The following is a 226,205-nucleotide window of genomic DNA, read 5'->3' as shown; positions in this document are numbered from 1 at the left end:
GCGATGGGCGTCGATCTTCTCGCCGTCGTGGACGAGCGTTGACGGCCGGTCAGAAACCGATCGGCGCGGGAGGCGATCCGATCGCCGCTCCGGTCGCGGCGCAGGCGGGGCTGCTCAACATCGCCAACCTGCTGACGGTCGTGCGTCTCCTGCTCGTGCCGGTGTTCCTCTGGCTGCTGTTCACCGACGGCACCTGGTGGCGGATCGGGGCGCTGGTGGTCTTCGCGGCGGCCTCCTTCACCGACCGCGTCGACGGGCAGCTCGCCCGCAGCCGGGGCCTCGTCACCGACTTCGGCAAGATCGCCGATCCGATCGCGGACAAGGCCCTGACCGGGTCGGCGCTGGTCGGCTTGTCGCTGCTGGGCGACCTGTGGTGGTGGGTCACCGTCGTGATCCTCGTACGGGAGATCGGCATCACTCTGCTGCGGTTCGTCGTCATCCGGTACGGCGTCATGGCGGCGAGCCGGGGCGGCAAGCTCAAAACGATGCTGCAGGTGTTCGCCATCGGGTTCTATGTGATGCCGGGGCCCATCGACGTGCTCCGGTGGGTGACGATGGGCGCGGCCGTGCTCGTCACGGTCGTGACCGGACTGGATTATGTCGTCAAGGCATGGAGGCTGTGGGTCGATGGCCGCGCGGGTCGAACTGCTGACGGTCGGTGACGAGCTGCTGCGCGGCGACACCGCCAACGGGAACGCCACCTGGCTCGGGTGGCGGCTGACCGAGGCGGGCGCCGAGGTCACGCGCAGCACGGTGGTCCCCGACGATCTCGACGTCATCGCCGGGGCGCTGGGGGAGGCACTCCGGCGCGCCGACGCGGTCATCATGACGGGCGGTCTCGGGCCGACCTCCGACGACATGACGCGTGAGGCCCTGGCCGGCGCCGCTGGCGTGTCGCTCCACCGCGATCCCGGCGTCGAACGCCGCCTGCGCGAGCGCGCCGCCGAGCGCCACGTGCCGCTGCGCCCGGACGCCCTGCGCATGGCGGACGTGCCCGACGGCGCCACCCTGCTGCCCAACCCGGCCGGAAGCGCGCCCGGCCTGCGGCTGAGCCTGCCGGGCGGCGTGGTGTACGCGCTGCCCGGTGTGCCGTCGGAGATGCGGGCGATCGCCGAGCAGTCCGTGCTGCCGGAGCTGGCCGGTGCGGTCGTGTCCGCCTGCGTGCTGCGCACGGCGACGATCTGGGAGTCGGTGGTCGCCGACCGGCTGGCCCCGGTCGAGGCGATGCCCGGCGTCAAGCTCGCCTACTACGCCTCGCCCGGCGAGGTGCGGGTACGGATCGAGGCGCGCGGCGCCGACCGGCTGGCGGCCGCGCAGGAGGCGGCGCGCGAGCTGCTCGGCTCGTCGCTGTACGGCGCGGGCGAGGTGACCCTCGACCGGGTCGTGCACGGCCTGCTGGCCGAGCGCGACGCGACCGTGGCCGTGGCCGAGTCGCTCACCGGCGGCCTGCTCGGCGGGCGGCTGACCGCCATGCCGGGCTCGTCCGCGACGTTCGCGGGCGGAGTGATCGCCTACGCCACGCCGCTCAAACACGCGCTCCTCGGCGTGCCGGAGGAGCTTCTGGCGGCTCACGGGGCCGTACATCCCGATGTGGCGGTGGCGATGGCCTGGGGCGTACGGGAGCGTCTGGGCGCCTCCTACGGCCTCGCGGTGACCGGTGTGGCGGGTCCGGAGCCCCAGGACGGGCATCCGGTGGGCACCGTGCACGTCGCCGTGGCCGATTCCGGCGGCGCCGTCGCCACATGTTCGCCGGCCCTTCCGGTGCCCGCCGACGGCGAGCGCGCGCGGGCGATGGTCCGCGAGATGACGGTCGTACACGCCCTTGACCTGCTACGGCGTGTCATGCTCGGGCTGGCGGGAAGTGATCCGTGGCCGGGCTGGGCGGAAGATCGGGAAGAACCAGGCTGATTACAGCGTTACGTCGGAAGCGAACACGAAAGCTTCGGTCTGCCACCTGCCTCGTCAAGACAGGTACGGTGGAACCACAAGAAGGGTCAGGACTCATCGGAGGGAGCGAGACATGGTCCTGCTTCGTCAGCTGCTCGGTGACGTTCTCCGGCAGCTGCGGCTGCGCCAAGGCCGTACCCTCCGGGAGGTTTCGGCGGCGGCGAGAGTGTCGCTGGGTTATCTGTCCGAGGTCGAACGCGGACAGAAAGAAGCCTCTTCCGAGCTGCTCGCCTCGATCTGCAAGGCCCTCGGGGTGCCCCTCTCACACGTCCTGCGTGACGTCTCGGACCAGCTCGCGCTGGCCGAGCTCCAGCAGGAGCCGGTGATGTCGGGTGCGCCGGAGCACGAGCGTCTCGACGGCGAGCCCATTACGGCGGACAGCATCCCGGCGACTCCGGAGACGATCGAGAGCGCACTCCGCGCCGACATGGTGGCGGCCTGAGTCAAGGTCCCGCCCACGGCATCCGATGCCCCGCTCCGCGCCCGCGCGGAGTGGGGCATTCGTCGTCTGACCAGCCAACCTTTACGTAACCCACATCACGGTTATCCGCCGGATCGGGGGGAAGTTCCGCCAGTAGTGAGGTTGTCACTCTGGTGAAAGGAGACCTGGCGATGACGACGGTCAAGAGCTCGCTCTCGGATGAGGCGCGCAGGACGACCGGAACGATCTTGCAGGAGACCCTGGTCGACCTGATCGACCTGCACCTGTCCGCCAAGCAGGCGCACTGGAACCTCACCGGACGCAGCTTCCGCTCGGTTCATCTCCAGCTCGACGAGGTCGTCGACCTGGCGCGCGAGGCCGCGGACACGGTCGCCGAACGAGCGTCCGCGATCGGCGTCAACCCGGACGGCCGGGCGCGTACGGTGGCCGATCAGACCAAGCTGCACCAGTTCGAGACCGGGTGGCTGCCCGATGACAAGGTGATCGCCGCCATCACCGACATGCTGGGGGAGATGGGCAAGCGCTTCCGCGAGCGCATCGAGAAGCTCGACGAGACGGACCTGGTGACGCAGGACATCCTGATCGCGACGGCCCAGGAACTGGACAAGCAGCACTGGATGTTCGCGGTCCAGCGCTGAGCTCCGGTGGGGTCTCAGGCCCCGCCGGGCTGGCAGGTGGGGCACCAGAAGGTGACACGCTCCTGTGCGGGGCCGCCCTGGTCGGCGCGCCTGATCCGGCCACCGCAGCGCCGGCAGATGCGCCGTCCGTACACCCACGTGGTCTCGCCGGGGCGTTTCGTGCCCGTAGTGCTCTGGTCGACGCGCTCCTTGTTCGCGTCCAGGAGCCGGCGGGCCAGTTCGACCATGCCTTCGAGGTCGTCGACCTCGCCGACCGGACGCCATGGGTCGACGCCGCGCAGGAACAGCGTCTCGGCCTTGTAGAGGTTGCCGATGCCGGCGAGCCGGGTCTGGTCGAGCAGCGCCTCACCGATCGGGCGGGCGGGATCCTCGCGCAGCCGGCGTACGGCCTCGGCCGGGTCCCAGTCGGGGCCGAGCAGGTCGGGGCCCAGATGGCCGACCACCCGTGACTCCTGGCCGGTACGGATGAGTTCGACGATGCCCAGGGAGTACCCGACGGCCTGCCACTCGGCGTTGGCGAGGACGAGACGCACCCGATGGTCGCGGGGGACCGGCGCACTCGCCGGCCGGATGCGCCAGCTGCCCTCCATACGCAGATGCGTGTGCACCGTCAGGCCGCCCTCGACCCGGGTGAGCAGGTGTTTCCCGCGAGGGACCACCTCCAGCACGGAACGCCCGGTGAGGTCGGCGGTGGCCGCCCGCGGAACGCGGAAGTCGCTGCGCGTGAGCACGCGCCCGGCCAGCGCCTCGTGCAGGCGACGGGCGGCGGCCCAGACGACGTCACCCTCGGGCATCGCTCACACCACGGCGTTCGCGGGCGGTCTCCTCAGGAGCGGAACGCGGGAGAGTCCCACGCGGCCGGGTCCTCGGTCAGGGCGTGCACGCTCGGCGGCAGCTCGCCCGAGGCGACGTCGGCCAGGCTCACCTGTTCGAGGATGAAGCGCTCACTCGCGCGCAGCGCGATCCACACGAGCTGCAACGCCTTGGCGGGCCCCTCGTAGCCGAGATGCTCGGGCCGCTCACCGCGTACGCCGACGAGCGGCCCGTCGATGGCCCGGATGACATCGGCCAGGAAGATCTCGCTCGCCGGGCGCGCCAGCCAGTAACCCCCCTCGGGACCGCGCTGGCTGCGGACCAGGCCGGCCCGGCGCAGCTGGCTGAGGATGTTCTCGAGGAACTTCGGTGGTATCTGCTGAGCCTCGGCGAGCTGGACCGCCGTGACGGGACGATCGCCGCCGACGGCCAGCTCGGCTGTTGCGCGAAGCGCATAATCGACCCGGGCGGACAGTCTCATAATCCGATTATCCCGCCTCGGATGAGGTGATCGGGCCACCCGCCTCCGTTTCTTCGCCGACCAGTCCGATCACCTCGGCCGCCGCGCGCGCGTTCGCGCGGGTCGCACCGTAGGTCGCGACGTACGCGGACGACTCCGGGCGCCACACCGGCAGGCCCATCTCCACCACCACGGCGTCGGCGCGGGCCGCTGTCAGCGCGGACACCAGCGTGCGGTGCCCGGCGTAGCGGTGCGCGTCCCGTACGACGATGACGAGCGGGCGCCCCGTGGCGCGGGCCAGCAGCTCGCCCGGGTCGGCGGACTCGGCGTCGACCGGCACGGTGTCCGGCACCCAGGGCGAGAACCCCCACGGCACCGGGCCGACCGCGATGTTGGACGGCGCCTGCAGCTCCAGCACCAGCGGGCTCGCCGACACCGACGGAGAGCCGGTGACCCGTACCGCCCGGCGCGCCGCCTCCAGCCCGACGGAACGGTCCACCTCGGCCGTGCGCGGCACGGCGAGCCAGGCCCGCAGGGCCGCGACGCGCTCCACTGACCGTTCGAGGCGCTCGCCGGACAGCCGCCCCTCGCGTACCGCCTCCATGATCCGCTCGCGGATCGCCTGCACGCTGTCCTCGAACTCCTTGGAGCCGAGGCAGAGCAGGTCCGCCCCCGCCTCGATGGCGCGCACCGCCGCCTCCGGGATGCCCATCGCGCCGCTGGCCGCCCGCATGTCCAGGGCGTCGGTCACGACGACGCCCTGGTACCCGAGCGTGCCGCGCAGCAGGCCGTCGATCGCGGCGGAGGAGAACGTGGCCGGCGCCGCCCCGGTGAGCGCCGGCACCCGGATGTGCGCCGTCATGACCGACTGGACGCCGGCCTCGATCGCCGCGCGGAACGGCACCATCTCGCGGCGTTCGAGCAGCGGCAGGTCCGCGTCCACCGTCGGGATCTCCAGGTGGGAGTCCTGCGAGGTCGCGCCGTGGCCGGGGAAGTGCTTGGCGCACGCCGCGATCCCGGCCTCCTGCAGACCCGAGACGGCCGCGGTGATGTGCCGCGCGACCAGCTCCGGATCCGACCCGAACGCGCGGGTGCCGATGACGGGGTTGTCGTCGGCGGTGTTGACGTCCGCGGACGGGGCGAAGTCGAAGTTGACGCCCGCGCCGCGCAGCTCCGCCCCGAGTGAACGGTGCACCCGCCGCGTGACGGCGGGGTCGTCGAGGGCGCCGAGCGCGGCACTGCCCGGGTACGGGCTGCCCGTCTCGTGCGCGAGGCGGGTCACGTCGCCGCCCTCCTCGTCGATCGTCACCAGCGGGTCGGCCACCTGCCGCATCCGCGCGGTGAGCGCGGCCAGGTCGCCCGCTCCCGGCACGTTGCCGTTGATGGCGAACAGGGTGACGCCGCTCACGCCCCGCTCAAGTCCCTCCAAGACCCAGCGGGGCGCGGCGGCGCCGGGGAACGGCACGAGCAGAGTGGCGTTGACGAGCCTCTCCAGAGACAGGTCGCTCATCGGTCGCTCACCGTTCCTCTTTCCATTGGGCGGCTTCGTACGATCATTGATCGCTCTCTCTCGATACGTGCCCTCGCCGTCGTGGCGCGGTCATCCCTTCACCGCCCCGGCGACCAGGCCGGACACCATGCGGCGCTGGACGATGAGGAAGAACGCGATGACCGGCAGGGTGAGCAGCGTGGACGCGGCCATGATCGGGCCCCAGTCGTTGCCGGACCGGCCGAAGAAGAACTGCAACATGATCGGCAAGGTGGCCTTGTCCTGGTCCTTCATGAACGTGTACGCGAAGATCAGTTCGTTCCACGCCGTGATGAAGGAGAAGATGCTGGTCGCGACGAGGCCGGGCGCGACGAGCGGCAGCAGGATCCGGAAGAAGGTACGCACCGGGCCGGCGCCGTCGATGGCGGCGGCGTCCTCCAGTTCCTTGGGCACCGCCGCGACGAACCCGCGCAGCATCCATGTGCCGAACGGCAGCGCGAAGCCGATGTACACCGCGGTCAGACCGATCAGGCTGTTGAGCAGGTCCAGCTGCTTGAGGTTGATGAACAGCGGGATGACCAGCGCCTCGCACGGCACCATCTGGACCACGAGCAGCAGGATCAGGAACGTCGTCCGGAACCGGAAGCGGAACCGGGCGACCGCCGTCGCGGCCAGCAGCGCGAGCAGCCCGGACACCAGCACCGTCCCGACCGCCACCACCAGGCTGTTGACGAAGTAGTGCCAGAACGACACGCCGGCGATGCCGCCGTTGAGGACGAAGTCGAAATGGCGCAGCGTCGGATGGAACGGCACCGGGTGCGGGGTGGAGCTGAAGATCTCCTGGTTCGGCTTGAACGCCGTGGAGACCATCCAGAACACCGGGAAGGCCGAGACGACGAACACCGCGACACCGGCGGTGTTCAGCGCGATCCGCCGGAGCCTGCGCGGCCTCATCGGACCCCCTCCTGACGCACGATCATCCGGGTGTAGAAGGCGGTGACGATCAGCACGAGCACCGTGAGGACCATGGCGATCGCCGAGCCCAGGCCGTACTTGGCGTTCAGCGAGCCGAACGCCTCCGAGTAGCCGTACAGCGAGAGGTTGAACGAGTCGCTGTTGGCGAGCCCGGACAGGACGAACAGCTGGGTGAACACCCGGAAGTCCCAGATCACCGACATGGTCAGCAGCACGCCGAAGACCGGCCGCAGCAGCGGGAAGGTGATCTTCCAGAAGGTGTTCCAGGCACTCGACCCGTCCACTCTGGCCGCCTCGTACAGCTCGCCCGGCACCGTCCGTAGCCCGGCCAGCACCGAGACGGCGACGAACGGGAAGGACATCCACACCACGCAGATGGTCAGCACGGTGTAGTCCGGCAGCGGGGAGGAGAACCAGTTGTAGTTCTGCCATCCGCCGCCGACGAGCCAGTCCGGCAGCAGGTCGAGGAACCATCCGACCAGGCCCCCGGTGGTGCCGAACAGCCAGGCGAAGATGACCGCCGCGGTGACCGGGGGCGTCGCCCAGGCGACGAGCACGCCGCCGGCGACGAACGCGGACATCCGCCGGCCGAGGCGGTTCAGCAGCAGGCCCACGAGCGTGCCGACGACCAGCGTGGCGGCGACGGCGACGACCGCGAACAGGAGCGTGTGCCGGAGCGCCGTCCAGAACTCGTCGTCGCCGAGGATCTGGCGGTAGTTGTCGAGGCCGACGTTCTCCGCGGGTTCGCCGCGCAGCTGGCGCAGCCCGACCTTCTGGAACGACATCCGGGCGATCTGCACCACCGGCCAGATCAGCAGCACGGCGATCGTGACGAGCGCGGGCAGGATGAGCAGGTACGGCCCGAGGCGCGGGCGGCGGCGTGCGGGCCGTGCCGGGCCGGACGAGGTCCGGCCCGGCGGGCGCCGCACCGCCTGGACGGTGTCGAGCATGCGGACCCCTTACTGGTTGAGCAGGGTCCCGGCCTGCTCGTCGGCCTTCTTCAGCTCATCGTCGGCCGACTTGCCCTGCATGATGGCCTTGACCGCGTTCGGCAGCACCTTCTTGGCGCCCTCGTAGTCGGCCCAGCCCTTGCTCGTGGGGGTGAACTTCACGCCGGAGGCCGCGGCCTGCGCGAACGGGCCCATGATCGGGTCGCTCTGGTACGCGCCGCTCTGCAGGATGTCGGTGAACTGCGGCAGGAACTTCAGGGTGTCGGCGAACGCCTTGGAGTTCTTCTTGCTGTCCAGCGTGGTCAGGTAGTCGAACGCGACGTCCTTGTACTTGCTGTCCTTCCAGACGGCCAGGTCCGAGCCGCCGGAGAACACCGGGGCGAGGCCGCCGGTCTTGCCGGGGATCGGGAAGACTCCCCAGTTCTTCTGGTCCTTCTTGATCTTCTCCAGCTGGGGGAGCGCCCAGCTGCCGTCCATGTACATGCCGACCTTGCCGAGGGCGAAGTCCTGCTGCGGGCCCTGCAGCTCGTTCTTGCCGACGTACTTGTCCGGCGCCACCTTGTCCTTGGTGACGAGGCCGGCGTAGAACTCGACGGCCTCCTTGGCCTGCGGCTGCTCCAGGGTGCCGACCCACTTGTCGCCCTGCTTGGTGGCGACGTCACCGCCGTTGGCCCACACGAAGCTGAGGATGCCGTTGGTGAAGTCGCTCGGCGCGGCGATGCCGGGCACATGCTTCTTGTCCTGGATCGTCTTCGCCGCGGTGACGAGGTCCGCCCAGGTCTTCGGCGGCTGGATGCCCAGCTTGGTGAACCAGTCCTTGTGGTACCAGACGGCGCGCACGCCGCCGTACCACGGCGCGGCGTAGATCTTGCCGTCGAGCTGGTCGTTGGCGAGGGCGCCCTTGCTGAGGGTCTTGCCCTCGGCCCAGGAGTTCATCTTGCCGGTGATGTCGGCGAAGGCGCCCTGCTCGGCCCAGGACTGAACGTCGGTGTTGCCGACCTCGGTCACGTCCGGGCCCGAACCGCCGGCGATCGCGGTCTGGAACTTCTGCGTGGCCTGCGGCCAGGGGATGTACTGCACCTGCACCGCGGTCTTCGGGTGCTTCTGGTGGAACTCCGCCGCGACGCCGTCCAGGAACTTGGTCTGCTCGGGACTGCCGTCGCCCATCTGCCAGACGACGATCTTGGCAGGGTCCGCACCCTTGGCGTTGTCGTCGGCCTTCTTCTTGCCGCCGCAGCCGGTCACGGCCACGGCGAGCGCGACGGCCGCCGCGGCGGCTCTGGTGTACCTCACAATGGAACTCCCTTCGGTACCGCCCGACCGTGGTATTCATGCGTCATGTCGTACGCACGGTCGCGGGGGCGCCTGCCTACAGTCGGGGCTGCGGGTCTGCCGGATTATGGGGAAGGGGACTGCGTGGACTACTGTGGCCTAAACTAACAGGAAAGTTTCCTAATCAAGAAGAGCCGTTAGCGGATCGAGATGGAAGGTGGCCGGAGATGGCGAGTCGCCCGGGGACGCCAAGACTCCTGCGCGAACTGAATGACCGATCCGCGCTGGATCTCCTGGTGAGCTCGGGGCCCCTCACGCGCACCCAGATCGGGGAGCGTACGGGGCTGTCGAAGGTGACCGCGTCCCAGCTGCTGTCCCGGCTCGAAGAACGCGGCCTGGTCTCCGTCGTGGGCGAGCAGGCCGGGGGCCGTGGCCCCAACGCCGCGCTGTACGCGGTCGTCCCCTCCAGTGCGTACGTGGCCGGCCTCGACGTCGGCCCGCGTGGCGTCACTGCGGGCATCGCCGACATCACCGGACACATCGCCGCCGAGATCACCGTCGAACCGGGTGATGACGCCGTCTCGCTGGTGCACAACGCCGTCGTCAAGGCGTGCCGCACCGCGAAGGTGCCGCTCGCCAAACTGCACGCCCTCGTCATCGGCACACCGGGCGTCGTCGACCCGCGCACCGGCGACGTGGAGTTCATCTACGACCTGCCGCACTGGCACGCGGGCGTCCTGGAGGCCCTCCGCCGCGACCTGCGCCTGCCCGTCATGATCGAGAACGACGTCAACCTGGGCGCCCTCGCGGAGAAGGAGAGCGGCGCCGCGCGAGACGTGGACGACTTCGCCGTCCTGTGGGCCGACCGCGGCCTGGGCCTCGCGGTCGTCCTCGGCGGACGCCTGCACCGGGGCTTCTCCGGCGGCGCCGGCGAGATCGGCTACCTGCCGGTCCCGGGCGCGGCCCTGCCGGAGAAGGACACCGAGTCGGTCACCTGGGGGATGCCGGCCCTCGCCGGCGGCCTGGGCGCGCTCGCCGGCGCGGACGCCGTACGGGAGCTGGCGAGGGAACACGGCTTCGACGAACCGACCGCCACCGAGTGCGTACGCGCCGCGGCCTCGGCCGGCGCGTCGGGCGGCCCCTTCCTGGACGCTCTGGCGACGCGGCTGGCGTACGGGGTGGCGTCGGTGACGATCGTGCTGGACCCGGAGCTGATCCTGATCTCGGGCGAACTGGGCCGCGCCGGCGGAGAACGCCTGGTCGGCCGGATCCAGGACGCGGTCGGCCGCATCTGCCCGACCAACCCGCGGGTGGCCCTGAGCCAGGTCGAGGGCAACCCGGTCCTGAAGGGCGCCATCCTGGCCGCACTGGACCGGGCCCGCGACGAAGTGTTCTCCAGCAGCGAGTGATTCTCGCCTCGGGAGAGGGTGACCTGCGGCACGGTCGGCGGTAGGTCGCCTCTTGTGACGGAGGGCGTTGATAGGTTCTCCGGGCGTCCGAATGTCGCGTTTGGGAGGCCGCCCGTGGTGAACGTCCAGCCGCTCAGCGACGGGGATCCCCGTCGGCTGGGGGACTACGACGTGACCGGTCGGCTGGGCGAAGGCGGGCAGGGCGTCGTCTATCTGGGCCGTGACGCGGCCGGTCAGGTCGCCATCAAGCTGCTCCACGGCCAGCTGATCGAGGACGAGCAGGCCCGTGCCCGCTTCGTACGCGAGGTGGAGGTGACCAAGCGGGTCGCCCGCTTCTGCACCGCGCAGGTTCTGTCCGCCGGGATGGCCGAGGACCGTCCGTACATCGTCAGTGAGTACGTGCCCGGTCCGTCGTTGCAACGCCTGGTTCGCGACGAGGGCCCGCGCCGGGGGTCGGCGCTGGACCGGCTGGCGGTCAACACCGCCACCGCCCTGGCCGCGATCCACCAGGCAGGTGTCGTCCACCGCGACTTCAAGCCGGGCAACGTGCTCATGGGCCCGGACGGCCCGGTCGTGATCGACTTCGGCATCGCCCGGGCCCTGGACGCCGGCGGCAGCATGGCGGGCGCGGTCAGCCAGGTCGTCGGAACCCCGGCCTTCATGGCGCCGGAACAACTCGCCGATGGCACGATCGGCGCGCCCACGGACATGTTCGCGTGGGCCGTCACGATGGTGTACGCGGCGACCGGAGCCCCCGCCTTCGGCCATCGCTCCATTCCGCAGGTGATCAACCGGATCCTGCACTCGGAGCCGGATCTCGGTGCGCTGGACGGCCGTCTCCGCCCCGTCGTGGCGGCGTGCCTGTCCAAGGAGCCGTCCCGCCGCCCCACGGCCCGTCAGCTGATGGACGAGTTGATGGGCCACAACGTCCTTCCGGCCCAGGCGCCCGGCGACCCCGCACTTGGTGCACCGGGGTCGCCCCGACCGGGCGCTTCGCAGGCGGCGGCGGTCGCGGGGGCCGAACGGCTGCCCGCGGCCGGCTCACCGTCCTGGAACGACAGGTCCGGCCCTCCGCGGCCCGGCAGCGCCATGGGGCTCCCCGCCGAGGGCCCCGCGTCGTTCGGCGGCCCCGCGTCGTCGGGTGGTCCCGCGTCCGGTGGCCCCACGTCGCTGGGCGGCTCGGCGTCCGGTGGGCCTGGGCGGCCCGGTGGTCCCGCGTCGTTCGGTGGTTCCGCGTCGCTGGGCGGCTCGGCGTCCGGTGGGCCTGGGCGGCCCGGTGGTCCCGCGTCGTTCGGTGGTTCCGCGTCCGGTGGCCCCACGTCGCTGGGCGGCTCGGCGTCCGGTGGGCCTGCGTCGTTCGGTGGTCCCGCGTCGTTGGGCGGTCCCGCGTCCGGCGGGAACGACAGGTCCGGCCCTCCACAGCCCGGCAGCACCATGCGGCTCCCCGCCTCGGGCCCCACGTCGTTCGACGGCCCCACCTCGTTCGGCGGTCCCGCGTCCGGCGGTCCCGGACCGTTCGGCGGGCCGGGGCGGCCCGGTGGTCCCGCGGTGTCCGGCGGACCACCTGGACCCGCCGGATCCTCCGGCTTGCCGGACCGGCCGCCCTCGCGCAAGGGCCGTACCGGCCTGATCATCGGTTCGGTGGCGGCAGGGCTCGTCCTGGTCTGCGGGATCGGCGCGCTGGCCATGAACGGTTCAGGCGACGACCAGAAGAACGCCGCCCCGCCAACGGTCTCTCAGACCCCGCGCGCTCCGGTGAAAAAGCACACGCCGTCCCCGTCCCACCGGCCTTCCCGTACGCCGTCTCGGCACCCGGCGACCAAGAAGCCGGTCCGCGCCAACCCGTACACGCCTCAACGCCTGTGCGGCAACGGCTATCGCGTCATCGAGACCCACGGGCTCGCCACGGCCCGCGCCTATTTGCTCTACAACGCGAAGGCCGGGGCCAACTGCGTGGTCACCATGGTGCCGCGGTCGTCGGGAAAGGTGTTCTTGACCGCCTCCCTCGCGGTGAAGGGCGGAGACCGCGCGAGCAGATCGGGCTCCTTCCCGTTCTACGCGGGCCCGATCCGCCTGCCGGCACGAGGCAAGTGCGTGATATGGGGCGGCGCGTCGAAGACCGCCAAGTGGACCAGCGGCTGGAGCCACTGCGGTAATTGACTACTCCCCGCCCTGTAAAACGGGGATTCCAGTCCTCGCGGGCTGGGGTTCCTGCTTCAGCGGCGACTGCGCCCGAGGGGACCTCGGGTGTCTGACGTCACCTCCACAGGCCGACACGGCAAGACCTGCCGCCAGGATGTTCTTCGCCGCGTTGATGTCGCTGTCATGCAGGGTGCGACACGACGAGCAACACCACGCCCGCGTGGAAAGGCTCAGCTCGGTGAGCAGATGTCCGCACGTCGAGCAGGTTTTGGAGCTGGGGTACCAGCGGTCGATCACGATCAGACGGCGACCGTAGCGGGCGGCTTTGTATCCGAGTTGGCGGTGGAACTCGCCCCACGCACAGTCGGAGATGGCTTTGGCGAGCCCCCGGTCAGGACTATGCCCTTGACGTTCAGGTCTTCGATCACGATCACGTCGTGGTCGCGGACCAGGCGGGCGCTGGTTTTGTGCAGGAAGTCCGCGCGGGACGCGGCGACCTTGCGGTGAGCGCGGGCCACCTTCGCCCTCGCCTTCGCGCGGTTGTTCGACCCGTATTGCTTGCGTGCCATGCGCCGCTGGTAGCGGGCCAGGTTACGTTCTCGTTTGGCTAGGCGCCGAGCATTGGCGATCTTCTCGCCGTCGGAGGTGACCGCGAAGTCCTTGATGCCGAGGTCCACGCCGACCACCGCACCGGTGGCCGGTGCCTGTCCAGAGCCTGGGGCTTCGATGGCGAGGGAGACGTACCAGCGTCCGCACGGATCACGCGAGACCGTCACCGACGTCGGCTCGATCGACACGGGATCGACCTCCGGCCAGGACCACACGACCTCCAGCGGTGTGTCCATCATCTTGGCCAGATACAGGCGGCCTTCTCGCCAGCGGAACGCCGAGCGGGTGAAGGTTGCCGACTGCTTGCGCTGCCGGGCACAGCCAGTCGGGTTTGCCGGTCGCGCTCGCCTCCTCACTCACTCCACGGACGGCTCGTCCCTCACCGGCCGCTCCGCTCGCTCGTCGGCTCGCCGCGAGCTTGCCGGTCGCGCTCGCCTCCTCACTCACTCCACGGACGGCTCGTCCCTCACCGGCCGCTCCGCTCGCTCGTCGGCTCGCCGCTCCGGTCAGGTCGGCGAGTTGGCCGAGCCGATGGCTGGTGCCCGCCTTCTGGTCGGGCACACGCGGAACGGCGGCGAGGGCGGACGCCGGACCGGCGGTGCCGGACGGGACGGCCGACGGAACCTGCTGCCAGCGCGCCGCCCAGTAACCGAGGGCCTGGCCGAGCTTGGCCAGCCGCGGCCCGTCCTCGTGGTCCAGCAGGGCGTGGACCGCGTGACCGGTGCGGATCACTCCGTGGGTGGCGCCGGCCGCGATGCCGGGCAGCAGCCGCGGCCACCACGTTTCCAGCCCCGTGCGCCAGGGCCGCTCGGTCACCTCACGTTCGAAGAACGCCAGCCAGTCACCGAGACGATGAGGATCTCCCAGCGCCGCACGTCAGCCGTCGGCGGTGACGGGCGAGGTGCCGCGCGGCAGCGCGTCCAGCCGGCGCACGTACCGGTCCAGCCGGCGGTGGACCTGGCGTGCGTGTCCACGTCTGACCATCGATTCCACCGCCATCGGACCGTGGTTGGAGAGTCGGCCTTCGAACTCCGGGCCGGTCCGGTGCCACCGTTCACACGGCCTGACGCTAATCACGCGCCGAACCGCGATCATCGACTCAGGGACCGGAACTCCTTCCTTTATCGCGCCTAGGGCTCGCCGCCGAGCTGATCGACTACACCGTCACTTACTTCGCCGGGATCATCCGATGGTCGACCGTGATTCGGCACCCGCCCGAACGTAATGGCGCGCGCATTTCTTTTCATTTGTGGTCCTGTTCGTCACATGCGTGCTATCGCGCAGCCGGTGTGAACCCAGGTGAGTCCCAGGCGGGCGATGCGCTGACCGATGAGCACCGGACCGCGGCACAGCGGGCACCGCCCGGCCCTGCGGGCCTTCCTGGTCCTGGTCGCGGTGATCACTCGGCCGCCCGAGGGGGAACGGGTGCATGCCGGTGGACCTTCCGTGACCGAAGGCCGGCGCCTAAGTCGACTGAACCGCGTCCTGGACATTCATGTATCGAATTCGCGGAGACCGCCATCGCATTTCCCCTTTCCTCGATGAAGGAAAAATATCGCGACGGCAACGCCGTTTCGAGATGTGAATGGCCGCCTGTGGATAACGCCATGCGGGGCAACGGCGTCGGGTCAGGCGCGCAGGCGGAGGCCCCGGGGGGTCGGGTGGAAGCCGGCCGCCTCCAGCGCCGTCGCCAGCGGGGAGTCGTTGATCGACTCGCCGTCCGCGCGTTCGACGGTCAGGCGTCCCAGGGCGCCCTCGCGGACCGCCAGGGCCAGGGCGTCGACGGCCGGTTGCAGGTCGGTCTCCTCCCAGGACAGCAGGGTCTTGCCGCCGCGTTCGACGTACAGCACCAGGCTGCCCTCCACCATGACCACCAGGGCGCCCGCCTTGCGGCCCGGTTTGTGGCCGCTGGCGGCTTCGCCCGGGCGTTCGGGCCAGGGCAGGGCGGCGCCGTACGGGTTCGCCGGGTCGGTGGCGGCGAGGACGAGAGCGTGGGCCTGGGCGTCGTCCGGGCGCTGGGTGGCGCGCAGCCGGTCGACCGCGCCGGGCAGGGCGAACTGGGCCGCGCCCAGGCCCTCGACGAAGTAGCCCCGGCGGCACCGGCCCGTCTCCTCGAACGCGCGCAGCACGGGGTACACCGCGGCGAAGCCGCCCGGCGTGCGTTCGGCCATCACGGCGCCGCGGATGACGATGCCGTAGCGGTCGAGCAGGGTCTCGGCCAGCGCGTGGCCGCGGCGCGTGGTGTCGGCGGAGCGCTCCGGCAGCAGCCACCAGCGGCCCGCGACCGTCGGCGGGCCCGTGCGGGACGGCATGGCGGGACGGCGCCGGCGGGTGCGCGGCCGGTGCGTCGTGCGGCTCGAACCCAGGCGTGCCCGCAGCGGGGCCAGCGTGTCGTTGGTCAGGTGTCCCGCCCACACCAGGTCCCACAGGGCCGTGACGAGATCGGCGTCGTTCAGCGAGCCGACCCGGTCGGACAGCGTGCGGAAGAACACCGCGCCGCCGTCACCGAGGGAGTCCAGGACCTTTTCGTGCAGCGGCGTCAGCGTGATGTCGGCGGGCTCGGGCATGAGGAGCGGGGCGGTGTCGGCGAGATACAGCGACACCCACCCGTCACCGCCCGGCAGCCCGCCCTGACCGGCCCAGACGACCTCGCCGGACGCGGTCAGCTCGTCCAGCAGAGCGGGGGAGTAGTCCGGCACCCGGGTCGGCAGCACCAGTGACTCCAGCGCCGACGCCGGCACCGCCGCGCCCTGCAACTGCTCGACGGCCTGCACGAGCGCGTCGAGACCACGCAGCCGCGACGACCGTATGCCGTGCCAGGCCGGCAGGAACCGTGCCAGCGCGTCGTGCGGCGACGGCTCGACCTCGGCCCGCAGGCGCGCCAGCGACCGGCGGCGCAGCAACCGCAGCACCCCCGTGTCGCACCATTCCGTGCCCCGCGCGCCCGGCGTGAACTCGCCCTCCGACACCCGGTCGGCCAGCCGGTACAGCCCTCCGGTCACCACCGCCACGCCCAGCCCGAAGCGCGCGGCCACGTCACCCGCGTGGAACGGCCCGTGCGTGCGGGCATGGCGGCTCAGCAGGTCCGCCAGCGGATCGGCGACCGGCTCCAGGAACGCCTCCGGGACGCCGACCGGCAACGGCACGCCGAGGGCGTCGCGCAGCCGCCCGGCGTCCTCGATCGCCGCCCACCGCTCCTCACCGGCGATCCGCACCCGGATCGCCCGATGTGACGCCTCCAGCTCGGCCGGCCACTGGGGAGCGGCTCCCCGCGCGGTCAGCTCCGGCGTCGTCAGCGGCCCCAGCTCGCGGAGCAGGTCGGCGGCGCCCTCGACGTCGCGGGCGTGCCGCGAGGACGGCAGCCGCTGCAGCTCGCGCGAGACCTCGGCGACCACCTCGGGATCGAGCAGCTCGCGGAGGTTCGCCTGACCGAGCAGCTCGGCGAGCAGTGTCGAGTCGAGCGCCAGCGCCTGGGCCCGCCGCTCGGCGAGCGGCGCGTCGCCCTCGTACATGAACGCGCCGACGTAGCTGAACAGCAGCGACCGGGCGTACGGCGAGGGCACCGGCGTCTCCACCTCGACCAGGCGCGCCTTGCGCCCGGCCAGGTCGCGCATCAGCGTGACCAGCCCGGGCACGTCGAAGACGTCCTGCAGGCACTCGCGCACGGTCTCCAGCACGATCGGGAACGAGGCGTACTTGCTGGCCACCGACAACAGCTGCGCCGCCCGCTGCCGTTGCTGCCACAGCGGCATCCGCTTGCCCGGACGGTGCCGCGGCAGCAGCAGCGCCCGCGCCGCGCACTCGCGGAACCGCGACGCGAACAGCGCCGACCCGCCCAGCTCGTCGGTGACGATCTGCTCGATCTCGTCCGGGTCGAAGACCGCGAGGTCACCGGCCGGCGGGGTCACGGCCTCGCCCGTGTCGGGGATGCGCAGCACGATGCCGTCGTCGGAGTGCGCGGCCTGCGCGTCCACGCCGTACCGCTCACGCAGCCGCGACGCCATCGCCAGCGCCCACGGCGCGTGGACCAGCGCCCCGTACGGGGAGTGCACCACGACCCGCCAGTCGCCGAGCTCGTCGCGGAACCGCTCGACCACCAGCGTGCGGTCGTCGGGAACGTATCCGGTCGCCTCACGCTGCTCGGCGAGGTAGGCGAGGAGGTTGTCGGCGGCCCACTCGTCCAGGCCCGCGGCGCGCACGCGCTCGCGCGCCCGCTCCGGCGGCAGCGCCGACAGCTCGCGGCTGAACGCCCCCAGGGCGCGGCCCAGCTCGGCGGGCCGTCCCGGCGCGTCGCCGTGCCAGAACGGCAGCTTGCCCGGCCGCCCCGGAGCGGGGGAGACGAGCACCCGGTCGGGCGTGATGTCCTCGATGCGCCAGGAGCTGGCGCCGAGCACGAACACGTCGCCGACCCGCGACTCGTACACCATCTCCTCGTCCAGCTCACCGACCCGTGAGGATTTCTCTCCCACCAGGAAGACGCCGAACAGGCCCCGGTCGGGGATCGTGCCGCCGCTGGTCACCGCGAGCCGCTGGGCCCCGGGACGCCCTCGCAGGACCCCGGAGACGCGGTCCCACACCAGCCGTGGCCGCAGCTCACCGAACTCGTCGCTGGGGTAGCGCCCGGCGAGCATGTCGAGCGTCGCCTCCAGCACCGAGCGCGGCAGCGTCGCGAACGGCGCCGCGCGGCGTACGAGCGTCTCCAGCTCGTCGACCGGCCATTCGTCCATGCCGGCCATCGCCACGATCTGCTGGGCGAGCACGTCGAGGGGGTTGCGGGGATAGCGCAGCTCCTCGATGCGGCCCTCGCGCATCCGCTCGGCCACGACCGCGGTCTGCACCAGGTCGCCCCGGTACTTCGGGAAGATCACGCCGCGCGACACCGCGCCGACCTGGTGCCCGGCACGGCCGATGCGCTGCAGCCCGCCCGCGACCGACGGCGGCGACTCGACCTGCACGACGAGGTCGACCGCGCCCATGTCGATGCCCAGCTCGAGGCTGGAGGTCGCGACCACGCCGGGCAGCCGTCCCGCCTTGAGCGCCTCCTCGATGCCGGCCCGCTCCTCCTTCGAGACCGACCCGTGGTGCGCGCGCACGACGTCGGCGGGCGCGCCCCGCGAGGCCCCGGCCTGCGCCATCATCTCGGCGGGCACGTCCTCCTCGGGAAGCCCCTCCTCGGCGCGCTCGCGCGACAGCTCGTTGAGGCGCCCGCTCAGCCGCTCGGCCAGCCGCCGGGAGTTGGCGAAGACGATGGTCGAGCGGTGTGACTCGACGAGGTCGAGCACGCGCGCCTCGACGTGCGGCCAGATCGACGCGCGGTTGGGCTCCCCGGCCGCCGCCCCGGACAGGTCGTCGACCGGCTGGCCCAGCTCCGTCATGTCCTCCAGCGGCACGACGATCTCCAGCTCGACCTCTTTCTCGTGCGGCGGCTGGACCACCGTGGCGGGCCGCGGGCCGCCGAGGAACGTCGCGACCTCCTCCACCGGGCGTACGGTCGCCGAGAGCCCGATGCGCTGGGCCGGCCGCTCCAGCAGGGCGTCGAGCCGCTCCAGGGAGAGGGCGAGGTGGGCGCCGCGCTTGGTGCCCGCGACGGCGTGCACCTCGTCGACGATCACGGTCTCGACGCCGCGCAGCGCCTCGCGCGCCTGCGAGGTCAGCATGAGGAACAGCGACTCGGGCGTCGTGATCAGGATGTCGGACGGCTTGGCGGCGAACCGGCGGCGCTCGTCCGCCGGGGTGTCGCCGGAGCGTACGGACACGCGCACGTCGGGCTCGGGCAGGCCCAGCCGCTGGGAGGTCTGCCGCAGCCCGGTCAGCGGCGCCCGCAGGTTGCGCTCGATGTCGACGGCCAGCGCCTTGAGCGGCGAGACGTACAGCACCCGGCAGCGGCGCTTCGGGTCCTCGGGCGGCGGCGTCGTGGCGAGCCGGTCGAGCGACCAGAAGAACGCCGCGAGCGTCTTGCCCGAACCGGTCGGCGCCACGACGAGCGTGTTGTCGCCCTGCGCGATCGCCTCCCACGCGCCCTCCTGCGCCGCCGTGGGCGCGGCGAAGGCCCCGGTGAACCAGGCGCGCGCGGCGTCGGAGAAGCGGTCGAGCGGTGTCATGCTGCCATGATGCCTCCCGGCACTGACAGGATCGGCCGCCCGATAGCGTTGGAGGGTGCGTCTAACCGTGTTCTGGGACCGGATGAACCAGCAGTTCGGCGAGATTTACGCCGAGAGCGTGGCCAAGGACTACGTCATGGCCGAGCTCGGCGGCCGCACGATCGAGCAGGCGCTGGCCGACGGCGTCGGCGCCAAGGAGGTCTGGCAGGCCGTCTGCGCCACGTTCGACGTGCCCCAGAAGCTGCGGTGAGCGTCGACCGGATGCTCGCCGAGGCGCGCGCCGGGCTGACGCGGCTGAGGCCGCACGAGGCCGCCCAGGCCGTACGCGCCGGGGCGCTCCTCGTCGACACGCGGCCCGAATACCAGCGGCGCGCCGACGGCGACATCCCCGGCGCCATCGTCATCGAGCGCAACCACCTCGAGTGGCGGCTCGATCCGCGCAGCGACGCCCGGATCCCCGAGGCCGCGCACGAGCGGATCCGCTGGATCGTGATCTGCGACGAGGGCTACTCCTCCTCGTTCGCCGCCGCGTCGCTGCGGGCGATCGGGCTGCCCCACGCCACCGATGTCGTGGGCGGGTTCCAGGAGTGGCGCGCGGCCGGCCTGCCGGTGACGTCCGGCGCCGTACGGCCCCGGCTCGCGTCGTACGACCTCAGATGACGGCGATCGCGGTGATCAGCCCGACCGTCGCCTGCGTGGCGCCGAGCAGGATCGCGGAGGGCTCGAGCTTCTCCTTGGCCATCAGGCCCGCGACGTCCACGCCCAGCAGGTAACGGACGATCACCGACGCGACCAGCTGCGCCGCGATGCCCACGAGGCCCCACACCAGGGTCGCGATCAGCCCTTCGAGCAGCTTCCCGCCGGACGCGAAGATCGATGCGGCCACCACCAGGCCCACGGCCGACACACCGCAGACGGCCAGCAGCGTCGCGTTGGCGTTCCGGTTCGTCCGGATGATCGTGGTCAGCCGGCCCGGCGTCGCCAGGTCGACCGCGAGGAACCCGATGATCAGCAGCACCAGTCCGAGTGCCGTGTACGCGGCGATCGCGCCGGCGCCCTTGCCCAGAGCCGTGCCGAAGCCGTCCGAGAACGCCAGATACATGTCGGTCTCCCTGTGAGGACTCAGTCGTCGATGCGGTGCGGTACGAAGGATGAGGTGTCGTCGGTGATGAGACCGGACGTCTCACGGATGCCGAGGCCCGCCGACTCGTCGCCCACGACCCAGGCGCCCAGAACGGGATGCTCGCCGTCGAAGTCGGGCAGCGGGCACAGCTCCTGATAGACGAAGCCCTCCGCGCCGTACTCTCCGGCGGTCGTCGTCTGCACGCCCTCCGCCGTCACGATGCTCATGCTGGCGCCCTCGCGGCCCAGCAGCGGCTTGCGGACGTAGGACGTCAGCGTGCTCGGCGTGCCCAGGAAGGCCGGCAGGAGGTTCGGATGGCCCGGGTACAGCTCCCAGAGCACGACCAGAAGCGCCTTGTTCGACAGGAGCATCTTCCAGATCGGCTCGATCCACGCCGCCCGCGGGACGTGCCGGCCGAACGGCTCGGCGACGATCCACTCCCACGGGTAGAGCTTGCAGACCGTACGGATCTCCGCCTCGTCCAGGTCGACGAAACGCTCCTTGAGGGAGTGCCAGCCGACGTCCTCCATGGCGATCGCGGCCGCTCGGACACCGGCCTGCTCGGCCGTCTCCTGCAGGTACGCCACGGTCATGAGCTCTTCGCCGGTCTCGTCCTCGGTCGTCCAGGCGAAGTGCACGGGGGAGGGCGGGGCGATCTGCCGCCACCGGTCGATGAGCCGCTCGTGGACGGAGTTCCACTGGTCGTCGTCGGGATGGACGTCCTGCAGCCAGTACCACTGGATGATCGAGCTCTCCACGAGCGCGGTCGGGGTGTCGGCGTTGTACTCCAGCAGCTTCGCCGGGCCCTCGCCGTCGTACCGGAGGTCGAACCGCCCGTACAGGTGCGGGTCGCGCCGCCGCCACGACTCCTCGATCAGCGGGCGCACCCAGGGCGGGATGCCGAACACGTCGTACCGGCCGGTGCTCACGACGTGCTCGACCGCGGCCAGGCACATCTGGTGGAGCTCCTCGACCACCGACTCCAGCGCGAGGACCTCGTCCATGGCGAAGACGTAGTGCACGGACTCGTCCCAGTACGGGCGGGTCAGATGCTCCGGGTGGGAGGTGCGGTGGTACGCGAGGCCCTGCGACTCGATGATCCGAGCCCAGTCCGCACGCGGGTCGGAGAACTCGCGTCGCACGCTCAGCCTCCGTGAGAGCCGGCGTGGCCGCCGAAGCCGCCGCGTGAGATCACCCGGCCGCCGCGCGAGGTGATCTTGTTGCCACGCGGGCGGACTGTGCTGCCGTGCGAGATGTATCCGCCGTGGTAGCGGCCGCCGTAGTACCAGTAGTAGCGGCCGTACGAGCCCCCGTTGTCGCAGTAGTAGTCGGGGACGACGCGGTGGGAGCCGCCGCGGGAGTTCCAGCCGTCCACACAGCTCGCCTCCGTGTTCGACGAGCAGGCGACGAGGGTCAGCGACAGGACGCTCAGGGCGCTCAGCTGTACGGCGCCGGAACGCATGCGCCGACCGGCCTCTTTGGGGGGCATTGCCGACGACCCTCCGAATTCGGGTTTGGTGCCCGGTAAGTGTAGAGGTGGGACGGTCGATCGACAGGACCGGTTCAACGAATGGGAAAGCTCAGATAAAGGTCGGCCGGTTCCGCTCCCGCGGGAAGGTCGCTCACCTGTCCGTCGCCGGTCTCCACCACGCGCCAGGTGCCGTCCGCGCGTCGTGCCAGGTCGGTGGTGATGAACCGGCAGCCCAGCGAGCGCACGCAGGGCGCGATCGTCTCCGTGAGCGGACGCGGGCGCACCTCCGGAGTGTCCGGATGAGGTCCGGCCAGCACCGGCTCACCGTCGACCCACCAGACCCGCGCCTCGCCGCCTTCGTACGTCTCGAACTCGCGGACCACGATGCCGCCGGCCAGGGAGTCGCCCTGGAGCTCGACCAGGCGTGAGACGACCGCGTGCAGCCGGTCGACGTCGGTGACGTCGGGTACGAAGCACGCCTCGTCCCATTCGTGCTTGCGCGACTTCACGTAGTCCTTGACGATCGCCGGACCCTTGGAGAGCGGGCGTACGAGCTGGGCCAGGCGGTCCTTGCCCGGAGGCGTGCCGGGACGCGTCGGCAGCCACACGCTCGTGGGGGTGACACCGGCGAACGTGTCGTACCAGCCCGGCAGTTCATGTGCCTTCTGGTAGCCGTCCGGCGGCACCGCCATCGTGACCCCGCGCGCGCCGAGCACCGAGGCCAGCGCGGTGTACTGCACGGACGTCATCATCCATCCGCGGTACCAGACCGTGCCGAGGTCGCGGGGGACACGGTGTACGGCCATGGCCGCGTCGCCCTGCTGGAGGGCGTCATGGTCGATGAGCGCGACGGACCCGCCGAGCGCGCGCACGGCCTCGGCCTCCCGCGCGAAGTGTTCGTCGACTCGCCGGGGGTTGAGCGGGTCGGCGCACATGAGAATGGTCACCGGCATGATCCTGCGCCTCAGCGTAAGCCAAGTTGACCGGTCTTTCTGAGTGTCCGACCATGATCGAACACGTGTTCGGCTAGAGTTGACCGCAACGGGCGGCGTAATCCACAACGGTGGCCCGGACTCTCGAAAACTGTCGGTGCGGCCCCGTAACGTCGCACCCGTCAACATCAGTCACCGACTTTCACAGGGACACCTCACATGGCAGCAAACGATCGCGAGAAGGCTCTCGAGGCCGCGCTCGCCCAGATCGAGCGGCAGTTCGGCAAGGGTTCCGTCATGCGGCTGGGCCAGGAGGGGCGCCCCCCGGTCGAGGTGATCCCGACCGGCTCGATCGCCCTCGACGTGGCCCTCGGCATCGGCGGCCTTCCGCGCGGCCGCGTCGTCGAGATCTACGGCCCGGAGTCCTCCGGTAAGACGACCCTCGCGCTCCACGCGGTCGCGAGTGCGCAGAAGAACGGCGGCATCGCCGCGTTCGTCGACGCCGAGCACGCGCTCGACCCGGAGTACGCGAAGAAGATCGGCGTCGACATCGACGCGCTCCTCGTCTCCCAGCCCGACACGGGTGAGCAGGCGCTGGAGATCACCGACATGCTGATCCGCTCCGGCGCGATCGACGTCGTGGTCATCGACTCCGTCGCCGCCCTGGTGCCGCGCGCGGAGATCGAGGGCGAGATGGGCGACAGCCACGTCGGCCTCCAGGCCCGCCTCATGTCGCAGGCGCTCCGCAAGCTCACCGGCGCCATCAACCAGACCAAGACCACAGCGATCTTCCTCAACCAGCTGCGCGAGAAGGTCGGCGTCATGTTCGGCTCGCCCGAGACGACGACGGGTGGCAAGGCGCTGAAGTTCTACGCGTCGGTCCGGCTCGACATCCGGCGCATCGAGACGATGAAGGACGGCACCGACGCCGTCGGTAACCGCACTCGCGTCAAGGTCGTGAAGAACAAGATGGCGCCGCCGTTCAAGGTCGCCGACTTCGACATCCTGTACGGCGTGGGCATCAGCCGCGAGGGCGGCCTCATCGACATGGGCGTCGAGCACGGCTTCGTCCGCAAGTCCGGCGCCTGGTACACCTACGAGAGCGACCAGCTCGGGCAGGGCAAGGAGAACGCCCGCAACTTCCTCCGGGAGAACCCCGACCTCGCCAACGAGCTGGAGAAGAAGATCAAGGAGAAGCTCGGAGTGGGCCCGAAGCTCGACGCCGACCCGTCGGAGCCTCTCGCGGAGGCCCCGGCGATGGCGGGCGCGGCCGCCGCGGCGCCGGCGGGCAAGCCCGCCCCGGCCAAGCGCGGCTCCAAGAGCACCCCGAAACCAGGCGACGTCTGATCCCGACGATCTGCCCCAGACCCACGCCACGGCACGGCCAGATCCAGCCCGCCGAGGGGCCGGCCCGAGAGGGCTGATCCGGTGAGGGGTTGGGCGGTGGGAGTCGCTTGTCCGGTCGTGATGTGACGGGGCGGGCTCGCCGCGCCTGGCCCTGTCTGGGATGGGCTTGCCGGCTGCGATCAGCACAAGCCCGACCCGGCCGAGCCCGGACTCGCCGTACCCGACTCGGCCGAGTCCAGACTCGCCGCAGCCCGACCCCTACAGAGTCCAACCCGCCGGACCCGGCACCGCCGGACTCCGCCCAGTCGCACCTGGCCGCCATGAGCCCGAGTCCCCGACTCGGGCCGACGGGCCGACGGGCCGACGGGCCGACGGGTGCGAGTCTGGACCCGTCGGATCCGGCACGCTGGACCCCGCCCAGTCGCACCCGGTCGCCATGAGCCCGGGTCCCTCGACTCGGCCTGGCGGATCCGACGGGTGCGAGTCTGGACCCGTCGGACCCGGCACCGCCGGACTCCGCCCAGTCGCACCTGGCCGCCATGAGCCCGAGTCCCCGACTCGGCCCGGCGATCCGATGGCGGCGACGGGTGCGAGTCTGGATGCGGCTCGGTACAGGCTTGGATTCGGTGCTGCACCTCGACGCCTGTCCCGGCCGGCTCGGGTTTTGGGTTGGGCGCTGGTTGGGCTTAGGCCGGGCTCGAGCCCAGACTTGGGTAGCTCAGACTTGGGTATGGCCTGGGCGCGGCACGGGTTCGACATGGGTTGGGCTCGACATGGGTTGGGCTCCGTACGGCCTGGGCCCGACACGGCTTGGGCTGGGCAACGTGGGCCCACGAAAGCCTCCTGGCGGGCGGCGGCGTCGCGTCCCGTACCGGGTTGATAACCGGTACGGGCACCTTCCCCGGTGGCGTCGCCCCCGCTCAGGAGTTATGACGCGGGTGGTGCCGGGGCGCGGCATCGGTGCCACGGTCCGGTGAAGAGTACGGAGGTTGCATCGCATGTCCGCGGACGAAACCGGTGCCGGGCCTGACGGCTTGGACCCCGTTGATTCGGGTCCCGTCGATCCGGGCTCCGTCGATCCGGCGGCCGGCTGGACCACCGGAGCCACCCCTCCTGCCGGTGACCGGCCGCGACCCTCGACCCGGCGCTCGGCGTCTGGTTGGGTCACTGGTGTCACCGGCCCTGCCGGGGAGCCCGGGAGCTCTCCGACCGATCCCCTTCTGCCCAGCGGGGAGGGGACGACGGTGGCCAGGGGTGTCACCGGCCCTGCCGGGAAGGCCTGGGGTTCTTCGGCCGATCCCCTTTCTCCCGGCGGGGAGGAGGGGACGCCGTACGCCGGCGGTTCGGAGCCCGGATCGGGCGGATCCGCCGAGGCTTCCGGGCGGCGAAGGGGCGGACGGGCGCGGGCAGGCGGACGGAAGTCCAGACGCGAAAGCGGCGAAGCGCGCTCCGGCCGCGGGGAGGGCGGCCCACCCGCCGACCCGGAGGCGGAGGCTCGCGAGATCTGCCTGCGGCTGCTCAGCTTCTCACTCCGTACGCGGGCGCAACTCGCGGACGCGTTGCGGCGCAAGGGGGTGGACGACGAGGTGGCCGAGCAGGTGCTGAGCCGCTACACCGAAGTCGGCCTGATCGACGACGTCGCGTTCGCACGGGCGTGGGTACAGTCCCGGCACACCGGCCGCGGCCTCGCCCGGCGGGCGCTCGCGGCCGAGTTGCGGCAGCGTGGGGTCGCCGACGACACGGTCAAGGAGGCCGTCGAAGAACTCGACCCAGACCAGGAGGAGACCGCCGCCCGCGAACTCGTCGCCAAGCGCATGGCCGCCACCCGTGGCCTCGACCCGGTCAAGCGTACCCGGCGCATCCTGGGCGTCCTCGCCCGCAAGGGATACCCCAGCGGACTCGCCTACCGCCTCGTCCGCGAAGCCCTCGAACAGGAAGGCCTCGACGACCCCGGCGTCCCCACAGACGAATGAACCCGAACCCCCGCGTGCCCACAGACGAGACGACCCCCTGCGCGAACGCGCCGAACCGCCGGTGACCCGTCTTCCGCCCGCCTCCGGTATTCGGCCGGCGCCCAACGTCATGGTGCCGGCCCCGAGCAGCCGATCCCGAGTGTTCCCGAAACTCAACACCCGCCGCCTGTCCGCGGATACGTCCGGCACCCGGCGTATCGGACTGTTCGCCGTCGTCGGTGAGGGCTGTACCGGCCCCTCATTCGCCGGCGTGCCCGCATCCACCCGGGCTGCCGACGCCGTCGACGGAGCGCTGCCGGCCGCTCGCGGCCCATCGCGAGCTCGCGGCGACCAAGATCGCCACGGCCCTGGCCGAGCTTGAGAGCCGCCTGCTGGCCGCGATTCTGTCCGCAGTCTATCGCACGGCCCGTGGCCGTTGGCGCTACATGCGGTGCCGCCGCCCACTGTTCAAGACGCCGCCCGCCGCCCGCCACCCATGGCACTGTCCGCTGTCCGTTATCCGTGACGCGGCCCGCCGTCTTTCGCTCGTATCCTGCGGCCTGTTGCGCCCTTCGCTGCTCGCAGCGCTGTCCGCGGCGTCGTTCGCTGCCCGTGGGGCTCTCCGCCGTCCACCCCCGGGCGCGGGTCCGCTGTCCGTCGTCCGGGTCCACCGTCCGTCGCCCGGCGGTGGCTGTCCGTTGTTCGCCGTCGGCGGTCGAGGCCCCGCGGAGCCTCCTCCCCTTGGGGCGTCATGCCACCGTCGTGCGACGCGTGGCGTCCGAGTGCGGATCGGCTTGGCGAGACAACACGTCACTGACCTGCGGCTATGTCGAAACTCCAAGGCGCTCGGTCCATCGCGGCGAAGCGGTCGCGTCCCCTGGGCGCCGACGGCCCAGCCGGCACGAGCGGCTAGCGGGGGTTATGGGTATCTGCTTGCCACATGCAACGAATCGTCCCGAACGAGGAGTCTTTCCTTGCCCATTACCTCCTCGACGCTTACGGTTACGGCAGTGAGGAGTTACTCCGCGCAGTGCGGATTGCCATACGACCGCAGACGTTGACGAGCTGAAAGGGTGGTCCGACCGGCTCCCCCTATGGCCGGTTGGTTCGGATTGCAGGGTTCTGGACGAAAGTCTCGGACCCCGGACGGTTGTGCCCTGCCCGGCGTCCGTTGGCGGTCCGGCGTACCCGTGGCGCGTTCGTAGCCCCTCGCGCGCCGCCTTGGTGTTGGGCGGCCTCCGTGTCGAGGAAAGGGGTCAGTGCCGTGATCTGGGTTGTCATAGGTGCGGCACTGGTCATCATCGTGGCGTTCGTCACCTTCGTCGTCGTCGTGCTCCAGCGGCTCCCCGGCCGGGGAGGGGCCAAGAGCACCGCGCGGAGCGAAGAGGAGCTCAACGCTCATCGGGACGCGGACGAGATCGTAGCGCGCGCGAAGACAGAGGCGCAGGAGATCGTTACCGAAGCCGAGGCGAAGGCCAAAGAGGTCTCCAAGACGGCGCGTGAAGACGCCGAGAAGGAGATCAGGACCCTTAAGGACGATCTCCGGCCGGTCCGTGAGGATCTCGAGCGGCGGGAGATCCGGCTCGCCGAGCGCGAGCAGCGGCTCGACGACGAGATGCGGCGCCTCGAAGAGCGCGGCCAGAAGCTGGACGAGCTGAAACAGTCACTGAAGGAGCGCCGGGCCGAGCTGGAGCGGGTCGAGGAGGAACGCCGGCAGGTCCTCGAACAGGCCGCCGGGCTCACCGCCGACCAGGCCAAGACCGAGCTCGTCGCCGCCATCGAGAACCAGGCCAAGCGCGAGGCGGCGCTGATCGTCCGGGACATCGAGAACGAGGCGCGCGAGCAGGGTGAGAAGCGCGCGAGGAAGATCGTGACGCTGGCGATCCAACGGGTGGCCACCGAGCAGACCGCCGAGTCCGTCGTCTCGGTCCTGCACCTGCCGAGCGACGAGATGAAGGGCCGGATCATCGGCCGTGAGGGCCGCAACATCCGGGCGTTCGAGACGGCCACCGGCGTCAACCTCATCATCGACGACACGCCCGAGGCCGTCCTGTTGAGCTGCTTCGATCCCGTACGCCGCGAGGTCGGCCGGCTCACCCTGGAAAAGCTTGTCCTCGACGGCCGGATCCATCCGCAGCGCATCGAGGAGATCTACGACCACAGCAAGGCCGAGGTCGAGCAGCTGTGCGTACGCGCGGGTGAGGACGCCCTGGTCGAGCTCGGCATCACCGACATGCACCCGGAGCTCATCGCCCTGCTCGGCCAGCTCCGCTACCGCACCTCGTACGGGCAGAACGTCCTGAAGCACCTGATCGAGTCGGCGCACATCGCCGGGATCATGGCCGCCGAGCTGCGCCTTCCGACGGCCCTGCTGAAACGCTGCACCCTCCTCCACGACATCGGCAAGGCGCTCACCCACGAGGTCGAGGGCAGCCACGCGCTCATCGGCGCGGAGATCGCCCGCCGGTACGGCGAGGACGAGGAGGTCGTGCACGCGATCGAGGCCCACCACAACGAGGTGGAGGTCCGTACGGTCGAGGCCGTGCTCACCCAGGCCGCCGACGCGATCAGCGGTGGCCGCCCGGGTGCCCGCCGCGAGTCGCTGGAGGCGTACGTCAAGCGGCTCGAACGCCTCGAGGAGATCGCCACCGAGCGCGACGGTGTGGAGAAGGTCTTCGCCATGCAGGCGGGCCGGGAGATCCGCGTCATGGTCCGGCCGGACTCGGTCGACGACATCCAGGCCCAGGTCATCGCGCACGACATCGCCAAGCAGGTCGAAGAGGAACTGACCTACCCGGGGCAGATCCGGATCACCGTCGTACGCGAGTCGCGGGCCACGGAGTTCGCCCGCTGACCCGCGTTGCCGCGTTATGACGCGCGGCCGGACGCCGCCCGGCACGCCATGCGCGGCCGTGCCGGACGGGATTCGGTCACTGCTCGACCGCGGGCGGCGCGGGCTCGGGCGCGACAGGCGCCGGCCGCCGTCCCACGGTCAGCTCGATCGCCGGCACGTTCTTCGGGTCGAAGCCGAGCGTCTGGCCGTAGAACGCCAGCTCCGCCTCCAGCGCGGTGACCACCGTGTCGGCCCGCCGGAACCCGTGGGACTCGCCCTCGAACGCCAGGTACGCGTACGGGATGTCCTTGGCCGCCACCGCGTCCGCGAAGCGCTCGGACTGCGGAGGGGACACGACCGGGTCGTCCAGGCCCTGCAGCAGCAGCACCGGGCAGGCCGTCCCGGAGGCGTGCGCGAGCGGCGAGCGCTCCTCGTACGTCCGCTCGAACCCCGGGATCGGCCCGATCAGCCCGTACAGGTAGGTCGACTCGAAGTCGTGGGTCTCCTTGAGCCAGTTCTGCGGGTCGGCGATGCCGAAGTAGGACGTGCCGGCCTTGAAGAGCGTGCTCTGCGTGATCGTGCACAGCGTGGTCCATCCGCCGGCGCTGCCGCCGCGGACGGCCACCCGGTTCGGGTCGGCGGCGCCGCTGTCCACCAGCGCCTGGGCCGCCGCGATCGTGTCCTCGACGTCGACGACGCCCCACTGACGCCGCAGCCGCTCGCGGTACGAGCGCCCGTAGCCGGTGGAGCCGCCGTAGTTGACGTCGACGACGCCGATGCCCCGGCTGGTGAAGTAGGCGATCTCCAGGTCCAGCACGCTCGTGGAGTGGTCGGTCGGCCCGCCGTGCACGAACACGATGTACGGCGGCAACTCGCCCTCAGGCGCCTGGGCGCCCGGATTGGACGGGGGATACACGTAGGCGTGCACGGATCGTCCGAACGGTCCCTCGAGCTCCTGAGCGCGCGGCAGCGGCAGGTACGCGGCGTCGGGCGGAGAGTCCAGTTCGGCCCGCAGCACCTTGGCCTCGCCGCTGTCGGCGTTCACCGCGACCACGGACCACGGGATGTCCGGGGCGCCGGCGATCCCCACGATGGTGGTGCCGTCGGCGGACAGCTGGAGCTTCCAGTCGGTGTAGGGCAGGTCGAAGTCGGTCAGTTCGGCGGTCTCCGGGTCGTACAGCCCCAGCCGCTGGTCGCCCTGTCCGTGCAGCACCGCGATCCGCCCGTCGTCGAGGAGGGCGTACGGGCGGCCGCCGAGGTGCCACAGCGCCCCGGCGAACTCCTCCTCGGCCGGGTACATCGCCTGCGCGGACTCGCCGTGCAGGCCGACCTCGTACAGGTTCCACCAGCCGGGCCAGTCCGAGACGACGTACAGGCCGGTCTCGTTCAGCCACGTGGGCGCCAGCGCCGACTCGTTCAGCCCGCCCTTGACCGTACGGGGGCGTTCGAGCGCGCCCGCGGCGTCGAAGGCGGCGACGCGCAGCTCGGTGCCGTCCCACGGCATCCTGGGATGGCTCCACTGCACCCACGCAAGGTGCCCGCCGTCGGGTGAGGGCGTCGGGAAGGCGTAGAAGTCGGCGCCGTTGACGAGCTCGCGGATCGCGCCGGGGTTCTGGGCCGCCGCGCCGCTGAGCGGGACCGCGACGATGGCCCGCCGTACGGCGCCGGAGGCGTGGCGCTCCTGGACGCACCAGATGTGCTGACCGTCGGGCGACAGCGTGAAGTCGGCGAACCGCAGCCCCGCCGGCTCGGCCGGCTCCGGCGTCAGCGGCAACGGGGTGCGGCCCTCGGTGAGCCGGTAGAGCCGCTGGTCGGCGTAGTTGGCGAAGACGAGGTCGCCGTCGGGCAGGGGGAGGTAGGACCGCCCGCCGTACTCGTGCACACGCGTTCGGGCGTCCCACGGCGCGGGCAGCAGGTCGGTGCCGGACCGCACGATCGTGGTACGCCCGCCCCTCTCCGGACGGGTCTCCTGCCACCACACACGATCGCCGTGAATCGTGGGAAAGCTGAGGCGCAGGCGTGCCCTGGCGACGTCGGCGGCGGAGATGGGGGAGGGCCAGGATCCATAGGGGGCGGTCGCGCGAGCGGTCATATCGGAATCGTCTCGCAAACCGGGGGACAATGGGGCCACGACCCTGCACTTGAGCTTGTTAAAAGTTGCGGCCGGGGCCGGTCGTGCCCCACCGGGTTCCGGCCCGCTGAAACGGACGCCGAACCCGTACCCGACAGGCCGAAACGCCGGCACCGGTGAGGAGCGACGGCCGAAGGCGAGCAGTCCCGCGCCCGCCGGCGAGCACCGAACCTGACCAATCGCTGTCAGAAACCTCTGCCGTCTCTGGCGTCACACCCGGCGTCCCCCTGACTTCGCGGCCTGGGGACGCCGGCGGTGATCGGCGAGCTGATCTCCCATCCGGTCAAGACTCTCCGCGCGCCCGGAGCCCGCACGGTACGGCCTACGAGGGCATCGACCAGGGGAGGCGGCAGGCGGCACCCGCACCAGCCGGCTCGCCGCGCCGAGCACCGACGAGAGCCGGATAGCCGAAACCGGGGCCAGTGGACGCGCCACCGGCCCCGGTCCGGGGAGAACGTCGAGCTAGATGGAGTCCATGCCGACCGCGGGTGGCGCGCCCGCGGCGGTGGTCAGCGTGCGGGCCGAGCTCTTGCGGCTGCGCCGGCTGCGCTTCTCCAGCCACGTCGCGAGCAGGCCCAGCGCGATGTTGATGATGATGTAGATCACCGCGACCACGATGATCGAGGGGATGGTGTTGCCGAAGTTGCCGGAGACGAGACGCAGACCATTGTTGAGCAGGTCGTTGTAGGCGACGATGTAGCCCAGCGCGGTGTCCTTCAGCAGCACGACCAGCTGGCTGACGACGGCCGGCATCATCGCGGTGACCGCCTGGGGCACCAGGATCCGCAGCATGACGCCGCCCTTGCGCATGCCGATCGAGTAGCCCGCCTCGGACTGACCCTTGGGGATCGAGTTGATGCCGGAGCGGAAGATCTCCGCGAGTACCGACCCGTTGTAGAGCGTCAGGCCGATCACGAGCGCCAGGAACGCCGAGACCGGCGGCAGGACCCGGTCGAACGCGTCCATGATCGCGGGCGGGCCCGCCATCGCGAAGAAGATCATGATCAGCAGGGGGATGGCGCGGAAGAACTCCACCACCGCCCCGGCCGGAACGCTGATCCACTTGTGCTCCGACAGCCGGCCGAGGCCGAAGATCACTCCGAAGATCAGGGCGAACACCGCGGCGACCCCCGCCGCCTTGAGGGTGCCCCCGAGGCCGGGGAGGATCTGCTTGGTCCAGACGATCTTCTCGGTGAACGGCTTCCAGAGTTTGCCGTCGAACTGGTGCTGCTGATCCAGCCGCGCGATGATCAGATACGCGATGAAGAGCAGCACCACGACCGCGACCAGCGTGACGATGTTGTTGCGCAGCCGCGCGCGCGGACCGGGGGCGTCGAACAGGACCGAGGGCTTGTTCTTGGTCGGTCGCCGCGCCGAAGCGTCCGACGGGGTGTCCACGGACAGGGTCATCGCGCCACCGCCAGTCGCTTGGAGAGCCAGCCGAAGAAGAAGCCGGTCGGGAGGGTCAGCACCATGAACCCGATCGCGAACCCGAGGAAGATCGGGATGGTGCCGCCGTACGTGTCGAACATCTGCTTCATCTCGGCCGACGCCTCGAAGTAACCCGCCGCGAGCGCCACCGTGGTGTTCTTGATCATCGCGATGAACACGCTGCCCAGCGGGGCGATCACCGTACGGAAGGCCTGCGGCAGCACGACCAGGCGCAGCGACTGGGTGAAGGTGAGCCCGATCGACCGGGCGGCCTCCGCCTGCCCGAGCGGCACGGTGTTGATGCCCGCCCGCAGCGACTCACAGACGAACGACGCCGTGTAGATCGTCATGCCGATCGTCGCCAGCCAGAAGCCGTTCGTGCTCGGGTCGTGGGAGATCTGCAGGTGCAGCGTGTCGCTCAGGCCGAGGCTGCAGAACAGCAGCACGAGCGTCAGCGGCGTATTGCGGAAGACGTAGATGTACAGGGCGCCCGCCCCCCGCAGCACCGGGGTCGGCGAGACCCGCATCGCGGCGAGCACGGTGCCGAGGATCAGCGAGCCGATGCCCGACAGGAGGGCGAGCCGGATCGTCCCCCAGAACGCCTTCAGGACGGTGCCGAAATTCTGCTGCAGCGGACCGAAGTCCAGCAGCGCGTGCAAATTCATGGGTCTCCACCGGATCGAAACGGCGCCGGTGAGCGCGAAGGCTCACCGGCGCGCGGGGTCGCTACGGTTCAGCTGCAGCCCTGGAAAGCCGGGGGCTTGGTCGTGTCGAACTGCAGGCCCTCCGGAGTGAACCATTTGTCGATGAGCTTCTTGGCCGTGCCGTCGGAGTACATGTCGGTGATCGCCTTGTTGACGGCGTTGCAGGTCTTGACGTCGCCCTTCTTGATGCCGACGCCGTACTTCTCGTCGGTGAACGGCACGTTGTCGACCTTGACCGAGGAACCCTCGCGGGCGGCGTAACCGGCGAGAATGGTGCTGTCGGTGGAGACCGCGTCGAGCGAGCCGCCCTTGAGCTTGGTGATGCACTCCTCGTACGCGTTGGCCGGCACGAGCTTGATCGCGACCTTCTGGTTGAACTTGTTGGTGCCCTCGGTGAGGTTCTTCCAGGAGTTGGAGCCGGCGACCTGGCAGACCCGCTTGCCCTTGAGGTCGGCGAACGTCTTGATCGAGGTGTCGTTGGCGCGGACCAGGATGTCCTGGTGGGGCACCAGGTACGGGCCGCCGAAGGTGACCAGCGGAAGGCGCGCCTGAGTGATCGAGTAACTGGCGATCACCAGGTCGTCGGTGCCGTTCTTGAGGAACGTCTCGCGGTTGGCGGAGATCGTTTCCTTCCAGGTGATGTTCTTCTCCTGGACGCCCAGCTTGCCGGCGATGTACTTGGCCACGTCCACGTCGAAGCCCTCGACGGTGCCGTCGGGCTTCTTCAGCCCGATGCTCGGCTGGTCGAACTTCACGCCGATGGTGAGCTTCTTCTGGTCCTTGGCCTTGTCGACGACCGAACCGGCCTTCTTGGCACCGCAGCCGGTGACGCCCATCGTGGCGACGGCCAGGGCGGCGATGGCAACACCGAAATGACGTACTCGCATGATCTTCCTTCGCTTTCGAGCCGGCGCGAGGGCGCTGCCGGCGCGTTCATGACAATCAGTGCGTCAGAATCTTGGAAAGGAAATCCTTCGCGCGATCGCTCTGGGCGTTCGTGAAGAACTCTTCCGGAGTGTTCTCCTCGACGATCTGGCCATCCGCCATGAAGACCACCTTGTTGGCCGACGCGCGGGCGAAACCCATCTCGTGCGTCACCACGACCATGGTCATTCCCTCGGCGGCGAGATTGGTCATGACGTCGAGGACTTCTTTGATCATTTCCGGGTCGAGCGCCGACGTGGGCTCGTCGAAGAGCATCACCTTGGGCCGCATGGCGAGCGCCCGCGCGATCGCGGCGCGCTGCTGCTGCCCGCCGGAGAGCTGTGCCGGGTACTTTTCGGCCTGGCTCGCGATCCCGACCCGCTCGAGAAGCTCCATCGCGTACTTCTCCGCCTCGGCGGCGGGCGTCTTCTTCACCTTCGTCGGGCCGAGGGTGACGTTCTGCAGGATCGTCTTGTGCGCGAACAGATTGAACGACTGGAAGACCATGCCGACATCGGCCCTGAGCTGCGCGAGCTCCTTGCCGTCTTCGGGCAGCAGATGCCCGTCGATCCGAATGGTCCCGTCGTCGATCGGCTCGAGCCGGTTGATCGTGCGGCACAAAGTGGACTTGCCGCCCCCCGACGGACCGATCACGACCACGACCTCGCCTCGGTGGATGGTGAGATCGATGTCCTTCAGGACGTGCAATTCACCGAAGTACTTGTTGACGTTCTCAAGTACGACGAGCGGTCCGCCGCCACTCACGTCGGCCTCCTGGGCCGCCTTGCCGGTGTCGGTCATGCCCGCAAAGCGTACGTGATCCGAAGAACGCCGCCAGGTCGTTGATATACCGATCCGATCACGTTGTTAGCCCGTGGTACCTCCCCGTTCCCCCTGATGGGCGCGGTTCGGTGGATCAGCGGGTCCCGCCGGGGCGCCGGGCGCGCGTACCCTTTCTTCTTGAGATGAACGCGCCCACGACTTTCGACGACCGCGCCCGCACGTACGAGATCCGCACGTACGGGTGCCAGATGAACGTGCACGATTCCGAGCGGCTCGCGGGGCTGCTCGAAGACGCGGGATACGCACGCGCCGACGAGGGCGCGACGCCCGACGTCGTCGTCTTCAACACCTGCGCGGTCCGCGAGAACGCCGACAACCGGCTCTACGGCAACCTGGGCCACCTGCGGCCGGTCAAGGAGAGCCACGACGGCATGCAGATCGCCGTCGGCGGCTGCCTCGCCCAGAAGGACCGCGACACGATCGTCGACCGCGCGCCCTGGGTCGACGTGGTGTTCGGCACCCACAACATCGGGTCGCTGCCGGTCCTGCTCGAACGCGCGCGGGTGCGGCGGGAGGCGCAGGTCGAGATCAAGGAGTCGCTGGAGGCGTTCCCCAGCACCCTGCCGACGCGCCGCGAGTCCCCGTACGCCGCGTGGGTGTCCATCTCGGTGGGCTGCAACAACACCTGCACCTTCTGCATCGTCCCCTCACTGCGCGGCAAGGAGACCGACCGCCGGCCCGGCGAGATCCTCGCCGAGGTCGAGGCGCTCGTCGCCGAGGGCGTCCTGGAGATCACCCTGCTCGGGCAGAACGTCAACTCCTACGGAGCCGAGTTCGGTGACCGGAGCGCCTTCGCGGGCCTGCTGCGCGCCTGCGGCGAGGTGAAGGGCCTGGAGCGGGTGCGCTTCACCTCTCCGCACCCGCGCGACTTCACCGACGACGTGATCGCGGCGATGGCCGAGACGCCCAACGTCATGCCGTCGCTGCACATGCCGCTGCAGTCCGGCTCCGACCGCGTGCTCAAGGCGATGCGCCGCTCGTACCGGCAGGAGCGTTACCTCGGCATCATCGAGCGGGTCCGCGCCGCGATCCCCGATGCCGCCATCACCACCGACATCATCGTCGGCTTCCCCGGCGAGACCGACGAGGACTTCGAACAGACCCTCCACGTCGTACGCGAGGCGCGGTTCTCCGGGGCGTTCACCTTCCAGTACTCCAAGCGGCCCGGCACCCCGGCCGCGACGATGGACGGACAGGTCTCCAAGGAGGTCGTCCGGGAGCGGTACGACCGGCTGGTCGCGCTGCAGGAGGAGATCTCCTGGGCGGAGAACAAGAAGCAGGTCGGCCGCACGCTGGAGGTCCTGGTCGCGGAGGGGGAGGGCCGCAAGGACGACCGCACGCACCGCATGTCCGGCCGCGCGCCCGACAACCGTCTCGTTCACTTCACCGCCGAGGAGACGGCCCGGCCGGGCGACGTGGTCACGGTGGACGTCACATACGCCGCACCGCACCACCTGGTCGCCGACGGCCCGGTACGCCACGTGAGACACACTCCGGCCGGCGACGCGTGGGAACGGCGCGTGGCCGAGCCCCCGAAGGGCGTCTCCCTCGGCATGCCGACCATCGGCCGCCCCAAAGAGACCCCGACGGCGCCGTCCTGCCGGTGACCGTATACCGGTGATCAGGGCTGGGGCGGTGGCTGGTGCCGGCCCTCCTCGCCCCACTGGGTCGCCGTCTTCTTGGCCTGTTCCTGAGCCTTGTCGACCTTGTCGGCGTACTTGCCGCCGGTCTTCTCGTCGATCATGTCGCCGGCCTTGTCGACGACCTTGTCGACCTGGTCGCCGTGCTGGCCCAGGAACGCCTTCACCTTGTCCACGATGGACATTGATCCCCCTAGGGGTCCGGTCCGGGCATCGACCGCCGATGCCGTCGTGTCGGATGCCATACCCGAGGGGGGCCAGAATTAGCATGTGACGCGAACGATCAGGCACGACGACCTCGCGGGGACGAACATCGTCGCCGTCGTCGGGCCCACTGCCGCGGGCAAGTCCGATCTGGCGGTGGAGCTCGCCCTGCGGCTCGGGGGTGAGATCGTCAACGCCGACTCGATGCAGCTCTACCGCGGCATGGACATCGGCACGGCGAAGCTCACCGAACAGGAGCGGCGGGGCGTCCCGCACCATCTGCTCGACGTCTGGGACGTCACCGAGACCGCGAGCGTCGCGGACTACCAGCGCATGGCGCGGCGGGCGATCGTGGAGATCCACGGCCGCGGCCGCGTGCCGCTGCTGGTCGGCGGGTCGGGGCTCTACATCCGCGCGGTCATCGACGACCTGGACTTTCCCGGCACCGATCCGGAGTTGCGGGCACGGCTGGAGGCGTCGCTCGCGGAGGTGGGGCCGGCGGCGATGCACGCGCGGCTCGCCGAGCGTGATCCGGCGGCGGCCGCGTCGATCCTGCCCAGTAACGGGCGGCGCGTCGTGCGGGCGCTGGAGGTGATCGAGATGACCGGGCGGCCGTTCAGCGCCTCGATGCCGTCCTACGACGAGGCCAAGGAGTACGCCACCCAGCTCGGGCTGGTCGTGCCACGCCCCGAGCTGGACGAACGCATCGCGGTGCGAGTGGAGCGGATGTGGTCGGCGGGGTTCGTGGAGGAGGTCCGGCGCCTCGAGCCGTACGGGCTGCGGGACGGGCTAACCGCGAGTCGCGCGCTCGGCTACGCGCAGGTGCTGCGGTTCCTGGCGGGGGAGTGGAGCGAGGAGCGGGCGCGGGAGGAGACCGTGCGCGCGACGAGGCGGTTCGCGCGCCGGCAGGAGTCCTGGTTCCGCCGTGATCCGCGCGTGCGCTGGATCGGGTACGACACGCCGGTCGAGTCCGCGCTGGATACGATCGGTGCATGCGATTCGTGAAGGGGCACGGCACCGAGAACGACTTCGTGATCCTGCCCGACCCCGACGGCGCGCTCGACCTGACGCCGGAACTGGTCGCCGCGATCTGCGACCGGCGGTCGGGGATCGGCGCCGACGGGGTGCTGCGGGTCGTCCGCTCCAAGGCGCTCGGCCGCGACGGTGATCCCGAGTGGTTCATGGACTACCGCAACGCCGACGGCGGCATCGCGGAGATGTGCGGCAACGGCGTGCGCGTGTTCGCCCGTTACCTGGTCGACGCGGGCCTGGCCGCCCCGGGCGACCTGCCGATCGCCACGCGCGGCGGCGTACGCGCGGCGAGCCTGGGCGCGTCCGGCGATGTCTCGGTCGACATGGGCGCGCCGAAGATCCTCGGAAACAGCCGGGCGACCGTGTCCGGGCGCGTGTACGAGGGCCTGGGCGTCTCGATGGGCAACCCCCACCTGGCCTGCGCGATCACCGAGCCGGTGTCCGGCCTCGACCTGTCTCGCGCGCCCGGGGTGGACGCCGGCTTCTTCCCCGAGGGCGTCAACGTGGAGCTGTTCCGCCCGGCGGGTGAGGGCCGGGTGGAGATGCGCGTGCACGAGCGAGGCTCGGGGGAGACCCGGTCGTGCGGCACGGGAGCGGTCGCGACGGCGGTCGCCGCCGCGCACGCGGAGGGCCGTACCGAGGGCACCTGGGAGGTCGCGGTCCTCGGCGGCGTGCTCACGGTGACGCTGGACGGGGAGACGAGTTTCCTGCGCGGTCCGGCCGTCCTGGTCGCCGAGGGCGACCTGCGCCTCTAGGCTCAGCGCGCGCCCGTCAGGGCCCGAATGCCCGCGGTCACGGCCGCCGCGTCGACATCGCCCACCAGCAGGCGTTGCATGACGAATCCCGGCATCAGGCACATCAGCGTCGCGCCCATGGCCTCGGGATCGGCGTCTTCGGGCAGCCGCCCGGCGTCGCGCATGCGGACGGCCAGCGACGTCCACGAGGACCGTACGCCGGCGAACAGCACGGAGACGATCTCGCGGTACGTCGGATCGTGCAGGGCCTCGGCCCAGACCTGCGGCGCCACCCGGAGGGCGCCGTCGTCGTCGAGCATCGACTGCACCAAAGTCAGGAACCGCTCGATGATCTCCTCGAACGGCGGCAGCGGATCCTCCTTGACGATCGTCTCGAGGAGCTGGACCGCGCTGCCCTGCCGCTCGGTGGCGATCGCATGGATGATCTCGTTCTTGCTCTTGAAGTAGCGGTAGACGGCCCCGGCCGACAACCCCGACTCGGCGAAGACGTCCTGCATGGACGTCAGGTGGAAGCCCTTGCGGATGAAGCAGTGCCGGGCGGCGTCGAGGATCTGCTGCCGCCGGCGTTCGAGGTGCTCGTCACTGACTCGAGGCATGGGGCCAAATTTAAAACGAACGTCCGTTCTTGACAAGCCGCCACCGTGATGCGACGGTCGCCATAAAAGAGAACGAACATCCGGTTTTTTGGAGGCTGTCATGGAACGGCGCTCTGCGGACGTCGCCGAGACGCGCCCGACGAAGGGACCCGAGGACCTCGGGCGCCGCCGCTGGGTCGCGCTGGTGTTCATCTGCCTGGCCCAGCTGATGATCGTGCTGGACGCCACGATCGTGAACATCGCGCTGCCCTCGGCCCAGCACGACCTCGGCGTGTCCGACGGCGATCGGCAGTGGATCATCACCGCCTACACGCTGGCGTTCGGCGGGCTGCTCCTGCTGGGCGGCCGGATCGCCGACTACGCCGGGCGCCGCCGCGTCTTCCTCGTCGGCCTGTTCGGCTTCGCCGGTGCCTCGGCCCTCGGCGGCGCGGCGCCCGGCTTCGGAGTGCTGCTGGCGGCGCGGGCCTGTCAGGGCGCGTTCGGTGCGCTGCTCGCGCCCACGGCGCTCTCGCTGCTCGCGGTGACCTTCACCCGGCCCGGCGAGCGGGCCAGGGCGTTCGGCGTCTTCGGGGCGATCGCGGCGGGCGGAGGCGCGATCGGCCTGATCCTCGGCGGACTGCTGACCGAGTACCTGGACTGGCGCTGGTGCCTGTACGTGAACGTCCCGATCGCCGTGCTGTCCGCGTTCGGCTGGTACGTCCTGCCGGCCGACCGCGGCTCCGGCCGGGCGCGCCTCGACGTTCCCGGCGCGGTCCTCGCCGTGGGCGGGCTCGTCTCCGTCGTGTACGGGTGCAGCCGGGCGGAGTCCGACGGCTGGGGCTCCGCGTCCGTCGTCGGCCTGCTGGCCGGGGGCGTCGCGCTGCTCGCGGTGTTCGCGGTGGTGGAGAGCCGGGTGGCGCGCCCGCTGCTGCCGATGCGGGTCGTCTGGGACCGTACGCGGGGCGGGGCGTACCTGGGCGTGGCCGTGGCGATGATCGCGATGTTCGGCACGCTCCTGCTGCTCACGTACCACCTGCAGGTGGTCAGGGGGTACTCGCCGGTCCGCACCGGCGTGGCCTTCCTGCCGCTGACCGCGGCCGTGCTGGTCTCGGCCGGCGGCGTCGCCTCCCGCCTGCTGCCCCGAGTGCCGCCCCGCGTCCTCATGGCGCCGGGACTGCTCCTCGCCGCGGCGGGTCTCGCCTGGCTGGTTCGCCTCGACGTCACCACCTCGTACGCCTCCGGGGTACTGCCCGCGCAGCTTCTGGTGGGCCTGGGCATGGGCCTGGTCATGGCCCCGGCGATGAACTACGCCACCCATGAGGTGGCCGCCCGCGACTCCGGCGTCGCCTCGGCCGCCGCGAACACCACCCAGCAGGTCGGCGGTTCGATCGGCGTCGCGCTGCTCAACACGATCGCGACCAGCGCGACCTCCGGCTACCTGCGCGCGCACGGGCACGACCCCCGCCTTCTCAGGGCCGGGCTGGCGCACGGCTTCACCCGCGGCTTCCTGACGGCGGCCGTGATCCTCGCGGTCGCCGCGGTGATCCTCGCCGTTCTGATGAACACTCCACGCCCCGGCGAGCCCTCCGTACCGGAGGTCTGATCCTCAACGGTGACGGGCTTCCTCGGGCGATTACCGAATCGGTTTCGGTTATGATGTCCGCGTGACCCAGGTCAAGCGGCAGGCACGAGCGGAGCGGACCCGGGCCGCGCTCCTCCGCGGCGCCCGCGAGGTGTTCGAGGAGCGCGGCTTCCTCGACGCCAGGATCAGCGAGATCTGCGACCGGGCCGGCGTCGCCTACGGCAGCTTCTACACCCACTTCGCCGACAAGGACGCGATCTTCGCCGAGCTGATCGACGAGATGCTGCGCGGCCTGCTCACGGTCATGCGCGCCGAGCCGCTGGACGGCGACGGACCCGAGGCGCGCATCGCCCGCGCCAACCGCGCCTACCTGCGCGCGTACCGCAGGAACGCCCGGCTCATGGCGGTGTTCGAGCAGGTCGCGACCTTCTCCCCGGCCATGCGCGAGACGTACCTGCGGGCCTGGGGCGTGTTCTACGACCGCCAGGAGCGCGCGATCCGGGGCTGGCAGGAGGCCGGTCTGGTGCCGGCCGACGTCGACCCCCGTACGGCCGCGGTGGCGCTCGCCACCATGATCGGGCGCACCGCGTACACCTGGTTCGTGCTCGGGCGGCCGCACGACGACGGCGATGTGGAGCAGCTCACCCGGCTGTACTGCCGGGCGATCGGTATCTGAGGGAGGCCCCAGAGTGGACTTTCACGACACGTCGGAGGAGGCCGCGTTCCGCGCGGAGCTCCGCGCCTGGCTCTCCGAACACTGGGCCGGCCGGCCGCTCGAAGGGGGCCGGGGCGACTTCGACGCGCTGCGGCGCTGGGGCGGCGAGCTCTACAAGGCCGGGTACGTCGGGCTGACCTGGCCCTCGGAGTACGGCGGGCGCGGGCTGTCGCCGACGTACCAGGCGATCTACCTGGAGGAGATGTCGCGGGCCAACGCCCCCGGCCATCCGGGAGTGATCGGCCTCAACATGGCCGGGCCGACGATCATCGCCTGGGGCACTCCGGAACAGAAGAAGCGGTACCTGCGACCGCTGCTGGACGGGTCGGAGATCTGGTGCCAGGGCTTCTCCGAACCCGGGTCCGGCTCCGACCTGGCCTCCGGCCGTACGAGCGCGGTCCTCGACGGCGACCACTGGGTGGTCAACGGGCAGAAGGTCTGGTCCTCCTACGCGCACAAGGCCGACTTCTGCATCCTCGTCGTCCGTACCGACCCGTCGGCGGCCAAGCACGCCGGTCTGTCGTACCTCATCGTGGACATGCACGCTCCGGGCGTGACCGTACGGCCGCTGGTGCAGATCACCGGCGACCCCGAGTTCAACGAGATCTTCTTCGACGACGTACGGGTGCCGCGCTCGTCGATCCTGGGTTCGCCCGGTGACGGGTGGAAGGTCGCGATGACCACGCTGCTGCACGAGCGCGGCACGCTCGGCTTCGCGCTCTCCGCCGAACTGGAGCGGATGGTGAACCAGCTGATCAAGCTGGTCAAGGAGCCCGGTCCGGACGGCCGCCGTCCCGCCGACGACCCGGTGATCCGTGACGCCGTCGCGCGCGAGTGGATCGAGATGCAGTCGCTGCGCTTCACCAACTACCGGTCGCTGACCACGCTGTTGGAGACGGGCATCCCCGGGCCGGAGGGCTCGGGCGTCAAGCTGGCCTGGAGCGAGGCGAACCAGCGGCTGACCTCGCTCGCCCAGTCGCTGTTCGGGCTGACCGGCCTGGTCTCCGACGAGGCGCCCTGGAACGGCTTCTGGCAGTACTGGCAGCTCCGCTCGCGCGGCAACACGATCGAGGCAGGCACGTCGGAGATCCTCCGCAACATCATCGCCGAGCGCGTCCTCGGCCTGCCGAAGGGACGTTGACCGATGGACTTCGCGTTCTCCGAAGAACAGGAGCAGCTCCGCGGCTTCGCCCGCGAGTTCCTGGCCTCCCGGTACGACGACGCGCGCCTGGCCGAGATCGCCGACTCCTCGACCGGCGTCGACGAGGACGTCTGGCCGAAGCTCGCCTCGATGGGCTGGCTGGACCAGGACCTGACCTTCCTCGACCAGGCCGTGCTGTTCGAGGAGACCGGTCACCGGCCGCTGCCCGCGCCGTACTTCTCGACCGTCGCTCTCGCCGCGCCCGCGTTGGACGCCGACACGGGCAAGCGGATCGCGTCGGGCACGTTGAGGGCGACGCTCGCGTGGGCCGAGCCGGGGCGTCCACAGGCGCTGCTGGACCCGGTCGAGACGTCGGTCGCCGACGGGCGCCTGACCGGCGTCAAGACGCTGGTGCCCGACGGTGCGGTGGCCGACCTGTTCGTCGTCGTCGCGGCCGACGGGCTGTACGCGGTAGAGGCGGCCGACGCAGAGGTGACGCCGCATCCGACCATCGACGGCACGCGGCGGGTGGCGGACGTGCGCTTCTCCTCCGCGCCGGCGCGGGCTCTGGCCTCCGGCGAGGAGGCGCGCGTCCTGCTGGGCCGTATCCGCGACCGCGCCTACGCGGCGCTGGCACTGGAGGGCGTCGGTGTGGCGCAGCGGGCGCTGGACCTGCTCGTCGCCTACGCCAAGGAGCGCGAGCAGTTCGGCAAGCCGATCGGCGTGTACCAGGCGGTGTCGCACAAGGCCTCGAACGTCTACGTGCGGTTGCAGGAGGCGCGGTCGCTCGCCTACTGGGCGGCGTGGTGCGTCTCGGAGGACGACGAGATGGCCCGGCAGGCGTGCCTGGCCGCCAAGGCGCTGGCCGGATCCGCCGCGGTGTTCGCCTGCGAGAACGCCATCCAGGGGCACGGCGGCATCGGCTTCACCTGGGAACACGTGCTGCACCGGTACTACAAGCGCGCGCAGTGGCTGGCGGCGTTCGACGGTTCGGAGCGGGCCCAGCGGGCGGAGGTCGCGGCGTTCCTGCTCGACTGAGTCGTCCACAGGGTTTGTCGCCGGCTGTTGTCATAGCGTGACTTTGCGATAACTTTCCGCAGTCGATGTCCGTCGCTGCGGGAGGTTCTGGTCGTGCTGCGCCGTTGCCTGGGCCGGATGGTGATCGCCGTCGCCGGGGCGAGCCTCGCCTACTTCGCCGCCACGCTCGCCCTCGACCCGCGCGCCTCGCTGGAGAGCCGGAGCCCGAGACCGCCCCGCGCGGCGGTCTCGGCCCGGCTGGCGTCGCTGGGGCTCGACGATCGCGTGCCGCCGGCCCGGCGCTATGCGGCCTGGGCGTCGAGGGTGGCGCGCGGCGACTTCGGCGCGACGCTCGACGGCATGCCGGTGCGCGGCGAGCTGCTCCGGCGGGCGGGGGCCAGCCTGCGTCTCGTCGTGGCGGGCGGCGGGGTGGGCTGGGCCGGAGGAGTGCTGCTGGGCGCCGTGGGGGCGTCCCGCCCGCGGGGCGTGCTCGACCGCCTGATCACCGCGGGCGCGCTGGTGACGATGGCGGTCCCGGCGTTCGCCCTGGCGGTGCTGCTCCAGACGGCCGCCCAGGGCGTGAACGCCTGGGCCGGCGTGCCGGTCTTCGCGTGGACCGGCGAGTACACCCCCGGCGCCGCGGGGGCGGCCGCCGACCGGCTGCGTCATCTGCTCCTGCCCGCCACCGTGCTCACGCTCGGCCAGGCCGCGATGTGCGCCCGCTACCAGCGCGGACTGATGCTCGACGCGCTGAGTTCGGACTGGGGCCGCGCGGCGCTGGCCCGGGGCCTGCGCCGGCGCACGGTGTTACGCCGCCACGCCCTGCGCGTGACGCTGGCACCGATGACGACCTTCGCGGCGTACGGCTTCGCCGCCCTGCTGACCGGCACGGCCGTCACGGAGAAGATCTTCGCCTGGCACGGGCTGGGCGAGTGGCTGATCGACTCGATCGCGGCCGACGACGTGAACGCGGTCGCCGCCTGCGGCTGCGCGACGGCGATGACGGTCGCCCTCGTCGGCCTCCTCGCCGACCTGGCCCACCCGGCCCTGGACCCCCGGGCCCGGCCATGACACTCCCGGCCGGATCCTCCGGTGAGAAGCGTGCGCACGGCCGGCGCGGCGATGGAGCCGGGTCCGTCGTGGGCCCGCCGGCACTCGCCCCACAGTGCCGCGAGCGACGAAGCGGTGGCCACGAGGAAGAGGGCGCCTGGTGACCGGGCACGGCGGGGAAATCGAAGGTGTGGCGGTCGCTCCCTCCACCGCCGGCGGGCCGAGGAGTCTCGGCGGGCCTGCCGACGCGGCCGAGGTTCCGGGAGGGCGGACCGTCTCGGGCCGGAGCGGGAGGCACCGGCGGTTCCCGGCCCATCGGAGGGCGCCGGGCCGGCGACGGGTCGGCGCTGTTCGGGTGCGGCTGGGCCTCGGTCTGCTCGGTGTGCTGCTGGTCCTCGCGTTCGCCGGGCCGTACCTCACGTCGTGGAGGTGGGACGCCGTGGACCTCACCGCGTTCCGCCGTCCGCCGTCCGCCCGTCACTGGCTGGGGACGACGCAGACCGGCCGGGACATGTACGTTCTGACGCTGCGGGGGCTGCGCGCGTCGCTGGTCACCGGCCTGTTCGTGGCCGTCTCCGCGACCGGGCTGGCGACGGTGACGGGTGCCGTCGCCGGATACTTCGGCGGCTGGGCCGACCGCGGGCTGACGGGCGTCGCCGAACTGCTCCTCGTCCTGCCGCCGCTCCTCGTCGTCGCGACGCTGGCTCCGGCGCTCCACGGCGCGGGCCTGCCGGTCCTCGCGCCGCTGCTGGCCGCCTTCATGTGGATGGTCACCGCGCGCGTCGTCCGGGGAATGACCCTCTCCCTGCGCGACCGGGAGTACGTTCTCGCCGCCCGCCTCCTCGGCGTGCGGCCGGTGGCGATCATCCTCCGGCACATCGTCCCCCACCTGGCCCCGCTGCTGATCGTGGACGTGACCCTCAACGTCAGCACGGCCGTCATCGCCGAGACCAGCCTGTCCTACCTCGGCTTCGGGGCCCGGCCGCCCGACGTCTCGTTGGGCACGGTCATCGCGGACGGCGCACCGTCGGCCGGGGCCTTCCCCTGGCTGTTCCTGCCTCCGGTGATCGTGCTCGTTCTTCTCGTCTTCGCCGTCACGCTCGTCGGTGATGGGCTGCGTGACGTTCTTCGGAGGCCGGCATGACCGCGGTCTTGGAGGTGTCGGGGTTGGGCGTCACGTTCGCGGGCGGGGTTCGCGCGGTGCGGGGCGTGGCGTTCGGGGTGGCGCCGGGAGAGGTGTTCGCCGTCGTCGGCGAGTCCGGCGCCGGCAAGTCCGCGACCGCCCTGGCCCTCGCCGGTCTGCTGCCCGCGTCCGCGCGAATCCAGGGCTCGGTGCGGCTCCGCGGGCGCGAGCTCCTCGGCCTACCCGAACGCGACCTCGCCGCCGTCCGCAGCAAGGAGATCGCGCTGGTCTTCCAGGACCCCGCCTTCACTCCCGTCCACCGGATCGGCGCGCAGATCGCCGAGGCGGTCCGTGCCCACCGCCGCGTGTCCAGGCGCGCGGCGGCCGCGCGGGCGGTCGGGCTGCTGCGCCTCGCCGGCATCCAGGACGCCGCCGCGGTCGCCCGCGCGTACCCGCATCAGCTCTCCGGCGGCCAGAGCCGCCGGGCGATGATCGCCGTGGCGATGGCCGCCGACCCGTACGTGATCGTCGCCGACGAGCCGACCGCCGGTCTCGACCCGCCGGTGCGGGCCCGGGTCCTCGACACCCTCCGGACCGTTCAGCGCCGTACGGGCGCGGCCCTCATCCTCATCACCCACGACCTCGGGCTCGCCGTCGAGCGAGCCGACCGGATCATGGTGATGCGCGCGGGCCGTACGGCCCGGATCGGCCCGGCCGCGACGGCCTTGACCGGCCCTTCCATGCCCCGTGCGGCCCCCGCGCTGCTCCGCTCCGTTCCCCGCCTCGGCCATACGGGCGGCAGGGCGAACGCACCGACCGTCCTCGCGGTTCACGGTTTGGTCAAGGAGTATCCGGCCCGAGGCGTGGCGCGGCGGCGGATGCGTGCCGTCGACGGCGTCGGCTTCGACGTCCGGGCGGGCGAGGCGCTGGGCCTGGTGGGCGAGTCCGGGTGCGGCAAGACGACCACGCTCAAGGAGATCGCCGCCCTCCGTACCGGCGTGGTGTTCGGCCGTGACGCCGCGAGCCTGTCCGCCGCGCAACGCCGGGAACTCCGCCGCGACCTGCAACTGGTCTTCCAGGGCCACGCCCTCGATCCGCGCATGACGGCGGGCGCCATCCTCGCCGAACCACTCCGCGCGCACGGCCGCCGCCGGTCGGAGATCGCCGCCCGCGTCCCCGACCTCCTGCACCTCGTCGGGCTCGACCCCGCGCATGCCGCGCGCCGGCCGGACGAACTGTCCGGCGGGCAGCGTCAGCGCGTCGGCATCGCCCGTGCGCTCGCCCTCGACCCGCGGCTCCTGCTGCTCGACGAACCGTTCTCGGCTCTCGACGTCTCCACCCAGGCCGGCGTCGTCGCACTGCTGCGCGGCCTGAAGACCCGCCTGGGCCTGGCCTACGTGATCGCCGCGCACGACCTGGCCGTCCTCCGCCTGCTGGCCGACCGCGTCGCCGTCATGCGCCGCGGACGCATCGTGGAGCTCGGCGACGCCGGCGCGGTGTACGGCACACCCGCCCACCCGTACACCCGGACACTCCTCGACGCCGTCCCGCCTTCGCCTCCACCCCGTGAGCGGCCCGGCCGGACGGTAGGGGATTCGTGGCCCGGCCGGGCGGTAGAGGGTCCGTGGCCCAGCCGGGCGGTAGGGGATTCGTGGCCCGGCCGGGCGGTAGAGGGTCCGTGGCCCGGCCGGGCGGTGGGGGATCCGCCACCCGACCCACGCGGCGGCTGCCCGTTCCGCACCCGCTGCCCGGTGTTCCCGGCACTGGCCGCACCGAGCCGCCGCCGATGCGCCGAGCAGGATCCCGCCCTCCGCCATCTCGCCCCCGACCACGCCGTGGCCTGCCACTTCCCCAGCCAAGGAGAACCGCGATGAGACCCCCACCGCTCGCGCTGTCCTTACTGCGCACGTCGTCGCGACGGCCTGGAGCCTCGTCGGATTGGCGGCTGTTTCTGGTGGTCCTCGGCCGGCTCGTGGGTGGCTTCGGGTCGTCGGGGCTGAGGTCCGTGTCGGTCGGGCTGTTCTTGCTGTTCACGTCCGTGTGCATGTCGTGGCGACGGCTTGGAGTCGCGTCGGAACGCCGGCCGTTTCTGGTGGTCCTCGGCCGGCTCGCCCATGGCTCCGGGTCGCCGAGGCGGAGATCCGCGTCGGTCGTGCTGCTCTTGCTGCTCACCACCGCATGTGCGCCGGTGCACGGGCCCGCGAGGCCGCTGTCCCCGATCGGCGCGTACGACATCGCCCCGACGCCGCGTGAACGCGTACGGGACGGGGGCACGCTGCGGCTGGCGACTACGGAGTTTCCCACCCAGTGGAACTACTGGCACCTGGGCGGCGCCGACCTCGACACGGCGCGGATCCTCGGCGCGCTGATGCCCTGGCTGTTCCGCTCCGACCAGCGGGGGAGGGTCGCCGCCGACCCGTCCTACCTGGTGCGCGCGGAGGTCACCCGCAGGAAGCCGAGACAGGTCGTCACCTACGATCTCAACCCGAAGGCCCGCTGGTCCGACGGCACACCACTCGGCTACCGCGATTTCCGTGCGCTGTGGCGCGCCTGCCGCGGCCGCGACGGCGCGTACCAGATCACCACTTCCACCGGGTACGACCGGATTCGGCAGGTCGCCCGCGGGGTGAACGACCGGCAGGTCGTGGTGACGTTCGACCGGCCGTTCGGGGAGTGGCGGAGCCTGTTCAGCCCGCTGTACCCGGCCGAGACGATCGGCGACCCGTCGGCCTGGGACCGTGCGTGGTCAGACCGTCTTCCGGTCACCGCCGGTCCGTTCCGGCCCGAGGGCATCGACCACACCGCCCAGGCCATCACGATCGTCCGTGACACCCGCTGGTGGGGGCCCCGGGCCCGGCTCGACCGCGTCGTCTTCCGGTACCTCGCGCGCGACGCCATGCCGGGGGCGTTCGCGAGCGGTGAGATCGACGCGTTCGACGCGGGCGCGGACGCTGCGGCGTACCGGCGCGCGCGGCAGGTCCCCGGCACGGGCGTCCGCCGGGCGGCCGGCCCGGACTTCAGCCAGCTCACCTTCAACGGCGCGGCCCCCGCCCTGGCCGACGCGAACGTACGCCGGGCCGTGGCGATGGCCATCGACCGCCGCGCGCTCGCCCGATCGGCGCTGGCCGGCCTGGACTGGCCGGTACGCCTCCTGAACGATCACGCCTTCGTCAACACCCAGGAGGGCTACCAGGACAACACGGGCGACCTCGGCACCTACGATCCGGCGGCTGCCGGACGTCTGCTGGACCAGGCAGGCCGGCGAACGCGCGGCCCGACCCGGCTGACAAACGGCCGCCCGCTGACGCTGCGCTATGTCTACCCGGCGAGCGCGGCGACCGGCCGCCAGAGCGGTGAACTGATCCAGGTCATGCTGGGCCGCGTGGGTGTACGGGTGGAACTGCGGCCGGTGCCCGACAGCGACTTCTTCGACCGCTATCTCATTCCGGGCGCGTACGACCTCGCACCGTTCTCCTGGATCGGCGGCCCGTTCCCCATCTCCAACCTGGGGCCGATCTACGGCAGACCACACGGAAACGACGTCCGGCAGAACGTCGCCCGAATCGGCTCTGCGCCGATCGACACCCTTCTCGACCGGGCCACGGAGGAACTGAACCCGGCGAAAGCCCGCCGATACGCGAACGAAGCCGACCGGCTGATCTGGAATGAGGTGCACTCGGTGACCTTGTACCAACGCCCGCAGATCGTCCCGACGCGCCAGTCCCTGGTGAACTGGGGCGCCTTCGGCCTTTCCACGCCGGCATGGCCGGATGTCGGCTTCCGCCGATGACCGACCCATCGGTCAGAAACGCTGAAACCCCGCCCCGACCTCCGCAGGTCCCCGCCGAAACCGGCATCGACCCCGCCGGACCCGCATTGGCCTTTGGGTTGCCGTCGGACTCGGCGTCGACCCGCCGGACCTCCGCACCGGCCTTCGCGGGTTGCCGCCGAAACCGGCGTCCAGGCGAGCGTGCGTTTCGCCGGCCGTACGTGTCGTTGGCGGATGACGGTGGGCCGCCGGCGGCTCGCTCCCCGAGGGACGCCACCGTTACTTTCGGCTGGTCGGCGGGCGCGGCGGGTGAGCTCGGACGCTCACCAGAAACTCGGTGCGCCGTACGGGCCCTTGCCTCCGACGGCGGCTTCCTCAGCCGTGACCTTCGTCGGGGTGTTCTGCAGAGCGTCCTCAGCAGCCTGGACAATGCTGATGAGAGCCCACCGGAGCTGTCTGCGCTGGGTGTCCACGTGGTTCTCGTAGCCCGCGTTCAGCTGTGCTCGTTGAGCCGTCTCGAACGATCTGTTGAGCATTCGTTCAAGATCAATGGCGTCCTTCCTGACGCCATTTACAGCCTGGGCGAGCTTTCCATAGAACGGGTTGTCAAACAAAAGTCCCGCCATCGTCGGCACCCTTCTGCCCACGGTGTTCAGTGCTGCGATGCTAATGGTCGTCGCCGATGGTGAGAAGTCCCATGGACGAGAAACCTGGGGGTAGGTGACCAGTCGTCATGAGCGTGTGACGTGCTCTTTACTTGACCTTCCCCGGCGTTGACCGGATGCGGCCACGAAGCGATCGTGTTTACCTGCGACGAAGCGATCGGCGCGCCGGTCACAAAGGCGGTGTGTCAGAATAGTAAACGGTCGGTCGCGGACCGTGTTCGCGCGTGTCGACGCAATTCCGTTCCGCCTGAACAGCGCAGCGAGATCGTCCTGGACGCCGCCTGTAGCCGGTGCGCCGATCGAGTGTGTTCAGGCCGTACACGCGGTGGTCGTCGGGCAGGGCGGTCGTTCGGGTGGAGCGGTGTCGGGCGAAGGCCTCGCGCGTGGGGACGCTGAGGTGATTCCGGGTCCGGTAATACGTCGGCTGGGCGGCGCTCAGGCGGCATGGTGCCGGCCGGGCGCCGCCCAGCGGGACGGCGGGGTGGAGAAGCCCCTCAGGTGCAGCGATAGAGCCCCTGGGAGTTCTGCTGCTGCGACGACGAGGTCGACGTCCCGCCGTACTCCGATGCCTTCACGGCCTGGCAGTTCTTGGTGACCCAGGAGGTCACGTCCGAGCTGCCGCCGGGCGGGCCGCCTCCGCCCACCATCACGAAGCGCAGTTTCCCGCTCTTCACGTACTGCTGGAGCTTCGACACGGTCATCGCCGGATCGCTACCGGTGAAGCCGCCCATGGCCATGACCGGCTCACCGGTCTTGATGATGATCGACGACGCGCTCATGGCGCTGGACACCGCGAGGAGCCAGGTGGCGCCGCCGCGGTTCTTCTGCAGGTACGAGATGAGCTGAGCGCTCGCCTCGCCGCCCGGGCCGCCTCCGCCCGGGAAGCGTCCGCCGGGGGAGCCGCCGCCCCGTCCCGGGAAGCCTCCGCCTCCGCCGGGGAAGCCGCCCTGTCCGCCGTTGGGCCGGCCCGTACCGCCGCCGGGCGCTTGGCCCGGCATGCCCGGCGCGCCTGAGTTGCCAGAACCACCGGCTCCGCCCGGCGGCATGCCGCCGGGGAACAGGTCCTCCATCGCCCGCCGCGCGCCCGCCGGAATCCGGCCGTTGCCGCCACGCATCCCCGGGCCGCCGAACATCCCGAAGCCGCCCGACGGACCCGCGAGGGGATTGGTGCCGTTGGAGCTGAACGCGGCGGCGGAGACCGCGTACGCCGCTGGGCCGGCCAGGCCCGCGACCATGCCGACGATCGCGGCGACCGCGGCCACCCGGCCCAGTCTCGACCGCAGGCCCGCCTTCACGGAGCCGCCGGTGCGGTCGGACCCGCCCGACGCCGACGAGGCCGTCGGCCCCGCCCCGCCAGATGAGGATGCGGGGGCCTCGCTGGATGAGGGCCAGACAGGGGCCGACGCCAACGAGCCGTCCGCGGCGGATCCAGCTGTTGTGGCCGGCGTCGACCGGCCGTCTGGGGCGGATCCAGCTGTTGTGGTCGACGCCGACGGGCCGTCTGGGGCGGATCCAGCTGTTGTGGCCGGCGTCGACCGGCCGTCCGCGACGGATCCAGCGGTCGTGGCCGACGCCGACGGGTCATCCGAAGCGGATCCGGGCGTCGCGGCCGCCGTTGAGCGGCCGTCCAAGGCGGATCCAGCTGTAGAGGCCGGCGTCGACGGGCCGTCTGGGGCGGATCCAGCTGTTGTGGCCGATGTCGACGGGTCGTTGGGAGCTGATCCAGCTGTCGACGTTGACCGGCCGTTCGGGGCGGAGCCGGGCGTTGTGGCCGACGCGGATGGGCCGTTCAGACCGGGTTCGACCGTCGCCGCAGGACCGTGGGCGGCCGCCGGTCGTGCGGCGGCCGGATCCGTGCCCGGTCGGGCAGCTGCCGGAGAGTGGCGGGGAGCGCGCCGGCCCGGCCCGGAGGCGCCGCCGATGAGAGCCACCACCAAACCTGCGACCGCCAGCACGGTCAGTGTGAGCACCGTCCACGACAGCCAGGGGTTCCAGCTCGGCGTCCGCCGCAGCAGGGCGAACGACCAGCCGCCCGTGACGGCGACGCCCAGCGGCAGCGACCAGCTCCACGCGACCGAGCTCCACCGGCCGTATCCGTCGTGGGCAGAGACGCCCGGTCCGAATGCGCCGCCGGTGCGAGCCGGCTCACCCTGACCGGCCCGGCCCCGGACGTCCACCGTCCGGCCGTCGTCGGCCCAGCCATCTTCGGTGCGCCCGGCCCGTACCGCCGAATCGGTGTCCGGTGCACTCGCGGAGGTCCGACGGTGGACGCTCAGCGCCGCGCCGGAAGCGCGTTCGGCCGGCGCCACCTCTGAGGCGTACCCACCCAGCGGCATGCCCGAGCCGTGCCCGGTCGGTGCCGGGTCCGGGGAATTCTCGGTGAGCGCCGCGGTCGAGGCGTCGCCGCGCAGTGCCCCGCTTGAGCCGTCTCCGGTCGGTGCCGTGTCCGGGGAACTCCCGGCGAGTGCCGCGTCTGAGGCGTCGCCACGCGGCGCTGTGCCCGAGCCGTGCCCGGTCGGTGCCGTGTCCGGGAAACCGAGGCTCAGCGCCGCGTCCGAGGCGTTCCCGCCCAGCGTCCCGTCTGAGGCGTCACCGGTGAACGCCGCGTCGTGGCGGCGGCTCGAGGATCGGTACGCCCGTAGTGACAGGGTGCCGCCGATTCCGGTCAGTGCGCCCACGGCCGGGGCGAGGGCGGTCGTGTAGTACGGGTGCATCGTGCCGTCGGAGAAGCTGAAGATGACGAAGTGGACCACCAGCCAGCCGCCCCACAGCACGACGGCGGCCCGCGCGAGGTCCGTGCGCGGGCGCTTCCACAAGGTCACCATGCCCACGACCAGCACGAGGGCCGCGAATGGCAGCAGCCACGAGATCTGGCCGCCGACCGTGTCGTTGAACAGCCGGCCCAGCCCGGACGCGCCCGCGAAGCTCGCGCCCTGGCCCCCACCCGGGCCGCCCCGGCCTCCGCCCGGGCCGCCGCCCTCGTTGCCCGTGACCCGGCCGAGGCCGTTGTAGCCGATCACCAGGTCCCAGACCGTGCCGTCCGTGCTGCCGCCGATGTACGGGCGGGAGGAGGCCGGAATGAGGTCTACCACGACCATCCACCAGAAACTGGATAGCGCGAGGACGACCCCGGACGCCAGGAGGTGCCACACGCGGCGTAGCCGGCCGCCCGGGGCGAACAGCAGGTAGACGAGGGCCAGCGCCGGCAGCAGCAGGTACGCCTGGAGCATCTTGGTGTTGAAGCCGCAGCCCAGGAAGAACGCCGACGCGAGCAGCCAGCGCAGCCGGCCCGACTCGACGGCGCGCTGGCACGCCCACGCCGCGAGCAGCAGCAACAGCACCAGCAGCGTGTCGGGGTTGTTGTCCCGGTTGATCGCGACCGTGATCGGGGTCAGCGCCATCACGAGTGCGGCCACCAGCCCGGCGACCGGGCCGAAGACGCGGCGCACCGTCACGTACAGCACGAAGACCCCGGCGACGCCCATGACGACTTCGGGCAGCAGCAGGCTCCAGCTCCCGAACCCGATGACCCGTGCGGTCAGTTCCTGCACCCACAGCGCCATCGGCGGCTTGTCCACGGTGATGAACGACGCGGAGTCCAGCGAGCCGAAGAAGAACGCCTTCCAGCTCTCCGTGCCGCTGCGCACCGCGGCGGAGTAGTACTCGTTGGCGTAGCCCGACAGGCCCCAGCCGTACAGGAGGGCCGCGAGGAGCAGCACGCCCCCGAGCGCCCCCCGGGTCCACCACGGGTCGCCGGAGCGCCGCGCGGGGGCGGGTTCGGCGTCCACCGCGGGGGCGGCGCGGTGTGGCGAAAGGACACTCATCGGGTCTCCTCTTCCAGGTCCGGCGTCCGCCGCGGGTGGAACACCCACGCGCGCAGCAGCGCGAAGCGGATCGCCGCGGCGAACAGGTTCAGGGCCAGCAGCGCGGCCAGTTCGACGAACCGCGACGCGTGCGGCCACGCGGCGTGCACCGCGAACAGCCCGAGGGTGCTCACGCCGAGTCCCACGAGGAACGCGACCCCGCCTTCGAGCTGGTGCCGGACGATCCGCCGGGTGCCGACCACGCCGAAGGTGAACCGCCGGTTCGCGGCCGTGTTGGCGATGGCGGCGAGGAAATAGGAGACCACATTCGCGAGAACGACCGGCATGAGAAGCCGCAAAAGCCCGTACAGGACGAGCTGGGCGATCGTGCTGACCAGCCCGATGACGGCGAAGCTCGGCACCTGCGCCCGCATCCCGGCGGGCAGCCGCCGCGACGGCACCTGCACCCGCAGCGCTCCGGCGAGCCATCGGCGTCCCATGCGCAGCATTCCCCGCAGGTCGTCCAGGGCGGTACGGACGACGTCGACGCGGCTGTCCGGGTCATCGACCCAGTCGACCGGCACCTCGTGGATCCGCAGTCCGTTCCGCTCGGCGAGCAGCAGCAGTTCGGTGTCGAAGAACCACTCCTCGTCCTCCACCGCCGGGAGCAGCGCCCGTACGATCTCCGCCCGGCCCGCCTTGAACCCGCACTGCGCGTCCGAGAACCGGGCCGCGAGCGTCGTGCGGAGCATCAGGTTGTAGATGCGGGAGATCACCTCGCGGCGCGGGCCGCGGACGACCGCCGAGCCGCGCGACAGGCGGCTGCCGATGGCCAGGTCGCTGTGGCCGGACACGAGGGGCGCGATCAGCGGCAGGAACGCGTCGAGGTCCGTGGACAGGTCCACGTCCATGTACGCGACGACGTCGGCCACGCTGGTGCCCCACACGTGACGCAGCGCACGGCCGCGCCCCTTCTGGGGCAGCCGTACGGCCTCGACCTCGGAGAACCGCAGCGCCAGCCGCGACGCGACGTCCCATGTCCGGTCCGTGCTCGCGTTGTCCACGATCGTGATCACGAACCGGTACGGGAACGTCTCGAGCAGGTAGGTGTGGAGGCGTCGCACGCTGGCGGCCAGGATGTGTTCTTCGTTGTAGACCGGGATCGCGATCTCGATGAGAGGACCGCGCGCCTCAAAGACCATGCCCGGCCGCGCCTGCGGCCCGGCCGACAGGGAAATCTCGCTCATGAGTCCTCCTTCGTCGGAGGAGAGACCAGGCGCGCAGTGTCATCGATTCGCTCACTCCGTTCGCTCATGACCATCAAGGTCGCGGGCGAGCGTGGGAGCCGAGTGAGCCGTTTCTTAACCGCGGATGAGAAAGCGGATCAAGGGGCCGGAGCCGGGGTTCCGGGCAGTTTCATCCAGGCCGCCGTGCCGCCGCCGGGCGCCGGATCCAGCCGGATCTCCCCGCCCGCGTCCCGTACGGCACGGGCCGCGATGGCCAGCCCCAGGCCCGACCCCGGCAGCCCCCGCGCGGACGGCGAACGCCAGAAGCGGTCGAAGACGTACGGCCGGTCCTCGTCCGGAATGCCCGGCCCCTCGTCCCGTACGGTCAGCTCCCCATCGCGGAGGCGGACCGACACGGTGCCGCCCGGCGGGCTGAACTTGATCGCATTGTCCAGGAGGTTCACCAGGGCGCGTTCGAGCGCCGCGGCGTCCCCGCGCACGTACCACGGCGAGATCTCGTCCTCGATCCGCAGCGTCGGCCCTCGCGGGCGTACGCGGCGCACCGCGTTCTCGGCCACCTCGTGCAGCGGGACGGGGCCCACGTCGGCGACGTCCTCGTCGCGCGCCAGGTCGAGGAGGTCGCCGACCAGGCTGGACAGCTCCACGAGCTGCGCCTTCACGTTGACCAGCAGCCGTTTCTTGCCGTCGTCGGGCAGCGGACGGCCCGTCTCCTCGCTGCGGAGCATCAGGTCGACGTTGGTGCGCAGGCTGGTCAGGGGCGTGCGCAGCTCGTGGCCGGCGTCCACGATCAGCCGCTGCTGCCGCTCGCGAGACCCGGCCAGCGCACGGGTCATGCTGTTGAACGACCGGCTCAGCCGGGCGATCTCGTCCCGTCCCTCCACCGGGATGGCGGTGTCCAGCTTCTCGGTGCGCGCGATGTGCTCGACCACGTCGGTCAGCCGGTCCACGGGCGCCAGACCGGCGCGGGCGATGAGCAGGCCCGCGACCGCCGCCCCGACGACGCCGACGGCCGCGACCGCGACGAGGAGCAGGGCGAGGCTGTTCAGCGACTCGTTGACCTGGGCGAGCGGTTTGGCCACCGACACCGCGAAGCCGCTGGGGTCGCGGTGCGTGAACACCCGCATCGGGGTGCCGTCCGCGGTCTGGCCGTCGCGGTAGGTGGCCTGCTTCTGACCGCGGGCGATGGCGACGTCGCCGGGCACGACCTTCAGCGGGGAGGTCCCCGGCGAGCTGCAGTAGGTGCCGTCCGGCGAGATGACCTGCAGCGTCGGCTGGTACCCGCGGAAGGGGTCGTCCTTCCGCGGCTGCAGGTCGCAGATGGAGCGCGCCGATCCGGGCCTCGCGTTCGCGCCGGGCGGCCCGCCGGCGCGCGGTCCCCCCGACAGCGACTGGTCGAGCTGGTCGATCAGCCGTCCGCGTACGACGAACCAGCAGCCGACCGCGCAGGCCGCCACGGCCACGGCGACGGCGAGGCTGGTCAGTACGGCCAGCCGGGTGCGCAAGGAAAGATGCCGTCTCACGCGATCCCTCCTAGAGGCAGGCCGTCACGAGGAGCGCAGGACGTAGCCGACGCCGCGGACGGTGTTGATCAGACGCGGTTCGCCCATCTTGCGACGCAGGTACATGACGTACACGTCCAGGGAGTTGGACGACGGCTCGAAGTCGAAGCCCCACACCGCCTTGAGGATCTGCTCGCGGGTCAGCACCTGGCGCGGGTGGGTGAGGAAGAGCTCCAGCAGGGAGTACTCGGTGCGGGTGAGTTCGAGTGCGCGGCCGTCGCGGCTCACCTCGCGGGTCACGGTGTTCATTCGCAGGCCGGCGTACTCCAGGAGCTCGCCGCCGCGGGTCGTCACCACGCTGCGGCGCAGCAGCGCCCGTACCCGCGCGAGGAGTTCGTCCAGCTCGAACGGTTTGACGAGATAGTCGTCCGCGCCGGCGTCCAGTCCGGTGACCCGGTCGCCGACCGTGTCCCGCGCGGTCAGCATGAGGACCGGCAGCGTCTCCCCGCGGGCGCGCAGGCGGCGGCACGCGGTGAGGCCGTCCATGCGGGGCATCAGGATGTCGAGAACGGCCAGGTCGGGCTGGGTCCGGTCGAGCTCGTCGAGCGCCGCCACGCCGTCGGCGGCGGTGACCACCTCATAGTCCTCGAACGCGAGGCTGCTCGCGAGAGACTCACGGACCGCGGGTTCGTCGTCTACGACCAGAATGCGCACGTCAATGACGGTATCCGCCGTCGCGACCGATCAGGGCAGGTGGCGAGGTTTCTCATCCAAATCTCAGCTGGTCAGGGGAGGGGTACCTCGACCGCGCGCCGGTTCTGCGTGAAGCGGGGGTTCCAGACGTACAGCCCCATGTCCTGCGGAGTGACGGAGGCCTCGACCGGCATGTCGGTGGCGACCCGGACGAGGTAGCTCGCGCCCGCCGGGATGTACTGGTCCCCGTCCTCCGAGCGCGGCGGCGCGAAGCCGAGCGTGTTGACCACGTCGGTGTGGTCGGGCAGCGTGCACATGTCCGACGGCGCGCCCGGCTGCGGCATGCAGCGGTTCTCGGCCAGTACGCTCGCCGGCACCCGGGACCGCTTGACGAACAGGTCGGCGGGGAAGTCCAGCAGCGCGGCGTCGGTGCCGGTGTTCGTGATCACGTAGTCGAGGTAGCCGAGCGTGGTGCCGTCCGCCGGCCGTACCGTCGTGCTGGCGAGCGGCCGCTCGGCCGTCCCGGCCTTGACCGCGGCGAGAGAGTACGAGTAGCCGTCCGGCGTGCTGACGTCGAGCCGGGAGCCGGTCTTCAGCCGCGACAGGCTGCTGACGCCGGAGCCCGGTCCGGCGCTCGTCCGGGCGGCCACCGTACGCGGTGCCGGCATGCCGTGGTCGCCGTGCGCGCGCACGCCGACGATGAGGCCCGCCACCGCGCCGACGCCGAGCACGCCGCCCGCGATGCCGAGACCGGCGGTGCGCCGGCTCTGTCTCTTCCTTCTGTGCGCGCTTCTGCGCGAGTGACTCCGTGCCATGGCTTCCAGGTCCCGGGTCGGCGGGTCGGCGGCGCTCCGTGACACCACGGAGCACCGCCGCATAAGCCCCAAAACATAGCAAACCGACCTGCGGAAACGCCGCGACTGTACGGATGACTCCTGGTCAGGGCACCATCCATGACAGGACCGCGACGGACTGCAGAAGCGCGAGCACGCACATTCCGGCGAGGAAGACCAGGCTCCACAGGATCACCCGGCGGAAGATGTCGCCCTCCTTGCCGTCCATGCCGACGGCCGCCGCGGCGATCGCGAGGTTCTGCGGCGACACCATCTTCCCGAGCACACCGCCGGAGCTGTTGGAGGCCGCCATCAGCAGCGGCGACAGGTTCGCCTTGCCGGCGGCGGCCACCTGCAGGGCGCCGAACAGCGAGTTGGAGGAGGTGTCCGAGCCGGTGACCGCGGTGCCGAGCCAGCCGAGGACGGGGGAGAGGAACGCGAAGAAGCCGCCGGCGCCCGCCATCCAGGTGCCGAGCGTGATCGTCTGGCCGGAGGCGTTCATCACGTACGCGAGGCCCAGCACCGCCATGACCGTGACGATCGCCCAGCGCAGCTGCACGAGTGTGGCCCGGTACGCGCGCAGCGCCCGCGCCACGCCGACCTTCAGCGCGATCGCGCTGAACACACCGGAGATCAGCAGCAGGGTCCCCGCCGCGTTCAGCCAGTTGATCTTGAACTGCGGCAGTGTCGAGACCTTGCCGGAGGCGCCGGTGATGTGCAGGCCCGGCCAGTTCACCGTCCTGGTCGGCTCGTCGAGCCAGCCCTTGATCGGGTTGATCTGCGCGAGCACGAAGACCGCGATGATGATCGCGTACGGCGCCCACGCCCGTACGACCTCCGCACGCGCGTCCGGGCGCGCGACCCGTCCGGCGAACTCCGGCGTCGGCTCGTCGGCCGCCCCGCCCGCGACGACCGTACGGGGCTCGGGCCCGCCGAGCGTCTCACCCGGCTGCCAGACGCGCAGCAGCGCGACGAGGACGACCACCGAGAACAGCGACGCGACGATGTCGGTGAGCGGCACCGACAGGTGGTTCGAGGTGATCCACTGCGCGAGGCCGAACGCCACGCCCGCGGTCAGCGCCGCCACCCACGTCTGCGCGACGCCGCGGCGGCCGTCGACGATGAACACCAGCACGAGCGGCACGAACACCGCGAGGATCGGCGTCTGGTGGCCGACCATGGCGCCGAGGGTGTCGCTCGACATGTGCGTCACGCCGCCGAGGGTGATGATCGGGATGGCCATCGCGCCGAACGCGACCGGCGCGGTGTTGGCGACCAGCGCGACCACCGCGGCCTTGAGCGGCTTGAAGCCCATCGCGATGAGCATCACCGAGGTGATCGCCACCGGCGTGCCGAACCCGGCCAGGGCCTCCAGCAGCGCGCCGAAGGAGAACGCGATGATGATCGCCTGGATGCGCTGGTCGTCGCTGACCTGGGCGAACGTCCGTCGGAGCACGTCGAAGTGCCCGGTCTCGACGGTCATCGTGTAGATCCAGATCGCGTTGATGACGATCCACAGGATCGGGAAGAAGCCGAACACCGCCCCTTCACCGCCGGCGAGCAGCGCCTGGCCGGTGGGCATGCCGTACGCCCCGATCGCGACGACCACCGACACCGCCAGGGCGATGACCGAGGCCAGCCACGCGCGCATCCGCACGAGACCCAGCAGTACGAACAGGGTGAGCAGGGGGAGCGCCGAGACCAGCGAGCTCCACGCCAGGGAATGAGCGACGGGATCGAGCACTTGGCGGTACAACGGGGGTCACCTCCGAGGGGACAACTGCTCCTTGCCGATCCCCCGAATGGACGCGTCGAGCACTTCCGCGGTGTGTGCCACCGCGATCTCCTCGCCCCGGCGGCGCAGCGCCGTGGCGATCTGCAACGAGCAGCCCGGGTTGGCGGCCACGAGCAGGTCCGCTCCGGTCGCCGACACGTTCGCGGCCTTGCGGTCGCCGAGCTCACCGGCGGCCTCGGGCTGCAGCAGGTTGTAGACGCCCGCCGAACCACAGCAGATCTCCGGGTCGGCGATCTCGCGGATCTCCAGGCCGGGGATGCCCGCGAGCAGCGCGCGCGGCTGGACGCGGATGCCCTGGGCGTGGGCGAGGTGGCAGGCGTCGTGGTAGGCGACCGTGATCTCCAGCGGATGGCGGGTGGCGCGCGGCCCCAGCTCGGCGAGGTACTCGGTGAGGTCGCGTGTCTTGACCGAGAACTCCCGTGCCCGTTCCGCCCACTCGGGCTCGTCGGCCAGCACGTCGCCGTAGTCCTTCATCGCCGAGCCGCACCCGGCCGCGTTGACGACCACCACGTCCACGTCGGCGAAGGTCTCGATGGTCTTCTTGGCGAACGCCCTGGCCTCCGCCGCCCGCCCGGAGTGCAGTGACAGCGCCCCGCAGCAGCCCTGGTCCTTGGAGATGACGACGTCGCAGCCCTCCATCGCCAGGACGCGCGCGGTCGCGGCGTTGACGCCGGGGAAGAACTCCCGCTGCACGCAGCCGGTCAGCATGCCGACGACGGCGCGGCGCTCGCCGCGGGCGGCGACGCGCTCGGGCAGGCGCACATGGGAGGCGCGCGGCGGCGCCAGCCGCTCCATGGCCGCCAGCGTCGGCGAGATCCGGTTCAGCAGGGGCGCCATGTTGATCTTGGATGCCTGGTACGCGCGGAGCGGCCCGCGCAGGAGACGAAGGCGCTTCGGGTACGGGAAGAACGCGAAGATCGCCTCGCGGAGCAGCCGATCGGTACGACCGCGCGGCCGTTCGTCCTCGACCTTGGCCCTGGTGACCTCGATGAGCCGGTCGTACTTGACGCCCGACGGGCACGCGGTCACACAGGCCATGCAGCCGAGACAGCGGTCGAAGTGCTCGATCATCGGCCCGCTGAGCGGCTCGCCCTGCTCGTGCTGGCTCATCAGGTGGATCCGCCCGCGCGGGGAGTCCATCTCCTCGCCCCACAGCTGGTACGTCGGGCACGTGGGCAGGCAGAACCCGCAGTGCACGCAGTCGTCGAGCAACTCGCGGAAGTCCTCCACTAGATCCCCCCTGCGAAGCGTCCCGGCGACAGGCGGTGCTCCGGGTCGAACTGGTCCTTGACGCGTCGCATCAGCGCCAGGGCGGGTACCGGCCCCCACCGGTCGAGGGCCGTGCCGTCCGGCGCGGACAGCACGACGGCGCTGCCGTGGCGTCGGAGGCGGTCGAGGGCCTGCTCCGCGTCGCCGGCGGGCAGCCCGACGTGCCAGACGCCGCGCCCGGCGGAGCCGCGGACGTGCGCGGGCGCCTCCTGGAAGACCGCGGTGAGCTTCGAGGGCGCGGCGCGCACCTCGGCGAGCACCTCTCCGTCCGGCAGCCGTCCCCACCAGCCGGGTGGCTCCTCGGTGATCCGGCCGCCGATGAGGTCGCGGGCCGCCTCGGCGCGCGCCGGCACGCCGCCGGCGAACCCCTCCAGCAGCACGGTCACGGTGATCGGGTCCGGCCCGTCCACCTCGATGGCCGAGGGCACGAGCGACGAGCGTCGCAGCGCCCGCGTCAGCTCCAGCGCGGCGGCCGCGTCCGCGACGGTGGCCGAGACGTACGCGCTGGCCTGCGGGAGCGGGTGCAGCCGGAACGCCGCCTCGGTGATCAGGCCGAGGGTGCCGCGCGAGCCGGTGAACAGCTTGCCGAGGTCGTAGCCGGCGACGTTCTTGACCACCTTGCCGCCGGCGTGCGCGACCACTCCGTCGGCGCGCACGACCGTGATCCCGATGAGCAGGTCGCGCGCCGAGCCGTACAGGAGCCGCCGGGGGCCGGCCGTGGCGGTGGCAAGCGTGCCTCCGACGGTCGCGCCGGGCACCAGGGCGTCGAGGGCGAGCTGCTGGCGCGTGCCGGAGACCGCCTCCTGCAGCTTCTCCAGGGGCAGCCCGGCCTCGGCCTTGACGACGAGGTCGCCCGCGGTGTGCTCGATCAGCCGGCCGAGCCGCCGCGTTTCGACGATCAGGTCGCAGCGCTCGGGCGGCGCGCCCCAGTGCAGCTTGGTGCCGGCGCCGCGCGGCACGACGGTGAGCCGGTGCTCGGCGGCGGCGCGCATCAGCTCGCCCGCCTCCGTCACGGTGGCGGGCGCGGCCACGTACGCGGCGCCGACTCCCTGGACGGCGTCTTCGGGCTCGGCGGGACGGACCTCGCACGCCTTGGCCAGAGCGTCGATCACCTGCGTCATCAGAACAGGTCCGCCTTTCCGCTCTCGACGAGCGGATGGACCCCGGTACGGCGGCCCGGCACCTCGCCGCACAGCCGTGGGGTCGGGTACACCTTGCCGGGGTTGCACAGGCCGGCCGGGTCGAAGGCGCACCGCACCATCTGCATGGTGTCGAGGTCCTCCTCGGTGAACATCCGGGGCATGTGCTTGGCCTTGTCGACGCCCACGCCGTGCTCGCCGGTGATCGACCCGCCGTGCTCGATGCACAGGTCGAGGATCTGGCCCGAGACCATCTCGGCGCGTTCGGCCGCGCCCGGCACCGCGTCGTCGAACAGCACCAGCGGATGCAGGTTGCCGTCGCCGGCGTGGAAGACGTTCGCGACCCGTACGCCGCTGTCGCCCGACAGCTCGTCGATCCTGGCCAGCACCTCGGGCAGGGCCGTACGGGGGATGACGCCGTCCTGCACGATGTAGTCGGGGCTGATCCGGCCCACCGCCGCGAACGCGGACTTGCGGCCCCGCCAGATGAGGGCCCGCTCGGTGTCGTCGGCGGCCACCCGGATCTCGAACGCCGCGTCGCACAACTCCTTGACCTGCGCGAACTGGTGGTCCACCTCGGCGGTGGGCCCGTCCAGCTCGACGACGAGCACCGCGCCGGCGCCCGGCGGATAGTCACAGGCCACCGCCGCCTCGGCCGCCTCGATGGACAGCGCGTCCATCATCTCGATCGCCGCGGGCACCACGCCCGCGGAGATGATCGCCGAGACCGCCTCGCCCGCGCTCTCGATGGTGTCGAAGGCGGCCAGCAGCGTCTCGACCTTCTCCGGCAGGCGCGTGAGCCGCACGGTGATCTTGGTGGTGATGCCCAGCGTGCCCTCGGAGCCGACGAACGCGCCGAGCAGGTCATAGCCCGGCGCTTCGGAGATCTCCACGATCTCTCCGTCGGGCGTGACGACCTCGCAGGCCAGCACGTGGTTGACGGTGAAGCCGTACTTCAGGCAGTGGGCGCCGCCGGAGTTCTCCGCGACGTTGCCGCCGATCGAGCAGATCTGCTGGCTGGAGGGATCGGGCGCGTAGTAGTACCCCTGCGACCGTACGGCCTTGGTCACGTCGAGGTTGATCACGCCGGGCTCGACGACGGCGCGCTCGTCGTCGATGTCGATCTCCAGGATCCGCCGCATGCGGGAGGTGACGATCAGTACGCCGTCGGTGCGGGGGAGCGCTCCCCCCGACAGCCCGGTGCCGGAGCCGCGCGCGATGTAGGGCACGCCCTCGGCCGTGCACGCCCTGACGATCTCGGCGATCTGCTCGGCGCTGTCCGGCAGCACCACGATGCCCGGCGTCGCCCGGTGGTAGGTCAGCCCGTCGCACTCGTACGTGCGCAGCTCGGCAGGGTCGGTGATGACGTTCCCGGCTCCGGCGACGACCCTCAGCCGCTCTGCGAGCCCGTCCAGCCCTGCTGTAGACACATCACCCATCCTTGACCTTTTGGAACGGATCCAAACTAATCGGTACCAAGGTGTGATCTGGCCCTTGCCGTACGTCATGTGCACGGCCGATGACCTGCGGAAACGCCCCGGAGTCCGCCGGACTCCGGGGCGCGGTCCTCAGGGCATCCGCTCGTACGCCGGGACGGTCAGGAAGTCGGCGTAGTCATCGGCGAGGGCGACCTCCTTGAACAGGCTCACCGCGTCGGCGAAGCGCTTCTCGTCGTAGGCGTCCCCGTACGACTCGCGGATCTTGCCGAGCTCCTCGTCGATCAGCCGCTCGACCAGCTCCGGCGTGACCTTCGGGCCCTCGGCGAGCTCGACGTCGTTGTGGATCCACTGCCACACCTGCGAGCGCGCGATCTCGGCGGTCGCGGCGTCCTCCATCAGGTTGAAGATGCCCACCGCGCCGTTGCCGCCCAGCCAGGTCGCGATGTACTGCAGGCCCACGCTGATGTTGTTGCGCAGCCCCGCCTCGGTGATCTCACCAGGGGTCTTCTCCACCGCCAGCAGGTCCGACGCCGAGACCGAGACGTCCTCGCGGAGCCGGTCGCGCTGGTTCGGGCGGTCGCCGAGGACGCCGTCGAAGACCTCGCGGCAGATGTCGACCATGCCGGGGTGGGCGACCCAGGACCCGTCGAAGCCGTCCTCGGACTCGCGGGTCTTGTCGGCCCGCACCTTCTCGAACGCGGCCTTGTTGACCTCCTCGTCACGACGGGAGGGGATGAAGGCCGCCATGCCGCCGATCGCGTGCGCGCCGCGCTTGTGGCAGGTGCGCACCAGGAGCTCGGTGTACGCCCGCATGAACGGGGCGGTCATCGTGATCGCGTTGCGCTCGGGCAGCAGGAACTGCCGGCCGCGCGAGCGGAACTTCTTGATCACCGAGAACAGGTAGTCCCACCGGCCGGCGTTGAGCCCCGCGGAGTGGTCCCGCAGCTCGTAGAGGATCTCCTCCATCTCGAACGCGGCCGGGATGGTCTCGATCAGCACCGTCGCCCGGATCGTGCCGCGCGGGATCTCCAGGAGGTCCTGGGCGAGGTTGAAGACGTCGTTCCAGAGGCGCGCCTCGTGCCGGCTCTCCATCTTGGGCAGGTAGAAGTACGGTCCCTTGCCCTTGTCGAGCTGGCGCCGCGCGCAGTGGAAGAAGTAGAGGCCGAAGTCGAACAGGGAGCCGGACATGCGCTCGCCGTCCACGAGGACGTGCTTCTCGTCCAGGTGCCAGCCGCGCGGCCGCACGACGATGGTGGCCAGCTCCTCGTCCGGCTTCAGGGTGTAGGACTTCCCGCCGGTCTCGAAGTCGATGGTGCGGTCGAGGGCGTCCTTGAGGTTGAGCTGGCCGCCGACCATGTTCTCCCACAGCGGCGTGTTGGCGTCCTCGAAGTCGGCGAGCCAGACCTTCGCCCCGGAGTTGAGCGCGTTGATCGTCATCTTGCGGTCCGTCGGGCCGGTGATCTCGACGCGGCGGTCCTCCAGGCCGGGCGCCGGGTCGGCCACGCGCCAGGTGTGGTCCTGGCGGACGTCCGCGCTGTCCGGGGCGAAGTCGAGCGTGCCGCCGCGGGCCAGCTCCTCCTGGCGCTCGGCCCGAAGGCCGAGCAGCTCGCGGCGGCGCGTGCCGAACTCGCGCTGGAGGGTGGCGAGAAAGCCCAGTGCCTCGGGCGTGAGGATCTCCCCGAACCGATCTTCGACGGAGCCGGTCAGCTCCACGCCTGCGGGTCCAGCCATCTGCCCACCCTTTCGTCTGGCGAAATTTCTCTTCTGCTTAGTGGAAAGCCTATTAATGTCCTCGCGGACCGGTCAAAGGGGTCCTACCCGTGTGGACGTCCGGAGCGGGTACGCCGACTGGGGCCTGTCCCGACCAACCCACCCCGACCGACCTCCCGGGCCGATATCCAGGTGTGCGAAACGCGGGTACGTGGCAGCATCAGGGGAAGATCCGGGGATGTTCCGGTGTTGACATGGGGGAAGATGTCTACTTTTTCCTACGAAGAGCCAGAGCCGCTGACCGGTGAGCTGGACCTCGAAGACCGGCAGGCGCTACGCCGGGTCGCCGGGCTCTCCACCGAGCTCCGCGACATCACCGAGGTCGAATACCGGGCCCTCCGGCTCGAACGCGTCGTCCTGATCGGCGTGTGGACCGACGGAGACGAGGTCCACGCCGAGAACTCCCTGCGCGAGCTGGCACTCCTCGCCGAGACCGCCGGCTCGCAGATCCTCGAAGGCATGATCCAGCGGCGGTCGCGCCCCGACCCCGCGACGTACGTCGGCTCCGGCAAGGCGCTGGAGCTGCGCGACGTCGTGATCTCCACGGGCGCCGACACCGTGATCTGTGACGGAGAGCTGGCGCCCAGCCAGCTGCGCCGCCTGGAGGAGATCGTCCAGGTCAAGGTCATCGACCGTACGGCCCTGATCCTGGACATCTTCGCCCAGCACGCCAGCAGCCGCGAGGGCAAGGCCCAGGTCGAGCTGGCCCAGCTCGAATACCTCCTGCCGCGCCTGCGCGGCTGGGGTGGCAACCTGTCCCGTCAGGTCGGTGGCCGTGCCGCCGGCGGTGTCGGCATCGGCGGCCGCGGCCCCGGTGAGACCAAGATCGAGCTGGACCGGCGGCGTATCCGCACCCGCATGGCCAAGCTGCGCCGCCAGATCAACGAGATGGGCAAGGCCCGCGACACGATGCGGTCCCAGCGGCGCACCCGCGCGGTGCCCGCGGTCGCCATCGCCGGCTACACCAACGCCGGCAAGTCCAGCCTGCTCAACCGGCTGACCGGCGCGGGCGTGCTGGTGGAGAACGCCCTGTTCGCCACCCTCGACCCGACGGTGCGCCGGGCGAGCACGCCGAACGGCCGCGCCATCACGCTCGCGGACACGGTCGGGTTCGTCCGCCACCTGCCGCACCAGCTCGTCGAGGCGTTCCGCTCGACGCTGGAGGAGGTCACCGACGCCGACCTGATCGTCCACGTGGTCGACGGCTCCGACGCCGACCCGGAGGCGCAGATCGCCGCCGTGCGCGAGGTGCTGCGCGACATCGGCGGCGCCGATGTGCCCGAGCTCATCGTCATCAACAAGGCCGACATCGCCGACGAGATGGCGCTCGCCCGTCTCCGCCGGCACGAGCCGCACAGCGTCGTCGTCTCCGCGCGCACCGGTGCCGGGATCGACGAGCTGCTGCAGGTGATCGAGGACGTGCTCCCGCGCGCCGAACGCGAGGTGCGCGCCCTGGTGCCGTACGATCGCGGCGACCTGGTCGCCCGTGCGCACGACACCGGCGAGGTGCTCTCCCAGGAGCACACCGCCGAGGGCACCGCGCTGCACGTCCGCGTGCCCGACCGCCTGGCGGCCGAGCTCGAGCCGTACGCCTCCGCACAGGTCTGACCGGCTACGAGATGACCGGGACCACTTCGGTCCCGGTCATCTTTCGCCGTTCGCCCCAAGCGCGTGGTCTTCCTGAGGTATCTTCAAAGCGCCTGTAACAGTCGGCCGTTGGGGCGGTCGAGTAGTGGTATGCGGCCAAAGGCTGTACAGGGGGGCGTTGGTGCACTACCGTGACGAAACCGAGTTTTCCGGGTTCGTTGCTCCAGGTGGTCTCATGGCCACCTCCTTAACCGCACTTGGGTCCGTCGGCAGCGTTGCCGTCGTTAGTCGAGCGAGAGCAGGTGACCCGCTGCATGGCGTCCGGACACCCTTCACCGGCGCAGTGGCGTAGCCGGGCGGTGATGCAATGACCGTACGTTTGCTGACGAACATCGGTCGGCTGTGGACCGGCACCGACGTGTGCAGCAACGCTGCGATCCTCGTGCACGACGACCGCATCGTCTGGGCGGGGCCCGCCTCGGACCTGCCCCAGAGCGTCCCCGGCGTCATCGACGACATCGTCGACGTCGACCACGTCGAGAACCTCGGCGGCGGGCTCGTCACCCCGGGCCTGATCGACGCGCACTCCCACCCGGTCTACGCGGGCAACCGCTGGGCCGAGCTCGCGATGCGCACGAGCGGCTCGACGAACAACGAGATCGTCGCGGCCGGCGGCGGCGTCGCCTCCACGGTCACCGTGACCCGCGGCACCGACCCCTGGACCCTCTGCAACAACGTCCGCGAGCGGCTCCGGCAGTGGATCTGCGCCGGCACCACCACGATCGAGGCCAAGACCGGCTACCACCTCACCCGCGACGGTGAGCTGGCCGACATCCGGATGCTGCGTTCGCTCGAAGAAGAGCCGTCGATGCCGCGCATCCACGCCACCTTCCTCGCCGCGCACGTCCTGCCGCCCGAATACTTCGGCCGCCGCCGCGACTACATCGAGGCCGTACGCCTCTGGGCGGGCGACGCCGCCGCGGCCGGCGCCGACAGCATCGACGTCTACTGCGACGAGGGCCACTTCACGCCCGACGAGGCCCGTGTCCTGCTGATGACCGGCCAGCGGGTCGGGCTCAAGGCCCGCATCCACGCCTGCGCCAACGAGCGCGTCGGCGCCGCGCAGGTCGCCGCCGAGGTCGGTTGCGCCTCCGCCGACCTGCTGACCGAGGCCAACGAGGACGACATCAAGGCGCTCCACCACGGAGGCGTCGCCGCGACGATCTGCCCGGGCAGCGCCCTTCACAACGGCCGCACCCCGCCCGTGCGCGCCCTGCTCGACCGGGGCGTGACGCTCGCGCTCGGCACCGACCACAACCCGGGCCAGTGCGGCATCACCTCGATGCCGCTCGTCGTCGGCCTGTCCGTCGCGATGTTCGGCCTCAGCGTCAACGAGGCGCTGCGTGCCGCGACACTCGGCGGCGCGGCCGCCCTGCGCGTCTCCGACCGCGGCGCGCTCGCACCCGGCATGTACGCCGACATCGTGCTCTGGGACGCCGACCACGAGGGCGCCTTCGCATGGGCGTTCGGCCTCCGCGCCCAGCGCGTCTGGCGCGGCGGCGTCCCCGTCCAGGTCTAGCGCCTGTCTCGAAGCCCCCGGAGGACCGCGGCGGAGGAACGCCTGCCAGCGCAGGTCTACGTCTTCGTTGGTCCACCGGCGAGGTCATCGGTCCGTTCTCGCAGAGCATCGCGTCGCACGACTCGAACAGGGCGGTAGCGTGATCGGCATGACGGCTGCAGGCGAGGCAGCAGATAGCGAAGCACTGGTCGGCGGCATGGCGAACGCGGGGGCGGTCTTCCGCCGGGGCGACCTTGTCGAACGCCCCGCGCCACACAACGCCCGCGCCCTCCATGCCCACCTTCTCGCGCTCAAAGAGCACGGCTTCGATGCGGCTCCAACCCCTGTCCGCCTTACGGCGGAGGGTCGCGAGCAGCTGACCTTCATCCCCGGGGACGTGGCACTGCCGCCGTTTCCGCGCTGGGTGCTGACGGAAACCGCCCTCGAATCGGTGGGGGACCTTCTGCGCCGCTTGCATCAGGCCGGCACGGCCATCGAGGTCGACCCCCACACTGGGTGGTCCGGAGAGCTCGCCGATCCAGCGGGGGGACCGCTGCTATGCCATAACGACGTGTGCCCGGAGAACGTCGTCTTCCGTGGTGGCCGCGCCGCCGCGCTGATCGATTTCGACCTGGCGGCCCCGGGCCGCCCCATCTGGGATGTCGCCATGACCGCCCGCTACTGGGTCCCCATGCTCGATCCCGCATCCGCGACCACCTTCCACCCCGACGGCCTCGATGCCCCCGCACGACTGCGGATCCTCGCCGACGGCTACGGCCTCTCGCCGCGGGAACGGGCGGAGTTGCCCAGTGTCATCGAACAGGCAACCGAGACATGCCGGGCCTTCGTCGCCCGGCGCGTCGCCAACGGTGACCCCGTCTACCTCCAAGCACTGGCCGAGCGCGGTGGTTGGGCTCGCTGGGACCGCATCCAGGCGTGGCTGGTGGCTCACAGAGATCTGTTCACGGCTGCCCTGCAGCGTTAACGCACTCAGAGGTTGAGAACAAGCTGAGGCCTTACCGCGTCTCGGCCGGCTCCAGGGGAGCCGGGCGGCGGAGGCTCGCGGCGAAGCGGGCGGCGGCCTCTTCGTCGCCCTCGACGCGCAGCGCCCCGTCGGCCGCGGCCTCGTCGAGTGCGCGGTCGCCGAACGCCACCGATCTCAGCGTGGCGACGTCGGTGACCAGTACCGCGTCCGGCTCGTCCGCCCCGCCGCGTTCGAGCCGCAACCGCCCGTCCGCGACCACGGCGCGGAAGCGGTCGTCGCCGAGGCGGAGCTCCCAGGTCCCGTCCCGGGCCGCGTCCGCGTCGAAGCTCGTCCGCAGCGCGAGCATCAGCGCGTCGGTGCTGAGCTCGTTGCCGGAGGTCCGCGGCGACCGGCTGCCCCAGCGGCCGAGGTGGAACAGCACCGGTTCCAGGCCCCGGCCCCACTCCGTCAGCTCGTACACCCAGGTGGCCGCGGGCGGGCCGAGCCTGCGGCGGCGGACGACCCCGCCGGTCTCCAGCTCCCGCAGGCGTTGGGACAGGACGTTCTGGCTCGCCGTGGGCAGGCCGTGGCGCAGGTCGGTGAAGCGTTTGGGGCCGAACAGCAGCTCGCGTACCACGAGTAGCGCCCATCGCTCGCCGATCACATTGAGGCCGCGAGCGATCCCGCACGGATCGTCGTAACGCCTTTTGTCCGACACGGTCGCTATCGTATCCAGGATCATTTACTCCTGATTTAGGAGCAACGTATGGAGGCACTCGCTCAGGGAGACCTGCGCCTGCTGGACGACTGGACGGGGGAGGAGGTCGTCTTGCCGACGTTCGCGGGCGCGCGCAAGATCGCCGCGCTGCGGCCGTGGCCGGACTCCGCGGGACCGCCGCCCGAGGTGCTGTCGCTTCGCGGCCGGATGGAGGTCGCCGACGTCGAGGGCGTCGTGCCGGAGTACGCGTCGGCGCAGCGTCGTTACGCCGGCGAGGAGCGGGCGGCGGCCGGTATCGCCGAGATCGATGTTCCGGGTCTGCGGATGGCCCGCCTCGCGCTCCGGCCGTCGTGGGTCGGGGTCCTCGACTTCCGCACGCGTTTTCCCGGCGGCACGACCGCCGGAGAGTTCCAGAAGAGAGGGCGCTGATGGCGACCTATGTCCTGATCCACGGTGCGGGCGACGCCTCGTACTGGCAGCGGCTCGTCCCTGAGCTGCGCGGGCGCGGCCATGACGTGGTGGCGCCCGAGCTGCCGAGCGACGACGACGCGGGCCTGGCCGGCTACACCGACACGGTCCTGTCGGCCATCGGCGACCGTACGGACCTGGTCGTGGTGGCGCAGTCGCTGGGCGGCTTCACCGGCCCACTGGTGTGCGACCGCGTGCCGGTGCGGCTGCTGGTGATGCTCTGCGCGATGGTCCCCACGCCGGGCGAGACGGCCGGTGACTGGTGGGGCAACACCGGTTCCGATCAGGCCCGCCGCGAACAGGCCGTCCGCGACGGGCGCTCACCGGAGTTCGACGTGGTGGAGACCTTCTTCCACGATGTGCCGCCGGAGATCGTGGCGGAGGCGACGGCGCGTGAGCCGCGGAACGAGTCGGCCTCGATGTGGACCGACCCGTGGCCGCTGCAGGCGTGGCCGGACGTCCCGACGCGCTTTCTGCTGGGCCGCGACGACCGGTTCTTCCCGGCGTCGTTCCTGCGCCGCGTCGTACGCGACCGGCTCGGCATCGTCCCGGACGAGATGGACGGCGGCCACTGCCCGGCACTCAGCCGTCCCAAGGACCTCGCTGACCGCCTGGAGGCCTACCTCCACGAAGAACCGGCCGGCTGACGGCTCTCGATCGGCGCCTGTAGCTCGGTGACCCACCTGCCGGGAGAGCCGGGCGGGCACTCGAGGTGGAGCTCCCGCGCGTACGCGACGGCGCGGTGGCCGTGGGCGTCGATCCAGCGGGTGAGCGCCTGCTCGGTCGCGACGACCTCCTCCATCGGCCCGTGGTGCACGACCGTCGCCGCCGAGGCGACGCCCGCCAAGTCGGCGACCGTGAAGTCGTACGCGTCGTCGGGCTCCACGGCGACGGGCGGACACGGTGCACGACGATCGCGCCGTCGGGTCGTGGCTCGCGGCGGTGCCGGTGAGCTCGGCCACCCGTATGGGCGGGCGCGGTTGAGCGTGCCGAGAGGTCGCATACTTCGACACTCGATATATATGTTCGTGATCACGCGAACGATGAGCGAGGCGACCTACTTCATTCTGGCGGCGCTGCTCGACGGCCCTCTCCACGGCTACGGCATCATCAAGCGCGCCGGTGAGCAGTCCGATGGCCGGGTGCGCCCGGCGGTCGGGACGCTCTATGGCGCGCTCGACCGTATGGCGGCGGGCGGCCTGATCGCGGTCGACCGGGAGGAGGTCGTCGACGGGCGGCCTCGCCGTTACTTCCGTGTCACCGACGACGGCGTCGCGGCCGTCACGAAGGAGGCCGCGCGGATGGCGGCTGCGGCGAGTCTCGTACGACTCCGGCCGGTGCACCCGTGAGCGCGGAGCGCTGGTACCGGTTGCTGCTGAGCGCCTACCTCGACGGTCACCGCGACGAGCTGCTCGGCGCGCTGATCGAGACCGGTGCGGGCCGTCGCACGCCCTCGGCGCGGGAGAGCGTGGCGCTGGTGCGCGGCGCGTTCGCCGCCCGCGCGCGGCGGCGGTCGGCCCTCCCGATCCGCTGGTGGGCCGACGGCCTTCATCTCGCGGCCCTGAGTCTGGCCGTCGCGGCGTTCGGCGATGCGGCACTGGGATCGCCGGGGCGGGCCCGTGCGATCCGCCGTGTACGCGCTGCTGGTCGTGGCCGTACTGTACGGCCGGTTCCTGGTGGCGTCGCCGATCGCCGTGTTCGCCGCCGCGCAGAACAGCGTAGGCATCGTCCCGTGGATGCGCGTGCAGAGCGCCGACGTGCGATTCAACGCCTCGCTTTGGCTGCTGGCGGGCGTCGTAGCACATCGGCCCCACCCTGTGTCATGGTCGAGCGGCTATCATTCGGGTCCGTATGAGGCTCGTCGATGGCTCGCGTCCGCCGCTGAAAGGGCGCATCTCATGACTCTCACGACAAGGGGCGTCACCGCCCGGGTGTGGTGAGCGCGCGGTCGATCCGGGTGCGCACGCCCCGCGACCTGCACCGCTCCCGCCGGCGGCGTTCGCATCGCTGCTGGGACCATCTGATCGTCGCCCCGCTGTGGCCGCAGCACGGGGCCAACCTCGGCACCCTCCTCCGCACGTGTGACGCCGTCGGCGCCTGCCTGGCCGTGCCCCGGCTTCCGTGGGTGCCCGAGGCTCTCGCCCGCGGCGACACGCTGCGCGAGCGGGCCTGTGTGCACTGGGTTCACGGGCCGCTGCGGTGGCTGCGGAACCAGAGGGACACCCACGTCCTCGGTGTCGAGCTCGCCGAGGACGCGGTACGCCTCGCCGATCTGCCGATGGCCCGCCGCCGTACGGTCGCGGTGCTCGGGAACGAGCGGACGGGCATCCCGCCCGAGGCACTCGACCTGCTGGACGAGGTGGTGGAGATCCCGATGATCGGTACGGGGGCGAGCCTGAACGTCGCGGTCGCGGGCTCACTCGTGCTGTACAAGCTGGCCGGGATGTCGTGAGCGCCGCGGCTCGGGTTCTGCGTCGTACTGAACCCGAGCCCTGCCTTCGCCGCAGCGTCCATAACCGGGTATTCGGCTGATCCTGTCGACATGGAGACGATCGGGAGCGACGCCTGGAAGATGCCGCGTTGCGGCCCCCGATAAGTGCCGTTGCAGTGCTACTCATTCCGCAGGCGTGCGGCGACTTCCTGGTAGTACTGCTCGGTCTTGATCTCCTCGGCGGACGGAGCGAGCGCGAGAGCCGACAAGATCATGACCGGGCAGGCGATGATCCAAATGATCAGAGGCCAGGCGAGCATCGAATTCTGCGCCCCTGTCGGCATCGGCGCCTTGGCGTCGAGCACCATGCTCGTCGCGGCCATTCCGGTGTAATGCATGCCGCACACGGCCAGTCCCATGATCGGTACCGCGAGCACCATCGCGGCCTTCCGGCGGACATTTCTTGTTATCCAGAGAGCGGCGGTCGCCGCGATGACTCCGATGGCCACGGAAAGCACCACGAGAGGGACGTTGTAACGGAGCGATCCCTGTACTCGCATTGACGCCATGCCCATGTAATGCATTGCCGCGACACCGCAGCCGGTGATCAGGCCGGCGGGCAGGAGCGTGCGCATTCCCGGCTTGCTGTGGCCGACCAGGAACATGCCGAATCCGACGATCACGATGGCGATGACGAGGCTCACCACCGTCAGGGCGACATCCCACCTGACCGGGGAGCCGTGAACGGTGACTCCGAGCATCCCGGTGAAGTGCATGCCCCAGATGCCGGTCCCGCCGATCGACACCGCGGACAACGCCAGCCAGACGTTACGGGAGGCGCGGGTGGCTCCTCTCGCCTGAGTCGTGCAGATCAGGCCAAGGCCGCAGCCGAGGCAGGAGACCAAATAGGCAATGATAGGGATTTGCGTGCCATATTCCATGTGTCCCAAGGCGAGATTTACCTCCGAAATGATCGCTAACGGTCGACTGGCGCGCACGCTCCGTAGCGGCGTCAGCGATTGGCTACGTTAAGTCAGTATTAGTGTCGACGTCATATCGCCGACCACAGCGCCGCCTGATGGCGAAAAATGCGATCACACCTCAACACAACATCGGCATTCATTTCAACAGTGATCAACAGCTGGCCGTGGAGGGAATACGGTCCGTAACCGTGCTCACGTCCGAGGCGCGATCGCCGTGACTACAACGGCACTTGGCTGCTACCGTGCAGCGGCACCCCGGGGGATGTGCTCAGCCGAATACTCGGTTTTGGTCGTCTCAGGGACGGGCGACCGTGACGACCTGAAGGGCGTGCGCGAACATCGACAGGGTGATGTGGCGGTACCAGGCGTCGTAGTGGCGCGCCTGGTAGTGGTCCAGGCCGGCGTCGTCCCGTGCGGCCCGGAAGCACTCCTCGATGGCCTGCCGCGTGCCGGCGACGGTGATGAGCTCGTTCAGAGTGGTGCGGGCCGGCCCGTAGCAGACGTAGTAGGTGAGCTCGCCGTCGCTCACGCGGCGCCGGGCCAGCAGCCAGTGGCCGCGCCCCGGGGCGTGCAGCGGCCGGATCGGCGTACGGACCCAGTCGTCGGCGCCCGGGCCGTGCGCGTCTTCGCCGCGGGAGCGGCGTCGCCACGCGCGGGCGGATAATGCGGCGATCAGCTCATCGACGCGCGACTCCCGCAGGCCCTCGGTGACGACCGTGTCGTCGCGGCCGGTCGCCACGACGTGGAAAACGTCCCGGCATTCCAGCCAATACCGCAGGTGGCCGGCCTTTCCATAGGTCTCGTCGGCGGTCAGCCATCGGAACGGCACCTCGGCGGCGATCGCCGCCGCGATCATGTCCTGCGCCTGACGCGATTTGGCCGCGAACCGCACCCGATCCGGAATTCCGGCAGTCCGGCGGCGTACCGGGTCATCGGCCCAGGATTCGGGCAGATACAGCTCCCGGTCGATCAACGCCCGGCCCTTGCCGGACGCGTACGCCAGGAATGTGCCGACCTGGCAGTTCTCCATCCGGCCCGTGGCGTCCGAGTACTGCCGCTCGACCCCCGCGGAGCCGGTGCCTTTCTTCGTGAATCCCGTGGCGCCGACGACCAGCGCCGCATTCACGTCGCCCAAATGCTCGACGACGTACTCGCGCAGGTCGTCACGCACGGCCGCGGCGTCCCAGACGGCCTTGCGCAACAACCTCTGCATCCCGTCCGGGCTCACCTCTCCAGCGTGTTCGGCGAGAGTCCATCCGTTCTTACGTTCCAGACCCGCCAGCAGGCCCCGCAGATACGCGAACGCCCGGCGCCGCGGCTCCGCCCTTCCGAACCGGTGCCCGAGACGTTCATAAAGCTCGTCGAGCCCGGCGACCTCCACGCTCACGAACAAGATTTTTCCGGTCGATGAGCGATCACGCGAATCGAATTGCGCGACACGGTTCGCGGATTCTCCGTTCGTTTTCGCTTCGCACCGTTGACGAGGGTGAACGGCGGGCGAGGAGGCCGCCGGGCGACACGGCACTAGACTCCGGGCATGAGAGCAGCGGTCGCGATCGTCACCGATTCCACCGCCTACCTGCCGGAGGACGTCGTCTCCGCGCACGACGTGACGGTCGTTCCGCTCCAGGTCGCGGTCGGCGGTGACGTCCGCGAGGAGGGCCGGGGCCGTACGACGGCGGGCGGGCCGCGCGACTGGCAGGCGCTCACGACCTCGCGGCCCTCGCCTGAACGCTTCGGCCGCGCGTACCAGGCGGCGGCCGGCGCCGGCGCGCGGGCGGTCGCCTCCGTGCACCTTTCCGGCGAGATGTCGGGCACGGTGGACAGCGCCCGGCTCGCCGCGGATGACGCGCCGATCCCCGTCCGGGTGGTGGACAGCCGTTCGATCGGGATGGGGCTCGGGTTCGGGGTGATGGCGGCCGCCGAGGCCGCCGCGTCGGGCGCCGGCCTCGACGAGGTCGCCGACGCCGCGACGCGCCGCGTGCGCGCGACGCGTTCGCTGTTCTACGTCGACACCCTGGAACACCTGCGACGCGGCGGCCGCATCGGCGCGGCGGCGAGCCTGCTGGGCTCCGCGTTGATGATCAAGCCGCTGCTGCGCATCACGGGTGGACGAATCGCGCCGCTGGAGAAGGTGCGGACGACGTCGCGTGCGCTCGCCCGGCTGGAGGAACTCGCGGTCGAACTCGCCGGTGACCGGGAGGTCGACGTGGCCGTCCAGCACGTGGCGGCGTCCTCGCGGGCCGCCGCCCTCGCGGCGCGGCTGCGCGAGCGCATCCCACGCCTGTTCGAGCTGTACGTCGGCGAGGCGGGCCCGGTCGTGGGCGCACACGTCGGTCCGGGGATGCTCGGCGTGGTCGTCTCGCGACGGCAGTTCTGAACCGGCCCGCCCTAGAATGTCGCGATCACGGGGAAGTACAGCTGGCGGTCTCGATGATCGGGACGTACGGGGGTTATGACGATGAGACCTCTGCGGCCGGAGGACCCACGAGAGATCGGCTCCTACCGGCTGGTCGGCCGGCTCGGCGGCGGAGGCATGGGACAGGTGTTCCTCGGCCACTCGCCGGGCGGGCGGCCGGTCGCGGTCAAGGTGCTGTTGCCGGGGCTGGCGGCCGACGACGGCTTTCGCCGCCGTTTCGGCCAGGAGGTGGAGGCGGCTCGCCGCGTCGGCGGCTTCCACACCGCGCCGCTGGTCGACGCCGACCCGACCGCCGACCCTCCGTGGCTGGTCACCGCCTACATTCCCGGCCCCTCACTGCGCGAGGCGGTCGAGGCGCATGGACCGCTGCCGCCACGAAGCGTCCTGGCACTGGGCGCCGGGCTGGCCGAGGGCCTGGCCGCGATCCACGCCTGCGGGCTGGTGCACCGGGATCTCAAGCCCGGCAACGTCATCCTGGCCGTCGACGGTCCGCGGATCATCGACTTCGGCATCGCTCGCGCGATGGACGCCGCAGCGATCACCGCCACCGGTTCGCTGCTCGGCACGCCGGGCTTCATGTCCCCCGAACAGATCCATGGCAGCGGCGATCTGGGACCCGCCAGTGACGTATTCGCCCTGGGATCCGTGCTGACCTTCGCCGCCACCGGCCGAGGGCCCTTCGACGGAGGATCGACCGCGTCGATCGGCTACCGGATCCTCCACACCGAGCCCGACCTGGGCACCCTGTCCTCGCCGGTGCGGGAACTCGTCGCCGGCTGCCTGGCCAAGGATCCCGCGGCCCGGCCGCTCGTCGCCGACGTCCTGCGCGAACTGTCCGCGTCGGCCGACAGGCCCGGCGGCTGGCTTCCCCCCGCGGTGACGACCATGGTCGCGGAGCGGAACGCCCCTCTCAACGGGGACGCGCCGTCCGGGCCGGGAGCCCGCGCCGACGGCCCTGTCGCCGACCGGGGCACGCTCGAGTGGACGCCGCCCGGCCACGGCGACGAGGGACAGCGGCCTCTGTGGCCGTCCGAGTCGGCCCAGTGGCGGCAGCAACCGCCGCCGCCCTACCCGACCTGGCCGGGCGGGGCGCCGTCCCGCGGCGCCGGGCCGGTACGCGCCATCGTGGTGGCCGGGGCGGCCCTGGCGCTGCTGGCGGTGGTGGGCATCGTCGCGTTCGCCACGACACGGGACACGGACGGCTCTGGAGGCCGGCGGAAGAACGTGACCGGCACCGCCAGCCCATCCGCGCCGGGCGTTCCGGCGCTCTCGCCCGGTACCGCCGCCGCGGTCGCCGGCAACTGGCGGGGGACCTACACCTGCCTGCAGGGCGTGACCGATCTCGAACTGGTGATCCGGCCGGTGACGACGGACGGCGGGCTGGAGGCGACCTTCAGCTTCTCCGCCCATCCGGGCAATCCGTCCGTCCCGTCCGGCTCGTACGCCATGCAGGGGACGTTCGTCTCCCGGGACCTCGAACTCCGAGGCGTGCGCTGGATCGAGCGGCCGGGCGACTACCTCATGGTCGGGCTCAGCGCCGACGTGCCGGAAGACCACCCCTCCCGCATCAGGGGAAGGGTGGTCTCCGAGACCGCCGGGTGCACGACGTTCTCCGTCGACCGGGAATGAACCGGCGTTCGATCAGAGCGATTTCCAGAAGCCGCAGTGGTGCTCGCTCGACAGATCGGCCCGAGTGTCCCCGCCGGTGTTCAGCGACCGTACCTCCGTGCCGGTGAAGCGCGGCCAGGTCACCGTGCCGCCGCCGTTCGGGTCGCCGGTGTGCGCGAAGGTGGTCCAGTAGCGGATCATCTGGTCGGACAGCTTCCGCTGGTCGGCGTTCAGCGGGGTGCGGAACTGCTCGTCGTCGAACAGGTACTGCAGCTCGGCGGCGTGGAACGCGCCGGTCGGGAAGCTCGGCGAGGATCCGTCACTGGCCCACGGCGCCTTCGCGTCGGCGAACTCGTACGCGTAGGTGGGCACGCGCGTGCTGAGCAGCCGGTCGGTGTCCAGCGCGGTGCAGGCCCACGCGGAGTCGGTCCAGACGGTGGAGAGGGCCACGCTCGGCGACTCGTACGCGTCGACCGGGTACTCCTTCAGGACTTCGGCGGCCTTCTCCGGGCCGAAGAAGTCCCGCAGGTCCTGCCGGTAGTCGGCGTCGGTGACGGTGTGCCCGGTGAAGGTCTCGATGGCGGCGACGAACGTACGGTGCTCGTCGCGGGTGGTGCCGTGGATCACCGGGACGCGGTTGAAACGGCCGGTGGCCAGCGCCGTCTTCGGAGACAGCGGCAGCACGCCGCCGTCTCCGGCCGCCGGCCCGTACCCCTGGCCGCCGTCGGAGGCGTCGAGCAGTTCGGCCACCGACTTGCCGCGCAGGCAGGCGACGGTGTCCTGCTCGCAGCCGAGCTTGGCGGCCACCGCCTCGCCCTGCTTCTGCGCGGTGGCTCGTGGCCGTACGACCCAGTTTCCCTCGGGGTAGGGCCACTCGGACGCCATCGTGCACGGGCCGCTCTGCACGATCGCGCGGCGGAACAGCCCGGCCGAGGCGGGGGAGGCCAGGTGCGCGCAGGTGCTCGCGCCGCCGGCGGACTCGCCGAAGAGCGTGACGTTGCCCGCGTCTCCGCCGAACGCCGCGGCGTTCTTCCGCACCCAGCGCAGCGCGGCCTGCTGGTCCTCGATGCCGTAGTCGCCCGACTTCTCCCGCGCGCCGTCCAACGCCGGGTGGTCGAGGAAGCCGAACACTCCCAGCCGGTAGTTGAGCGTGACGACGACCACGTGGCCCTCGGTGGCCAGGCGCTCGGCGCCGTACAGGCTGCCGGAGCCGGAGTAGAAGCCGCCGCCGTGGATCCAGAACATGACGGGAAGCTTCTCGCCGTTGCTGTTCGCAGGAGTGGTGACGTTGAGGTAGAGGCAGTCCTCGTCGTCGCTGGCCGCGTCGCCGAGGAACCCGGCGGTCTGCGGGCACGAGCTCCGCGGCTCGGTGGCCGCCCGTACGCCGGACCAGCGCCGGGGTGGCTGCGGGGAGGTCCATCGCAGGTCACCGACGGGCGGCGCGGCGTAGGGGATGCCGTCGAACTGGCGGTACCCGTCGCCGACGCTGCCGCGTACCGCCCCGTCGCCGACGCGGACGACGGCGGGGTCGCCGTTTCCCTGGTCGGCGCGGGCGGCGCCGGTCAGCCCGGCGGCGAGCGCCCCGGCGATACAGGCGGTGGTCACCAAGCGAACGGACGTCTTGGCGCGGGCGGCCCGCCGCGCCGTCGAACTGCCTGGCTTTTGCTTCATGAGGAACCCCTCGGTTTCATGCCGGATCAGGTAGGCATGACTCTCCGGCACCCGGCGGCCGGTGTCAGTGGGCCTGAACCCTGGTGAGGGGTGGACCTGTCACCACCCGTGCTCGTACGGGTGGGGATCGGGGTTATCCACAGATCGCGTTCGGTCTGTCGCTCTGTGTTCCGGCGGATTAGCTTTTCGGGCCATGAAGCATCCGATGGATCCCTCCGCGCTCGATCGGCTTCGTGAGGCGTTCCGGCCGCCGCGGTCGTTCGGCGGCGGGCCCGTGCCGCCGCCGCAAGGCCCTCCCGCGGTGGCGTTACGCGCCTCGCCCGACAGCCCTGATGACGCCGGCCGTCCGCGCCTGGATCCGGGCCTGCCCGGGGTGCGGGTGCTGGCACTGGCCGCGCTGCTGGCCGCCCTGGTGGCGGGTGCCTGTTTCTGGTGGTCGCGCCCCCGGCCGCGGCCGGCCCCGCCACCCGTCGTCCGGCCCGCCGCCGCGTCGCGGGTCGCCGCCACGCCCTCGCCGGTCTCCGCCCCGCTCGTCGTCGACGTGGCGGGGAAGGTCCGTCGTCCCGGCGTCGTCACGCTGCCCGCCGGGTCCAGGGTCATCGACGCGATCAAGGAGGCGGGCGGCGTCCGTCCCGGTGCCAGGACCGGCACCCTCAACCTGGCCCGCAAGGTCGTCGACGGCGAGCAGATCCTCGTCGGCGTCACCGCCACGCCCGCGTCCGGGTCGTCGCCGGGTGCTTCGGCATCGTCCGTGCCCGGCGCGCCTCTCGACCTGAACGCCGCGACGGCCGGGGAGCTCGACCAGCTGCCGGGCGTGGGGCCGGTGCTGGCCCAGCGCATCGTCGACTACCGCACCCAGCACGGCGGGTTCCGCTCGGTCGATGAGTTACGGCAGGTGTCGGGCATCGGCGAGGCCAAGTTCGCCGACGTGAAGGGCCTCGTCCGCGTATGAGCGCCCCGCCACCGGACGATGACCTCCCGGCTCTCGCTGCGGGCGAGGCACCGGCGGGCGAGCACCCGCCCCCCGTTCCCGCCGGTACGGGTGCCGGCGGCGGACCGTGGGCGGCCGTGGAGGACGTACGCCGCGTCGCCGGGCCGGACCTGCGGCTCGTCGGTCCGACCGTCGCGGCCTGGCTGGCGGCGCTGGTCCTGCTCGCCGCGAGCCCGGCGGTCGCGTACCTCGTCGCCGCCGCCTCGTTGACCACGGCCGTCGCGTTGCTCGTCCGGCCGGCGCCGGCGGACGCTCGCCGCCGACCGGCGGGCGGGGTGCGCACGGCCTCGGCGGCCGTCCTGATCTGCGTGGCCGCCTCCGCGCTCGGCGTCGGGTCACGGCTGGCCGCCGTCGGATCCGGGCCGGTACGCGGACTGGCGAAGCGCGGGGCCACGGCACGCCTCGACGGGGTCGTGACCGGCGACCCGAGGGCGGTCGTCAAGACCGGCGCGGTCCACCACCGCGAAACGGTGATCGTCCCCGTCCGCGTCGAGCAGGTCGGCAACCAGCGGGTACGGGTGCCCGTCCTCGTGCTCGCCACGGCCCCGGCCTGGAAGGGGCTGCTGCCGAGCCGTCGCATTCGCTTCACCGCCCGCCTGACGACGCCGGAGCGGAGTGAGCTCCTGGCGGCCATCGCCCTGGTGCGCGGCCCGCCGACGACATTGGGGGCGCCGTCGCCGCCCCAGCGCGTGGCCGGGGTCATCCGCCTGCGCCTCCGAGCAGCGGCGAGCCACCTGCCGGGCGACCAGCGCGGCGTGCTGCCCGGCCTGGTCGACGGCGACACGTCGCTGCTCCGGCCCGACCTGGCCGACGCGTTCGAGAAGGCCGGGCTCACCCACCTCATGGCGGTCAGCGGTGAGAACCTCTCGCTGGTTCTGGGCGCCGTGCTCGGCCTCGGCCGGTTCGCGGGCCTGGGGCGGCGGGCGGGTCCGCTGCTCGCCGGCGCCGCCATCGTCGGGTTCGTCGTCCTGGCCCGTCCCTCACCGAGCGTGCTGCGCGCCGCCGTGATGGGCGGCATCGCACTGATCGCGGTGGTCGGCGGACGCGAGCGCCAGGGCGTGCCCGCGCTGTGCGCCGCCGTCCTGGTCCTCGTCCTCGCCGATCCGGAGCTGGCCCGGTCGTACGGCTTCGCGCTGTCGGCGTCGGCGACGGCGGGCATCCTCGTGCTCGCCCCGGCGTGGCGCGATCGGCTCAGCAGGCGGATGCCACGGGGCCTCGCGGAGGCCCTCGCCGTGTCCGCCGCCGCGCATCTCGCCTGCGCGCCCCTGCTGGCGATGCTCGGCACCGGAGTCAGCCTGTCCGCGATACCGGCCAATCTCCTCGCCGCTCCGGCCGTCGCACCCGCGACGCTGCTCGGTGTCCTGGCCGCGACGGTCGCGCCCTTCTCGCTCGGCGTCGCCCGTCTCATCGTGTGGCCGGCGGGCCTGGCGGTCGGCTGGATCACGGGCGTCGCCCGGTTCTTCGCCTCGATGCCGTACGCGGTGATCGGATGGCCGGCCGGCCTCACCGGCGTCGCGCTCCTGCTCGCCACCGTGGTGGTGGGCGCGCTGGTGTTCCGCCGGCCGATGGCCCGCGGGATCGCCGCCGCGGTCCTGGCGGGCGTCGTCCTCGTCGCGGTCGGAACGCACGTCCTCGCGCCGTCCTGGCCACCGCGCGGCTGGCTGTTCGTGGTCTGCGACGTCGGTCAGGGCGACGGCCTCGCGCTGTTCACCGGCCCCGGGCAGGCCGCCGTCGTCGACACCGGTCCCGATCCGCTCGCGATGGACCGGTGCCTGCGCGACCTCGGCGTCCACACCGTTCCGCTGCTGGTCCTCACCCATCCGCACGCCGACCATATCGACGGCCTGCCCGGAGTGCTGCGCGGCCGGGCGGTCGGCACCGTCGTGATCAGCCCGGACAGCGACGGCGAGGAGCGGCACCTCCTCGCCGGCCGGACACCCCGCACGGCCGGTATCGGCGACGTCTGGACCGTCGGCCCGCTCACCCTGTCCGTGCTCGGCCCGCTCAGCACTCTGCGCGTGACCGCGCGTGACACCGGCACCACGGTCAACAACGCCAGCGTCGTCATGCTCGCCCGCTGGCCGGACCTCAGCGTCATGCTCTCCGGCGACGTCGAGATCGAGGCACAGCGCGAGCTCCTGGCGGCCGGAGTCCCGGCCGCCCAGGTCCTGAAGATCCCGCACCACGGCTCGTCACATCAGGACCCCGCCTTCCTCGCCGCCGTGCGCGCCCGGGTGGCGATCGCCTCCGTCGGGGCGGACAACGACTACGGCCATCCGGCGCCGTCGACCATGTCCACGCTCACCCGCCTGGGCGAGCGTGTCTACCGCACCGACCGCGACGGCGACGTCGCCGTCATCGGTTCGCGCGCCGGCCCCACCGTCGTGACCCGGAGGAACAGACCATGACCGGCCGATGCGGCGCGGCGCCGTCAGAGGTCCTTGGCGACCTCCGCGACGATCTCGTACGAGCGGCGGCGGGCGGCCGGGTCGCCGATGTTGGTGGAGACCATGAGTTCCTGGGGCCGGGTGCGTTCGAGCAGCGCCAGCAGCCCCTTGCGGACCGAGTCCGGGCCGCCGACAATGTGCGACTCGGTGAACGTCGAGATCGCCTCGCGTTCCTGCGGCGTGTACTCGTAGACCTGTGCCTCCTCCGGCGTCGGCAGCAGGCCCGGGTTGCCCGAGCGCAGCCGCAGGATCGACAGTCCCTGCGGGGCGGCGAGGCGGTGCGCCTCCTCGTCGGTGTCGGCGGCGAACACCGCCGCGGTCACCATCGCGTACGGCCGGTCCAGGCCACCGGCCGGTTGGAAGCTCGACCGGTACAGCTCCAGCGCGGGATCGGTGAACCGGGCGCTGAAGTGGTGCGCGAACGCGAACGGCAGGCCCAGCACGCCCGCGAGCTGCGCGCTGTACCCGCTGGAGCCCAGCAGCCAGACCTCCGGAGGGTTCTCTCCGGTGGGCACGGCGCGGATCCGCGGGTACGTGCCGTCGAGGAACGCCCGCAACTGGGCCAGGTCTTCGGGGAACGCGTCCGCGCTCAGGTCGGGGCTGCGGCGCAGCGCGTACGCCGTCGCCTGGTCCGTGCCCGGCGCGCGGCCGATGCCCAGGTCGATACGGCCCGGGTGCAGCGCCTCCAGCGTGCCGAACTGTTCCGCCACGACCAGCGGCGCGTGGTTCGGCAGCATCACGCCGCCCGAACCCAGCCGCAGAGTCGTCGTGGCCTCCGCGAGATGCGCGATGAGGACAGCGGGGGACGAACTGGCGATACCGGGCATGCCGTGGTGCTCGGCGACCCACAGGCGGTGGTAGCCGAGCCGCTCCACCACCGGGGCCAGATCGACGGACGCCCGCAACGCCTCGGCGGGGGTCGTCGCCGTGCTCACCGGCACGAGGTCCAGCACTGACCAGCGCACATCACTGAATTCGGCCATATAACACGTAACCGGCGGCACCTAATGGCGATTCCCACCATCCCGGACGAGAACGTGCGAGATCCGCGCGAGCCCGTTCCAAGAGCCCAGCCCGGATTCGATCGGGCATTATTGGACGATGAGCCGAGAAGCGTCCGGCGCCCACGGACCCGAGGGGCTGTTGCTCCACACTCTGCGGGCACCGCGTTGGTTGTACCGCCGCGACCTGGGTTTCCTTCTCGGCAAACGCTTCCTCTACCTGGCCCACCAGGGACGGCTCACCGGGCTCCGCCGCGAGACCGTGCTGGAGGTCGCCCGTCTCGACCACGAGACCGGCGAGGTCGTCGTGGTCGCCGCATGGGGAAACCGCGCCGACTGGGTGCGCAACGTCCGCGCCGGCCGCGCGCTCGAACTGCGTATCGGCCACCTCCGCTTCGCCGAACCCGAACACCGCTTCCTACCCGCCGAGGAGTGCCGCTCCCTCCTCATCGCCGTCCGCGAGGCCCATCCACTCGGCTGGCGACTGCTGACACGCGTGTTCCCACTCCCACCCGACCCGAAGAACGACGACCTCGGCTCCGTACGCGCCATCGCCTTCCGCCCCCACGTCCCAGCCAACGCCGGCTGACCACACCAACACCGAAAGCCTGCCCTCCCGCACGTCCGACGGGTGGTGTGCGCGGCCACTCGTGGTGGTGTGTCGGGGGTGGCCATGTCGGTGGCATTGCCGCCCGGCTGGTGGTTCGCCTGGCCGACGGGTGGTGTGCGCGGCCATCCGTGGTGGTGCGCCGGGATTGGTCACGTCGGTGGCACCATCGCCCGCTGGTGCTCCACTCGACTGACGCGTGCTGCGCACGGCCACCCGCGGCGGCCACGTCAGTGGCACCGCCGCTCCGCTGGTGTTCCGCGATCGCTTCGCTGGTGTTCCGCGACCGCCTTGCGGGTGTTCCGCCGCGATCCCGAGGCAGCTTGGCGGCGCCACCGCCTCCGCGGGCGCTCTGCCGCCGCATTGCGCCGCGATCCTGACGTCGCGCAGCACAATGCCGCCGCACACGGTCAGCGGAGCACGGCCGGTGCCACCCGGCGGTGCCTGCACCGGGCCGTCCTGACCATCGCCGTTCCCCGAAGCGGCCGTATCCCGGCCGCAGGCGGGGCGGTGGTGTTCCGGTTCGCGGCGGTGGCGTCCGCGTTGCCAGGTGGCGTGGGACGGAGGCGGGCGCCATCGAGGTCGTCTCCCGTACGACGCTCTGTTCCTGGAAGCTCCCGTGCTGCTACCCGGCGGGGCGGCTATGCGTCGGCGACCGGCTGTGGCGGCGTACCCGGATTCGGGGGGCTGCGGCGGCGTATTCGGTTCCTTCTGTCGCCGGGCGTCGGTCGAAGTCGCCGGTACGGCGCGGAGGATCGTCGTGGCATGGGATGCTGCAAGCGTGTCCTCCGAACGTCTCACACTGATCGTCGGTGACGAAGAACTGCTGGTCGACCGGGCGGTCGCCGACGTGGTCACCGCCGCACGCGCGCGCGAGTCCGATGTCGAGGTGCACGAGTTGACTCCGGCCACGCTGAGCCGTGGTGCGCTCGCCGAGTTGACCTCGCCGTCGCTGTTCGGCGGGGGACGGGTCGTCGTGCTCCGCTCCGCGCAGGACTTCGGCAAGGACTTGATCGCCGAGATCGGTGCGTATGCCGCGAACCCGGCCGACGACATCGATTTCGTCGTCGTGCACGCGGGCGGTGTCAAGGGCAAGGCGCTGGTCGACGCCCTCACCAAGGCGGGTGCGCGCAAGGTCACCTGTCAGAAGATCACCCGGCCGGGGGAGCGGGTCGCCTTCGTACGGGCCGAGGTTCGCCGGGCCGGCGGCAGCATCGGCGAGGACGCCGCCCGCAACCTGCTCGACGCCGTGGGCAACGACCTTCGTGAGCTCGCCAGCGCATGCAGCCAGCTCGTCGCCGACACCGGCGGCAAGGTCGGCGACGCGGCGGTCGCGCGCTATCACCGCGGACGCGCGGAGGTCAGCGGCTTCAACGTCGCCGACCGTGCGATGGAGGGCAAGCTCGCCGACGCGCTCGAACAGCTGCGCTGGGCCCTGGCCACGGGTGTCGCCCCGGTCCTGATCACGAGCGCGCTGGCCCAGGGCGTCCGCTCACTGGCCAAGGTCGGCGGCGCCCCGCGTGGGTTGCGCGGCGCCGGGCTCGCCAAGGAGCTGGGCATGCCGCCGTGGAAGGTCGACCGCGTACGGCAGCAACTGCGCGGCTGGACACCGGAAGGCGTCGCGCAGGCCCTCCAGGCGGTGGCCGAGACCGACGCCCAGGTGAAGGGCGCGGGCGCCGACCCGGCGTACGCTCTGGAAAAGGCGATCAACCAGATCGTCGTCGCCCGCGGCACGCGCTGACGCGCCGTCGCGCGGCGTGGTGCCGGGCCAGGGCGGGTGAGCGCGCATGGACGGGCTGTGGGAGCCGGCGGCGGAAGGACCGGAGTTCCCGGTCGTCTGGCGTGGGTACGACCGGCGGCAGGTGGACGAGTACGTACGGAGCCTGACGAGTGACGAGACCGCCGGACCCGGGCTCGACGGGCCGCCACCGGTGTTCGACGTGGTGCCCCGCGGGTACGACCGGCGGCAGGTGGATGAGTACGTACGGATGACCGGTGGTGCCGCCGACCCCGGAGTCTGCCTGCCGCGGCCGAAGTTCGACGTGGTGCTTCGCGGTTATGACCGGCGGCAGGTGGATGAGTACGTGCGGTCGGCCGGTGGGGCCGGGACCGACGGTCCGCCCGTGTTCGATGTCGTACTCCGCGGATACGACCGGCGAGCGGTCGAGCGCTATATCAATGAATTCGGCCGCTAGGCGGCGTTCGCGATAATCGGTTTACCGTCGAACGGGTCATGCCGCAGTCTGGTGCGATGAAAGTCATGACGGAACCGCGCCTCGGAGTCGATTTCGGCCGGGTCATCCACGGCGGCGCGGCGGAATCAGGGGAAGCGGACACCGTCTTCCTCGACGGAGACGCCGAGGAGGCGATGCGATCCCCGGCCACGGCGGGCATGTTCGAGACCCTGCCCGGACTGGTCGACCGGTTCGGCGGCCGTGTCTGGGTGATATCAAAGTGCGGCGAACGCATTCAGCGACGCACGCTGGAATGGCTCGACCGCCACGACTTCTACCAGCGCACCGGAATCGCGCCGCGGAACGTTCGTTTCTGTAGAAAGCGCGCCGACAAGGCCGGCCACTGCGCCGAACTCCGCATCACCCACATGGTCGACGACCGTCTCTCGGTCCACACGGCCCTGCGAGGGCTCGTACCGCACCTGTACCTGTTCGGCCCCCAGCCGGCCACCCCGCCCGACTGGGTACACCCGGTCGCCACCTGGGCGGAACTCGACGAACAGATCACCGCCTCCTGGGCCGCCAGACTCTGAGCCGACGCCACCGCACGGTGAGGGGGGACCGGGCCGACCGCGCGCACCGAGCGGCGTCCGTACGGTGACCGTGCTGGGTGGACGACGGTCGCGGTCGGCTGGAGCGACCCCACGACGATCTTGCGGCTGGCCGGTCGGTGAGCCGACGGCGGTTTGAGGGCGGCCGATGGGCTGACGGCGATCTGCAGGCGGCCGGCCGGCGATGTGTGCGGCGGGGTGTCGAGGTGTCCGGGGCGATCACAGGATCGGCACGGCTGGGGCGACCGACACGCGATCTTCAAGCGGCGTGCGCCCGGCATCGCGGCGGCCTGGGACGTTCGCGCGATTTCGTGGTGACCTTGGCTCCGGACCGCTCACCGCTGTCCAGCTTCGCGCGCTGCCATGGCCGAGGTCGTACCCGACGACCCGCGGGAGGCGCCCGGCACGGCGACGAGCAAACCCACCGTCAGCGCGACCGGCGAGGCCGGCGCGACACTGCCGGCCGCCGCCCGCCACGAGCGGCTCGACGCCGACGCCCTCCGCGCACGGATCGCGGTGGCGCCAGGCGGACGCGGGCCTGTGGGAGCAGGACGTCACCGAACAAGTGATCGCCGGGCCGGGCGGCGATGGTGATCAGCGGGCGGGTGCGCGGCGATCCGGGCGAACTTGTGGGGGCGCCCTTGAACCGGAGGTGGGGGTGCGGCGAAGTCTTTGGACAGCACAACGACGCCGCGCCCGGTTGGGGCGCGGCGTCGGAGAGCCTTCGAACCTTACTTGGCCTGCAGCGCGGCGGCGCGCTTGGCGATCGCCGACTTGCGGTTGGCGGCCTGGTTCTTGTGGATGACGCCCTTGCTGGCGGCCTTGTCGAGCTTGCGCAGTGCGATGCGCAGCTGGGTGTTGGCCGCGTCGGCGTCGCCCGACTCGGCGGCCTCACGGAACTTGCGGATCTCGGTCTTCAGCTCCGACTTGACCGCCTTGTTGCGCAGGCGAGCCTTCTCGTTCTGCTTGTTCCGCTTGATCTGGGACTTGATGTTCGCCACGAAAGAAGCCTCAGGTATGAAGTCGATGGGATGGGGCGCGGGACCTAACGCGCCCACACGCAGTGGGACAGCCTACCAAGCCCTAACCCAACGCCCAAACCGAACCGGAATCCCAGCGCCGGGCCAGCCAGCCGGTCGCGCTCTCAGCGTACGCCCGCTGGTAGGCGCGGATCGTCGGGAGCCCGGGCGGGGCCGGCCGGCGGCAGTGATCGGCCAGGAACCCGGCGAACGCGCACAGCAGCGCGTCCACACCCTCGCGGGGCGCGCCGGCGTCCGCGAGGATCTCGTCGGCGGCCGGATCGTCCACCTCGACCAGCAGGAGCGCGAGATCGACCCAGGGCGCGCCCCTGCACGCGTGGGCCCAGTCGACGACGTGCACGCCGCCGGAGCGATCGAGCAGCACATTGTCCGCACGCAGGTCGAAGTGGAGGAGCGTGTCACCGTCCGCGTAGCCGCTCCACGACTCCTCCAGCGCGGCGAGCCGGTCGAGGCGCCGTGACTCCCAGGGACCCAGATCCGGCGGCGGGTCCGCGGCGAGCGTCCGCCAGCCGGTGAACGCGGCGTCCATCTTCTCCACCACGCGGGGAAAGCCGTCCGGTGCCGGCGTCAGTGCTCGCGCCATGGCCGCGACCGCCGCCACGACCCGGTCGAGCTCGGCGCGGCGCCACGGCAGCGCGGGCGTACACCCGTCGACGTCCTCGATGCCGAGAACCACCCAGTCGCCGTCATCATGGCTCCAGCGCAGGCGCGGCGCGGGCACGGCGGCCGGCAGGGCGGCGAGCGTACGGACCTCGCCGCGATGCAGGTCGGGGGAGACGGGATTGATCGACGACGCCACCGCCTTGACGAACAACCGGCGCCCGTCCTCCAACAGCAGCCGCGCCGCCACACCGGGCGAGAACCCGCCCCGCTGGTCGGCCGCCCGCACGACGACCGCCCCCGCGCGCTCCTCGACGACCGACCGGACGTACGCCGGAAGATCGGCCCAGGCCGGCCGCGGACCGGCGGCAGGTGGAGGCGAAGCCATGGGCGAATCCTCGCCAATCCCCGCCGCCCCCTCAACGGGATTTCCCGCGTGGCCGCGCGCTCGGTGCGCGCCGGCGCTCGGCGGGTAGAGCGCGCGAGGGCCCTGCCCGCGGGTGCCGGGGCCGGGTCTCGGGTGGGCGCGGAACCGAGCATCGCGTGCGGCATGGGACCATGGAGAACGCTAGATCCATCACTTCACGAGGACGCCGGTGCCGCCCGTACCGAACCAAACCCACACCGATCCCGCGGTGATTCGCAACTTCTGCATCATCGCGCACATCGACCATGGCAAGTCGACGCTCGCCGACCGCATGCTGCAGCTCACCGGTGTGGTCGAGGAGCGCCAGATGCGCGCGCAGTACCTCGACCGCATGGACATCGAGCGTGAGCGCGGCATCACCATCAAGAGCCAGGCCGTGCGCCTGCCGTGGAAGGACTACGTCCTCAACCTCATCGACACGCCAGGGCACGTCGACTTCTCCTACGAGGTCTCCCGGTCGCTGGAGGCCTGCGAGGGCGCGGTGCTGCTCGTGGACGCCGCCCAGGGCATCGAGGCGCAGACGCTCGCCAACCTCTACCTCGCGCTCGAGGCGGACCTGCACATCATCCCGGTCCTCAACAAGATCGATCTGCCGGCCGCGCAGCCGGACAAGTACGCCGCGGAGATCGCCGGGATCATCGGCTGCGACCCGTCGGAGGTTCTACGGGTCTCCGGCAAGACCGGTGAGGGCGTCGCGGAGCTGCTCGACAACATCGTCGCGACCGTGCCGGCGCCCACGGGCGACCCCGACGGGCCGGCGCGGGCGCTGATCTTCGACTCGGTGTACGACACCTACCGCGGCGTCGTCACGTACGTGCGGGTGGTCGACGGGCGCCTGTCCCGGCGCGAGAAGAGCCTGATGATGTCCACCGGCGCTGCGCACGACACGCTCGAGGTGGGCGTGATCTCGCCCGAGCCCAAGCCGGTCGACGGGCTCGGGGTCGGTGAGGTCGGGTACCTCATCACCGGCGTGAAGGACGTGCGTCAGGCGCGCGTCGGCGACACGGTGACCAGCGCCAGCCGCAGGGCCGAAGAGTCCCTCGGCGGCTACCGCCACCCCCGGCCGATGGTCTTCTCCGGCCTGTACCCGGTGGACGGCGACGACTACCCCGAGTTGCGCGACGCCCTCGACAAGCTGCGGCTCAACGACGCCGCGCTCGTGTACGAGCCGGAGACGTCACTGGCGCTCGGCTTCGGATTCCGCTGCGGGTTCCTGGGCCTGCTGCACATGGAGATCGTCCGTGAGCGGCTGGAACGGGAGTTCGACCTGTCGCTGATCTCCACCGCGCCCAACGTCGTGTACCGCGTCGTGATGGAGAACGGCGAGGAACACCGCGTCACCAACCCCAGCGAGTTCCCCGAGGGCAAGATCGCTTCGGTGTACGAGCCGGTCGTCAAGGCCACGCTCCTGTCGCCGAGCGAGCACATCGGCGCGATCATGGAGCTGTGCCAGGGCCGCCGCGGCGTGCTCCTCGGCATGGACTACCTGTCCGAGGACCGCGTGGAGATCCGCTACACCCTGCCCCTCGCGGAGATCATCTTCGACTTCTTCGACCAGCTGAAGTCCAAGACCCGCGGCTACGCCTCGCTCGACTACGAGCCCAGCGGCGAGCAGGAGTCCGACCTGGTCAAGGTCGACATCCTGCTGCAGGGCGAGTCCGTCGACGCGTTCAGCCAGATCGTGCACAAGGACAAGTCCCGCGAGTACGGCCTGATGATGACGGCCAAGCTCAAGGAGCTCATCCCGCGCCAGCAGTTCGAGGTGCCCATCCAGGCCGCGATCGGCGCGCGGATCATCGCCCGCGAGAACATCCGCGCCATCCGCAAGGACGTCCTCGCCAAGTGCTACGGCGGTGACATCTCCCGTAAGCGCAAGCTGCTGGAGAAGCAGAAGGAGGGCAAGAAGCGGATGAAGACGATCGGCCGTGTCGACGTCCCGCAGGAGGCCTTCGTCGCCGCCCTCTCCACCACCGCCGCGCCGGAGAAGGGCAAGAAATAGCGCGTCGCCCGGCCGGGTTGTCGTCTGTCACACGTCGACACGAAGGTGGGATCCGAACATGGAACTGGGCCGCATCGGCATCTGGGACGTCGGGCTGCGCGACGAGGACCCGCGCGCCGCGGGCGAGATCCGCGAGGCCGCCGCGGAGCTGGAGGAGCTCGGGTACGGCGCGATCTGGCTCGGCGCCAGTCCCGGTGTACGCCACGCGCGCCCGGTCCTGGCGGCGACCTCTCGCATCGTCGTCGCCACCGGCATCCTGAGCATCTGGGACTACGAGGCCGCGGAGGTGGCCGAAGAACAGGCCTCCGTCGACGCGGAGTACCCCGGCCGCTTCCTGCTCGGCCTCGGCGCCAGCCACGGCGCCCTGGCCAAGGACTACTCCAAGCCGTACTCCACGATGGTGGACTTCATCGACCGTCTCGACGCCGCCGGGTCGCCGAAGTCCGGTCGGGTGCTCGCCGCGCTCGGACCCCGCATGCTCGCGCTGTCGCGTGACCGCGCCGCGGGCGCCCATCCGTACCTCATCACGCCCGAGCACACCGCCACGGCCCGCGAGGTCCTCGGGCCGGACCCGCTGCTGGCCCCGGAGATGAAGGTCGTCCTCGACACCGACCCCGAACGCGCCCGCGTCACCGCGCGCGGCCGCCTCGCGGGCTACCTCGGCCTGCCGAACTACACCACCAACCTGCGGCGTTTCGGCTTCACCGACGACGACTTCCGCGACGGTGGCAGCGACCGGCTGGTCGACGCGACGTTCGCCTGGGGCGACGTGACGGCGATCCGCGAGCGGATCGAGGCGCACCGCGAGGCCGGCGCCGACCACGTCGTCCTCCAGGTCGTGACCGGCGAGGACGGATCCCTGCCGCGGGCGCAGTGGCGAGAGCTCGCCGAGGGGCTGGAGCTGCGACAGCACGGCTGAGCCGCGCGTCAGACCGGATCAGAGGACCTGTTCGGTCGGCCGCACGAGTATCTCGTTGACCGCGGCGTGGCGAGGCCGGGTCACCATGAACACCACGGCGGCCGCGATGTCGTCCGGTTGGAGCAGGCCGTAACCGGTGGGCCTGGTCGCGTCGGGCGCGTGCGCGCGGCCGCCGGTGGTCAGCTCGGTGACGACGACGCCCGGTTCGACGAGCCCGGCGCGTACGTGGTGCTCGGCGAGTTCCTGCCGCAGGGCCTCGGAGAAGGCGCCGACGGCGTGTTTGGTGGCCGCGTAGACGTTGCTCATCGGGCCGGGCACTCTGCGTCCCGCGGCCGAGCTGATGGTGACGATGTCGGCGACGCCCCTGCGGTGGCCGGCGGCGGCCCGGGTCAGGTACGGCAGGGCCGCGTGGGTGGTGTTGAGGACCCCGTTGAGGTTGACCTCGACGGTGCCGTGCCAGTCGGCCAGGTCGGCGGTGAGGGCGGGCCCCCACGTGCCGCCGCCGGCGTTGTTGACCAGGATGTCGATGCCGCCGCAGTCGCGGGCCGCGGCGTCGATCGCGGTGCGGACGGCGTCGGCGTCGGTGACGTCGGCCTGGTAGACGTGGGCCCGGCCGCCCGCACGCGCGTTGACGGTCTCGGCGAGAGCGGCGAGCCGGTCGCGGCGCCGGGCGAGCAACGCGACGGTCGCCCCTTCGGCGGCGAGCGCTTGCGCGACCGCGGCGCCGATGCCGCTCGACGCGCCGGTGACGACTGCTGAGGTGTCGCTGAGCACGGTATTCAGCCGATCTGTCGGTTCTTCGGTCGGGTGGGCTCGCCGGTCGTGGTACGGCGAGCCGGACAACATCCTGGAACGAGGTTCGGTGTTTTTGCGTCACACGGGGGTAGACACGCCGTGCTCGCGGTTCGACGGGGAGGAACATTGGACGCTGCCATGGCAGGGCGGGGAGTTCGCCGTGACGACTCACCGCGCGATGCGGACGGCGGCGCCGCGGGGGACACGGCGCCGCGCAGCACCATCACCCTGCCGGGCGTCGAGCGTTCGGTGGCGAACGGCCGCCGGTTCGTACGCGAGACGCTCGGGTCGTGGCATCCCGCTCTGGAGAAGGTCGCCCTGGGGGTGAGCGAGCTCGCCACCAACGCGATCGTGCACACGCCGAGCGGTGACGGGGGACAGATCACCATCGGCCTGTCCGCGTACGGGGAGGTCGTCCGCGCGGAGGTCACCAACGACGGCGCGACGGCGAGCAGGCCACGGCTCCGCCGCGACGCTCAGTCGGAGAGCGGCCGGGGCATCCTGATCGTCGACGCGCTCGCGGAGGCCTGGGGCGTGATCGAGCGCTCCGGGCGTACGACGGTGTGGGCGGAGTTCCGCGGCGCGTCCTGGCGGCTTCCGGTGCCCGGCGTCTGACCGGGGCCACGGCGCGGGCACCCCCGCGGGGGCGGCACACTTGAGACGTGCCATCGACGCTGCCCGACGGGGACCCGGTACCAAGAGACGGAGCGCTGCCCGCGAGCGCCCTGGCCGGCCTGGGCACGCGTCCGTTCGGCTTCTACGTGCACGTGCCGTTCTGCGTCACGCGCTGCGGCTACTGCGACTTCAACACCTACACCGCGACCGAGCTGCGCGGCGCCTCACGCGAGTCCTACGCCGACACGGCGATCGCCGAGATCCGCATGGCGCGGCGTGTGCTGGGCGACGCCGACCTGCCGGTGGAGACGGTGTTCGTCGGCGGCGGCACGCCCACGCTGCTGCCGGCGGGCGACCTCGGCCGGGTGCTGGAGGCGATCGGCAAGGAGTTCGGGCTGGCCGCCGGCGCGGAGGTCACCACCGAGTCCAACCCCGAGACGGCCGATCTCGCGTACCTGTCCGAGCTGCGCGAGGCGGGCTTCACCCGCGTGTCTTTCGGGATGCAGAGCGTGCGGGAGCACGTTCTGACCGTGCTCGACCGCACGCACACTCCGGGCCGGCCGCAGCAGTGCGTGGCCTGGGCCCGGGAGGCCGGGTTCGAGCACGTCAACCTGGATCTGATCTACGGCACGCCGGGTGAGGGCGACGCCGACTGGCAGGCCAGCCTCGACGCCGCCGTCGCCGCCGGGCCCGACCACGTCTCCGCGTACGCCCTGATCGTCGAGGAGGGCACCCGCCTGGCCACGCGTGTACGCCGCGGGGAGCTGGCACCGCCCGACGACGACGCGATGGCCGACCGCTACCTCGCCGCCGAGGCCACTCTCGGCGGGCACGGCCTCGGCTGGTACGAGATCTCGAACTGGGCGGCGAGCGAGGAGGCCCGCTGCCGCCACAACCTGCTCTACTGGACCGGCGGCGACTGGTGGGGCGTGGGCCCGGGCGCGCACAGCCACGTCGGCGGCACCCGCTGGTGGAACGTCAAGCACCCGGCCGCGTACGCCGCCCGGCTCGCGGAGGAGACCACTCCCGCGCACGCCCGCGAGGTGCTGGAGGACGCCGACCGCCGCTTCGAGCGGATCATGCTGGAGCTGCGGCTGGCGGACGGCTGCCCGCTCGACCTGTTCGACGACCCGGCCGCGGTGCGCCGCGCGGTCGGCGACGGCCTGCTGGTGCCCGAGGCGCACGAGGCGGGCCGTGCCGTCCTCACCCTGCGCGGGCGGCTCCTGGCCGACGCCGTCGTCCGCGACCTCACCTGATCATCCGCCAGCAGAGCCCCGCCGGGATCCGGTACATCTCACGCCGGCCGGCCTTGACGGCGCCGATGATCAGATACACGAGATGCGCGATGGCGAAGGCGAAGATCGCCGCGATCGCGACGATCGCCAGCGCCGGCAGCCGTGCCATCGCGCCGACGATGGCGACGGCGAACGCGCCGAAGAAGACGGCCAGGTAGCTCAGCGCCAGGTTGAGGGCCTGCGCGCCGTGGAAGCGGACGAACGGCGACTCATCCTTGCGGGCCAGGTACACGATGAGCGGGGCGAGGAAGCCGATGACGAACTGGCCCAGGTACCCCAGGAGCGCCCACGTCGTGTCGTCCGATCCGGTGATCCCCGGCCCGTACGGGGGCGGGGGACCGTATGGCGGCGGAGGCGGCGGCGGGCCGCCGTACCCGCCGTAGCTCTGCGGCGGGCCGTAGTACCCGCCCGGGCCGGGAGGCGGCGGGGGATCGGACGGGGGGTGCCAGCCGCCGTGCGGCGGGCCGCTCTCAGAATCGGCCATGGAGACTCCTCACCGGAAGATCCGCCAGGCGACGAGCGCGGGCAGGCGGTACCACTCGCAGCGGTTCGCGCCGATCGCCGCCCTGGTCGTGAAGAAGCAGTCGGCCGCCAGCGCGAGCAGCACGAGCAGCAGCCAGTCGGGGCCCTTGAAGTAGGCCAGCAGCAGCGAGAGAGACGTGCAGACGAACATCGCCACGAACAGGTTGAGCGCCTGCATGGCGTGGAAACGCGCGAAGTGCGACGTGCGTCCCTTCGCGGCGAGGACGATCGCGGGGGCGACGAAGCCGGACACGAACATCCCGACGTAGGCGGGTACCGCCCAGCGCTCGTCCTCGTCGTCCACCGGGCCGCCGGTCGGCGTCTCCGGGCGGCGACGTTTCTCCGGCGCGGCGTAGGGGTCGTGGGGCGGCGCCGGATGCCCGGGAAGGGCGTACCCCGGCCGCGGGTACTGCTGCGGCCCGTACTGCGGCTGCCCCCCGTACGGTGGCTGCCCGTACGGCTGTCCTCCGTACGGCGGCCCGCCGTGGTGCTGGCCGTAGGTCATCGCGTGCGCCCCCTCCGGCGGGACAGGTCCTGACATGTCCCCTGATGCGGTGTCGCAGTTTATGAGACGCGGGCGCGGCGCGGACGGTTGCGCGGTCAGCCGTCCGCCGGGGGATCGGTGACGAAGTCGATCAGTTCCTCGACCCGGCCGAGGAGTGCCGGCTCCAGGTCCCGGTAGGCGCGCACCCGGCCGAGGATAGTCTGCCAGACCTCGCCCGGCTCGCCCTTCCAGCCGAGCGCCGCGATCACCCCCTCCTTCCAGGGGATGCCGCGCGGGACGTCCGGCCAGGCACGGATGCCGAGCACGGCCGGCTTGACCGCCTGCCAGATGTCGATGAACGGATGCCCGGTGACCAGCACGTACGGCGACTGGACCCGCTCGGCGATCCGGGACTCCTTCGAGCCCGCGACCAGGTGGTCCACCAGCACGCCCAGGCGGCGGCCCGGCTCGGGGCCGAACTCCTCGACGATCTCCGGCAGGTGGTCGACGCCCTCGAGGAACTCCACGACCACGCCCTCGACGCGCAGGTCGTGCCCCCAGATCTTCTCCACCAGCTCGGCGTCGTGCTTGCCCTCGACGTAGATGCGGCTCTCCCGCGCCACCCGGGCCCGCAGGTCCCGTACCGCGATGGAGCCGGAGGCCGACAGCGCACGGCCCGGCGCGGCCGTGGGGCGGACGAGTGTCACCGGCCTGCCGTCGATCAGGAACCCGGCCTTGGTGAGCGGGAACACCCGCCGCTTGCCGAATCGGTCCTCCAGCGTCACCGCGTCCTTCGCGCAGGCCACGACCGCGCCGCAGAAGCCGCTGGAGGGATCTTCGGCCACCAGGCCGGGTTCGGCCGCGATCTCGGGGATCTGGCCCTTGCGCGGACGCCGCCAGTCGCCCGCGAGAACGTCATCGCCGTAGTCCTTGCTCCGCACGGGCCGCAACGTACCGGGACCAACCCGGCCGAGCCGGGACCAACACGCCCGCGAACCGGTACGCTTGCGCGCCGGCGTAGATCGCGGACGGCGGAATACCGGTGCGGCGAACGACGTTGCGCCACTGCGTGGCGGTCCCCGCAGCGATCCGTGCGCGCCGTCGTTCATCACCGCCGACCCACCGCGACGGTCGCCGATCGCCGTACACTTGGCACTCAAGAACGTTGAGTGCCAAGCCGACCGTGGGAGGTGAGTGCGTGCTCGACGATCGCAAGCTGGCGGTGCTCCGTGCCATCGTTGAGGACTACGTCTCCACCAACGAACCCGTGGGCTCGAAGGCGCTGGCCGATCGCCACAATCTCGGCGTGTCCCCGGCCACGATCCGTAACGACATGGCCCTGCTCGAGGAGCAGGGCTACATCGCCCAGCCGCACACCAGCGCGGGCCGGGTGCCCACCGACAAGGGATACCGGCTCTTCGTCGACCGGCTGTCGACGATCAAGCCGCTGTCCGCGGCGGAGCGGCGCGCCATCGAGACGTTCCTCGCGAACGCCTACGACCTCGACGACGTCGTGACCCGCACCGTGCGGCTGCTGGCGCAGCTGACCCGGCAGGTCGCCGTCGTCCAGTACCCCTCGCTCACGCGCTCGGCGGTACGCCACGTCGAGCTGGTGCCGATCGGCCCGGAGCGGCTGCTGCTGGTCATCATCACCAACACCGGCCGGGTCGAGCAGCGCACCATCGAGATACCCGAGAGCGTCACGGAGGAGTCCATCGCGCATCTGCGCGCGCTCCTCAACGCCCACCTCGACGGTTGCTGGCTGAACGACGTGCCCGGCGTCGTCGCCGAGGTGCCCGACCGGCTGCCGCCCGACGATCGGCCGCTCGCCGCGACCGTCCTGTCGGTGCTGCTCGAGACGCTGGTCGAGAAACACGAAGAAAAGATCGTCATCGCCGGCGCGGCGAACCTCGCCCGCGCCGACTTGTCCCAGAGCCTCCGCGAGGTGCTGGAGGCCTTGGAAGAACAGGTCGTCCTGATGCGGCTGCTCGGCGAGATGGGGGATCCCGCCGGCCTCACCGTACGGATCGGCACCGAGAACCCCCACGAGAGCCTGTTCACGACCTCGGTGGTCGCCAGCGGATACGGCGCCGGCGACCAGGCCGTGGCGCGGCTCGGCGTGCTCGGTCCGACGCGGATGGACTACCCCGGCACGATGGGAGCGGTACGCGCAGTGGCACGGTACGTCGGTCAGATTCTGGCGGGGTCATAAGTGGCGAACGACTACTACGCGACCCTCGGAGTACGCCGCGACGCGGGTGCGGACGAGATCAAGAAGGCCTATCGCAGGCTCGCGCGCGAGCTGCACCCGGACGTCAATCCCGATCCCGAGACCCAGGATCGGTTCAAGGAGATCACCCAGGCGTACGAGGTGCTCTCCGACCCCAAAAAGCGTGAGATGTACGACATGGGCGCTGACCCCTTCGCACCCGGCGGCGGCGCCGCGGGCGGCGGATTCGGGGCGGGCTTCCCGTTCAGCGACATCATGGACGCCTTCTTCGGCACGCAGGCCCAGCGCGGCCCGCGCAGCCGGGCGCGCCGCGGCCGCAACGGCACGATCCGCGTCGAGCTCGACCTGTCCGAGACCGCGTTCGGCACCACGCGCGAGCTGACCGTCGACACCGCGATCGTCTGCACCAACTGCACCGGCGCCGGCACCGCTCCCGGCACCCAGCCGGAGAGCTGCGACATGTGCCACGGCCGTGGCGAGGTGCAGCAGGTCACCCGGTCCTTCCTCGGCCAGGTCATGACCTCCCGCGCCTGCCCGCAGTGCGGCGGCTACGGCAGCGTGATCCGCACCCCGTGCCCCGAGTGCTCCGGCGACGGCCGGGTCCGCACCCGCCGCACGATCAAGGTCCGCATCCCGGCCGGCGTGGAGAACGGCACGCACATCCAGCTCGCCGGCGAAGGCGAGGTCGGCCCGGGCGGCGGCCCGGCCGGCGACCTGTTCCTGGAGATCGTCGAGCGGCCGCACGCGATCTACGAGCGGCAGGGCGACGACCTGCACTGCACCGTCCAGGTGCCGATGACCGCCGCCGCGCTCGGCACGTCGCTGACCGTGGAGACCCTCGACGGACCGGAGGAGATCGACATCCGGCCCGGCACCCAGTCCGGCCAGCAGATCCCGATGTACGGGCGGGGCGTCAAGCACCTCAACGAGAACGGCCGCGGCGACCTGATGATCCACGTGAACATCGAGACGCCCACCAAGCTCGACGAGGAGCAGGAGGAGCTCCTGCGCCGCCTGGCCGTGCTGCGCGGCGAGGAGCGGCCCCCCGGCAAGTTCTCACCGGGCCAGCAGGGCTTCTTCTCCCGCCTGCGCGACGCCTTCAACGGCCGCTGAGACCTACGACCCCGGCCCCGGCTCCCTCGCGAGGGAGCCGGGGCCTGGGGACGTTCGGCGAGTCAGCCCATCGCCGCTCGCGGACTGATCACCAAGTCCGCCCTTCGACGGCCTTCAGGGTCTCGTCGTCCATGTAGTCCTCGATGTCCTGGTTGCCGATCGACAGGTTGGCCACCATGCTCCCGACCTGGTCGGGATCCAGCCGGAAGGCGCACCCGATGCGGCCCTCCAGGGGCACGGCCAGGACCCGGTGGCCGGGGTCGCGCATGGTGTCCCCGTCCGCGATCAACAAGACCTCACCCCATTCGCGCAGCACCGCCATCACCTGCTCCGGAGCGGCGCCCTCGAACACCGGGTCGTCCACCACGTCGATGTAGTCCCCGAAATCGTCGATGGGGCCCCCGCCACCCGGTCGGTACACCGTCTCGAGGAGCGTTTCCCAGGCGGCGTCGTCGCTGAAGTCGGTGCGAACGATCAGGTCTGTATCTCCCTGGGTGAGCAGGGGCAGCGCCTGGGCCGGACGCGTGTAGCGCGGGACGGGGTCCAGCCTCTCCAGGTAGGCGCCCACGGGGTCGGGCAGGCCCGCCTCCCACTCATCAAGGTCCTCGCCCTCCTCGGGCTCCCACTCGGCGGCGATGGGCGACCACTCCTCGAAGTACTCGAAGGTGATGTCCAAGTCGAGGTGCAGTACCAGGTAGGCCAGGGCGGCCTGGAGGGGCGTGATCCGGAAGAGGACCACGTCTCCGTCACCGTCACCGCGGAACGCCCGCAAAGGGCGCAGGTGCGGAGTGGCCGCGGTCCGTTCGGTGGCCATCAGGACCAGGTCGGGGACCCACGCCCCGTCCCCGCCCAGGGCCTCGCGCACCTCCTCGGGAGCGGCGCCCCGCCAGGCGGGATCGTCCACCACCACCAGACGCCGGGGAATGATCTCCTCCTCCGTGGGAGCGAGACCACCGTCGCCCGGGCGCGGGGTGACCAGGCCGGGCAGTTCGCCCATGCGGTGGAGCACGTCGCGCCAGGCGTCGTCGTCATGGTCGGTGCGGATCAGCAGCATGCCGGGCACTCGGGTGCCCTCATCGGCCGGGGGCAGGGGCAGGGCGGGACGCATCAGCGGGTACCTCGCGGTTGGTGGCGGACAGGCCATCCGTTTCTATCGGTCCCGGCTGACAAAGTCGCTCCGCCCTGCTGCCCGCCGAGGTCCCGCCCTCAGAGCCGTTGCCTCGTTGCGGCCCGCCCGGCGCGCGCCGGGCAGGCCGCAACGAGACCGTTCCGGTCCTCGACACGATCAAGGCCGCGGGTGCTCCCGATCCCGCTCACGCCTACGATCGGGGCCATGAGCCCACCCCTCTTCCTCAGCGATCCCTCCCGTCTCGAGTCCGACCGGATCGTCCTCGAGGGGCCCGAGGGACGTCACGCCGCGGCCGTACGCCGGCTGCGGCCGGGGGAGCGGGTCGACCTCGGCGACGGAGAGGGCCGGCTCGTCGAGTGCGTCGTCACCTCGGCCGAACGCGACCGCCTTCACCTGGAGGCCCGCACACGCCGTCACGTGCCCCGCCCGGACCCCCGGATCGTGGTGATCCAGGCCCTGCCGAAGGGCGACCGGGGCGAGCTGGCGGTCGAGACGATGACCGAGGTCGGCGTGGACGTGATCGTCCCCTGGGCGGCGGCGCGCTGCGTGACCCAGTGGCGTCCCGAGCGCCGGGCCAAGGCCCTCGCGCGCTGGCGCGGCACCGCGCGGGAGGCCGCCAAGCAGGCCCGCCGCGCCTGGCTGCCGGAGGTCACCGACCTGGCCACCACCGCCGACGCGGTGTCGCGGATCGCGGACGCGCCGCTTGCGGTGGTGCTGCACGAGGAGGCCGAACGCCCGCTGAGCGGCCTGCCGGTGCCGGACTCCGGGGACCTCGTCGTGGTCGTCGGCCCGGAGGGCGGCCTGACCGACGAGGAGGTCGCGGCGTTCGCGGCGGCCGGCGGCGTGCCGACCCTGCTCGGCCCGACGGTGCTGCGCACGTCCACGGCGGGCGTGGCCGCCGCCTCGGTGCTGCTGAGCCGTACGGGCCGCTGGTAGCCGCTGGACGCCCGCGGTCCCGGGGCGGCATCGCGGATGCCGTCCCGGGACCGCCGGTGCGTCAGGGCGACTGGTTCGGGGCCGTCGTGGGCGCCGAGTCCGACGTCGGCTGGTCGCTCGACGGGGCGCTCGGCGGGGACGACTCCGCCGGCGGGGTCGTGCCGCCCGTGCTCGGCGGCGTCGTGTCGCCGCCGCCGGGGGGCGCCTGGCACGTGACGCGCGTGGACGGGCCCGTGCCGGCGGAGCCGCCGGCCGTCGGCGTGGCCGTGGGCGTGACCGTGGTCTCGCCGGGCGGGCACGTGCCGTTGACCACGTGCTTGCCGGAGTTGGACGGGTGGATCGACGACGGGCTGGGAGAGGAGCTCGGATAAGGGGTCGGGAGACCTCCGGGAGGCTCCTGCCCCTGCGAGTGGCCGCCGGTGGCCGCGGAGTTCCCCTTGTCGTTGCCGGAATCCGGGCTGAAGTGGCCGGTCTGGACGAAGTTGGCCAGACCGGGTGTGACGGATAGTGCGACGACGCACACGGCGACGGCGGCGGCGACGGCCGCCAGCGGGCGCAACCAGGGAGAGGCGAACGAGAAGACGACGAAACGCCGCTCGTGCCGCTGGTTGATCTTGGCGCGAATGCGCTCCAGCCCCTCCGCAGAGGGCGTGACCGCTTCCGCTTCCGCGTGCAGGGCACGGCGAAGACGGTCGCCGTGCTCGTCGTCGAAGGGTTGGGTCATTACTGCTGCTCCAGGACGCTGCGTAGCGCGGCCATACCGCGCGCGGTGTGGCTCTTGACGGCCCCCCGGCTGATGCCCATGGTCTGGGCGATCTCCGCCTCGGACAGATCTCCGTAGTAACGGAGCACCAGTGCTTCGCGCTGCCGATTCGGCAGCGCGCCGAGTGCTTTCACGACCGCGGAGCGCTCGAGCTCCACGATCGCCCCGTTCTCCGCGCTCGGCGCGTCGGGAAGCCCCTTGGGAGCGTACTTCTCCACGACGGCACGGTGCCGCAACACTGACCGTGACCGGTTGACCACGGACTGCCGCAGATACGACAGAGCCTTGTCGGGCTCGCGCAACCGCCGCCATGCGCCGTGCATGGCCACGAACGCGTCCTGAACCACCTCTTCCGCCGTCGCGACGTCGCGTACGAGCAGTGTCGCGAGGCGCACCAGCGAGCGGTAGTGGGCACTGTAGAGAGCGGTGACCGCCTGGTCAGCGTCCCAGGCGACCGCCACGGCTCCCGCCGTGCTCCTGGCTACGAGGGTTTCGGTCACATCAGTTTGACGCGCACCCTCACTGTGAGGTTTACGAAGAGGCATACCTCGTCTCGCCTTTATCCCGCCCATCAGTGCCGGCATGTGCCTTCTTGGTTGGATGACACACCGGATCCGCAAGTTCCCGCGAACGCGGCCCGAGGGCACGGATCAAGGCGATCTGGTGGGGCTGGAGGCCCGTGCGCGCCGGGGGTTCGCGACAGCAACCCTAACCAGAGGAAGGCGGTTCTTGGCCATAGCGACGCTCCGTACTCGTAACGATTCGTAGACGAGTCCGGTACGGGCTGGCGGGCGCCCGGCGAGGGTCGCCCGGGCGCGGCTCCGGCGACGCGATCCTGTCCGTGGACCGCGATAACATGCGCAGACCCGTGGGGCGTGAGGAGGGTTACGTGACAGAACAGGACTGCTTGTTCTGCAAGATCGTGTCCGGTGACGTGCCGGCGACCGTGGTCCGGGACACCGACCGCACCCTGGCATTCCGCGACATCAACCCGCAGGCGCCCACGCACGTGCTGGTGGTGCCCAAGGAGCACCACCCGACCGCGGCCGAGCTCGCCTCCTCCGACGCCGGCCTGCTCGCCGACGTCGTACGCGAGACGCACGAGGTCGCGGTGGCCGAGGGCGTCGCCGAGTCCGGCTACCGCGTGGTCTTCAACACCGGCCCTGGAGCGGGCCAGACCGTCTTCCACGTGCACGCCCACGTGCTCGGCGGACGCGGCCTCAACTGGCCGCCCGGGTGACTTCCCGCTGGTGAGCGACCCGAAAATGGTTGGCCCCGTGCCGGTACCATGAGAACGACGCAGCCGGGGACCGAACGCAATCGGAAGGCAGGGACGAAAAGGCCGCAAGGCCGGGCCTATGGCCGATTCAACTCACACCGCTGAAGCCACACCGGACAGCGCGCGCACGCAAGTCAAGATCGTGATTCCGGACGACCTCTCGATGGTCGCCCTGCTGGGCTCGCGCGACGAGCTTCTCGACGTCGTCGAGAAGACGTTCGCCAGCGACGTCCACGTACGGGGCAACGAAATCACGATCACCGGCCCCGCCGAGGAGACCGAGCTCGTCGCCAAGCTCTTCGAAGAGCTGCTCGACCTGCTGAAAACCGGCACGCCGATCACTCCCGACGCGATCGAACGCAGCGTGGCGATGCTCCGCGCCGAGACCGACGAACGCCCCGCCGAGGTGCTCACCCTCGACATCCTCTCCGCGCGCGGGCGCACGATCCGGCCGAAGACGCTCAACCAGAAGCACTACGTCGACGCGATCGACAAGCACACGATCGTGTTCGCGATCGGCCCGGCGGGCACGGGCAAGACCTACCTCGCGATGGCCAAGGCCGTGAAGGCCCTCCAGGCCAAGGAGGTCAACCGGATCATCCTGACCCGCCCGGCCGTCGAGGCGGGCGAGCGCCTGGGCTTCCTGCCCGGCACGCTGTACGAGAAGATCGACCCGTACCTGCGCCCGCTGTACGACGCCCTGCACGACATGATCGACCCGGACTCGATCCCCCGCCTCATGGCCGCCGGCACCATCGAAGTGGCCCCTTTGGCCTATATGCGCGGTAGGACCCTTAATGACTCCTTCATCATTCTCGACGAGGCGCAGAACACCTCGCCGGAGCAGATGAAGATGTTCCTGACCCGGCTCGGGTTCGGGTCCAAGGTCGTGGTGACCGGTGACGTCACCCAGGTCGACCTGCCGTCGGGGCAGGACAGCGGGCTCCGGGTCGTGCAGGCGATCCTGGACGGCATCGACGACATCAGCTTCCGTACCCTGACGAGTAAGGACGTGGTCCGCCACAAGCTGGTGGGCCAGATCGTCGACGCGTACAACCGCCACGACATGCGGAGCCGGCCCCGTGAGGGCGCCCAGGACGGCCGCGGCCCACGCAAGCGGGGGCGATGACAGTGAGCACGAGTGAACCCGACCGAGCGAGCGGAGTGGGTCGTCGAGGTACGAGGCGGGCCGCGGAGCGAGTGAGGAGGGTGAGCGAGCAGTGAGCATCGAAGTACTCAACGAGTCTGGTGAGGGCGTCGACGAGACGACGTTGTCGGCGCTGGCGACGCATGTGCTCGACCGTATGGACGTCCACCCGCTCGCCGAGTTGTCCATCGTCCTCGTGGACGAGGCGGCGATGACCGAGCTGCACGAGAAGTGGATGGGCGAGCCCGGTCCGACCGACGTGCTGGCCTTTCCGATGGACGAGCTGCGCCCGGGTCACGTGTCCGGCGGCACCGAGGACGCGCCGGCCGATCCGGCGCTGCTCGGTGACGTCGTGCTCTGCCCGGTGATCGCGGCTCAGCAGGGTCGCAAGGCGGGCCACGGCACGGAGGCGGAGCTGCACCTGCTGTGCACGCACGGCATCCTCCACCTGCTCGGCTACGACCATGCCGAGCCCGAGGAACACAAGGAGATGTTCGGCCTGCAAGCGGAGCTTCTCGCCTCCTGGCGTGAAGCTCGCGCGCAGGCCCCCTCATGACGACGCCGATGATCTGGCTGGTGATCCTCGCCGCCGCCCTGGTGACGGTGGCGGGCCTGTTCGCCAGCGCTGAGACGGCCCTGGCCCGGATCTCGCGGGTCCGGGTCGAGGAGCTGGTTCGCGAAGACGGCCACAACGCCCGCATGCTGGCGCAGGTCGTCGCGGACTCCCCGCGTTACCTGAACCTCATCCTGCTGTTGCGCGTCAGCTGCGAGCTGGCCGCGACCGTGATCGTCACCGTCGTGTGCACGCACTGGCTCGGCCACAACTGGCGGGCGTACGCCACGGCCGCCGCGGTGATGATCGTGGTCAGCTACATCGCCGTCGGGGTCAGCCCGCGCACGCTCGGCCGTCAGCACGTCGACCGGGTGGCGCTCCTGGGCGCCGCGGTGATCCATCCGCTGGCGCGGGTGCTGGGGCCGCTGCCGAAGCTGCTCATCCTGCTCGGCAACGCCCTGACGCCCGGCAAGGGCTTCCGCGAGGGCCCGTTCACCTCCGAGGCGGAGCTGCGGGACCTGGTCGACCTGGCCGAGCAGCGGCGCCTCATCCAGCCGGACGAGCGAGAGATGATCCACTCGGTGTTCGAGCTGGGTGACACGCTCGTCCGCGAGGTGATGGTGCCGCGCACCGACATGGTCTTCATCGAGCGTGACAAGACGCTGCGGCAGGCGCTGTCGCTCGCGCTGCGCAGCGGTTTCTCCCGCATCCCGGTGGTGGGGGAGAACGAGGACGACGTGGTCGGCATCGCGTACCTGAAGGACATCGTGCGCCGCAGCCACGAATACCACGACGGCGAGTCGGTGGAGCGGGTCGAGTCGATCATGCGTCCGGCGACGTACGTGCCGGACAGCAAGCCGATCGACGAGCTGCTGCGGGAGATGCAGGCCCGGCAGACGCACTGCGCCGTGGTGATCGACGAGTACGGCGGAACGGCGGGGCTGGTCACCATCGAGGACATCCTCGAGGAGATCGTCGGCGAGATCACCGACGAGTACGACCAGGAGAGCGCGCCCGTCGAGCAGCTGGCCGACGGGCGGGCGCGGATCACCTCCCGGCTGCCGGTCGAGGACCTGGCCGACCTGTACCACGTGGAGATCGACGTGGACGAGGTCGAGACCGTCGGCGGGCTGCTGGCCCACGCCCTCGGCCGCGTCCCGATCGCCGGCTCCCAGGCGACGGTCGCCGGCCTGCGGCTGACCGTGGAGAACCTCGCCGGCCGCCGCAACAAGATCGGCACCATCCTGGTCGAGCGCGTACCGCCCGAAGACGAGGAGGAGCGGCCGGCCGAGGACCGCGAGAACGCCGAGGCCTGACCTCCCGCGGCCCTACTAGGCGTCCACGGCCCCCGTCATGAAGTCCGCGATGAGTTCGGCCGGGTTGGCGGCCTCGGTGAGGGCGAACATCTCGTCGGGTTCGAACATGTCGTAGAGGATCACCGGCAGCGGTCGTCCCAGGGTCCGGACGATCAGGCCCTCGGCGTGGAGCCGCCGGGCCAGGTCGACGCACAACTCGTGGAACAGCGCGTCGAGCCGTTCGCCGCGTTCGGACCGCTCCTGTTCGGACAGCTCGTCGGTCTCCTCGTACCACAGGCCCTGCTCGGCGGCCTCCGCCCGGTGGAGCGCGGAGCCGCGAGCGTCGCGGTCGGGGTCGTGGCCCGCGATGTGGACGCCCTCCAGCCCGGTCGGCGGGAAGTAGGCGTAGCTCCAGCGGATCTCCCACGGGTCCGGCGGGTTCGGCGGCACCAGCAGCCGGGCGACCTCGGTCTCGGTGTTGTAGCCGATGGCCACGTACGGGAACCGGGGGTCCTGGTCGACGCTGTCGATCCGGAACGTGACGGTGTAGATGTCCGGCGCCGACTCCACCGGGAACTTCTCGAGGGCGCGCGCGACGGCGTCCTCCATGTGCTGCCGGAACGTCATTCGATCTACTCCCTGGTGGCCGTACGAACATTCTCGCGGTCGCCCTCGGCGGATCCCGCCGCGTCCGCGGGCACGTACGCTGGCGGGCGTGAGCGAGCTCGATGCCGAAGACCTGAAGATCATTACCCTCGCACGTTCGACGCGTGCCCGTGCCGGTGCGGCCGAGGGCGCCGCCGTACGGGACGAGACCGGGCGGACGTACGCGGCCGGGCCGGTCGACCTGCCGTCCCTCAAGCTGACCGCGTTGCAGGTCGCCGTGGCCATGGCGGTCTCCAGCGGTGCGGAGGACCTGGAGGCCGCGGCCGTCGTCACCGAGGACGAGGCGCCCGACATCGCGGCCGTTCGTGACCTCGGGCCCAAGGCGCCGGTGCTGGTGGCCGCGCCGGACGGCTCCGTACGCACCGTGCTGAGGGGCTGACCGGCGCCATGCGGTCCGGCGGCGACCGCGAGTACGCCACAATCGACAGTGTGACCTCGCCCCAGACCGGCACCCGATTCAAGTCGGGGTTCGCCTGCTTCATCGGTCGCCCCAACGTGGGCAAGTCCACGCTCATGAACGCTCTCGTCGGCAGCAAGGTGGCGATCACCAGCAGCAAGCCGCAGACGACGCGGCGGACGATCCGGGGCATCGTGCACCGGCCGGACGCGCAGCTCGTCATCGTCGACACGCCCGGCCTGCACAAGCCGCGAACACTGCTGGGCGAGCGGCTCGACAGCCTGGTGCGCTCCACGTTGAGCGAGGTCGACGTGATCGGCTTCTGCGTGCCGGCGAACGAGCAGGTCGGTCCGGGCGACCGGTTCATCGCCGCCGAGCTGGCCCAGGTGAAGCGCACGCCGGTCGTGGCGATGGTGACCAAGACCGATCTGGCGAGCCGCCAGCAGGTCGCCGAGCAGCTGCTCAAGGTGTCGCGGTTGGGGGAGTGGGCCGACGTCGTGCCGTGCTCGGCCGAGTCGGGCTTCCAGCTCGACGTCGTCGGTGACGTGCTGGTCAGCCGGCTGCCGGAGGGCATGCCGCTCTACCCCGAGGGCGAGCTGACCGACGAGCCCGAGCAGGTGCTGGTGGCCGAGCTGATCCGCGAGGCCGCCCTGGAGGGCGTACGCGACGAGCTGCCGCACTCGATCGCGGTGGTCGTGGAGGAGATGGCGCCGCGCGAGGGCCGCGACGACCTGGTCGACGTGCACGCCTGGCTGTACGTCGAGCGGCCCAGCCAGAAGGGGATCGTCATCGGCCCGAAGGGCGCGCGGCTGAAGGACGTCGGCACGCGCGCCCGGCGGCAGATCGAGGCGCTGCTCGGCTCCAAGGTCTACCTCGACCTGCGGATCAAGGTCGCCAAGGACTGGCAGCGCGATCCCAAGCAGCTGCGCCGTCTCGGGTTCGACTGACCTGTCTGGGCGCTATCTCGCCTTGGACGTCGCGAAGGCGACGCCGCTCAGGCAGAGCACCGCGACGGCCATGATCAGTGAGATGTAGATGCCGGCCAGCAGGGAGACGTCCATGTTGGCCCGGAGAACGGCCGGCAGGCCCTTTCCGGCCTCCGAGTCGTAGTTGGCCTTGTCGCCGAAGACCTTGAGGATCACCACGATGGCGATCACCGCGGGCACGTCGGCGAGCAGCCCGAGCCTGCCGTTGTTCGCCATCGCCACGATGCCGAAGACGATCACGACCAGCGCGCAGAGCATGACGATCTTGCCCTCGGTGGAGCTGATGCCGTTCAGGCTGCGGCTGAAGGCGTGGCTCAGTGGAGTATCGTCCGGCGATCCGAGCTGGAGTTTCACCGAGATCCACGGCAGCAGCGTGCCGATGGCCATGAGCGCGCCCGCGATGGCGATGCCGATGCCGAGCGGCGAGCCCGTGCGGCGGGGCGTGGTGGGCTGCCAGGGAGGCGGCCCGAAGCCCGGTTGCGGAGGGCCCGGCGGCGGTCCGTATGGTGGGGGATAGCCTTGCTGCGGGGCTCCCCACTGCGGCTGATCACTGCCGCCGGGGGGTTCGTACGGCTGGTTCATGAGACGCAGCGTAGGAGTTCGGCCTGGGCCTGGACAGCCGTTCGGGATCATGGCGGGCCGGGGACCTGTTCCGGCCACCTATCCTTCGGGAGGGCGGAATCGGCGAACGGTTCCGGCCCGGCGGACGGATACGGCAGGATCGATGCCAGTGGGCGCCTTGCCGGAAAGCAGACCGGAAAGAGAAGGAGACCCTCCGTGTTGCTGATCTTCGGCCTCTCGGTGTTCTTCCGGACCGTCGGCCAGGGTGACTTTCACTGCCCCAACTGCGGAGGCGACCGGCACTACCGGCAGCGGGTCGCCCGCCGCTGGTTCACGCTCTTCTTCCTCCCGGTCATCCCGCTGAACCACGTCGGGGAGGTCGTCGAGTGCGGCACCTGCCGCAGCCGTTTCAACCTCGACGTGCTGCGGCTGCCCACCGCGCAGCAGATGGCGGCGGCCCTGCCGATGGCGATGCGTGCCGCGGCGGGCGCGGTGCTGGTGGCGGGGGACCCGGCCGACCCGGCCGCGCGGGTCCGTGCCGTCGAGGCGGTCCGCGGGTACGGCATGGCCGACTTCGACGACGAGGCGCTGACCGCCGCCCTGGAGGAGGGGCCGGACGGCACCGACGAGGTGATCGTCCAGGCGGGCGCCCAGCTCACCACCGAGGCGCGCGAATGGTTCCTCGCCCAGGTCGTCCGCATCGCCCTCGCCGACGGCGCGATCGGCGCGGGTGAGCGCCAGGCGCTGCACACGGTCGCGGGCCGGCTCGGCATGACGCCCGCGCACGCCGTCGGCGTGATCACCACGACCGAGGGGGCGGCGCGCGAGTGAGCGCCACGACGTCGTGGCCGGCCGTACGCGGAGGCGGCCATGGGTGAGCGGACCGCGCTGGTACGCCGTCCGAGCCCGCGCCTCGGAGACGGCATCGTGACGCACATCGAGCGCAGGCCGGTCGACGCGGCGCTCGCCGCGCGCCAGCACGAGACGTACGTCGCGGCGCTGGAGTCCGCGGGCTGGCGGGTGCGCTGGCTGCCGCCGGCCGACGACCTGCCCGACGGGGTGTTCGTCGAGGACACGGTGGTCGTCTGTGACGACCTGGCCGTGCTCGGCCGGCCCCGGGTGCCCGAACGCGTGGAGGAGATCCCCTCGATGGAGGGCACGGTCGCCGAGCTGGGCCTGGAGATCACCCGGATCGACGAGGGCTTCCTCGACGGCGGTGATGTGCTGCAGGTCGGCAACACCGTGTACGCCGGGCGTTCGGCCCGGACGAACGAGGACGCCATCTGCCAGCTGACCCGGCAGGTGGCCACCCGCGGGCGCCGCCTGGTGCCGGTGGCGCTGAACGACTGCCTGCACCTGAAGACCGCGATGACGGCGCTGCCGGACGGATCGCTCATCGGCGTCCCGGAGCTGGTCGACACCTCGGCCCTGCCGTACCTCCGTGTGGCCCAGGAGCCGGCCGGCGCACACGTCGTGGTGCTGGGGGAGAAGCAGGTGCTGGTGGGCGCCTCCGCGCCGCGTACGGCCGACCAGCTCACCGCCGAGGGCTACGACGTGACGGTGGTCGACATCGGCGAGTTCGAGAAGCTCGAGGGCTGCGTGACCTGCCTGAGCGTCCTGGTCCCCTAGAAAACGCGGTGCGTCGAGTGGCCGGGCTGAGTATCGTGCCTGCCATGTCGAGCCCAGAGGCGGACAAGGTGGGGGCTTTCGGTCACCCGTCAGCCCCCTGACCCCTGAACCCCCTTGACCGGTCCCGCCCCGCCGCACGCCGGCGGCGGACGGGTACGGCCGGGGCGCTGACCGCGGTGACGAGACGTCTTCCCCGATCTCTCCTCACCCCGGAGTCCCCTCATGCCTCTGGCTCTGTATCTGCTGGCCGTGGCGGTCTTCGCCATGGGCACGTCGGAATTCATGCTCGCCGGCCTGCTGCCGGACATCGCCGCCGACCTCGGCGTCCCGGTCGCCACGGCCGGCCTGCTCACCTCGGCGTTCGCGATCGGGATGGTCGTCGGCGCCCCGCTCATGGCCGCACTCGCGCGCCGGTGGCCGCGACGGTCCGGCCTGCTGGGCCTGCTCGGCCTCTTCCTGGCCGCGCACGTCCTCGGCGCCCTCACCGGCAGCTTCCCGGTGCTCCTCGCCACCCGGGTCGTCGCGGCGCTCGCCAACGCCGGGTTCCTGGCGGTGGCGCTCACCACGGGCGCCGAACTGGTCCCGCCCGGCCGCAAGGGCCGGGCCCTGGCCGTCCTGCTGGCCGGCACCACGCTCGCCACCGTCGCCGGGGTCCCCGGCGGCGCCCTGCTGGGGACGCTGCTCGACTGGCGCGCCGCGTTCTGGGCGGTCACGCTGCTGTGCGTGCCCGCGGCGATCGGCATCGTGCGCGGCGTCCCCGCCGGCCCGGAGCGATCGCACGAGCCGGACGGGCCGGGCCTGCGCCGGGAACTCGCCGAGCTACGGCGTCCGCGACTGGCCCTGGCCCTGCTGCTGGGCGCGCTGCTCAACGCCGCGACGTTCGGCACCTTCACCTTCCTCGCCCCGATCGTCACCGAGGCCGCCGCGCTGGCCCCGCTGTGGATCCCCGTCGTGCTGGTGCTGTTCGGCCTGGGGTCCTTCGCGGGCGTCACGGTCGCCGGACGGTTCTCCGACCGGCGGCCCGCCGCCGTCGTCGTGGCCGGCGGGCCGCTGCTGCTCGGCGGCTGGGTCGTCCTCGGGCTCACCGCGTCGCACCCGGTGGCCGTGCTGGTCCTGGCCTTCACCCAGGGCGCGCTCTCCTTCGGGCTCGGCAGCACGCTGATCGCGCGGGTGCTGTACGAGGCGGCGGGAGCACCGACCATGGCGGGCTCCTACGCCACCGCCGCGCTCAACGTCGGGGCCACCGTCGGCCCGGTGATCGCCGCGGCCACGCTGAACACCTCGCTGGGCGAACGGGGGCCGGTCTGGATCAGCGGCGGCCTGGTCGCGGCCGTGCTCCTGCTCGCGCTGCCCTTCCGCCGCGCCCTGGCGCACCGCGACGCGCAGCCGACCATCGGGGCCACATCCGTCTCAGCTGATGGGACCGGATTGTGATGACCCGGGAGTCGTCTGTTAGCTTGGTCGGCGTGCTGCGTGAGCTGCTCCTCCTTAGCGGCCGCGACGGGGGCCTGTAAAAGGTCGGCTCCCTCGTCGCGGAGCTTCGGCGTGAACGCCGGCCGCAGGCACTTCTCCCGGGAGCATCCTTCAAAATGCATCGTCAACAGCCCAGTCCCATGCCTTTCGGCCGCTACACGCCCTTTCCCACGGTCGATCTGCCGGACCGCACCTGGCCGAGCAAGACGATCACCAAGGCGCCGCGCTGGCTGTCCACCGACCTGCGCGACGGCAACCAGGCGCTGATCGACCCGATGAGCTCCGCGCGCAAGCTGGCCATGTTCGAGCTGCTCGTACGCATGGGCTACAAGGAGATCGAGGTCGGTTTCCCGGCGGCCAGCCAGACCGACTTCGACTTCGTCCGCCAGCTCATCGAAGAGGGCCGCGTACCCGACGACGTACAGATCTCCGTCCTCACCCAGGCCCGTGAGGAGCTGATCGAGCGGACCGTCCAGTCGCTGGCCGGGGCGCCGCGCGCGACCGTCCACCTGTACAACGCGACCGCGCCGCTGTTCCGCCGCGTGGTGTTCGGCATCGACCGGGCCGAGTGCAAGGCCCTGGCGGTGGAGGGCACCCAGCACGTCATGAAGTTCGCCGAGCAGTACCTCGGCGACTGCGACTTCGGCTACCAGTACAGCCCGGAGATCTTCATCGACACCGAGCTGGACTTCGCGCTGGAGGTCTGCGAGGCGGTCATGGACGTCTGGCAGCCGGGGCCCGACCGCGAGATCGTGCTCAACCTGCCGTCGACGATCGAGCGCTCCACCCCCAACGTCTACGCCGACCAGATCGAGTGGATGAGCCGCAACCTGTCCCGGCGTGAGCACGTCGCGCTCTCGGTGCACCCGCACAACGACCGCGGCACCGCCGTCGCGTCGGCCGAGCTCGCGATGATGGCCGGCGCCGACCGGGTCGAGGGCTGCCTGTTCGGCAACGGCGAGCGCACCGGCAACGTCTGCCTCGTCACGCTGGGCATGAACCTCTTCTCCCAGGGCGTCGACCCGGAGATCGACTTCTCCGACATCGACGGCATTCGCCGCACCGTGGAGTACTGCAACCAGATCCCGGTGCACGAGCGTCACCCGTACGCCGGCGACCTGGTCTACACGTCCTTCTCGGGCTCGCACCAGGACGCGATCAAGAAGGGCTTCGACGCCCTGGAGCGCGACGCCGCGCAGGCGGGCGTGCCGGTCGGCGAATACCGCTGGGCGCTGCCGTACCTGCCGATCGACCCGAAGGACGTCGGCCGCTCGTACGAGGCCGTGATCCGGGTGAACAGCCAGTCCGGCAAGGGCGGCGTCGCGTACATCATGAAGACCGAGCACTCGCTCGACCTGCCGCGCAAGCTGCAGATCGAGTTCTCCCGGGTCGTGCAGGAGCACACCGACGGGGAGGGCGGCGAGGTCACGCCCGAGCAGATGTGGTCGATCTTCGAGGCGGAGTTCCTGACGAACGGGCCGAAGGTCGGGCTCCTCGCACACCGCGCGGTGTCGCGGGTCGACGAGAAGGACATGCTCAACGTCGACGTCCGCGTCGACGGGGAGATCCGCGAGATCGAGGGCATCGGCAACGGCCCGATCTCGGCGTTCGTGAACGCCCTGGCCACCATCGGCGTCCAGGCCCGGGTGCTGGACTACGCCGAGCACGCGCTGTCTGAGGGCAGCGACGCGAGGGCCGCGGCGTACGTCGAGTGCCAGGTCGGCGACCAGGTGCTGTGGGGGATCGGCATCGACGCCAACACCGTCACCGCCTCGCTGAAGGCCGTCCTGTCGGCGGTCAACCGCGCCATGCGCTGACCCTGAGCGACCGAGCCGCCGTGGTCCGCCTCCATCGGGGAGGCGGACCACGGCGGTTCTCTTTCGCGCGCCGTGACCGGCGACATTTCGACGGGCGGCGAGGGCGCCGCGGGATCAGCATCGAAGGCGGCGGTGTGTTCACCGTCGGCGGGCCGCTGGTCCTTCTCGTGGGCGACCCCGCCACGGCGTCGGCGGCGACGGCGGCCTGGTCCTGATCGGCGGCGCGGCGGGCGGGGATCAGCTGCCGTGGGTCATGACGTGGTCCACGAGCTCGCGCAGGGGGCCGTGGAGGTCGGCCTCGCCGACCTGGGCGGAACGGTCGCCTATCTGGATGTCATAGACGTACCGGTCGGGCTGGGGGCGGTGTCGCGGGACCTCGTCCAGGGAGACGCTGTCGATGAGTCCGGCCACCGCCGGATGGTCCGCCGAATCGACCTCGGCGCGGCGGACCAGTCCGGCGAACCCACCACTGCGGGTGACGGCCACTCTCACGCGACCTTGACACCCACCGTCGACCAGGCTTCGCGGACCGCGTCGCTCTCGGTGCTCTTCACACCGAACAGCTTGCCCGCGGTGGCATATGTCATGCTGGCGAACTTCGCGAAGTCCGCAGTCGTGGGCACCTTTTTGCCGGTGATGGTGTCGTACCAGATCCGTCCCGCCTTCTCCCACGCGTGTCCGCCGATGGCGGTCGCGGTCAGGTAGAACGCGCGGTTGGGGATGCCGGAGTTGATGTGCACCCCGCCGTTGTCGCTGTCGGTGTCGACGTAGTGCGCCATGTCGGCGGGCTGCGGGTCCTTGCCGAGGTTCGGGTCGTCGTACGCCGTGCCGGGCGCCTTCATCGAGCGCAGCGCGGTGCCGTGCACCCCGGTGGCGAACATGCCCTGCCCGATGAGCCAGTCGGCCTGGTCGGCGGTCTGCCCGAGGTGGTACTGCTTGACGAGCGAGCCGAACACGTCGGACAGCGACTCGTTGAGCGCCCCGCTCTGGCCCTGGTACTCCAGGCCGCCGGAGTACTGCGTGACGCCGTGCGTCAACTCGTGCCCGGTCACGTCGAGCGGCGCGGTGAAGGTGGCGAAGATCTGCTGGTCGCCGTCGCCGTACACCATCTGGGAGCCGTCCCAGAAGGCGTTGTCGTAGTCGACGCTGTAGTGCACCGAGGCGACCAGCGGCAGGCCGGCGCCGTCGATGGAGTTGCGGCCGTACGCGGCGTTGTAGAAGTCGTACGTGACGCCGAGCCAGTCGTAGATCTGGTCGGCCGCCTGATCGCCGGTCGCCGCGCCGCCCTCGGACCGCACCGTCGGGCCGGGCAGGGTCTCCTTGTGCCCGGCGTCGTGGATCGTGCGGTTGGCCGCGGCCGGCGCGGTGGCCTTGGGCGCCTCAGCGATCAGCTGCGCGGCGGCACGCGTGCCCCGCTGCGTGTGGTCGAGTGAGAGGGTCCGCTGGACGAGCTCGCGGACCTGCTCGTCACTGTGCTGCTCCGCGACGTGGCGGAGGACGTGTGGTGGGACGATCGCGCATCTCATGGATGCACATTTGCACGAGGCATGTGATCCACACCACTGTCCACCCGTCCGCATGTGGTCACTGGTTGTTAATTATCAACTACAAAGAGTCTGTAGTCGAAGGTTGTTACCAGCCGCCGTCCGAGTCGCCGCTGTAGTCGCCGTAGTCATCAACGACCTCGACCACGTCGACATGCTCCTCGATGACGTCGACGTGCTCTTCGATCACGTCGACATGGTGCTCGACCACGACCTCGTCGTGGTCGAACATCTCATTGACGATCATGCCGCCGACGAAACCGGCCGCGCCCGCGGCGACCACCGCACCAGCGCCGTAGCCGTGCCGGTGCGGAGGATAGTCCTGCGGGTAGCCCTGCTGCACGTATCCCTGCTGCGGGTACCCCTGCTGCACATAACCCTGCTGCGGGTAGCCGTGGCCCTGCAGGTGTTCGATCCAGCGTTGGGCGCACGCGGGGCAGGCGAGCACCGGACGTGGCGCGCCCCACTGCGGCGACCACGTGATCTGCTGGTTGCCGGGGCCGTGTGAGGCGTCGAAGAAACAGGTCACGTCTTCCCCTTGAGTCATACCGGATGGGATCCGAAGAATTCGACGATCGGGCGTTGTGCGCCGTTCCCGTGATCATCGCAGCCCTTCACGTCCGGATGCGCCGCAGGGTGCGGGACAATGGGCGGGTGAGTCTTTATCGTGACGAGGGCGTCGTGCTCCGCACCCAGAAGCTGGGCGAGGCCGACCGCATCATCACGATCCTCACGCGGCGCACCGGCCGGGTCCGCGCCGCCGCCAAGGGCGTGCGCAAGACCAAGTCGCGCTTCGGCGCGCGGCTGGAGCCCTTCACCCACGTCGACCTTCAGCTGTACGAACGCCGCTCGCTCGACCTGGTCACGCAGGCCGAGACACTGCGGCCGTACGGCGAGCGCCTCGCCCTCGACTACCCGCGCTACACCGCCGGCACCGCGATGCTGGAGACGGCCGAGAAGCTCACCCCGGTCGAGAAGGAGCCGGCGTTGCGGCAGTTCCTCCTCGTCGTCGGTGGTCTGCGCACCCTCGTGGAGGGCGGGCACGACCCGCGCCTGGTCCTCGACGCGTTCTTCCTGCGCTCTCTCGCCATCGCGGGGTACGCCCCGGCGCTGGAGGAGTGCGCGCGCTGCGGCGAGCGTACGGGCCGGGCGTTCGCGATCGCCGCGGGCGGCATGGTGTGCGGGTCCTGCCGGCCGCCGGGCTCGGCCAGCCCGGCGGAGGCGACGGTCGGGCTGATGATCGCCCTGCTCCGCGGCGACTGGGCGCGTGCCGACGCCAGCGAATCCCGCCACCGGGTAGAGTGCAGCGGCCTCGTCGCCGCCTACCTGCAATGGCATCTGGAGCACGGCATCCGTTCCCTTCGTCATGTCGAGAGGGAGTCGCCCGCGCGGGAGTCGCCCGTACGCGAGGAGCCATTGCGGGATGCCGTCATCGAATAGGAGAAGAACCGCACTATGAGGGCCGTACAGCCGCCGGATCCGCACGAGAGCGGAGCACGACCGCCGGAGCTGCCCAAAGAGCTGATCCCCAATCACGTCGCCATCGTCATGGACGGCAACGGCCGCTGGGCCAAAGACCGGGGGCTGCCGCGCACCGAGGGTCACAAGATGGGGGAGTACGCCCTCTTCGACGTGATCATGGGTGCGATCGAGCTGGGCGTGCCGTACCTGTCGGCGTACGCGTTCTCCACCGAGAACTGGCGGCGTTCGCCGGACGAGGTGCGCTTCCTCATGGGGTTCAACCGCGACGTCATCCGCCGTCGCCGCGACCAGCTCCACTCGATGGGAGTGCGCGTGCGGTGGGCGGGCCGGCGGCCGAAGCTCTGGCGCAGCGTCATCAAGGAGCTTGAGGACGCCGAGCGGATGACGGAGCACAACGACGTCCTGACCCTGCAGTTCTGCGTGAACTACGGCGGCCGGGCCGAGATCGCCGACGCGGCGGCGGCGATCGCCCGCGACGTGCAGGCCGGCAAGCTGCGGGCCGACAAGGTCAACGAGAAGGTCTTCCAGCGCTACCTCTACCGGCCCGAGGTGCCCGACGTCGACCTGTTCCTGCGGCCGTCGGGGGAGCTGCGCAGCTCCAACTTCATGGTCTGGCAGTCGGCGTACGCGGAGTTCGTCTACCAGGACGTGCTCTGGCCGGACTACGACCGCCGGAACTTCTGGCGGGCGTGCGAGGAGTACGCCCGCCGCGACCGGAGGTTCGGGGGCGCCATCCCCAACGAGGTCACCGCGGCGGTCAAGTAGCCCGGAGGGGACGTACGGGCTCGTCGGGCGGATCGCCGGCCGGCAGCCCGTACATCGTCAGCAGGCGGTGCCGGACGGCGGCGAGCGGATAGGTCTCGGGATAGACCGCGACCTTGAAGATGACGCCTTCGAGCACGCTGCGGAACAGCACCTCCTCCAGCGCGGGGTCCTCGGCCCCGCGCGCGGCGAAGATCTCCTGGAGCCGGCGCTCGAACTCCTCGACGGCGTCGGCCTTGGCGGCCTCGACGCCGACGAAGATCTCGCGCGTGCCGGGCTGGAGCATGAGGCAGAGCACGAGTCGCTGCACGCCGATGGTATTCGCGGCCGACTCCAGCGTGCGGTCGATGATGCCGGCGAGCCGCAGGTCGGGAGTGTCCTCGCCCTCGGCCGGGTCGGTCAGCGCGAGGATGGCGTCGAGCGCCTGGCCGAGCAGCGCCTGGAGGAGTTGCTCCTTGGCCGGGAAGTAGTACGACACCAGGCCCCGGGCGACCCCCGCCCGCTCGGCGATCTGGGCGATGGTGGTGCCCTCGTACCCGCGCTCGGCGAATGCCATCAGAGCCGCTTCCAGGATCCGTTGCTGTGACTGCTCACGCATTTCGCGGTTGACCTGAGCCGAACGTGGCGACAAGCGAACCCCCGGAGATCGATGACGGATCCCATTGTCCTCGCCTGCCGCCACGAAAGCGCACGGGTCAGGCGCGTACCCGGCCGTTGATGGCGCCGACAACGTTGCTGACGCCGCCCTTGTCGGCCGATTCCAGCTCCAGGTCGACACCGCCCTGGAAGGTGATCGCGAAGTTGTACACCTTGACGGACACCTGCGCGCGGCCGGACTCCAGCATCCGCGCCTCGGCGACCTGGGCGATCGGGATCTCGGCGACGAGGTCCTTGGCCCGGCCGAGCATGGACTGCTCGAACAGCAGCACCCGCCGGTCGGTGACCGCGAGGTTCATCTTGGGCGGCAGCCCGCCCTCCGCCGCCACGTCCACGAACCGGATGCCGACGACGTTCTGCAACGCCGAGTAGTAGCCCTCACGCTTCAGCGTGCCGGGGAGGTTGGCCATGCAACTGGCCACGAGTCTCTCGTCCGGCCCGAGGATCTTCGAGGCGGCCTTCTTGACGGCCCAGTCACGTGCGGCCATGTGTGTGCTCCATTCGCTTGGGAAGAACGTTGACTGTACAGCCAGCCAGTCATCGGCCGCCACCAGGACAAGGGATTGACACACATCATTCGCCCGTCGTTTCGGAGTCCGCTGGGCGGGTGGGACCGGGGGGTGGCCCCCTGGGTCAGTCCTTCGGCGTTTCGTAGATTCTCGCGTTATCCCCGAAGATGTGCCCGTAGTTGTTTCTCGCCTGTGAGTTGAACTCGTCGTGGGCCTCGGTCAGCCGGCGGTGTTCGGCGCGGGCCTCGCGGAGTCCGCCGGTGTCAAGGGAGAGACCGACGCTCCGGAGTTCGGTGGAGCCCGCCTTGAAGAGCAGGCCGTCAGCCCGGTCGAGGTGCTGTTCGACCCGGCCTGCGATGTCGATTGCCTTTTCGGCCGCCTTGCCATGATTACTCAGTTCGACCTGCATGCTGCGGGGAAGCCGGGGGTCGCCTACGAGTCCGGACGAGTAGTAGAAGGGGTGAAGGGCCCCCGCCGAGCCGGCCGTCTTCCGCGCGCCGTCCACGGCCCGCTTCGTCTCGGTCATCGCCGGGGCGTACTGGTCGAGGAGCGCACGGGACAAACCGTGTTGCGCCTTAGCCTGTTCCACAATGGCGTCCAGCTTCTGCTGGGCGGCGGTGGTCCGGGCGATGACCTCCGGCGCGGGGGCGTGGGAGACGTCCTTCGCGACCTGTTCCACCGCCGTGGGGCGCTTGAGGAAATTCTTCAGGACGACGTCGAACAGCGACACGCGGTGATTGAAACACCGCCGCGCCCGAACCGACGAACACTTCACCGGAATTCGGAATGCCCCCTGTCGAGCGCTGCAACAACTCCATCGGCCCCCATCACGGGCCGGTAGGCAGTGTTATCGCACCGGAAATCCGGCGCCGCCAACAGTGCCGACGGCAGCGACGGATCGCCTGCCCGGGACTGGCGATCCCGACAAGGTGTCTTCGCTCAGGACGCCTGCCGAGGGCGTGGGCTGGCGCGAATGTGCATGCGTTCTCCTTGGCGGCCGAACAGGTTGAGGACCTCGACGGGAGACTCGCCGGTGGGGCCGAACCAGTGGGGCAGGCGGGTGTCGAACTCAGCGGCCTCCCCTGATCCCAGGATCAGGTCGTGATCGGCCACGATGAGCCGCAGGCGTCCGGACAGCACGTAGAGCCACTCATAACCCTCGTGGGTGCAGGGCTCGGGCCGGTTCTGCTCAGCCGGGATGATCGACTTCCAGGCTTGCAGGGGTCCCGGGTGGGGGGTCAGCGGGATCACCGTGCGGCCGTTGCGAATGCGGGGCTTCGAGCGGATCCGGGGATCGCCGACCTCGGGCGCCCCGACCAGTTCGTCCAGCGGCACCTGATGTGCCTGTGCGATGGGCAGCAGGAGTTCCAGGCTGGGGCGGCGCTGGCCCGTCTCCAGCCTGGAAAGCGTGCTCTTGGAGATGCCGGTGGCCTCGGCCAGCGTGGACAGGCTCACGCCGCGTTCGGTGCGGATGCGCTTGAGGCGGGGGCCGACCTGGGCCAGCGTGGTGGCGATCGGGGATTGCTCGTCCATACCGCTCATTTCACCTCCTGCGTCCCAGAAACAGCAACGGAAGTTGTCGGTTCGCCACCGGGGCGCACACCATCGGGCGCGGAGGTGATCAATGTGATCAAGGCGACGAACGACCCGAACGGCAGCGCACCACGCACTGCCGATGACGGAGTTCTCGACGTGGTGGTGGTAGGAGCCGGAGCGGCCGGGCTGAACGCCGCCCTGCTTTCGGAGCGGGCCCGCCGCAAGGTGGTGGTGCTCGATGCCGGCGAGCCGCGCAACGCGCCCGCCGCCCATATGTACGGCTTTTTGTCCCGCGACGGATTGGCCGCCGCCTTCGCCATCAACACCGACCTGCTGGACGAAGACGTCGACCACGCCGTCGAACAGCGCCGCGCCGCGGTAGCGGGTGATGGCCGGTGAGCGCCGGCACCGCACAGCAGCAGGTGCCGGTCTCTGGCGGGAGGCTGCCACTTGGCGTCTACCTGCTCGCGTTCAGCCTGTTCGCCATGGGCAGCGCGGAGTTCCTGCTGGCCGGAGTCCTGCCGGAGATCGCCGACGACCTGAAGATCAGCCTGTCCTCCGCCGGCGCGCTGATCTCGACATTCGCCGTCGGTGTCGTGATCGGCGGACCTCCCTTCGCCATCATGACGCTGCGCTGGCCGCGACGCGCCACGCTGGCGACCACTCAGGCCGTCTTCGCCGCCGCGGTGACGATCGGCCTTCTGACCGACAGTTACACCGTGCTCCTGGCCACCCGCTTCGTCTGCGGCCTCGCCTATGCGGGGTACTGGGCGGTCGCAGCGGTCACCGCGATCGGCCTCGTCACACCCGATCACACCGCACGCGCCTCAGGCGTCGTCGTCAGCGGCCTCAGCCTGGCTATGATCGCCGGTGGCCCGGCAGGCGCATTGCTCAGTCACTTCACCGGATGGCGGGGCGGATTCTGGGGCGTGGTCGCCCTGACCGCCGCCGGTACGATCTCGAGCCTGCTCGCGATGCCGGCGACGAGCGCGGGGCAGGAGCCCAGCGTACGGCGTGAGCTTCACGCCATGAGGCGACCACAATTGTGGGTGGTCTACGCTGCCACCGTCCTGAGCACCGCCGCCTACATGATCTCGTTCAACTACCTCGCGGCGTTCCTGACCGACATCACCGGTATCCCCGGCGTCTGGGTCCCCGCCGTCCTCGCGCTGTTCGGCATCGGTGCCTTCGCCGGGCTGTCCGTCGGAGGCAGGATCGCCGACCGCCGGCCCTCTCAGGCACTCCTGGCCGGAGCGCTCGGGATATCGGCCAGTTCTGTCCTGCTCGCGATCCTGGCCCGGTATGCGCTGGCCGTCATCCCCCTCGTTCTCCTCCTCGGGATCGCTGGGTTCGTGCTGAACCCGGCCATCTACGGGCGGGTGTTCGCCATCGCATCAACGGCGCCGACACTCGCCGGAGCCACCACCGTCTCAGCGTTCCAGCTCGGCATCAGCCTCGTCCCGGCACTCGCCGGGGTCGCCCTGAACGCCGGCGCAGGCATCACTTCCGTCACCTGGATCGGCGCCGGCCTGGCGGCGGGCATCGTGCCGATCGTCCTTCTCGACCGGGCGTTCTCTCGCCGCCGGTCGCGGATGACGGTGAATGGGCTGAGTTCGCCGGGCTGAGCCAGGCAGCTCCGCCGGTGCGTACGTCCGGTCTGGTCGCGGGCGGCGGCCCGGACGACCGGGGATGGTGCGGCGAGGTTGTGCTCGAACCGGGGGCTTCACCACCGGTTCGAGCACGGCGCGCCGGCCAACCACTTCACTCACGCACCCTGGCCGACCACGTCGGCTCGGTCCCTAATACACGAGGCCACAGCTGGGGTGAAGCGAGCAGGGCGGAAGACCGGGGCGAGTGGGCCCCTCGACGGTCGAGGCGCTGCCTCATGGCCGGGACGCCGGCCCGGGCTGCGAAACCCCGCAGCCCGGGCGGGGCCGCCACGCCGTTCGGTGTAACAGACCGGAGGTCGCGGTTCGGTGGCGGACCTTGGCGTGCTCAGTGGTCTTGGCGCATCTCGGCGTTGAGCCGTTGTGCTTCTTGGAGCTGGTCCTCCAGGATGATGATGCGGCAGGCGGCGTCCAGGCCGATGCCCTCATCAACAAGTTCGCGGGCGCGGGCGGCCAGGCGGAGCTGGTAGCGGGAGTAGCGGCGGTGACCACCGGCCGAGCGTTGCGGCGTGATCAGCTTCGCCTCGTCCAGGCTGCGCAGGAATCCCGGCGTCGTGCCGAGCATCTCCGCGGCACGGCCCATGGTGTAGGCGGGGTAGTCATCGTCATCGAATTTGTCGGCCATCTTGTCCGGCATGGGCTGCTGGGCTGGATCCATCGCACCTTCCACATCATGAGGGCCCCGGTGCCGTAGCACCGGGGCCCAGGGTTCAAGAATCAACACCATCTACCGGCGATGACGCCGGCTTGTCGTATCCGCACCAGCGGCCCGAAAAGGCAGATAGTGCGGGGATCGCGTAAGCGTGACCGAAGACCACCTCTCGTTCCGATGGAACTGCGGTACCCGCCCGGCGAAACACAGCCAGTAGCGGGCGATCCGACGGCGTATGACCCTCCCCTTCTCCTCTGATCTTCCTCTTACCTTTCCTTTGGCCGTGGACCTTCTGGGACCTGCGAAGCTCGCCCCAGCGCGTCCGACGGCCTCATCGTCACCGCCCGGAGCCACTTACCGTTACTCGGCCCCAGCGCACCTGACGTCTTGCTCTTCATCTCACGGGCAGTTCGTCATCTCCCGTGTCTCTGCGATGTTCTCTTCGCTTGCGACACCAGGAACACTACCCATCCCACCGGCGAATGTCTACCTCGGTCACAGGAGATTTTCTCCTTCATGGAGTCAGTGAGCTGGAGCTCGAACGTGAGGCCGACCTCGCCGCGGACCGGGCCCGGGAGATCGTGAGGCGACCGTCACGCCTCCGTCCCCGGGAGGTGGTGAAGGCGCCGAGCGGACGAGGGAAGCAGGGAATCTTCCGGCCGGAACGCACGTTGTCAGAGATGCGGCAGCGTCCTCCGTCAACGGACCGAAAACACCGGTGCGACACACCCCCCCGGTGACCGGGGAAGCCAGGGTGACGTGCGATAATAAGGTGTAAATCCTTCCGGCTAGACCTCGCTGGATATTGTCATGTCTCAATTGCGTCGTGTTTTCGCTCGTATCCGTCGTCAGCCCGTCCAGGTACAGCCGTGGACCTACCGGCGTGTCGCCACTCCGGAAGAGATCGAGCGGCTGACGAAGGATGATCTGCGCCCAGCCGCGTGATCGCTTGACCGAGGCCGGGACGCCACCGTGCGTCACCGGCCTCGCATGAGCTTTTCCAGCTGATCGTCGGTGAGGGGCGGAACCGCGATCGTACGGGCCGCGTCGGCTCGCAGCCCGTCGACGACGAACGCCAGATGGCGGCGCCACGCCTCTGGAGCGGCCTCCATCGACTCCCGGATCACCTGCGACATGGCCCACATCAGCGGGACGAGGTCGCGTGTCTCGAAGTCGGCGCGCAGTCGTCCGCTCTCACGCGCCCGCCCGACGATGACCTCCGCCTGCGCGAACCCCCGCCGGCACGCCGCGCCGACCGCCGAGTCGTCGGGGAACCGCCGGGCCAGCGCGTCGTTGAGCCCATGGTCGCGCGCCTGGAGTTCGAACAGGCCGCCCAGGAACCGGACGAAACCCTCCCATGGATCCGGGTCGGCGAGGGCCTCCGCGGTGATTCGCTCCAGGTCGGAGAGCCGCTCGGGCAGGATCGCGTCGACGAGGTCCTGCCGCGTCGGGAAGTGGTTGTAGAGCGTGCCGATGCTGACCTTCGCTCGGCGGGCGATCTCCTCCAGGGGTGCGTCCAGCCCGCGTTCGCCGAAGACCTGAACGGCGGAGTTCAGCAGCTTGTCGCGGTTGCGCGCGGCGTCCGCCCGTAGATGCCTGGCTTGCGGCTGCATGTTCCTGGTTCGTCCCATAACTCGAAGGTTGCCTCAACTTCTATGCTAGCGTTCCGAGCAACTTGAGGGTCCCCTCAAGTTTCTGCTTCGGAGGGATGTGCCATGACGAAGACCGCCGTCGTCCTGGGTGTGGGGCCGGGTCTGGGGATGTCCATCGCGCACCGGTTCGGCCGGGAGGGCTACGCCGTCGCCCTGGTGTCCCGCAGCGACACGAGGCACGGCGGTTACCTCACCGCCCTGGCGGACGCGGGCGTCGAGGCGTCCGCCCTGACCGCCGACGTCCGTGACCGCGACCGCCTCGGGTCCGTCCTCGACGCGATCGCGGACCGCCACGGGAGCGTCGACGTCGTCTACTACGGCCCGGGCGCGGTCGACCCGTCGGCGCGGCCGGTGCCGATCGACCGGACCGGCTCCGACGCCGTACGGGAGGCGATGAGCTGGGTGTACCCGGCCGTCGACGTGGTGGAGAAGGTCCTGCCGGGCATGACCGAGCGCGGCGACGGTGGGCTGCTGTTCGCCGGCGGCCTGAGCGCCGTGGTGCCGATGCCGGCCCTGGGTCCCCTGGCGCTCGCCTCCGCGGCCCTGCGCAACTACGCCCTCACCCTGCACGCCGCCCTGGCCGGAAGCGGGGTGTACGCCGGCACCCTGACCATCGGAGGCCTGATCGAACGCGGCGACATTCACACGATGGTGACGTCACAGCCGGACCGCTACGGCGAGGTCCGGTCCCTGAACCCGGACGCCATCGCCGCCGAGGCCTGGCGCCTGTACACCGAACGCGACCGCCCCGAGGCCACCTTCAACGTGCTGAGCGGGGACGCTACTTCATCGAGCAGCTGAAGCGCAGCGGAGCCGCGGTCGTCCGCGGGATCGAGACGGCCTGCAGCGGCCCGCACCACAACCGGTCCGTGTGGGCGCCGATCCGATAGGCGCCCTTCGGCAGAGTGAGGCGGAAGATGCCGGAGGTGACGGTCACGCGCCGGATGACCTTGCCCGTGGCGGACAGAACGACGAGGGTCGAGGTCCTCGGGCGGAAGACATGGCCCGGCCACATGCCTCCGGCCGGCAGGACCTCCCCGGCGACCTCCGAGGCCGACGTGGCGCGCGGCGCCGGAGACAGCGACGTCCGGTGAGCCGACGGGGCGGGGGAGCGGGAAGAGCAGCCGGTGATGCCTCCGGCCAGCAGGACGACGATCGCGACTGACCTCACGCCCGGTCAATCTACTCAGTCCGGGCCCGCGACCCGGATCGGTCAGTGGTTCGAGCAGGTGCCGAAGACCTCGACCGTGTGGGTGACGTCGCGGAAGCCGTGTTCGGCGCCGATCGCCTCGGCCCACTTCTCCACCGCCGGGCCCTCGATCTCCACCGTACGGCCGCAGACGCGGCAGACCAGGTGGTGATGGTGCTCGTCCGTGCGGCACGCCCGGTAGACCGCCTCGCCCTCGTCGGTGCGCAGCACGTCCACCTCGCCGGAGTCGCTGAGCACCTGGAGGGCGCGGTACACCGTGGTCAGGCCGATGCGTGAACCCGCCGCCCGCAGGTCGGCGTAGATGTCCTGCGCGCTGCGGAAGCCATCCGTGGTGGACAACGCGCGGCGCACGTCGTCCCGTCGGCCCGTCATGAGCCCTCCGTACGGCGCATACGGATCAGTCTTCCAGTCCCGACGGCGGCGAGGAAGACGGCCATCGCCAGGAGGACGATCGTGGGGCCGGGGGCGATGTCGACGTCCACCGACACCCACAGGCCGCCCACGGCGGCCACGACGCCGACCACCACGGCCAGCCCGATCGTCGCCCGGAATCCGCGGGTGAGCTGCTGCGCGGCGGCGACCGGCACCACCATCAGCGCGCTCACCAGCAGCAGGCCGACCGCGCGCATCGCCACGACCACCGTCAGCGCCGCCGTGACCGCGATCAGCAGCGACAGGAACCGCACCGGCAGGCCGCTCGCCCGCGCGACCTCCTCGTCCTGGCACAGCACGAACAGCTCCCGGCCGAAAACGGCCAGGATGACGACGACGGCGACGGCCAGCCCCGCCACGACCCACAGGTCACCGGGGCTGACGCTGCTGATCGACCCGAACAGGTAGCTGTTGAGGTTCGCGCTGCCGCCGGACAGGTTGGCGAACAGCACGCCGCCGGCCAGCCCGCCGTAGAACAGCAGCGCGAGCGCCACGTCGCCACCGGTGCGCGTGCGCACCCGCAGCAGCTCGATCGCGACCGCGCCCAGGCCGGAGACGACCAGCGCCAGGATCGTGGGGGAGCTGCGCGTCAGCAGGCCGAGGCCGACGCCGGTGAGGGCGATGTGGCCGATGCCGTCGCCGAGCAGCGCCAGGCGCCGCTGCACGATGAACGTGCCGACGGCCGGGGCGGCGACGCCGACGAGCACGGCCGCGATCAGCGCCCGGCGCAGGAAGTCGTACGACAGGAGTTCGATCATGACAGGAGCCGGGGTTCGGACGCGGAGGCGTGCGGGTGGACGTGGTCGTGGCCGGGACGCGCGCACTCGCCCTGCGGCATCGGCGGGACGCCTTCGTGCACGATCCGGCCCGCCTCGAGCACGACCGACCGGGTGATCAGCGGCTCCAGCGGCCCGAGTTCGTGCGCGACGAGCACGACCGTGCGGCCCTGCCCGACCAGCTCGCTCAGGGTGGCGGCCAGGGTCTCCTGGCTGCGGGCGTCGACGCCGGCCGTCGGCTCGTCCATGACGAACGCCTCCGGTTCGCCGGCCAGGGCGCGGGCGATGAGCACGCGCTGCTGCTGGCCGCCGGACAGCTCCTGGGCGGGGTCGCGGGCCCGGTCGGCCATGCCGACGGCCGTCAGCGCCTCGTCCACCGCGCGCCGGTCGGCGGCCGAGGACGGGCGCAGCCGCGACTGCCGCGCGATCCGGCCGGAGGCCACGATCTCGCGTACGGTGGCGGGCACCCCTCCGCCGATGGAGAGGCGCTGCGGGACGTACCCGATGCGCTTCCAGTCGCGGAACCGCGCGGGCGGCACGCCGTACAGCTCGGCCCGCCCGGCGGACAGCGGGATCAGCCCGAGCAGCGCGCGGATCAGCGTCGACTTGCCGGAGCCGTTCGAGCCCATGATCGCGACGACCTCGCCGGGACGTACGGTCAGGTCGATGCCGCGCAGCACGGAGCGGCGGTCGTACCGCACCTCGCCGCCGGTCAGGGAGAACGGGGTCGTCGTCATGAGCACCCCAGAGCGGTTCGGAGCGTCGCGAGATCGCGGCGCATGATCGAGAAGTAGTCGTCGTGGGAGCCCGGCCGGACGCCCTCGACGGGGTCGAGCACCTCGGTGCGCACCCCGGCCTCACGCGCGAGCGTGTCGGCGGTCTTCGGGCTGGCCAGCGTCTCGGTGAACACGGTGGTCGCGCCAGTACGCCGGATCAGGCGGGTCATCTCCGCGATGCGCTGCGGCGACGGCTCGGCCTCCGGGTCCAGGCCCGCGATGCCGACCTGCGTGAGGCCGTAGCGCGCGGCCAGGTAGCCGAAGGCGGCGTGACCGGTCACGATCTCCTTGCGCGCGCAGGCGCGCAGCCCGGTGCGGAACTCGGCGTCCAGGGCGTTCAGGCGGGCGACGACCTGGGCGGCGCGGGCGCGGTAGCCGGCGGCGTTCTCGCCGTCGATCCGGGCCAGGCGCTCGCCGAGCGCGGTCGCGACGGTCGCGAATCGGGACGGGTCGAGCCACAGGTGCGGGTCGGCGGCGCCGTCGTTCGCCTCGTCCTGCGGGGCGGGCAGCGTCGTGACCACGGACTCGGCGTCGAGCGAGTGGTTCTTGGCGTGCTGGCGCACGGCCTTGTCCACGGCCGGCTGCACGCCCTTGATGTAGAAGGCCAGCTTGGACTCGCCGACGTCGATCACCTGCCGGGGCGTCAGCTCCAGGTCGTGCGGCTCGGCGCCCGGCTTGGTGAGGTTCTGGACGTAGAAGCCCGGACCGGCGACCTGTGCCGCCAGCCACGCGAGCGGATAGAACGCCGCGGTCAGCCTGGGTTTCCCGCCGGTGCCCGCCCTCGCCCCGCATCCGCAGACCACGAGCAGCGCGGCGAGCGCGATGGGCAGGATTCGGGAACGCACCGAACAAGTATGGGTGAACATGAAAATGATTGTCAAAATCACGCCATGTCGTCAGGAGACCAGTTTGGCGACCGCGATGGCGAGGATGACCAGCGGCACCGCGAACCGGATCACGCGGTGGGACGCGTTCCGCGTCGGCGAGGCCATGAACAGGAACCAGATGACGATCGCGAGCAGCACCAGCGCCACCGCCCCGAACGCCCCGGGTAGCGCCAGCCCCGCGATCAGCAGCGCCGGCAGCAGCACCAGCGGCACCCACCGCGGCAACTGGTTCACGTAGACGAGGAAGACGGCGCTCTGCCGGCGGACCGAGGATTTCGATGGCACCCCTCCATGGTGTCGTATCCAGGTCACCGGTGTGAGCGGCGCCACGGGTCCGGCATCATGGACGCGTGCTGGCCATCACCCGTTACCGCGTGTCCGCGGCCGAGACCGACGAGTTCGTCCGTACGGCCCAGGAGGTGCTCCGCGCCATCGAGGGCAGCCCGGGTCACCTGTCCGGGCGTCTCGCCCACGCCGTCGACGACCCCGAACTGTGGGCGATGGTGACCGACTGGGAGGGCGCGGGCTTCTACCGCCGTGCCCTCGGCGACTACGAGGTACGCCTGGCGCTCATCCCGCTGTCCCGCCTCGCCATCGACGAGGCGGGCGCGTACGAGATCGTCGAGCAGGCCGAGCGCGCCGGGTAAAGAGCCGGGCGACTCCACCCGAAAGACCGCACAAGTACGCCGCGCGCTCCCGTCTCCCGGCGGTCCCCATGCCGATCATGGCCGGGACGACGACCACGGGGAGACGCGATGCGACGTGCCGGCCTGCTCGCCTGCCTTCTGGCGGCGCTCGTCCCCGCCCCCGCCGCCCACGCGGACACGACCGTCGACTACCGGGGCCTGCGGATCACCGTGCCCGCCGGCTGGCCCGTGTACCGTCTCGGCCCCGGCTCCACCGAGTGCGTGCGCTACGACCGGCACGCGCTCTACCTGGGCCCGGCGGGCGCGAACCAGCTCTGCCCGGCGCACGTGGTCGGCCGTACGGAGGCGCTGCACGTCGAGCCGCTCACCGAGCAGACGGCCGCGTTCGCCACGGGCATGCTCGGCTCCGTACCCCGGTCGTCCGTGGCCGGAATGCCCGCCGTGACGGTGACCGACACGACGGCGAGGGAGATCCGCGCCGCCGTCCCGGCCGCCGGGGTGCTGATCACCGGCTCGTACGGCGCCGAACCCGGGGCCGCGGACCTGCGGCGGCTCATCGCGGGGATCGCCCCGGCGACCCCTGGCACGGGCACGCCCGCGGGGGAGCGGCGCGCCGACGACCGGCGCCGCCGATGGGTGACCGGCGCGGGCTTCGACACGTGCTCGGCGCCGTCACTGACCGCGATGCGCGCCTGGCGCGACGACTTCCTCGCGGCCAACATCTACATCGGCGGCCCGGCGCGCGCCTGCCCGGACGGGCGGCTGACCCGCCACTGGGTGGAGGCCGTACGGGCGATGGGCTGGCGGCTGATCCCGACGTACGTCGGCCCGCAGGCGCCGTGCACCTCCTCCCACCCGCGCTTCTCCCCGTCGACCGCGGCCCTGGCCGGCCAGCTCTCCGCCGTGGACGCGACGAACCGCGCCGCGGCCCTGGGCCTGCCGGCCGGAACGCCGATCTACATGGACCTGGAGGCGTACGGGCGCAGGCCCTGGTGCCGGCAGGCGGTGCTGACGTTCGTGGACTCGTGGACCAGGGGCGTCCGGGCCCTGGACTACGTGCCGGGGCTGTACAGCAGCGTGGCGTCGGGCATCCGCGACGTCGCCGAGGCGGACGGCATCAGCCGCCCGGAGACCGTCTGGTTCGCCCACTGGGACCGCAGGCCGAACGTGTGGGGCGACCGCCTCATGGACGAGGCATGGTGGGCGGACCACCGCCGGATCAAACAGTTCCGCGGCGACCACGTGGAGAAACACGGCGGCGTGAAACTGAAGATCGACAGCGACGCGGTCGACGGTTACGTCGGCTAGGGCATGCCTCAGAGGTCGAGGGCGTCGAGTTCGCGGTCGATGGTGGCGCCCGGAGGAGCGTCATCGGCACGGACTTTGTATTGAATCGCGCGCCCGAACGGAAGTACGGAACGCGCCGTGCAGAAGACCACGCCCGCGTAATTAGACGTCATCTTGTCGGGCTCGTGGATTTTTAGGGAATATCTCACCGGTGACGTCTTTGACCGGCCGCCCGGATAGAGTTCTCCGTTCATGTCGACACGGTACCTACCGAGCCCATATTCGTCGTACAACCGGATGCGTGGCTGCTCTTTCGCCGCGATCCCGATACTTCTGCGGACATCGCGTGGTTCGAGCACGGCGTGTTTGCCGAGGCCGTTGTCCTGGCGCATCCGGTTCAGGGGCTGCTGGCCGCCTCTCTTGTGGTTCAGGAACTTCTCGCCCCATGGCGACTTTCGCAGTGCTGTGAAGGCGCGTTTCTCCGTGTTCTGAAGCGATCTGCCCAGGCGTCTGAGGAGCGCGGCCACCTTGGCGAGGAACGTTTCCACGCGCTTGATCAGCCTGCCGAGCCGCGTAGCCGCCTCGGCCGACTCCTCGTGTATCTTCGCGACGACCACGATCTCCGAGGTGCCTCCCGTTCCCGCGGCGACGAGTTGCGCCGCCATCCAGTACTTCACCGCCCAGAAGATGACGCCGGCGATGGTTCCTTTGACGATGCCTTCGACGGCTCCCATGATCGAGCTGGTGAGCTGGAGCAGGGAGGCGATCTGATCGGCATTGCGCCCGGTGTCGTCGATTCCGTCCCGCAGCATCGTGAGCCGGTCACGCGCGGCGTCCGCCGCCGATCCGTGCCAGTTTCCATTGGCGAGGCTGGCGTTGAGCGCGGTGGTGAGGTCCTTGGCGAGTTGATGGCAGCCTTGGGCGAGGCTGTCGTAGTTGTAGGCGGCCTGGCCGGTGGCGATGGGGTCCCCGGTCACGCAGTCCGCCAGATATTTCGTCCAGTAGAAGGCGTTCAGCAGGAAGGTGATCCCTGTCTGGACCAGATAGTCGAGTGGGTTGCGGGACATCCAGATCAGGGCCTGCGGGATCTCGAACAGGGCTTGGGTGGCGTCGGCGCCGAGGTTGGCCAGGTCGGTGCTGATGTTGTAGGGGTCGCCGCTGGTCAGGTCACCAATGAAGCGAACGCCGTCCAGCGTGCTCGATCCGAGGGAACCGAGTGGATAAGGCAGCGCTATCATCGCGCCATTGAGGATCCGATGCTCGTTGTAGAAACGGGATGCCGGGTTGAGCTGGCGAAGCGCGCCGGAAGCCGCCGCCTGGTCCTCGCGCACCGAATTCAGCACGTCGAGGCAGTATTCTCCGGCGGCGGAGTAGGTGTCCGCCGAGCGGGCGATGCGGTCCCGGGCACCCGTCAGGGCATCGTTCATGTGCCGCAGATGTTCGCCGAAACCGTTCATCATCGAGGTGCAGCCCTCGCGCAGGTACACCTCGCCGAGCAGCCCCCACGGATGAGTCTCCGCCAGTGATCCGGCCGCCTGACCCGCGGCCTGTTCGAAACCCGCGACCCGCGAGAGCAGAAGATCGATCCCCGAAGCGGCCCGGCGTAGCGCCGCCGAATCGAACACCACCGTGGAAGAAGACTTCAACTCTGCTCCTACAGCCGTGATCCTTGTCCGCCACCGGATCTGGCGATGGGGTTCGATGGCCGCCGAGGGGAGCGTACCGGCCCCCGCTGACGGGGGGCTGACGGCTGACTTCGATGAGGCGACCGGGTCGGCGAAGGGCGTCGGGTGGCCGTTCACCGACTGTTCGCGGGAGGGGTCCCGGACCGCCGGGGGTTAGCGTGGGGCGGAGATGCCGGCCGCCGGTCGCGCCGCCGGTTTCGCCGACGTACGGCACGTCGCGGGCTCCTCGCTCGCCGAGCGCTACTTCGCCGGCCGGGCGGACGGCCTTCGCCCGGCGAGCGGGGAGGACCTGCTGGTGGCCACGGTCTGACGCCGGTGGTGCGCGATGACACTCCAGTGGCGCCACGAGGCGTTTTCGGGGCGTGGCACCACCGGTGGTGTCCTAAGCTGATCCTGGGCGCCGAGACCGTCACCGCAGGTCGGTGAGGTCGGGCGCCATACGTCGTATTTCGCGGAAAACCGCCGACCGCCAGCCGGATGGAGATCACTCATGGCCCGTCGTTCCGATGTGATGGAGACCATCGTCAACCTCAGCAAGCGCCGAGGTCTGGTCTTCCCCTCCAGCGAGATCTACGGCGGGCTGCGGGCGTCCTGGGACTACGGACCGCTCGGCGTCGAGCTGAAGAACAACGTCAAGCGCCAGTGGTGGAAGTCGATGGTGCAGGGCCGCGACGACGTCGTCGGCCTCGACTCCTGCGTGATCCTCGGCCGTGAGGTCTGGGAGGCCAGCGGCCACGTACGCGAGTTCACCGACCCGCTGACCGAGTGCCAGTCGTGTCACAAGCGGCACCGCGCCGACCACCTCGTCGAGGCGTACGAGGCCAAGCACGGCAAGGCCCCCGAGAACGGTCTGGCCGACCTCGTCTGCCCCGACTGCGGCACGCGCGGCGCGTTCACCGAGCCGCGCATGTTCAACGGGCTGCTCAAGACCTACCTCGGCCCGGTGCAGGACGAGTCCGGCCTGGCGTACCTCCGGCCCGAGACGGCGCAGGGCATCTTCATCAACTACTCGCTGGTGCAGCAGGCCGCGCGCCGCAAGCCGCCGTTCGGCATCGGCCAGATCGGCAAGTCGTTCCGCAACGAGATCACTCCGGGCAACTTCATCTTCCGTACGCGCGAGTTCGAGCAGATGGAGATGGAGTTCTTCGTCGAGCCGGGCACCGACGAAGAATGGCACCAGTACTGGATCGACACCCGTTTCCAGTGGTACGTCGACCTGGGCATCAACAAGGAGAACCTCCGGCTGTACGAGCACCCGAAGGAGAAGCTCGCGCACTACTCCAAGCGCACCGTGGACGTGGAGTACCGCTTCGACTTCCCGGGCAGCGAGTGGGGCGAGCTGGAGGGCGTCGCGAACCGCACCAACTACGACCTGTCCACCCACGGCAAGCACTCCGGGCAGGACCTGTCCTACTTCGACCAGGAGAAGAACGAGCGGTACGTCCCGTGGGTGATCGAGCCGGCGGCGGGCGTCGACCGGTGCGTGCTGACGTTCATGATGGACGCCTACAGCGAGGACGAGGCGCCGAACGCCAAGGGCAAGATGGAAAAGCGCGTGGTCATGCGCCTTGACCACCGCCTCGCGCCGGTCAAGGTCGCGGTGCTGCCGCTGTCGCGCAACGCCGACCTGTCGCCGAAGGCACGTGACCTGGCCGCGCGGCTCCGCCGCAACTGGAACGTCGAGTTCGACGACGCGGGCGCGATCGGCCGCCGCTACCGCCGCCAGGACGAGATCGGCACGCCGTACTGCGTGACCGTCGACTTCGACACGCTCGACGACAACGCCGTGACGGTGCGCGAGCGCGACTCGATGGCCCAGGAGCGCATCGGCCTCGACCAGGTGGAGGCCTTCCTCGCCACCCGCCTCCTCGGCTGCTGAACCGTCCTTTAATGCGGTTTTGACGCGCTTTACGCCGTGTCATGACAAACGTACGGTTGTAAGTCATGAGACGAACGCGCAGAGGGAGAACACCGATCGCCGTGGCGGTCGGTGTTCTTCTTGCCGCCGCCCTCGGTGTCACCGGATCCGCGAGCGCGGACGGCGGGTCCCGCGGAGGTGACTGGTTCACCTCGTGGGCGCAGTCCCAGCAAGGCCTCGCGGGCACCACGCTGAACGACCAGTCGGTCCGCATGATCACCCATCTCAGCCAGGGCGGCGACGCGCTGCGGGTACGCGTCCAGAACCAGTTCGGCACCGCTCCGCTCACCGTCGACGCGGTCGCCGTGGCCGTCAGCGGCACCGGCGCCGCCATCGTGGGCGGCAGCCGTCCGGCGACGTTCCCGGGCCCGAACCACCGGTCCACCGGTTCGGTGACGGTCGCGCCGGGCGGCGAGGCGTGGAGCGACCCGATCCGGATCGAGACGCGACCGCAGGACGACATCGCGGTGAGCATGTACGTGGCCGGCCAGGCGACGCCGGGCGTGCACGCCTCCGCCCTGCGGGACAACTACGTGACGGAGGCCGGAGCGGGCGACCACGTCGGCGACGCCTCCGGCGCGGCGTACACCCGGAAGGTCGGCTCCACCTACCTCGTCAGCGCCGTCGACGTCCACAACACTCACCTGCGAGGCACGATCGTGGCCTACGGCAGCTCGGTCGTGGACGGTACGGGCAGCACCAACTGCGGCCCGGGATGCACCGTCACGGGCGACAACCGGCGCTGGACCGACGAGCTGGCCCGCCGCGTCGTCAAGGAACTGCCGGCCCGCCGGCAGGTCGCCATCGCCAACGCCGGCATCGGCGGCACCACCAGCTCACCCGAGTGCGCGAACGAGCCCGCCGGGGTCAGGGGCCTGGAGGGCACCGCGCGCCTGGACCGCGACGTGCTCGCGCTCCACGGCGTGACCGCGGTGATCTACTACTACGGCACCAACGACCTGCAGGACGACTGCACCGCGGACCAGATCCTGCGCAGCTACGACACCGTGTTCGCGCGCCTGCGGCAGGCCGGGATCAAGGTGTACGTGACGCCGATCACGGCCCGGCCGATCTACACCGACCAGATGAACCTCCATCGCTACACGGTCGACGGCTTCGTGCACCGGTGGAACGACTGCAGCGGCCACTGCGACGAGGTCCTCGACTTCGACCAGGTCATCAAGGACCCGCTGCACCCCAACGCGATCAACCCGTCCTACGACAACGGCGACGGCATCCACGCGAACATCGCCGGCCAGCAGGCCATCGCGGACAGCATCTCCCTGCCCCTGCTCGCCCGCTCCGCGACGACCACGTGAGGACCGTGCCCTGAAACTGCGTCCGCTCACCGCCGCGACCGCCGGCGTCATCGAGCACTGGTTCGACGACGCCGAGGTCCGGCGCCGGCTGGGCGACCGCTCGTGGATCCACCGGGAGCGGCGCCTGCTCGGCGAGCGACCCGGCACCGGCTTTCGCGGCATGACCGTCCTGCGGTCGTACGGCTGGGTCGCGTACGACGCTTCGGGACGGCCCGCGGCGTACATCGGCGGCGACGTCTACGACCGGTGGGTGACCTACCGCGGTGAGGGACCGGACGGCCCCCTGCTCTCCGGCGGGGACGCACGCGTCTCGATGGCCCTGATCTGCCTCGTCGATCCGGCCCGCCGGCGCCAGGGCCATGGCCGAGCCGCGATCACCACCGTGCTCGCCCACCCCGGCCTCCGCGACGTCCGGGCGTTCTACTGCGGCATCGACGCCGGCAACCACCCCAGTCGCCGGTGCGCGACCTCCGCCGGCTTCGAACTCCTCGATCCCACTCCCGACTTCGAGGACATCGTGTACTACCGCTACGCGCGTTGACCGCCGGGCGGCGGGATGGCACCCGGCACTACGCTGCTGTCTCGTGCAGCAGACGCGTCTCGACACTGGTCGGATCCGGGCGGCTCGCCGGATGATCGATCCCGTCTTCCTCGACACTCCGCTGTACCGCTGTGAGGCGCTGGAGCCCGGCCTCGGGTGCGCGGTGAGCATCAAGCTCGAAACGGCGAACCCGGTCCGCAGCTTCAAGGGGCGCGGCACCGAGCTCGTCGCGAGCCTGCTCGCCGACAACGGCTCGCGAGCCGCGGTGTGCGCCAGCGCGGGCAATCTCGGTCAGGCCCTCGCCTGGTCCGGTCGCGGCCGGGGGCTCGACGTCACCGTCGTGGCATCCCGCCACGCGACGGTGGCCAAGCTTGATCGCATCCGTGCGCTGGGCGCCAGGCTGGAGCTGGTGGACGGCGACCACGAGCTGGCTCGCGAGCGGGCGGCGGACATCGCGCGGCACGACGGCATCCGGCTGGTCGAGGACAGCCTGGACATCGAGACCTGCGAGGGCGCGGCGACCATCGGCCTCGAACTCGTCGACGCCGCGCCGTCGTTCGACGCCGTACTGATCGCTCTCGGCGGCGGGGCGATGGCCACCGGGGTGGGCCACGTGGTGAAGGCCCTGGCGCCCGACGTCGAGGTGATCTGCGTCCAGCCGCTGGGCGCACCGGCGATGACACACTCCTGGCGCCGGCGGCGTGTCGTCACGACCGACTCGGCCGACACCATCGCCGACGGTGTCGCCGGCCGGTGTCCCATCCCGGCCGTCCTGGACGACCTCCTCCTGGTCGCCGACGACGCCGTCCTGGTCAAGGAGGAGTCGATCATCGCCGGCATGCGGATGCTCCTCGACCACGCGGGCCTCGTCGTCGAGCCGTCGGCCGCGCTCGGCGTCGCGGCGATCCTCGAAGACCGCGACCGCTTCGCCGGCCGGCACGTGGTCAGCATCGTGTGCGGCAGCAACGTCGACGTGGACGCCTATCACCGCTGGGTCGGTGCGGCCACCCTCTGACGATCGCCCAGCGCGGCGGCCACGAACGACGCCACCAGCGGCCGGCGGTCCCGCTCGTTCCAGGCGAGTACGAGGCGGCTGGGCGGCGCGTCGGTCACCGGGACGCAGACCAGGCCGGCCGGCACCGGTTCGACCAGCGAGCGGGGCAGCACCCCGATCATCCGGCTCACCGTGATCATGTGGAGCATCTGGACCACGTCGGCGACCTCGGGACCGGTGCCGTCGCCTCCGGGGACTCCCTTCCAGCGCGGCAGCGTCTCACCCTCCAGGTCGGACATGCGCACCGCGGCACGCCCGGCCAGCCGGTGCCCGGACGGGACGATGACCACGCGGTCCTCGGTGTGCAGCGTCTCGTGGGCCAGGCCGTCGAGGTCGTCGAACGGCACGTAGAGCAGGCCGACGTCGGCGCGGCCGTCGCGTAGGAAGTCGGTGCGGTCGGCGGGACCGCTGAACAGAATGTCCACCCGGCGGGCGTCGGGCTCGTGGGAGTACGCGGCCAGGATTCCGGACAGCAGGCCGGCGTCGCCGCCGGGCTTGAGCACCAGCCGCAGATGCGCCTGGGGATCGCCGGCGCGCCGGGCGTTCCGTACGGCGGCGCTGACCGCGTTGAGCGCGTGCCGCCCGTGTTCGCGCAACGCCGCTCCGGCCGGGGTGAGCTCGACGTGCCGGCTGGAGCGGACGAACAGCGGGACGCCGAGCCGGGCCTCGATCCGCCGGATCGCCTTCGACAGCGCCGGCTGGGCGATGGAGAGCCGGACGGCGGCCCGCCCGAAGTGCAGCTCGTCGGCGACCGCGATGAAGTACTCCAGCTCGCGGGTCTCCAGTTCAACCATGCCTCCAGGTTATCGATGCAGAGCGGACTTGTCTTGGACACCGGCGGGCTGCGTCCCCAAGAATCAGAGCATGGTCAACCACACAATGATCGTCTCCTTCGATCAGCCGCTGCCCGACACCGAGCTCGATCAATATCTCGCGGACATCGAACGGGTCATGCTCGACACCGGTCTCGTGCAGTCGGTCGCGGCCCGGCGCCACATCCCCATCCCCGGCGAGGAGGCCATTCCGGCGCTGATCGCGACTGCGATCGTGCAGGTCGCGGTCGCCGACACCGACACCCTGGCGAAGGCGTTCACCGCGCCCGGCCTGCATGAGGTCATCGACCGCTGGCAGTCGCGGCACCCGTACAAGGTCGCCTGGGCGAACCACGAACCGCTCGTATGAGTGAGCGGAGCGAGCGAATCAAGGAACACAGTGCCTCTGGTCACCGAAGGAGGCCGCATGAGTGAGGGGCGGAGGGCCGGGCTGGTCACCGGCGCGGGCAGCGGGATCGGCCGTGCGACGGCGCTGGAGTTCGCCCGGACTGGCGCCGCGGTCGCCGTGCTGGACATCGACGAGAGCACGGCGGCCGAGACCACCGAGATGATCAGGAAGGACGGCGGGGAGGCACTGACCGTCTTCGTCGACATCGCCGACGAAGCCTCGGTACGGGCGGCCGTCGAGCGCACGGTCACGGCGTACGGCGGCCTCGACTTCGCCGTGAACAACGCCGGCCTGGCCTCGCACCGGCGGCTCGACGAGATGACCCTGGGCGAGTTCGAGCGCGTCGTGCGCGTCAACCTGGCCGGGACCTTCCTGTGCATGAAGTACGAGCTGCCCCTGCTCGGCGGCGGCGCGATCGTCAACGTCGCCTCGAACGGCGGCCTGTACGCGATCCCGAATGCCCCCGCCTACGTGGCCGCCAAGCACGGCATCGTCGGGCTCACCAAGGTCGCCGCGGTCGACTACGCGCCGGACGGCATCCGGGTCAACGCCGTCTGTCCCGGCCCGACCCGCACTGCCGGGTTCGAGCAGTGGGCGGGGGACACCGACCTGATCGCGCGGCAGGAGGCGATCACGCCGCTCGGCCGGCTGGCCACGCCGGAGGAGGTCGCGGCGGCGGCGGTCTGGCTCTGCTCGGACGCGGCGTCGTACGTTACCGGGATCGCGTTGTCGGTCGATGGAGGGCGCCGGGCATGAGGGTCATCGCGGTCGAGGAGCACATGGCCACCGAGGCGTTCCTGGGCGTCGCGCACGGTCTGGACGTCGTGCCGGGCGACGAGACCGAGATCGGGCTGATGCGTACGGTGGAGACCGCTCCGGCCTTCCGCGCCCGGCTCGTCGATCTCGATGCCCGGCTGAAGGAGATGGACGCGCTCGGGCAGGACATGGCGGTGCTCAGCCTCAATCCGCCCGGGGTCCAGCCGTATCCGGCGGCCGACGCGGTGCCGCTGGCCCGGGAGTTCAACGACGCGCTGGCCGCGATCGTACGGCGGCACCCGGGCCGGTTCAGCGGGCTGGCCACGGTGGCGCCGCAGGACCCGGTCGCCGCGGCCGCCGAGATCGAGCGGGCCATGGGCCCGCTCGGGCTCAACGGCATCATGATCAACTCGCACACCGGCGGGCGGTACCTGGACGAGCCGGAGTTCGCGCCGCTGCTGGCGGCGGCCGAGGCGCACCGGGCGCCGATCTACCTGCACCCGCGGGCGCCGAGCATGCTCGACGCCTACCGCGACTACGGGATGCCCGGGGCGATCTGGGGTTTCCAGGCCGAGGCCGGGCTGCACGCCATGCGGCTCATCCTCAGCGGAACGCTGGACCGTTACCCGGAGCTGACCGTCGTGCTCGGGCACCTCGGCGAAGGCATCCCGTACTGGCTGCGGCGGATCGACAACCGGCACGCGTTCGCGGCGCGGACGGCCGGGGCGGCCACGCCGATGCCACGCCTGTCGCTCACGCCGAGCGAGTACTTCCGGCGCAACTTCGTGATCACCACGAGCGGCATCGACGATCCGGACGTGCTCGGGCTGGCCCTGAGCGCGGTCGGCGCGGACAAGATCATGTTCGCGATCGACTTCCCGTACGAGGACCCGGCCGCCGCCGTGGCCTTCCTGCGGGAGGTGCCGCTGACCGACGATCAGCGGACCGCGCTCGGCCACCGTACGGCCGAGCGCGTGTTCGCCATCACTTAGGCCGGGACCGTGCTCAGGGCGTGGGCCCGGTGACGTAGTCGCCGTCCCGCAGGTCTTCGAGCAGGGTCGGATGGGCCGGCGACCAGCCGAGCAGGGTCCGCGTGTGGTCGCTGGAGACGGGGGCGTCGGTGCCGAACACGGCGGCCATGAACGGGTTCTCGAAGTGTTCGGCGGCCTTGTCGGGGGTCAGGGACAGGGTGGGGAGGTCGAGCATCTCGCCGATCTTCTCGGCGATGCTCCTGAGGGTGACGCCGTCCTCGCCGGCGCCGTGCAGCGCGCTGCCGGCGGGGGCCTCCTCCAGCGCGAGCCGGAAGAGGACGGCCGCGTCGAAGCGGTGGATCGTGGGCCAGCGGTTGCCGCCGTCGCCGACGAAGGCGGAGACGCCCGTCTTCCGGGCGGTCGCGATCAGCATCGGGACGAACCCGTAGTCGCCGGGGCCGTGCACGGTGGGCGCGAGCCGGACCACGCTGGCCCGCACGCCCTGCTCGGCGAAGCCGAGACAGGCCTGCTCGCCCGGGATCCGGAAACCGGCGATCGAGTCCGGGTCGGGCGGGTCCTGCTCGGTGCTCACCCGCCCGGCGGGCATGACCAGGGTGCCCGACGTGCTGACGAACGGCTTGCCGGATCCCACCAGGGCCTGGCCGAGCGCCTCGATCGCCGTACGATCGCGCCTGATCAGGTCCTCGGGGTCGGCGAAGTCGCCGCCGAAGGCCATGTGCAGGACGCCGTCGGCCCGCGCCGCGCCGGCCCGCAGGCGGTCGAGGTCCTCCAGCGAGCCGCGGTGCGGCCGGGCACCGAGTCGCTCCAGCCGGGAGGCGGCGGCGTCGGAACGGGCCAGGCCGGTGACCGTGTGGCCGGCCGCGATGAGTTCGGAGACGACGGCGGGGCCGGTGAGTCCGGAACCACCGGTGACGAAGACGTGCACGACGATCTCCTTGAGTCGGGTGAGGTAGCGACAGTGTCTGACGCTATCTCGCCACGCTAGCACGTAACGTCAGACACTGTCGCTACGTGATGACAGCCTCTGTCGCTACCGGGCTATACTGCGGGGATGCCGCGCGATGGAGGACCGGCGCGCCTGCGCCTGCAGCAGGCCGCCCTCGACCTGTACGCGGAACGCGGCTTCGACCAGGTCACCACGGCCGAGATCGCGGCACGGGCGGGCGTCACCGAGCGCACCTTCTACCGGCATTTCGCCGACAAGCGCGAGGTCCTCTTCGACGGTGAGAAGACCCTGCGCGACGCCCTGGCCGCCGGCGTGGCCGGCGCCCCGGAAGGCCTCGCGCCGCTTCCGACCGTCCTGTGGACCCTCCGTACGGTGGTGGTGCCCGTGCTGGAGGGCAACCGCTCCTTCTCCGAGCCGAGGCATCGCGTCATCGCCGCCACCCCGGCACTCCGCGAGCGAGATCAGGCGAAGCAGGCCGTCCTGACCGAGGCCCTGGCGACCGCGCTGCGCGACCGGGGCGCGTCCGAATCCACCGCGTCACTGGCGGCCAACGTCGGCATGGCCGCCTTCGGTCATGCCAGCGTCGCCTGGCTCGACCACCCCGGCCGGAGCCTCGACGAGCTCATCCGCGAGGCCTTCGAGGACCTGCACGGCCTCACCGTCCCTCTGGCCGCCGTCGACGACCCCGTGTGACGGCCGTGGGCGCCGAGGTCGCTCAGCCGGTACGTCGTGAAGGTCAGCTTCGCGTACGAGGACTTGTCACCGTTCTCGTAGAAGACGCCGAACCGGTCCTTCCCGACCATGGCGATCGTGGGGTAGCCGGACAGGCCGGGGTGGATCAGCTTCGCGATGGGCCAGGTCCGGCCGGCGTCGCAGCTCAGCCGTACGGTGAGGTTCTCGCGGGCCAGCTGGCTCGCCGGGTTGACGAACAGCAGCCAGTCGCGGTGCGCGCCCTTCGCCGCCGGGTCGACGCGGATCACGTCGCCGTTGACGTGCGGGTCGATGAGCTGGGGAGCCGCCGCGACCGGGCCGAAGGTCCGGCCGCCGTCACCGGACGTGGAGATGAACCGGTAGCCGCCGACGCTCGGCCGGCTGTTCTGCTCGATGGTGCCGTCGGGCAGCTCGATGGCCTTGCTCTCATCGGTGTTGGCGGCGATCAGCGCGCCGGCGTGCCAGGTCGCGCCGGCGTCGTCGGAGTAGATGTCGGCCGAGTGGGTCAGGCCGTCCGCGGCGAGCACGTTGATCGGCTGGATGAGCCGGCCGGTGCTGGTCTGGACGCCGTGGCCCGACGAGGCGAAGTAGGCATGCCATGAGACGTCTTTGACCTGCGGGTTCAGGTCGGTCGGGGCGCTCCAGGTCAGGCCGTCGTCGTCGCTGTGCCGCACCTGGAGGTGCAGCGTGTTCGGGTCCGTCGTGTCATTGGTGCCGGGCTGCCCGGTGGGGAAGCCGACCTTGCCGGCGCTGTAGTTGCAGAAGAGGAGGATCCTCCCGGAGCGGCGCTCCACGATCACGCTGCTGTCGCCGCAGCCCTGCGGGCCGGGGTAGTCGACGAGGGTCCGTGGCGTGCTCCACGTCGCGCCGCCGTCGGTGCTGCGGACCAGCATCGTGTCGATGTCGTTCGGCAGATCGTTGGCCGACCCGTTGCGGCGGTCGTAGGCGAGCAGGATCGTGCCGCGCCGCGTGACGGCGATGTCGGGGATGCGGTAGACGGTCTGGGGCGGCGAGCCGACGGCGATGTCGGTCCGCGACGGGGCGTCGTGGCGGACGGCGGCCGAACTCGTCGCCGGAACGGCGACCGCCGCGGCGAGCACCCCGGCGATCGCCAAGCGGCTCATTCTGATGTTCATCGGTGTTCTCCGGTCCCGAGGCTGGTGAGGGGCAGTTGGAGCCGCAGGCCGCCGCGGGCGGTCGCCAGCTCGTCGTCGGACACCGCACGGTCGTAGACCCGCACGTCCGAGATGGAGCCGTGGAAGCGGCAGACACCGTCGAGGCGCTGGCCGACGTCGATGCCGTCGATGGTGAACTGCCGGCCCAGGGTCACCGAGCCGCCCGGATCGGCCACCGAGGTGGCCTGGCCGTCGACGCTGATGGTGAGCTCGCCGCCGGTGCGGCGCAGGACGACCTCGTGCCACTGCCCGTCGTTGTACGGCCGCGTCGTGTCGACCACGGCCTGGCCGTTCTCGGTCGCGATGACGCCGCGGATATGGTTGCTCTGCGGTTCGGCGCGCAGCCAGATCTGCGGGGCGCCGCTGCCGACCCGGTACGCCCACAGGATCGTGTGGGTCCCGGTGGTGTCGGAGTAGCGGATCCGCGCCGACCACGTGAAGTCGCCGCCGCCCAGGTCCAGGGACTTGTCCCACGGCACCTGCACGTAGTCGTCGACGCCGTCGAACTCGCTCGCCGTCGTCATCCCGCCGCGCACGTACCCGTCGTTGCCGTGCCCGGACAGGTCGGGCGTCGTCGGGCCGGGCGCGGGCGGCTTGGGCAGGCCCGGGGGAGTGCCGTTGGCGGTGTGAAGGTAGGCGTCGTTGAACCGTGCGAAGCGGATCTGCTCGTACGGCGAGGTCTGCCCGGCCTCGTACAGCAGGCCGAACTGGTCGCTGCCGAGGCTGACCAGGTCGGAGTAGGCGGACGGTCCCCAGTAGATGACCTTGCCGACTTTCTGGAAGTTGCGGCCGTTGTCGGTGGAGGTGCGGACGGCCATGATCTCGCGGGTCACCGGGTGGTCCGGGACGGACAGGTAGATCTTGTTTCCGGCGCGGAGGACCGAGCCCTGCACCTTGGGGGCGTCGATCTTGGGCAGGGTGTGGAAGGGTGCGTCGAAGGTCTGGCCGCCGTCACTGCTGGTGGCGGTGTTGCGGTTGCCGGGGTCGGTGCCGGTGTTGTCGCGGGCGTTGACGTAGATCCGTCCGTCGGCCAGTTCGGTGGTGCTGAGCTCGCCGGGGCTGACGTCGTTGGTGGTGCGGGTGTCGTCGGCGCCGATCTTCCAGGTGAGGCCGCCGTCGTCGCTGTAGTTCAGGTTGCCGCCCTGTGGCCCGCCCTTGAGGGCTCCGCCGCCGCCTTCGTGGTTGGCCGGGATGATGAGACGTCCCTCGTGCGGCCCGTGCTGCAACTGGGTGCCGTGGCCGGGGCCGGTGGCGTACCAGGAGTTCCAGAGCGGCTTGACGACCTCGTCGGTGATGTCGCGTGGCGCGGACCAGGTGGCGCCGTCGTCGTCGCTGTACTGCACGAACGGGCGGCGCCTGGTGACGTCGCTCACCGGGTTGTAGGACGTCATGAGCACGATCCGGCCGGTGCGCCGGTCGACGACGGGGGCCGGGTTGTCACGGGTGTCGCCGTCGCCGGGCAGGACGACCTGGAGGGGTCCCCAGGTGCGGCCGCCGTCGGTGGAGCGCTTGAGCACCAGGTCGATGTCGCCGGAGTCGGCGCAGTTGTTCACGCGTCCTTCGGCGAAGGCGAGGAGGGTGCCGTCGTCGGCGCGGACGATGGCGGGGATGCGGAAGCAGTAGTAGCCGTCCGTGTGCTGGGCGAAGATGACCTGTTCGGTGAACTCCGGCGCGGGCTTGGCGGCCGCGGTGACGAACGGCAGTGCCGCGGCGAGGAGCGCCACGGCCGCCGTACGTCGGGGGGATCCGAGATGAGCCACGCGGGCCTCTCTTTCAGGGCGGGGGTCCCATGCGCAAGATATAGGACGTCCCACGTCCTATATCCTGCTAGCGTCGGACACTAGAAGTCGGCTTTCGGTCAGTCAAGAGCCGTCAGGTAGGGGGAGCGTGTGCCCATCGACCCCGTAATCGCCGCGAGACTCGGCTCGGTCACGGACGAGGTGCCTCTCGGCGAGGCCCTCCGAGACCTGACGGCCCGGTACCGGACGCCCGAGGCGAAGATCGAGGAGAGGGCCATCGACGGTCCGCACGGCCCGATCCGCATCCGCCTCTACCGCCCCCTCGGTGCCGGGCGCGCTCGCCGCGGACTCCTCTGGCTGCACGGCGGCGGCTGGGCCCGGGGCGACCTGGACATGCCGGAGGCGCACGCGGTGGGCGCCGAGCTCGCCGCCGACCCCGGCGTGGTCGTCGCCTCCGTCGACTACCGGCTCGCGAGCGAGACCAGCCGCTACCCGGTGCCGCTCGACGACGTCCACACCGCGTGGCGGTGGTTCACGGACGCCACCGCCGAACTCGGCACCGACCCCGGGCGCCTGGCGCTCGGCGGTTGCAGCGCCGGCGCGAACCTGGCCGCGGGAGCCGCCGTCCGGGCCCGCGACGAGGGCGACGCGATGCCGTCGGCGCTCCTGCTCGTGTACCCGTTCCTGCACTTCCCGGTGCCCGCGTCGCCCGACGACCTCATCGCCGACCTGACCGCCCTGCCGGAACGGCTACGGTTCACGGCCGAGACCGTGCTGTCCCTGACCCGCGGCTACGTGGGCCGCGTGTCGGACGTCCCGGCTCACGCCATGCCCGGCAACGGCGTCGTCGACGGCCTGCCCCCGACCTCCATCGTGCTGAGCGAGCTCGACGAGCTGCGCGCGTCCGGCGAACTGTTCGCCCGCCAGCTCAAGGAGCGCGGCATCCCGGTGACCACGATGCTCGCCCGTGGAATGCCCCACGGCCACCTCAACGTGCCCCCGGTCGACGAGATCCCCGAGATCCGCCGCTCCATCGACTTCCTCGCCGCCGCTCTCGGCCGATGACGCTTCGCGAGGACGCGTTCGCCGGACCGGACCGCCGATCGGGTACAGAGTGTCGCCGTCCATGCCCGGCAGCCTGGCGTCTCCCCTCACAGGAGACTCAAGCCGGTGTCGCGGCCGCTTCCGCCAGCGGCATCCGGACGAATCGCGCGCAATGTTGATAAGGTCAGTCTTATCAGGCTAGCCTTATGAATATGACCGATGATCCGGGTGCGGAGGACGTCGCCGCGGCGCTGCTCGTGAGCATGAGCATGTTCCGCAGGCGGATGCGGCAGGTGCCGGTCCAGGAGGAGCTCACCCTCCCCGAGACGGCCGCGCTCTCGCGGCTCGACCGTTCCGGGCCGACCACGGCGAGTGCGATGGCGCGCGCGGAGCAGATCAGCCCGCAGTCGATGGGTGCCACGCTCGGCGCCCTCGAATCGCGCGGGCTGGTCGACCGGCGGCCCGATCCCGAGGACGGCCGGCGCATCGTCCTGTCGGTGACGGAGGCGGGCCGGGCGCTGCTGCGCGACAAGCGCACCGCGCGGATCCGGCAGATCGCCCAGGTCCTGGCCAGTGAGTTCAGCCCCGACGAACGGCGGCACCTCATGGCGGCGGCACCGCTGATCGAGCGTCTCGCGCAGAACATCTGATGGCGGCCACCGACGCCGACCGGCTCGATGACCGGGAGCAGCTCGGCGAACGCGACTCAACAGATCGGTACAAGTGGGTCGCGCTCGCCAACACGACCGCCGCCGTGTTCATGGCCGTGCTCGACGGGTCGATCGTCCTCATCGCGTTGCCGGCCATCTCCGCGGCATCCACCTGAACCCGCTCGCGCCCGCGAACGTCGGCTACCTGCTCTGGATGATCATGGGCTACCGGCTCATCCAGGCGGTCTTCGTCGTGCCCGTCGGGCGGCTCGGCGACATGTACGGCCGGGTGAAGATCTACAACGCCGGGTTCCTCGTCTTCACCGTCGCATCGCTTCTGCTGTCGTTCGATCCGTTCCAGGGGCGGCACGGGGCGCTGTGGCTGATCGGCTGGCGGATGCTCCAGGCGATCGGCGGCTCCATGCTCACCGCCAACTCCGCCGCGATCCTCACCGACGCGTTCCCCGCGCGGCAGCGCGGTTTCGCGCTCGGCATCAACCAGGTCGCGGGCCTGGCCGGGCAGTTCGTCGGCCTGGTGGCCGGGGGAGTGCTGGCGATCTGGGACTGGCGCGCGGTCTTCTGGGTCAACGTCCCGGTCGGCGTCTTCGGCACCCTGTGGGCGTACCGCCGGCTCCGCGACAACGGCGAGCGCAACCCCGGCCGCATCGACTGGTGGGGCAACATCACGTTCGCCGTCGGGCTGAGCGCGGTGCTCGTCGGCATCACCGAGGGCATCCACCCGTACGGGCACCACGCCATGGGCTGGACGAACCCCACGGTGTGCGCCGAGCTGATCGGCGGCGTCCTGCTCCTCGCGGTGTTCGCCGTCGTGGAGACCAGGGTGGCGCATCCGATGTTCCAGATCGGGCTGCTGCGCATCCGCGCGTTCACGGCGGGCAACGCGGCGAGCTTCGCGACGCGTCTCGCGCAGGGCGGCCTGCAGTTCGTGCTGATCATCTGGTTGCAGGGCATCTGGCTGCCCCTGCACGGCTACGACTACAGCGACACGCCCCTGTGGGCCGGCATCTTCCTGCTGCCGCTGACCGGCGGGTTCCTCGTGGCCGGGCCGATCTCGGGCCTGCTGTCGGACCGGTTCGGCGCGCGCGGGTTCGCCACCGCCGGGATGGTGGTGTTCGGCGGGAGCTTCGTCGGGCTGATGCTGCTGCCCGCCGACTTCTCGTACTGGGCGTTCGCCCTGCTCATCGCCGCCAACGGCATCGGCACGGGCATGTTCAGCTCGCCGAACTCCTCGGCCATCATGAGCAGCGTGCCCGCCCGCCAGCGGGGCGCGGCGTCGGGGATGCGCTCGACGTTCCAGAACTCCGGCACGTCACTGTCGATCGGGGTGTTCTTCTCCCTGATGATCGCGGGGCTGGCGGGCAGCCTGCCGCACACGCTGACCGGCGGCCTTCAGCGGTACGGCGTGTCCGCCGGGGTCGCGCACCAGATCGGCGCGCTTCCCCCGGTGTCGTCGCTGTTCGCCGCGATCCTCGGCGTGAACCCGATCGAGAGCCTGCTCGCGCCCACCGGCGCCCTGCCGGCGCTCTCCCCGGCGAACCGGCAGGCCCTCACCGGCCGGGAGTTCTTCCCGCACCTGATCGCGGAGCCGTTCCACCACGGCCTCGTCGTCGTCTTCGCCGTGTCGGCCGCCCTCGCCGCGCTCGCCGCCGTCGCCTCGCTCCTGCGAGGCGGGCGGCGGGAGCGCGACTCCCGGGTCTGAGCGGTCCGTTCCGTAGGTTCTCCAGGGTGATGCCGCGGCGGTCAGAACATTCCGTGCGGGTGGAGCACCTCGTCGGGTATGGGTTGAACGACGTCCCAATGCTCGACGATCGTGTCACCGTCGACCCGGAAGAGGTCGACGGTGGCGAGGTCGCCCTGGGGAGCGACCACGTGGGTGTGCACGGCGACCAGGTCCCCGTCGGCGAGCAGGTGCTCGGCCGTCACGGTCGCGTCCCGAAGGTGCGCACTGCCGGGCCCGCTCAAGTAGTCCGCGAACGCCTGGCGCCCGGACTGTGCCGTGGGGTCGTGCGCCACGCGCGGGTTGTGCGAGACGAAATCCTCGCTCAGCAGTTCGGTGAAGCCGGCGATGTCGCCTGCGCCGAACCGGGAGACGGCCTCCAGGACGAGCCGCCGGTTCTGGTGGGTGGGTGGGGTCGATGTCATGTCATGCCTTTCGGGTCGGTGGTCCGCGTTCTCCCGGTACGACGGATGCGGGTCCGCCGGCGTCACGCGTGACGCCGGCGCCCGCCGAACCGTCTTACTAATGAGGTCTGTCTGTACGGGAGGGTGCGATGGACACGGCGGACGAGCTGTTCGAGAGGCACCGGGCCGCGCTTTCGGCAGCGGCGTACCGGATGCTCGGTAACCGGGCGGATGCCGACGATGTTCTTCAGGAGGCATGGCTTCGCTGGAGCCGCGTGGACCACGGCTCGGTCGTGGACCCCGGCGCGTATCTTTTCCGGCTCGTGACCCGGCAGGCGATCGACGAGCTTCGCAGGATACGGGCGCGCCGGGAAGCGCCCGCTGACGACGACCGGCCGGATGGGCCGGCGGTCGGCTCGCCCATCGGACCGCGGCCGGTCGACGCGGTGGCGGAGGGCCTGTTGGTCGTCCTGGAAACCCTGGCCCCGACGGAGCGCGCCGTGTTCTTGCTGCACGACGTGTTCGGCTTCTCGCACGCGGAGATCGCGGCCATCGTCGGACGCACCGAACGGGCGGTCCAGCAGATGGCGTACCGGGCTCGGCGACATGTCCGAGCGCGCCGACCGCGGTTCCGGCCTACGCGGGAGGAGCACCGAGCGACCACCGAACGTTTCCTGGCCGCGGCGGCCCTCGGCGGTGACCTGGCCGGCTACGGCAGGGCCTGCGCCACGAGCTCAGCCTGACCCTGGACCCCTCACGCGTGGGCGCGGAACGCGCCGATCGCACGACGCCACAGCACCTGCGGAACGGCGATCGCCTCCCGAGGGTTGGCACCGGCGCGGAGCAGGTCCGCTCGCGCCTTCTTGCGCACCTGCTCGCCGGCCTTGCTCGGATGGCCCGCGTCGAACGGCGGCCGCGGGTCGTACTCGATGGTGAGCTGGACGATCTCGGCGCGCTCGGGGCCGCAGATCTCGCCGACCAGCCACAGCCCGAGGTCGATGCCCGCGGACACCCCCGCCGCGGTGGCGACCTTCCCCGATCGGACGATCCGCTCGTCGGGCCGTGGTTCGGCGCCCAGCTTGCCCAGTATCGGCTGCACGAGCCAGTGCGTGGTCGCCGGGACGCCGTCCAGGATGCCGGCCGCGGCGAGGACCAGCGCTCCCGAGCAGACCGAGGTGGTCCAGGTGGCCGTCTCGTGCACCCGGCGCAGCCAGCCGGTCAGCTCCTTGTCGGCCATCGCGGTGGCCGTCGCGGCGGACGATCCGGGCACCAGCACGATGTCCGGCGCGGGCGTCTCGGCGTAGGAGTGCGTGACGCCGAGGAACAGCACGCCGCTGTCGGCCACGACCGGCCCGGGCTCCGCGCCGACGAACCGTACCTCCGCGTCCGGCATGAGGTTGAGCACCTCGTACGGACCGATCGCGTCCAGGGCGGTGAGCCCGGGATAGAGCACGATGGCGATCTGCATCAGAGAACCTCCTGTGGGGGATGGGCCGACCGGAAGCGGTCGCGGTAGTCGGCGGGCGCCACGCCGAGCACGCGCAGGAACGCGCGGCGCATGGTCTCGTCGCTGCCGAACCCGGTGCGCTGCGAGATCCCCTCCACCGGCAGCGTGGAGCGTTCGAGCAGGTCACGGGCGGCCTCGACGCGTACGCGCTCCACGAACCTCGCCGGGGTCGTACCGGTCTGCTCGCCGAACAACCGTCCGAGGTGGCGTTCGGACATGTGCGCGCGTTCGGCCAGCCGCGGCACGCTGTGGTCGGCGGCCGGGTCGGCGGTGATCGCGTCGAGCACCGGGCGGAGCGGCGAGCCGGTCGCGACCCCGTGGTCCAGCCGCGCGGAGAACTGGGACTGCCCGCCGGGCCGCTGCAGGAAGACCACCAGTGCTTGGGCCACGGCCCTGGCCGTCTCCGCGCCGTGATCGGACTCGACCAGCGCGAGCGCGAGATCGATCCCGGCGGTCACCCCCGCGGAGGTGTACACGTCACCGTCCCGGACGAAGATCCGGTCGGGTTCGACGGTCGTCTCGGGATACCTGCGGGCCAGGTCGCCGCACATCAGCCAGTGCGTGGTGGCGGACCTTCCGGCCAGCAACCCCGCCGCCGCGAGCAGGAACGCGCCGCTGCAGACCGAGCACACCCGGCGGGCCCGGCGCGCCAGCAGGCCGATGGTGTCGAGGAGTTCCGGCGTGGTCGCGGTGTCGAAACCGAACCCGCCCGCCACGATGAGGGTGTCCACCGGCTCGTCGACGTCGGACAGCGCGGCGTCCACCTCCAGCCGCAGGCCCGAGTCCGAGCGTACGGACCTGCCGTCCGGCGAGGCCACGAGCAGCCGGTACCCGCGCCCGCGCAGTCCGATCCCCGCGAGTGAGAACACCTCGGCCGGCCCGACGGCGTCGAGCATCTGGATGCCGGGGTAGACGACGAGGAGCACGAGACGATCGGGGGAGGCCACGGGTTCAGCCTGGCCGGTGCCCGCCGATGGCGGCAAGGACGGCCACCCCTCGGATTCGGACATGCCCGGCTGCCGGGCTCGCGCTCTACTGCCAGGTCGCGGTGTCGGGGTCGATGCCGTGGGCGCGCGCGCTCGCGTCAAAGTCGTGAGCGATGTGGTCAGGATCGGCGGGGTTCGAGGGTGGTGGGGAGGTCGAAGGCGGGGAACTGTCCGTTGCCGAAGGTGGTGGTCTCGGCGATCGTGCCGTTTTCGATGCGCAGGACGTCGAGTTTGAAGGCCCGGTACTGTGAGTCGCCGGGTCGGCGCAGGTAGCAAGCTGCGGCCGGCTGGCGGTTCGCGCGGGTGGCCACGGCCAGCCAGTCGCCGTCGCCGTCGGGCCCGAACGCCCGCGCGAGCAGCGGGGCCAGGGCCGCTCGGCCCTCGTAGCGGAATGGCGCGGGCGGCATCGTGACGCGGACGTCCTCAGCCATGATGGCGGCGAGGCCGGCGGCGTCACCTTGCTCGTGTGCCTCGATATAGCGCTTCAGCAGAGCCTGCTCGTCCTCGGTCGCCGGGCTGGGCAGGCTCGCTGTGGTGCGACGCGCGTGGTGGTCTCGCATTGTCGTCCGTGCCCGTTGCAGGGCGCTGTTCACCGCGGGGACGGAGGCATCCAGCAAGGACGCGCACTCCGCTGCGGACCAGCCGAGAACGTCCCGGAGGATCAGCACGGCTCGCTGTTTCGCGGGCAGTGTCTGGATCACGGCCAAGAAGGCCAGGCTGATCGTCTCCCGGGCGACGACCACCGATTCGGGCTCGGCGTCGGCGGGCAGGGCCTGGTTCAGGAGCCCGTCCGGGTAGGGCTGCAGCCAGGGCATCTCCTCGAACGAACTCAAGGGCCGCACCCGTCGCGCGCGGCGGCGGGCGTCGTCGATGCAGGTGTTGGTCACGACCCGGTACAGCCATGGACGCACCCCGCCCGCCGCCGGGAGGCTCTGTCTCGCCCGCCACACCTTCAGCAGGGCCTCCTGCAGCACCTCCTCGGCCTCGTCGAACGAGCCGCCCATGCGGTAGCAGTGCAGGTGCAGCTCCCGCCGATAGCGGTCCACCAGCCGCGCGAACGCCGGCTCGCTGCCTGAGCGCACGGCGGTGAGCACGTCGTCGAGTTCCATCCTCGCCTCCTCGATGAGGCCCATGACTCATCGATTTTCCACGCGAGCGATGAGTCCGGCCGCCGTTCGACGTTCTACCGCATGTCCACGTCAAAGCCCGAAGGGAATGGATGATGACCACGGTCTTCTCGCACATGACGATGTCGCTGGACGGTTACATCGCCGACACCCAGGACGGATGCGGCGAGTTGTTCGACTGGTACAACGCGGGCGAGGTCGAGGTGCCGGCCCGGGACGGGCACAGCTCCTTCACCGTTGACCGAGGCAGTGCCGCGATGCTGCGGGACATCCTCGCCGGCACCGGGGCCCTGGTCTGCGGGCGGCGCTTGTTCGACCTCACCAACGGCTGGGACGACAACCACCCGGTGGGCGCCCCGGTGGTCGTGGTCACCCACCGCCCGCCCCAGGACACCACGGCATGGCCGAGGACCACCTTCGTCGGCGAGGTGGCCGCCGGCATCGCCACGGCCCGGCAGATCGCGGGCGGTAAGGACGTCACCGTCGCCAGCGCGAGCATCGCCGCCCAAGCGCTCGACCTCGGTCTGCTGGATGAGGTCCGGATCAGCCTGGTGCCCGTGCTGCTGGGTGCGGGGATCCCCTACTTCGCCGACCTCACGCGCTCGCCCTACCGCTTCGAGGACCCGACCATCGTCGGCGGCGCCCGCGCCACTCACCTGACCTACGCCGTGCGACGCGACTGAGACAGGAGCGCAACGGGGGAGGCCACGGGTTCAGCCTGGCCGGTGCCCGCCGATGGCGGCAAGGACGGCCACCCCTCGGATTCGGACATGCCCGGCTGCCGGGCTCGCGCTCTACTGCCAGGTCGCGGTGTCGGGGTCGATGCCGTGGGCGCGCGCGCTCGCGTCGATGACGCGCCGGAACCACGTGGCAAGGCCGGCGCGGATGCCGTCGTAGTGGGCGGCGAATCCCGGATCGGCCTCGAACCTGCGGCCGAGACAGACCTGCATCTGCCTGGTGAGGGGAAAGTAGGAGGCGAAGACCTCACGGTGCCGCTCGACGAGTCGATTCGCCTCCGGACTGCCGGGTGTGACGCCCGCGTCCATCGCATCCCCGAGGGCGCGGTCGAGGTCGGCATTGGCGTCGGCGATGGCCTGCCATTCCTCCGGACCGCGAGAGGCCGAACGTTCGGCGTACCGCAGCCATTGCGCCGTGTCCCCGTAGCGCCGGCGGGCCTCGGCGGGCCAGTCCGGGTTCCACTGCGGGCCGAAGATCGCGGCCTGCTGCTCGTCGGTCAGCAGCAGGCCGCGCTCATGGGCGTCGATCATCCGGTCCAGTCCGGCGCTGAGCCGCTGGAGGCGGTCGATCCGTTCGGCGACCAGGGCGCGCTGCGCGCGCAGCGCGCCCGGCACGTCCGCGGCCGAGTCGTCCAGGACGGCCCGGATTCTGTCCAGGCCGAGACCGATCTCGCGGTAGACGACGATGCGGTGCAGGCGGTCGAGATCACCAGCGGTGTAGAGCCGGTATCCGGCGGCCGTGCGCAGCGACGGTCGCGCCAGACCGATCTCGTCCCAGTGGTGCAGCGCGCGGACCGTCACGCCCAGACGCGTCGCGACCTGGCCGACGGTCAGGCCGTCGGCGTCAGCGGGATCAGGCATGCTCCTCATTGTTCATCGTCGCCGCCGGCGCCCGGTGGGGTGATCCCGACGGCTTCGAGGTTCCGCGCCTCCTGACTGGCCGGATCGAAGGGCTTCGCCGCCGTGAAGACGATCCGTGCGTTCTCGGGGGTGATCACCGTGACGTCGCGGGTGTTCCAGGGCGTGTCCCGTGGACCCTCGACGGAGTCCGGGCGCAACGCGCGGCAGGACTCGACGAGCGCGTCGACCTGGCTGAGCACGCACGCGAAACTGAAGCTCATCGCCGGTGCCTGCTCCGGAACGCTCGCCGCCGGGACGAGGAGCACGTCCTGGAACGCCCACCGGCGCAGATGCACGACACTTCCGGGGATGCTGAACAGCTCGAAGAACCCGAGCCCGCGAATCCAGAAGTCCACCGACGCCGCCAGATCGCTCGTGGGGATCGTCACGAACGCGGGCATTCCATAGATGCCGTGGAACGGCTCCGGCGGCACCGCGTCCGGGCCGGGAGCGGGCACGGGACTCATCTCGAACGCGTCGTAGTAGTCGCTCATGCACCCCACCCTCCAGCCTCACGCGACGTGAGGGTCAAGCGCGCCGGGCAGATCTAGTCGCGCGGCAACTGCTCCAGGAGCTGCCGGAACTCCGGCGGGGGGAAGATCTGCTCCAGCCGTCCGTTCTTCGACTCGGCGTGCAGGGGGTGCAGGCGGCCCTGGTGCAGCCAGAACACGTCGAGGCTCAGCCGGTCCGAGGCCTGGGAGCCGACGTCGCGCACCAGCCGCAGCATGGCCTCGATCGCGGCCACGTCGCCGGCCTTCCGGATCGGGACCGCGAGGATCTGGTGCTCGCGCGGGATCCCGATGATCGCCCCGTACGGGAGGTCGACGCCCAGCGCCTGCTCCAGCCGTACGAGGTGCGCGGCCCCGGACACGCCCTGGTCGACGACGGTGTACAGCGGGGAGTTCTCGCCCTGGTCGTGGGCGCCCACCTCCACGTTGTCGCGCCGCATGTTCTCCACCGCGCGGAGGAGCAGGTCGGGAGGGGTGACGCCCCAGCGGGACGTCAGGTGGGCGAGGACCGGGTAGGCCCGCTGGTAGCGGCCCGAATCGCCCGCCGCCATCACGACCAGGCGCGCGGACAACTCGTCGTTGAGGTACACGGAGATCGCGTCCGGGCCGAGCTCCGAGGTCTTCGCCATGATCAGGCGGAGCAGTCCGTCCCGCTCGGCGGCGGGCATCGCCAGCAGCTCGCGGCACGGACTGTGCGTGGTGCAGTCTCCGGACGGCCCTGCCGAGAAACTGGAGTCGGTCGGTTTATTGCGCCGGAATATGGACATCGCCCCAGTATGTCCAAAGGGGATTGTGGTAGTAAAACCCTAACCCTCTGACCAGGGATGACATCAAGATTTAAGCGGAAATTGATCAGCGAGTCGTAGAGTTTCTGATTGGCGCGATTAATGCATGTCCGTGGCATTAAACGTGCCGTCGGTCGGCTGCCATGGTGACTGACGCGGCATCGCCGCCCGGTACGACGATCTCGTCGTACCGGGCGGCGAGCACGTGTTAGTCCCGAGGTGACTCGACCACGGCGACCTCGACGCACTCGCCTCCGCTTCCTCCGCTGCGGCTGCTCTTGCGCCAGAGGGCGGTGACCTCGACGCAGTTGCCTCCGCTTCCTCCGCTGCGGCTGCTCTTGCGCCAGTCGAGGGAGTTCATAGACCCTCCAAGATCGACTCGATCAATTTCCGGGACTCCGCCACCGGAAGGGCGTGCCCCCTGATCAAGTCGTACCTTACGTGGAAGTCGGACACACCGGCCGCATCCTCCACAACTTGGCCACGCCCGGACGATTCGGTGTACGCGATGTCGGGCTCGTTGTCGAAACCTAGGAGTACGAGATCGCCTTCCAGGCCGGCGTGGGCCTCTGCGTCCTGCGGCACTACCTCGACCATGATGTTGGGATTCTTCGAGGCCTCCAGCAGGTGTTGGAGCTGCCCGCGCATCACCTCTCGGCCGCCGATCATGGCGTGCAGGGCCCGCTCGTCGATCGTTGCCCAAAGGCGCGGAGGTTTTTGTCGGGTGAGAATCGCTTGGCGCTCCATGCGGGCGGCCACGAACTGATCGACCGTATCTGGCCGTTGGACGGTTAGCAGAATCGCGCGAGCGTACTCCTCTGTTTGGAGCAGTCCTTGAATGAGCACGAGGCTGTAGGTCCGTATCGTACCGGCCTGGCCCTCAAATTGAACATATTTGGAGAAGCCGGGCGGCAGAACTGCCAGGCGGCGGGTCTCCATGATCAGTTTCCATAGCCTCAGGAAGAGGCCGTTGGTCTTGAAGAACGTGTCGGCGTCCTCGGAGAACTGCTCGGACGGTATGTTCTTACCGGCCTCCAGTTGGCCGATGAGCTGGGGAGTGTAGCCGAGCCGTTCGGCCAGCTCTACCTTGGACATCGTGCCACGCCATGCCGTTAATTCGGCGGCGAACGCGCGGATTGCCGGGACCTCGTACGGTTCGCGTTTCGCAACCATGAGACCTCCAAAACGAAACCGCTCATACGCGGTTTCGATGGTTTGAACGGGGGGTGTCTAACTGGTCTTTGGTGGTTCGTCGCTAAGTGTAATCGCCCGTGTGAACCTGGTCACCGGATTTCGGAAAAGAAGAGGCGGAAAATTGCGGGCGATACCTGAAGCCGAAGAGGCGGCGCGGCCACCACGAATCTGCGAGAGCCGGGTTCACCGATTTCCCCTGCCGCCGCATCCGATCGCGGCCGAACAGGCCCGGCTCCTCACAAAGATCGCACTCGCCGACTGGCGACTCGGCGACGCCCTCGACAACGCGCTGATCGTCGTCGCCGAACTGGCCACCAACGCCACCAAGATCGGCGAGGTGTTCCATCTCTCGTTGACGCGCCAGGGCGGCACCGTACTGATCGAGGTGTGGGACACGAGCGAGGCGCTGCCCGACCGCCGGCGGCGTTCGATGGACCGGGTGGACGGGCGCGGGCTGCTGCTGGTCGACGCGTGTTCGAAGGACTGGGGCTGGCGCCTGGAAGAACACGGCGGCAAGACGGTGTGGGCGACCTGCGCGGCCGACGCCGCCGGCGAACTCCCGCCGCCCGGCCTCCGCATGTGACCCGTCGCGCACCCGCGACCCCCCCGACGACCACTCTCCCCGGAAAGAACGACGTGCTCCCCGACGAACTCTCTCCCGACGACGACCTGCTCAAGCCCCGTGAGGTCGCCGAGCTGTTCGGCGTCCGTACGACGACGATCGCCCGCTGGGCCCGCGAGGGCCGCCTGTCACCCCTGCGGACGCCGGGCGGCCACCGCCGCTACACACGATCGAGCCTGCGGAAACTCCTCGCCGACGCGGCCCGCCCCGAAGAACCCACCACCGACGACGCCGTACGCCTGTACGAGCAGGGCTGGAGCATCCGCCAGGTCGCCGAGCGCTTCGACGTGAGCTACGGAACGATGCGCCGCCTCCTGCGCGGCCGGACCACGCTGCGTACCCGCGGCGGCCACCCGCCCGACGACTACTGACCCGGATACTCGCTTGCCGGGCCCTACCTTCCCTCCCTAGGCTTCTGCCTAGAGCTCCTAGGAAGGGATGAGGCATGGTTCGTGCCGGTCTCAGTGCGGCCAGGCTCACGGAGGCGGCGGCGGAGATGGCGGACGAGGTCGGGTTCGACCACGTCACCGTCTCCGCGCTCGCGCGTCGCTTCGGCGTGAAGGACGCCAGCCTGTACTCCCACGTGAAGAACCTGCGGGACCTGCGCGTACGGGTCGCGCTGCTCGCCGGTGAGCAGCTGACCGACCGCATCGCCGTGGCGGTGGCGGGCCGGGCGGGCAAGGAGGCGCTCGTCGCGTTCGCCGACGCCTACCGGCGGTATGCGCTCGACCATCCCGGCCGCTACGCGGCGACCCAGATGCGGCTCACGCCGGAGGAGGCCGCCGGATCCGTGGCGCTGCGCCGCAGCATCGAGCTGACCTACGGCATGCTCCACGCGTACGGCCTGGCCGAGCCCGACGCGACCGACGCGGGCCGCCTGCTGCGCGCCGCCTTCCACGGCTACATCCACCTGGAGCTCGGCGAGGGGTTCCGTCACCCCCGCGAGGTCCAGGAGTCGTGGTCGCGTTCGCTCGACGCGCTCCACGTGCTCCTGACGAACTGGCCGTCCCAACGCGAAGAAGGCGCCCGATGAACACGCCCCTGACCGGCACCCTCAAGGTGCCCGGTGCCACCCTCCACTACGAGAAGCGCGGCAGCGGACCGGTGCTGCTGATGATCCCCGGCGGCGCCGCCGACGCCGGCCTGTACGCGGGCATGGTCGCGGACCTGGCCACCCGGTACACCGTGGTCTCCTACGACCCGCGCGGCCTGTCCCGCAGCCCCCTCGACGGTCCGCTCACCGACCAGCGGGTGAACGTGTGGAGCGACGACGCCCGCCGGCTGCTCGACCTGCTCGGCCCGGACGAGGAGGCCTCGGTGCTCGGCTCCAGCTCCGGCGCCATCGTGGCGGTCGACCTGCTCGCCCGGCACCCCGAGCGGCTGCGCCGCGTGGTCGCGCACGAGCCGCCGCTGCTCGAACTCCTGGACGACCCCGCTCCGCACCGGGCGCTGTTCGCCGACGTGCGCGAGGTCTTCCGTACCGAAGGGGCCGGCGCGGCGATGGCCCGGTTCAGCGCGGGGCTGGGGGACCGGCCCTCGGCGCGGCCGACCGAGCTGCCACCCGAGATCAGGGAGATGGCGCCCCGGATGCACGCCAACCTGCCGGTGTTCCTGGAGCACATGCTGGTCCCGTTCTCCTCGACCGTTCCCGACGTCGCCGCGCTACGGCCCGTCGCCCGCAAGCTGGTGCCGGCGGCGGGGCGGGACTCGCGCTCCCAGGTGCCGCTCCACGGTCCGGTCGCCCGGCTCGCGGAGCTGCTCGGCTCTCCTCTCGTCGAGTTCCCGGGCGGACATCTCGGAGCGGTCGAGTCGCCGAAGGAGTTCGCGAAGCAGCTGCTGGCGGTTCTCGACTGATCCGTCCTGCCGTGGCCTTGCGGGTCGTTACTCGTACACGTATATTCGTAGACGAGTAACGAGGAGGAGGCCGGTCATGGTCAAGAAGCGCAAGGTCGACAACCTGTTGGCCCTCGCGGTGCTGGCCACGGTCTACCCCCGGCCCATGCACCGGTACGAGATGGCCTCCGTGATGCGTGCCCGTGGCAAGGACCAGGACATGGACATCAAGTGGGGCTCGCTCTACACCGTCGTCCAGAACATGGAGAAGCACGGGTTCCTCCAGGTCGTCGGCACCGACCGCGCGGGCGCCCGCCCGGAACGCACGATCTACGCGATCACGGAGGCGGGCAGGCGCGAACTGGTCGAGTGGACCCGGGAGCTGATCTCGACGCCGCGGACCGAACACCCGAGGTTCGCGGCGGGCCTGTCGGTGCTCGCCGTACTGGCCCCGCCGGAGGTGACCGCCCTGCTCCAGGAGCGGCTCGGTCACCTGGAGGAGTCGATCGGCGCCCAGCGGGCGGCCCTCGCGCAGAGCCGCGAGGAGGGCGTTCCCCGGTTGTTCATGATCGAGACGGAGTACGGCCTGGCGATGCTCGAGGCGGAGGCGGCCTGGAGCCGCGCGCTGATCGACGAGCTGACGTCCGGCACGTTCCCGGACCTCGCCGTATGGCAGGAATGGCACCGGACCGGCGACATGCCGGACGAGTTGACGGAGCTCGCCGAGAGGGGGCTGCCCCCGGACTGAGCCGGGTTTCACGATGTAGGCCCGGTGGCGGTGCGGCAACACCGCCACCGGGACCCTTCCTCGAACCGATGCCCGCGAAAACGAACCCGGCCACGAGGTGGCGACCAAAGGATATCCGGGTTCTCTTTCGCGAGGACGGTTCGCGACCACCACGTCGGCGGGCTGCGCCGACGCACCCCACACGGGAGAGAACCATGTCCAAGGTACGAACCGCGATCGTCATCGGCAGCGGGATCGCCGGCCCCGTCACGGCCGCCGCACTGGCCAAAGCCGGGATCGAGGCGACCGTCCACGAGGCGTACCCGGCCGAGTCGGACGGCATCGGCGGCGCGCTCGCCCTCGCACCGAACGGCCTCGCCGCGCTCGACATCATCGACGCCGCCGACGCCGTCCGCGGCATCGCCGTGCCGATGCGGCGGACCGCCATGACGCTCGGCCGGGGAAAACCCCGCGTACTGCCCGGCCTGCCCGACGTACCGCCACTCCAGGTGGTCGAACGCGGCGATTTGCACCGCGTCCTGCGCGAACGCGCGCTCGCGGCCGGCGTACGGTTCGCGTACGGCAAGCGCCTGCAGGCCGCCGACGACGGCCCGACCGGCGTCACCGCGAGGTTCACCGACGGCTCCAGCGTCCGCGCCGACGTGCTGATCGGAGCCGACGGCGTCCGCTCCACCGTGAGAACCCTGATCGACCCGAACGCCCCCGGCCCGGACTACACCGGCATGCTCGGCTTCGGCGGCCTCGCCGACGTCGACCTCGACGTGGAACCCGGCACGATGTTCTTCGCCTACGGCAGCCGCGCCTACTACCTGTACTGGCCCCAGCCGGGCGGCGGAACCGCGTGGGGCGCCAATCTGCCCTCGCGCACGTACATGACCCTGACCGAGGCGCGGGCGGTCCCGGCCGAGAAGTGGCTGCGCACGCTGCGCGAGACGTACGAGGGCGACGACCCGGGCGGCGTGCTGGCCGCACGCACGGTCCCGGAGACGCTGCAGGTCGTCGGGGGCCTCCACATCATGCCGCCGGTGCCACACTGGTACCGAGGACGCATGGTGCTGGTCGGCGACGCGGTGCACGCCCCGTCCAACAGCACCGGCCAGGGCGCGTCACTGGCCATCGAGAGCGCGGTGGAACTGGCCCGCTGCCTCCGCGACCTGCCCGACCCGTCATCGGCGTTCATCGCGTACGAACGCCTGCGCCGCCCCCGAGTCGAGCGAATCACGGCGAGAGGCCGGAAGGTCAACCGCACCAAGACCCCGGGCCCGACGACCCGACGCGCGATGTCCCTGCTGATGCCGCTCGCGTTCAAGGCGATGAACATCGAGAAGTCCCTGGGCTGGGAACAACGCCACACCATCGACTGGGACGCCCCCGCGACCCCGACCCCCACCACCACCTCCTCGGCCGCCTGAGCATCCGCGGCACCGGGCCGGTACTTGTTGGTACCGGCCCGGCGCCGGCCGCCCACCGCACCGAGGGCTCGGAGTTCGCGGCGTTCAGCGCGACGATCCGGGCTTCGGTGAGTTCGTGCGACCGCCGGGTGAGCACGCTCGACGAGAGGTCGCCGCAGGAGGAGCGCAGCCCGCTGGAGGTCAGTGGCCGGGCGGCCTGCTGGAGTTCCCGAATGACACGCAGCGGCCATCGCGACCCCGTCTGGTGGTCGGTCGGAGCGATCGGCGACCGCTAAGGTGCATGTTCACCCTTTTCAAGATCAGGAGAGCTTCATGGCGTACCCGCTCGATCCGGAACAGCCGCTGCCCAGTCCGTTGACCCCGGACGCGGCGACCCGGGTTCGGGACGAACGCCGGGAACTGCTGCCGGATTGGGCCGAGGCGAGCCGCGCACTGGTCGTCCGCCTGGGCGCCCTGTCCCGTTGGGACCCGCCCGAGACGCTCCTCGAAAACCCGAGCCACGGCCTCATGCACATGGGCGCCGTCTGCGCCGGCGACCCGGCTCCATTCGAGATGATCGGCTACCAGCCCTTCGACCTTCTTCTGACCGCGTACTGCGCCGAATACATGTTCAGCGATGTCGGCGGCGGGTGGGTGCTCGACGAGGACCCGGATTCACCCACCTTCGCGCGCTTTCTCCTGGGCGAGTACGACGCGGACGATCCGGACGCGACGGTGGACGTCCATGCCGCTGTGACCGCGTTCCTGAACGAGCCCGAAGGGCGTGACCTGGAAGAGCTCCTGGAGTCACTGCAGGAGGAAATGGGCGCCCCGGTGGGCGTCCAGGACACCTCCTATCCCTGACGTACGCGTGGACACGCTCATTCGTCAGACGAACGGGGCTCGGGGTTCGCGGCGTTCGGCGCGGATGACCATCATCACGGCGTTGATCAGGGCCAGGTGAGTGAAGGCCTGGGGGAAGTTGCCCAGGTGACGGCCGCTGTGCACGTCGATCTCCTCGGCGTACAGCAGCAACGGGCTGGCGTAGGAGAGGATCTTCTCGCACAGGGTGATGGCGCGGTCCAGCTCGCCGATCAGGACGAACGCCGAGACCAGCCAGAACGAGCACATCGTGAACGTGCCCTCGCGGCAGCCGCCGAAGCCGTCGTCGGTCTCCTGGGGCCAGTAGCGGTAGACCAGGTCGTCCTCGGTCAGTTCGTCGGCGATCGCGAAGACCGTCGCGCGGACCCTCGGGTCGTCCGGGGGCAGGAAGCCGACCTGCGGGATGAGCAGCGCCGACGCGTCGAGGGCGGTCGTGTCGTAGTGCTGGACGAACACTCCCCGCGCGTCGACGGCGTTCGCCAGGATGTCGGCGTGGATCTCGTCGGCGGCCTCCTGCCACTCCATCGCCCGGTCGGTGTCGCCGCGGATCAACGCCAGCTGCGCGCCGCGGTGGGCGGCCACCCAGCAGAAGAGCTTGGAGGAGGTGAAGTGCCGGCGCTCGCCGCGTACCTCCCACATGCCGTGGTCCGGGCCGCGCCAGTTCGCCAGGGCGACCTCGACCTGCTTGACGATGATCGACCAGAGCCGGTCGTCGAGGCGGTCGCGCTTGCGGACGTACAGGAAGATCGACGCGACGATGCCGCCCCACACGTCGTGCTGTTGTTGCAGGTAGGCGGCGTTTCCGATGCGTACGGGGCGCGCGCCGTCGTACCCGGTGAGGTGGTCGAGGACGGTCTCCTCCAGGTTCGCGCGGCCGTCCACCCCGTACATGATCTGCACGTGCCCGCCGGCGGCCTCGGCGACGTCGGCGACGAAGTAGAAGAAGTCGTTCGCCTCCCAGTCGAAGCAGAGGGTGTAGAACGCCCACAGGGCCATCGTCGCGTCGCGGATCCAGGTGAAGCGGTAGTCCCAGTTGCGGTCCGCGCCCGGTTCCTCCGGCAGTGACGTGGTCGGTGCGGCGACGACCGCGCCGGTGGGCGCGTACGTCAGGCCCTTGAGCGTGAGGGCGCTGCGCTGGAGATGGCCGCGCCAGGGATGGTCGGGGAACCTCCCGCGGTCCAGCCAGTGCTGCCAGTGGTGCACGGTCCAGGTCAGCCGGGACTGAGCCTCGTCGTAGGTCTTCGGTGGCAGGTGCTCGCTCCAGGAGAGCGTCACGAAGCGTGTGTCGCCCTGTTTGAGGAGCGTACGGGCGGTGGCGAGGGAGCTTTCGAAGCCGACGTTCATGTCGGTGGTCAGCCGGAGTTCGACGCCGGCGCCGGACGCGACCGCTTCGTGGTACCCCGGCCCGGCGTACTCCCAGGAGGCCGCCGCCCGGCCGTAGTCGAACACCGGCAGGCAGTCGAGGCGCAGCTGGACCTGGCCGTTCACGCAGCGGATCATGCGCAGGAGCACGTGGTCGGCGTCGTAGTCGGTGGGCGCCCGCCGGTGGGTGTGCGAACGTTCGGTCTCGTGGTGCCAGGGACCCATCAGCAGGGTGTCGAGGACGACCAGCCAGCCGCCGGGCGTCCACCAGGTGGTCTCCAGCACCAGCGTGCCGGGGATGTAGCGGCGGGCGGCGGGTACGTCCACCCCGGCCGGGCCTACACGGAAGTAGCCGGCGTCACGGTCGAGCAGCGAGCCGAAGACACTGGGGGAGTCGAATTTCGGCAGGCACATCCACTCGACGTTCCCGCTCGGCGCGAGCAGCGCGGTGGTCTCGGCGTCGGACAGAAAGCCGTACTCCGCGATGGGGGCGAAGGGCTCACCCGCGCCCCCGTCCGTCACGGGCCTCATGGCGGCATCATCCCCAGAGACAAGCGCGGGTATGTCCATACTCGCAGGCGCCCGAAAGTAGATCGTTCTCGGGGGTTATTTGGCTATATAGGCGGGAATGTCGGTATTGGAATAGACCACTATACCCGCTCTGACCTGCGGGAATAATCATGAAAGCCGACAGTGACCGACGAATCACCGAGAGGTGGGTAGAGTCACCGCATTCGTCGCGCCGGGAGTGAGGAAGCGTCCCCAATGCCGAAGTACGTGTACGACTTCACCGAGGGCAACAAGGATCTCAAGGACCTGCTTGGCGGCAAAGGCGCCAACCTCGCCGAGATGACCAACCTGGGTCTGCCCGTGCCTCCCGGGTTCACGATCACGTCGGAGGCATGCCGTTACTACCTGGACCACGAGGCCATGCCGGAGGGGCTCGACGAGGAGGTCGGACGGTACCTGGAGGCGCTGGAGCGGGAGATGGGCAAGCGCCTCGGCCAGCCCGACGACCCGCTGCTGGTGAGCGTGCGCTCAGGGGCGAAGTTCTCGATGCCCGGCATGATGGAGACGGTCCTCAACATCGGGTTGAACGACGAGTCGGTGCACGGCCTGGCCGAGCGGTCCGGCAACGAGCGGTTCGCGTGGGACTCCTACCGCCGTCTGATCCAGATGTTCGGCAAGACCGTGCTGGACATCGACGGGGACCTGTTCGAGACGGCCATCGATGAGGCGAAGGCGGCCAAGGGCGTCGAGTCCGACCTCGACCTGGAAGTGGACGACTTCAAGGACCTGGTCGGGACGTACAAGGAGATCGTCCGGGAGAACGCCGGACGGGAGTTCCCCACCGACCCGCGCGAGCAGATGGACCTGGCGATCAAGGCGGTGTTCGGCTCCTGGAACGCCGAGCGCGCCATTCTCTACCGCCGGCAGGAACGCATCCCGGCCGACCTCGGCACCGCGGTCAATATCGTCGCCATGGTCTTCGGCAATCTCGGCATGGACTCGGGCACCGGCGTCGCCTTCACCCGCGACCCGGCCTCCGGCCAGCAGGGCATCTACGGCGACTACCTCCAGAACGCCCAGGGCGAGGACGTCGTCGCCGGCATCCGCAGCACCGTGCCGCTGGCCGACCTCGAACAGATCGACAAGAAGTCTTACGACGAGCTGCTCCAGATCATGGAGACGCTCGAGAACCACTACCGCGACCTGTGCGACATCGAGTTCACCATCGAGAGCGGCAAGCTCTGGATGCTCCAGACGCGCGTGGGCAAGCGGACCGCCGCGGCCGCGTTCCGCATCGCCACCCAGCTCGTCGACCAGGAGCTCATCGACGAGGACGAGGCCGTACGGCGTGTGACCGGCGACCAGCTCGCGCAGCTGATGTTCCCCCGGTTCGGCGAGATCGGCGACGACGTCAAGAAGATCACCGAGGGGATGGGCGCCTCGCCCGGCGCCGCCGTGGGCAAGGCCGTGTTCACCTCCGCACGGGCCGTCGAGCTGGCCGACGACGGCGAGGACGTCATCCTCCTGCGCCGTGAGACCAGTCCCGACGACCTCAACGGCATGATCGCCGCCCGTGGCATCCTGACCTCCCGCGGCGGCAAGACCTCGCACGCCGCGGTGGTCGCCCGCGGCATGGGCAAGACCTGCGTGTGCGGTGCCGAGGAACTGGAGATCGACGTCAGGGCGCGCCAGGCGACCGCCCCCGGCGTGACGATCGAAGAGGGCGACGTGATCTCCATCGACGGCACGACCGGCGCCGTCTACCTCGGCGAGGTCGCGGTCGTGGACTCGCCGGTGGTCCAGTACTTCGAGGGCGCGCTCTCGGCCTCCGACGGCGACGAACTGGTCGCGTCGGTGGACCGGCTCATGCGCCACGCCGACTCCCGGCGCCGCCTGGCCGTTCGCGCCAACGCCGACAACGGCGACGACGCCGCGCGCGCCCGCCGGTTCGGCGCCCAGGGGATCGGCCTGTGCCGGACCGAGCACATGTTCCTCGGCGAACGCCGTCAGTACGTCGAGGACCTCATCCTCGCCGAGACCAGGGACGACCGGAACGCCGCCCTCCACGCCCTCGAACCGCTGCAAAAGCAGGACTTCAAGGAGATCTTCGAGGCGATGGACGGCCTGCCGGTGACGATCCGGCTGATCGACCCGCCGCTGCACGAGTTCCTGCCCGACCTGACCGACCTGACCGTCCGGGTCGCCACCGGCGACGCGTCCTCCGACGACGAGCGGCTGCTGGAGGCGGTACGCCGCCTGCACGAGCAGAACCCCATGCTCGGCCTGCGCGGCGTACGGCTCGGCGTGGTGATCCCCGGCCTGTTCGGCATGCAGGTGCGCGCGATCGCCGAGGCCGCGGCCGAGCTGAAGGAGGCCGGCGGGGAGCCGCACGCGGAGATCATGATCCCGCTCGTCGGCGCCGTGCAGGAGCTGGAGTACATCCGCGAGGAGGCCGAGAAGGTGCTCGCCGACGTCGGCGTCGAGGCGCTGATCGGCACGATGATCGAGCTGCCGCGCGCCGCGATGACGGCCGGGCAGATCGCCGAGGCCGCCGAGTTCTTCTCCTTCGGCACCAACGACCTCACCCAGACCACCTGGGGTTTCTCGCGTGACGACGTGGAGTCGGCGTTCTTCGGCCGCTACCTCGAACTCGGCATCTTCGGCGTGTCCCCGTTCGAGACGCTCGACGTCGACGGGGTCGGACGGCTGGTGCGGATCGCCGCGGAGGAGGGCCGCGCGACCCGGCCGGACCTCAAACTCGGCATCTGCGGCGAACACGGCGGCGACCCGGACTCGGTGCACTTCTTCCACGACGTCGGCCTGGACTACGTCTCCTGCTCGCCGTTCCGCATCCCCGTGGCACGCCTGGAGGCGGGCCGCGCGGCGATAAAGTCGAAGGGGTAAGTCACCGAACCACCGGCCCGTCTCGCTCGTCTGACCGGTCGTGAGGGATGGAGGAGCGATCACCGGACGACCGGACGGCACCGAACCGACCGTCGAGATTCGCCGGGAGACCGGCGAGTCACCGCGCACACGGGTCGACCTGCCCCAGCGGTCGGCCGACCCGACGCGCGAGGACCTGCCGCGACGGCCCCGGATCGAGCGCGACGAGCCGCTGGTGCCGTACGGCGACGAGGACGGTGGCGGGAGCGGCCGGCGCCGGCGCGGGCCGTGGCGCTGGGTGGTGCGGATCTTCTTTCTGATCGTCGCGATCGTGGTCGGCACACCGCTGGCCGCCGGGTTCTACGTCTGGTACGTCGCGCGGGAGGACGTCCGCACGCACTCGGACGCGATCATCGTGCTGGGCGCCACCCAGAACAACGGCGTCCCCGGTGACGTGCTCGAATGGCGGCTGCGGCACGCCCTCACCCTCTACAAGGAGGGTGTCGCGTCGCACATCCTGACGGTCGGCGGCAACCAGCCCGGCGACCACTACACCGAGGCGGGCACCGGCAAGACCTGGCTCAACGAGCACGGCGTGCCGGCGAGCCGGCTGGTCGCCGTGCCGACGGGCAAGGACACCCTGCAGAGCATGATCGCGGCGGGGGAGGAGTTCCGTAAGCTCCACTGGCGGACCGCGGTGATCGTCACCGACCCGCCGCACGAGCTGCGCTCCCGCACCATGGCCCGCGCCAACGGCATCAACGCGGTGACCTCGCCGACGCGCAGCGGCCCGATGGTCTACTCGCGCGACACTCAGGTCCAGTACATCGTGCGTGAGGCCGGCGGTTACCTGTACTTCCAGCTGATCGCCCGCTGGCGCGACGAGCCGTAGGCCGCTCAGCGCTCGTTGCCCGCCCGCAGCCAGGCGATGTAGTCCGCGGCGGCGCGCTCGGCGTCGTAGACGGGCCGGTATCCGGTGTCCTCCCGGATCCGGGTGATGTCGAGGTAGGTCCGCGGGCCGGTGCCGCCGGAGGGCAGCTCGATCCGGGCGTCGGGGACCACCGTCCTGATCGCGGCGATGACCTCGGCGTTGGTCGTCGCACGGCCGGACCCGACGTTGTAGGTGCGGTGGCCGAGCCGGTCCGCGAGCTGGAGCAGCGCGATCGCCCGGCCCGCGTCCTTCGCGTAGCACAGGTCGACCGAGTCCTCCGCGTACGCCGGCGCGCGCAGATGGGAGAGGTCCGGCGCGGTCCCGCGAGCGGCGGCACGGACGAGCTCGGGGGCGGGGAAGAACGGGTCGTCGTGGCCCCGCGGGCCCCAGATTCCGGAGATTCGGTAGTTGACGACGTCGATGCCGGTGGCGTCGGCCAGGTGGTCGTTGAGGAGCTCACCGATCTTCTTGAACGCCGGGATCAGGTGGGGTGAGGTCATCGGCAGCGGCATGTCCTCCCGGAGCGGACCCTCGCCGGCGACGCCGGAGTACACGCCGATCGTGCTGGCGACGCCCACGCGCTCGACCTCCCAGTTCTGAGCGGCCTGCAGCAGGTTGAACAGGCCGCCGAGCGCCTTTCGCGCCGCCTCGACGGGTTGGTCGGCGCTGGGAGGCCAGGGCATGGAGCCCGCGAGGTGCACGATGCCGGTGATCTTGTGGCGAGCGCCGATGTCGAGCAGCTGTTCCAGATCGGTGACGTCGGCCTGCGCCACCGCTACCTGTTCGGCGGGGAGGAAGGCCGGTACCTCGACCTTCCTCCGGTTGACCAGCACGCATTCCTCGCCCATGTCCACGAGCGCACGCGCGGTGTGGGAGCCGATGAAACCAAGACCGCCGGTGACCAGAATCATTCGCGTACCCTTCCGGGACATCTAAACGGATCGTCGTTCCGGAACGATACGGAACCTTGTTCCGATTCGTCAATCGCCGCATACCGGTCAGGAATGAAGAAGCGCGGGTCCCGGAGCCGCTCCTAGTCTCATCAGCATGTTCTCCATCGAATTCATCACCCTCGAGGCGGCCGACCCCGCCGCCGTCACCAGCCTCTACACCGACGCCTTCGGCCTCGGCGACCGGATCCGCGTGCGGGCCTCGGAGGCGCCGACGACCGGCTTCCGCGGGTTCACGCTGTCGCTCACGGTCTCCCAGCCCGCCACAGTCAACAGCCTCATCGGCGCCGCCCTCGACGCCGGCGCGACGTCGCTGAAGCCGCCCACGAAGTCGTTCTGGGGTTACGGCGGCGTCGTGCAGGCCCCGGACGGGGCGATCTGGAAGGTCGCCACCTCGGAGAAGAAGGACACCGGCCCGGACACCGGGAAGATCGACGACGTCGTGCTCCTGCTGGGAGTCGCGGACGTGGCCGCGAGCAAGAAGTTCTACCTCGACCGCGGCCTCACCGTGGCGAAGAGCTTCGGTCGCAAGTACGTGGAGTTCGCCACCGAGCCAGGTTCGGTGAAGCTGGCGCTCTACGGGCGCCGGGCCCTCGCCAAGGACGCCGGCGTCTCGCCCGACGGCACCGGATCGCACCGGATCGCCATCGGCGGCGACGCCGCGCCCTTCACCGACCCGGACGGGTTCGCCTGGGAGTCCCGCGTCCCGGCCGGCCGCTGACCTCCGAATTTCCGCACGTCAAAACCCCTAGAAGGAGAAATCTGTCATGAGCGCGAACACGTACGAGGGATTCACGGCCGAGGAGCGGGCCGCGATGAAGGAGCACGCCCAGGACCTGAAGACGGCGAAACGCCGCGGCTCGCGTACGGACAAGGCGGCGCAGGCCGCCGAGGCGGCGCAGGACGTGCTCGCGAAGATCGCCGAGATGGGGGACTCGGACCGGATCATGGCCGAGCGGGTCCATGCCGTGGTCACGGCCAGCGCCCCGGCCCTCGCGCCGAAGCTCTGGTACGGGATGCCCGCCTACGCGCTGGACGGCAAGATCGTCTGCTTCTTCCAGCCGGCGGCGAAGTTCAAGTCGCGCTACGCGACGCTCGGCTTCAACGACCGGGCGGACCTGGACGAGGGCGAGATGTGGGCCACCGCCTTCGCCCTGACCGAGGTGACGCCCCAGGTGGAGGAGCGGATCGCCGCGCTCGTGAAGCGCGCGGCGAACTGAAGGGGGTCCTGTCATGTGTCACCCCTCGTGGGGGCGCGCACTGGCGGCGGCGCAGCGCCTGGACGACCTCGCCCGGCTGCGCCGCGTCCGGGACCGGATCGACCGGGAGTACGCGCAGCCGCTGGACGTCGAGGCGCTGGCCCGTGGCGCGCACATGTCGGCCGGGCACCTCAGCCGTCGGTTCCGGCTCGCCTACGGCGAGTCGCCGTACGCCTACCTGATGACGCGGCGCGTCGAGCGCGCGATGGCGCTGCTGCGCCGTGGCGACCTCAGCGTCACCGAGGTCTGTTTCGCGGTCGGCTGCTCCTCGCTGGGCACCTTCAGCACCCGCTTCACCGAACTGGTCGGCGTGCCGCCCAGCGTCTACCGGCGCCAGGCGGCGGCCGCCACCGCCGGGATGCCGTCCTGCCTGGCGAAACAGGTGACCAGGCCGGTCAGGAATCGAGAAGCGAGCACTCCGGAGCCGCAACTAGCGTGATGGACATGGACATCAGCATTCACACGACCGCTCTCCCGCATGACGACCCCGACGCCTCCCTGACCTTCTACCGCGACATCCTCGGCTTCGAGGTGCGGAGCGACGTGGGCAACGGCAAGATGCGCTGGATCGCGGTCGGCCCGCCCGGCCAGCCCGGCACGTCCATCCTCCTGGCCCCGCCGGCCGCCGACCCCGGCATCACCGAGGACGAGCGCCGCGTCATCGCCGAGATGATGGCCAAGGGCACGTACGGCTGGATCCTCCTGGCCACCCGCGACCTCGACGGCACCTTCGAGAAGGTGCAGGCCGGGGGAGGCGAGGTCGTCCAGGAGCCGATCGAGCAGCCGTACGGGGTCCGCGACTGCGCCTTCCGCGATCCCGCGGGCAACCTGGTCCGCATCCAGGAGGTGCGCTGACTCCTACGCTTCGCCGAGGCCGCTCGCTCCGTCCCGGGTCGGGCGGCTGTGCACCTTGGCGAGGCAGGCGGGCATGGCCGCCACGGCGTGATGCTCCCGGAGGCGGTAGGCGCTCGGCGTCTCTCCCACGATCTCGGTGAACCGGGAGCTGAACGAGCCGAGGGACGTACAGCCGACCGCCATGCACGCGTCGGTCACGCTCATCCCCGTACGCAGCAGCGCCATCGCCCGCTCGATCCGGCGGGTCATCAGGTAGCTGTACGGGGTCTCGCCGTAGGCCGCCCGGAACTGCCGCGAGAAGTGCGCCGGAGACATCAGCGCGTGGCGGGCCAGCGTCGTCACGTCGAGGGGGCTGGCGTACTCCCGGTCGATCAGGTCCCGGGCACGGCGCAGGCGCCTGAGGCCGGCGAGGTCTTGCGCGGACATGCCAGGAGAGTACCAATCCGCACGTCAGGTCAGGCGTACGCGGGGATCGAGGAGGGCGTAGACGACGTCGACGACGATGCTGGCCACCACGATGCCGAAGGCGGCGAGCAACACGACGGCCATGATGACCGGCAGGTCACCGAGGGTCATCGACCGTACGGTGAGCTGGCCGATGCCCTGGAGGCCGAAAACGGTCTCGACGACCGAGGCGCCGCTCAACGCCGACCCGAGGTCCATGCCGAACTGCGTGACGACCGGCGCCAGCGCCGACCGCAGGCCGTGCCGGTAGACCACCCGGCGCTCGCCCAAACCCTTCGCGCGCGCCGTACGGACGTAGTCCTCATCAAGCACGTCGAGCAGCGAGCCGCGGGTCAACCGGGTGTAGAACGCCGCCTGCACGATCGCACCGGTGATCCACGGGAGGATCAGGTGCTGTAACCAGCCCGCCGGGTCGGCGTGGAGCGGCACGTACCCGCCGAGAGGGAAGACCGGCAGGCTGAATGCCAGCAGGAAGAGCAGCGTCGACGCGGTTACGAAGGCCGGCACGGACATGCCGACGATCACGAGCACCGTGACGCCCCGATCCATGGCGGAGCGCGCCCGGGTGGCGCTGATGACCCCGGCGACCACCCCGGTGATCAGCCACAGCGTGGCGGCGCCGACGACCACCGAGAGGGTGACCGGCACCGCGTCCTTGACCATCTCGCCGACCGGACTGTGGGTCGCGTACGAGTAGCCGAGGTCGCCCGACAGCAGCCGGGTCACGAAGTGCCAGTACTGCAGCGGCAGGGGTTCGTCCAGGCCCATCCGGTGACGGAGCAGCGCGAGCGTCGCCGGGGTGGCGGACTTGCCGGCGAACCGCGCGGCCGGGTCGCGCGAGGTGGCGAAGAAGAGGATGAACACGACGGTGGTGACGAGCCACATGACGAGCACGCCGGACAGCACCCGGCGGATCAGGAACCGAAGCATCGCCCGCTGCCTCTCGTCCGAGGAACACGGCCACCACCGGAGCCGATCAAACCACACGTCTCGTACGCCGGTCCCGTGACCCGCATTTATAGGAAACTTTCCTGTTAGATATTGACTAACCCTGACCGGATCGAGTCCACTCGTGTCAATGCCGCGTCGGCACGGTGCGGGTACGGGGGCGCGCCCGGACGCCGCGACAGCGACTGCCACCGCGACCCTGCCCGCCCTCGCGCGGGCGCCCGCTAGGAGTACTCGTGCGTGTCCGCCACCGCGCATGGGCGGCCCTGGCCGCCTGCCTGCTGACCCTGACCGTCCGTCCCGCGTCCGCGTCGCCCGCCCCCCGCCTGGCGGCGGCTCCGCTGCGCGCCGCGCCGTACTTCATGCCGCTCGACGACCATCCGCAGCCGATCTCCGAGATCACCGGCGACGTCCGGCAGCTCATCCTCGCCTTCGTGCTCGCCCCGTCCGGCGGCGGCTGCACGCCGACCTGGGACGGCGCCCAGCCCGTGTCCGCCGACACCACCGTGAAGGTCGACGTCGACGCGCTGCGGGCGGCCGGCGGCGACGTCGCGGTGTCCTTCGGCGGCTACAACGGCGTCGAACTGGGCGCCGCCTGCCCGGACGCCACCTCGCTCGCGCGGGCGTACCAGCAGGTCATCGACGCGTACGGGCTCACGCACATCGACCTGGACATCGAGGGCGACGACCTCGGCGACGTCGCCGGCGAGACGCGCCGGTTCCAGGCCGTACGGCTGCTGAAGCAGAACGCCGCCGCCGCGGGGCGCGCCCTCGACGTCTCCCTGACCATGCCCGTCACGACGGTCGGGCTGAGCGACCTGGACCGGGCCGAGATCCAGCGGGCGAAGGACGACGGCGCGGACATCGACACGTACTCCGTCATGGCGTTCGACTACGGCGGCCCCGCGGCGACCATGGCGGCCGACGTGGAGAAGGTGATGGAGGCCGCGCACGCGCAACTCGCCGCGCTGCGGCCCGACCTGTCCTCCGACCAGGTCTACGCGCGCACCGGCCTGACGCTCATGAACGGCCACACCGACCAGCCCAGCGAGCTGTTCACCACCGGCACGTTCACCACCCTGCTCGGCTACGCGACCGCACACCACCTCGCCCGTCTGTCGTTCTGGTCCCTCAACCGGGACCGCGCGTGCATCGGCAACGTCGGCTGGGTCGACGGCGCGTGCAGCAGCGTGGACCAGCAGCCGTACGACTTCGCCCGGATCGTCGCCCGGTTCACGGGCTGAGCCCCGGTTCCCGGTCGCGGCGTCCCGCCAGGTCGCGGCCGGGAACCGGTCTTCCCCGCATCGAGAAAGGTCCCCGCCCCATGAAGAGAGCCATCCTCGCGGCGCTCCTGCTGCCCCTCGCCCTCCTGCTGTCACCCGCCACACCGGCGCACGCCGCCGGATCCGGGCGGTTCTCCCCGTACGTGGACATCACGATGGCCACGCCCGTGCTCCGCGACGTGGCGAACGCGACCGGCCAGAAGCACTTCACGCTCGCGTTCGCGCTGGCCGACAGCGCCGGCTGTGACCCGTCCTGGGGCGGCACGGTCCCGCTGAACGACTCACGCGTCATCGGTGAGGTGAAAGACCTCAAGGGCGTCGGCGGCGACGTGACCGTGGCCACCGGCGGCGCCGCCGGGCCCTACCTGGAGACGACCTGCTCCTCCAGCGCGACACTGGAGGCCGCGTACAAGAAGGCACTGGACGCCGTCGGCAGCAACCGCCTGGACGTGGACGTGGAGGCCGCCATCCCGGTGGCGACCGTGAACACGGCGCTCAAGCAGCTGCAGAACGAACGCGGCACCACCATCACCTACACGCTGCGGGTGCAGGCCCAGGACTACGGCGTGGACCCGTTCTCGGTGCAGATCCTGCAGGACGCCGCGTCACGCGGCCTGAACGTCACTGTCAACCCGATGCTGATGGACTTCGGCTACACGGGCGACTGGGGCAACGCGATCATCTCGGCCGCGAACGCGACACTGGCCCAGATGAAGCAGATCTGGCCGGGCAGGAGCGACGCCGACCTGAAGCGCATGCTGGGCCTGACCCCGATGATCGGCAAGAACGACACGGGCCCGACGACCACCCAGGCCATCGCCCGCCAGGTGCTGAGCTACGCCCAGTCGAACCACGTGGGCTACATCGGCTTCTGGTCGGTCGGCAGGGACAACGGCGGCTGCCCGAACGGCACCGTGTCCCCGACGTGCAGCGGCATCAGCCAGAGCACGTACGAGTTCACCGACATCTTCAAGGGCTTCACCGGCTGACCCGGCCGTGGAGGTCGAAGGCGTGCCTTCGGCCTCCACGGTCACCATCGGCGGCACAAGGGGCATCCGGCTCGCGATCCGGCCCTTCGCGGCAGACCGGAGGCGCGCCGCCCGTAGCCCATCGGCCGATGTCTCGGCCGGGCGCCGCTCCGCACACTGGACCCCGTTCATCGCGGACACGTGAGGAGGGCGACAGTGCGCAGCGAGGGCATCAGCCGGGCACGGTTCCTGGCCGGCGCGGCGGCGTTGGGAGTCGCGGGAATGACGGGCGGCCGCGCCGCGGCACAGGGCCGGTCAGGGTTGACCTACCGCGGTGTCTCCTACGAGGTCACCGACGGTGAGACGGCCGAGACCAGTTGGAACGCCGCCCGGATGCGCCGGGACCTGCGGGTGATCGGGGACGAGCTGAAGGCGAACTCGGTGTCGGTCTACGGGGACGGCGTCGACCGGCTCGCGGTCACCGCGTCGGAGGCGGTGGAACGCGGGTTGCACGTCTGGCTCCAGCCGCGGCTGGGCGACCGCCCGCAGCACGAGATCCTCGACCACCTCGCCGAGACCGGCAGGCACGCCGAGTCGCTCCGCCGCCAGGGCGCGCGGGTGCATCTGAGCGTCGGCTGTGAGTTCGTCCTGTTCGTGCCCGGCATCGTGCCGGGTGACGACGCCTTGGAACGCGTCCGGAACATGCTCAGCGGGAACTTCGACCCGGTGACGATGCGGCGGCGGTTGCGGCGGTTCACCGCGCGGGCCGCGAAGGTCGGCCGGTCCGTCTTCCACGGCCCGATGACCTACGGCGCGGCCCAGGACGAGGAGGTCGACTGGGCGCTGTTCGACCTCGTCAGCGTCAACTACTACTCCTACTTCCCGCACCGGGCCGACTACGTCCGTGAACTCCGGAAGTACCGGCGGCCCGGGAAACCGGTGGTGATCTCCGAGTTCGGCGCGTGCACCTACAAGGGGGCTCCGGAGAAGGGCGGCATGGGCTGGGACGTCGTCGACTACGACAAGCCGCAACCCGAGATCGTCGGCGGCCTGGTCCGCAGCGAGCGGTCCCAGGCCGCGTATCTCACCGAGCTACTGGACGTCTTCGAGTCGATGAGCCTGTACGCGGCGCTGGTGTACAACTTCGTCACGCCCGACGCTCCGCACCGGGCCGATCCGCGCTACGACCTCGACCTCGCGAGCTACGGCATCGTGAAGCCCCTGTGGGGCGCGCCCGACCAGCCGACCCGCGACTGGCACTGGGCGCCGAAGGAGGCGTTTCACGCGCTGGCCCACCACTTCGCGCGGTCCGCCACCTGACCGGGCCCCCGGAAGCACGTACGACGCGGTTCACTTGCCCGGGTGCAGGGAGATGACCGCACGGGACTTCTCCGAGGCGACCACGGTCATGACGAGTTGCTGCTTCGCGGTCGGCCCGGCCCACGATCCGCTGTACGGGGGTTCGAGCCACTTCACGTGCCCGCTGCCCCCGTCGGGATAGGTGTACCGCCAGGTGGAGTCGGCGGGGTCGAACGAGAACGTCCTGAAGCCGAAACGGGAGTCGAGCGGGATCCTCGTCCGCTTGGTGACCAGGATCTCGCAGCTCCCGTCGTGGCAGGCGCGGACGTCCGTCCCGTCGGGGGCCTGGGGGAATCCGGGGGTGTGCGCCGGGGGGCGGCCGGTCGCGGTGGCAGTGGGGCGGCTGGGCGTCTGCGCCTGCTGATCCCCGCCGGATCCACCTCCACAGCCGGTGGCCGCGAGTGCGGTGAGCAGGCAGGCGAGCACCGGTGGCGTCCAGGTCGGGCTTCTGTCCATGAGCCGACAGAGTGGCATGATCTCCGGGGACCGGTCCCGGTCACGCGACGGTGATATCGATGACGCGTCCCCGCTCGAAGGTGAGCATCGTCTCCCGGTCCTCATCCGGCAGGCCTGGATAGTGCCAGTAACCGCGTTCCGGAAGGCGCCCGTGCGTCGCCCGCCGCGCGTAGCGGGGTGCTGTCGCCGCCGTCCTCTCATGAGGGTGTCCCAGCAGGCGAGTGACCTGCCGCGCGGTCATGCCGCGCGTGACGGCCGATCCGGTGAGCGGCGCCGGCGGCGGGCCGTACCTGTTGTCGCCGGCCTCGCCGGGCAGGCAGTAGAAGACGATCAGCACGATGACGTCGAACGGAAGGGCGCTCAGGTAGAAGAAGTAGCCGCTTCGACCCGTGTCGTGCAGTCGGCGCACGATGACCGCTGTGAATGTCATGCGCCGCGCCCTCCGCCATCTGGTCCAGCGGTCGGCACCGTAGACGAGCCGTTCCGGGACCCGTCCCGGAACGGCTCGGCGCGGCGACGGTCAGGCAGCGGGCCGGTACGCGGCGGGCTGGGCGCCCGAGCCGGAGTCGTCCACGGGGATCTGGCCCCTGCACTCCACGGCGCCGCCCGTCTGGGGACGTTCCGCGGCGACCGGCTCGCCGTCGACGAGGATGAGGCAGCCGATCTTGGTCGTCGTCGAGGTCGTCTGGACATGCACCACGGCCTCGTCCGGCGTGGTTCCCGGAGACGTCGCCATCGACACGGTGCGGATCCACGGCATGCGGGTGTTCTCCACCGAGCCGCCGCTGTCCACGCCGGTGAAGTCCTCCCACCAGATCGAGGTCGCCCGGCCCAGGCCGATCACCTCGTACTGCACCTTGTGGTTCGTGCCGGTGTCCTTCGCGCCGGCGTGGGGGAGACGGCGCAGGACGAGGTCGGCGAGGTTCGTCAGGACGCTGCGGGGGTCGCCCTCCTTCTTGCCCCGTTTCCCATTGAGGGTGATGCTCAGCACGAGCGCGCCGCGGCGTACGCGGATCTCGTGGGCGCCCTGCTCGGCGGTGCCCGCCGTCCAGTTGTCGAACCAGCTGTCGTCCGCCAGCGCCACGACGTCCTTGGCGAGCACCGAGGCGCGGTGGCCGGAGGCCAGCTGTTGCTTGTGGTCCGCGAGGTCGGCCGCGAAGTACGACCGGGCCGCCTCGGCGGTCGGCCTCAGGGTGAGCGACATCGCGTCGACGGACTGGTATGAGCAGTCGAGCGTGTTGGTGCGGTCGTTCACCGTGCTCGACATGCTCGGCCGCCGTACGTGACCGAGCTTCGCGTAGTCCGCCTTGGTCAGCAGCCCGCACATCTGCGTGGTGACCCGGTTGCCGGCCGGTTGCGGCCAGCCGCCCGCCGGCGGCCCGGCCTCGTCGGCGCCGCCCGTCAGCCGGCATCCGGCCAGCACGAACACCAGCGTGAGCACCGCCGGAAGACCCCGCCTCATCAACAAGTTCCCCTCTTGTTTCGGCAAACGCCTACAAAGGACGCGAGAGGCGGTCGATCGGTGCACAGCGAAGGCGAACTATTTTCTGCTCACTTGGGCGGGGTGAACGGCTGCGAGCAGTTGGCGAACCCGCCGATCTTCGGATCCTCCTGGACCACCGTCTTGCCGTCGACCGAGATGTTGCAGCCGATGGCCGCCATGGGCGCGCCGCTCACCGCGTTGAGGTTGAGCATGATCTGAGCCTGGCCGTAGTTGATCAGCGGCTTCTCGACGTGCCACGGCAGCTTGACGTTCTTCAGGGTCGTCACCTCGCCGGACGTGGGGTCGTTGAAGACGATCTGCCTGGCCCGGCCCGCGCCGGCCACCGCGAACTCGGCCTTGTGCGTCTTTCCCGTGTCGGCCCGGCCGACGTTCGGGATCCGCTGGAGCACCAGCCCGGCGAGGCCGGTCAGCACCGTACGCGGGTCCTTCTCGTTCTTGCCCTTGAGCCCGCTGAGGACGATGCCGACGACCAGTGAGCCTCGGCGCACACTGATCTCGTACTCCTTGAACTGTGAGTTGGCCGTGCCGAGCGTCCAGTAGTCGAACCAGCTCTCGTCGGCGCCCTGGACGACGTTCGTGGCCAGGACGGTGGGACGGTGGTCCTCGGTGAGCCGCTCCTTGTGGTCCTTCAGGCCCGCGGCGAACTGCGTCTTGGCGGCCTCCGCGGTCGGCTGGAGACCGATGTCCAGTTCGTCGGAGGTCGTGTAGAGGCAGTCGATGGCGTTGGGCGCGTTGTCGAGGCGCTTCTGGGAGATGACCGGCAGCCGCGCATGGCCGTACTTCGCGTAGTCCGCGTCGGTGAGCAGCCCGCACATCTGCGGAGTGAGCTGCCCGTTCACCGGCTGCGGCCAGCCGCCCTTGGGCGGCCCGCCGCCGCTGTTCTCACTGCTCTTGGCGCCGCCCGACGAGCCCGAACCGCAGGCCGTCAGTACGGCCGTCAGTACGAGCGGCACCAGCATCGCTCCGCGTTTCACCCAAAGCTCCCGTACGCATATCCGGCTTTTTCGCGGACATCCAACCAAGAGACCTGCGGGGAGAGGCGCCGATACGCCAGAAGACGTGCATTTTGCACTAAGGGTGGGCGTCGGCCGTGATTCCGAGGCCGGTCAGGCTGGCGTGGAGGGCATTGACCTGCCCGGGGTCGTCGACCGCCGGCCGCACGATGCCGGAAAGGTCAATTTCGTTCCCATTCGAGTCGCGGAGCTTCGCCACGTCGGACCAGGAGAAGACATAACGGGCACGGCCCGCCTGGATCAACAGGCCCTCGAAGGCCCGGGCCACCACGCGCGACACCAGCTCGGCCGTGTCGTCACCCCGCCAGCCAGCCCTCCGCAGGCGCGCGCCCAGGTCGCCGGCGCCGCCGCCCGCCAGCACCCGCAGGACCGTGTCCACGGTCGGCTGCGGGGTGTTCGTCATCGCGCCGACCGCCTCGAACACGTCCTTCAGCGACTCGGCGTTGGAGGCGCTCCACAGCCCGCGCTCCACGATCTGCGGCCATTCGAGGACCGGCAGCCGCAGCGCCTCCGGAGTCAACATCGACGCCTGCGTGGCCATCGCGGCCCGCTGCGGATCGGCGAGCAACGCCAGCGCCGGCCGCGGGTCGGGCCGTACGGACGGCTCGGGCAGCCGGCCGATCGCGGCGAGACGCTCGGCCAGGCTCGGATGCGAGTCGTACGGCGAGCGCTCCTCCGGGGCGTTCACCACCTTGGCCAGCTCACCGCCCATGCTCGGCTCGTGGAACAGCGAGTAGAAGCCCGCGAACAGGTCGGCCGGGCGCGCCTGCGCGGGACCGATCATGCGCAGGTGGTTGCCGACGTAGAACTCCCAGGCGGCCGCCGCCGCGCGTACCTTCCGCAACGCGTCGCCCATCGCCCGCCGGCCCGCGACCGTGACGGCCGAGGCGTCCGCCTCCAGCTCCTGCCGGCGGGAGACCGCCTGGGAGACCCGCAGGTAGATCGTCGCGTACACGGTGAAGAACGTCCGGATGATCGCGTGTCCATCGAGCCGCTGGATCGTGCGGATCAGCGACGTACGGCCCCGGTAGGTGATGCCGCCGAGGCGCGTGTGCGAGCCGCTGTAGTGGCCGAGCTCGTGACAGAGGACCGCGCGCAGCTCGTCGGCGCCGAGCGTCAGCATCAACGGGACGCCGACGTACATGTGGCGCCGCCCGCGGATCAGCCCGAGCAGGCGGGCGTCCTCGCTGACGGCGGCGTTGACGTCCGGGACGAGACGGATCTCGTCCGGCACCCGCGTCCGGACCCGCGTGGCGAGTTCGGTGACGGTGCGCCACAACTCGGGCTCGTCCTGCGGGCTCACCGCGACGCCGGGCTGGTCGGCGTCCTGCCGGCGGCCGACGACGAAGACGCCGCGCAGCATCGCCAGGCCGCCGATCGTGGCGAAGGCCGCGACCTTGAAACCGCCCGCGTGCCCGTACCGGACGGCGTAGTAGTCGAGGACCGCGATGCCGGCCGTGATCGCGGTGACGAGGACGTAGAAACCCGCCAGAAGGACGACGGCCACCGCCGCGCGGAAAGTCGTGATCATGTGCTGGCCTCGGGGGGAAGTCGCCGACGGGGACAGCAGGACTTTAAACGGTCCGGCGCTCCGGTGGCTCGGCGCGGCGCTGATAGAGGCTGGCGCGCCACGGCCCGGACGCCGTACCCGCGCCCGGCACGGTGACCTCGACGTCGTCCAGGTGCCGGAAGCCGAGGCGTTCGTAGAACGCCCGCAGGGCGGTGTTGTCAGCGCCGCAGTCCAGCCGTAGCCAGCGGCGTCCGTGGCCCGCGACCAGCTCACGGGCCCAGTCGAGCAGCCGGGCGCCCAGGCCGTCGCCGCGCGAGCACGGTCGGCCCGGCCATCGGTCAGGCGTTGGAGGGCAGGTCGGTGCCGGCGCCGCGTCGGCGCAGCGCGACCAGGTCGTGCCGCGCGGCGGGCAGGGTCTGCTCGTCCAGGCCCTCGATGGTGAACCCGGCGTCCACGATCAGCTGCCGGTCGTCCTCGCCCGGCTGGCCCTCGCTGGTCAGGTAGTCGCCGAGGAAGATGGCGTTCGCCAGGTGCAGCGCGAGCGACTGCATGCCGCGCAGGTGGATCTCCCGGCCGCCGGCGAGGCGCACCTCCACGTCGGGGAAGAAGAACCGGAACAGGGCCAGGATCCGCAGGCACCGTTCGGGAGTGAGCTCCCAGCGCCCGCCCATCGGCGTGCCCTCGAACGGGATCAGGAAGTTGACCGGCACCGAGTCGGGGTCCAGCTCGCGCAGGCGGACGGCCAGGTCGACGACGTCCTCGTCCGACTCGCCCATTCCGAAGATCGCCCCCGAGCACGGCGACAGTCCCTCGGCCATGGCCTGCCGTACGGTCTCGACCCGGTCCGTGAACGTGTGCGTCGTGCAGATCCGCCCGTAGTTCTCCTCGCTGGTGTTGAGGTTGTGGCTGTAGGCGTGCGCGCCCGCCTCGCGCAGGCGCGCCGCCTGGCCGTCGCGCAACAGCCCGAGGCACACGCAGATCTCGACCTCCGGCCGCCGGTCCCTGATCGCCTCGACGCGCTCCACCACCCTGGCGATGTCCCGGTCGCCGGGCCCCCGCCCGCTCGCCACGAGGCACACCCGCTTCGCCCCCGCCCGTACCGCGCGGTCGGCGGCCTCGACCACCTCGTCCGCGCCGATCCAGGAGTACTTCAGGATGTCCGAGGCCGAGCCGAGCCGCTGTGAGCAGTACGAGCAGTCCTCCGGGCACAGGCCGCTCTTCATGTTGATGATCGTGTTGAGCTTGACCCGATGACCGAAGAAGTGACGCCGCACCCGCCCGGCCGCCGCCACCACATCGAGGAGTTCGTGCTCATCGGACAGGACGGCGAGGGCCTCGGCGCGGCTGGGCGCCTCACGGCGGATCGCCCGCTCCACCAGCGAATCAATGATCACGCGGCCAATGTAGGCGGAGCGTCACCGTGGGCACCACGCTCGGGCGCCACAAGACCACGGTCGGTGACTTTGTGCTCCGCCCACAACGCCGGCCGGCGTGCCCCGGGCCGCTTCGCCGCTGAGCGGGCCGCCCGTGCACGTACGCTCGGGGTTCTCATGAGTCGTTATACGGAACGCGACCGGGAGCGCTGGGCGGACGAGCCGCCGAAGCGGCGCGAGCGCACCCCGTTCGAACGCGACCGCGCCCGCGTGCTGCACAGCGCCGCGCTGCGCCGGCTCGCGGCCAAGACGCAGGTGGTCGAGCTCGCCGCGAGCGACCGCTCCGACCACTACAGCCCGCGCACCCGTCTCACCCATTCGCTCGAATGCGCACAGATCGGGCGCGAGCTGGGCAAGGCGTTCGGCTGCGACCCGGACCTGACCGAGGTCGCCTGCCTGTCCCACGACCTGGGGCACCCGCCGTTCGGGCACAACGGCGAGGCGGTGCTGGACCAGGTCGCCGCGGCGTGCGGCGGGTTCGAGGGCAACGCGCAGAGCCTGCGGCTGCTCACCCGCCTGGAGGCCAAGTCGTTCGCCGCCGACGGCGGCAGCGCCGGCCTCAACCTGACCCGCGCCGCCCTGGACGCCGCCATGAAGTACCCGTGGACGCGCCGGGAGGGCGACCGCAAGTACGGGGTGTACGAGGACGACCGGCCGGTGTTCGCCTGGGTGCGTGACCACGCGCCGGGGGAGCGGCTCTGCTTCGAGGCCCAGGTCATGGACTGGTCCGACGACGTGGCCTACTCCGTGCACGACCTGGAGGACGGCCTGCACGCGGGCCACGTACGCCTCGACGCGCTGGCCGACCCGGCCGAACGCCGCGCGGTGTGCGCGCTGACGGCCTCGCTGTACTGCGACGCGTCACCGGACGAGCTGGAGGAACGCTTCGCCGTGCTGCTGGCCGAGCCGTACTGGCCGCCGCGCTTCGACGGCACGCTGCGCACGCTGGCCGCGCTGAAGAACCTCACGAGCGAACTGATCGGCCGCTTCTGCCGTGCGGCCGAGGACGCCACGCACGCCGCGTACGGAGAGGGGCCGCTGACCCGGTACGCGGCCGACCTCATCGTGCCGCGCGAGCAGCGCCTGGAATGCGCGCTGCTGAAGGGCGTCGCGGCGCACTACGTGATGCGCCGCGAGAGCCACGCGAGGACCCAGGAGGGTCAGCGCGAGATGATCGCCGAGCTGGTCGAGGCGCTGTCGGCGGACGCCCCGCACCGGCTGGCCCCGGTGTTCCGCGACTTCCACGCGGCCGCCACGGACGACGCCGGCCGGCTCCGCGCCATCGTCGACCAGGTCGCCTCCCTCACCGACACCGCCGCGTCGGCCTGGCACCACGAGATCCTCGGCCGAAACCACTGATCCGGTGATCCACGCCGGAGATACTTGGAGTCACCGTGACCTGACGTGGAGGTGCATCGCATGCCCGAGGAGACCTTTGTCATCGCCGGAGCGAGTCTGGCCGGGGCGAAGGCGGCGGAGAAGCTGCGCGAGGAGGGATTCGCCGGACGGATCGTGCTGATCGGCGAAGAGAAGCGCCGGCCGTACGAGCGGCCTCCGCTCACCAAGGGCTTCCTCACCGGCAACGACCCCCTCGACCAGGCGTACGTGCACGAGGAGTCCTGGTACGGCGACAACCGCGTCGAGCTGCGCCTCGGTGAGGCGGTGACCGCCATCGACCGGGCGAACCACGAGGTACGGCTCGCGGGCGGGGAGCGGATCGGCTACACCCGGCTGCTGCTCACCACCGGCGCCTCACCGCGCCGGCTCGACGTGCCCGGCGCCCGGCAGGACCACGTGCACCACATCCGTTCCGCCGACGACTCCGAGCGGCTGCGGGCCGCGCTGATCTCCGGTGACCGGCGGGTCGTCGTGGTCGGCGCGGGCTGGATCGGCCTGGAGGCGGCGGCCGCCGCGCGCGGGTACGGCAACGACGTCCACGTGGTCGAGCCGGAGGCCACGCCGCTGCACCGCGTGCTCGGCCCGGAGCTCGGCCAGGTGTTCGGCGCCGTGCACCGGCGGCAGGGGGTGGAGTTCACCCTCGGCGACGGCGTCGCGGAGATCACCGAGACGTCGGTCCTCACCAACTCCGGGGTCGAGCTGCCCGCCGACGTCGTGATCGTCGGCATCGGCGCGGTGCCGAACACCGCGCTCGCCGAGGAGGCGGGGCTGGAGGTGGACAACGGCGTGCTGGTCGACGCGGCGCTGCGCACCTCGGACCCGGACATCTTCGCCGCCGGCGACGTCGCGAACGCCCAGCACCCGCTGCTCGGCCGCCGCATCCGCGTCGAGCACTGGGCGAACGCCCTGAACGGCGGTCCCGCGGCGGCCCGCTCTATGCTCGGCCACGACGTCGCCTTCGACCAGGTGCCCTACTTCTACACCGACCAGTTCGAGCTCGGCATGGAGGCCTCGGGCGACTGGGCCGGCGACTACGACGAGGTGGTGTACCGCGGCAAGGACCCGTCCGCGTACGTCTCGGGCGACTCCGACGACCTGGAGTTCATCGCCTTCTGGCTGTCCGGCGGCCGCGTCGTCGGCGGGATGAACGTCAACGTCTGGGACGTCACCGGCGACATCCAGGCGCTCATCCGCTCCGGCGAGCCCGTCGACAAGGCCCGCCTCGCCGACCCGGACGTGCCCCTGTCGGACCTGGCGACTTGATCTTTCGGCGATCTCGTCGCTCAGCTACCTGCGTGAGGAGCCCCGGCTGACGCCGGTGGTCCCCGCCACTTTATAGACGAAAACGTTCTTTTGAGGTCGGCCGGTCAGTACGATCCCCGCATGCGCACCGACCCTGACGAGTTCCTGGCGGGGCGGTACCGGCTGCTCGACGTCATCGGCCGCGGCGGGATGGGCGTCGTGTGGCGGGCCTGGGACGCCGACCTCGACCGAACCGTCGCGATCAAGGAGCTGCGGCTCCCCGACGGCGTCGACGAGGGCGAACGGGCCACCTTCTACGCGCGCCTGGAACGGGAGGCCCGGGCCGCCGCGCGGCTCAAACACCCCGGGATCGTCACCGTCCACGACCGGCTCACCGTCGGCGGCCGGCCGTGGATCGTCATGGAGTACGTCGAAGGCGGATCCCTCCAGGACCTCCTCCGCGAACACCAGCGGCTGGACGTCGGCGCCGTGGCCGCTCTGGGGACGAAGATGCTGACGGCACTACGAGCCGCGCACGCCGCCGGTGTGGTCCACCGGGACGTCAAACCCGCCAACGTCCTGCTGGAGGGGGAGCGGGTCGTCCTCACCGACTTCGGCATCGCCGCCCTCGAAGGCGACAGCACCCTCACCCGGTCCGGAGCGATCCTCGGGACACCGGCGTTCATGGCCCCCGAACAGGTTCGAGGGCAGGACGCCACCCCCGAAACCGACCTGTGGTCGCTCGGAGCCACCCTGTACGCGGCCGTGGAAGGGCGGGTGCCGTTCGGCGGGGCCAACACCGGCGGGATCTTCGTCGCCATCGCCACCGAGGACCCGCACCCGTTCGTCCACGCCGGACCGCTCACGGCCGTCCTCGCGGGGCTCCTCGACAAGGACCCGGCGCGGCGGCTGAACGCCGACGACGCCCACCGGCTTCTCACCGAACTCGGCCGCGACGCCGAACCATTGCCGACACGGGTCGCCCCTCCACCGCCCCCGCCGGCATCGGCGTCCTCGCCCGCGCCGCCGCCGGGTCCATTCGCGATGCCATTGCCGCCGACGCTGCGGGCGACCGGTCCCGTCGGCACCCGGCCGACGAACCCTCTCCTGTACGTCGGGGTGGCCGTGGCGGTCGTCGCGGTCGTCATCGCCCTCGGGGTCGTGGTGTCGCTGTGGCCGGACTCCAAGCGCGGCGCGACGGGGCCGAACTCCGAGCCGGGCGACTCCGGTACCGCCACCACGCCGGCCTCGCCGGCCCCGCAGTACACACCATCGGCCCCTGCCACCACCTACCCGGCCACTCCGGCGCCCACCTCGATGAGCGCCGACGCCATCAACCGGGTGTTCAAGAAGTACATGGACGGCCTCGCCGACCACGACATGACGCAGCTGCGAGCGGCGACCTGCCCACGGCTGCGCTCCGGCCTGCTCGGGTTCGCCCTCAACGGCTATTACGTCGCCCGATGGAAGATGAAGCCGTACACCATCCCGACGGGCGCGGACGAACTCAGCGTCGAGGCCACCCTCACCCAGCAGGACCCCGACACCGGGAGGACCGCCGGGCGCGTCGACAACCAATGGATCATCGAACGGGACTCCGACGACCGCTACTGGGTGTGCGGGTGGCTCAATGACAAGGGACAGTGAAGCGACCTCCCGTGCCGGTTGCTAGAAGAACCGGCTGACGCTGATTCAGGCCCGGAACGACCGGGCTGTAGCGTCGAAGGCGTGAAGGAGGAGGTCTGGGCCGAGCATCGACCGGCGGTCTTCGGGGTGGCGTACCGGCTCCTCGGTACGGTCGGCGACGCCGAGGACGTCGAGCAGGACGTCTGGCTGCGGGCCGCGTCCGCCGACCTGTCCGGCGTGCGCGACCTGCGGGCGTGGCTCGTCACCGTGGCCGCGCGCCGGGCGTACGACATCCTCAGGTCGGCGCGGGTACGGCGGGAGACCTACGTCGGACCGTGGCTGCCCGAACCGCTCGTGACCGGCCCGGACGCCTCGGAGCCGGTGCTCGTCGACGAATCGGTGAGCACGGCGATGCTGCTGGTGATGGAACGCCTGACTCCCGCCGAGCGCGTCGCGTTCGTGCTGCACGACGTGTTCGAGGTGCCGCACGACCGGATCGCCGAGGTGCTCGACACGACCCCGGCCGCCGGGCGGCAGCTCGCCTCCCGTGCCCGGCGGCGGATCGCGGAGGCGAAGGGGCAGCCGCGCGCCGACGGCGCCGAGCGGGCGCGGGTGCTGGCGGCGTTCCGCGCGGCGTACGAGTCCGGTGACCTGGACGGGCTGGTCGCGCTGCTGCATCCGGAGGCGGTGTACGTCACGGACGGCGGCGGCCGGGTGACGGCGGCGCGCCGCCTGATCGTCGGCGGGGAGCGGGTGGCGATGGTCATGCTGCGCACGGGGCGGCGGCACGCGCCGGCGACCGTCGTGCCGCTGGAGGTCGGCGGCGAGCCGGCACTGGGCCTGTACCGCGCGGGCGTGCTCTTCTGCGTCGACACGTACGACATCGCGGAGGACGGCCGGATCCTGGCGCTGCATCGGCAGCTCAACCCGGACAAACTCGCCCACGTGAGAATTTCCGCGGCGTAGATCGTCACACCGGACCCGGCTGTCTCGTCTCCCTGGCGAACGATCGAGAAGGGAAGACCCATGACCGAGCGAAGCGAGGGAATCAAGGGGCACGCCACAGTGGTCACTCCCTCCGACGCAGGAGGACCCATGACACGTACAGCGTTCCCGACGTCGCACCGGAGCTCTACCGGGCGTTCATCCACACCGAGACGGCCATCCGCAAGGGGCCGCTGGACCCGAAGGTGCGCGAACTCGTCAAGATCCGCGCCTCGCAGATGAACGGCTGCCTGTTCTGCATCGACATGCACGTCCACGAGGCGCTGGAGATCGGCGAGACCCAGGACCGGGTGTTCCAGCTGACCGCGTGGCGGGAGTCGAAGCTGTACTCCGAGGCCGAACGCGCGGCCCTGGCGTACGCGGAGGCGGCGACGGAACTGCCCAGCGGTGTGTCGGACGAGACCTGGAACGCCGTCACGGCGGCCTTCAAGCCGGAGGAGGTCGCGCACCTGGTGGGACAGGTGGCGATGATCAACGCCTGGAACCGCATCGCCGCCCCGACGCACTCCGAACCCCCGGAGCGCGGCTGACACCCGCTCCCTGACCGGCGAGGACGGCGCCCGGCCCGTATCGACGAGGCCGGGCGCCGTTCGCCGTACGGGCGGCCGTGGCGAAAAGGCGGATCCTTCGAGGCATAGTGGCGGCCACCTCCCGGGGTCTCAGGGGTGAAAGCGATTCGGAGGTAGCGATGGACCCCGCGACAGAGCGGCAGTTCCGTGAGTTCATGGAGGAGAGGTCGGTCGCGCTGATGCGCCTGGCGTATCTCCTGACCGGAGGTGATCAGCACGCGGCCGAGGACCTGCTGCAGACGGCCCTCAGCAAGACGGTGACGCGGTGGGCGGGCGTGAGGAGCCCCGAGGCGTACGTGCGTCAGGTGATGTACCGGCAGCAGGCCGACTTCTGGCAGAGCCGATGGCGGCGGCGCGAGACCCACGTCGCCGTCCCCCCGGATGAGGCACGCCACGACGACACGCCCGCGCTGGATCTGCGGGTCGTCGTCGGCGATGCCCTGACCCGGATCACGCCCAGGCAGCGGGCCGTGCTCGTCCTGCGGTTCTTCGAGGACCTGCCCGAGAAGGAGGTCGCGCGCCTGCTCGGCTGCAGCGTCGGCACGGTGCGCAGCACCACTCACCGCTCGCTCGCCCGGCTGCGCGAGCTGGCACCCGAACTCGGCGACGCACGCGGTATCAAGGAGGTCGTACGGTGAACACCGAGACACAGATCAAGAACGCCTGTGCGCACCTGTCCGCCCAGGCCCGCGTACCGGCCGGCCTGACCGACCGGGTCCTCGCCGCCGAGCGGGCGCCGCGGCGGCTCCGGCGGCCGCTGGGGTACTCCCTCGCGGCCGGCGCGGCGGCACTCCTTGTGGGAGCGGGAGTCGGCGTGACGGTCACGCACCGGTCGGCCCCGAAGCCGACGGTACGCACGATCGCCCCGGTGACCCTGTCCTCGGACACGTCGCTGCGCACCGATCTCGGCAGTACGTTCCCGCGCCACCTCGTCGCGGCCGGGCACACCGCCGTCGCCGCGTACTACACGGCGCACCGGGGGGAGTCCGGCGGCATCCGGCGCACGTGGTACCTGTACGACCCGGGCTCCGGAACGTATGAGAAGACGCCGTGGGCGTACCTCGACGTCGCGCCCGGCATGCATCAGGCGGCGGTGATCGAGGGCCCGTTGCCGGCTCCGCGGATCGGCGTCCTCGACATGGCAACGCGGAAGGTCACCCGCTGGATCTCGGTCGGGCACAAGGTCGGCGGTGTCGCGTGGGCACCGGACGGGCGACGGCTCGTGCTCACCGCGTACGCCAAGGACCCCGACGTGATGGCCCCTCCCACCGGCGGCCCCGGGTCCCCCCAAGGCTCGCGGACCGGCTTCGCCGTCGTCGACAGCACGACGGGGCACGGCGCCTTCCACGCGTTGCCTCCCTACCCGGGTGCCCCCGGCAGCCGCCAGGACCTCGGCTGGAGCCGGAGCGGCACCCTGGTCTGGGCCCCGACCGAGACGGACCCCGCGAAGGTCTTCTACGACCTGAACGGATCGCCCCGGCCCGCGCCGGCGCACGAGGCCGACGCGATGGAGGACGCCGGGCTCTCCCCGAACGGCACCCTCCAGGCGAAGTTCGGGCCGCCTCCGGGCCCCGCCGTCACCATCACGAACGTCACGACCGGCAAGAAGGTCACGAACCTGCCGATCGAGCAGGCCAGGGCCTGGGCCGATGACGGGCGGCTGTTCGCGATCGGCTGCGCCGTGAAGAAGTGCACCGGGAAGGGGGAGTTCAACAACCGGCTCCTCCTGGTGACCCTCCAGGGCAAGATCACGCCGCTCACGGGCTACCACCGCTCCGACAAGCTCGGCGCGTGGGTGCCGGTGTTCACCCACCGCTGAGGAGGCCGTTCGCGGACGCCGGGCCTCGGGGCCCGGCGTCCCGGCGGTCCTGCGCCGAGCGCGGTAGTGGCGAATACCGCGCTGGGCAGACGATCCGGAGGACTTCACCGGGCGAACATCGACAGGCGAACGGACCTGTTGACGCGACGATCGGCTGGAGTGAGCGATGCCCGAGTTCCTCGACCGCCGGAGCTTCCTGAAGACCTCCGGCACCACCGGGCTGATGGCCGCCGGTATCACCGGGCCGGTCGCAGCGGCGGCGTCCCGGCGCGACGTGATCCGGCACCGGATCGTCCGGACGAACGGCATCGACATGCACGTCGCCGAGGCGGGCCGCGGACCGGCCGTTCTGCTCCTGCACGGCTTTCCCGAGTTCTGGTACTCCTGGCGCCATCAACTTCCCGCCCTGGCCGCCGCCGGCTTCCACGCCGTAGCCCCCGACCTGCGGGGCTACGGCCACACCGATGCCCCGGCCGGCGCCTACAGCCTCCGCGAGAACCTCGCGGACCTGACCGGCCTGCTCGACGCGCTCGGCATCGCGGCCGCGGCCGTCGTCGGCCACGACCAGGGCGCGACCTTCGCCTGGGCCGGCGCCCAGCTCCACCCCGAACGCTTTCCCGCGGTCGTCGCGCTGGGTGTGCCGTACGCGGCCCGGCTGCCGATGCCCCTCACTCAGTTCATCCGGCAGAACAACCCCGGGAAGTTCAACGTCGTCCTGTACTTCCAGCGGCCCGGCGTGGCCGAGACCGAACTCGACGCGGACGCGGCCCGTACGCTGCGCATGACGATGTTCGCGCTGTCGGGTCAGGCCCCGCCCGGCCTCGTACGGCGATGGCTGATCGACACCCCCGAGGGGGCCGGCTACCTCGACCCGCTGCCCGACCCGGGCGTACCGTCGCGCTGGTGCGACTGGCTGACCGACCGTGAGTTCGGCCGGTACGCGCGGGAGTTCGGACGCACCGGGTTCGACGGGGCGATCCGGCGCTACCGCGCCTTCGACTTCGACTGGTCGGACCTGCCGCAGGTCGGCACGCTGAAGGTCGCCCAGCCCACGCTGTACGTCACCGGCGAACTCGACTCCGCCTATGTCTTCGGCTCCCTCAACGAGATGCGCGCCAACGTGCCGGGCCTGCGCGACGTCGTCATCATGCCGGGCTGCGGCCACTGGACCCAGCAGGAACGCCCCCGCGAGGTCAACGACCACCTTCTCGGCTTCCTGCGCTCGGAGTACGTTCGACCGGACGAGCGGAGGCGACCGAATGGCCGGTGAAGGAACATCGTGGCGAGGACGCGCCGAGTACTTCGCCGCGTACGACGCCGTCCTGGCCCAGTGGCCGGTCACCTCGGAGCCCGTCGACGTGCCGGGGCGGTTCGGCACGACCCACGTCCGCGTCTGCGGACCGCGCGACGGCCGGCCCCTGGTCCTGCTGCACGGCGGCGGCGCCACGTCCAGCGTGTGGTTCGCCAGTGTGGGCGAGCTGAGCCGCACCCATCGCGTGTACGCGGTGGACACCATCGGGGACGCCGGCCGTAGCGTGAACGACGGCCGCCCGGTCGGCAACCTGGCCGGGTTCATGGACTGGCTCGACGAACTGTTCGACGCGTTGGACCTCGACGGCGTGTCCCTCTGCGGCCACTCGTACGGCGGCTGGCTCGCGCTCAATTACGCCCTGCACGCGCCGCGGCGGGTACGCAGGCTCGCGCTGCTCGAACCGACCAACTGCTTCGCCGGCCTGACGATGAGCTACCGGCTGCACGCCGTGCCGATCTTCGTCCGGCCGAGCCCCGAACGGGTGCGCGCCCTCATCACGTGGGAGACCGCCGGCATGCGCGTCGATCCGGCCTGGCTGAGGCTGACGTCCCTCGGCTCTGGGTTCCCGGGCGCGAAGATCGTCATGCCGCGCCGGCCGGCCCCGGACCGGCTGCGCGCCTCGACCGTCCCGACGCTGCTGCTGCTGGCCGAGAAGAGCCGGACGCACGACGTCCACAAGGTGTCGGCGAACGCACGGGAGCTCATGCCCCACGTCGTCGGCGCGGTCCTGTCCGGCGTGTCACACCACTCCACGCCGACCGAGCGGCCCGAGCAGCTCAACCGCGAGCTGGGAGCGTTCCTCCGGTGAACGTCACTCGGTGAGGCGGTCGGCGGTGGTCAGCATCTGGCGGCCCAGTGGCTGAAAATCGATCTTCGTGCAGAGGAGGCCCGTCGCCACGCGTTCGATGGCGCCCCACTCCCAGATGGCCTCCGCGTCGAGGTCGTGACGGTGGGCCAGCCACCGGGCGCGTTCGCGAGGGTCGCCGGTCAGGAGTTCGACCGGGTCCTCGCGCATCAGGATGCCCAGGTCGTACTCCGGCTCGGCCAGGAGGCCGTCGGGGTCGACCAGTTTGAAGCCCCCGTCCGTCTCCAGGGCGTTCCACTGGTGCACGTCGCCGTGGACGAGCACGGCGCGTTCGTCGTCGTGGGCCTCGGTACGGTGGCGTGCGCAGGCGAGCGCGTGGGCGACGGTGCGTGCGGCGCACGGGCGGTCGAGTTCCTCCCACGTCCGCTCGACGTAGTCGGCCAGCCACCGGCCCTTGTCCGCGCCGGTCGGCAGGCCGCAGCCGGGCGCCGGGCGCCAGATCCGTACGGCGGCCGCGCACAGGATCTCCTGCCGCCGGCGGAGCGGGAGGGAGAGCCGGGACAGCGGGCGGCCGAGGCGTTCGAGCAGCAGCGCGCCGCGGTCGGGATCGGCGCGCAGCAGGCGTACGCAGCCCTCTCCGCCGGTCAGGCGCAGCACGGTGATCTCGTTCCGGGCGGCCTCGACGACGCGCGGAACGCACAGCTTCAGCACGGCGGGCGTGCCGTCGGCCAGCGTGGCCTCGGACACGAGCGCCTCGGTCGCGTCCGGATAAGGCGCGCCCACGCCGATGTCCCACTCCCGTGACAGGTCCGCGACCAGCGAGGGAAGCTTCTCGAGCCACCGCGTGGCACCGGACGCCAGCGCCTTGTTCCGTACGACCTCCGGGACGCGCGCACGCCAGGGACGGCCGGTCTCGCTCATGTGCCGGACCGTAGGCCGGACGCGCACGCACCGCACCCGATTTTCCGCGGGGCCGCTCCGCGGCGGAGGGCGAAGGTGACGACGAGCGCGAGGGCGGCGGCCGCCGCGGCGGTGAGGAACGCGGCCCGGTCGCCGACGTGGGCGCTGATCAGGCCGGCGGTGGGTCCGGCCACGAGAATGCCGAGGTCCCAGAAGCTGGTCGTCAGCCCGACCGAGACGCCCGGGCGCACCGGCCCGGAGCGGGCCAGGGTCATCGCGACGGTGGCGGGGAACATCAGGCTCAGCCCGACGCCGACGAGGGCCGCTCCCGGCAGCGCGGTCACCGGATCCGGCGACCGCGCGACCAGGAGAAGGCCGGCGCTCTCGATCGTCAGGACGACGAACGCGACTCGCGTCCCGCCGTGGCGGTCCACCCGGGGGCTGCCGAGCCAGCGGGTGACCAGGAACGCTCCGGCGAAGACGGCGAGTGCGGCGTTCTGCCCGCCGTGCCCGCCCGAGGTCAGGTACAGCACGAGCAGCGTGGTGACGGTGCCGTAGCCGTACGCGCTGAGCCCGAGCCCGAGGCCGGGCAGCACCGCTCCGGCGGGCACCAGGTCGCGGAGGCCGCGGGGCCGGAACGCGGGCCGGTCCTCGTGCACGGGCTGGGGCCCGGTGGTGACGACCAGCAGCGCGCAGGCCAGGCCGAGGCCGAGCACGGTCCACCACACCGCGCGCGGCCCGCCGGAACCGGCCGCGATCGCGACCAGCGGCCCCGCGGCGAGCCCGCCCCACATGGACAGCCCGAACCAGCCCGCCACCCGGCCGCGCCGCTCCGGCGGAGTTCCGGTGAGGACCCACGGCAACGCCGCCGAGAACACGGCCGCCTCGCCGGCCCCCATGACGACCCGTGCGAGCAGCAGTACGGCCAGGTCGGGGGCGAGGAGGTGCCCGAGCGCGCCGAGGGCGATCAGGAGCCCACCGGCCAGCACCACCGGACGGGAACGGCCGGCGTCTCCGGCCCGCCCGGCCCAGGGCCGGCCGAGCGCGGTCGCCGCGAAGGCGATGCCGACCGCCCAGCCCGCGGCGACGGTGCCGCCGGTGAACCGCTCGATGACGTAGCCCGGCAACGCCTGCAACGTCGCGCCGAACGCCAGGTAACCGCACAGCACCGCCGACCACAGCCGCCGTACGGGCGGGCCGGTCGTGCCGGCGGCGGGCTCCTGTCGCGTCGGTACTTCGTTGATCTCCATGGGAGAGATGATACCGATCGGGACCATCTATGGAACCGGGCGGTATCATCTACCGGTCCGACAAGAGACGGGAAGTGGTCATGCCGGTCGCCAAGGGTGAGCCGCTCGATCCGGCCGCGACGCGGGCGCGCATTCTCGACGCCGCGACCCGGCTGTTCTACGCGCACGGTGTGCACGCCGTGGGCGTCAACGACATCGCGGCCGAGGCCGGAGCGTCCAAGCTGAGCCTCTACCGCAACTTCGGGTCCAAGCAGCGGCTCGTCGCGGCGATGCTCGTCGAACGCTCCGAGCGGGTGCACGCCTGGCTGCGCCGGGAGACCGCCGACGCCCCCGCGGGCGAGGAGCGCGTGCTGGCCGTGTTCGACCTCCTCGCCACCTGGTTCGGCCAGGCCGACTACCACGGCTGCGTGGTCGTGAACACCGTCACCGACACCCGCGCCCGGGACCCCGAGGTGACCGCTCTCGGCCGCGCGCACCTCGACCGCTACCGCGAACTGCTCGCCGAACGCCTCGCCGAGCTCGACCCGCCGCCGGCCGAACCCGGACGGCTGGCCCGGCAGCTTCTCCTGCTCATCGAGGGCGCCGTCACGGTCGCGGCGATCGACTCCGGCGACCCCGCGCCCGGAGCCGACGCGCGCGACGCCGCCCGCTGCCTCATCCGGTCGGCGCCTCGCCGCTGAGCGGCTCCAAGGCGAGGGGTTCCGGGCGATCTCTCGGGGAGACGGCTACCTGAAAGCCGGATCCGTCTCCCCGGCGGAAGGAGCGGTCAGGTCAGGGTCTTGGCCCACTCTTCGATGGTGACGACGTCGGCCTGGCGGGGGAAGACCTTCTCCGTCAGGACGCGGTGGACCTCCGGGTCCGGGTCGTGACAGGCGTCGGTCAGGACGGTGAGGCGGTAGTCCAGGTCCGCGGCCTGGCGCAGGGTGGACAGGACCACGCCGCTGGTGGCGACGCCGGTCAGGACGAGATGCTCGATCCCGTGGGTGCGCAGGACCAGTTCCAGGTCGCTGCCCGCGAACGCGCTGACGCGTTTCTTGGTGATCACCGGTTCGTCCGGCCGGGGGGCGACGGCCTCGTGGATGGCGCTGCCCGGGTCGTCGTCGGTGAAGACGTCCGGCGGGAGGGCGCCGAAGGCCTTGTTGCGTTCGTTCGCCTTCGGGGAGCCGGGGCGGAAGCCGATGACCACGTGCAGGACGGGGACGCCCGCGTCGCGGGCGGTGGCGACCGCGCGGGCCACGCGGGTCGCGTAGTCCGGGTCCGTGACGCGGTTCATGATGCCTTGCTGCACGTCCATCACGAGCAGGGCTGTGTCGCTCATGGATGCCTTTCCAGTGGGTGTTCTCATCGACGCCTCGCGTGACAGCGGGGCGGGTCAGTCGGGCCGCGCCGTACGGCCGATCCGACGCAGCGAGCGGTCGGCCACGGTGATGGCCAGGAACAGCGCCGAGACGGCGAGCATGAACCAGGCCAGGTGGTGCAGGCCGGCCGTGTCGGCGCGATGGGGGAAGAAGGCGCCGGTGGCGGCGGCGGACACGATCGCGCCGAGGTACATGAACGTGCGCAGCAGTCCGGCCGAGGAGCCCATGCGCGCCGGCTCCGCCTGGTGGTAGACGGAGTTCTGCAGGGCGAGGCTGTTCAGGCCCTGCGGGACGCCGAAGACGAGCGCGACCGCGACGAGGATCCAGATCGCGCTGTGCGAGCCGAACGCGGTCAGCAGCGCGCAGGCGACGAGCTGGCAGGCGGCGCCGACGAGGAGCTTGCCGCGGATCTCCTTGCGGCGGCCGGTCGTGGTCGAGACGAGGATCCCGGTCAGGAACAGCGGCAGCTGCATGAGCCCGGCCTGGGACGACGACAGGCCGCGTCCCTGCTCCAGCCACTGCGTGTAGCCGTACAGGAAGGAGTAGGAGACGACGTAGGCCAGCAGGGTGCGGGCGTACGTGGCCAGCAGGGGCAGGTTGCCGCCGAGGACGCGCAGGTCGATGAACGGCTCCTCCCGCCGCAGCTCGACGAACGCGAAGGCGGCCGCCGCCAGGACGGTCACCACCGGCAGGTACCAGTAGGTGAGCCCCGGGTTCATCAGGAAGAACAGCAGCGAGATCAGCATCGCGGCGAACAGCGCCATGCCCGGGAAGTCCAGGCCCGACCGGTCGTCCGGTCCGCGTTCCGGCCGTGGCGTCCTGGGCAGGCGCAGCAGGCCCAGGACGAGGCCGGCCGCGGCCAGCGGGATGTTGACGGCGAAGGTGGTGCGCCATCCGCCCAGGCCGATCAGCAGGCCGCCCAGGGAGGGGCCGATGACGGCGATGGTCTGGCTGGACACCGCGAGGGCGGTCAGGACGCCGGCCGGGCTCTCCCGGCCGGTCCGCTCCGCCTCGCTGCGGATGAGCGACATCGCGGCCGGAAAGCCGGCGCACGTGCCGAACCCGAGCAGGACCCGCGCGACGACCAGCACGCCCAGATTGGGCGCGAGGAGGCCGACGAGCCCGGCGATCCCCGTGAGGGAGGTGCCGACGAGGAACAGCAGGCGCGGGCCGTACAGGTCGATCAACCGGCCCACCACGGGCTGGCCGATCGACGTGGCCAGGTAGAGCGCGGAGACCAGCCATGCCGTCTGCGACGGCGGTGCCCCGAGTGCGGCGCCGATCGGCACCAGCGCGACCGCGATGATCGAGGAGTTGACCGGGTTGAGGATCGATCCGAGGATCATCGGGGCGAGGAGCCGCCGGTCGAACGTCTCCGGGGAGCGGGTGTACGGGCGTCGGGTGACTCTCGTGCTCATCAGCGCACGAGCCGGTCGAGGAGCGCCATCGCCTCGAGGATGGTCGCGCGCTCCCGCTCGGTGCAGGCGTCCTGCAGGGCGCGGGCCAGCCATTCCTCGCCCGCGCGCCGCTTGTCCTCCAGGAACGCGCGTCCGCCGTCGGTCGGCGAGACGAGCTGGCGACGCCCGTCGCCGGGGTCGGGGCGGCGCTGGATCAGGCCGCGCTCCTCCAGGACCGCGAGCGTCGCGGCCATCGACTGCGGGCGGACCCGTTCGGCCGCGGCCAGGTCGCTCGCCGACGCGGGACCCTCCTTGCTCAGCCTGCTGAGCGCCGACGTCTGCGACGGCGTGAGCCCTTCGTTGTCGTAGGACTCCTTCAGCCGCCGGCGCAGGCGGCTGAACACCGTCCGGACCTCGTGCGCGGCGCGGACGGCCGACTCGGTGACATCCGCGGTGATCTCATCCATGACCCACACGGTAGATCCTTCAGCCTGAACTGTCCAGTTGGAGCTGTTCAGTTGGAGCTGGCGGATCGCCGGGCGCTGTGGCAGGGTTGCGCCGATGACCCAGCCCTCCCTGCCCGACCTGATCTTCCGTACGCGGCGGTTCACGCTGGGCGTCCCGGAACGGTTCACGGTCTGCGCCGGCGGCGGGACGGTGGTCTTCCTGCGCGGCCGCGCGGGCGACGACCCGGCGACCTGCCTGTGGGCGCTGGACCTGGACTCGGGGACGGAACGGCTGCTGGCCGACCCGGGCGGTCTGGCACGCGGGATCGATGACTACGCGACCGACGCGAGCGGAGGGCTCGTCGCGTTCACGCTGGCGGGCGGGCTGTGGACGGTGAACGTCGCCGGCGGGCCCGTACGGCGCCTGCCCGCCCGCGACCACGCCGCCGACCCGTGGCCCGACCCCACCGGCCGCCGGATCGCGTACGTCTCCGGCGACGCGCTGCGGGTGATCGAGGCGGACGGGACCGGCGACCGCCTGGTCGCGGCGCCGGACGGGCCGGAGGTGACCTTCGGGATCGGGTCACCGGACGCCTCGCGCGGTTTCTGGTGGGACCCGGACGGCGAACGGTTGCTGGTCACGCGGGTCGACTCGGCGGGCGTCGCGGTGTGGCACGTCGCCGGACGGGCCGACGACCCGGCCGCCGCGCCGCGCGCCGTGCGCTACGCGGCGGCCGGCATGCCCGGTCCCGAGGTCACTCTGTGGATCGCCGGCCTCGACGGCTCGCGGACCGAGGCGCGATGGGACCGGCGGGCCTTCGAGTACGTGCCGGGCTGCGGATGGGACGACCACGGCCCGTACGCCGTCGTGCAGTCGCGCGACCAGCGCACCGTCCGGTTCTTCGGGATCGACCCGGCCGGCGGCCGGACGACGCTCCTCGCCGAACAGCGCGACGCGTGCTGGGTGCAGCTCGTTCCCGGCCTGCCGGTACGCACCGGGTCCGGCGCGATCGTCGCCCACGCCGACCTGCGGGGCACCCGGCACCTGACCGTCGGGGGAGTCGCCGTCACGCCACCGGGGCTCCAGCTGCGGGCCGTGCTCGGCGTGGACGGCGACGACGTCCTGTTCGCCGCCTCCGACGAACCGGCCGAGACCCACCTGTGGCTCCATCGCCCCGGAGCGGGCGTCCGGCGGCTGAGCACGGAGCCGGGCGTGCACGCGGGCACGCTACGGGACGGGACGCTCGTGCACGTCACGCGGGCGGGAGACCGGCCCGGCGGGCGGGTCGAGGTACGGCGGGCGGGGCGGGCCGTCCCGATTCCGTCGAAGGCGGAACGGCCGCCGCTGGACGTCCACGCGACGCGGCTCGTGCTCGGGCCGCGTGAGCTGCGTGCCGCGCTGTACCTGCCCTCCTGGCACCGGCCCGGCGACGGGCGGCTGCCGGTCCTGCTCGACCCGTACGCGGGCGCGGGCCGGCAGCGGGTCACCGCCGAGCTCGACTGGCGGTGCCTGGTCTCGCAGTGGTTCGCCGAGCAGGGCTTCGCCGTGCTGGTCGTGGACGGGAGGGGAACACCGGGGCGCGGACCCGCCTGGGAACGCGAGGTCCACGGCGACCTGTTCGGGCCCGCGCTGGAGGACCAGGTGACCGCGGTACGGGAGGCCGTGCGGCTCCGGCCGGACCTCGACCCCGGCCGGGTCGGCATCCGCGGCTGGTCCTTCGGCGGCTCGCTCGCCGCGCTGGCCGTCCTGCGCCGTCCAGACGTCTTCCACGCCGCGGTGGCGGGGGCCGGCGTCACCGACCAGCGGCTCTACCACGCCCAGTGGCGTGAGCGGTTCCTCGGTCATCCGGAGGCGTTCCCCGAGCGGTACGAGGCGTGCTCGCTGGTGGCCGAGGCGCCCCGCCTGACCCGCCCGCTGCTGCTCATGCACGGCCTCGCGGACGAGAAGGTGCACGTGGCGAACACGTTGCGCCTGTCCGGCGCGTTGCTGGCCGCGGGTCGCCCGCACGAGGTACTGCTCCTGCCCGGCGCCGGCCACGAGGCGATCGGCTCGCTGGTCACCGCCGACCTGCTCCGCCATCAGGCGCGGTTCCTGCGACGGCACCTGCATCCCGCGACACGGCCGCACGGGTCGTAGGAGGGCTTTGAGGCGGGTCCTCGATCCCGGCGGCGAGTCGCGCCTCGGCGGTTCCGCGGGTCAGCCGGTCGCGGAGGCGTACGGTGTCCTCGGCGAGTGCCGTGACCAGCACCGCCGGGCCCGCCAGCGGCAGTACCCCCAGGCCCTCGGCGGCGTACGGCTCCCGCGTCAGGTCCTCTCCCGCGAGCAGGACCGTGCCCGCCGCCTTCGCGGCGCCGAGGACGGCGGCGCTGGTCGCGTTCTCATCCACCCGCAACTCGTGGTGCAGCAGCGGCAGGCCGTCGTACGTCACGTCGAAGCGGCTCACGTAGCGGCCCGGGCGTTCGCCGTGGCGGCCGAGGACGATCTCCTCGCGCCAGGTCAGCGTCGCGCCGCGCTCCAGGGTCACCTCCGCGAGGGCCCGGTGGTCGCAGCCCGCGGCGGCGATGGCCGGCTCCGGCTCGAAGACCAGCCGCGCGCCCGCCGCGACGCGGGCCCGTACGGCCAGCCGGGAGGGGCCCGGCCGGCGGCCCGGCAGCACCAGCGACGCGGCGGCCGAGCGCACCGCGAGGCACGCGTCCGGGCCGACGTCGATGGTCAGCTCCAGGTCGTCGCCGCCGAGCGGGCCCGCGCCCGCGCCCACGAGGTACACCGCGCCGCCCGACTCGCGCAGCGCGAGCGGACCGTCCGAGCGGAGCCGGGTCACCCGCGTCCGGCCGTCCGGTGCCCGCACCGCGGCCACCGCCGCGCGCGACGCGAAGTTCACGCCGGGGTCCGCTCCCGTACGGCGCTCCGCACCCAGTCGGCCACCTCCGGCACGTCCGGCGACTCGCGCAGCGACGTGAACGCGATCGGCAGGCCGCCGCGTACACGCTCGGCGTCGCGGGCCATCACGTCGAGGTCGGCGCCGACCAGCGGGGCGAGATCGATCTTGTTCACCACCAACAGGTCGGCCGTTGTCACGCCGGGGCCGCCCTTGCGCGGCACCTTGTCGCCGCCGGACACGTCCAGCACGAAGATCTGCCGGTCGGCCAGCCCGCGGCTGAACGTCGCGGTCAGGTTGTCGCCGCCGCTCTCGACGATGACCAGGTCGAGCGGTCCGTGGCGTTCCTCCAGCAGCTCCACCGCGTCGAGGTTGGCCGAGATGTCGTCGCGGATCGCCGTGTGCGGGCAGCAGCCGGTGCGGACCGCCTCGATCCGGTCGTCGTCCAGCACGGCGTTGCGCCGCAGGAAGTCGGCGTCCTCGGTCGTGTAGATGTCGTTGGTGACCACGGCCAGGTCGAGCTCGTCGCGGAGCAGGCGGCACAGCGCGGCGGTCAGCGCGGTCTTGCCGCTGCCGACCGGCCCGCCGATGCCGAGCCGGAGCGCCCGGTGCGGCTTCGTCTCACGGAGCTCTCGGTGCGGCTCCGCCGCAACGGTGTCGTGGCTGTGGTCGAGTCCCATGACAAGATCCCCCCGATTTCAGGATTCGAACAGGCGCAGGTCGGCCTGCCGGTGCAGCTCGGCGAACAGGTCGAGGGCGGGCGCGGACGCCGCGGGCAGGACGCCCGCCCGTACGCTCTCGGCGGCCTCGGCGGCGGTCGCGTCGATCCGCCCGGCCAGGTCCGCGAGCACCCGCTGGACGCCGAGCGGGTCGAGGCCGAGCAGGCGCACGGCCGCCGAGGCGGGCCCGGTCACCGCGCCGTACGCCGCGATCGCCGCGGCCTGCGCGGGCGTGCCGCCCGCGACACGGACGACGGTGCCGAGCACGACCGGATGGTGCGACGGCCCGAGTTCCTCCAGCGCCGGGTGCGGCCAGGCGGCGCGCGCGGCCCGCAGCAGCGCCCGCCCCTGCGCGAGCGACGCGTGCCGCTGCGCGGGGGAGGGCGTGCGCGCGTCCGCCTCGGCGTCCAGCCCCGGCCGGCCGCCCGCGCACGCCGCCGCGGCCAGCCCGGCCGCGACCAGGCCCGCGGTGGCCAGCCGGCCGCGCAGGAAGTCCGCCAGCGTGGGCAGGTCCCGTACGACCCCGGCGGTGACGGCCGGCTCCAGCCCGCCGGAGTGCGCGTGCCCGCCCGCGGGGAGCCGCGAGTCGGCGAGGAGGAGCAGCGCGGCGTCCATCAGAACAGGAAGTACCGCTGGGCCATCGGCAGCTCGGCCGCGGGCGCCGGCTCGACCTCGTCGCCGTCGACGGTCACGGTGAACGTGTCCGGGTCGACCTTGATCTCGGGCAGCGCGTCGTTGAGCGGCATGTCCGCCTTGCCCAGCCGCCGGGTGTCGCCGACCGCGACGAGCCGCCGCCGTACGGCCAGCCGGTCGGCCAGGCCGTCGTCCAGGGCCGCGGGCGCGACGAAGTGCACCGAGGTGGCGGGCGCCGCCGTGGCGCCCCACATCGGCCGGGGGAACACCGGCTGCGGCGTCGGGATCGAGGCGTTCGCGTCGCCCATCTGACCCCAGGCGATCATGCCGCCCTTGAGCACCACGTGCGGTCGTACGCCGAAGAACGCCGGCTCCCACAGCACCAGGTCGGCGAGCTTGCCCACCTCCACCGAGCCGACCTCCGCGTCCAGGCCGTGCGCGATCGCCGGGCAGATCGTGTACTTGGCGACGTAGCGCCGGGCGCGCAGGTTGTCGTCGAGCCCGCCGCGGTGCCCCTTCATGACGTGCGCGGTCTGCCAGGTGCGGATCACGGTCTCGCCGATGCGGCCCATCGCCTGGGAGTCCGAGCCGATCATCGAGATCGCGCCCAGGTCGTGCAGGGCGTCCTCGGCCGCCATGGTCGTCGGGCGGATCCGCGACTCGGCGAACGCCAGGTCCTCCGGCACCGACGGGTTGAGGTGGTGGCACACCATGAGCATGTCGAGGTGCTCGTCGAGCGTGTTCACCGTGTGCGGCCGGGTCGGATTGGTCGAGGACGGCAGGACGTTCGGGTGCGCGGCGACCGTGATGATGTCCGGAGCGTGCCCGCCGCCCGCGCCCTCGGTGTGGTACGCGTGGATCGACCGGCCGCCGATCGCGTTCAGCGTCGACTCGACGTACCCGGCCTCGTTGAGGGTGTCGGAGTGCAGCGCCACCTGCACGCCGGAGGCGTCGGCGACGCGCAGGCACGCGTCGATCGCGGCCGGGGTCGACCCCCAGTCCTCGTGCAGCTTGAAGCCGGACGCGCCGCCGCGCAGCGCCTCCCACATGGCCTCCTCCGACACCGTGTTGCCCTTGCCGAGCAGCGCGACGTTGACCGGGTAGGGGTCCATCGCCTCCAACATCCGGGCCAGGTGCCACGAACCGGGCGTGACGGTCGTCGCCTTCGTGCCCTCCGCCGGGCCGGTGCCGCCGCCCACGAGCGTCGTCACCCCGGCGCCGAGCGCCTCCGCGACGAGCTGCGGGCAGATCAGGTGAACGTGGGAGTCGACCGCCCCGGCGGTGAGGATCCGGCCGTTGCCGGCCAGGATCTCGGTGGACGGCCCGATCACCAGGTCCGGGTGCACCCCGTCCATCGTGTCCGGGTTGCCGGCCTTGCCGAGCGCGACGATCCGGCCGTCGCGCACCCCCACGTCGGCCTTGACGACGCCCCAGTGGTCCAGCACCACGACGCCCGTGATCACCAGGTCGGGCGCGCCCTCGGCCCGCGTGGCGACACCCTGGCCCATCGACTCGCGGATGACCTTGCCGCCGCCGAACACCGCCTCGTCGCCCGCGCCCTCGCCCCGGCTCAGGTCCTCGGTGACCTCGATGAACAGGTCGGTGTCGGCCAGCCGCACGCGGTCGCCCGTGGTCGGCCCGTACAGCTGGGCGTAGCGCTCGCGCGAGATCTCAGTCATGGCGCAGCCCGGGTACGAGCCGGCGGCCGGCGAGCGGGACCAGGGAGACCTCCCGGGCGATGCCCGGCTCGAACCGCACCGCGGTGCCGGCGGGCACGTCGAGCCGGAGCCCGCGAGCGGCCTCCCGGTCGAACGCGAGCGCGTCGTTGGCCTGGGCGAAGTGGTAGTGCGACCCGACCTGCACGGGCCGGTCGCCGGTGTTGACCACCGTCAGCGTCGTACGCGGACGGCCGGGGTTCAGCGCGACCGTCCCCTCACCCGGCACCACCTCTCCCGGAACGCTCATGAGTCCTCCTTCGTCGGAGGAGCGATCACCAGCGGGCTGTGCTTGTCGATTCGCTCGCTCCGCTCGCTCATGGGATGGGCCGGTGGACGGTGACGAGCTTGGTGCCGTCGGGGAACGTCGCCTCGACCTGCACCGACTCCAGCATCTCCGGGACGCCGTCCATCACGTCCTCGCGCGTGAGCACGGTGCGGCCGGCCTCCATGAGGTCGGCGACCCCGCGGCCGTCGCGCGCGCCCTCCAGGACGTACGCGGCGATGATCGCGGTCGCCTCGGGATGGTTGAGCCGCAGCCCTCGGCCGCGGCGGTCGCGGGCGAGACCGGCCGCCACGTGGATGAGCAGGCGTTCCTGCTCGTGCGGGGTGATGAGCACACAGGGACGCTAACCCCGGACGTCGTACCAGGTGAATGGCCCGGCCGACGATGTAACAGGAATTTCACAGCGGAAACGGTGTCCGCCGGAACCCCGGAGGCCGGGGCACGGTCAAAGAACGAGGCCCCCGCGCCGGGAGCCCTCCCGAGCCATTGGTGGTAGATCAGGACCGTACCCCTCGACCCCAAGGCGGCCACATGAACCTTTTCAAGGCGCGCTTCTCCGGGCTCCTGCTCTGGTGGGCCTGGATGCCCGTGGGCGCGTTCCTGTTCTGGATCCTCCTGCGGTACGGGCTCTCCGGCATGGGGACGTGGTCGCAGTGGTGGCGGCTCACCGTCGTGCAGCGCATGTGGCTGCCCGGCGGCACGCTGAGCCACGCCACCGGCCTGTTCTGGTTCTGGGTCGCCGTCGGCCTGATCGGCACCGCCGTCATCGTGGTCGCCGACGACAACGGGGCCCGCTCCTCCGGCGCCATCGCCACCGTGGCCGTCATCGCCGCGCTCGGCGTCCTGGCCGTACCGTTCCTGCGGGTGGTCTGGGACAACGACAAGGACGAGGGCCGCTACTACAACCGCGCCACGACCTGGCACATCACCGACGGCGCGAACCCTCCCGCCTCCCTCGGGTACCTCATGCGCGGCGCCAAGGAGGGAGAGCGCGGATGCTCCTACCGCGGTGCCGCCGACGTACGGGGCTGCGTCCAGGTCGACAAGCTGACCGGCATCGCCGACTGGGAGGGCCGCACCTCCTCCTACGCCTCGGCCCAGCAGATGATGGCCCACGCCGCCTCGCCCGCCCCGAAGGTCGACTTCTGGGAGGACACCCTCACCTACCTGTACGGGGCGCCCCCGAAACCCGGCGGCGACAGCGGTCCGGGCATCTGGACCGCGGTCCTCGACGGCTCCGGCAAGGCCACCCCGACATACGGCATCGCGTCCTGGGACGGGGCCTCCAACACCGTCAAGGTCGCGTGCCGCTTCGCGCCGGGAGACTTCGACCGCGCCTTCCACGGGGCGCGCGGCAACAGCCTGCCCAACTGGCTCGGTGAGAAGTACCCCGACCTGCTGTGGGACGACAATGACGTCTGGGGCTACTGCCAGGGCGGCAAGCCCGTCATCGTCATCCCGGTCAAACGGCAGATCGGGTTCAAGAACCGCAGCGTCATGACCGCCGCCGGCGTGCTGGTCCTCACCGGCGACCACGGCGTCCACGCCGCCTACCGCCGTACGGTGCGGGCGGGCGACCTGCCCGGCCCGGCGTACCCCGAGAGCCTGACCGTGCTGCAGCGCCAGGCCACCGAATGGGCCGCCGGCCGCAAGTGGCGGTCACGGGCGTCCTTCGGGTTCAAGCCCACGGTCGACGACGTCCAGGGCGGCAACACCTCCGAGTACCTGCTCCGCGGCCCCGGCGACCACCTGTACTACGTCACCCCGCTGACGCCGAACGCCAGCAAGAGCCAGGCCTTCATCGCCTACGCCGTCTCCCCGGCCGACGCCGCGGCCGACGGCCGCCTCAACGCCATGGACCTGTACGTCCTGCCCGACGGCGATCCCAACGTCGCCAACCTCAACGCCCTGACGAACAAGGCCACCGACGCCGTGCGCGGCATCGACCCGACGTTCCTCAACACCGGCGGCCGCCTGGAGGAGTTCACCCCGCTGGGCGGCGACATGTGGCGCGTGTACGGGGTCCGGCGGGGGCTCACGGAGTTCTACGTCGACCTGTCCATCACCGGACGCACCAGCCCGCGCACGGTGAACGTCTCCAGCACGCCGAACCCGGGCGGGAAGACCGCACCGACCGTGTCCGGCTGCGGCAAGCCGCCCGCCGCGATGTCCACGAAGGAGCTGGCGAACTGCATCGGCGCCCTCGGCGACGAACTGCGCCGCCGAAACGGATCCACGCCGTGAACGGGCCGAGTTCTACGGTGTCCGCATGAACATCTGCGTCTTCCTCTCCGCGGCGGACCTTTCCGAGACCTACACCCGACCCGCCCGTGAGCTGGCGGAACTCATCGGCAAGGGCGGGCACACCCTGGTCTGGGGCGGCTCCGACACGGGCCTGATGAAGGTCGTGGCGGACGGAGTGCACCAGGCCGGCGGACGGCTCATGGGGGTCTCGGTGCGTTTCCTGGTCGACAAGGTGCGTCCCGGCGTGGACGACATGGTCGTCGCGCGAGACCTGGCCGAGCGCAAGAGGCTGCTGCTGGAGAAGGCCGACGCGGTAGTGATCATGGTGGGCGGAACCGGAACGCTGGACGAGGCGACGGAGATCCTGGAGCTGAAGAAACACGGCCAGACCGACAAGCCGCTGGTGCTGCTGAACAGCGCGGGCTTCTACGACGGCCTGAGGGAGCAGTTCCGGCGGATGGAGGACGAGGGGTTCTTGCCGTGCCCCCTCGCGAACCTGGTCTTCTTCGCCGAGGAGCCGGCGGGCGTCATGGCCTACCTCGAGGAATCTCACAGCATGCGATGAGGCCGGTGCCAGGTGTCGCCGGCGTCCTGGCGACCTATCTGCCCCAGGTGGAGTACCGCGACCCGCTGCTGCCGTTCGCGCCGGAGGCGCCGGTCGAGGAGATCCTGCCGCACGTCGGACGCACGGCGGTGCTTCGGCTGGACCCGGCGACCTGACCGCGCCGGCCGCTACCCGTCAGCGATCGATCTTGTCGACCCGGCGGCCGTCCTCGGAGAACAGGAGCATCCGCTCGGTGTCGACCGACAGGCGTACGGTGTCGCCCGCCGCGATGCCCGACCGGTTCTCCATGCGGAAGACCAGGTCCGACCGGCGGTGCGTGCCGCCGTGGGAGACCGGGTTGACCGGGGCCTCCTCGGCCGTGAGCCCCGTCGTGCGCAGCAGCCGGCGGAGCACGCCCGGCCGGCCCGCCTGCCGGGTCTGCTGCGGCTCGTCGTCGCGGAACGTCTCCGCGTCGACGAGCACCACGCCCGCCTCCACATGCGCCAGCCACTCGTGCCCGTGGAACTCCAGCGCCCGCACGCGCCCGGAGATCAGGCCGTCCGGGTCCGGGCGCATCGCGTCGGCGCGGATGCCGACCGTGACGAACGCCCCATGTTGCGACACCAGCGCGGTGGCCCGTGAGTCCGACCAGGGCAGGTTCAGCTGCTGGTCGCCGATGCCGAGGGTGACGCCGTCGTTCTGGTCGGCGCGCACCGTGGCGCGGACCAGGTTGATCGGCGGCGCGCTGAGGAACGCCGCGGTGAACATCGTCGCCGGGTCGTCGTACACCTGCTGCGGCGTGCCGACGTCCTCCAGGACGCCGCGCCGCAGAATCGCGACGCGGTCCGCGAGCGTGAGCGCCTCGGTCTGGTCGTGCGTGACGTACAGCGTGGTCACGCCCAGGGACCGTACGAGCGCGCCGATCTCCATGCGCAGCTCGGTGCGCAGGCCGGCGTCGAGGTTCGACAGCGGTTCGTCCATCAGGAAGATCCCGGGCTGGCGGATGAGCGCCCGGCCCATCGCCACCCGCTGCCGCTGGCCGCCCGACAGGGTGGACGGAAGCCGGTGAAGGGTCTCCTCGATGCCGAGCGCGCGCGACAGTTCGACGATCCGCTCGTGCGAGTCGGAGTCGTTCTCGCCCGCGACCTCCAAAGGGAACGAAATGTTGCCGTGAACGTTTCGGTGGGGGTAAAGCGCGCCGTTCTGGAACACCATCGCCAGGTTCCGCTCGCGCGGCGGGAGATGGTTGGCGAGCTGTCCGCTGAGCCAGAGGCTGCCCGAGGTGATCTCCTCCAGCCCGGCGACCATCCGCAGGATCGTCGACTTCCCGCATCCGGAGGGCCCGAGCAGGACGAACAGCTCGCCGTCGGGTATGCGCAGGGTCAGGTCGCGGACCGCGTGGAAACCATCCGGATAGACCTTGTTCACCGCATCCAGAACGACCTCGGTCATCGCTTACGACACCTCATGCTCACCGCGGCGGTCGGGAATAGCCGAACCGACGCGTGCGGGATTGCGGCCGCCGGGGTCCCCGTACACCCGATGACAAGAGCCGGCGGAATCCGTTATGGCCCACCGAAGTTGAGCCAGTACACCTCGTAAGTCCGTGATTTGTCCAGTCGCCCCGAATAGCGGGGCACGGCCTCGTCTACGGCACGGCGCGACTAGACTGCCGACGTGGCAGGCCGGATCCGCGATGAGGACATCGCACTCGTACGCGAACGGTCACCGATCGACGCGGTCGTGGGGGAGTACGTCCAGCTCCGCAACGCCGGAGGCGGTGCCCTGAAGGGCCTCTGCCCGTTCCACGATGAGAAGTCCCCATCGTTCAACGTCTCAAACGGCCTGTGGCACTGCCTCGCGGGCGAGACGCGCGTGCTCACCCGGGAGGGGCTCCGCCCGATCCGCGAGCTGGCGGGCGGCACTCACCGCATCCTCGGACGTGACGGCCGGTGGCGCGACGCTCCGTTCTACTCGTTCGGCGTCCAGCCGCTGATGCGCATCGTCCTGAGCCGCGACGGCCGGCGCAAGGAGATCCACGCCACCGCCGAGCACCGCTGGTTCGTCGGCGCGAGTGAACAGCGCGAACTGACGACACGGGCCCTCGCGCCGGGCCACCGCCTCGCGTACGTCCTCACGTCCCGTCCCGAGCCGGTGCCCGCCGGAGTCGCGGCGGCCGGCGCGCGCGGCTCCGATGGCGACCCGAGTTGGGTGGTCGAGTCCGTCGAGGAGAGCGGCCGGGTCGAAGAGGTTTTCTGCGCTGTTGTCGATGAGGGGCATGCATTTGTCCTAGAAGACAACATTTTGACCGGAAACTGCTTCGGCTGCGGAGAAGGCGGCGACGCGATCGCCTTCATTCAGAAGATCGACCATTTGTCGTTCACCGAGGCGATCGAGCGGCTCGCGGCCAAGGCGGGGATCCAGCTTCGCTACACCGAGGGCGGATACGTCCCCGGGCGGCAGAAGGGGGAGCGGACCCGGCTGGTCGAGGCGCACCGGGCCGCGGCCGAGTTCTACGCCGAGCACCTGCTCACCCCGGCCGCCGAGATCGGCCGGCGGTTCCTGGCCGAGCGCGGGTTCGGGCGCGAGGAGGCCGAGCGGTTCGGCGTCGGATACGCCCCCAACGAATGGGAGGCGCTCGTACGCCACCTGCGCGGCCGCGGCTTCAGCGACAAGGAGCTGATCACCGGCGGGCTGGCGAGCCAGGGCCGGCGCGGGCCGATCGACCGGTTCCGCGGGCGGCTGATCTGGCCGATCCGCGACCTCACGGGCGACGTCGTCGGGTTCGGCGCGCGGCGGCTGGAGGAGCGCGACGACGGCCCCAAGTACCTCAACACCCCCGAGACGCCCCTGTTCAAGAAGGGATCGGTGCTGTACGGCGCCGACCTGGCCAAAAAGGAGATCGCCCGGCGGCGGCAGGCGGTCATCGTCGAGGGCTACACCGACGTCATGGCCTGCCACCTGGCCGGGGTCGGCACCGCGATCGCCACCTCCGGCACGTCGTTCGGCGACGAGCACATCAAGATCCTGCGCCGGCTCCTGATGGACCAGGACGAGGCGAGCGGCGAGGTCATCTTCACCTTCGACGGCGACGCGGCCGGGCAGAAGGCCGCCCTGCGGGCGTTCGAGTCCGAGCACAAGTTCGCCGCGCAGACGTTCGTGGCCGTGCAGCCCGACGGGCTCGACCCCTGCGACCTGCGCATGAAGCACGGCGACGCCGCGGTGCGCGACCTGGTCGCGTCCCGCGTGCCGCTGTTCCGGTTCGCCATCCGCGCGACCATCGAGAAGTACGACCTCGACACCACCGAAGGCCGGCTGGCCGCGATCGACGCCGCCGCACCGATCATCGCGGGCATCCGCGACCGCGGCATGCGCGACCGGTACGCCATCGACCTGGACCGGTGGACCGGCTTCCTGGACGAGCAGTTCGTGCTGCGCCGGGTCCGCGAGCACGCGACGCGCCGGCGCGGCGACACCCGGGGTCGCCGGGGAACCGCCGCCGAGGCTCCGGAGGCGCCGGCGCCGCCGCCGGTCCCCGCCTACGATCCGAACGACCCGATCGTCCGGGTCGAGCGGGAGACCCTCAAGCTCGCGGTGCAGCGGCCGGCGCTGCTCGGGCCAGGCTTCGACGCCGTGTCTCCGGACGCGATGCTCGTTCCCGGCCACGCGGCCGTCTGCAGACTGATCGCCGAACTCGGGGGCACCGCCGCCGCGACCGGACCGGAATGGGCCGGCCTGCTGCGGGACGCCGCGCCGAACGACGAGGTCAGAGGCCTGGTCACGAGCCTCGCGGTCGAACCGCTCCGTTATTTCGGACTTCCGGACGACCGATATGCCCAATCTCAGCTGTCCAGATTGCAGGAAGTGCAGGTGACCCGCGAGATCGCGAAGCTGCAGTCCAAACTAGGACGGCTGAATCCGGTCGAGCACGGCGAGGAGCATCGCCGCCTGTTCGGCGATCTCATGGCTCTTGAACAGCAGAGACACAAGTTGCGCGAGCGCGGAATCGGGTCGTTGTGAGGGAAGTGGCCGAAAAATAGGTCCCCCGTTACGCGGCCACCTTGACGCACACTGTCACCGTGGGCCCTTCAGTGCTGCCAAGCGAGACGCCGTCGGTTGAGCAGGTGGCGGACCTCGTCGCACGCGGCAGAGAGCGCGGAATCACAGTCGACGACGTGGCTGCCGCGCTCGACCGCTCTGACCTTCCGGCCGACTCGGTGGACCGGGTCGTCCGGATTCTGGGAGAGCAGGGTGTCGAAGTCCTCGAGTCCAGCAGCGCACACGAGGACTCGGCGCGCGTCGACGGAGATGATGTCTCCCGTCGCGCGCCGACGAGCGACCTGGTACGTATCTACCTGCGAGAGATCGGCCGCGTGCCGCTACTCACGGCAGAAGAGGAAGTCGAACTCGCGAAATCGATCGAGGCGGGGCTGTTCGCCGAGGAGAAGGTGGCCGGTGCGGCCATCCTCCTTCCCGGCGAACGCGACGACCTCGAACAGCTCGCCCGCGACGGAGTCCGGGCGAAGCAACGACTGATCGAGGCCAACCTGCGCCTGGTGGTGTCCATCGCCAAGCGCTACGTCGGCCGCGGCATGCTGTTCCTCGACCTGATCCAGGAGGGAAATCTCGGCCTGATCCGTGCCGTCGAGAAATTCGACTACACCAAGGGGTACAAGTTCTCGACCTACGCGACCTGGTGGATCCGCCAGGCGATCACGCGAGCGATCGCCGACCAGGCCCGGACCATCCGGATTCCGGTCCACATGGTGGAGACCATCAACAAGCTGGTGCGGGTGCAGCGCCAGCTCCACCAGGACCTCGGTCGCGAACCGGCCCCCGAGGAGATCGGCGCGGAGATGGGCCTTTCCCCCGAACGGGTCATCGAGATCCAGCGCGTCGCCCAGGAACCCGTGTCCCTGCAGTCGCCGATCGGGGAGGAGGACTCCGACCTCGGCGACTTCATCGAGGACGCGGACGCCGTGGTGCCCATCGAGGCCGCGGCGTTCATCCTGCTCCAGGACCAGCTCGACGGCATCCTCGGGTCGCTGTCGGACCGTGAGCAGCGGATCATCCAGCTGCGTTTCGGCCTGACGGACGGTCATCCGCGGACGCTCGAAGAGGTCGGCCGGGAGTTCGGGGTGACGCGGGAGCGCATCCGGCAGATCGAGTCGAAGACGCTGGCGAAGCTGCGCCATCCGACGCGCGCCCAGATGCTCCGCGAGTATCTGGAGTAGCGCGGGTCCACCGTAGGCCGAAACGGCCCCCGGCCGCCCTTTCCCCCGAGGGCGGCCGGGGGCCGTTCTGCGAGCTCACGGCGCCCTTGTCTTCTTTCGTGGCTTCGGTGCCCCAAGAGAACAGTGAGCAAGCTCGCATCCGGCCCTCAGCTGCGCGGCTTGACGGAACGAGCTTAGGTGAGGCTAACTTAGGCAGTCCTAACCATTTCCCTCACGCTGGAGACCGCATGCGTCCTGCCCACTTGATCGCCGCTGCGGGGGCGGTCGTCGCCTCGCTGTCCCTGTTGTCGGCGTGCGGGAAGGACGACGCGGCCGGCGGAGGCAGCGGCGCGATCTCGGTCACCGCCACGGACTCCTCCTGCGAGGTCGGCACCAAGAGCGGTACGGCCGGCGCCACCACCTTCAAGGTCACCAACAAGGGCTCCCAGGTCAACGAGCTGGAGATCCTCGCGCCCGACGGCAAGATCGTCTCCGAGCGAGAGAACATCGGCCCGGGCACCGGCGCGGAGATCACCGTCACGCTCGCCGCCGGCACGTACAAGGTGATGTGCAGCGCCGGGATGACCGGCAAGGGGCCGTCGCAGAGTTTCACCGTGACCGGCGAGGGGAAGGCGACCGACCCGCGCCTGGACGCCGCCGTCGCCTCGTACCGCACCTATGTCGGCGAGCAGGTCGACGACACCCTCGCCAAGGCCAAGAAGTTCGCCGCCTCGGTGTCCAAGGGCGACATCGCCGGCGCCAAGGCGGAGTTCGCGCCCTCGCGCGTCGGCTGGGAGCGCATCGAGCCGGTGGCCGAGTCCTTCGGCGACATCGACCCGAAGGTCGACAACCGCGAGGCGGACCTCAAGCAGGGCGACAAGTGGACCGGCTGGCACCAGATCGAGAAGGCTCTCTGGAAGACCAAGTCGCTCAAGGGCGAGGGCCCGTACGCCGACCAGCTCGTCAAGGACCTGGAGACGCTCAAGACCCGCGTCGGCACCGCGTCGATCACCGCCACGTCGATGGCCAACGGCGCCAAGGAACTGCTCGACGAGGTGGCCACCGGCAAGGTCACCGGCGAGGAGGACACCTTCTCCCACACCGACCTGAGCGACTTCAAGGGCAACGTCGACGGGGCGCAGAAGGCGTTCGAGCTGCTCAAGCCGGTCGTGCAGGAGCGGGACGCCGACCTGGCCTCGGACCTGACCGACGAGTTCGCCAAGGTGCAGAAGCTGCTGGCCAAGTACGAGAAGGGCGACGGGTACGTCTCCTACGACACCGTCGGCAAGGATCAGCGGAAGGAGCTGTCGGACGAGGTGAACGCACTGGCCGAGCCGCTGTCGAAGCTCGCGGGGGTGGTCGCCAAGTGACCGAGGTATCCAGACGCAGGCTGTTCGCCTACTCGGGTGTGTCGCTGGCCGCGGGCGCCGCGGCCGGCGCCGGCCTGGTCAGCGTCGCGCAGGCCGTCGAGCAGCCCGCCGACGACGGGGCGGTCCCGTTCTTCGGCGCGCACCAGAGCGGCATCGCGACGCCCGTGCAGGACCGCCTGCACTTCGCCGCCTTCGACGTCGTCACCGACGACCGCGACCGCCTGATCCGCATGCTCAAGGAGTGGACCGCGGCCGGCGCCGCGCTGACCGGCGGCCGCCCGTACGGCTCGGCGGCGGGCGGGCTGCCCGAGTCGCCGCCCGACGACACCGGCGAGGCCCTGGGCCTGCCTCCGGCGCGCCTCACCCTCACCGTCGGCTTCGGCCCCACGCTGTTCGAGAAGGACGGCAAGGACCGCTTCGGGCTCAAGGCGCGGCGTCCGGCCGCGCTCGCCGACCTGCCGCACTTCCCCGGAGACGCTCTGGACCCCGACCGCAGCGGCGGCGACATCTGCGTCCAGGCCTGCGCCGACGACCCGCAGGTGGCGGTGCACGCGATCCGCAACCTGGCCCGGATCGGGTTCGGCGTCGTCGCGGTGCGCTGGTCCCAGCTCGGCTTCGGCAAGACGTCCTCCACCACGCCGGACCAGCAGACGCCGCGCAACATGTTCGGCTTCAAGGACGGCACCCGCAACATCTCCGGCGATGACGACAAGGCGCTCGACCAGCACGTCTGGGCCTCGGCCAAGGACGGCGTGCCCTGGATGGCCGGCGGGTCGTACGTCGTGGTCCGCCGCATCCGCATGCACATCGAGACCTGGGACCGCACGTCGCTCAAGGAGCAGCAGGACACCTTCGGCCGCACCAAGGGCGAGGGCAACCCGTACGGCGCCGAGCACGAGCACGACCCGGTGCCCCTCGCCAAGCTGCCGGCCGACTCGCACGTACGCCTGGCGCACCCCGACAGCAACGGCGGCGTACGGATCCTGCGCCGCGGCTACTCGTTCACCGACGGCAGCGACGGGCTGGGCCGCCTCGACGCCGGCCTGTTCTTCATCGCCTACCAGCGTGACCCGCGCAAGCAGTTCGTCGCGCTGCAGAACAGGCTCGCCGGCAACGACCACATGAACCAGTACGTCCAGCACGTCGGCTCCGGTGTCTTCGCCTGCCCACCGGGCCCGCGCAAGGGCGGCTACTGGGGCGAGACGCTCTTCGCCTGAGGCCGCCCGGCGGGCGACGCGGGTCGTTCCCGCTCTTTCCGGGACTTTGGGCGGATCGGGCATCGCCGACGGTCCGGGCGTTCCGTACGCTGTGATAATGGGGCTGCGGCTCATGGGTGACGAGACGGCCGTCTGGGAGGCCGCCGCACGCGTGCTCGACGCGAACTGGACCGGCACGGCCACCGTTCCCGCGCCGGGGCTGTACCCGCACCAGTGGAGCTGGGACTCGGCCTTCGTCAGCCTGGGGCTGGCCCGGCACCGGCCCGAGCGGGCCTGCATCGAGCTGCTGTCGTTGTTCCGCGGGCAGTGGGCGACCGGCCTCGTGCCGCACATCGTGTTCAGCTCCGGCGTGTCGGGCAACGCCTTCTTCCCGGGGCCGGAGTTCTGGCGCAGCGGTGCCCAGCCGGACGCCCCGCGCGGCGTCGAGACCTCCGGGCTGGCCCAGCCGCCGTTGCAGGCGCTCGCCGCGCTGCGCCTCGCGCAGGGCACCGGCGAGCACCGGGCGTTCCTGACCCGGCTGTACCCCCGGCTCGCGGCCCAGCACGCCTACCTCGAACGCGAGCGCGACGTCGCCGGGTTCGGGCTGGTCAGCCTCTGCCATCCGTGGGAGTCCGGGCTGGAGAACAGCCCGGCCTGGGACCGGCCGCTGCAGGCCGTCGACCCGCCCCGGTCACCGTTCTCGGGTACGCAGAGTCCGGACAGAGCCGTCGCCGACCGGCACGTGTCGCTCGTACGGTCGATGCGCGACGCCGGATACCGGGCGGAGTACCTACGTGACGACCACCCGTTCGTCGTGGAGGATCCGCTGTTCAACGCGGTCCTCCTCGCCTCGACCCACGCCCTCGCCGAGGTCGCCGAGCTCGCCGGCGCCGACCCGGGACCGCACCGCGAGGCGGCGCAGCGGATCCACGGGGCGATGCTCGACCGGCTGTGGGACGGCGGGTGCTTCCGCGCCCGCGACGTCCGTACGGACGAGCTCATTCCCGCGGCGACGGTCGCCGGGTTCATGCCGCTGCTGGACCCGGAACTGCCCGCCGCGATCGTACGGAGCCTGGCCGAGCTGCTGCTGTCCGCGCGGTTCGCCGGCGCGACGGGCTATCCGGTGCCGACGTGCGACGTCCAGTCGGCGGTGTTCGACCGCGGGGCGTACTGGCGGGGCCCGACCTGGGTGAACACGAACTGGCTCGTGTGGCTCGGCGCGCTCACCCACCACCTGGACGCGGTCGCGGACCTGCTGCTCGGCTCGACCCTGCGCCTGGTGCGCCAGTCGGGGTTCCGTGAGTGCTTCGACCCGTTCGACGGCACCGGCCGTGGCAGCCACGACTTCAGCTGGTCCGCCGCGCTCGTACTCGACCTGCTCGGCTCGCGGCGGTGCCGGTGAGGTCGCTGTGCCGACATGATCGCCGCTCGCCGGTAAAGGGACGGTAGCGTGAGCGCATGCGACTGACACGGCGGCGGAACCTGCCCGACGGCCTGACCCTCGGCAGAGGCGAACGGGTCCTGGCGGTCAGCGGTGACACGGTCGCGACCGACGCCGCACTGCACTTCCAGGACGGCGCGGCCTTCACCCGCCTGCCGTGGGAACGCGTCGAACAGGCCGCGTGGAGAGACGGCGTCCTCGCCGTACGCGAGGTCGGCGGCGGACGACACTCGGTCCACCTGTCCGAGCCCGGCTCGGTCCCGGAGACGGTACGCGAACGGGTCACCGCGACGGTCGTGGTGAGCACCCACGTGAAACTGCCCGGGGGCGGCGGCGTACGGATCGCCGCCCGCCGCCCGGCGAAGGGCAGCGGCGACCCCCGCTGGACTCTGGTCTTCGACTCGGGCCTGGACCCCTCCGACCCGGGCCTGCTCGCCCAGGCAGAACAGGCGATGGAGGAGATCCGCCGCCAGACGGGCCTGTAAGCCTCCCTGCCCGCCGACGGGCGTGCTGTGGGTGCCGTGTGTCTCGAGTGATCTTCAGAGGCTCAGCGGAGACAGGACGGCCGTCCGGGCGCGGGGCCGATTCGCCGGAGGCGCGCGGCCGAGCACACTCGCCGATCGGATCGGGGGCAGGCGGATCTGTGGAACGCGAGCCGGTCGACCTTGTTCCACCCTGCGGATCCGGTTGAGGCAGCGGCCGGCGATCGCGGCGAGGCGGAGTTCCGCTGAGGGGCGGGCCGTGTTTCGAGCTGCGCCGCTCGTACGGGGCCGGGGTGGGGCGGACCCGTGCAACGCGAGCCTGGCGGATCGGGGTGAGGCGGAGGTCCGCTGAGGGGCGGGCCGTGTTCGGGGCCCGTGCCGGATGTGCTGGGGCGGGGCGAGGTGCACCTGTTGGAAGGTGAGCCGTTCGGTCGTGTTCCGAGCCGTCTGAGGCTGCGAGATCCGGTTGAGGCCATGCCTAACGGATCGGGGGAAGTCGGTTGCCGGGTCGGGTGAGGCGTGGGTTCGCCGGGCCGGGCTGCGCGACACCACCGGCGACCACTTCGGCGTCTTCACGCCACGGCCGAGCGCCTGAGCTCAAGCGGGTGGGCGCGTCCGTCCGCCTCAACGGCGGGGCGCGGGGTGGGCCGGGCTACGGGTCCGTGCCGTAGGTGCCGGATCGGGGTGGGGGCGTTTGAGAGTGGGTGAGCCGGCGGACCCCGCATCGGGGTCCTTCCCGAGCCTGCCGGGTCAGGAACGATCGGTGGGGGTCCGCCGGCCGGGCTGCTTCGGGGTCAGCTGATGCCGGCGGTGTCCTGGCGGTTCCGGCGGATGCCGGGGACCCGGTCGTACACCTTGTCGCCCACCTTCTGCCGGGCCGTACCGGCCAGCTCGCCGGCCCGGGCACGCAGGATGCCGGCGGCCTCCTGGACGGTGGGGTTCTCCGCGACACGCCGGGAGAGCCGCTTGATCTGCTCGTAGCGCTCTCGTCCCGCATGTGTGCCCAGCACGTATCCGACGGCTGCTCCCGTGAGGAACCCAAAGCGATACTTCATGGCCATCTCCTCTGCCGGTCGAGTTAAGACATACCCCCCGCCCGCTCTGACAGTCGGGGAGGAAACGAGCACCCCTGGAATACGCTAACCTTGGAAGCCGTCGGGGCGACCGCCGCGAAGTGGCCGTCACGCGATCCTCCGTAGCTCAATTGGCAGAGCAGCCGGCTGTTAACCGGCAGGTTACTGGTTCGAGTCCAGTCGGGGGAGCGAGGCGGGTCATTGTGCTCGCCGAGGCGGGTCATCGTGCTCGCCGTCCCTTTCGGGCCCGGCTTCGCTCGGGCCCGTTGTGTTTGTCCAGGGGGGCGACCCCCTGGAACCCCCGATGCGGGGCTTCGCCCCGCGCCCCCTCGCGCCGCGCCCCTCGCCCCCTCGCGCCGCGCCCCTCGCCCCCTCGCGCCGGTTGCTCACCGTACTTTCGTCTCGCTTGCGTTCGCGGCCTCAAGGGTGACTCGACGGACCGTTCTCGGTATGGGAGTCGCTTGCGTGGGTACTGGCGGTTCGTCGCTTTGGTTGTGAGACCTCGGGGAACTCTTGTGTCAAAGTTTGATCACGAGTCGGTGAACCTTTCGCGGACTTCGGACGTATCAAGAGGTGGTAGGGATGCGTGTGCCTCTACTTCCAGAGGATGAAGCGGCACGCGTACCCTCTCCGCCCCGCGGTGGACGAGGGCCCGTCCAAGACCCGTCTGACGGGCGACGTTAGAGGAGGTGTGCGCTGCCATGCTTGAGACCGTGAGAAGGAATCGGCGGCCTTACATCGCTCTTACCTCCCACCCGCAAGACTCTGACGTACACACCACTCTCGGGGGTGACAGGTGAAGGTTGACTCGGCGGCATGGACGCCGCCCAGCTGGGACGGGATCGTGCGTGAACACTCCGCGCGCGTCTACCGCCTGGCGTACCGGCTGACCGGAAACCAGCACGACGCCGAGGACCTCACGCAGGAGGTCTTCGTCCGGGTGTTCCGGTCTCTGTCGAACTACACTCCCGGCACGTTCGAAGGCTGGCTGCACCGCATCACGACCAACCTGTTCCTCGACCAGGTCCGCCGCAAGCAGCGCATCCGCTTCGAAGGTCTCGCCGACGACGCGGCCGAGCGGCTGCGCGGCCGCGAGCCCAGCCCGGCGCAGGCGTACGACGACCAGCACCTCGACGGCGACATCCAGACGGCACTCGACGCCCTCGCCCCGGAATACCGCGCCGCGGTGGTCCTGTGCGACATCGAGGGCCTGTCGTACGAGGAGATCGCCGCGACGCTCGGCGTCAAGATGGGCACCGTGCGCAGCCGCATCCACCGTGGCCGCGCGCAGCTCCGCGCCGCGCTGGAACACCGGGCTCCGGAGGTCCGCAGCAACACCGCGCGACGCAAACCCCGCCGCGTCGGCCGCCTGCGCACCAACCCGGCCTTCACGACGCCCTGACACGGCGCCGCCACACGAACGCGCACGCCGTCACCGAGGCGAGAAGCGCCCTAAGGGGGTCTCGCCATGCCGGCCAGACCGACGACAGGGGATCGGTCCGGCGGGTGAGACAGACGTGCCGTTCCGCCTCGCCGTTGATCATGCCCTACTCCGGCGCGTGAGCCACGCCGTCGAGGTGAGGGCACCGCGCACGCGAGCCCCGGCGTGTCGGTCGCGCACGGACAAGATGATCGGCGCCGACGTCCGATAGTGCTCGGCGGTGCCGGACGCCCGCGACGGCGTGCGCCGGCAGCGCCGCGTCGCAGCGGCGGACCCGTACCCCGGCCATAGGCACGCCTCCGATACCGTCGGCCGTTCCCTCGGCTCAGACCAGCTCAGGCCACGGTGACCGGGTGCTGCACGACCGCGTCGAAGAGATAGCCGAGCGTGTTGTACTGCGCGGTATCCGGTTGGGTCGTACCCGCCGCGTCCGTCGCCCGTGCGAGCAGCGTCCGTGGCCCGGTGCCGTCGGGGCGCCACGGGAACTCCCAGCAGAGCCATCCCCCGGGCCTCTCCGGCCCGTGAGTGCGGGCGCGCTGCCAGCTCGTGCCGCCGTCGGTGCTCACCTCGACGCGGCGGACCGGTCCATGGCCGGACCACGACCGGCCGTGCAGCACGGTCGTACGGCCCGCGCTCAGGGTCGCGTTCCACGGCAGCTCAAGGGCGCTCTTGATCACCTGGCGCGCGACCGGGGCGCTGCCCTCGGGGGGATAGCCGGGTCCGAACAGGCGGTAGTACTGCGTGTTCCAGGGCGAGAACAGCGGGGCGTCGGACACCTCGATGTCACCGACCCATTTGATCGAGGAGATGCCAACCCACGAGGGCACCACCAGGCGTACCGGAAAGCCGTGGTCGGGCGGCAGGATCCGGCCGTTCATCTCGTACGCGAGCAGCGCGTCGTCCAGGGCCTTGGCGACCGGGATCGGGCGGCGTACCCGTCCGTGGTTCGTCCCGGCGTCGACATAGTCGGGGTCGAGGCCGCGCGGCATGACGTCGACGGCGTGCTTCGTCAGGCCGGCGCGGTCGAGCACGACCGACAGCGGCACGCCGCGCCAGCGTGCGACGCCGATGGCACCGAGCTTCCATGCGGTGCCGCTGACCTGCTGGTTCTGCTGGGTGGTGTAGAAGCTGCGGCCATTGCCGGTGCACTCTATGAACGCGCTGATCTCCCTGGCCGGCAGGCCGAGCAGGTCCTCGTAGGAGAACTCGACGGCGCGGTCGAGCGTGGGGGAGCCGTGCAGGCCGCTGCCGAAGAGCCGCAGCCGCCAGCTCCGTACGTCGATCAGAGGCGTGCTGGTGTGGTCGCGGACGAAGAACCGGTCGATCGGGGTGTGGTAGCCCTGGCCGCGCATCGCCTCCCAGCGCATCTCGGCGTTGCTGCCGTAGACGACGAACAGCTCGGGTGGCAGTGGTTTGACGATCGGCCCGGCGGCGGTGGCCACCGCCGGACGCGGTGCCATGCCGCCGACCGCCGCGCCGAGACCCGCGGTGGCGGATATGCGCAACAGGGCTCTGCGGGACATCGCAGTTCGTGCCCGCCACTGCGCGGCGCGCAGTCGGTCGTAGGCGGCCTCATCTCTCAGGTCCATGCCGCGATCCTCATTATGTAGTCTTTGTCGACCTAGATAGTAGGGATATTGAGGGTTCTGCGCGAGCGCATCGGCCGCTTGTGGTCCCGAGGTGTAGCGGGCGCTCGCCGGGTTTCGAGGGGGCGGTCGAATAAGGTGCCCCTTATGGCGGTGATGTCCGAAGAAGTGGTGGCCGAGCTGGAGCGTGCGCTGCCCGCCGGGCGGGTGGTGCGGGACGCCGACGTGCTGGCGTCGTACTCACATGATGAGGCGGAGTGGGCGCCGTACGGGCGGCCGGCGGCGCTGGTGCGGCCGCGTGAGACGGCCGACGTCCGTGAGGTGGTGGCTCGTTGTGCCGCGCGCGGGGTTCCGGTCGTCGCGCGGGGTGCGGGTACCGGGCTCTCCGGTGGGGCCAACGCTCTCGACGGATGCGTGGTCATCTCCTTCGAGGCGATGAACGCCGTGCTGAAGATCGATCCGGACGAGCGGCTCGCCGTCGTCCAGCCCGGTGTCGTGAACGACGACCTGCGGAGCGCGTGCGCCGAGTACGGGCTGTGGTATCCGCCGGATCCGGCGAGCGCGCCGTGGTCGACGATCGGTGGGAACGTCGCGACGAACGCGGGCGGGCTGTGCTGCGTCAAGTACGGCGTGACCCGCGACTACGTGCTGGGGCTGGAGGCGGTCGTCGGGCGCGGTGACGTCGTACGGCTCGGGCGGCGGACCGCGAAGGGCGTGGCCGGGTACGACCTGGCCGGGCTCATGGTCGGCTCCGAGGGGACGCTCGGGATCATCACCGAGATCACCGTACGGCTGCGGGGGACGCGGGCGGCCGAGCGTACGGTCGTCGGGTACTTCGACTCGCTGGTCACCGCCGGTGAGGCCGTGGCCGCGGTGGCCGCCGCCGGGATCGTGCCGAGCGCGCTCGAACTGATCGACCGGCACTGCCTGCGCGCGGTGGACGAGTGGCGCAACATGGGGCTCACGGACGGCGGGGACGTGCTCCTGCTCGGCCGGTGTGACGCTCCCGGCCAGGCCGGCGAGGAGGAGGCCGACGCGATGCTGGCCTGCTTCGAGTCGGTGGGCGCGACGTGGAGCGCCCGGTCGACGGACGCGGAGGAGGCCGAGGCGCTGTTCGCCGCGCGCCGCCTCGCGTACCCGGCGCTCGAACGCCTCGGCCCGGTGCTCTCCGAGGACATCTGCGTGCCGAAGATGCTCGTCCCGGAGATGCTGGCGCGCATCGAACGCATCGCCGGCGAGCACGACACCCACATCGCCAACATCGCCCACGCCGGTGACGGCAACCTGCACCCCCTGATGATCACCTCCCCGGACGACGAACCCGCGCGCCTCCGCGCCCAGGCGGCGTTCGAGCGGATCATCGACGAGGCGATCGACCTGGGCGGTACGGTCACCGGCGAACACGGCGTCGGCCTGCTGAAGCGCCGCGGCCTGGAGGACGAGGCCGGGCCCGTGGTCCTCGACATGCATCGCGCGATCAAGCAGGCTCTCGACCCGGCGGGCATCTTCAACCCCGGCAAGGTCTTCGCCGTCGACGGTCCGCTGAACTCCTGACGACTCCCATGCTGTCGGTCATCGAGACGCCGGCACAGACCGAGCTGATCGCCCGGCTGAAAGAGATGCGAGACCAGGCGATCGAACACGCCCGGATCACGCAGGAGCCGGCCCGCGAGCGCCGCCGGATCATGGAGCGGTTGCCGGCGGAGGGGTTCAAGCGGGCGTACCTCGCCCGTGAGCTGGGCGTGACGCGGCAGGCGATCCCGAAGATGATGGCCGTCGGCCGGAAGGACCTCCGCGCGTGAGACGCAAGGGGTGCTCTACGACGTCGGCCGCGTGATGTACGGCGACTGGCGACCATCCCGATCTCGTCCGGCGCGAGCTGCGCCGAGGACCTCCGCTGCACGGCCGTGAAGATCTGCGGCCGCGCGCTGGACCGGCTGGTGGGTCTCCGACCTGTCGCCGGGACGGGCGCTGGACCTGGGATGCGGCGAGGGCGGTGACGCCGGCGAGGTCGCGCTGGACCTCGGCCTGGAGGTGTGGCTCTCACGTGGGGCCGCGACCCGGCGACGACCCTGGGATGCGTCACGGCCACCGCCCGCGCGGCGCGGACGTTGGACCGGCGAAGGCCGGGCTCGGCGGTGTTCAGCGTCGGCACCGAACTCAGCCTGTTCATGCGCGGGTTCCGGCCCGGCCCGGACCTTTCGGAGCCGCGTCCGCCATGCCTCGGCCGATCCGATGGCCTCCGGCGGAACCCCTGCCTCAGAACCTTCCTGAGCGGTGCCGTCCGAGCCGGTGGACCGGAGATCGTTCGACATCATCGGCGTGCACCACTACTGGGACCGGTACGGCGAGATCCGCGAGCACTGGTCGGCGAAGGGAAAACCGGTCGTGGTCACCGAGTTCGGCTGCCGCACCCGCACCGGCGGCGCGGACCACCGTGAGCATGGTGCCGCACCTCGTCCCCGGTGTGCGCCGACCGCGCCGGGCCCGAGACGGAACGCCCCCGCGTCCGGACCGTGCACAACGAGACACCTGGGCCGAAAGCCTGGTCCGGCAGCTGACCGTGCTCGACGGCGCGGGTGTGGACGGGGCCGTCATCCGTCCCTTCGCCGGCTCGGGGGACGCCCGCCACTACGCGGGCTAGACGGTCGGGCGGTAGAGGTCCCAGAGCTCGCCGAGGAAGAAGCCGGCGAAGCGTTCGAGGGCGCTCGGGCCGTGTGGGCCGGTGGTGCGGAACGTCGTCAGCTGACGGGCGAAGTCCTCCACGCTCAGATGCAGGATGCCGGCGCCCGCGATGGCGGCGGTGTCGTCTTCGCCGTCCGGGACGTGCCCCTCCATCAGGCGGAAGTAGAGGGTGGTCGTGTCGGGCCAGACGCGGCTCGCCGGGTGGTGGCGGATGTCCTTCCACCCCGAAAGGGTGCGGGGCCGGTTCTTGTCGTCGGTGAAGTGCAGGCGGTATCGCATCAGGCGGCGATCCGGCGCGTCTCCCGGCGAGAACAGGTTGAACCAGCCCCGCTCGACTTGACGCCGGCCCCCGCAGACGGCGGCGTCAATCCATCCCTCGGCCTGAGCGGTGTGCTCGGGCTCCTTCAGAAAACGCTCCACGTCGTCGACCGTGATGGTGAGCCGGAAACCGAGCCTGCGCCCGGCCTCCCGTCCGGCTGCCTCCCCGGCCCCTGGAGCGTTGACCCCGTCGGTGTAGAACCCCTTCATCTCCTCGGTGAACGACAGCGACGTGCGATCCGGGGAATCCCCAGATTTCTCCGGCTCGCACGCACTGTCGTTCACCGACCCCCCGACCGGACCCGTGCGAACACGGCCGGTCGTCTCGAGCAGGCGCGTGGACAGGCGATCCGCCAGCGCCGCGATCGTCAGTGACGGGTTGGCGCCGACCGACCCCGGCAGCGCCGCACCGTCGGCGATGTAAAGACCCGGGAAGCCGTACACCTCACCCCACGGGTCGCAGACCCCCTCGCCGGGATGACGGCCCATCGGCGCGCCGCCCAGCGGATGCACGGTCACGATCCGCTTGCGGAACCAGATCGGGTTGTCGGCGTAGCGCGCGCCCAGCACATGGGCGATGCGTCGCATCGTGGCCCGGACCCGGCCGAAGTAGGCGTCGCTGGTGTCGGGGTTCCAGCGGACGTCGAGGTTGCCGCCGCGCAGCCGGAGCAGGCCGTCGGGCACGTCGCGGCCCATGCCCAGCAGCGGCAGCGAGCTGACCGACAGCGCCCCGTCGCCGATCAGCTCCGACAGCTCCTTGGAGGTGCGGCTCTGCGGCGCGTGGGAGATGAAGGCGCAGAATCGCTCGAACAGCACTCGGGCCATGCGGGCGATCTCGTGCGTGACGTCGGCCTCTTCGACCATCCAGTCGACGAAGGAGGGGTAGCCGCCGTCCTGGATGTAGGCGCCGCGCCCGCTGGCGCCGTCGACCTCGTCGGGCAGCCGGATCGCGCTGGTGATGACCGGGCCGCGGCTCGCGTCGAGCGGGCGGATGCGGGCGCGGTCCTTGGCCCGGAGCAGGAACGTGAGCAGGTCGCCGTTGCCGGAGAACCGCGTGCCCAGCGCCTGGCTCAGCCCGGGGAACCGCTCCCGGTCGCGCAGCAGGAGGTAGGACGTGCCGTAGGTGCCGGCGGCCAGCACCAGCCGGTCACAGGTGATCGTGCGCCGTGGCAGCCTGCGGGCCTTCTCCTCCGGGTCGTGTACGACGTAGTCGACCGCGTAGCCGCCCTCCGGACGCGGCCGGATCGCCTTCACCTCGTGCAGTGTGCGCAGGTCGGCGCCGTGGTGTTTGGCGGCGGACAGGTAGGTGTGGTCGAGGCTGTTCTTGGACCCGTCGTTGCAGCCGATGTTGCACTCGCCGCACAGCCGGCAGGAGACGCGCTGCGTGCCGTGCAGGTTGCCGTACGGCCGGTCCGCCAGCGGCAGGCCCAGGCCCGGCGCGGCCCCCGGCTCGGGGGCGAAGCTGACCGCCAGCGGCGCGAGCTGCCAGTCGAGCCCGAGCTCGGCGGCGGCGTCCTGCATCGCGTGCGTCTTGGGCGTGGCGGCGAACGCGGGATGCTCGAGCGGGTACGGCGTGGCACCGAGCATGGTCTCGACCGCGTCGTAGTGCGGGTCGAGCTCGGCCCGGCTCACCGGCCAGCACTCGTACCCGCCGCCGGGCAGCGCCTCCTCGTCGACGAACCAGCGCTCGTCCTTGCGCAGCAGGACGTTCGCGTAGATCAGCGAACCGCCGCCCAGCCCACTGGAGACCACCGAGTCGAAGCCGCGGAAGCTCCACACGTCGAACAGGCCGTAGAGCTGCTCGGCGGGATCCCAGAAGGCACGGCTCATCTCGGCCGGCGTGCGGGCGAAGCTGCCCGGCGGGTAGTCACGGCCCCGCTCCAGGACCACCACGGACCGGCCGGCCTCGGCCAGCCGGTACGCCGTGACCGAGCCCCCGAAACCCGACCCGACGACGACCGCGTCGACGTGCTCGGCGTCGGCGCGTTCCGCCGCGTGCATGTCAGGCGGCCTTTCTCTTGAGGAAGTCGACGATCTTCGGGAACACGTCGATGTGGGAGTTCTTGCCGATGAACGGGTCGATGTGCCCGTAACCCGGCAGGATCGCCAGCTCGTGCAGGCCCGGGGTGATCTCCTCGAGCAGCTTGTAGCAGTACGCGTTGGCGTCCGGGAAGACGTGGTTGTGGTCGCCGGCGATGAACAGGATCGGCGTCGTGATCTCGGCCGCGTTCGCGAGGTAGTCGTCGGGCAGGTCGGCGTGGCGGGAGTCGGACGGGTCGTACTTGACCGCGTGCCCGGCCCGCGCCATCTTGCGGACGTGCCGGTAGTAGTGCGCGCCGGTGGCGCTCAGCAGGTCGGCCATCCGTTCGTGGGTGACCGGCAGGAGGTTCGCGTGCTCGTAGAGGGCGGGACGGCCGCTGCCCCACATGAAGCTCGCCATGTGGCAGGCGCGCACCTCGCACTCGCGGTGGAACAGCGACACGAGCCGGGAGAGCAGCCACGCGCGGGTGAGGGGCGGCGCGTCCCCGAAGCGCGGGTCGACGAACGGCAGGCCCAGGAGGTACTCCTCCGTCGCCGGACCGAGCGCGAGCTTGATCCGGGACCAGGTCGGCGGCCGGGGCGTGAGCGAGACGCTGTTGGTGGTGAAGCTGGCGATGCCGTCGACCGCTCCGCCGAACAGGCTCATGGCGAACGCGATCCCGCCGGTGCAGTGCGCGACGACGTGCACCCGCCGGTCGCCGACGTGCGACCGCAGCTCGGCGAGCGCGGCCGGGAAGTCCCAGTGGGCGATGTCGTCGAAGGTGTAGCGGTGGGTCTCGGCGTCGTACGGGAAGCGGCTGCTCATACGGAAGTCGAGCGTCCAGACGTCGCTGAAGCCCTCGTCGAGGAGGAACCCGGCGAAGTTACGGTGCTCGGGCATGATGAACATGTCGCTGGACGCCGTCAGCCCGTGGAGAAGCAGCACGACGTCGTCGCAGTCGGCGCGGTGGAACCGCGTGAGGTACAGCCCGAGGCCGTCGGCGGTCGTGAACGGATGCATCGTGGCCCGCGCGTCCGGCACGCCTTCGAGCGTGTATCGGGCGATGCGCTTCTCCATGGTCTGTCTCCCCCGTGGAAGGACGGGTCTCATCATGCCGAGGGCGGCCGATCCCGTGTGTCGTGGAAAACACTGACTTCTACGCTCACCTGCGCCTGCGTGCCGGCCGAGGGGGTCGTGCGGCGCGCGGGGGTCAGTCTTCGGCGAGCCGGGCCAGCGCGTTGACCACGCCGACCCTCGATGTGACGGCGAGTTTGGTGAAGATCCGGGACAGGTGGGTCTCGACGGTCCGGACGCTGATGAACAGTTTCTCGGCGATCTGCTGGTTGGTGTGGC

The 226,205-nt window shown here is 71.1% G+C and carries 223 protein-coding genes, 1 tRNA gene and 2 pseudogenes (2 of these 226 running past the window's edge); 120 read left to right on the top strand and 106 right to left on the bottom strand.

From position 1 onward, the window contains the following. The 5 genes from rimO to QSK37_RS03620 all read left to right on the top strand — a co-directional run. Positions 1-42, top strand: partial view of a 30S ribosomal protein S12 methylthiotransferase RimO gene (rimO, locus tag QSK37_RS03640; protein ID WP_285617509.1) — the 3' end only. The gene continues 1,383 nt to the left of window position 1, outside the view; 42 of the gene's 1,425 nt are visible here — the last part of the coding sequence; its start codon lies off the left edge, out of view; the stop codon is at positions 40-42. Then, the gene (locus QSK37_RS03635; protein WP_432705519.1) at positions 39-662 is read left to right on the top strand and encodes a CDP-alcohol phosphatidyltransferase family protein; all 624 of its coding nucleotides are present in this window, start codon (positions 39-41) and stop codon (positions 660-662) included. The genes rimO and QSK37_RS03635 overlap by 4 nt, the downstream gene beginning before the upstream one ends. Beyond that, a complete protein-coding gene (locus QSK37_RS03630) occupies positions 628-1,908 on the top strand; it encodes a CinA family nicotinamide mononucleotide deamidase-related protein (protein ID WP_285617508.1) in 1,281 nt (426 codons plus the stop codon). The genes QSK37_RS03635 and QSK37_RS03630 overlap by 35 nt, the downstream gene beginning before the upstream one ends. A gap of 112 nt (positions 1,909-2,020) precedes the next feature. After that, complete coding sequence (locus tag QSK37_RS03625) at positions 2,021-2,389, top strand: helix-turn-helix domain-containing protein (RefSeq protein WP_285580770.1); 369 nt, start codon at positions 2,021-2,023, stop codon at positions 2,387-2,389. A gap of 170 nt (positions 2,390-2,559) precedes the next feature. Next, positions 2,560-3,027, top strand: coding sequence for a Dps family protein (locus QSK37_RS03620; RefSeq protein ID WP_285617507.1), 468 nt, complete (start codon positions 2,560-2,562; stop codon positions 3,025-3,027). A gap of 14 nt (positions 3,028-3,041) precedes the next feature. On the opposite strand, the gene QSK37_RS03615 is transcribed toward QSK37_RS03620, so the two are convergent. From QSK37_RS03615 to QSK37_RS03590, 6 genes are all read right to left on the bottom strand, one after another. Further along, complete coding sequence (locus QSK37_RS03615) at positions 3,042-3,821, bottom strand: DNA-formamidopyrimidine glycosylase family protein (protein ID WP_285617506.1); 780 nt, start codon at positions 3,819-3,821, stop codon at positions 3,042-3,044. Between the two features lie 32 nt (positions 3,822-3,853). Beyond that, the gene (locus QSK37_RS03610; RefSeq protein WP_285580766.1) at positions 3,854-4,321 is read right to left on the bottom strand and encodes an RrF2 family transcriptional regulator; all 468 of its coding nucleotides are present in this window, start codon (positions 4,319-4,321) and stop codon (positions 3,854-3,856) included. A 7-nt stretch (positions 4,322-4,328) separates the two neighbouring features. Next, positions 4,329-5,810 carry a glycoside hydrolase family 3 protein gene (locus QSK37_RS03605; RefSeq protein WP_285617505.1) on the bottom strand — a complete coding sequence of 494 codons (1,482 nt, stop codon included), beginning with the start codon at positions 5,808-5,810 and terminating at the stop codon, positions 4,329-4,331. A gap of 90 nt (positions 5,811-5,900) precedes the next feature. After that, positions 5,901-6,743: a carbohydrate ABC transporter permease gene (locus tag QSK37_RS03600; RefSeq protein ID WP_285617504.1), complete on the bottom strand. Its 843-nt coding sequence runs from the start codon at positions 6,741-6,743 to the stop codon at positions 5,901-5,903. After that, the gene (locus tag QSK37_RS03595) at positions 6,740-7,714 is read right to left on the bottom strand and encodes a carbohydrate ABC transporter permease (RefSeq protein ID WP_285617501.1); all 975 of its coding nucleotides are present in this window, start codon (positions 7,712-7,714) and stop codon (positions 6,740-6,742) included. The genes QSK37_RS03600 and QSK37_RS03595 overlap by 4 nt, the downstream gene beginning before the upstream one ends. A gap of 9 nt (positions 7,715-7,723) precedes the next feature. Next, a complete protein-coding gene (locus QSK37_RS03590) occupies positions 7,724-9,007 on the bottom strand; it encodes an extracellular solute-binding protein (protein ID WP_285617500.1) in 1,284 nt (427 codons plus the stop codon). A 206-nt stretch (positions 9,008-9,213) separates the two neighbouring features. Here QSK37_RS03590 and QSK37_RS03585 point away from each other — a divergent pair, with 206 nt between their 5' ends. Both QSK37_RS03585 and QSK37_RS03580 read left to right on the top strand, forming a co-directional pair. Then, the gene (locus QSK37_RS03585; RefSeq protein ID WP_285617499.1) at positions 9,214-10,395 is read left to right on the top strand and encodes an ROK family transcriptional regulator; all 1,182 of its coding nucleotides are present in this window, start codon (positions 9,214-9,216) and stop codon (positions 10,393-10,395) included. Between the two features lie 114 nt (positions 10,396-10,509). Beyond that, positions 10,510-12,555, top strand: coding sequence for a serine/threonine protein kinase (locus tag QSK37_RS03580; protein WP_285617497.1), 2,046 nt, complete (start codon positions 10,510-10,512; stop codon positions 12,553-12,555). On the opposite strand, the gene QSK37_RS03575 is transcribed toward QSK37_RS03580, so the two are convergent. The 4 genes from QSK37_RS03575 to QSK37_RS03560 all read right to left on the bottom strand — a co-directional run bounded on the left by QSK37_RS03575 (position 12,556) and on the right by QSK37_RS03560 (position 19,247). Then, a complete protein-coding gene (locus QSK37_RS03575; protein WP_285617496.1) occupies positions 12,556-12,834 on the bottom strand; it encodes a zinc ribbon domain-containing protein in 279 nt (92 codons plus the stop codon). 2 nt (positions 12,835-12,836) lie between these two features. Further along, positions 12,837-13,382 (bottom strand): RNA-guided endonuclease InsQ/TnpB family protein, encoded by a 546-nt coding sequence (locus QSK37_RS03570; RefSeq protein WP_285617495.1) that lies wholly within the window; start codon positions 13,380-13,382, stop codon positions 12,837-12,839. Beyond that, entirely contained in the window at positions 13,297-13,962 is a 666-nt protein-coding gene (locus QSK37_RS03565; protein WP_285617494.1) for a hypothetical protein, read from the bottom strand. The genes QSK37_RS03570 and QSK37_RS03565 overlap by 86 nt, the downstream gene beginning before the upstream one ends. 812 nt (positions 13,963-14,774) lie before the next feature. Further along, positions 14,775-19,247, bottom strand: coding sequence for an ATP-dependent helicase (locus tag QSK37_RS03560; RefSeq protein WP_285617492.1), 4,473 nt, complete (start codon positions 19,245-19,247; stop codon positions 14,775-14,777). Positions 19,248-19,302: 55 nt separating this feature from the next. On the opposite strand from QSK37_RS03560, the gene QSK37_RS03555 reads away from it, so the two are divergent. Together QSK37_RS03555 and QSK37_RS03550 are read left to right on the top strand one after the other, a co-directional pair. After that, a complete protein-coding gene (locus QSK37_RS03555) occupies positions 19,303-19,497 on the top strand; it encodes a DUF3046 domain-containing protein (RefSeq protein WP_285580751.1) in 195 nt (64 codons plus the stop codon). Continuing rightward, a complete protein-coding gene (locus QSK37_RS03550) occupies positions 19,494-19,907 on the top strand; it encodes a rhodanese-like domain-containing protein (protein WP_285617490.1) in 414 nt (137 codons plus the stop codon). Before QSK37_RS03555 ends, QSK37_RS03550 begins: the two co-directional genes overlap by 4 nt. On the opposite strand, the gene QSK37_RS03545 is transcribed toward QSK37_RS03550, so the two are convergent. The 4 genes from QSK37_RS03545 to QSK37_RS03530 form a co-directional block, all read right to left on the bottom strand. Continuing rightward, entirely contained in the window at positions 19,900-20,349 is a 450-nt protein-coding gene (locus tag QSK37_RS03545; RefSeq protein WP_285617489.1) for a DUF350 domain-containing protein, read from the bottom strand. The genes QSK37_RS03550 and QSK37_RS03545 overlap by 8 nt on opposite strands. A gap of 20 nt (positions 20,350-20,369) precedes the next feature. After that, positions 20,370-21,512 (bottom strand): glutathionylspermidine synthase family protein, encoded by a 1,143-nt coding sequence (locus tag QSK37_RS03540; RefSeq protein WP_285617487.1) that lies wholly within the window; start codon positions 21,510-21,512, stop codon positions 20,370-20,372. 2 nt (positions 21,513-21,514) lie between these two features. Then, the gene (locus QSK37_RS03535) at positions 21,515-21,859 is read right to left on the bottom strand and encodes a hypothetical protein (RefSeq protein WP_285617486.1); all 345 of its coding nucleotides are present in this window, start codon (positions 21,857-21,859) and stop codon (positions 21,515-21,517) included. Positions 21,860-21,933: 74 nt separating this feature from the next. Further along, on the bottom strand, positions 21,934-22,794 hold the full coding sequence (locus QSK37_RS03530) for an ATP-grasp domain-containing protein (protein WP_285617485.1): 861 nt from the start codon (positions 22,792-22,794) through the stop codon (positions 21,934-21,936). A gap of 198 nt (positions 22,795-22,992) precedes the next feature. Here QSK37_RS03530 and recA point away from each other — a divergent pair, with 198 nt between their 5' ends. From recA to rny, 3 genes are all read left to right on the top strand, one after another. Beyond that, positions 22,993-24,120 (top strand): recombinase RecA, encoded by a 1,128-nt coding sequence (recA, locus tag QSK37_RS03525; protein ID WP_285580742.1) that lies wholly within the window; start codon positions 22,993-22,995, stop codon positions 24,118-24,120. A gap of 1,244 nt (positions 24,121-25,364) precedes the next feature. Continuing rightward, the gene (gene recX, locus QSK37_RS03520; protein WP_285617483.1) at positions 25,365-26,093 is read left to right on the top strand and encodes a recombination regulator RecX; all 729 of its coding nucleotides are present in this window, start codon (positions 25,365-25,367) and stop codon (positions 26,091-26,093) included. Positions 26,094-27,336: 1,243 nt separating this feature from the next. Beyond that, the gene (gene rny, locus QSK37_RS03515; protein ID WP_349497939.1) at positions 27,337-28,926 is read left to right on the top strand and encodes a ribonuclease Y; all 1,590 of its coding nucleotides are present in this window, start codon (positions 27,337-27,339) and stop codon (positions 28,924-28,926) included. Positions 28,927-29,002: 76 nt separating this feature from the next. On the opposite strand, the gene QSK37_RS03510 is transcribed toward rny, so the two are convergent. The 5 genes from QSK37_RS03510 to QSK37_RS03490 form a co-directional block, all read right to left on the bottom strand. Further along, the gene (locus QSK37_RS03510; protein WP_285617481.1) at positions 29,003-30,997 is read right to left on the bottom strand and encodes a S9 family peptidase; all 1,995 of its coding nucleotides are present in this window, start codon (positions 30,995-30,997) and stop codon (positions 29,003-29,005) included. 501 nt (positions 30,998-31,498) lie between these two features. Beyond that, positions 31,499-32,446, bottom strand: a complete 948-nt coding sequence (locus QSK37_RS03505; RefSeq protein WP_285617479.1) for an amino acid ABC transporter permease — start codon at positions 32,444-32,446, stop codon at positions 31,499-31,501. After that, a complete protein-coding gene (locus QSK37_RS03500) occupies positions 32,443-33,132 on the bottom strand; it encodes an amino acid ABC transporter permease (protein ID WP_285617478.1) in 690 nt (229 codons plus the stop codon). Before QSK37_RS03500 ends, QSK37_RS03505 begins: the two co-directional genes overlap by 4 nt. A 68-nt stretch (positions 33,133-33,200) precedes the next feature. Next, positions 33,201-34,058: a glutamate ABC transporter substrate-binding protein gene (locus QSK37_RS03495; protein WP_285617477.1), complete on the bottom strand. Its 858-nt coding sequence runs from the start codon at positions 34,056-34,058 to the stop codon at positions 33,201-33,203. A 55-nt stretch (positions 34,059-34,113) separates the two neighbouring features. Beyond that, positions 34,114-34,896 carry an amino acid ABC transporter ATP-binding protein gene (locus tag QSK37_RS03490; protein WP_285580735.1) on the bottom strand — a complete coding sequence of 261 codons (783 nt, stop codon included), beginning with the start codon at positions 34,894-34,896 and terminating at the stop codon, positions 34,114-34,116. 164 nt (positions 34,897-35,060) lie between these two features. Between QSK37_RS03490 and miaB the strand changes: the two genes are divergently transcribed. Further along, the gene (gene miaB, locus QSK37_RS03485) at positions 35,061-36,545 is read left to right on the top strand and encodes a tRNA (N6-isopentenyl adenosine(37)-C2)-methylthiotransferase MiaB (protein WP_285617475.1); all 1,485 of its coding nucleotides are present in this window, start codon (positions 35,061-35,063) and stop codon (positions 36,543-36,545) included. Between the two features lie 14 nt (positions 36,546-36,559). Here miaB and QSK37_RS03480 read toward each other — a convergent pair whose 3' ends face one another. Continuing rightward, positions 36,560-36,763 carry an antitoxin gene (locus tag QSK37_RS03480; protein WP_285580733.1) on the bottom strand — a complete coding sequence of 68 codons (204 nt, stop codon included), beginning with the start codon at positions 36,761-36,763 and terminating at the stop codon, positions 36,560-36,562. Between the two features lie 127 nt (positions 36,764-36,890). Here QSK37_RS03480 and miaA point away from each other — a divergent pair, with 127 nt between their 5' ends. Both miaA and dapF read left to right on the top strand, forming a co-directional pair. Next, complete coding sequence (gene miaA / locus QSK37_RS03475) at positions 36,891-37,787, top strand: tRNA (adenosine(37)-N6)-dimethylallyltransferase MiaA (protein WP_285618868.1); 897 nt, start codon at positions 36,891-36,893, stop codon at positions 37,785-37,787. Next, on the top strand, positions 37,775-38,569 hold the full coding sequence (gene dapF, locus QSK37_RS03470; RefSeq protein WP_285617474.1) for a diaminopimelate epimerase: 795 nt from the start codon (positions 37,775-37,777) through the stop codon (positions 38,567-38,569). The genes miaA and dapF overlap by 13 nt, the downstream gene beginning before the upstream one ends. A gap of 2 nt (positions 38,570-38,571) precedes the next feature. Here dapF and QSK37_RS03465 read toward each other — a convergent pair whose 3' ends face one another. Next, positions 38,572-39,165: a TetR/AcrR family transcriptional regulator gene (locus tag QSK37_RS03465; RefSeq protein ID WP_285617472.1), complete on the bottom strand. Its 594-nt coding sequence runs from the start codon at positions 39,163-39,165 to the stop codon at positions 38,572-38,574. A gap of 100 nt (positions 39,166-39,265) precedes the next feature. On the opposite strand from QSK37_RS03465, the gene QSK37_RS03460 reads away from it, so the two are divergent. The 8 genes from QSK37_RS03460 (at position 39,266) to QSK37_RS03425 (ending at position 49,562) form a co-directional block, all read left to right on the top strand. Beyond that, positions 39,266-40,747, top strand: coding sequence for an MFS transporter (locus QSK37_RS03460; RefSeq protein WP_285617470.1), 1,482 nt, complete (start codon positions 39,266-39,268; stop codon positions 40,745-40,747). Between the two features lie 61 nt (positions 40,748-40,808). After that, positions 40,809-41,402 carry a TetR/AcrR family transcriptional regulator gene (locus QSK37_RS03455; RefSeq protein ID WP_285580727.1) on the top strand — a complete coding sequence of 198 codons (594 nt, stop codon included), beginning with the start codon at positions 40,809-40,811 and terminating at the stop codon, positions 41,400-41,402. Positions 41,403-41,415: 13 nt separating this feature from the next. Then, positions 41,416-42,582, top strand: coding sequence for an acyl-CoA dehydrogenase family protein (locus QSK37_RS03450; protein ID WP_285617468.1), 1,167 nt, complete (start codon positions 41,416-41,418; stop codon positions 42,580-42,582). Positions 42,583-42,585: 3 nt separating this feature from the next. Next, complete coding sequence (locus tag QSK37_RS03445) at positions 42,586-43,620, top strand: acyl-CoA dehydrogenase family protein (protein WP_285617466.1); 1,035 nt, start codon at positions 42,586-42,588, stop codon at positions 43,618-43,620. A gap of 93 nt (positions 43,621-43,713) precedes the next feature. Next, entirely contained in the window at positions 43,714-44,670 is a 957-nt protein-coding gene (locus QSK37_RS03440) for an ABC transporter permease (protein ID WP_285617464.1), read from the top strand. A 334-nt stretch (positions 44,671-45,004) separates the two neighbouring features. Continuing rightward, positions 45,005-45,793 (top strand): ABC transporter permease, encoded by a 789-nt coding sequence (locus QSK37_RS03435; RefSeq protein WP_285617463.1) that lies wholly within the window; start codon positions 45,005-45,007, stop codon positions 45,791-45,793. After that, entirely contained in the window at positions 45,790-47,646 is a 1,857-nt protein-coding gene (locus tag QSK37_RS03430) for an ABC transporter ATP-binding protein (RefSeq protein ID WP_285617461.1), read from the top strand. Before QSK37_RS03435 ends, QSK37_RS03430 begins: the two co-directional genes overlap by 4 nt. Next, positions 47,643-49,562 carry an ABC transporter family substrate-binding protein gene (locus tag QSK37_RS03425; protein ID WP_285617459.1) on the top strand — a complete coding sequence of 640 codons (1,920 nt, stop codon included), beginning with the start codon at positions 47,643-47,645 and terminating at the stop codon, positions 49,560-49,562. The genes QSK37_RS03430 and QSK37_RS03425 overlap by 4 nt, the downstream gene beginning before the upstream one ends. A 302-nt stretch (positions 49,563-49,864) precedes the next feature. Here the strand turns inward: QSK37_RS03425 and QSK37_RS03420 are convergent, their stop codons facing one another. The 11 genes from QSK37_RS03420 to aceB all read right to left on the bottom strand — a co-directional run bounded on the left by QSK37_RS03420 (position 49,865) and on the right by aceB (position 65,654). Beyond that, entirely contained in the window at positions 49,865-50,167 is a 303-nt protein-coding gene (locus tag QSK37_RS03420; RefSeq protein ID WP_285617457.1) for a hypothetical protein, read from the bottom strand. A gap of 533 nt (positions 50,168-50,700) precedes the next feature. After that, positions 50,701-54,030, bottom strand: coding sequence for a glycosyltransferase family 39 protein (locus tag QSK37_RS03415; protein WP_285617455.1), 3,330 nt, complete (start codon positions 54,028-54,030; stop codon positions 50,701-50,703). After that, entirely contained in the window at positions 54,027-55,256 is a 1,230-nt protein-coding gene (locus QSK37_RS03410) for a bifunctional glycosyltransferase family 2/GtrA family protein (protein WP_285617453.1), read from the bottom strand. The genes QSK37_RS03415 and QSK37_RS03410 overlap by 4 nt, the downstream gene beginning before the upstream one ends. 137 nt (positions 55,257-55,393) lie before the next feature. Continuing rightward, a complete protein-coding gene (locus QSK37_RS03405) occupies positions 55,394-56,776 on the bottom strand; it encodes a HAMP domain-containing sensor histidine kinase (protein WP_285617452.1) in 1,383 nt (460 codons plus the stop codon). Positions 56,777-56,800: 24 nt separating this feature from the next. Further along, the gene (locus tag QSK37_RS03400) at positions 56,801-57,463 is read right to left on the bottom strand and encodes a response regulator transcription factor (protein WP_285618867.1); all 663 of its coding nucleotides are present in this window, start codon (positions 57,461-57,463) and stop codon (positions 56,801-56,803) included. 77 nt (positions 57,464-57,540) lie between these two features. Beyond that, positions 57,541-58,311, bottom strand: a complete 771-nt coding sequence (locus QSK37_RS03395; protein ID WP_285617450.1) for a hypothetical protein — start codon at positions 58,309-58,311, stop codon at positions 57,541-57,543. Between the two features lie 76 nt (positions 58,312-58,387). After that, entirely contained in the window at positions 58,388-60,037 is a 1,650-nt protein-coding gene (locus tag QSK37_RS03390) for an L-lactate permease (RefSeq protein ID WP_285617447.1), read from the bottom strand. A 6-nt stretch (positions 60,038-60,043) separates the two neighbouring features. Beyond that, on the bottom strand, positions 60,044-61,306 hold the full coding sequence (locus QSK37_RS03385) for a (Fe-S)-binding protein (protein ID WP_285617446.1): 1,263 nt from the start codon (positions 61,304-61,306) through the stop codon (positions 60,044-60,046). Next, positions 61,306-62,466 carry an FAD-binding oxidoreductase gene (locus tag QSK37_RS03380; protein ID WP_285617445.1) on the bottom strand — a complete coding sequence of 387 codons (1,161 nt, stop codon included), beginning with the start codon at positions 62,464-62,466 and terminating at the stop codon, positions 61,306-61,308. Before QSK37_RS03380 ends, QSK37_RS03385 begins: the two co-directional genes overlap by 1 nt. Then, entirely contained in the window at positions 62,466-63,923 is a 1,458-nt protein-coding gene (locus tag QSK37_RS03375; protein ID WP_432705518.1) for an FAD-linked oxidase C-terminal domain-containing protein, read from the bottom strand. The genes QSK37_RS03380 and QSK37_RS03375 overlap by 1 nt, the downstream gene beginning before the upstream one ends. A 129-nt stretch (positions 63,924-64,052) precedes the next feature. Then, entirely contained in the window at positions 64,053-65,654 is a 1,602-nt protein-coding gene (aceB, locus tag QSK37_RS03370) for a malate synthase A (RefSeq protein WP_285617443.1), read from the bottom strand. Positions 65,655-65,897: 243 nt separating this feature from the next. Between aceB and hflX the strand changes: the two genes are divergently transcribed. The 3 genes from hflX to QSK37_RS03355 all read left to right on the top strand — a co-directional run bounded on the left by hflX (position 65,898) and on the right by QSK37_RS03355 (position 69,823). Beyond that, complete coding sequence (gene hflX, locus QSK37_RS03365) at positions 65,898-67,301, top strand: GTPase HflX (protein WP_285617442.1); 1,404 nt, start codon at positions 65,898-65,900, stop codon at positions 67,299-67,301. Positions 67,302-67,647: 346 nt separating this feature from the next. Continuing rightward, a complete protein-coding gene (hutI, locus tag QSK37_RS03360) occupies positions 67,648-68,859 on the top strand; it encodes an imidazolonepropionase (protein ID WP_285580707.1) in 1,212 nt (403 codons plus the stop codon). A gap of 148 nt (positions 68,860-69,007) precedes the next feature. Further along, a complete protein-coding gene (locus QSK37_RS03355; protein ID WP_285618863.1) occupies positions 69,008-69,823 on the top strand; it encodes a phosphotransferase in 816 nt (271 codons plus the stop codon). 31 nt (positions 69,824-69,854) lie between these two features. Here the strand turns inward: QSK37_RS03355 and QSK37_RS03350 are convergent, their stop codons facing one another. Further along, entirely contained in the window at positions 69,855-70,520 is a 666-nt protein-coding gene (locus QSK37_RS03350; protein ID WP_285617440.1) for a winged helix-turn-helix transcriptional regulator, read from the bottom strand. Between the two features lie 48 nt (positions 70,521-70,568). Here QSK37_RS03350 and QSK37_RS03345 point away from each other — a divergent pair, with 48 nt between their 5' ends. Together QSK37_RS03345 and QSK37_RS03340 are read left to right on the top strand one after the other, a co-directional pair. Further along, entirely contained in the window at positions 70,569-70,949 is a 381-nt protein-coding gene (locus tag QSK37_RS03345; protein ID WP_285617438.1) for a hypothetical protein, read from the top strand. Beyond that, complete coding sequence (locus QSK37_RS03340; protein ID WP_285617436.1) at positions 70,949-71,635, top strand: alpha/beta hydrolase; 687 nt, start codon at positions 70,949-70,951, stop codon at positions 71,633-71,635. The genes QSK37_RS03345 and QSK37_RS03340 overlap by 1 nt, the downstream gene beginning before the upstream one ends. On the opposite strand, the gene QSK37_RS03335 is transcribed toward QSK37_RS03340, so the two are convergent. Then, positions 71,608-71,874, bottom strand: coding sequence for a GyrI-like domain-containing protein (locus QSK37_RS03335; protein ID WP_285617435.1), 267 nt, complete (start codon positions 71,872-71,874; stop codon positions 71,608-71,610). The genes QSK37_RS03340 and QSK37_RS03335 overlap by 28 nt on opposite strands. Before the next feature lie 136 nt (positions 71,875-72,010). Between QSK37_RS03335 and QSK37_RS03330 the strand changes: the two genes are divergently transcribed. From QSK37_RS03330 to QSK37_RS03320, 3 genes are all read left to right on the top strand, one after another. Further along, positions 72,011-72,337, top strand: a complete 327-nt coding sequence (locus tag QSK37_RS03330) for a PadR family transcriptional regulator (RefSeq protein ID WP_285617434.1) — start codon at positions 72,011-72,013, stop codon at positions 72,335-72,337. Between the two features lie 282 nt (positions 72,338-72,619). Further along, entirely contained in the window at positions 72,620-72,928 is a 309-nt protein-coding gene (locus tag QSK37_RS03325) for a hypothetical protein (RefSeq protein WP_285617433.1), read from the top strand. Beyond that, on the top strand, positions 72,925-73,440 hold the full coding sequence (locus QSK37_RS03320; protein ID WP_285580698.1) for a TrmH family RNA methyltransferase: 516 nt from the start codon (positions 72,925-72,927) through the stop codon (positions 73,438-73,440). Before QSK37_RS03325 ends, QSK37_RS03320 begins: the two co-directional genes overlap by 4 nt. A 158-nt stretch (positions 73,441-73,598) precedes the next feature. On the opposite strand, the gene QSK37_RS03315 is transcribed toward QSK37_RS03320, so the two are convergent. Then, positions 73,599-74,360: an MHYT domain-containing protein gene (locus QSK37_RS03315; RefSeq protein ID WP_285617432.1), complete on the bottom strand. Its 762-nt coding sequence runs from the start codon at positions 74,358-74,360 to the stop codon at positions 73,599-73,601. 337 nt (positions 74,361-74,697) lie between these two features. Beyond that, positions 74,698-75,789 (bottom strand): IS701 family transposase, encoded by a 1,092-nt coding sequence (locus tag QSK37_RS03310; RefSeq protein WP_285617431.1) that lies wholly within the window; start codon positions 75,787-75,789, stop codon positions 74,698-74,700. 150 nt (positions 75,790-75,939) lie between these two features. Here QSK37_RS03310 and QSK37_RS03305 point away from each other — a divergent pair, with 150 nt between their 5' ends. Both QSK37_RS03305 and QSK37_RS03300 read left to right on the top strand, forming a co-directional pair. Beyond that, positions 75,940-76,782: a DegV family protein gene (locus tag QSK37_RS03305; protein ID WP_285617429.1), complete on the top strand. Its 843-nt coding sequence runs from the start codon at positions 75,940-75,942 to the stop codon at positions 76,780-76,782. 81 nt (positions 76,783-76,863) lie between these two features. Next, complete coding sequence (locus QSK37_RS03300) at positions 76,864-78,450, top strand: serine/threonine-protein kinase (protein ID WP_285617427.1); 1,587 nt, start codon at positions 76,864-76,866, stop codon at positions 78,448-78,450. 12 nt (positions 78,451-78,462) lie between these two features. Here the strand turns inward: QSK37_RS03300 and QSK37_RS03295 are convergent, their stop codons facing one another. Beyond that, positions 78,463-80,100: a carboxylesterase/lipase family protein gene (locus QSK37_RS03295; RefSeq protein ID WP_285617425.1), complete on the bottom strand. Its 1,638-nt coding sequence runs from the start codon at positions 80,098-80,100 to the stop codon at positions 78,463-78,465. A 193-nt stretch (positions 80,101-80,293) separates the two neighbouring features. On the opposite strand from QSK37_RS03295, the gene QSK37_RS03290 reads away from it, so the two are divergent. Both QSK37_RS03290 and QSK37_RS03285 read left to right on the top strand, forming a co-directional pair. Further along, the gene (locus QSK37_RS03290; RefSeq protein ID WP_285617423.1) at positions 80,294-81,052 is read left to right on the top strand and encodes a ComEA family DNA-binding protein; all 759 of its coding nucleotides are present in this window, start codon (positions 80,294-80,296) and stop codon (positions 81,050-81,052) included. Further along, positions 81,049-83,499 carry a ComEC/Rec2 family competence protein gene (locus tag QSK37_RS03285; RefSeq protein ID WP_285617422.1) on the top strand — a complete coding sequence of 817 codons (2,451 nt, stop codon included), beginning with the start codon at positions 81,049-81,051 and terminating at the stop codon, positions 83,497-83,499. Before QSK37_RS03290 ends, QSK37_RS03285 begins: the two co-directional genes overlap by 4 nt. Before the next feature lie 23 nt (positions 83,500-83,522). Here the strand turns inward: QSK37_RS03285 and QSK37_RS03280 are convergent, their stop codons facing one another. Continuing rightward, entirely contained in the window at positions 83,523-84,521 is a 999-nt protein-coding gene (locus tag QSK37_RS03280) for an LLM class flavin-dependent oxidoreductase (RefSeq protein WP_285617421.1), read from the bottom strand. A gap of 118 nt (positions 84,522-84,639) precedes the next feature. Between QSK37_RS03280 and QSK37_RS03275 the strand changes: the two genes are divergently transcribed. The 5 genes from QSK37_RS03275 (at position 84,640) to QSK37_RS03255 (ending at position 88,525) form a co-directional block, all read left to right on the top strand. Next, positions 84,640-85,128 carry a nitroreductase/quinone reductase family protein gene (locus tag QSK37_RS03275; protein WP_285617420.1) on the top strand — a complete coding sequence of 163 codons (489 nt, stop codon included), beginning with the start codon at positions 84,640-84,642 and terminating at the stop codon, positions 85,126-85,128. A 799-nt stretch (positions 85,129-85,927) separates the two neighbouring features. Continuing rightward, positions 85,928-86,887 (top strand): DNA polymerase III subunit delta, encoded by a 960-nt coding sequence (gene holA, locus QSK37_RS03270; protein WP_285617417.1) that lies wholly within the window; start codon positions 85,928-85,930, stop codon positions 86,885-86,887. 46 nt (positions 86,888-86,933) lie between these two features. After that, positions 86,934-87,341, top strand: a complete 408-nt coding sequence (locus QSK37_RS03265; RefSeq protein WP_285617416.1) for a hypothetical protein — start codon at positions 86,934-86,936, stop codon at positions 87,339-87,341. A 65-nt stretch (positions 87,342-87,406) separates the two neighbouring features. Beyond that, positions 87,407-87,913 carry a hypothetical protein gene (locus tag QSK37_RS03260; RefSeq protein ID WP_285617414.1) on the top strand — a complete coding sequence of 169 codons (507 nt, stop codon included), beginning with the start codon at positions 87,407-87,409 and terminating at the stop codon, positions 87,911-87,913. 381 nt (positions 87,914-88,294) lie between these two features. Next, positions 88,295-88,525 carry a hypothetical protein gene (locus QSK37_RS03255; protein ID WP_285617412.1) on the top strand — a complete coding sequence of 77 codons (231 nt, stop codon included), beginning with the start codon at positions 88,295-88,297 and terminating at the stop codon, positions 88,523-88,525. A 137-nt stretch (positions 88,526-88,662) separates the two neighbouring features. On the opposite strand, the gene rpsT is transcribed toward QSK37_RS03255, so the two are convergent. Together rpsT and QSK37_RS03245 are read right to left on the bottom strand one after the other, a co-directional pair. After that, positions 88,663-88,932, bottom strand: coding sequence for a 30S ribosomal protein S20 (gene rpsT / locus QSK37_RS03250; protein WP_285580676.1), 270 nt, complete (start codon positions 88,930-88,932; stop codon positions 88,663-88,665). Between the two features lie 82 nt (positions 88,933-89,014). Further along, entirely contained in the window at positions 89,015-89,959 is a 945-nt protein-coding gene (locus QSK37_RS03245; RefSeq protein WP_285617410.1) for a phosphotransferase family protein, read from the bottom strand. Positions 89,960-90,167: 208 nt separating this feature from the next. On the opposite strand from QSK37_RS03245, the gene lepA reads away from it, so the two are divergent. Beyond that, positions 90,168-91,997 carry a translation elongation factor 4 gene (lepA, locus tag QSK37_RS03240; protein ID WP_285617408.1) on the top strand — a complete coding sequence of 610 codons (1,830 nt, stop codon included), beginning with the start codon at positions 90,168-90,170 and terminating at the stop codon, positions 91,995-91,997. Between the two features lie 58 nt (positions 91,998-92,055). After that, complete coding sequence (locus tag QSK37_RS03235) at positions 92,056-92,916, top strand: LLM class F420-dependent oxidoreductase (RefSeq protein ID WP_285617406.1); 861 nt, start codon at positions 92,056-92,058, stop codon at positions 92,914-92,916. An 18-nt stretch (positions 92,917-92,934) separates the two neighbouring features. Here QSK37_RS03235 and QSK37_RS03230 read toward each other — a convergent pair whose 3' ends face one another. Continuing rightward, positions 92,935-93,690: an SDR family oxidoreductase gene (locus tag QSK37_RS03230; protein WP_285617405.1), complete on the bottom strand. Its 756-nt coding sequence runs from the start codon at positions 93,688-93,690 to the stop codon at positions 92,935-92,937. A 159-nt stretch (positions 93,691-93,849) separates the two neighbouring features. Between QSK37_RS03230 and QSK37_RS03225 the strand changes: the two genes are divergently transcribed. Beyond that, positions 93,850-94,326: an ATP-binding protein gene (locus QSK37_RS03225; RefSeq protein WP_285617403.1), complete on the top strand. Its 477-nt coding sequence runs from the start codon at positions 93,850-93,852 to the stop codon at positions 94,324-94,326. A 47-nt stretch (positions 94,327-94,373) separates the two neighbouring features. After that, entirely contained in the window at positions 94,374-95,582 is a 1,209-nt protein-coding gene (gene hemW, locus QSK37_RS03220; RefSeq protein ID WP_285617401.1) for a radical SAM family heme chaperone HemW, read from the top strand. On the opposite strand, the gene QSK37_RS03215 is transcribed toward hemW, so the two are convergent. From QSK37_RS03215 to QSK37_RS03205, 3 genes are read right to left on the bottom strand one after another with little or no spacing between them, the layout of a single operon-like run. Then, positions 95,575-96,105 (bottom strand): DUF4870 domain-containing protein, encoded by a 531-nt coding sequence (locus QSK37_RS03215; RefSeq protein WP_285617399.1) that lies wholly within the window; start codon positions 96,103-96,105, stop codon positions 95,575-95,577. The genes hemW and QSK37_RS03215 overlap by 8 nt on opposite strands. Positions 96,106-96,114: 9 nt before the next feature. Then, positions 96,115-96,684, bottom strand: a complete 570-nt coding sequence (locus QSK37_RS03210) for a magnetosome magnetite crystal formation protein family (protein WP_285617397.1) — start codon at positions 96,682-96,684, stop codon at positions 96,115-96,117. Positions 96,685-96,743: 59 nt separating this feature from the next. Next, the gene (locus tag QSK37_RS03205; protein WP_285617395.1) at positions 96,744-97,568 is read right to left on the bottom strand and encodes a DUF3097 domain-containing protein; all 825 of its coding nucleotides are present in this window, start codon (positions 97,566-97,568) and stop codon (positions 96,744-96,746) included. A gap of 257 nt (positions 97,569-97,825) precedes the next feature. Between QSK37_RS03205 and hrcA the strand changes: the two genes are divergently transcribed. Then, a complete protein-coding gene (hrcA, locus tag QSK37_RS03200) occupies positions 97,826-98,839 on the top strand; it encodes a heat-inducible transcriptional repressor HrcA (RefSeq protein ID WP_285580665.1) in 1,014 nt (337 codons plus the stop codon). Further along, entirely contained in the window at positions 98,840-99,970 is a 1,131-nt protein-coding gene (gene dnaJ / locus QSK37_RS03195; protein ID WP_285617393.1) for a molecular chaperone DnaJ, read from the top strand. Between the two features lie 88 nt (positions 99,971-100,058). On the opposite strand, the gene QSK37_RS03190 is transcribed toward dnaJ, so the two are convergent. Then, a complete protein-coding gene (locus QSK37_RS03190; RefSeq protein ID WP_285617391.1) occupies positions 100,059-101,078 on the bottom strand; it encodes a DUF6924 domain-containing protein in 1,020 nt (339 codons plus the stop codon). Between the two features lie 225 nt (positions 101,079-101,303). Here QSK37_RS03190 and QSK37_RS03185 point away from each other — a divergent pair, with 225 nt between their 5' ends. Further along, positions 101,304-102,035, top strand: coding sequence for a 16S rRNA (uracil(1498)-N(3))-methyltransferase (locus QSK37_RS03185; protein WP_285617389.1), 732 nt, complete (start codon positions 101,304-101,306; stop codon positions 102,033-102,035). 61 nt (positions 102,036-102,096) lie between these two features. Here the strand turns inward: QSK37_RS03185 and QSK37_RS03180 are convergent, their stop codons facing one another. Together QSK37_RS03180 and QSK37_RS03175 are read right to left on the bottom strand one after the other, a co-directional pair. Then, a complete protein-coding gene (locus tag QSK37_RS03180) occupies positions 102,097-102,759 on the bottom strand; it encodes a hypothetical protein (RefSeq protein ID WP_285617387.1) in 663 nt (220 codons plus the stop codon). Further along, complete coding sequence (locus tag QSK37_RS03175; RefSeq protein ID WP_432705544.1) at positions 102,759-103,343, bottom strand: SigE family RNA polymerase sigma factor; 585 nt, start codon at positions 103,341-103,343, stop codon at positions 102,759-102,761. Before QSK37_RS03175 ends, QSK37_RS03180 begins: the two co-directional genes overlap by 1 nt. A 344-nt stretch (positions 103,344-103,687) precedes the next feature. Between QSK37_RS03175 and QSK37_RS03170 the strand changes: the two genes are divergently transcribed. The 4 genes from QSK37_RS03170 to QSK37_RS03155 all read left to right on the top strand — a co-directional run bounded on the left by QSK37_RS03170 (position 103,688) and on the right by QSK37_RS03155 (position 107,093). Then, on the top strand, positions 103,688-104,038 hold the full coding sequence (locus tag QSK37_RS03170) for a histidine triad nucleotide-binding protein (RefSeq protein ID WP_285580659.1): 351 nt from the start codon (positions 103,688-103,690) through the stop codon (positions 104,036-104,038). Positions 104,039-104,156: 118 nt separating this feature from the next. After that, positions 104,157-105,206, top strand: a complete 1,050-nt coding sequence (locus tag QSK37_RS03165) for a PhoH family protein (protein WP_285617384.1) — start codon at positions 104,157-104,159, stop codon at positions 105,204-105,206. A gap of 91 nt (positions 105,207-105,297) precedes the next feature. Next, positions 105,298-105,780, top strand: coding sequence for an rRNA maturation RNase YbeY (gene ybeY, locus QSK37_RS03160; protein WP_285617383.1), 483 nt, complete (start codon positions 105,298-105,300; stop codon positions 105,778-105,780). Further along, positions 105,777-107,093: a hemolysin family protein gene (locus QSK37_RS03155; RefSeq protein WP_285580654.1), complete on the top strand. Its 1,317-nt coding sequence runs from the start codon at positions 105,777-105,779 to the stop codon at positions 107,091-107,093. The genes ybeY and QSK37_RS03155 overlap by 4 nt, the downstream gene beginning before the upstream one ends. Before the next feature lie 15 nt (positions 107,094-107,108). Here QSK37_RS03155 and QSK37_RS03150 read toward each other — a convergent pair whose 3' ends face one another. Further along, positions 107,109-107,699: a hypothetical protein gene (locus tag QSK37_RS03150; protein WP_285617381.1), complete on the bottom strand. Its 591-nt coding sequence runs from the start codon at positions 107,697-107,699 to the stop codon at positions 107,109-107,111. An 88-nt stretch (positions 107,700-107,787) separates the two neighbouring features. Here QSK37_RS03150 and QSK37_RS03145 point away from each other — a divergent pair, with 88 nt between their 5' ends. Both QSK37_RS03145 and era read left to right on the top strand, forming a co-directional pair. Then, positions 107,788-108,117, top strand: a complete 330-nt coding sequence (locus QSK37_RS03145) for a cytidine deaminase (protein ID WP_285617379.1) — start codon at positions 107,788-107,790, stop codon at positions 108,115-108,117. A gap of 50 nt (positions 108,118-108,167) precedes the next feature. After that, on the top strand, positions 108,168-109,082 hold the full coding sequence (gene era / locus QSK37_RS03140) for a GTPase Era (protein ID WP_285617378.1): 915 nt from the start codon (positions 108,168-108,170) through the stop codon (positions 109,080-109,082). 12 nt (positions 109,083-109,094) lie between these two features. Here the strand turns inward: era and QSK37_RS03135 are convergent, their stop codons facing one another. Further along, positions 109,095-109,703 carry a hypothetical protein gene (locus QSK37_RS03135; protein ID WP_285617377.1) on the bottom strand — a complete coding sequence of 203 codons (609 nt, stop codon included), beginning with the start codon at positions 109,701-109,703 and terminating at the stop codon, positions 109,095-109,097. A gap of 195 nt (positions 109,704-109,898) precedes the next feature. Here QSK37_RS03135 and QSK37_RS03130 point away from each other — a divergent pair, with 195 nt between their 5' ends. The 4 genes from QSK37_RS03130 (at position 109,899) to leuA (ending at position 114,601) form a co-directional block, all read left to right on the top strand. Then, a complete protein-coding gene (locus QSK37_RS03130; protein WP_285617376.1) occupies positions 109,899-110,513 on the top strand; it encodes a zinc-ribbon domain-containing protein in 615 nt (204 codons plus the stop codon). Between the two features lie 39 nt (positions 110,514-110,552). Then, the gene (gene ddaH / locus QSK37_RS03125; RefSeq protein WP_285617374.1) at positions 110,553-111,311 is read left to right on the top strand and encodes a dimethylargininase; all 759 of its coding nucleotides are present in this window, start codon (positions 110,553-110,555) and stop codon (positions 111,309-111,311) included. A 222-nt stretch (positions 111,312-111,533) separates the two neighbouring features. Further along, positions 111,534-112,745 carry a Cmx/CmrA family chloramphenicol efflux MFS transporter gene (locus tag QSK37_RS03120; RefSeq protein WP_285617372.1) on the top strand — a complete coding sequence of 404 codons (1,212 nt, stop codon included), beginning with the start codon at positions 111,534-111,536 and terminating at the stop codon, positions 112,743-112,745. Between the two features lie 179 nt (positions 112,746-112,924). Further along, a complete protein-coding gene (gene leuA, locus QSK37_RS03115; protein WP_285617371.1) occupies positions 112,925-114,601 on the top strand; it encodes a 2-isopropylmalate synthase in 1,677 nt (558 codons plus the stop codon). Positions 114,602-114,838: 237 nt separating this feature from the next. Here leuA and QSK37_RS03110 read toward each other — a convergent pair whose 3' ends face one another. From QSK37_RS03110 to QSK37_RS03100, 3 genes are all read right to left on the bottom strand, one after another. Then, complete coding sequence (locus QSK37_RS03110; protein WP_285580641.1) at positions 114,839-115,087, bottom strand: protealysin inhibitor emfourin; 249 nt, start codon at positions 115,085-115,087, stop codon at positions 114,839-114,841. A 2-nt stretch (positions 115,088-115,089) separates the two neighbouring features. After that, a complete protein-coding gene (locus QSK37_RS03105; RefSeq protein WP_285617370.1) occupies positions 115,090-116,127 on the bottom strand; it encodes a M4 family metallopeptidase in 1,038 nt (345 codons plus the stop codon). A gap of 106 nt (positions 116,128-116,233) precedes the next feature. Then, positions 116,234-116,674 (bottom strand): hypothetical protein, encoded by a 441-nt coding sequence (locus QSK37_RS03100; protein WP_285617368.1) that lies wholly within the window; start codon positions 116,672-116,674, stop codon positions 116,234-116,236. 125 nt (positions 116,675-116,799) lie between these two features. On the opposite strand from QSK37_RS03100, the gene recO reads away from it, so the two are divergent. Both recO and QSK37_RS03090 read left to right on the top strand, forming a co-directional pair. Further along, complete coding sequence (recO, locus tag QSK37_RS03095; protein WP_285617367.1) at positions 116,800-117,585, top strand: DNA repair protein RecO; 786 nt, start codon at positions 116,800-116,802, stop codon at positions 117,583-117,585. A 15-nt stretch (positions 117,586-117,600) separates the two neighbouring features. Then, on the top strand, positions 117,601-118,392 hold the full coding sequence (locus QSK37_RS03090; protein ID WP_285617365.1) for an isoprenyl transferase: 792 nt from the start codon (positions 117,601-117,603) through the stop codon (positions 118,390-118,392). Here the strand turns inward: QSK37_RS03090 and QSK37_RS03085 are convergent. From QSK37_RS03085 to QSK37_RS03070, 4 genes are all read right to left on the bottom strand, one after another. Continuing rightward, positions 118,385-118,987: a TetR/AcrR family transcriptional regulator gene (locus QSK37_RS03085; RefSeq protein ID WP_285580633.1), complete on the bottom strand. Its 603-nt coding sequence runs from the start codon at positions 118,985-118,987 to the stop codon at positions 118,385-118,387. The genes QSK37_RS03090 and QSK37_RS03085 overlap by 8 nt on opposite strands. Before the next feature lie 97 nt (positions 118,988-119,084). Next, positions 119,085-119,534 (bottom strand): hypothetical protein, encoded by a 450-nt coding sequence (locus QSK37_RS03080; RefSeq protein ID WP_285617362.1) that lies wholly within the window; start codon positions 119,532-119,534, stop codon positions 119,085-119,087. 145 nt (positions 119,535-119,679) lie between these two features. Then, positions 119,680-120,285 carry a hypothetical protein gene (locus tag QSK37_RS03075; RefSeq protein ID WP_285617360.1) on the bottom strand — a complete coding sequence of 202 codons (606 nt, stop codon included), beginning with the start codon at positions 120,283-120,285 and terminating at the stop codon, positions 119,680-119,682. A gap of 209 nt (positions 120,286-120,494) precedes the next feature. Continuing rightward, positions 120,495-121,088: a helix-turn-helix domain-containing protein gene (locus QSK37_RS03070; protein WP_285617359.1), complete on the bottom strand. Its 594-nt coding sequence runs from the start codon at positions 121,086-121,088 to the stop codon at positions 120,495-120,497. A gap of 93 nt (positions 121,089-121,181) precedes the next feature. Here QSK37_RS03070 and QSK37_RS03065 point away from each other — a divergent pair, with 93 nt between their 5' ends. Continuing rightward, on the top strand, positions 121,182-121,490 hold the full coding sequence (locus QSK37_RS03065; protein ID WP_285617357.1) for an FAD-binding protein: 309 nt from the start codon (positions 121,182-121,184) through the stop codon (positions 121,488-121,490). Then, positions 121,487-122,716: an MFS transporter gene (locus tag QSK37_RS03060; protein WP_285617355.1), complete on the top strand. Its 1,230-nt coding sequence runs from the start codon at positions 121,487-121,489 to the stop codon at positions 122,714-122,716. Before QSK37_RS03065 ends, QSK37_RS03060 begins: the two co-directional genes overlap by 4 nt. A 370-nt stretch (positions 122,717-123,086) precedes the next feature. On the opposite strand, the gene QSK37_RS03055 is transcribed toward QSK37_RS03060, so the two are convergent. Together QSK37_RS03055 and QSK37_RS03050 are read right to left on the bottom strand one after the other, a co-directional pair. Continuing rightward, positions 123,087-123,416 carry a MerR family transcriptional regulator gene (locus QSK37_RS03055; RefSeq protein ID WP_285617354.1) on the bottom strand — a complete coding sequence of 110 codons (330 nt, stop codon included), beginning with the start codon at positions 123,414-123,416 and terminating at the stop codon, positions 123,087-123,089. Positions 123,417-124,387: 971 nt separating this feature from the next. Next, complete coding sequence (locus QSK37_RS03050) at positions 124,388-125,041, bottom strand: TetR/AcrR family transcriptional regulator (RefSeq protein WP_285617353.1); 654 nt, start codon at positions 125,039-125,041, stop codon at positions 124,388-124,390. Positions 125,042-125,125: 84 nt separating this feature from the next. Between QSK37_RS03050 and QSK37_RS03045 the strand changes: the two genes are divergently transcribed. Beyond that, positions 125,126-125,863, top strand: coding sequence for an SDR family NAD(P)-dependent oxidoreductase (locus QSK37_RS03045; protein WP_285617352.1), 738 nt, complete (start codon positions 125,126-125,128; stop codon positions 125,861-125,863). Here QSK37_RS03045 and QSK37_RS03040 read toward each other — a convergent pair. The 6 genes from QSK37_RS03040 to QSK37_RS03015 are packed head-to-tail and all read right to left on the bottom strand — an operon-like array spanning position 125,844 to position 129,428. Then, positions 125,844-126,233 carry a hypothetical protein gene (locus tag QSK37_RS03040; RefSeq protein ID WP_285617351.1) on the bottom strand — a complete coding sequence of 130 codons (390 nt, stop codon included), beginning with the start codon at positions 126,231-126,233 and terminating at the stop codon, positions 125,844-125,846. The genes QSK37_RS03045 and QSK37_RS03040 overlap by 20 nt on opposite strands. 42 nt (positions 126,234-126,275) lie before the next feature. Continuing rightward, the gene (locus QSK37_RS03035) at positions 126,276-126,644 is read right to left on the bottom strand and encodes a Fur family transcriptional regulator (protein ID WP_285617350.1); all 369 of its coding nucleotides are present in this window, start codon (positions 126,642-126,644) and stop codon (positions 126,276-126,278) included. Beyond that, positions 126,641-127,462 carry a metal ABC transporter permease gene (locus QSK37_RS03030; protein ID WP_285617349.1) on the bottom strand — a complete coding sequence of 274 codons (822 nt, stop codon included), beginning with the start codon at positions 127,460-127,462 and terminating at the stop codon, positions 126,641-126,643. Before QSK37_RS03030 ends, QSK37_RS03035 begins: the two co-directional genes overlap by 4 nt. Beyond that, positions 127,459-128,217: a metal ABC transporter ATP-binding protein gene (locus tag QSK37_RS03025; protein WP_285617348.1), complete on the bottom strand. Its 759-nt coding sequence runs from the start codon at positions 128,215-128,217 to the stop codon at positions 127,459-127,461. The genes QSK37_RS03030 and QSK37_RS03025 overlap by 4 nt, the downstream gene beginning before the upstream one ends. Beyond that, the gene (locus QSK37_RS03020; protein ID WP_285617347.1) at positions 128,214-129,101 is read right to left on the bottom strand and encodes a metal ABC transporter substrate-binding protein; all 888 of its coding nucleotides are present in this window, start codon (positions 129,099-129,101) and stop codon (positions 128,214-128,216) included. The genes QSK37_RS03025 and QSK37_RS03020 overlap by 4 nt, the downstream gene beginning before the upstream one ends. A gap of 51 nt (positions 129,102-129,152) precedes the next feature. Further along, positions 129,153-129,428, bottom strand: a complete 276-nt coding sequence (locus tag QSK37_RS03015; protein ID WP_285580613.1) for a DUF6703 family protein — start codon at positions 129,426-129,428, stop codon at positions 129,153-129,155. Between the two features lie 65 nt (positions 129,429-129,493). Here QSK37_RS03015 and QSK37_RS03010 point away from each other — a divergent pair, with 65 nt between their 5' ends. After that, complete coding sequence (locus QSK37_RS03010) at positions 129,494-129,790, top strand: antibiotic biosynthesis monooxygenase family protein (RefSeq protein WP_285617345.1); 297 nt, start codon at positions 129,494-129,496, stop codon at positions 129,788-129,790. A 108-nt stretch (positions 129,791-129,898) separates the two neighbouring features. Next, on the top strand, positions 129,899-131,098 hold the full coding sequence (locus tag QSK37_RS03005; RefSeq protein WP_285617343.1) for a glycoside hydrolase domain-containing protein: 1,200 nt from the start codon (positions 129,899-129,901) through the stop codon (positions 131,096-131,098). A gap of 8 nt (positions 131,099-131,106) precedes the next feature. On the opposite strand, the gene QSK37_RS03000 is transcribed toward QSK37_RS03005, so the two are convergent. Further along, positions 131,107-132,723, bottom strand: a complete 1,617-nt coding sequence (locus QSK37_RS03000; RefSeq protein WP_285617341.1) for a hypothetical protein — start codon at positions 132,721-132,723, stop codon at positions 131,107-131,109. Between the two features lie 208 nt (positions 132,724-132,931). Here QSK37_RS03000 and QSK37_RS02995 point away from each other — a divergent pair, with 208 nt between their 5' ends. The 5 genes from QSK37_RS02995 (at position 132,932) to QSK37_RS02975 (ending at position 137,555) form a co-directional block, all read left to right on the top strand. Next, complete coding sequence (locus QSK37_RS02995; protein WP_285617339.1) at positions 132,932-133,072, top strand: hypothetical protein; 141 nt, start codon at positions 132,932-132,934, stop codon at positions 133,070-133,072. Positions 133,073-133,252: 180 nt separating this feature from the next. Next, the gene (locus QSK37_RS02990; RefSeq protein WP_285617337.1) at positions 133,253-134,641 is read left to right on the top strand and encodes a glycine--tRNA ligase; all 1,389 of its coding nucleotides are present in this window, start codon (positions 133,253-133,255) and stop codon (positions 134,639-134,641) included. 65 nt (positions 134,642-134,706) lie between these two features. After that, a complete protein-coding gene (locus tag QSK37_RS02985; RefSeq protein ID WP_285617336.1) occupies positions 134,707-135,999 on the top strand; it encodes an SGNH/GDSL hydrolase family protein in 1,293 nt (430 codons plus the stop codon). Between the two features lie 160 nt (positions 136,000-136,159). Then, a complete protein-coding gene (locus QSK37_RS02980; protein ID WP_285617334.1) occupies positions 136,160-136,540 on the top strand; it encodes a GNAT family N-acetyltransferase in 381 nt (126 codons plus the stop codon). 43 nt (positions 136,541-136,583) lie between these two features. After that, the gene (locus QSK37_RS02975; protein ID WP_285617333.1) at positions 136,584-137,555 is read left to right on the top strand and encodes a threonine ammonia-lyase; all 972 of its coding nucleotides are present in this window, start codon (positions 136,584-136,586) and stop codon (positions 137,553-137,555) included. Here the strand turns inward: QSK37_RS02975 and QSK37_RS02970 are convergent. Beyond that, a complete protein-coding gene (locus tag QSK37_RS02970) occupies positions 137,525-138,388 on the bottom strand; it encodes a LysR family transcriptional regulator (protein ID WP_285617332.1) in 864 nt (287 codons plus the stop codon). The genes QSK37_RS02975 and QSK37_RS02970 overlap by 31 nt on opposite strands. 70 nt (positions 138,389-138,458) lie before the next feature. On the opposite strand from QSK37_RS02970, the gene QSK37_RS02965 reads away from it, so the two are divergent. The 3 genes from QSK37_RS02965 to QSK37_RS02955 are packed head-to-tail and all read left to right on the top strand — an operon-like array spanning position 138,459 to position 140,563. Next, positions 138,459-138,776, top strand: a complete 318-nt coding sequence (locus QSK37_RS02965) for a hypothetical protein (RefSeq protein ID WP_285617330.1) — start codon at positions 138,459-138,461, stop codon at positions 138,774-138,776. A 57-nt stretch (positions 138,777-138,833) separates the two neighbouring features. Beyond that, entirely contained in the window at positions 138,834-139,571 is a 738-nt protein-coding gene (locus QSK37_RS02960; protein WP_285617328.1) for an SDR family NAD(P)-dependent oxidoreductase, read from the top strand. Next, on the top strand, positions 139,568-140,563 hold the full coding sequence (locus QSK37_RS02955) for an amidohydrolase family protein (protein WP_285617326.1): 996 nt from the start codon (positions 139,568-139,570) through the stop codon (positions 140,561-140,563). Before QSK37_RS02960 ends, QSK37_RS02955 begins: the two co-directional genes overlap by 4 nt. A 13-nt stretch (positions 140,564-140,576) precedes the next feature. Here QSK37_RS02955 and QSK37_RS02950 read toward each other — a convergent pair whose 3' ends face one another. Continuing rightward, positions 140,577-141,488 carry an SDR family oxidoreductase gene (locus tag QSK37_RS02950; RefSeq protein ID WP_285617325.1) on the bottom strand — a complete coding sequence of 304 codons (912 nt, stop codon included), beginning with the start codon at positions 141,486-141,488 and terminating at the stop codon, positions 140,577-140,579. A gap of 126 nt (positions 141,489-141,614) precedes the next feature. Here QSK37_RS02950 and QSK37_RS02945 point away from each other — a divergent pair, with 126 nt between their 5' ends. Continuing rightward, a complete protein-coding gene (locus tag QSK37_RS02945; protein WP_285617324.1) occupies positions 141,615-142,202 on the top strand; it encodes a TetR family transcriptional regulator in 588 nt (195 codons plus the stop codon). 113 nt (positions 142,203-142,315) lie between these two features. Here QSK37_RS02945 and QSK37_RS02940 read toward each other — a convergent pair. Then, positions 142,316-143,344: pseudogene (locus QSK37_RS02940) on the bottom strand (sialidase family protein); the annotation flags it as partial. Between the two features lie 8 nt (positions 143,345-143,352). Beyond that, on the bottom strand, positions 143,353-145,155 hold the full coding sequence (locus QSK37_RS02935) for a sialidase family protein (protein ID WP_285617322.1): 1,803 nt from the start codon (positions 145,153-145,155) through the stop codon (positions 143,353-143,355). A gap of 129 nt (positions 145,156-145,284) precedes the next feature. Between QSK37_RS02935 and QSK37_RS02930 the strand changes: the two genes are divergently transcribed. The 4 genes from QSK37_RS02930 to QSK37_RS02915 all read left to right on the top strand — a co-directional run bounded on the left by QSK37_RS02930 (position 145,285) and on the right by QSK37_RS02915 (position 148,548). Next, entirely contained in the window at positions 145,285-146,199 is a 915-nt protein-coding gene (locus QSK37_RS02930; RefSeq protein WP_285617321.1) for an alpha/beta hydrolase, read from the top strand. Positions 146,200-146,390: 191 nt separating this feature from the next. Next, complete coding sequence (locus QSK37_RS02925) at positions 146,391-146,828, top strand: MarR family winged helix-turn-helix transcriptional regulator (RefSeq protein WP_285617319.1); 438 nt, start codon at positions 146,391-146,393, stop codon at positions 146,826-146,828. Then, positions 146,828-147,004, top strand: a complete 177-nt coding sequence (locus QSK37_RS02920; RefSeq protein WP_285617317.1) for a hypothetical protein — start codon at positions 146,828-146,830, stop codon at positions 147,002-147,004. Before QSK37_RS02925 ends, QSK37_RS02920 begins: the two co-directional genes overlap by 1 nt. A 38-nt stretch (positions 147,005-147,042) precedes the next feature. Then, positions 147,043-148,548 carry an MFS transporter gene (locus tag QSK37_RS02915; RefSeq protein WP_285617315.1) on the top strand — a complete coding sequence of 502 codons (1,506 nt, stop codon included), beginning with the start codon at positions 147,043-147,045 and terminating at the stop codon, positions 148,546-148,548. A 41-nt stretch (positions 148,549-148,589) separates the two neighbouring features. On the opposite strand, the gene QSK37_RS02910 is transcribed toward QSK37_RS02915, so the two are convergent. Beyond that, a complete protein-coding gene (locus tag QSK37_RS02910) occupies positions 148,590-148,991 on the bottom strand; it encodes a nuclear transport factor 2 family protein (RefSeq protein ID WP_285617314.1) in 402 nt (133 codons plus the stop codon). Positions 148,992-149,119: 128 nt separating this feature from the next. Here QSK37_RS02910 and QSK37_RS02905 point away from each other — a divergent pair, with 128 nt between their 5' ends. Continuing rightward, positions 149,120-149,713 carry a sigma-70 family RNA polymerase sigma factor gene (locus tag QSK37_RS02905; RefSeq protein ID WP_285617313.1) on the top strand — a complete coding sequence of 198 codons (594 nt, stop codon included), beginning with the start codon at positions 149,120-149,122 and terminating at the stop codon, positions 149,711-149,713. Between the two features lie 11 nt (positions 149,714-149,724). Here the strand turns inward: QSK37_RS02905 and QSK37_RS02900 are convergent, their stop codons facing one another. From QSK37_RS02900 to QSK37_RS02890, 3 genes are all read right to left on the bottom strand, one after another. Then, positions 149,725-150,438: a DJ-1/PfpI family protein gene (locus QSK37_RS02900; protein ID WP_285617312.1), complete on the bottom strand. Its 714-nt coding sequence runs from the start codon at positions 150,436-150,438 to the stop codon at positions 149,725-149,727. Further along, positions 150,438-151,373: a GlxA family transcriptional regulator gene (locus QSK37_RS02895; protein WP_432705543.1), complete on the bottom strand. Its 936-nt coding sequence runs from the start codon at positions 151,371-151,373 to the stop codon at positions 150,438-150,440. The genes QSK37_RS02900 and QSK37_RS02895 overlap by 1 nt, the downstream gene beginning before the upstream one ends. A gap of 209 nt (positions 151,374-151,582) precedes the next feature. After that, complete coding sequence (locus QSK37_RS02890) at positions 151,583-152,572, bottom strand: RNA polymerase subunit sigma-70 (protein WP_285617308.1); 990 nt, start codon at positions 152,570-152,572, stop codon at positions 151,583-151,585. 113 nt (positions 152,573-152,685) lie between these two features. Between QSK37_RS02890 and QSK37_RS02885 the strand changes: the two genes are divergently transcribed. After that, positions 152,686-153,273, top strand: a complete 588-nt coding sequence (locus QSK37_RS02885; protein WP_285617307.1) for a dihydrofolate reductase family protein — start codon at positions 152,686-152,688, stop codon at positions 153,271-153,273. 111 nt (positions 153,274-153,384) lie between these two features. Here QSK37_RS02885 and QSK37_RS02880 read toward each other — a convergent pair whose 3' ends face one another. The 5 genes from QSK37_RS02880 to QSK37_RS02860 all read right to left on the bottom strand — a co-directional run bounded on the left by QSK37_RS02880 (position 153,385) and on the right by QSK37_RS02860 (position 156,694). Continuing rightward, positions 153,385-154,188, bottom strand: coding sequence for a MerR family transcriptional regulator (locus tag QSK37_RS02880; protein ID WP_285617306.1), 804 nt, complete (start codon positions 154,186-154,188; stop codon positions 153,385-153,387). Between the two features lie 5 nt (positions 154,189-154,193). Continuing rightward, a complete protein-coding gene (locus tag QSK37_RS02875; RefSeq protein ID WP_285617305.1) occupies positions 154,194-154,721 on the bottom strand; it encodes a VOC family protein in 528 nt (175 codons plus the stop codon). 53 nt (positions 154,722-154,774) lie between these two features. After that, on the bottom strand, positions 154,775-155,503 hold the full coding sequence (locus QSK37_RS02870; RefSeq protein WP_285617304.1) for a hypothetical protein: 729 nt from the start codon (positions 155,501-155,503) through the stop codon (positions 154,775-154,777). Positions 155,504-155,729: 226 nt separating this feature from the next. Continuing rightward, positions 155,730-155,882 carry a DUF397 domain-containing protein gene (locus QSK37_RS02865; RefSeq protein ID WP_285617303.1) on the bottom strand — a complete coding sequence of 51 codons (153 nt, stop codon included), beginning with the start codon at positions 155,880-155,882 and terminating at the stop codon, positions 155,730-155,732. Beyond that, a complete protein-coding gene (locus QSK37_RS02860; protein WP_285617300.1) occupies positions 155,879-156,694 on the bottom strand; it encodes a helix-turn-helix domain-containing protein in 816 nt (271 codons plus the stop codon). Before QSK37_RS02860 ends, QSK37_RS02865 begins: the two co-directional genes overlap by 4 nt. A 142-nt stretch (positions 156,695-156,836) precedes the next feature. Here QSK37_RS02860 and QSK37_RS02855 point away from each other — a divergent pair, with 142 nt between their 5' ends. From QSK37_RS02855 to QSK37_RS02820, 7 genes are all read left to right on the top strand, one after another. After that, entirely contained in the window at positions 156,837-157,298 is a 462-nt protein-coding gene (locus tag QSK37_RS02855) for an ATP-binding protein (protein ID WP_285617298.1), read from the top strand. 53 nt (positions 157,299-157,351) lie between these two features. Then, a complete protein-coding gene (locus tag QSK37_RS51400) occupies positions 157,352-157,708 on the top strand; it encodes a helix-turn-helix domain-containing protein (protein WP_349497937.1) in 357 nt (118 codons plus the stop codon). A 74-nt stretch (positions 157,709-157,782) separates the two neighbouring features. Then, complete coding sequence (locus QSK37_RS02840; protein WP_285617297.1) at positions 157,783-158,370, top strand: TetR/AcrR family transcriptional regulator; 588 nt, start codon at positions 157,783-157,785, stop codon at positions 158,368-158,370. Continuing rightward, on the top strand, positions 158,367-159,191 hold the full coding sequence (locus tag QSK37_RS02835; protein ID WP_285617296.1) for an alpha/beta fold hydrolase: 825 nt from the start codon (positions 158,367-158,369) through the stop codon (positions 159,189-159,191). Before QSK37_RS02840 ends, QSK37_RS02835 begins: the two co-directional genes overlap by 4 nt. A 76-nt stretch (positions 159,192-159,267) precedes the next feature. Continuing rightward, positions 159,268-159,918 (top strand): PadR family transcriptional regulator, encoded by a 651-nt coding sequence (locus tag QSK37_RS02830; RefSeq protein WP_285617295.1) that lies wholly within the window; start codon positions 159,268-159,270, stop codon positions 159,916-159,918. 194 nt (positions 159,919-160,112) lie between these two features. Then, positions 160,113-161,330, top strand: coding sequence for an FAD-dependent oxidoreductase (locus QSK37_RS02825; protein ID WP_285617294.1), 1,218 nt, complete (start codon positions 160,113-160,115; stop codon positions 161,328-161,330). A gap of 312 nt (positions 161,331-161,642) precedes the next feature. Beyond that, positions 161,643-162,173: a hypothetical protein gene (locus QSK37_RS02820; protein ID WP_285617292.1), complete on the top strand. Its 531-nt coding sequence runs from the start codon at positions 161,643-161,645 to the stop codon at positions 162,171-162,173. A gap of 24 nt (positions 162,174-162,197) precedes the next feature. Here QSK37_RS02820 and QSK37_RS02815 read toward each other — a convergent pair whose 3' ends face one another. After that, the gene (locus tag QSK37_RS02815) at positions 162,198-164,084 is read right to left on the bottom strand and encodes a glycoside hydrolase family 15 protein (RefSeq protein WP_285617290.1); all 1,887 of its coding nucleotides are present in this window, start codon (positions 164,082-164,084) and stop codon (positions 162,198-162,200) included. Between the two features lie 234 nt (positions 164,085-164,318). Here QSK37_RS02815 and ppdK point away from each other — a divergent pair, with 234 nt between their 5' ends. Beyond that, complete coding sequence (gene ppdK / locus QSK37_RS02810; RefSeq protein ID WP_285617289.1) at positions 164,319-166,967, top strand: pyruvate, phosphate dikinase; 2,649 nt, start codon at positions 164,319-164,321, stop codon at positions 166,965-166,967. A 40-nt stretch (positions 166,968-167,007) separates the two neighbouring features. Then, entirely contained in the window at positions 167,008-167,838 is an 831-nt protein-coding gene (locus tag QSK37_RS02805; protein ID WP_285617288.1) for a YdcF family protein, read from the top strand. Between the two features lie 5 nt (positions 167,839-167,843). Here QSK37_RS02805 and QSK37_RS02800 read toward each other — a convergent pair whose 3' ends face one another. Next, positions 167,844-168,788 (bottom strand): NAD-dependent epimerase/dehydratase family protein, encoded by a 945-nt coding sequence (locus QSK37_RS02800; RefSeq protein ID WP_285617287.1) that lies wholly within the window; start codon positions 168,786-168,788, stop codon positions 167,844-167,846. A gap of 136 nt (positions 168,789-168,924) precedes the next feature. Between QSK37_RS02800 and QSK37_RS02795 the strand changes: the two genes are divergently transcribed. Genes QSK37_RS02795 through QSK37_RS02780 form a run of 4 tightly spaced genes read left to right on the top strand, consistent with a single transcriptional unit; the run spans position 168,925 to position 170,941 of the window. Then, entirely contained in the window at positions 168,925-169,548 is a 624-nt protein-coding gene (locus QSK37_RS02795) for a VOC family protein (RefSeq protein ID WP_285617286.1), read from the top strand. A gap of 46 nt (positions 169,549-169,594) precedes the next feature. Beyond that, complete coding sequence (locus tag QSK37_RS02790) at positions 169,595-170,047, top strand: iron chaperone (RefSeq protein WP_285617285.1); 453 nt, start codon at positions 169,595-169,597, stop codon at positions 170,045-170,047. A gap of 13 nt (positions 170,048-170,060) precedes the next feature. Further along, entirely contained in the window at positions 170,061-170,525 is a 465-nt protein-coding gene (locus tag QSK37_RS02785) for a helix-turn-helix transcriptional regulator (RefSeq protein WP_285617284.1), read from the top strand. 5 nt (positions 170,526-170,530) lie between these two features. Further along, positions 170,531-170,941 carry a VOC family protein gene (locus QSK37_RS02780; RefSeq protein ID WP_285567129.1) on the top strand — a complete coding sequence of 137 codons (411 nt, stop codon included), beginning with the start codon at positions 170,531-170,533 and terminating at the stop codon, positions 170,939-170,941. Positions 170,942-170,944: 3 nt separating this feature from the next. On the opposite strand, the gene QSK37_RS02775 is transcribed toward QSK37_RS02780, so the two are convergent. Further along, a complete protein-coding gene (locus QSK37_RS02775; protein ID WP_285617283.1) occupies positions 170,945-171,367 on the bottom strand; it encodes a helix-turn-helix transcriptional regulator in 423 nt (140 codons plus the stop codon). Between the two features lie 24 nt (positions 171,368-171,391). After that, on the bottom strand, positions 171,392-172,336 hold the full coding sequence (locus QSK37_RS02770) for an ABC transporter permease (RefSeq protein WP_285617282.1): 945 nt from the start codon (positions 172,334-172,336) through the stop codon (positions 171,392-171,394). A gap of 254 nt (positions 172,337-172,590) precedes the next feature. On the opposite strand from QSK37_RS02770, the gene QSK37_RS02765 reads away from it, so the two are divergent. From QSK37_RS02765 to QSK37_RS02755, 3 genes are all read left to right on the top strand, one after another. Continuing rightward, a complete protein-coding gene (locus QSK37_RS02765; protein WP_285617281.1) occupies positions 172,591-173,598 on the top strand; it encodes a chitinase in 1,008 nt (335 codons plus the stop codon). Between the two features lie 80 nt (positions 173,599-173,678). Then, positions 173,679-174,626, top strand: coding sequence for a chitinase (locus QSK37_RS02760; RefSeq protein ID WP_285617279.1), 948 nt, complete (start codon positions 173,679-173,681; stop codon positions 174,624-174,626). 195 nt (positions 174,627-174,821) lie between these two features. Beyond that, complete coding sequence (locus tag QSK37_RS02755; RefSeq protein WP_285617277.1) at positions 174,822-175,925, top strand: glycoside hydrolase family 113 protein; 1,104 nt, start codon at positions 174,822-174,824, stop codon at positions 175,923-175,925. 30 nt (positions 175,926-175,955) lie between these two features. Here QSK37_RS02755 and QSK37_RS02750 read toward each other — a convergent pair whose 3' ends face one another. From QSK37_RS02750 to bioB, 7 genes and pseudogenes are all read right to left on the bottom strand, one after another. After that, positions 175,956-176,420, bottom strand: a complete 465-nt coding sequence (locus tag QSK37_RS02750) for a hypothetical protein (RefSeq protein WP_285617276.1) — start codon at positions 176,418-176,420, stop codon at positions 175,956-175,958. A gap of 40 nt (positions 176,421-176,460) precedes the next feature. Then, on the bottom strand, positions 176,461-176,850 hold the full coding sequence (locus QSK37_RS02745; protein WP_285617274.1) for a DUF805 domain-containing protein: 390 nt from the start codon (positions 176,848-176,850) through the stop codon (positions 176,461-176,463). A gap of 90 nt (positions 176,851-176,940) precedes the next feature. Then, complete coding sequence (locus QSK37_RS02740; protein ID WP_285617272.1) at positions 176,941-177,882, bottom strand: hypothetical protein; 942 nt, start codon at positions 177,880-177,882, stop codon at positions 176,941-176,943. A gap of 89 nt (positions 177,883-177,971) precedes the next feature. Then, entirely contained in the window at positions 177,972-178,898 is a 927-nt protein-coding gene (locus QSK37_RS02735) for a hypothetical protein (protein WP_285617271.1), read from the bottom strand. 97 nt (positions 178,899-178,995) lie between these two features. Then, positions 178,996-180,468 carry a M48 family metallopeptidase gene (locus QSK37_RS02730; protein WP_285617269.1) on the bottom strand — a complete coding sequence of 491 codons (1,473 nt, stop codon included), beginning with the start codon at positions 180,466-180,468 and terminating at the stop codon, positions 178,996-178,998. 43 nt (positions 180,469-180,511) lie between these two features. After that, a pseudogene (locus tag QSK37_RS02725) lies at positions 180,512-180,757 on the bottom strand (GNAT family N-acetyltransferase); the annotation flags it as partial. Between the two features lie 28 nt (positions 180,758-180,785). After that, positions 180,786-181,841 carry a biotin synthase BioB gene (gene bioB, locus QSK37_RS02720; protein WP_285617267.1) on the bottom strand — a complete coding sequence of 352 codons (1,056 nt, stop codon included), beginning with the start codon at positions 181,839-181,841 and terminating at the stop codon, positions 180,786-180,788. Positions 181,842-181,997: 156 nt separating this feature from the next. On the opposite strand from bioB, the gene QSK37_RS02715 reads away from it, so the two are divergent. The 9 genes from QSK37_RS02715 to QSK37_RS02675 all read left to right on the top strand — a co-directional run bounded on the left by QSK37_RS02715 (position 181,998) and on the right by QSK37_RS02675 (position 191,659). Continuing rightward, positions 181,998-183,239: a deoxyguanosinetriphosphate triphosphohydrolase gene (locus QSK37_RS02715; protein ID WP_285617265.1), complete on the top strand. Its 1,242-nt coding sequence runs from the start codon at positions 181,998-182,000 to the stop codon at positions 183,237-183,239. 60 nt (positions 183,240-183,299) lie between these two features. Continuing rightward, the gene (locus QSK37_RS02710; RefSeq protein ID WP_285617263.1) at positions 183,300-184,541 is read left to right on the top strand and encodes an NAD(P)/FAD-dependent oxidoreductase; all 1,242 of its coding nucleotides are present in this window, start codon (positions 183,300-183,302) and stop codon (positions 184,539-184,541) included. Between the two features lie 120 nt (positions 184,542-184,661). After that, on the top strand, positions 184,662-186,167 hold the full coding sequence (locus tag QSK37_RS02705) for a serine/threonine-protein kinase (RefSeq protein WP_285617262.1): 1,506 nt from the start codon (positions 184,662-184,664) through the stop codon (positions 186,165-186,167). Between the two features lie 81 nt (positions 186,168-186,248). Beyond that, positions 186,249-187,112, top strand: coding sequence for an RNA polymerase sigma factor SigJ (gene sigJ / locus QSK37_RS02700; RefSeq protein ID WP_285617261.1), 864 nt, complete (start codon positions 186,249-186,251; stop codon positions 187,110-187,112). Further along, positions 187,010-187,681: a carboxymuconolactone decarboxylase family protein gene (locus QSK37_RS02695; RefSeq protein WP_349497949.1), complete on the top strand. Its 672-nt coding sequence runs from the start codon at positions 187,010-187,012 to the stop codon at positions 187,679-187,681. The genes sigJ and QSK37_RS02695 overlap by 103 nt, the downstream gene beginning before the upstream one ends. Before the next feature lie 158 nt (positions 187,682-187,839). Continuing rightward, positions 187,840-188,358, top strand: coding sequence for a SigE family RNA polymerase sigma factor (locus tag QSK37_RS02690; RefSeq protein WP_285617259.1), 519 nt, complete (start codon positions 187,840-187,842; stop codon positions 188,356-188,358). Beyond that, positions 188,355-189,539 carry a hypothetical protein gene (locus QSK37_RS02685; RefSeq protein WP_285617258.1) on the top strand — a complete coding sequence of 395 codons (1,185 nt, stop codon included), beginning with the start codon at positions 188,355-188,357 and terminating at the stop codon, positions 189,537-189,539. The genes QSK37_RS02690 and QSK37_RS02685 overlap by 4 nt, the downstream gene beginning before the upstream one ends. A gap of 166 nt (positions 189,540-189,705) precedes the next feature. Continuing rightward, a complete protein-coding gene (locus QSK37_RS02680; RefSeq protein WP_285617256.1) occupies positions 189,706-190,809 on the top strand; it encodes an alpha/beta fold hydrolase in 1,104 nt (367 codons plus the stop codon). Continuing rightward, the gene (locus QSK37_RS02675) at positions 190,799-191,659 is read left to right on the top strand and encodes an alpha/beta fold hydrolase (protein WP_285617255.1); all 861 of its coding nucleotides are present in this window, start codon (positions 190,799-190,801) and stop codon (positions 191,657-191,659) included. Before QSK37_RS02680 ends, QSK37_RS02675 begins: the two co-directional genes overlap by 11 nt. A gap of 3 nt (positions 191,660-191,662) precedes the next feature. Here the strand turns inward: QSK37_RS02675 and QSK37_RS02670 are convergent, their stop codons facing one another. Both QSK37_RS02670 and QSK37_RS02665 read right to left on the bottom strand, forming a co-directional pair. Beyond that, entirely contained in the window at positions 191,663-192,577 is a 915-nt protein-coding gene (locus tag QSK37_RS02670; RefSeq protein ID WP_285617254.1) for an aminoglycoside phosphotransferase family protein, read from the bottom strand. After that, the gene (locus tag QSK37_RS02665) at positions 192,574-193,806 is read right to left on the bottom strand and encodes an MFS transporter (RefSeq protein WP_285617252.1); all 1,233 of its coding nucleotides are present in this window, start codon (positions 193,804-193,806) and stop codon (positions 192,574-192,576) included. Before QSK37_RS02665 ends, QSK37_RS02670 begins: the two co-directional genes overlap by 4 nt. Positions 193,807-193,835: 29 nt before the next feature. Here QSK37_RS02665 and QSK37_RS02660 point away from each other — a divergent pair, with 29 nt between their 5' ends. After that, complete coding sequence (locus tag QSK37_RS02660; RefSeq protein ID WP_285617251.1) at positions 193,836-194,486, top strand: TetR/AcrR family transcriptional regulator; 651 nt, start codon at positions 193,836-193,838, stop codon at positions 194,484-194,486. 86 nt (positions 194,487-194,572) lie between these two features. Here QSK37_RS02660 and QSK37_RS02655 read toward each other — a convergent pair whose 3' ends face one another. The 3 genes from QSK37_RS02655 to QSK37_RS02645 are packed head-to-tail and all read right to left on the bottom strand — an operon-like array spanning position 194,573 to position 197,028. Further along, positions 194,573-195,124: a cysteine hydrolase family protein gene (locus QSK37_RS02655; protein WP_285617250.1), complete on the bottom strand. Its 552-nt coding sequence runs from the start codon at positions 195,122-195,124 to the stop codon at positions 194,573-194,575. A 54-nt stretch (positions 195,125-195,178) separates the two neighbouring features. Further along, the gene (locus tag QSK37_RS02650; protein WP_285617249.1) at positions 195,179-196,582 is read right to left on the bottom strand and encodes an MFS transporter; all 1,404 of its coding nucleotides are present in this window, start codon (positions 196,580-196,582) and stop codon (positions 195,179-195,181) included. Next, positions 196,582-197,028, bottom strand: a complete 447-nt coding sequence (locus QSK37_RS02645) for a MarR family winged helix-turn-helix transcriptional regulator (RefSeq protein WP_285567089.1) — start codon at positions 197,026-197,028, stop codon at positions 196,582-196,584. Before QSK37_RS02645 ends, QSK37_RS02650 begins: the two co-directional genes overlap by 1 nt. 94 nt (positions 197,029-197,122) lie before the next feature. Between QSK37_RS02645 and QSK37_RS02640 the strand changes: the two genes are divergently transcribed. Continuing rightward, positions 197,123-199,144: a S9 family peptidase gene (locus QSK37_RS02640; RefSeq protein ID WP_285617248.1), complete on the top strand. Its 2,022-nt coding sequence runs from the start codon at positions 197,123-197,125 to the stop codon at positions 199,142-199,144. Here the strand turns inward: QSK37_RS02640 and QSK37_RS02635 are convergent. The 6 genes from QSK37_RS02635 to QSK37_RS02610 all read right to left on the bottom strand — a co-directional run bounded on the left by QSK37_RS02635 (position 199,065) and on the right by QSK37_RS02610 (position 203,573). Beyond that, entirely contained in the window at positions 199,065-199,889 is an 825-nt protein-coding gene (locus QSK37_RS02635) for an urease accessory protein UreD (protein WP_285617246.1), read from the bottom strand. The genes QSK37_RS02640 and QSK37_RS02635 overlap by 80 nt on opposite strands. After that, positions 199,886-200,566, bottom strand: coding sequence for an urease accessory protein UreG (ureG, locus tag QSK37_RS02630; protein WP_285617244.1), 681 nt, complete (start codon positions 200,564-200,566; stop codon positions 199,886-199,888). Before ureG ends, QSK37_RS02635 begins: the two co-directional genes overlap by 4 nt. An 18-nt stretch (positions 200,567-200,584) precedes the next feature. After that, positions 200,585-201,220: an urease accessory protein UreF gene (locus QSK37_RS02625; protein ID WP_285617242.1), complete on the bottom strand. Its 636-nt coding sequence runs from the start codon at positions 201,218-201,220 to the stop codon at positions 200,585-200,587. Next, positions 201,220-202,917 (bottom strand): urease subunit alpha, encoded by a 1,698-nt coding sequence (locus tag QSK37_RS02620; protein ID WP_285617240.1) that lies wholly within the window; start codon positions 202,915-202,917, stop codon positions 201,220-201,222. Before QSK37_RS02620 ends, QSK37_RS02625 begins: the two co-directional genes overlap by 1 nt. Beyond that, complete coding sequence (locus QSK37_RS02615) at positions 202,910-203,203, bottom strand: urease subunit beta (RefSeq protein WP_285617238.1); 294 nt, start codon at positions 203,201-203,203, stop codon at positions 202,910-202,912. Before QSK37_RS02615 ends, QSK37_RS02620 begins: the two co-directional genes overlap by 8 nt. Positions 203,204-203,270: 67 nt before the next feature. Continuing rightward, entirely contained in the window at positions 203,271-203,573 is a 303-nt protein-coding gene (locus QSK37_RS02610; RefSeq protein WP_285617237.1) for an urease subunit gamma, read from the bottom strand. A 197-nt stretch (positions 203,574-203,770) separates the two neighbouring features. On the opposite strand from QSK37_RS02610, the gene QSK37_RS02605 reads away from it, so the two are divergent. Genes QSK37_RS02605 through QSK37_RS02595 form a run of 3 tightly spaced genes read left to right on the top strand, consistent with a single transcriptional unit; the run spans position 203,771 to position 206,203 of the window. Beyond that, positions 203,771-205,483, top strand: a complete 1,713-nt coding sequence (locus QSK37_RS02605) for a hypothetical protein (RefSeq protein WP_285617236.1) — start codon at positions 203,771-203,773, stop codon at positions 205,481-205,483. Between the two features lie 25 nt (positions 205,484-205,508). Then, positions 205,509-206,048, top strand: a complete 540-nt coding sequence (locus QSK37_RS02600) for an LOG family protein (protein ID WP_285617234.1) — start codon at positions 205,509-205,511, stop codon at positions 206,046-206,048. A 5-nt stretch (positions 206,049-206,053) separates the two neighbouring features. Further along, positions 206,054-206,203, top strand: coding sequence for a hypothetical protein (locus QSK37_RS02595; protein WP_285617233.1), 150 nt, complete (start codon positions 206,054-206,056; stop codon positions 206,201-206,203). 19 nt (positions 206,204-206,222) lie between these two features. Here the strand turns inward: QSK37_RS02595 and QSK37_RS02590 are convergent, their stop codons facing one another. Next, entirely contained in the window at positions 206,223-207,479 is a 1,257-nt protein-coding gene (locus QSK37_RS02590) for an ABC transporter ATP-binding protein (protein WP_285617232.1), read from the bottom strand. Positions 207,480-207,704: 225 nt separating this feature from the next. Between QSK37_RS02590 and dnaG the strand changes: the two genes are divergently transcribed. The 6 genes from dnaG (at position 207,705) to QSK37_RS02560 (ending at position 215,732) form a co-directional block, all read left to right on the top strand. Next, entirely contained in the window at positions 207,705-210,047 is a 2,343-nt protein-coding gene (gene dnaG, locus QSK37_RS02585) for a DNA primase (RefSeq protein WP_285617229.1), read from the top strand. A gap of 71 nt (positions 210,048-210,118) precedes the next feature. Continuing rightward, on the top strand, positions 210,119-211,261 hold the full coding sequence (rpoD, locus tag QSK37_RS02580; protein ID WP_285618861.1) for an RNA polymerase sigma factor RpoD: 1,143 nt from the start codon (positions 210,119-210,121) through the stop codon (positions 211,259-211,261). A 227-nt stretch (positions 211,262-211,488) separates the two neighbouring features. Beyond that, positions 211,489-212,610, top strand: a complete 1,122-nt coding sequence (gene efeO / locus QSK37_RS02575; RefSeq protein WP_285617227.1) for an iron uptake system protein EfeO — start codon at positions 211,489-211,491, stop codon at positions 212,608-212,610. After that, entirely contained in the window at positions 212,607-213,827 is a 1,221-nt protein-coding gene (gene efeB, locus QSK37_RS02570; protein ID WP_285617225.1) for an iron uptake transporter deferrochelatase/peroxidase subunit, read from the top strand. The genes efeO and efeB overlap by 4 nt, the downstream gene beginning before the upstream one ends. Before the next feature lie 97 nt (positions 213,828-213,924). Then, positions 213,925-215,208 carry an MGH1-like glycoside hydrolase domain-containing protein gene (locus QSK37_RS02565; protein WP_285617223.1) on the top strand — a complete coding sequence of 428 codons (1,284 nt, stop codon included), beginning with the start codon at positions 213,925-213,927 and terminating at the stop codon, positions 215,206-215,208. 56 nt (positions 215,209-215,264) lie between these two features. Next, entirely contained in the window at positions 215,265-215,732 is a 468-nt protein-coding gene (locus QSK37_RS02560; protein ID WP_285567059.1) for a hypothetical protein, read from the top strand. 791 nt (positions 215,733-216,523) lie between these two features. Here the strand turns inward: QSK37_RS02560 and QSK37_RS02555 are convergent. Beyond that, complete coding sequence (locus QSK37_RS02555) at positions 216,524-216,784, bottom strand: YtxH domain-containing protein (RefSeq protein ID WP_285617221.1); 261 nt, start codon at positions 216,782-216,784, stop codon at positions 216,524-216,526. Positions 216,785-216,918: 134 nt separating this feature from the next. On the opposite strand from QSK37_RS02555, the gene QSK37_RS02550 reads away from it, so the two are divergent. Both QSK37_RS02550 and sigE read left to right on the top strand, forming a co-directional pair. Then, positions 216,919-216,991 (top strand) — tRNA-Asn (locus tag QSK37_RS02550). Positions 216,992-217,598: 607 nt separating this feature from the next. Continuing rightward, complete coding sequence (sigE, locus tag QSK37_RS02545) at positions 217,599-218,204, top strand: RNA polymerase sigma factor SigE (RefSeq protein WP_285617220.1); 606 nt, start codon at positions 217,599-217,601, stop codon at positions 218,202-218,204. A gap of 374 nt (positions 218,205-218,578) precedes the next feature. Here the strand turns inward: sigE and QSK37_RS02540 are convergent, their stop codons facing one another. Beyond that, positions 218,579-219,832 carry a sulfite oxidase gene (locus QSK37_RS02540; RefSeq protein WP_285617219.1) on the bottom strand — a complete coding sequence of 418 codons (1,254 nt, stop codon included), beginning with the start codon at positions 219,830-219,832 and terminating at the stop codon, positions 218,579-218,581. Positions 219,833-219,976: 144 nt separating this feature from the next. On the opposite strand from QSK37_RS02540, the gene QSK37_RS02535 reads away from it, so the two are divergent. The 3 genes from QSK37_RS02535 to QSK37_RS02525 all read left to right on the top strand — a co-directional run bounded on the left by QSK37_RS02535 (position 219,977) and on the right by QSK37_RS02525 (position 222,473). Next, positions 219,977-221,383, top strand: a complete 1,407-nt coding sequence (locus QSK37_RS02535; RefSeq protein WP_285617218.1) for an FAD-binding oxidoreductase — start codon at positions 219,977-219,979, stop codon at positions 221,381-221,383. Between the two features lie 8 nt (positions 221,384-221,391). Then, positions 221,392-221,631 (top strand): hypothetical protein, encoded by a 240-nt coding sequence (locus QSK37_RS02530; RefSeq protein ID WP_285617217.1) that lies wholly within the window; start codon positions 221,392-221,394, stop codon positions 221,629-221,631. A 644-nt stretch (positions 221,632-222,275) separates the two neighbouring features. After that, on the top strand, positions 222,276-222,473 hold the full coding sequence (locus QSK37_RS02525; RefSeq protein WP_285617215.1) for a hypothetical protein: 198 nt from the start codon (positions 222,276-222,278) through the stop codon (positions 222,471-222,473). On the opposite strand, the gene QSK37_RS02520 is transcribed toward QSK37_RS02525, so the two are convergent. The 3 genes from QSK37_RS02520 to QSK37_RS02510 all read right to left on the bottom strand — a co-directional run. Further along, a complete protein-coding gene (locus tag QSK37_RS02520; RefSeq protein ID WP_285617214.1) occupies positions 222,470-224,833 on the bottom strand; it encodes an FAD-dependent oxidoreductase in 2,364 nt (787 codons plus the stop codon). The genes QSK37_RS02525 and QSK37_RS02520 overlap by 4 nt on opposite strands. 1 nt (position 224,834) lies before the next feature. After that, on the bottom strand, positions 224,835-225,929 hold the full coding sequence (locus QSK37_RS02515; protein WP_285617212.1) for an alpha/beta fold hydrolase: 1,095 nt from the start codon (positions 225,927-225,929) through the stop codon (positions 224,835-224,837). A gap of 133 nt (positions 225,930-226,062) precedes the next feature. Continuing rightward, positions 226,063-226,205, bottom strand: the 3' portion of a protein-coding gene (locus QSK37_RS02510) for a helix-turn-helix transcriptional regulator (protein ID WP_285617211.1). 2,758 nt of this gene lie beyond the right edge of the window; 143 of the gene's 2,901 nt are visible here — the last part of the coding sequence; its start codon lies beyond the right edge, outside the window; the stop codon is at positions 226,063-226,065.

It is taken from the genome of Actinoallomurus iriomotensis (assembly GCF_030269445.1).
Classification (GTDB): Bacteria; Actinomycetota; Actinomycetes; order Streptosporangiales; family Streptosporangiaceae; genus Actinoallomurus; species Actinoallomurus iriomotensis.
Note: the sequence above shows the minus strand (reverse complement) of the source record. Positions and strands in the feature narration are given on the sequence as shown.

Bases quoted from the DNA above. Each gene is read 5' to 3' on its own strand.
- QSK37_RS03025 (WP_285617348.1), bottom strand. From the start codon at position 128,217: ATGACGACGACCCCGTTCTCCCTGACCGGCGGCGAGGTGCGGTACGAC.
- QSK37_RS03120 (WP_285617372.1), top strand. From the start codon at position 111,534: ATGCCTCTGGCTCTGTATCTGCTGGCCGTGGCGGTCTTCGCCATGGGC.
- QSK37_RS02660 (WP_285617251.1), top strand. From the start codon at position 193,836: ATGGAACCGGGCGGTATCATCTACCGGTCCGACAAGAGACGGGAAGTG.
- QSK37_RS02895 (WP_432705543.1), bottom strand. From the start codon at position 151,373: ATGCTCGACGCCGTCGGGCCGGCCGAGGTGTTCTCACTCGCGGGGATC.
- QSK37_RS03460 (WP_285617470.1), top strand. From the start codon at position 39,266: ATGGAACGGCGCTCTGCGGACGTCGCCGAGACGCGCCCGACGAAGGGA.
- QSK37_RS02960 (WP_285617328.1), top strand. From the start codon at position 138,834: ATGAGTGAGGGGCGGAGGGCCGGGCTGGTCACCGGCGCGGGCAGCGGG.
- QSK37_RS02835 (WP_285617296.1), top strand. From the start codon at position 158,367: ATGAACACGCCCCTGACCGGCACCCTCAAGGTGCCCGGTGCCACCCTC.
- QSK37_RS03430 (WP_285617461.1), top strand. From the start codon at position 45,790: ATGACCGCGGTCTTGGAGGTGTCGGGGTTGGGCGTCACGTTCGCGGGC.
- QSK37_RS03185 (WP_285617389.1), top strand. From the start codon at position 101,304: ATGAGCCCACCCCTCTTCCTCAGCGATCCCTCCCGTCTCGAGTCCGAC.
- QSK37_RS03275 (WP_285617420.1), top strand. From the start codon at position 84,640: ATGAGCCGAGAAGCGTCCGGCGCCCACGGACCCGAGGGGCTGTTGCTC.
- QSK37_RS02870 (WP_285617304.1), bottom strand. From the start codon at position 155,503: ATGTCCATATTCCGGCGCAATAAACCGACCGACTCCAGTTTCTCGGCA.
- QSK37_RS03090 (WP_285617365.1), top strand. From the start codon at position 117,601: ATGAGGGCCGTACAGCCGCCGGATCCGCACGAGAGCGGAGCACGACCG.
- QSK37_RS03180 (WP_285617387.1), bottom strand. From the start codon at position 102,759: ATGACCCAACCCTTCGACGACGAGCACGGCGACCGTCTTCGCCGTGCC.
- QSK37_RS02625 (WP_285617242.1), bottom strand. From the start codon at position 201,220: ATGGACGCCGCGCTGCTCCTCCTCGCCGACTCGCGGCTCCCCGCGGGC.
- QSK37_RS02990 (WP_285617337.1), top strand. From the start codon at position 133,253: ATGGCCCGTCGTTCCGATGTGATGGAGACCATCGTCAACCTCAGCAAG.
- hutI (WP_285580707.1), top strand. From the start codon at position 67,648: ATGACCGTACGTTTGCTGACGAACATCGGTCGGCTGTGGACCGGCACC.
- QSK37_RS02795 (WP_285617286.1), top strand. From the start codon at position 168,925: ATGTTCTCCATCGAATTCATCACCCTCGAGGCGGCCGACCCCGCCGCC.
- QSK37_RS03530 (WP_285617485.1), bottom strand. From the start codon at position 22,794: ATGCCGGTGACCATTCTCATGTGCGCCGACCCGCTCAACCCCCGGCGA.
- QSK37_RS02540 (WP_285617219.1), bottom strand. From the start codon at position 219,832: ATGGACCTGAGAGATGAGGCCGCCTACGACCGACTGCGCGCCGCGCAG.
- QSK37_RS02730 (WP_285617269.1), bottom strand. From the start codon at position 180,468: ATGATCACGACTTTCCGCGCGGCGGTGGCCGTCGTCCTTCTGGCGGGT.
- QSK37_RS02875 (WP_285617305.1), bottom strand. From the start codon at position 154,721: ATGAGCGACTACTACGACGCGTTCGAGATGAGTCCCGTGCCCGCTCCC.
- QSK37_RS02640 (WP_285617248.1), top strand. From the start codon at position 197,123: ATGACCCAGCCCTCCCTGCCCGACCTGATCTTCCGTACGCGGCGGTTC.
- dapF (WP_285617474.1), top strand. From the start codon at position 37,775: ATGCGATTCGTGAAGGGGCACGGCACCGAGAACGACTTCGTGATCCTG.
- QSK37_RS03175 (WP_432705544.1), bottom strand. From the start codon at position 103,343: ATGCCTCTTCGTAAACCTCACAGTGAGGGTGCGCGTCAAACTGATGTG.
- aceB (WP_285617443.1), bottom strand. From the start codon at position 65,654: ATGGCTGGACCCGCAGGCGTGGAGCTGACCGGCTCCGTCGAAGATCGG.
- QSK37_RS02650 (WP_285617249.1), bottom strand. From the start codon at position 196,582: ATGAGCACGAGAGTCACCCGACGCCCGTACACCCGCTCCCCGGAGACG.
- QSK37_RS03560 (WP_285617492.1), bottom strand. From the start codon at position 19,247: ATGACACCGCTCGACCGCTTCTCCGACGCCGCGCGCGCCTGGTTCACC.
- QSK37_RS02740 (WP_285617272.1), bottom strand. From the start codon at position 177,882: ATGAGGCGGGGTCTTCCGGCGGTGCTCACGCTGGTGTTCGTGCTGGCC.
- QSK37_RS02780 (WP_285567129.1), top strand. From the start codon at position 170,531: ATGGACATCAGCATTCACACGACCGCTCTCCCGCATGACGACCCCGAC.
- QSK37_RS03415 (WP_285617455.1), bottom strand. From the start codon at position 54,030: ATGAGTGTCCTTTCGCCACACCGCGCCGCCCCCGCGGTGGACGCCGAA.
- QSK37_RS03215 (WP_285617399.1), bottom strand. From the start codon at position 96,105: ATGGCCGATTCTGAGAGCGGCCCGCCGCACGGCGGCTGGCACCCCCCG.
- QSK37_RS03155 (WP_285580654.1), top strand. From the start codon at position 105,777: ATGACGACGCCGATGATCTGGCTGGTGATCCTCGCCGCCGCCCTGGTG.
- QSK37_RS03355 (WP_285618863.1), top strand. From the start codon at position 69,008: ATGACGGCTGCAGGCGAGGCAGCAGATAGCGAAGCACTGGTCGGCGGC.
- QSK37_RS03280 (WP_285617421.1), bottom strand. From the start codon at position 84,521: ATGGCCGAATTCAGTGATGTGCGCTGGTCAGTGCTGGACCTCGTGCCG.
- QSK37_RS02970 (WP_285617332.1), bottom strand. From the start codon at position 138,388: ATGGTTGAACTGGAGACCCGCGAGCTGGAGTACTTCATCGCGGTCGCC.
- QSK37_RS03050 (WP_285617353.1), bottom strand. From the start codon at position 125,041: ATGGGACGAACCAGGAACATGCAGCCGCAAGCCAGGCATCTACGGGCG.
- QSK37_RS03330 (WP_285617434.1), top strand. From the start codon at position 72,011: ATGTTCGTGATCACGCGAACGATGAGCGAGGCGACCTACTTCATTCTG.
- QSK37_RS02965 (WP_285617330.1), top strand. From the start codon at position 138,459: ATGGTCAACCACACAATGATCGTCTCCTTCGATCAGCCGCTGCCCGAC.
- QSK37_RS02945 (WP_285617324.1), top strand. From the start codon at position 141,615: ATGCCGCGCGATGGAGGACCGGCGCGCCTGCGCCTGCAGCAGGCCGCC.
- QSK37_RS03225 (WP_285617403.1), top strand. From the start codon at position 93,850: ATGGCAGGGCGGGGAGTTCGCCGTGACGACTCACCGCGCGATGCGGAC.
- QSK37_RS03380 (WP_285617445.1), bottom strand. From the start codon at position 62,466: ATGACGCAGGTGATCGACGCTCTGGCCAAGGCGTGCGAGGTCCGTCCC.
- QSK37_RS03600 (WP_285617504.1), bottom strand. From the start codon at position 6,743: ATGAGGCCGCGCAGGCTCCGGCGGATCGCGCTGAACACCGCCGGTGTC.
- QSK37_RS02515 (WP_285617212.1), bottom strand. From the start codon at position 225,929: ATGGAGAAGCGCATCGCCCGATACACGCTCGAAGGCGTGCCGGACGCG.
- QSK37_RS02985 (WP_285617336.1), top strand. From the start codon at position 134,707: ATGAGACGAACGCGCAGAGGGAGAACACCGATCGCCGTGGCGGTCGGT.
- QSK37_RS02710 (WP_285617263.1), top strand. From the start codon at position 183,300: ATGCCCGAGGAGACCTTTGTCATCGCCGGAGCGAGTCTGGCCGGGGCG.
- QSK37_RS02615 (WP_285617238.1), bottom strand. From the start codon at position 203,203: ATGAGCGTTCCGGGAGAGGTGGTGCCGGGTGAGGGGACGGTCGCGCTG.
- QSK37_RS02915 (WP_285617315.1), top strand. From the start codon at position 147,043: ATGATCATGGGCTACCGGCTCATCCAGGCGGTCTTCGTCGTGCCCGTC.
- QSK37_RS03480 (WP_285580733.1), bottom strand. From the start codon at position 36,763: ATGTCCATCGTGGACAAGGTGAAGGCGTTCCTGGGCCAGCACGGCGAC.
- QSK37_RS03165 (WP_285617384.1), top strand. From the start codon at position 104,157: ATGGCCGATTCAACTCACACCGCTGAAGCCACACCGGACAGCGCGCGC.
- QSK37_RS03345 (WP_285617438.1), top strand. From the start codon at position 70,569: ATGGAGGCACTCGCTCAGGGAGACCTGCGCCTGCTGGACGACTGGACG.
- QSK37_RS03285 (WP_285617422.1), top strand. From the start codon at position 81,049: ATGAGCGCCCCGCCACCGGACGATGACCTCCCGGCTCTCGCTGCGGGC.
- QSK37_RS03135 (WP_285617377.1), bottom strand. From the start codon at position 109,703: ATGAACCAGCCGTACGAACCCCCCGGCGGCAGTGATCAGCCGCAGTGG.
- QSK37_RS02980 (WP_285617334.1), top strand. From the start codon at position 136,160: ATGACCGTCCTGCGGTCGTACGGCTGGGTCGCGTACGACGCTTCGGGA.
- QSK37_RS03150 (WP_285617381.1), bottom strand. From the start codon at position 107,699: ATGACGTTCCGGCAGCACATGGAGGACGCCGTCGCGCGCGCCCTCGAG.
- QSK37_RS02880 (WP_285617306.1), bottom strand. From the start codon at position 154,188: ATGCCTGATCCCGCTGACGCCGACGGCCTGACCGTCGGCCAGGTCGCG.
- QSK37_RS02690 (WP_285617259.1), top strand. From the start codon at position 187,840: ATGGACCCCGCGACAGAGCGGCAGTTCCGTGAGTTCATGGAGGAGAGG.
- QSK37_RS03190 (WP_285617391.1), bottom strand. From the start codon at position 101,078: ATGCGTCCCGCCCTGCCCCTGCCCCCGGCCGATGAGGGCACCCGAGTG.
- QSK37_RS02890 (WP_285617308.1), bottom strand. From the start codon at position 152,572: ATGGAACTCGACGACGTGCTCACCGCCGTGCGCTCAGGCAGCGAGCCG.
- QSK37_RS03490 (WP_285580735.1), bottom strand. From the start codon at position 34,896: ATGACCGACACCGGCAAGGCGGCCCAGGAGGCCGACGTGAGTGGCGGC.
- QSK37_RS03030 (WP_285617349.1), bottom strand. From the start codon at position 127,462: ATGATCGAACTCCTGTCGTACGACTTCCTGCGCCGGGCGCTGATCGCG.
- ppdK (WP_285617289.1), top strand. From the start codon at position 164,319: ATGCCGAAGTACGTGTACGACTTCACCGAGGGCAACAAGGATCTCAAG.
- QSK37_RS02565 (WP_285617223.1), top strand. From the start codon at position 213,925: ATGGGGCTGCGGCTCATGGGTGACGAGACGGCCGTCTGGGAGGCCGCC.
- QSK37_RS02825 (WP_285617294.1), top strand. From the start codon at position 160,113: ATGTCCAAGGTACGAACCGCGATCGTCATCGGCAGCGGGATCGCCGGC.
- QSK37_RS03265 (WP_285617416.1), top strand. From the start codon at position 86,934: ATGGACGGGCTGTGGGAGCCGGCGGCGGAAGGACCGGAGTTCCCGGTC.
- QSK37_RS03260 (WP_285617414.1), top strand. From the start codon at position 87,407: ATGACGGAACCGCGCCTCGGAGTCGATTTCGGCCGGGTCATCCACGGC.
- QSK37_RS03045 (WP_285617352.1), top strand. From the start codon at position 125,126: ATGACGAAGACCGCCGTCGTCCTGGGTGTGGGGCCGGGTCTGGGGATG.
- QSK37_RS02590 (WP_285617232.1), bottom strand. From the start codon at position 207,479: ATGACCGAGGTCGTTCTGGATGCGGTGAACAAGGTCTATCCGGATGGT.
- QSK37_RS03070 (WP_285617359.1), bottom strand. From the start codon at position 121,088: ATGGACGAGCAATCCCCGATCGCCACCACGCTGGCCCAGGTCGGCCCC.
- QSK37_RS02620 (WP_285617240.1), bottom strand. From the start codon at position 202,917: ATGACTGAGATCTCGCGCGAGCGCTACGCCCAGCTGTACGGGCCGACC.
- QSK37_RS02820 (WP_285617292.1), top strand. From the start codon at position 161,643: ATGGCGTACCCGCTCGATCCGGAACAGCCGCTGCCCAGTCCGTTGACC.
- QSK37_RS03410 (WP_285617453.1), bottom strand. From the start codon at position 55,256: ATGAGCGAGATTTCCCTGTCGGCCGGGCCGCAGGCGCGGCCGGGCATG.
- QSK37_RS02555 (WP_285617221.1), bottom strand. From the start codon at position 216,784: ATGAAGTATCGCTTTGGGTTCCTCACGGGAGCAGCCGTCGGATACGTG.
- QSK37_RS02670 (WP_285617254.1), bottom strand. From the start codon at position 192,577: ATGAGCGAGACCGGCCGTCCCTGGCGTGCGCGCGTCCCGGAGGTCGTA.
- QSK37_RS02900 (WP_285617312.1), bottom strand. From the start codon at position 150,438: ATGCAGATCGCCATCGTGCTCTATCCCGGGCTCACCGCCCTGGACGCG.
- QSK37_RS02680 (WP_285617256.1), top strand. From the start codon at position 189,706: ATGCCCGAGTTCCTCGACCGCCGGAGCTTCCTGAAGACCTCCGGCACC.
- QSK37_RS03625 (WP_285580770.1), top strand. From the start codon at position 2,021: ATGGTCCTGCTTCGTCAGCTGCTCGGTGACGTTCTCCGGCAGCTGCGG.
- leuA (WP_285617371.1), top strand. From the start codon at position 112,925: ATGCCTTTCGGCCGCTACACGCCCTTTCCCACGGTCGATCTGCCGGAC.
- QSK37_RS02770 (WP_285617282.1), bottom strand. From the start codon at position 172,336: ATGCTTCGGTTCCTGATCCGCCGGGTGCTGTCCGGCGTGCTCGTCATG.
- QSK37_RS02885 (WP_285617307.1), top strand. From the start codon at position 152,686: ATGACCACGGTCTTCTCGCACATGACGATGTCGCTGGACGGTTACATC.
- QSK37_RS02665 (WP_285617252.1), bottom strand. From the start codon at position 193,806: ATGGAGATCAACGAAGTACCGACGCGACAGGAGCCCGCCGCCGGCACG.
- QSK37_RS03630 (WP_285617508.1), top strand. From the start codon at position 628: ATGGCCGCGCGGGTCGAACTGCTGACGGTCGGTGACGAGCTGCTGCGC.
- QSK37_RS02790 (WP_285617285.1), top strand. From the start codon at position 169,595: ATGAGCGCGAACACGTACGAGGGATTCACGGCCGAGGAGCGGGCCGCG.
- QSK37_RS02865 (WP_285617303.1), bottom strand. From the start codon at position 155,882: ATGAACTCCCTCGACTGGCGCAAGAGCAGCCGCAGCGGAGGAAGCGGA.
- QSK37_RS02800 (WP_285617287.1), bottom strand. From the start codon at position 168,788: ATGATTCTGGTCACCGGCGGTCTTGGTTTCATCGGCTCCCACACCGCG.
- QSK37_RS03245 (WP_285617410.1), bottom strand. From the start codon at position 89,959: ATGGCTTCGCCTCCACCTGCCGCCGGTCCGCGGCCGGCCTGGGCCGAT.
- QSK37_RS03545 (WP_285617489.1), bottom strand. From the start codon at position 20,349: ATGTATCTGGCGTTCTCGGACGGCTTCGGCACGGCTCTGGGCAAGGGC.
- QSK37_RS02535 (WP_285617218.1), top strand. From the start codon at position 219,977: ATGGCGGTGATGTCCGAAGAAGTGGTGGCCGAGCTGGAGCGTGCGCTG.
- QSK37_RS03305 (WP_285617429.1), top strand. From the start codon at position 75,940: ATGAGAGCAGCGGTCGCGATCGTCACCGATTCCACCGCCTACCTGCCG.
- QSK37_RS03035 (WP_285617350.1), bottom strand. From the start codon at position 126,644: ATGACGGGCCGACGGGACGACGTGCGCCGCGCGTTGTCCACCACGGAT.
- QSK37_RS03425 (WP_285617459.1), top strand. From the start codon at position 47,643: ATGAGACCCCCACCGCTCGCGCTGTCCTTACTGCGCACGTCGTCGCGA.
- recA (WP_285580742.1), top strand. From the start codon at position 22,993: ATGGCAGCAAACGATCGCGAGAAGGCTCTCGAGGCCGCGCTCGCCCAG.
- QSK37_RS02600 (WP_285617234.1), top strand. From the start codon at position 205,509: ATGAACATCTGCGTCTTCCTCTCCGCGGCGGACCTTTCCGAGACCTAC.
- efeO (WP_285617227.1), top strand. From the start codon at position 211,489: ATGCGTCCTGCCCACTTGATCGCCGCTGCGGGGGCGGTCGTCGCCTCG.
- QSK37_RS02910 (WP_285617314.1), bottom strand. From the start codon at position 148,991: ATGACATCGACCCCACCCACCCACCAGAACCGGCGGCTCGTCCTGGAG.
- QSK37_RS02775 (WP_285617283.1), bottom strand. From the start codon at position 171,367: ATGTCCGCGCAAGACCTCGCCGGCCTCAGGCGCCTGCGCCGTGCCCGG.
- QSK37_RS02745 (WP_285617274.1), bottom strand. From the start codon at position 176,850: ATGACATTCACAGCGGTCATCGTGCGCCGACTGCACGACACGGGTCGA.
- QSK37_RS02860 (WP_285617300.1), bottom strand. From the start codon at position 156,694: ATGGTTGCGAAACGCGAACCGTACGAGGTCCCGGCAATCCGCGCGTTC.
- QSK37_RS02655 (WP_285617250.1), bottom strand. From the start codon at position 195,124: ATGAGCGACACAGCCCTGCTCGTGATGGACGTGCAGCAAGGCATCATG.
- QSK37_RS03375 (WP_432705518.1), bottom strand. From the start codon at position 63,923: ATGGGTGATGTGTCTACAGCAGGGCTGGACGGGCTCGCAGAGCGGCTG.
- QSK37_RS02530 (WP_285617217.1), top strand. From the start codon at position 221,392: ATGCTGTCGGTCATCGAGACGCCGGCACAGACCGAGCTGATCGCCCGG.
- QSK37_RS02815 (WP_285617290.1), bottom strand. From the start codon at position 164,084: ATGAGGCCCGTGACGGACGGGGGCGCGGGTGAGCCCTTCGCCCCCATC.
- QSK37_RS03055 (WP_285617354.1), bottom strand. From the start codon at position 123,416: ATGGATCCAGCCCAGCAGCCCATGCCGGACAAGATGGCCGACAAATTC.
- QSK37_RS03605 (WP_285617505.1), bottom strand. From the start codon at position 5,810: ATGAGCGACCTGTCTCTGGAGAGGCTCGTCAACGCCACTCTGCTCGTG.
- QSK37_RS03570 (WP_285617495.1), bottom strand. From the start codon at position 13,382: ATGGACACACCGCTGGAGGTCGTGTGGTCCTGGCCGGAGGTCGATCCC.
- ureG (WP_285617244.1), bottom strand. From the start codon at position 200,566: ATGGGACTCGACCACAGCCACGACACCGTTGCGGCGGAGCCGCACCGA.
- QSK37_RS02750 (WP_285617276.1), bottom strand. From the start codon at position 176,420: ATGGACAGAAGCCCGACCTGGACGCCACCGGTGCTCGCCTGCCTGCTC.
- QSK37_RS02905 (WP_285617313.1), top strand. From the start codon at position 149,120: ATGGACACGGCGGACGAGCTGTTCGAGAGGCACCGGGCCGCGCTTTCG.
- QSK37_RS02995 (WP_285617339.1), top strand. From the start codon at position 132,932: ATGCCGGCCGCCGGTCGCGCCGCCGGTTTCGCCGACGTACGGCACGTC.
- QSK37_RS03235 (WP_285617406.1), top strand. From the start codon at position 92,056: ATGGAACTGGGCCGCATCGGCATCTGGGACGTCGGGCTGCGCGACGAG.
- QSK37_RS03005 (WP_285617343.1), top strand. From the start codon at position 129,899: ATGCGACGTGCCGGCCTGCTCGCCTGCCTTCTGGCGGCGCTCGTCCCC.
- QSK37_RS02605 (WP_285617236.1), top strand. From the start codon at position 203,771: ATGAACCTTTTCAAGGCGCGCTTCTCCGGGCTCCTGCTCTGGTGGGCC.
- QSK37_RS02920 (WP_285617317.1), top strand. From the start codon at position 146,828: ATGGCGGCCACCGACGCCGACCGGCTCGATGACCGGGAGCAGCTCGGC.
- QSK37_RS03465 (WP_285617472.1), bottom strand. From the start codon at position 39,165: ATGCCTCGAGTCAGTGACGAGCACCTCGAACGCCGGCGGCAGCAGATC.
- QSK37_RS03290 (WP_285617423.1), top strand. From the start codon at position 80,294: ATGAAGCATCCGATGGATCCCTCCGCGCTCGATCGGCTTCGTGAGGCG.
- QSK37_RS03585 (WP_285617499.1), top strand. From the start codon at position 9,214: ATGGCGAGTCGCCCGGGGACGCCAAGACTCCTGCGCGAACTGAATGAC.
- QSK37_RS03085 (WP_285580633.1), bottom strand. From the start codon at position 118,987: ATGCGTGAGCAGTCACAGCAACGGATCCTGGAAGCGGCTCTGATGGCA.
- QSK37_RS02560 (WP_285567059.1), top strand. From the start codon at position 215,265: ATGCGACTGACACGGCGGCGGAACCTGCCCGACGGCCTGACCCTCGGC.
- QSK37_RS03615 (WP_285617506.1), bottom strand. From the start codon at position 3,821: ATGCCCGAGGGTGACGTCGTCTGGGCCGCCGCCCGTCGCCTGCACGAG.
- QSK37_RS03445 (WP_285617466.1), top strand. From the start codon at position 42,586: ATGGACTTCGCGTTCTCCGAAGAACAGGAGCAGCTCCGCGGCTTCGCC.
- ddaH (WP_285617374.1), top strand. From the start codon at position 110,553: ATGGGTGAGCGGACCGCGCTGGTACGCCGTCCGAGCCCGCGCCTCGGA.
- QSK37_RS02675 (WP_285617255.1), top strand. From the start codon at position 190,799: ATGGCCGGTGAAGGAACATCGTGGCGAGGACGCGCCGAGTACTTCGCC.
- QSK37_RS03595 (WP_285617501.1), bottom strand. From the start codon at position 7,714: ATGCTCGACACCGTCCAGGCGGTGCGGCGCCCGCCGGGCCGGACCTCG.
- QSK37_RS02830 (WP_285617295.1), top strand. From the start codon at position 159,268: ATGGTCAAGAAGCGCAAGGTCGACAACCTGTTGGCCCTCGCGGTGCTG.
- QSK37_RS03300 (WP_285617427.1), top strand. From the start codon at position 76,864: ATGAGACCTCTGCGGCCGGAGGACCCACGAGAGATCGGCTCCTACCGG.
- QSK37_RS02705 (WP_285617262.1), top strand. From the start codon at position 184,662: ATGCGCACCGACCCTGACGAGTTCCTGGCGGGGCGGTACCGGCTGCTC.
- QSK37_RS03255 (WP_285617412.1), top strand. From the start codon at position 88,295: ATGGCCGAGGTCGTACCCGACGACCCGCGGGAGGCGCCCGGCACGGCG.
- QSK37_RS03495 (WP_285617477.1), bottom strand. From the start codon at position 34,058: ATGCGAGTACGTCATTTCGGTGTTGCCATCGCCGCCCTGGCCGTCGCC.
- QSK37_RS02760 (WP_285617279.1), top strand. From the start codon at position 173,679: ATGAAGAGAGCCATCCTCGCGGCGCTCCTGCTGCCCCTCGCCCTCCTG.
- QSK37_RS02955 (WP_285617326.1), top strand. From the start codon at position 139,568: ATGAGGGTCATCGCGGTCGAGGAGCACATGGCCACCGAGGCGTTCCTG.
- QSK37_RS03105 (WP_285617370.1), bottom strand. From the start codon at position 116,127: ATGAGATGCGCGATCGTCCCACCACACGTCCTCCGCCACGTCGCGGAG.
- hflX (WP_285617442.1), top strand. From the start codon at position 65,898: ATGTCTACTTTTTCCTACGAAGAGCCAGAGCCGCTGACCGGTGAGCTG.
- QSK37_RS03500 (WP_285617478.1), bottom strand. From the start codon at position 33,132: ATGAATTTGCACGCGCTGCTGGACTTCGGTCCGCTGCAGCAGAATTTC.
- QSK37_RS03210 (WP_285617397.1), bottom strand. From the start codon at position 96,684: ATGTCAGGACCTGTCCCGCCGGAGGGGGCGCACGCGATGACCTACGGC.
- QSK37_RS02925 (WP_285617319.1), top strand. From the start codon at position 146,391: ATGACCGATGATCCGGGTGCGGAGGACGTCGCCGCGGCGCTGCTCGTG.
- QSK37_RS02645 (WP_285567089.1), bottom strand. From the start codon at position 197,028: ATGGATGAGATCACCGCGGATGTCACCGAGTCGGCCGTCCGCGCCGCG.
- QSK37_RS02785 (WP_285617284.1), top strand. From the start codon at position 170,061: ATGTGTCACCCCTCGTGGGGGCGCGCACTGGCGGCGGCGCAGCGCCTG.
- QSK37_RS02840 (WP_285617297.1), top strand. From the start codon at position 157,783: ATGGTTCGTGCCGGTCTCAGTGCGGCCAGGCTCACGGAGGCGGCGGCG.
- QSK37_RS03505 (WP_285617479.1), bottom strand. From the start codon at position 32,446: ATGACCCTGTCCGTGGACACCCCGTCGGACGCTTCGGCGCGGCGACCG.
- QSK37_RS03620 (WP_285617507.1), top strand. From the start codon at position 2,560: ATGACGACGGTCAAGAGCTCGCTCTCGGATGAGGCGCGCAGGACGACC.
- QSK37_RS03610 (WP_285580766.1), bottom strand. From the start codon at position 4,321: ATGAGACTGTCCGCCCGGGTCGATTATGCGCTTCGCGCAACAGCCGAG.
- QSK37_RS03295 (WP_285617425.1), bottom strand. From the start codon at position 80,100: ATGAAGCAAAAGCCAGGCAGTTCGACGGCGCGGCGGGCCGCCCGCGCC.
- QSK37_RS03535 (WP_285617486.1), bottom strand. From the start codon at position 21,859: ATGCCCCCCAAAGAGGCCGGTCGGCGCATGCGTTCCGGCGCCGTACAG.
- QSK37_RS03420 (WP_285617457.1), bottom strand. From the start codon at position 50,167: ATGGCGGGACTTTTGTTTGACAACCCGTTCTATGGAAAGCTCGCCCAG.
- QSK37_RS02520 (WP_285617214.1), bottom strand. From the start codon at position 224,833: ATGCACGCGGCGGAACGCGCCGACGCCGAGCACGTCGACGCGGTCGTC.
- QSK37_RS03510 (WP_285617481.1), bottom strand. From the start codon at position 30,997: ATGACCGCTCGCGCGACCGCCCCCTATGGATCCTGGCCCTCCCCCATC.
- QSK37_RS03080 (WP_285617362.1), bottom strand. From the start codon at position 119,534: ATGGCCGCACGTGACTGGGCCGTCAAGAAGGCCGCCTCGAAGATCCTC.
- miaB (WP_285617475.1), top strand. From the start codon at position 35,061: ATGAACGCGCCCACGACTTTCGACGACCGCGCCCGCACGTACGAGATC.
- QSK37_RS03340 (WP_285617436.1), top strand. From the start codon at position 70,949: ATGGCGACCTATGTCCTGATCCACGGTGCGGGCGACGCCTCGTACTGG.
- QSK37_RS03315 (WP_285617432.1), bottom strand. From the start codon at position 74,360: ATGGAATATGGCACGCAAATCCCTATCATTGCCTATTTGGTCTCCTGC.
- QSK37_RS02715 (WP_285617265.1), top strand. From the start codon at position 181,998: ATGAGTCGTTATACGGAACGCGACCGGGAGCGCTGGGCGGACGAGCCG.